This window comes from Escherichia sp. E.sYA108 (assembly GCF_011754335.1).
GTDB lineage: Bacteria > Pseudomonadota > Gammaproteobacteria > Enterobacterales > Enterobacteriaceae > Escherichia > Escherichia coli.
Map to the genome: position 1 here is coordinate 4,885,211 of NZ_JAAQVZ010000001.1, position 230,686 is coordinate 5,115,896.

A 230,686-nucleotide genomic window follows, 5' to 3' on the forward strand; every position below is an offset into this window, starting at 1 on the left:
CCATATTTATTTTCGCCTTGTGTGCCAACAAACGCACCAAGATCGATAAGCATCATCACCAGAATCAACGTCGGGACAAAACGCCCCACCGCCCATTGCCAGACACCCGGTAAAATCGCCCAGTTACCCGCCAGCAGCATCCACGCCACAATCATCAGAAATGCCCATGCGCCGGAACGCCCGCGATCATGCAAGCGCTTAACGGTTACTGCCGCTGTTGGCCAAAGCGAGCACACAAGGCAAAACGCCGCGGTCTGAATATCGAGTAAATTTTTACCCGCCAGTGAGAAAAGCACCAGCATGCCTGCGAACCACAGGCCTATCCAAATCCAGAAATCACGGCGTCCAATACGCCCTTTAAATGAGAATAACCATTGCTGTATGGTCATGTAAGTTCCTTGATGGTTGTCTTTTCCAGGATTCTACCCTTTTGACAAGGGCGACAGATATCGTTTTAATCGGAGCCAGTCATAACAAAAGGTACTGTCAATGAAGCCAGGGTGTACGCTGTTTTTTCTCTTATGTTCTGCATTAACCGTTACAACAACGGCGCATGCACAAACACCAGATACGGCAACGACCGCGCCTTATCTGCTGGCTGGAGCCCCTACTTTCGATCTCTCCATCAGCCAGTTTCGAGAAGACTTTAACAGCCAGAATCCCAGCCTGCCACTGAACGAATTTCGTGCCATCGACAGCAGTCCCGACAAAGCCAATCTCACTCGTGCAGCAAGTAAAATTAACGAGAACTTGTATGCTTCTACTGCGCTGGAGCGCGGTACCTTAAAAATCAAAAGCATTCAAATAACCTGGCTACCCATCCAGGGGCCAGAGCAAAAAGCCGCGAAAGCGAAAGCTCAGGCATACATGGCAGCGGTGATCCGCACACTCACCCCATTAATGACCAAAACTCAAAGTCAGAAAAAACTGCAGTCGCTACTAACGGCGGGGAAAAACAAACGTTATTACACCGAGACAGAAGGTGCACTGCGTTATGTTGTCGCGGACAACGGCGAAAAGGGGCTGACCTTCGCTGTTGAACCGATTAAGCTGGCGCTATCTGAATCGCTTGAAGGTTTGAATAAATGACAAAAAGCAAAGCCTTTGTGCCGATGAATCTCTATACTGTTTCACAGACCTGCTGCCCTGCGGGGCGGCCATCTTCCTTTATTCGCTTATAAGCGTGGAGAATTAAAATGCGACATCCTTTAGTGATGGGTAACTGGAAACTGAACGGCAGCCGCCACATGGTTCACGAGCTGGTATCTAACCTGCGTAAAGAGCTGGCAGGTGTTGCTGGCTGTGCGGTTGCAATCGCACCACCGGAAATGTACATCGATATGGCGAAGCGTGAAGCTGAAGGCAGCCACATCATGCTGGGTGCGCAAAACGTGGACCTGAACCTGTCCGGCGCATTCACCGGTGAAACCTCTGCTGCTATGCTGAAAGACATCGGCGCACAGTACATCATCATCGGCCACTCTGAACGTCGTACTTACCACAAAGAATCTGACGAACTGATCGCGAAAAAATTCGCGGTGCTGAAAGAGCAGGGACTGACTCCGGTTCTGTGCATCGGTGAAACCGAAGCGGAAAACGAAGCGGGCAAAACTGAAGAAGTTTGTGCACGTCAGATCGACGCGGTACTGAAAACTCAGGGTGCTGCGGCATTCGAAGGTGCGGTTATCGCTTACGAACCTGTATGGGCAATCGGTACTGGCAAATCTGCAACTCCGGCTCAGGCACAGGCTGTTCACAAATTCATCCGTGACCACATTGCTAAAGTTGACGCTAACATCGCTGAACAAGTGATCATTCAGTACGGCGGCTCTGTAAACGCGTCTAACGCTGCAGAACTGTTTGCTCAGCCAGACATCGACGGCGCGCTGGTTGGCGGTGCTTCTCTGAAAGCTGACGCTTTCGCCGTGATCGTTAAAGCTGCAGAAGCGGCTAAACAGGCTTAAGTCTGACAGGTGCCGGATTTCATATCCGGCACTTACTTTCCTAAACTCCTCGCCTTAACGCAAAATCTCACACTGATGATCCTGGATTTCTTCGGCTGAAGCACGGTTCAGCGTCAGTAGATTTCGTTGTGTCGCCAGCAATACAAATGAGTTATCACTCTGCCGTACCATCGCCAGCCCGTAGCTTCCCATATGTTCCCGCGCCTCAGGCACTTCTTCCGCCAGCATCATAAATGGGCTGCGTTGTACCAGTTCGCTTTCCGTTACCCGACGCGCCAGGTACTCATGCCCACGCAAACCACCTGGCAGTGGCAACCAGCGGCTACTGATGTTCGCCAGATTGTTATCCAGCTGTTCGCGCACATCAGGACGAATACAAGAAATATGAATATGAAAATGGTTTTGCGTACGCCCGGTGCGGGAGTTGATCGCCAGAGATACCGCGCGATCGGGAACAGGCTGGCCGTATTTTTGGCTCATAAAATCACGCGCCTGCCAGGCTAACCAGAAAAAATTAGGCGTTGACGGATCGGTCAACAATGGGCTTTCAGTACCGTTAATACGGTACGTTGGCATCAACAGATATTGCAGTGGGCCATGACGATCTTTTAAAACCACGTATCCGGCGTTGGGTTTGACTTCCGCACATGGCGACGGGTTTTGGTTTTCCTGCTGGTTGGGCAAACATTGCTCAAGAACAATCTTACGTAACGTGTCTGACTCTTCACCGGTTAATTTCCAGTAACCAATACCGGCAGCCACAACGGCGATAACTATCATCACCAAAAAAAGAAGACCCGCTTTTTTCATCTTTTTTTCCCTGTACCTCAAAGAGATGCAAGGGTAACGCAAAATCGTGACAAATAAAAAACCCAGTCGCGAGAAACCACCGGGCTTGATAATTATCCTGGGGAAATCAGCGTTTGCTGATCTGATCGAACGTACCGCCGTTAGCAAAATGCTCTTTTTGCGCTTTCGTCCAGCCGCCGAACTCTTCATCAATGGTGAATAACTTCAATTTTGGAAACGCATTTTCGTACTTTTTCGCTACCTCAGCGTCGCGCGGACGGTAGTAGTTTTTCGCTGCAATTTCCTGACCTTCTGGCGAGTAGAGATATTTCAGGTAGGCTTCCGCCACCTCTTTGGTGCCTTTTTTCTCGACCACTTTATTGACCACCGACACGGTTGGCTCTGCGAGGATAGACTCACTCGGCGTGACGATTTCGAATTTATCTTTCCCCAGTTCATTCGCTGCCAGCAGAGCTTCATTTTCCCAGGCAATCAGTACATCGCCAATTCCGCGCTCGACAAAAGTGTTAGTGGATCCGCGCGCGCCAGAATCCAGAACTTCGACGTTTTTATACAGTGCCCGAACAAAATCCTGTGCTTTTGCCTGATCGTTGTTGTTGTGATGCAGCGCGTAGCCCCAGGCTGCCAGGTAATTCCAGCGCGCGCCACCAGAGCTTTTCGGATTAGGCGTGATCACCGAAACACCCGGTTTAATCAGATCGTTCCAGTCATGGATCTGCTTCGGATTACCCTTACGTACCAGGAAAACAATGGTGGAAGTGTACGGTGCGGAATTATCCGGCAGACGTTTGATCCACTCTTTATCAATCCGCCCGCGTTCCGCAATTGCGTCCACGTCATAGGCCAGAGCCAGAGTGACAACATCAGCTTCAATACCGTTGATTACCGACGTCGCTTGTTTGCCTGAACCACCGTGTGACTGACGAATCACCACGTTATCGCCAGTTTGCTGTTTCCAGTGGGCGCTGAATGCCTTGTTGTACTGTTCGTACAATTCGCGCGTTGGATCATATGAAACGTTAAGAAGCTGAATATCCTTTGCCATAACGCTGGTTGCCGCCAGCAAAAATGTTAACCCTACGCCCCACTTTTTCATCGCCCGACTCTCTTATGTTGTGTTGTGATGAGCAAAGCGTGCCAGAAGGTTGACCAAACATTAAAGAATAAAAAAAGATTGGCTATAACTTGCGAGTATATGTTGGGGGATTAAAAAGGCGGAAGAAATCCGCCTCATATTGCTGACAAAGTGCGCTTTGTCCATGCCGGATGCGGCACAAACGCCTTATCCGGCCTACAAAAGTTTGCAAATTCAATAGATTACAGAATTCATGTAGGCCTGATAAGCGAAGCGCATCAGGCCTTTTTGCTTCTGTCATCGGTTTCAGGCTAAAGGAATCTGCCTTTTTCCGAAATCATTAATACAGTTTTTTCGCGCAGTCCAGCCAGTCGCCTTTGAACGGACGCTTCATGTTTTCGATAGCGTCGATGATGTCGTGGTGAACCAGCTGTTCGTTCTGGATACCTACGCAACGACCACCGTAACCTGCCAGCAGCAGCTCGATAGCGTAAGCGCCCATACGGGAAGCCAGAATACGGTCGTAAGGCACCGGAGAACCACCGCGCTGGATGTGGCCCAGCACAGTTGCGCGGGTTTCACGACCGGTTTCTTTCTCGATGAAATGCGCCAGTTCGTCAACATCACACATATGTTCGGTAATCGCCACGATCGCGTGTTTTTTACCTTTCGCGATACCCGCTTTGATTTCGTTTACCAGGTCTTCACGGCTGAATTCAACTTCCGGAACCACAACGAATTCACAGCCGCCGGCAATAGCCGCAGCCAACGTCAGATCGCCACAATAACGGCCCATCACTTCCACCACGGAAATACGCTGGTGAGAAGAAGAGGTGTCACGCAGACGGTCGATCGCTTCTACAACGGTGCTCAGCGCAGTGAAGAAACCGATAGTGTAGTCAGTGCCTTTGATGTCGTTGTCGATAGTGCCCGGCAGGCCGATGCACGGGAAGCCCATTTCGGTCAGACGCATTGCACCCATGTAGGAACCGTCACCGCCGATAACCACCAGCGCGTCGATCCCACGTTTTTTCAGGTTTTCGATAGCCACGGCGCGGATGTTCTCGTCGCGGAATTCCGGGAAACGCGCAGAACCGAGGAACGTACCACCACGGTTGATCATGTCAGAAACGCTGTAACGGTCTAGCTGTACCATACGGTCTTCATACAGACCCAGATAGCCGTCATAAATGCCCATTACTTCCAGACCTTCTGTCAGCGCAGAACGAACAACCCCGCGAATTGCGGCGTTCATGCCTGGCGCATCACCGCCGCTTGTCAACACACCGATTTTCTTAATCATGACTACCTCTGAACTTTGGAATGCAAAATGAAATCTGTTGCCGGAAGTCTTCTTGCACATCGAAGTGATCCAACGAATGTGCAAATAGTATAACAATCACTTCCTGCTGAATTGATTCAGGTCAGGCCAAATGGCGGTATTTTATACACAAAATGCGGGTCTGGCTCTCTTTTATACTGATTATGAAAGCATAGACCGTTTACCCTCCCTGGGTACGACGGAACAGGGGTCCTGATGGATAATCACATCCGATCCCGGAAAACGCCGTAAAATAGCCTGCTCTACCTGATCCGCCACCATATGTGCCTGAACCAAAGGCAGAGAGTCTTCCATTTCCAAATGAATCTGAATAAAGCGGGTCGGCCCTGACTGCCGCGTGCGAAGATCGTGAGCGCCGCTAACACCCGGCCAGGAAGTCACGATATCAATAATTTCTTGCCGTTCCTCATCAGGCAATGCGCGATCCAGTAATGACTGTACCGCCTCATATCCCATGCGTAACGCGCTATATAAAATATAGATGCCGATCCCCAATGCAAACAGAGCATCGGCGCGATGCCAGCCGTACCAGGACAACCCCAGCGCCAGCAGAATTGCGCCGTTCATCATAACATCAGACTGGTAATGTAGCATATCAGCCCGCACCGCCTGGCTTTGCGTCCGGCGCACCACCCAACGCTGAAACGAGACAAGGATAATCGTACAAATTAGCGCCACAATTGTCACGATAACCCCGACGCCTGGATCTGTCATCGGTGTTGGAGATACCAGATGTTGAATACCCGTCAAAAACAGGAATAGTGCCGAACCGGAGATAAACATACTTTGCGCCAGCGCCGCGAGGGACTCAGCTTTACCGTGACCAAACGAGTGATTATCGTCGGCAGGTTGCAGGGAATATCGCACCACCAGTAAATTCGTCAACGACGCGCCGATATCCACCAGCGAATCCACCAGCGCGGCGAGAATACTCACCGACCCGGTATACCACCATGCAAAAATTTTAATCAGCAATAGCAGCGAAGCCATCGCCGTCGCAGCAATCGCCGCCCGACTGACCAGCCGTCCATAAGATTGATTCATAAATACTCCCGCTATCAACTGACGGTAGTATAACGGAAGCAAATCATCTGCAATGCATTAAGCAGCAGGCAAATTGAGGATAAAAAAAACCCCCACATCATGTGGGGGAAGACAGGGATGGTGTCTATGGCAAGGAAAACAGGGTTTACTACTGGGAACGTGAGTTGCTACTACTCAATAGCTTCAACGATGAACTTTTTTGCCATTGCGTCACGTCGCGCAACTGCTCCATTCGTTGTTGATGTTTCTCGTTTAAAACCGCTTGCTGCTCCGGCGTTAACAGGCGATACATTTGGTTGCGGACTTTTGCCATCTCAACCTGACGAGCTATTTGCTCATTCGCCATTTTTTCTGCCTGTGCGCGCACAGCGTTTTCATCAAAATTTTCTGCGGTGACAAGGCGATGCATTGTCTCCAGTTCGCTAACATTAACAGGAGGCTGTTCGTGCCGGGCCTGTTGCATAAGATCTCGCATCTGCTGACGCTGATGTTCGGTTAAACTTATGCCGTCGAACATATGGCTCTGCGTACTGCGCTGCGTAAGTTCTTCACCCGGATGCCAGTTATCGCCTGAACCGACTTCAGCAGCGTGGCTTAATGAACTGACTGCCAGCGTTGAGGCCATGACGGCAGCGGTAACTATGCGCATCATTTGCTCCCAAAATCTTTCTGTCGCGATTCAACGATAGAGAGTTTACGATTCAGGCTGCAAACATGCGTCAGGGGGTGTAAAACAACGTAAAGTCATGGATTAGCGACGTCTGATGACGTAATTTCTGCCTCGGAGGTATTTAAACAATGAATAAAATCCTGTTAGTTGATGATGACCGAGAGCTGACTTCCCTATTAAAGGAGCTGCTCGAGATGGAAGGCTTCAACGTGATTGTTGCCCACGATGGGGAACAGGCGCTTGATCTTCTGGACGACAGCATTGATTTACTTTTGCTTGATGTAATGATGCCGAAGAAAAATGGTATCGACACATTAAAAGCACTTCGCCAGACACACCAGACGCCTGTCATTATGTTGACGGCGCGCGGCAGTGAACTTGATCGCGTTCTCGGGCTTGAGCTGGGCGCAGATGACTATCTCCCGAAACCGTTTAATGATCGTGAGCTGGTGGCACGTATTCGCGCGATCCTGCGCCGTTCGCACTGGAGCGAACAACAGCAAAACAACGACAACGGTTCACCGACACTGGAAGTTGATGCCTTAAGTCTCAATCCTGGTCGCCAGGAAGCCAGCTTCGACGGGCAAACGCTGGAGTTAACCGGTACTGAGTTTACCCTGCTCTATTTGCTGGCACAGCATCTGGGTCAGGTGGTTTCCCGTGAGCATTTAAGCCAGGAAGTGCTGGGCAAGCGCCTGACGCCTTTCGACCGCGCTATCGATATGCACATTTCCAACCTGCGTCGTAAACTGCCGGATCGTAAAGATGGTCACCCGTGGTTTAAAACCCTGCGTGGTCGCGGCTATCTGATGGTTTCTGCTTCATGATAGGCAGCTTAACCGCGCGCATCTTCGCCATCTTCTGGCTGACGCTGGCGCTGGTGTTGATGTTGGTTTTGATGTTACCCAAGCTCGATTCACGCCAGATGACCGAGCTTCTGGATAGCGAACAGCGTCAGGGTCTGATGATTGAGCAGCATGTCGAAGCGGAGCTGGCGAACGATCCGCCCAACGATTTAATGTGGTGGCGGCGTCTGTTCCGGGCGATTGATAAGTGGGCACCGCCAGGACAGCGTTTGTTATTGGTGACCACCGAAGGCCGCGTGATCGGCGCTGAACGCAGCGAAATGCAGATCATTCGTAACTTTATTGGTCAGGCCGATAACGCCGATCATCCGCAGAAGAAAAAGTATGGCCGCGTGGAACTGGTCGGTCCGTTCTCCGTGCGTGATGGCGAAGATAATTACCAACTTTATCTGATTCGTCCGGCCAGCAGTTCTCAATCCGATTTCATAAACTTACTGTTTGACCGCCCGCTATTACTGCTGATTGTCACCATGCTGGTCAGTACGCCGCTGCTGTTGTGGTTGGCCTGGAGTCTGGCAAAACCGGCGCGTAAGCTGAAAAACGCTGCCGATGAAGTTGCCCAGGGAAACTTACGCCAGCACCCGGAACTGGAAGCGGGGCCACAGGAATTCCTTGCCGCCGGTGCCAGTTTTAACCAGATGGTCACCGCGCTGGAGCGCATGATGACCTCTCAGCAGCGTCTACTTTCTGATATCTCTCACGAACTGCGCACCCCGCTGACGCGTCTGCAACTGGGTACGGCGTTACTGCGCCGTCGTAGCGGTGAAAGCAAGGAACTGGAGCGTATTGAAACTGAAGCGCAACGTCTGGACAGCATGATCAACGATCTGTTGGTGATGTCACGTAATCAGCAGAAAAATGCGCTGGTTAGCGAGACCATCAAAGCCAACCAGTTGTGGAGTGAAGTGCTGGATAACGCGGCGTTCGAAGCCGAGCAAATGGGCAAGTCGTTGACGGTTAACTTCCCACCTGGGCCGTGGCCGCTGTACGGCAACCCGAACGCCCTGGAAAGTGCGCTGGAAAACATTGTTCGTAATGCTCTGCGTTATTCCCATACGAAGATTGAAGTGGGCTTTGCGGTAGATAAAGACGGTATCACCATTACGGTGGACGACGATGGTCCTGGCGTTAGCCCGGAAGATCGCGAACAGATTTTCCGTCCGTTCTATCGGACCGACGAAGCACGCGATCGTGAATCTGGCGGTACAGGTTTGGGGCTGGCGATTGTTGAAACCGCCATTCAGCAGCATCGTGGCTGGGTGAAGGCAGAAGACAGCCCGCTGGGCGGTTTACGGCTGGTGATTTGGTTGCCGCTGTATAAGCGGAGTTAAACTCCGCATTTGTAGGCAGGATAAGGCGTTTACGCCGCATCCGGCATTTGAGCAGGATGCCTGATGCGACGCTGATAGCGTCTTATCAGGCCTACACTCCGGGGGTTATTTTCCCCACAATCGGCGGGAAAAATCTTCGATCTTGCCGCTCAGTCGGCGCTTTTGCATCGTTCGCGTCCAGCTTTTCGATAACCCTGCGGCGGAGAGTAAACGGTGATACTGATCGTCATCAAACGGCATATGCCATGCGATGGCGGCAGCCTCCTGCACGGTCACATCGCTGACACGGGAAACCAACTCCAGTGGCGCATCAGCAGATACCAACCCTGGTGCAATTACGCTATACAACCACCCCACTTTACCCGTGTTTTGCATCAACTGCGCTATATCGCTGATATCAAAATGGTAATTGAGTTTATAGCAAGGTGAGCGTGGCTGGCTGACCTGAATTAATGCCTCTCCCCAGCGGAAAATATCACCAATATAAACATTACTTTCCGTCAGACCGTCGGTTGAGAGATTTTCGCCAAACGCAGGCGCAACAAACAGCTCCGCCTGTTCCGGAAATTCCCGCGCCCAGTAGAGATAATGCTCACGAGGATAATGACACAGCGCTCTGTCTGGCCCGCCGTGGATCTTTTTCTCCGCCTGTTCGTCACCTTCCAGCCCCAGGTCCGTCAGCATCAACTCACCATCAACCTGGATTTTGGCAATTGCGCTGGGTTTGCCTTCGGGATAAGCCTGAATCTTGCCTGTGTATACATCAACCGGATATCGCATCTGTTCCCTCTCCACGAGAAATTTCCCCATTAGACCATATTTATTTTATGTCAGGCGTGCTGTTTTCGCGGTAAGTATCCAGGCAGAAACGCAATTGAAAACCGGACGAACGTTAGTTCATCCGGCTGTGGGGATTAAGGAAGTTGGTTTATTTCACCGTACCTAAAATTTCGATTTTCGCCGCTCTGGCTTTGACTTTACGTGACCAGATAGAGGTAAGAATTGGCACCAGAATCGAAGTCACAATGACCGCCGTCGCTACCAGCGAAGTTGCTGCCGGAGCCATAGGTTTAAACGCAGGCACCATTTCTGCAATCAGCACAGGTGTCGCTACCGCGGCCCCTGCGGAACTGGAAGCGGCAATTCCGGCAGTGCCATCGCCACCGCCAATCAATTTATCGGCGATAATCAACGGAATACCGGTCACGATAATTACTGCCACACCCAACAGGATCCCCAGCAAACCTGTCTGGGCAATTACAGTCAAATCAATGGTATTGCCCAGTGCGAAGGCAAAGAATGGAATCAGCGTCTGCACCGCTTTGCTAAAAAATTCTCGTAACTCAGGGTCAAGGTTCCCCAGGGCAAAGCCCACCAGGAACGGCAATACTGCGCCGACGAAAACATGCGGTTCAAACGAGGCAATCCCGGCAGTGCCCAGAATAATCATCGTCATGAGCGGCCCGGACTCCAACGACATCAACACAAATGCCCCAGCTTCTTCTTTTGTGCCGTACTGCTGCATGATGGAAGCGTAAAGTCCGCCGTTGGTCATATCCATCGCCGCCACCAGCGCCAACGTTGAAAGTCCGGCAAAAAATCCAACTTCAACACCATGTTCCGGAATAATGCGCGAGGCAATTGCCGCAACCACCCACGCGACGGCAATTTTAGTTACCACCAGCGTACCGGATTTACGCAGTACCGTTCCCGTCGCGCTTAATTTTATTGACGCCCCCATGCAAAAAAACCACACCGCCAGAATGGGCACCGTACCGGTAATCATCCCGTTGGTGAATGATCCAAAATATTTCCCCGCCCCCGGCGAGAAGGTGTGGCACAGTGCGCCAAGGAATAGCGGGACGAGCATCATCCCCCCCGGGATTTTCTCAATCGAGCGTTTTATCTGCATTTCCATCACCTGTCGGCATATTTTTAAGGGCTGATGCGTCATTCCTCAACGGAGCATCAGTGTTGATGGAAACGAAGATAGACATTCATTTGATCAATAAAAGTGATCAAAACCACACCAATTGAAACGCTGTTTTATTTTTATCGGATCATTGTTTTTATTTTGAAATTGATCACAAAAAAACCACCGCCGTTGGCGATGGTTCATTTTTTAAGCTGCAATGCGGCGTAAACGCCTCATTGCAGCAGGCGGCAAATGATTATTTTTTCGCCGCGAAACGTGCCGCTGCTTCGTCCCAGTTCACCACGTTCCAGAACTCTTTAATGTAGTCCGGACGGCGGTTCTGGAATTTCAGATAGTAAGCATGTTCCCACACATCCAGGCCCAGAATCGGGAAGCCGGAAGCGCCAGAAATGGCTTCGCCCATCAGTGGAGAGTCCTGGTTAGCAGTAGAAACCACCGCCAGTTTATCGCCTTTTTGCACCAGCCATGCCCAGCCGGAACCAAAGCGGGAAGCTGCCGCTTTTTCAAATTCTGCTTTGAAATTATCAACGGAACCGAAATCACGTTCGATAGCCGCTTTCAGGTCGCCCTGCAGGGTGGTGCCTTTTTTCAGACCTTTCCAGAACAGACTGTGGTTAGCGTGACCACCAGCGTTATTGCGCAGTACGGTTTTCTTGTCTGCTGGCAGCTGGTCCAGTTTGGTGATCAGCTCTTCAACCGGCAGGTTGGCAAATTCTGGCAGGTTTTCCAGCGCCGCGTTGGCGTTGTTGACGTAAGTCTGATGGTGTTTGGTGTGGTGGATTTCCATGGTCTGCTTATCGAAGTGCGGTTCCAGGGCATCGTAAGCATACGGCAGGGATGGCAGGGTATAACTCATATTCATCTCCAGTGTTGTCGGGCGGCCGATTGTTAATGCCGCGTAAGCAGTTGGTTCATTATAGTTAATTAAATGATATTGAAAATGATTATCAATGCCGCACTTTTCATAAGGGTATGGTTTTGCAGGAAAATGCCCAAGATGTGAAGCAAATCACCCACTTAATGCCGTGATTGCCAGTAAATCGGCAGCGGCGGCAACAGGCGAAAGGTTAATCGACAGCTCAATTTTTACACTCATCTCGTCGGAGATGTGACGCGACGAAAAAATGATGAGGATAAGAAGATGAGTAACGCGATTACGATGGGGATATTTTGGCATTTGATCGGCGCGGCCAGTGCAGCCTGTTTTTACGCTCCGTTCAAAAAAGTAAAAAAATGGTCATGGGAAACCATGTGGTCAGTCGGTGGGATTGTTTCGTGGATTATCCTGCCGTGGGCCATCAGCGCCCTGTTACTACCGAATTTCTGGGCGTATTACAGCTCGTTTAGTCTCTCTACGCTGCTGCCTGTTTTTCTGTTCGGCGCTATGTGGGGGATCGGTAATATCAACTACGGCCTGACCATGCGTTATCTCGGCATGTCGATGGGAATTGGCATCGCCATTGGCATTACGTTGATTGTCGGTACGCTGATGACGCCAATTATCAACGGCAATTTCGATGTGCTGATTAATACCGAAGGCGGACGCATGACGTTGCTCGGCGTTCTGGTGGCGCTGATTGGCGTAGGGATTGTAACTCGCGCCGGGCAGTTGAAAGAGCGCAAGATGGGCATTAAAGCCGAAGAGTTCAATCTGAAAAAAGGGCTGGTGCTGGCGGTGATGTGCGGCATTTTCTCTGCCGGGATGTCCTTTGCGATGAACGCCGCAAAACCGATGCATGAAGCCGCTGCCGCGCTGGGCGTCGATCCCCTGTATGTCGCTCTGCCAAGCTATGTTGTCATCATGGGCGGCGGCGCAATCATCAACCTCGGCTTCTGCTTCATTCGTCTGGCAAAAGTGAAAGATTTGTCGCTAAAAGCCGACTTCTCGCTGGCAAAACCGCTGATCATTCACAATGTGTTACTCTCAGCACTGGGCGGGTTGATGTGGTATCTGCAATTCTTTTTCTATGCCTGGGGCCACGCCCGCATTCCGGCGCAGTATGACTACATCAGCTGGATGCTGCATATGAGCTTCTATGTATTGTGCGGCGGTATCGTCGGGCTGGTGCTGAAAGAGTGGAACAATGCAGGACGCCGTCCGGTAACGGTGTTGAGCCTCGGTTGTGTGGTGATTATTGTCGCCGCTAACATCGTCGGCATCGGCATGGCGAATTAATCTTTCTGCGAATTGAGATGACGCCACTGGCTGGGCGTCATCCCGGTTTCCCGGGTAAACACCACCGAAAAATAGTTACTATCTTCAAAGCCACATTCGGTCGAAATATCACTGATTAACAGGCGGCTATGCTGGAGGAGATATTGCGCATGACACACTCTGACCTGTCGCAGATATTGATTGATGGTCATTCCAGTCTGCTGACGAAATTGCTGACGCAAAACGCGCTCACTGCACGATGCCTCATCACAAAATTTATCCAGCGCAAAGGGACTTTTCAGGCTAGCCGCCAGCCGGGTAATCAGCTTATCCAGCAACGTTTCGCTGGATGTTGGCGGCAACGAATCACTGGTGTAACGATGGCGATTCAGCAACATCACCAACTGCCCGAACAGCAACTCAGCCATTTCGTTAGCAAACGACACATGCTGACTACTTTCATGCTCAAGCTGACCGATAACCTGCCGCGCCTGCGCCATCCCCACGCTACCTAAGCGCCAGTGTGGTTGCCCTGCGCTGGCGCTAAATCCCGGAATCGCTCCCTGCCAGTCAAGATTCAGCTTCAGCCGCTCCGGGCAATAAATAATATTCTGCAAAACCAGATCGTTAACGGAAGCGTAGGAGTGTTTATCGTCAGCATGAATATAAAAGAGATCGCCACGGGTAATGCGATAAGGACGATCGTTGAGTACATGCAGACCATTACCGCGCCAGACAATCACCAGCTCACAAAAATCATGTGTATGTTCGGCAAAGACATCTTGCGGATAACGGTCAGCCACAGCGACTGCCTGCTGGTCGCTGGCAAAAAAATCATCTTTGAGAAGTTTTAACTGATGCGCCACCGTGGCTACCTCGGCCAGAGAACGAAGTTGATTATTCGCAATATGGCGTACAAATACGTTGAGAAGATTCGCGTTATTGCAGAAAACCATCCCGTCCCTGACGAATATCACGCGGTGACCAGTTAAACTCTCGGCGAAAAAGCGTCGAAAAGTGGTTACTGTCGCTGAATCCGCAGCGATAGGCGATGTCAGTAACGCTGGCCTCGCTGTGGCGTAGCAGATGTCGGGCTTTCATCAGTCGCAGGCGGTTCAGGTAACGCTGAGGCGTCAGCCCCGTTTGCTGCTTAAGCTGGCGATGCAGCGTACGCAATGAAAGAGAAAATTGATCCGCCACAGCGTCCCAATTCACCTCATCGGCAAAATGGTCCTCCAGCCAGGCCAGAAGCAAGTTGAGACGTGATGCGCTGTTTTCCAGGTTCTCCTGCAAACTGCTTTTACGCAGCAAGAGCAATAATTGCATAAATAAGATCTCGCGACTGGCGGTCGAGGGTAAATCATTTTCCCCTTCCTGCTGTTCCATCTGTGCAACCAGCTGTCGCACCTGCTGCAATACGCTGTAGTTAACACGCCAGTGAGACGGATACTGCCCATCCTGCTCTTGTGGCAGCAACTGATTCAGCCCGGCGAGAAACTGAAATCGATCCGGCGAGCGATACAGCACATTGGTCAGACACAGATTATCGGTATGTTCATACAGATGCCGATCATGATCGCGTACGAAACAGACCGTCCCACCGGTGATGGTATAGGGCTGCCCATTAAATACATGAATACCCGTGCCATGTTCGACAATCACAATTTCATGAAAATCATGATGATGTTCAGGAAAATCCGCCTGCGGAAGCCGGGGTTCTATCGCCACGGACGCGTTACCAGACGGAAAAAAATCCACACTATGTAATACGGTCATACTGGCCTCCTGATGTCGTCAACACGGCGAAATAGTAATCACGAGGTCAGGTTCTTACCTTAAATTTTCGACGGAAAACCACGTAAAAAACGTCGATTTTTCAAGATACAGCGTGAATTTTCAGAAAATGCGGTGAGCATCACATCACCACAATGAAGCAAATTGTGAACATCATCACGTTCATCTTTCCCTGGTTGCCAATGGCCCATTTTCCTGTCAGTAACGAGAAGGTCACGAATTCAGGCGCTTTTTAGACTGGTCGTAATGAAATTCAGCAGGATCACATTATGACCTTTCGCAATTGTGTCGCCGTCGATCTCGGCGCATCCAGTGGGCGCGTGATGCTGGCGCGTTACGAGCGTGAATGCCGCAGCCTGACGCTGCGCGAAATCCATCGTTTTAACAATGGCCTGCATAGCCAGAACGGTTATGTCACCTGGAATGTGGATAGCCTGGAAAGTGCCATTCGCCTTGGATTAAACAAGGTGTGCGAGGAAGGGATTCGTATCGATAGCATTGGGATTGATACCTGGGGCGTGGACTTTGTGCTGCTCGACCAACAGGGTCAGCGTGTGGGCCTGCCCGTTGCTTATCGCGATAGCCGCACCAATGGCCTAATGGCGCAGGCACAACAACAACTCGGCAAACGCGATATTTATCAACGTAGCGGCATCCAGTTTCTGCCCTTCAATACGATCTATCAGCTACGTGCACTGACAGAGCAGCAACCAGAACTTATTCCACACATTGCTCACGCTTTGCTGATACCGGATTACTTTAGTTATCGCCTGACCGGCAAGATGAACTGGGAATATACCAACGCCACGACCACGCAACTGGTCAATATCAATAGCGACGACTGGGACGAGTCGCTACTGGCGTGGAGCGGTGCCAACAAAGCCTGGTTTGGTCGCCCGACGCATCCGGGTAATGTCATAGGTCACTGGATTTGCCCACAGGGTAATGAGATTCCGGTGGTCGCCGTTGCCAGCCATGATACCGCCAGCGCGGTTATCGCCTCGCCGTTAAACGGTTCACGCGCCGCTTATCTCTCTTCTGGCACCTGGTCATTGATGGGCTTCGAAAGCCAGACGCCATTTACCAATGACACGGCGCTGGCAGCCAATATCACCAACGAAGGCGGGGCGGAAGGTCGCTATCGGGTGCTGAAAAATATTATGGGCTTATGGCTGCTTCAGCGAGTGCTTCAGGAGCGGCAAATCAACGATCTTCCGGCGCTTATCGCCGCAACACAGGCACTTCCGGCCTGCCGCTTCATCATCAATCCCAATGACGATCGCTTTATTAATCCTGACGAGATGTGCAGCGAAATTCAGGCTGCGTGTCGGGAAACGGCGCAACCGATCCCGGAAAGTGATGCTGAACTGGCGCGCTGTATTTTCGACAGTCTGGCGCTGCTGTATGCCGATGTGTTGCATGAGCTGGCGCAGCTGCGTGGTGAAGATTTCTCGCAACTGCATATTGTCGGCGGCGGCTGCCAGAACACGCTGCTCAACCAGCTGTGTGCCGATGCCTGCGGTATTCGGGTGATCGCCGGGCCTGTTGAAGCCTCGACGCTCGGCAATATCGGCATCCAGTTAATGACGCTGGATGAACTCAACAATGTGGATGATTTCCGTCAGGTCGTCAGCACTACCGCGAATCTGACCACCTTTACCCCTAATCCTGACAGTGAAATTGCCCACTATGTGGCGCAGATTCACTCTACACGACAGACAAAGGAGCTTTGCGCATGACCACTCAACTGGAACAGGCCTGGGAGCTGGCGAAACAGCGTTTCGCGGCAGTAGGGATTGATGTCGAGGAGGCACTGCGCCAACTTGATCGTTTACCCGTTTCAATGCACTGCTGGCAGGGCGATGATGTTTCCGGTTTTGAAAACCCGGAAGGTTCGCTGACCGGTGGGATTCAGGCTACTGGTAATTATCCGGGCAAAGCGCGTAATGCCAGCGAGCTACGTGCCGATCTGGAACAGGCTATGCGGCTTATTCCGGGGCCGAAACGGCTTAATTTACATGCCATCTATCTGGAATCAGACACGCCCGTCGCGCGCGACCAGATCAAACCAGAGCACTTCAAAAACTGGGTTGAATGGGCGAAAACCAATCAGCTCGGTCTGGATTTTAACCCCTCCTGTTTTTCGCATCCGCTAAGCGCCGATGGCTTTACGCTTTCCCATGCCGACGACAGTATTCGCCAGTTCTGGATTGATCACTGCAAGGCCAGCCGCCGTGTTTCAGCCTATTTTGGCGAGCAACTCGGCACACCGTCGGTGATGAACATCTGGATCCCGGATGGCATGAAAGATATCACCGTTGACCGTCTCGCCCCGCGCCAGCGTCTGCTGGCAGCTCTGGATGAGGTGATCAGCGAGAAGCTGGATCCGGCGCACCATATCGACGCCGTTGAGAGCAAATTGTTTGGCATTGGCGCGGAGAGTTACACGGTTGGCTCCAATGAGTTTTACATGGGGTATGCCACCAGCCGCCAGACGGCGCTGTGCCTGGACGCCGGGCATTTCCACCCGACTGAAGTGATTTCCGACAAGATTTCCGCCGCCATGCTGTATGTGCCGCAGTTGCTACTGCACGTCAGCCGTCCGGTTCGCTGGGACAGCGATCACGTAGTGCTGCTGGATGATGAAACCCAGGCGATTGCCAGTGAGATTGTTCGTCACGATCTGTTTGACCGGGTGCATATCGGCCTCGACTTCTTCGATGCCTCTATCAACCGCATTGCCGCGTGGGTCATTGGTACACGCAATATGAAAAAAGCCCTGCTACGTGCGTTACTGGAACCTACCGCTGAGCTGCGCAAGCTGGAAGCGGCGGGCGATTACACTGCGCGTCTGGCGCTACTGGAAGAGCAGAAATCGTTGCCGTGGCAGGCGGTATGGGAAATGTATTGTCAGCGTCACGATACGCCAGCGGGTAGCGAATGGCTGGAGAACGTGCGGGCTTATGAGAAAGAAATTTTGAGTCGCCGCGGGTAAACACTGCCGGATGCGGCACAAGTGCCTTATCCGGCCTACAGGTCGGCAATAGTTGTAGGCCTGATAAGACGCGACAGCGTCGCATCAGGCATTGATTGCCGGATGCGGCACAAGTGCCTTATCCGGCCTACGGGTCGGCAATAGTTGTAGGCCTGATAAGACGCGACAGCGTCGCATCAGGCATTGATTGCCGGATGCGGCACGAGTGCCTTATCCGGCCTACGGGTCAGCAACAGTTGTAGGCCTGATAAGACGCGACAGCGTCGCATCAGGCATTGATTGCCGGATGCGGCACGAGTGCCTTATCCGGCCTACGGGTCAGCAGCAGTTGTAGGCCTGATAAGACGCGACAGCGTCGCATCAGGCATTGATTGCCGGATGCGGCATGAGTGCCTTATCCGGCCTACAGATCGTACATCCGGCAACAGGCACGGACGTCCAATTAACAGGAACACAGAACATGCAAAACATAACCCAGTCCTGGTTTGTCCAGGGAATGATCAAAGCCACCACCGATGCCTGGCTGAAAGGCTGGGACGAGCGCAACGGCGGCAACCTGACGCTGCGCCTGGATGACGCCGATATCGCACCATATCACGACAATTTTCACCAACAACCGCGCTATATCCCGCTCAGCCAGCCCATGCCTTTACTGGCAAATACACCGTTTATTGTCACCGGCTCCGGCAAATTCTTCCGTAACGTCCAGCTTGATCCTGCGGCTAACTTAGGCATCGTAAAAGTCGACAGCGACGGCGCGGGCTACCACATTCTTTGGGGGTTAACCAACGAAGCCGTCCCCACTTCCGAACTTCCAGCTCACTTCCTTTCCCACTGCGAGCGCATTAAAGCCACCAACGGCAAAGATCGGGTGATCATGCACTGCCACGCCACTAACCTGATCGCTCTCACCTACGTGCTGGAAAACGACACCGCGGTCTTCACTCGCCAACTGTGGGAAGGCAGCACCGAGTGTCTGGTGGTATTCCCGGATGGCGTTGGCATTCTGCCGTGGATGGTACCCGGCACGGACGAAATCGGCCAGGCAACTGCACAAGAGATGCAAAAACATTCGCTGATGTTGTGGCCCTTCCACGGTGTGTTCGGTTCCGGACCGACACTGGATGAAACCTTCGGTTTAATCGACACCGCAGAAAAATCAGCACAAATATTAGTGAAGGTTTATTCGATGGGCGGCATGAAACAGACCATCAGCCGTGAAGAGTTGATAGCGCTCGGCCAGCGTTTCGGCGTTACACCACTCGCCAGTGCGCTGGCGCTGTAAGGAGCAAACATGATCCGCAAAGCCTTTGTCATGCAGGTAAACCCCGACGCCCACGAAGAGTATCAGCGTCGGCATAATCCCATCTGGCCGGAACTGGAAGCAGTGCTGAAATCTCACGGTGCGCATAACTACGCCATCTATCTCGACAAAGCGCATAATCTGCTATTTGCCACGGTAGAGATTGAATCTGAAGAACGGTGGAATGCGGTTGCCAGTACAGATGTTTGCCAACGTTGGTGGAAATATATGACCGACGTTATGCCCGCTAATGCGGATAACAGCCCAGTCAGTAGCGAACTGCAAGAAGTGTTTTACCTGCCTTAATGAGTTGCGGTGCCGGAAAATATCCAGCACCGCCCTTTCATCAGAAGAAGTATTTAAAGCGAACGCGTGCGCCGTAACGGTCATCACTATCGTCGCCGTGTATCTTATCGCCGTCGCTATCCAGAATGGAGTAATACGTGCCGAGGTAAATATTAAAGTTCTCCATATCCATCACATTAGCGAACTGATAAGACGCATGAATGGTGTGAATGTTGTATGTTCCTTCATCATCAATCCAGCAATCGTTATCACAAACCACGCCACTAAATTCATCAATCTTATTATGTGCATAGATATAACCCAGCTCGAAACGTTTCCACAGCGCGTTAATCCCTGCCGTGAAATCTTTTTCATTATTAGCATCTAAATAGGCGGTATTAAGATTAACCACGATGCCATTTTCCGGATCGGTTTTCAGGCCATTCCAGGTCATACTCATGCCATAACCGGTACGATCGGACTGATCGACAAAATTACCCTTGCTATCGGTATAACCATAAGCATTATTTACCACATTCGCTTCCATCGCTGCGGAAACGGTGAATTCTTCCGTCGGCGACCAGGCAATTACCGGACGCAGATAAGCAACATTTTTCTGCTGTTCCATATCGCGTCCATGATAATTACCGTCGTTATATAAAGATGTTCCGTCTTCCAGTAACGTGTTTAATTCAAAATACCAGTTATCGAGTTGTTTGCTGACGAGGAAATTACCGCCAGCGTTAGAACGTCCGCGGCCCTCTTTCATCATATAGATATAACCGCTGCCATCGTCATAAAGATCGTTCGCAGTATTACCGGAATGTTCAACAAAGGTATCCTGATTCAGCGGGAACATATCGTAGGCTTCAAAACGGCCTACTTTGACCTTCCAGTCGTTTTCTTTGCCAAAGAAGAAAACCGCATCATCGATATTTACTGAACCGTGCATATCCCCCAGCGGTTGTGCGGAGAACCCAGCGAAATAGCCATTATCCAGTTTTCGCATACCATCAAAACCTAACAGAATACGACCATTGAGATTCCACTGTTCATTAGTGGGATCGCTATTCACATCAGCGTTGGTCATTGCCAGCAGGCCATGATTACTTTCCGCATCCATATTAAATTCTACGTCACCGTAGATTTTTAAATCGCCATACCCTGAAAGCAGGAGATTAGGCGGGGTGGCGTTTTTCTTCTCTGACTCCGTCGTTGATTGACCGTTTACCGGCGTGTTGCCCTGTGCGGTTTTAATTTCGCGGATCTCGGCGGCTTGTTGTGTCTGAAGCTGTTTAACCTGCCCCTCTGCTTTTGCTGCCCGCATTTCTGCCGCTTCCAGGCGTTGTTCCAGCGTTAAATGCTGTGTTTTTGCCATACCGGTACTACATGCCAATAATAAACCGATGGCTAAAGATAATGTCGATTTTTTCATTATTTACGTTCCCTGAAATAAAGGAGACCCTACGCTTTCCAAAAGGAATACGTATATAGAGAAATATAAGGTGTGCACTTTCGAATTTTTAATCCAACTTCAGCAGGCCGATGGATAGTATCCCGCCGCATAATATGAGTAAATCCGCTGATTTCCTGGAACGTGAGGAATATAACAATAGTGCCGTTTTTAACTAAATATCGTAAAAAATATTAGATATGATTCACGCTGACTCATAAGCCACAAATATAAATAACGCTTAAACAAATTATCTGAGACATTTTAACATTCACAAAATCATTAAATAATGATACTTTATTCACAAAATTTATCCTTCACTCTGCTTTATATTGTTACGACTTCGTGACATATCCGTGCTCATCACAAACCCGCCCCGCGATTACAATTAACTGTAATATTTCATCGACCATTTCGTTGTAATCGCATAACGCTCGTGGAAATGAGTCTTCGGCCATCCAGCTTGAGTTTGCGTCCTGAAGTTGCTCTTTATCCCAGTCAGAGTGCAGGACTTTATCTCTGATGCGGCGAACGTATTTTTTAGCCTCGAGTTGATACTGGCCTGCCGAATTAATAAACGAGAAATTCATGCCGCTTTTATCCGCTTCTTTGGCTTGCGCCACCAGCGTTTCCAGTTCAGACACTTTCTTCATTGCCGCTTCTGCATCAAACTTATCTTGCGATATCAGGTTATTAATTTGTTTCGCTGAAATCATGACTGCCAGAGAGTAGTAGTGGAATGTTTTCCCTTTCGCAAACGCATCGTCTTTATAATTTTCCTGGGTGTAATATTTATCCATTTCGTTAATGGTATTACCCAACGCTACGGCAGCATCAATATAACTCACCGCCACGCCATCAATAGGTTGCAGCGCAGGCGTTAACGCCACTACACGCGTTTTGTTTATGAAAAAATAACAAAATTCACGAAATGAATAAGTCCTGCAATTTAATATATATCACAGGACTTATTTTAATTAATTGCTCAAACGCTGCGGATGGGTATAAACCGTTGCCCGACCCGGTTTACAAAAGCCCACCAGCGTCAGATTACAGCGCTCAGCCACTTCTACAGCAAGTGTGGTCGCGGCAGACACCGCAAACAAAATCTCTACGCCGCACATCGCCGACTTTTGCACCATTTCATAACTGGCACGGCTGGAAACCAGCACCGCACCTTGCTGCCAGCTTTCCCCTTCTTGTGACCGGCGGCCTAACAGTTTGTCCAGCGCCACATGGCGACCCACGTCTTCATGCCCGCCGACCAGTTCGCCAGATGGCAACATCCAGGCAGCGGCGTGAGTACAACCAGTCAGTTGCCCCACTGGCTGGAAATCATTGAGATGACGTAATGCATCATCCAGTTTGTTGAGATCAAACATCTGGGTGAACGGCAGCGGCTGCACCGGTTTACCGATATCGTTAAGCTGTTCTACACCGCATACGCCACAGCCCGTACGTCCCGCCAGCGCCCGGCGGCGCTCCTTCAACCCCATAAAGCGGCGGCTGGAAAGCTCAATTTGTACTTCCAGGCCATTACAGGAAGGAACGACATCCATGCCGAAGATATCGCGCGGGCTTTCGATAATTCCTTCGGAAAGCGAAAAACCGAGCGCAAAGTACTCAAGGTCTTTGGGCGACGCCATCATCACCACGTGCGAAATGCCGTTGTAGACCAGCGCAACGGGAACTTCTTCCGCCACCTCATCTAACCGTGGGTGTTGTAAATCATCACGCCGCCATAACTCAATTTGACGAACACCTGTGATATTTGTCACATTCTCGATTTCTTTTTGCTGTGTTTTTTTCACTTTCTATTAACCAGATAAGAACACACACACCAACATTATGGTATTCTGCTACAAACCCTTCCTGGATGGAGGGAAATTGAGCCAATTCTGGACCTTTGCGGCCCCTTCCGCAAAGAAAAATAACTCCCACTCCCTGCACACGCAGCAAGCGAATGTAAATGGGACGTGACAATGTCGAAACAAGGAGCAATCCATGCAGGTCAGCAGAAGGCAGTTCTTTAAGATCTGCGCTGGCGGTATGGCAGGCACCACGGCAGCGGCACTGGGTTTTGCACCCAGCGTAGCACTCGCGGAAACCCGGCAGTATAAACTGCTGCGCACCCGCGAAACCCGTAATACCTGCACCTATTGTTCCGTAGGCTGTGGGCTGTTGATGTACAGCCTCGGTGACGGAGCAAAAAACGCCAAAGCATCTATCTTCCATATCGAAGGTGACCCGGATCACCCGGTCAACCGCGGAGCACTTTGTCCGAAAGGCGCTGGCCTGGTGGATTTCATCCACTCCGAAAGCCGCCTGAAGTTTCCGGAATACCGTGCGCCAGGTTCTGATAAATGGCAACAAATCAGTTGGGAAGAGGCGTTTGATCGCATCGCCAAACTGATGAAAGAAGACCGCGATGCGAACTACATTGCGCAAAACGCCGAAGGCGCGACTGTTAACCGCTGGCTCTCCACCGGAATGCTGTGTGCTTCCGCGTCGAGCAACGAAACCGGCTATTTAACGCAAAAATTCTCCCGCGCGCTGGGTATGCTCGCGGTCGACAACCAGGCGCGTGTCTGACACGGACCAACGGTAGCAAGTCTTGCTCCAACATTTGGTCGCGGTGCGATGACCAACCACTGGGTCGACATCAAGAATGCCAACCTCGTCGTGGTGATGGGCGGTAACGCCGCTGAAGCTCACCCGGTCGGGTTCCGCTGGGCGATGGAAGCCAAAATTCACAACGGCGCGAAGCTGATTGTGATCGATCCTCGCTTTACACGTACAGCGGCGGTGGCTGACTACTATGCCCCTATCCGTTCCGGTACTGACATTGCTTTCCTGTCAGGCGTATTGCTGTACCTGCTGAACAATGAAAAATTCAACCGCGAATACACCGAAGCCTATACCAACGCCAGCCTGATCGTGCGTGAGGATTACGGCTTTGAAGATGGCCTGTTCACCGGCTACGACGCGGAAAAACGCAAGTACGATAAGTCCACCTGGACTTACGAACTGGACGAAAACGGCTTCGCCAAACGTGATACTACCCTGCAACATCCACGTTGCGTGTGGAACTTGCTGAAACAGCACGTTTCCCGTTATACGCCAGATGTGGTTGAAAACATCTGCGGTACGCCAAAAGACGCGTTCCTGAAAGTCTGCGAATACATCGCCGAAACCAGTGCTCACGATAAAACAGCGTCGTTCCTCTACGCCCTCGGCTGGACGCAACACTCCATTGGTGCGCAAAACATTCGTACGATGGCGATGATCCAGCTGCTGCTCGGCAACATGGGGATGGCAGGCGGCGGCGTTAACGCCCTGCGCGGTCACTCCAATATTCAGGGGCTGACGGACCTGGGGCTACTGTCGCAGAGTCTGCCAGGTTACATGACGCTGCCAAGCGAGAAGCAGACCGATCTGCAAACTTACCTTACCGCCAACACGCCGAAACCACTGCTGGAAGGCCAGGTTAACTACTGGGGCAACTACCCGAAATTCTTCGTCTCTATGATGAAGGCATTCTTTGGTGATAAAGCGACGGCGGAAAATAGCTGGGGCTTTGACTGGTTGCCGAAGTGGGATAAAGGCTACGACGTCCTGCAATACTTCGAGATGATGAAAGAAGGCAAGGTCAATGGCTATATCTGCCAGGGCTTTAACCCTGTTGCCTCATTCCCGAACAAAAACAAAGTGATCGGCTGTCTGTCGAAGCTGAAATTCCTCGTGACTATCGACCCGCTGAACACTGAAACCTCTAACTTCTGGCAGAACCACGGTGAGCTGAACGAAGTTGACTCGTCGAAGATCCAGACCGAAGTGTTCCGTCTACCATCGACCTGCTTCGCGGAAGAGAACGGTTCTATCGTTAACTCAGGTCGCTGGTTACAGTGGCACTGGAAAGGTGCGGACGCCCCGGGGATTGCGCTGACTGATGGCGAGATCCTCTCCGGTATCTTCCTGCGCTTGCGCAAGATGTATGCCGAACAGGGTGGCGCGAACCCGGACCAGGTGCTGAACATGACCTGGAACTACGCCATTCCGCATGAGCCATCTTCAGAAGAAGTGGCAATGGAGAGCAACGGCAAAGCGCTGGCCGATATTACCGACCCGGCAACCGGTGCGGTTATCGTCAAGAAAGGCCAACAACTTAGCTCGTTCGCCCAACTGCGCGATGACGGCACAACCTCCTGTGGCTGCTGGATTTTCGCCGGTAGCTGGACGCCGGAAGGCAACCAGATGGCGCGTCGTGATAACGCCGATCCGTCTGGCCTCGGTAACACGCTGGGCTGGGCATGGGCATGGCCGCTTAACCGCCGCATTCTGTATAACCGCGCCTCCGCAGATCCGCAGGGTAACCCGTGGGATCCGAAGCGTCAGTTGCTGAAATGGGACGGCACTAAGTGGACCGGCTGGGATATTCCGGATTACAGCGCAGCGCCTCCGGGCAGCGGCGTAGGGCCGTTTATCATGCAGCAGGAAGGCATGGGACGTCTGTTTGCCCTCGATAAGATGGCGGAAGGTCCGTTCCCGGAACACTACGAGCCGTTTGAAACGCCGCTGGGAACTAACCCGCTGCATCCAAACGTTATCTCGAATCCGGCGGCGCGTATCTTTAAAGACGATGCCGAAGCATTAGGTAAAGCCGATAAGTTCCCGTATGTCGGAACCACCTATCGTCTGACCGAGCACTTCCACTACTGGACCAAACACGCGCTGTTGAACGCGATTTTGCAACCAGAGCAGTTTGTGGAAATCGGGGAGTCGCTGGCGAATAAACTTGGCATTGCCCAGGGCGATACTGTGAAAGTCTCCTCCAACCGTGGCTATATCAAAGCCAAAGCGGTAGTGACCAAACGTATTCGCACGCTGAAAGCAAACGGCAAAGATATCGATACCATCGGTATTCCTATTCACTGGGGCTATGAAGGTGTTGCGAAAAAAGGCTTTATTGCCAATACGTTGACGCCATTCGTCGGTGATGCGAACACGCAGACGCCGGAGTTTAAGTCCTTCCTTGTGAATGTGGAAAAGGTGTAACGGAGACGACATATGGCTTATCAATCGCAAGATATCATTCGTCGTTCCGCGACTAACGGTCTGACCCCCGCGCCTCAGGCGCGGGACTTCCAGGAAGAAGTGGCGAAACTCATCGACGTTACCACCTGTATCGGCTGTAAAGCCTGTCAGGTGGCGTGTTCAGAGTGGAACGACATTCGCGATACCGTCGGCAATAACATTGGGGTGTACGACAACCCCAATGATTTAAGTGCCAAATCGTGGACGGTGATGCGATTCTCGGAAGTGGAGCAGAACGACAAACTGGAATGGCTGATCCGCAAAGACGGCTGTATGCACTGTTCCGATCCAGGCTGCCTGAAAGCGTGCCCGGCGGAAGGGGCAATTATTCAGTATGCCAACGGTATCGTCGACTTCCAGTCCGAGCAGTGCATCGGCTGCGGTTATTGCATTGCGGGCTGTCCGTTCGACATTCCGCGCCTCAACCCGGAAGACAACCGCGTCTACAAATGTACGCTGTGCGTTGACCGCGTGGTGGTTGGGCAAGAACCGGCCTGCGTGAAGACCTGCCCAACGGGCGCGATTCACTTCGGTACGAAAGAGTCGATGAAAACGCTGGCGAGCGAGCGCGTGGCGGAGCTGAAAACCCGTGGTTACGACAATGCGGGTTTGTACGACCCGGCAGGCGTCGGTGGTACACATGTTATGTACGTGCTGCACCATGCTGACAAGCCAAATCTGTATCATGGCTTGCCGGAGAACCCGGAAATCAGCGAAACCGTGAAATTCTGGAAAGGCATCTGGAAACCGCTCGCAGCTGTTGGCTTTGCGGCTACCTTCGCAGCCAGTATCTTCCACTACGTGGGTGTCGGTCCGAACCGTGCGGATGAGGAAGAGAATAATCTGCACGAAGAGAAAGACGAGGAGCGCAAATGAAACGACGTGACACCATCGTGCGCTACACCGCGCCGGAACGTATCAACCACTGGATCACCGCCTTCTGCTTCATCCTGGCGGCGGTGAGCGGGCTGGGCTTTTTGTTCCCGTCCTTCAACTGGTTGATGCAAATCATGGGCACACCGCAGCTGGCGCGCATTCTGCACCCGTTTGTCGGCGTGGTTATGTTTGCCTCGTTCATCATCATGTTTTTCCGTTACTGGCATCACAACCTAATCAATCGGGATGATATCTTTTGGGCGAAGAATATTCGTAAGATCGTCGTCAACGAGGAAGTAGGTGACACCGGGCGTTATAACTTCGGTCAGAAATGCGTTTTCTGGGCGGCGATTATTTTCCTGGTCCTGTTGCTGGTGAGCGGCGTGATTATCTGGCGTCCTTATTTTGCGCCTGCTTTCTCAATCCCGGTGATCCGATTCGCGTTAATGCTGCATTCATTTGCCGCAGTGGCGTTAATTGTGGTTATCATGGTGCATATCTACGCCGCCCTTTGGGTGAAAGGCACGATTACCGCCATGGTGGAAGGATGGGTGACCAGCGCATGGGCAAAGAAACATCACCCGCGCTGGTACCGTGAGGTCCGCAAGACAACGGAAAAGAAAGCTGAATGAGTATTCGCATAATCCCGCAAGATGAGCTGGGTTCGAGCGAGAAACGTACGGCGGATATGATTCCGCCGTTATTGTTCCCTCGGCTCAAGAATTTATACAACCGCCGCGCCGAGCGTCTGCGCGAGCTGGCAGAAAATAATCCGCTGGGTGATTACCTGCGCTTTGCTGCGCTTATCGCCCACGCCCAGGAAGTGGTGCTGTACGACCATCCGCTGGAGATGGATCTGACCACGCGCATTAAAGAAGCCAGCGCACAAGGCAAGCCCCCGCTGGATATTCACGTTCTGCCGCGTGATAAGCACTGGCAAAAGCTGCTGATGGCGCTGATTGCTGAGCTGAAACCTGAAATGAGCGGCCCGGCGCTGGCAGTGATTGAGAATCTGGAGAAGGCATCGACTCAGGAGCTGGAAGATATGGCCAGCGCACTGTTTGCCTCTGATTTCTCGTCCGTCAGCAGCGATAAAGCGCCGTTTATCTGGGCTGCGCTGTCGCTCTACTGGGCGCAGATGGCTAATCTGATCCCCGGCAAAGCCCGCGCTGAATACGGCGAACAACGTCAATATTGCCCGGTATGTGGCTCTATGCCGGTGTCCAGCATGGTGCAAATTGGCACCACTCAGGGTCTGCGTTACCTGCACTGCAACCTGTGTGAAACTGAATGGCACGTAGTGCGCGTAAAATGCAGCAACTGTGAACAAAGCGGCAAACTGCATTACTGGTCGCTGGATGACGAACAGGCCGCGATTAAAGCCGAAAGCTGCGATGACTGCGGCACTTACCTGAAGATTCTTTATCAGGAAAAAGAACCGAAAGTTGAAGCCGTGGCAGATGACCTCGCCTCTCTGGTACTGGACGCGCGAATGGAGCAAGAAGGCTATGCCCGTAGTTCCATTAACCCGTTCCTGTTTCCGGGTGAAGGGGAGTAATCTCTGACGTTTTCCGGGTGGCGCTGGTCGCCCGGATTACAGCTCATAGGGTGTGACGACACCTGCTATTCCCGCAAAATCTCTCGTATTTCGCGAGGCGTTTTCCAGATATGATGTAACAGTTGCAGTTATTATAAGTTCAAGTAAAACAGCCTTGTATTAATACCAGAATAAGGGCATCTGGTTTTTTATATTCATGAATAAAAAAACTTTTGTCATTCCTTATGCTGCTTACATAGTTCTTCAACACCAACTGCCTCGTCCCTTTGCCTGCCGCCTTTTGCCTTACGCACCGGAAATTGCTGCCGCTCCAGATATTGCTCTACCGCTTCGCGTAAAATTGCAGAGCGCGAAACCTTACGCCATCCCCGAAGCTTGTTCAGCCGTTTAATTGCCTCTTCTGATAAATGAAGAAAAACCGTATTCATCGCCATTACCACCACCTTACATATATTACTCATTAATGTATGTGCGAAAATTACGCCGGAAAGTTAATTAACGAAAGCGGATTTTTTCATATTGTTTTGTTTTTGCGAGACGGCATCCAAAGATAATGTAACAGTTTCAGTTATTTCAATTGTTACTCAAAAATGGTTTATTACTTTTAATTAAGCGGGGGCACATCTACAGAAAAGAAACAACAAATAATAAGGATGAATTATGGATGCTATAAATATTTTATATTCAAGAATATTTTTTGATTGGGTCTTCATTTGCTTCATCAGGATGGTGTACCCGAAAAAGTCAGCAGCTTTACCGCACCAGGGTTTAAGGTGAAATCTACCATTCATAACGACCGGTCAGTGCCGCACCAACCGGTCTTTAATTGTTAGTAGTAGTAAATTTGTGGATAACAGTCCGGGAACCAGACGATTCCTTCCGGATCATCCCCCTGCATTACCCGATGACATTGGCGTCGATCATCTGCGCGACGGCGAAGCGTAGTATAGAGCCGCTTCCATTCATGATCGCCCGGTGTACTGTAGTTTACCCAACAATCCATTGAAGGGTGACGCCATTTACCTGTAAGTGTTGGGATCCCTGAATGCTTATGCGGCTTCGCTTTACCATTACGATCCCTATCTTTACGCGTATTAAACGTGGACATTTTTAGTCTCCTGTTAAGAGTTCTAAAAATGTGCTTCCTTAAAATAGTTCATCATTTTCCCTTAATTCGCATAGCGTGCTTTTGCACGAATTTCCGATACGCGGGGACCATTATGATAGCGTCGATGCCCACACATCCAACAAGAACAAATACAGGGAGTACGAAAGCAAATACCTGATGCTTTTTTGCTTCCATCGCCTGCAGTGCGATAACGACAGCGGATTTTTTTTAATCGCACCATATGATGGCGACGTTCAGCACGATTACGGGTCATAGCAAAACTCCTGAGCAGGCGGCACTATGCCGCTTTCATAGGAGTTCTGAATGCTGGTGCTTTCTGTATGGCATAACCATGCCTCTAACGGTTAAGTGCTTGCAGCACATGTTGCGGATCATTGGCAATCGCTCGCAGCAAAGCCTTTGCAGGCCCGGTCGGTGAACGTCGCCCCTGCTCCCAGTTACGCAACGTGTCTACGCTTACGGAAATAAGATCGGCAAATTTAGATTGTGACAACCCTGAAGCGCGGCGTATTTCTTTGATTTTCATAGCATCAACTTCAAAAGTCCGTGAAGGCTGTCGCGTTCCTTCAATAATTTCATTCATCTGGGCCATGCTGTGAGTCAACCGCTCAAAAAGTGCCTTATCCATTTACCACCTCGTATTTAACAACCGGAGCATTGCTTTTTCCTGGGGAGACAGATCATCTTTAATACCCTTACGATAAATAAGCAGTAATCTGATCTCATAATGTTTAACCTGATGAAAGTAAATAACCCTGACACCAGCACGTTTCCCCTTTCCTCCTGAGACCCATCGAACCTTTCTTAACCCACCAGTTTCAGGTATTACCTCACCATAGTCAGGATTCAAGGCCAGGAAAAACTGAAAACGACTGAATTCATCGTCGTTCAGCAGTTTTTGAACATCTTCAGTAAAAATTTCCGTTTCGATGAAGAGCATAATTATACGCCATTGGCTTAGAGTAACAATCCTTTTTGTACGTCATTGACGTACCATTGAAACCACTAGCTTACTGATAGTGCTCCAGCAAAACCACGTCTCTGCCGGGTTTGTCTTTACATTTGCGAGGCGCTTTCCAGATTTTTCACGCCCGTGAATTTCCCTGTATCCATCCAGCAAAAACGGGTGTATAAAACTGTACATTCATACAGCAAAAATGAGTTCTACTATGGCACTGGAAAAAGGAATTGCAGAGTTAGTCGAAGAGTTTATCGCTGCGGGTCGCCCCTCATCGCGCCAACAAAGTATTACGCAGCGCAGAGAGGGCTATATCGCCAGCGCTGTCCTTGCGGGTGAGACAGAAACGCGGGTAGATATTCAGACTATCGAACTTGAAGGGATGACCTTACGAATAGTGTCACCGCTGAATGCCCCGACATTACTCCCGACGATAATTTATTACTACGGTGGCTGTTTTGTTAGCGGCGGGTTCGCAACTCACGACAACCAGCTGCGCCAGTTAGCCTATTACGGGCAATGTCGGATTATTGCCGTCCAGTATCGGCTGGCACCGGAACATACTTTCCCCGCCGCCCATGATGATGCACAACGAGGTGCAGAATTAGTCCGGCAACACGCCGAACGACTCGGCGTTGATAAACAACGAATAACTCTTGCCGGTGACAGTGCGGGCGGGCATCTGGCGCTGGTAACTGCTTTGCGATTGAAGCGTGCTGGCGAGTGGCAACCAGCACAACTCATCTTAATTTATCCTATGCTTGATGCGACTGGGCATTTCGAAAGCTACATACGCAATGGTCACGATTACATCATCACACGCGACACTTTACTGAGCGGCTTTGAGATGTACCTGCCAGGCATTGAACGCAGGCATCCTGAAGCCAGCCCTATTTGGCGCAATGATTTCAATGGCTTGCCACCTGTACATATCATTACCGCTGAATACGACCCACTTTGCGATGAAGGTGAAGCGTTGTATCACCGCATGACAGGGCAAGGAGTGCAATGCACCTGCCAACGCTACCTTGGCGTTATCCACGGATTTTTTCAGTTAGGTGGTATCAGTGAGGCTGCGCGATCGGCGCTACGGGATGTTGCCTGGAGAGCGGGAAGGTAACTCCGGACCAGGGCCCAGAAAAGGTTTTCAGATTGAAAACCTTTTCAGTCAAGTAAAACGCCCCTACTCTTCTTCGTTTCCGCCCTCTTCATACGGACCAAATGGCTTCGCGGGCAGAACGATATACGTGCCTTCAAACACTGCACCCGGCGTCTCGTCGCCAAAGATTTCTACTTGCATCTGCACCCGTGCTTTTCGTCCGCGCGCCAGACGGTCGAGATCGCCACTTAAGGCACCAAGGTCGGCTACCGCATGGGGTTTTCCGCTAATCGGTTTGCTATAGCGGATATGCGCATCCGCCAGAATAATCGTTCCGCCGAGGTGGCGTTCGCGCAGCATCAGCCAGATAAGCCCCCAACCAGTGAGCGTTGCCAGCGAGAATAAACTCCCGGCAAACAGCGTGTGATGCGGATTCTGATTGCCTGTTTCCGGCATGGTGGTGATAAATTTTTGCCCGGTATATTGCTGAATGCGCACGCCCATTTTTTCGCTTAGCGGGATATGTTCGTACCACGCCTGTTGCAGCTGCGCGCACCAGTCGCCGCGATGCAAAATATCATCCAGAGTGGCGACGGGTTTAATCATCAAAAAATGGCGAATCGGCGTGGTGGTTGGCGTGGTGATTTCACCCTGATTAACAAACCCCAGCTTGGCGAAAAACTCCACCGCGTCTTCACGGGCGCTACAGGTCACGCGCTTAACGCCTTCCTGACGTGCCACCGACTCCAGGGTCATCGCCATCAGCGTGCCTAACCCTTTGTCCTGCACGTCGGGATGAACGGCCATAAAGCGAATGGACGCTTCATTGTCGGCATTAATATACAGTCGGCCTACCGCTACCAGATTACCCTGCTCGTCGACGACCATCTGGTGATGCGCCATCGCATCCCACGCGTCGCGTTCCGAACCTTTTGGTTGATGCAGGGGCTTACGCAACATTTCCCAGCGAAACTGATAGTAACGCTCTAATTCTTCTTCTGTTTGTGGAACCCGAAGGTGATACATAGCGATACTCTCTCTTGTTTCCCGTGACAACCCTGGAAGCTGGCTCATACCTGCAACCAGAATGTCACGGGGCCATCATTGACCAGCGATACCTGCATATCCGCAGCGAAGCGTCCTGTTTGCGTGTTCATCTCTTGCTGACGGCAGCGTTCGACGAAATAGTCATATAACGCCTCTGCGCGATCCGGTGATGCGCCTTTGGAGAAACTTGGGCGCATCCCCCGTTCGGTATCTGCGGCAAGGGTAAACTGGGAAACCACCAGTACACTGCCGCCCGCCTGTTGCACGTTGAGATTCATCTTGCCTTCGGCATCGCTAAAGATGCGGTAGCCGAGCACACGCTCGCACAGACGGTTTGCTTTCTGTTCGTCGTCATCCTTTTCGACACCCAATAACACCAAAAGTCCCGCGCCAATTTCACCCGTCACTTCTCCCTCCACGGTGACGCTGGCACGGGTTACGCGTTGAATTAATGCAATCATGGTTCGTCGTCTTCTTCTTGTTCAGCAGCTTGTTTTAATTTGCGGTATTCCCCGAGAGTGACAGTAATTTCCGCGCCAAGCAAGACGATACACCATGTCCAGTAGACCCAAACAAAGAGAATGGGGATCACCGCCAGCACACCGTAAATGAGCTGATATGATGGGAACATGGTGATATAAAGCGCGAAACCTTTCTTTCCTGCTTCGAACAGGAGCGCGGCGACAAACGCGCCGACAATCGCGTCGCGGTTAGGTACACGGATGGTAGGAACGATGCTGTACAGCAGCCAGAAAGAGATCCACGACAACAGCAGCGGAAAAATACGCAACACATTATCGATGACAGTATTGAGATCGCTCGCCCAGCGCAGAGAGAGCAGATAGGAGCTGATCGCCAGACTGGCCCCTGCCAACAGCGGCCCCAGCGTTAAAATCATCCAGTACACGGCAAACGAGTAAATTTTGGGTCGCGCTCGTTTACTGCGCCAGATGGTATTCAACGCGCTATCGATGGAGTACATCAACAATAACGCCGTGACGATCAGCCCGCACGCCCCGACGGCGGTCATTTTGTTGGAATTGGCGACAAACTGTTCGATATATCGCTGGATAACATCGCCAGTAGCAGGCAGAAAGTTGGCAAAAATAAAGTGACGCAACTGAATGCTGACGTCGGAAAACATGGGAAAAGCGGCGAAAAGCGCAAAAACAACGGCAACCAGCGGCACTAATGAGAGCAACGACACATAGGCAAGGTTACCTGCCAGGGTTGTCATGTTGTCCTCATCAATGCGTTGCCAGAGTAGTTTTAGCCAGGCCCATAGTGGACGGGTACGATGCCTGGCTTTGTCCTGAATGGTTTTTAGCATAACACCTTCGCGAAATAGTCCGGGATGGTGGTTTTATCTTTCACCAGAATACTAGTAATGCCTAGCCGATTAGCTCCTTCTATATTATCGGCGTTATCGTCGAAAAAGACCGTATCGCTGGGTGAAAAACCTTCTGCCTGCAAAACATGCTGATAAATTCGTGCTTCAGGTTTGCGCATACCCAAGTCTTGCGACAGATAGATATGGTCAGCAGCATCACGGATTTCCGGGTATTCCTCCGGCCAGAAGGTAGTATGCAGGCGGTTAGTATTGGAAAGCACCACCACGCGATGCCCCTGCTCACGCAGTTTATGCATGATGGCGATCACTTCCGGTCGTAGCGCAACAAATACCGCCTGCCAACCGTGGGAGAACTGCTCATAGCTTAGCGGCAGGGCCATCTCATGACACAGTGCCTCTGCAAACGCTTCGTCGCTAATTTCCCCACGCTCATGCTGATGAAACGCCTCGCCCATGTGGAAACTCTTCTTAAGCGTAGCCAGTGGAACACGCGTTAAATCGCTCCAGGCTCCCAGCACACGGTTAAAGTCGATATCGACAATCACATTACCTAAATCAAAGATATAGAGCATTTTTGCCTCCTTTCGCGCCACAAGAAATTAACTGTAGCGGGAAAGGATGGGTTTGGCTATGTGGCAATAAGGGTAATCTTGTGATGCTGATTGCGAAAAAGCAGAGTAATTTCACTGGCTTTTTCGCAATAGATGAATGGTTAAGATTCAGGTGTAAATTGCCAACGAGTTTCGATGACCAGCGGCTTATCTGGTGTCACAAATTCCGGCGTTAGATTTATTGCGTTAGGTGCCTGAGTCAGCGGGTTAATACAGGTGGCATCGGGCTGTTTATCAAATACCACCAGACTGTTTGCAGAAGAGGTCATGGTCATCGCGAGTTTACCAGGCCACAGTAACTTAACCTTCACCCCGTCATAAAAACCAAAACAGTCATCCCAGGGACCAACTTGAGGAGAGATACGATTTCCAGTTGGCAGTTCATCACTACCCGCTTCTTCTTGCCAGTCCGCATCAAAAAGCACCTGCAACGATTCTGTATTTTGCGGAGTCAGCTTTTTCGCAAACCACGGATGCCAGCCTGCGGAGGCCGGGAATGTATCGGCATATGAATGGACTTCCAGTTGCAAAACCAGCGCATCGTTCTCCAGCAAAAAAGTCTGAATCACTTCCCCTTGCCAGGGCCACGGTGAAGCCAGGGGCATACGTAAAGTCAGGGAATCTGCTGTTTTGTCGATGATTTCCCACGTTGAGTAACAAGCCATACCATGCAACGCATGTGGTGGTTTATTGGCGGGTAAAGAATAACATTGCCCACCAGCATTCAGCGTCGCATTCCCCAGTCGCCCTGCCCACGGCACCATTGGGAAACAGCCATACTGAAAAGCTCTGCGCTGCGGCTGCCATTGGCGTAATACTTCAGAACCAAATGCCTTTAACGAGGTTATCCTGGCACCATCATGCGGATAAATCTGCAGGTGAATATTGCCTTTTTCCAGCATCACTAACTCTCCTACAGGCCCAGGCCATGGCGCGTCAAACGCCTGTTGTAGCGCCAGGTAATGCTCGTTTTTTCGTTCAGTTTTCATGAGATTGTTCCCTGATGTAGCGGTAAGAAGCGGTTTCTTGTTCATCGGTCGGCTCAATCAGCCAGACGCAAACAAAGGAAAGAACTGAGACAGCAAATAAAAACAGAGCGACATACCACGGTTTTCCTCCCCCTAGCGCCAGCAAACTTGAGGCGATAAGGGGGCTTAGTCCGCCAAGAATCGCGGAAAATTGATAAGCAAAAGAAAGGCCGGTATATCGTACTTTGGTACCGAACATGCGGGTGAAAAGTGTTGGCTGCACGGCAAACATCATCGTCGGACCTAAGTTGTAGCCGAGGATCATACTGCACCAGATGATGAGCGTACTTTTGCTATCCAGTAATAAGAAGAAAGGAAACGCGAACAGGACACAAAATCCTGCTCCCGACAAATACAGACTTTTTTGACCTATACGATCTGATAACCATCCAACCAATGGACAACTGAAAATACCGATCGCCGAGGCAATCAACATACCCGTCAGGGGAATATCTCGCGACAATGCTAATTGGCTGGAAATATAGACAATACCAAAGGCGTTAATAATATTAGAGGAGACACTTTCCGCCAGCCTCGCACCCAGTGCCAATAAAATATTTCGTGGATGTTTTTTGAATAATTCAATCAACGGAGGAACGGACTTTTCTTTATTATTCGTCGTTTTTTGCTTTTGAAAATCCAGCGTTTCTTCGGTATGCAGGCGGATAAACAGCCCAACGATCAACATCACCGCAGAAAGCCAAAACGGAATGCGCCATCCCCAGGAGAGAAACTGCTCCGAAGTAAGAAAATGGTTACAGAGAGCAAAAATACCGGTTGCCAGCATAATACCCACAGACGCAGCCGTTTGCGGGAGTGAACCTAAAAATCCGCGTCGGGATTCGGGCGCTGATTCTATGGTCATCAATGCCGCTCCGCCGTACTCGCCACCAAGACCAAAGCCCTGAATTAAACGTAGCACCATTAATATGAGCGGTGCCCAGATCCCAATTTCCTGATACGTCGGAATAAAACCAATCAAAAATGTGGAGCAACCGACAATAGCCAACGTCCAGATAAGCGTTATTTTTCGCCCTATTTTATCGCCAAAATGACCAAAGACGATGCCACCTAAAGGACGAGTCAGAAAACCGACACCAAAGGTCGCAAAGGAAGCTATAAGACCTATAAAAGGATCGCTGTCTGGATAAAACAGCGGTGCAAATACCAGTCCTGCTGCCGTGCCAAAAATAAAGAAGTCATACCATTCCATTAACGCGCCTGCGAAACTGCCCATAACGACACGTCTCATGGCTTTACCGGAAAGCCCTTCACGCGGTGCGGGTAACTTTTCAGACATAATTTTCCTCTCCTGGTAGGCGAGAAATCTGGGATACGAACCACTAAACGTGGGCAGTTTGAATTAATGCGCATCGGCTTAAACCGATGCGCATTAAATTATTTCTTCAATTCAGCCAGAACCTCTGCGTCCTCAGCATCAACATTTGCACCCAGTGGTTCCCAATTAATCAATACACAGGTCAGGAATCCCAGGAATGGCACGATTGCCAACCAGTAAAACGCTTCAGTTTTCAACGCACCCCACAGCATCGGCCAGAAAATGAGTCCTGCAATTGCCCCTGTGCGCATAATAGCGCGGGCAAATCCGACCCCAGTAGGGCGAATAGCGGGAGGATAAGAGAGTGTGGCAATGGTCATGCCCAGCCCACCAGGACCCGCTGAATGGAAGAAAATAATTGATCCCAATAACCCTAAAGACAGCCAGGGATTAGTCGTTGCCAGTGCGCCTAACGACAGCAATGCTAAGGTCACAACAGCAAATCCATACATCGACTGTCGGCGAGTACCCAGTCGTTGGAGAATAAACGAGCCGATCATCCCGCCTGTCACCCCACAAAGGGCATTCACGACGGCAGAACCGGTTAACGCGCCAGTAAGCCCGCCACTTATTATTCCCGCCAACGTAAGAGGAAGATAAACACCTACGGCGTTATATTGCCACGCCTGCATGGTTGCCACGACACAGCCAAGAATGGTGCGTTTGCGGTAACGATCATTAAATAAGATGCCATATCCACCACTGTATTTATTCTCTGCTTTTTCCGAGAATTTCGCTTCTGTTGTACCCGATGCCGCAACGCGAGCCTGAACACCATAACGTTTTCCCAGAATGTCGCACGCTTCCTGGTAACGCCCGACGCGTGCGGCCCACATTGCGGATTCACCAATAAAGAAGTAACGCAAAATCATGAAGATGACTGCAAAAATAGCTCCGATGAATATTCCGTAACGCCACAATTGTTCTTCAGCGATACCCGACAGAAGCAGCGGCAAAAGCACCAAATAAACAACGGTTGTCGAAACATACCAGGCCATTTGCCAGAGGTTGACCGACGTGCCGGTTTTCTTCGACGTTGAACCACGAAGCTCTGCCACGGCATTGGTTGCCAAAGGGAAGTCGATGCCTAAACCAAAGCCCATGATGACGCGGCACACCAGCACCCACCAGATACTGGGAGCAATAGCTACCGCTGCAGCACCGATGGTGCACAGCCCCATGCCAATAATAAATGCCCGCTTTTGCCCAAAGCGGTTTATTACTCGGTTCGCTAATAAACCGCCAATTAACGCGGCGATTAATACTGATGCATTGACGGTTGCAGCAAGACCCGGCGAAATGCCGAATTGAGCGGCAATGTATTTATTACCAAACCCCACCATCGCCGCCTGGTAGGCATCAATCAATATGCCGCCCAAAGCAATAAAAATAACGCCGATACTGGTGTTGATTGCAGAGTTCTTATTAACAATATCAATTACGTCCTGTGGCCGACTAATTGAATAAGTTGCAGGACTGGTGATTTGACTCATCGCAGTGTCCTTTTTAATTGTTGTAGGGTGGCGCTGGCGTGACGCAGCGCCAGACAGAGATTTAGAAAATCATTCCGGCGCAAATTGCAGCATGACCTTTATGGAATCATTTTGCTGCGCGCGTTCGAATGCCGCCGCTGCATCCTCAATGGCAAATAAATCGGTAACCAGTTCACTGGTATCAAACCGCCCATCCGCCAGCCATTCGATAACAGCATCGAAATCTTCAGGGATGTACATGCCAGAGTTGAGCAAGTCACGCTCGAAACGTTGCATCATCGGTAATGGTATTTCACGCGGCCCACTTGGTACGCCCATGCACACGACGGTGCCTCCGGCATATACACGGGTACATGCATCGTTAAGCGTGGCCTGCGCTGCAACGACATCAATCGCCCCCGTAAATCGCACATCTGCGGCCAGCTCACCTGGTGCCCAAACTTCTGCTGCGCCCAGCTTTAACGCCAGCGCGCGTTTGGCAGCGTCAGGTTCAATCACGGTAATCTTACCTGCCCCCATAATGCGCAGTGCCTGCACGATGGATAAGCCTATCGTTCCGGCACCAATCACCAGTACGCTTTCCAGAGAAGCTTTCGGCATTCGGTTAACGCAGTGACGAGCACAAGCCGCCGGTTCGGCAAAGGCCAACACTTTTAGCGGTAAAGAGGCTGGTGCGACATGGCAATTACGCGCAGGAACAATGTGTTGTGAGCGAGCAAAGCCCGGTGCGCGGAAACCAGCAACCTGCGGTGGTTCACAAAGATTAAAACGTCCTGCTTTGCAGGCTCGGCATTCCATGCAAGCCATGATGGGATCGACCACAACATGATCGCCCGGCTGTACATTTTTAACGTCGCTGCCCACTTCCGTAACGCGCGCTGCAATTTCATGACCGGGGACGACAGGCGGTTTGGCAAACGGATGACCGCCTTTCAGAACATGCAGATCCGAACCGCATATCCCGTAGAACACGGGCGCAATCCGTACTTCGTGCGGTTTAAGTTGCTGGTGTGGTACTTCAACATATTGAGTGGTGACTTTCCCAATATCTGAAAATAAAACCTGGGTAATTTTATCCATTGTTATTCTCCAGAATCGATATCCATAGGGGATTAGCGTTGCGCGATACCTTCATCGACAATTTCAGCCAGCCGTTGCAAGCGTGGAACGGAGACATCGCGCAGCATGGTTTGTGGATCTTGTGCACCAACAACCGACGCCCAAACCGCTCGTCCAGCCAGGAAGCCCGACGCACCACCTTTCATGGCAATACTTACTGCACGGCCAAAAATATCGGCATCAACGCCAGAAGAAAGAATTACCCACGGCATCTTCATCTGATCGTTAAGTTGCTGACAGGCGGCAAGTAAGGTTTTTTCATCGCCTTTGCCCCCTAATGGCATCTCGGCTTTGTAAAGATCAGCCTCTGTTCCACCAAGCTCTGCGGCGGCGGCAACAATGGCGCTTTCACGATCAAAGTCCCAACCGCGACGAGGTGGACGCACCACAGGTTCAATAATGCTAACCAGCCCGGCACTACGGCAGCGACGAACAAATTTATCAACCATTGCCAGACGTTCCTCTGCGGGTTCATCTTCACGCCAGAGTACAAGTAATTTCATTGCCTTAGCCCCCATTTCACGGGCTTTATGCGGGTCGACGGACATATCTATTTCAACGCTATCAACCGGGATGCCATTACCTGGGATAAAAAGATCGGCAGCGACAATCAGGCCGCAAGAATTAGCCACAGCGCCCTGCTCGACTATTTGTTCAAGACAAAATTGTTTATCCGCCAGAACGGCAGAAGCATAAGGAGAAAGGATTCGGGTCGCGGCAACTTTAAAATCGGTGAGTACACTGTCGGCGATGGGTTTTGGCTGCCCTGCTGCCGCAAACATCAGGCGCATGGCCTCACGCTGATCGACAGCTAACATGGCGAATCCACCACCTGGGCGGGAGATATCTTTCAGCGTAAATGGGGTGAAGTGGGATGACATAGAAACTCCTGTTAATAGATAAAATTAAAGACCAGCCTGCTGGCGAACCTGATTTAGCAGGGCGCTCCAGTCCTGCCGCCCTTTGCCGTCTTGACTTGCTGCGGCGTAATAACTTTCTGCTGCAATCCCCATATTGAGCGGCGCCCCCGTTTTCCGAGCGACGTCAACTGCAATACGCAGATCTTTCAATGCCAGGTCCACCATGAAGGCGGGAGAAAGATCGCCTTTCAGCACTTTGCCAGGCCAGGTGGTCGTAAAATGTCCTTTCCCTGCTGCCGTACCACTCATCACCTTAATTGCGACATCAAGATTTAATCCCAGTGACTCACATAACACAGCGGCTTCGGAGGACAGCGCATTAAGCGCAATGCTCATATAGTTGTTAATTAGCTTCACGCGGATCCCCATTCCTGGGCCACCAGCCTCGACCAGCTCATTACCCATGCACATGAGAATCGGGCGTGCACGCGCAATCTGCTCATCAGTGCCGCCCGCTAAAATCAGCAATGTGCCATCAATCGCATTCACTGACGTTCTGCCCACGGGGGCGTCCATCATATTGATGCCTTTTTCTTGTAATTCCCGTATTAATGCATCGGTCTGTAAGGGATGAATAGTCGACATATCAATCACTAACGCGTCAGATGAAACAGTTTCACAGACGCCTTTTTCCCCCAACAGCACCTGTCGAACAATGTCCCCATTGGGAAGCATAGTGATGATAAATTCAGCGCTTGCTGCCGCTTCCGCTGGGGTTTGTGCCGCAGTGGCCCCCTGCGTAACTAGCGCATCGACGGCCTGTGTATTGACATCAAATACCTGTAATGAATGCCCTTTTTGCAATAGATTGTTAGCCATTGGGCTACCCATCTGCCCCAGCCCGAGAAATGCAATGGTTGCCATGAATACTCTCCTGTCTGACATTGACAAAATAATGACAATTGAAAATTCGTTTTCGTCTGTTTTTGAGCATATTTGTAATTTATGTTCAAAAACACGACACGCATCACTAATTTGATCATTTGTGTCATTTAAATTGACCAAAGACGACAAAATTAAACAGGACAAGACAAATATGACCAGAATTGCATGCGTGGGTATCACAGTTCAGGACAGAATTTATTCTTTGCCCACTCTGCCGGAGGGTGGCGGGAAATATCAGGCAAATCATTATCTTGAGATTGGTGGCGGCCCGGCAGCAACAGCCGCTGTTGCAATCGCAAAGCTTGGCGTGGAGGTTGATTTCATCGGTCGCATCGGCGATGACAGTTGTGGAAATACCTTACTTGCAGAACTTGAGGGTTGGGGCGTCAATACCGCATTTTGCCGCCGATATCCTAACGCCCGTTCGTCGCAATCAGCGATCCTCGTTGATCAGCATGGCGAACGGATTATCGTTAATTATCCAAGTCCTGATCTCGGTACTGATGCCGAATGGTTAGAAGCGATCGATTTCTCTCGTTATGATCTGATTCTGGCCGATGTTCGCTGGCATAGCGGTACTGAAAAAGCATTCTCGCTAGCGCGCCTTGCGGGTGTGACAACGCTTTTAGACGCCGATATGACACCGCAGGATATTTCTCCACTTGTCGCGCTTGCCGATCACGCCGTGTTCTCAACACCAGGGCTGAAACGCATGACTGGCCTGCAGTCACCTGAAGAAGGTTTGTTCCAGGCAACGACACAAACAGCAGGTAAAGTGTATGTTACGCTGGGTTCTGAAGGATCGTTGTGGATTGAAGATGGTCATTTGTGTCAACAGGAGGCATTTTCTGTCAATGTGGTTGATACCACTGGAGCAGGCGATGTTTTTCACGGCGCACTCGCGGTAGCGTTGGCAGAAAAAATGCCAACAAAAGAGGCTATTCGTTTTGCCAGTGCGGTTGCCGCGATGAAATGTACCCAGCCTGGCGGTCGGGCCGGCATTCCTAATCGTGAGCAAACCGAATCATTTTTGTCACTTTATGCGTAAAATGGTAAACATCTACCGAGGAGGGGCAAGGGAGTATTCATGAGTATCATCGAAGTGACAGGTAATCCACGCCATGACCAACTCGTTCATCTAATCGCAGAACGCGGTTATATGAATATTGAAGAACTGGCACAACTGCTGGATGTTTCAACGCAAACCGTGCGCCGGGATATCCGAAAACTCAGTGAGCAGGGCTTGATCACCCGTCATCATGGAGGGGCCGGGCGCGTCTCCAGCGTCATGAATACCGCTTTTGAGCAACGGGAACTTTCGCTCACCGCCGAGAAACGGGCGATCGCTGAGGCAGTCGCCGATTACCTTCCCGAACGCTGTACCGTCTTTATCACCATCGGTACAACCGTAGAAGCCGTTGCCAGGGCATTACTCAACCGGCGTGATTTACGCATTATCACTAATAGCCTGCGTGTGGCACAGATTCTTTATAAGAATCAGGATATTGAAGTGATGGTGCCGGGAGGCACTTTACGCGCTCATAACGGTGGGATTATCGGCCCAGGAGCCGTGGATTTTATTGAAGGCTTCCGCGCAGATTATTTAATCACCAGTATAGGTGCCATTGAACATGACGGCACCCTACTGGAATTTGATGTCAATGAAGCGTTAGTCGCGAGAACGATGATTAAACATGCGCGGAATACATTGTTAGTGGCCGATCATACGAAGTTTACCGCGTCTGCTGCCGTTTCAATTGGCAATGCACGGAATGTCAGGGCTTTTTTTACTGATGCCCCGCCTCCCAATTCTTTCTGCCAGTTGTTAAGTGAAGAGAATGTTGAACTGGTGGTTGCCGAGCAAGAAGTATCCTGAAATTGAAACTTCGGTTGATACGGTTTTCGTTGGCCGGATTAAGCACATCCGGCCACTAATTAAGCTTCAGCCGCCAACATCTCTTTCTTACGTTGGCTAATACGCTTAACCAGCATTACGGAAACCACCGCACCACAGAATGCGAAGCAGGCCATAATGCCAAACACGATTTTGTAGCCAATAATCCCCGGATTTAAATCCAGAATGTAGCCATACAGACTGAAGCAGAACATCGCCGGGGCGTAACCAATAAAGCTACCCAACGCCATCGCCGCGCCTGTTTTATTTTCAGCAATTTTTGCTTCGCCGATAGGTGCAAAAAATACGGCTCGCTGTGTGAAGACTATAGCGCCAAAGCCCAGCGTACATGCCATCCCTAAATAGACCGGCATACTTTCGTGCGGCAGCATAATCAACAGTACGAGCGCAGCGGTACTGATGATAAAGGTGTAGCATAGATATTTACTCGGCGATTTCAGGATCTTATCTGAAATCATGCCACCAATCGGTCCTCCAATCATTTTCAGACAGTATTGGTTAATGATGCCGTAAGCCCCCACCAGAGCAACGGGCAATAGATAGATGTTTTTCAGGAATGGAATGAAGAATGTTAGGCCACAGTAAACCGCGTAAACGAAGAAGACGTTGAAAGCGATAAGCCAGATGGTTTTGTCTCTCAGCACCGAGGTCATACTGGTGTTTTGCGATGCTCCGTCTTCTTTTTTCACCTCAACGGACGGTGCCTCTTCTTTGTCATTCAGGACAAAGAAAATGATAATGCCTACGGCAATCACAATAAGGGAATAGAACCAGATGCCTGCTTTAAAACCCAATAAGCCACTGCCAAACCAGGTAAATACTGCCAACGCAGAAAATGCCACCACGGTATCGACAATGCCACGCCCTGTTTCGAAGAAGCCAAACAACCGACCTTGTTGTTCGCTATTGCCCAATCGACTTACCGACTTGAGCAAGACCGGCCAGTTCATCATGTCGCAAGTAACGCCAAATAGCGCCCAGACAAAGAGGATGCCCCAATACCCCGGCATTGTCGTCAAATAAACACCCAGTAATCCTGTCGCAATGAGTGAGAATGACATGGTGTATCTGCGCGGTAGTTTATCGGCAAAATAAATAGACAGAAAAAAGCCCACTGTGGTGACAAATGAGTTTACCGACATAGCATTACCAATTTGACCATTGGTCAAATGGAAATATTCCTGCATCGGGATATAAAACGCATCTTTCAGCGACGGTAATTTATAAATTGTACCGCCACACAGTGTTAATAGGCTAAATAACGCCCATTTCTTTTTCGTGAGCATAACATTCCCTAAGCGATTTTTAAAATCACTGTTTTAAAGGCAATAAGATACCGACCATTCATATGGAATGGTTTTATTAACTGCGTATGAGTTAAAACTTATTAGTTGTTCAGAAGATGGTTTGCCTCTTGTTTGATTTGTTGTAGTACGTTACGCACATGATTTATCTGATTAATTGCATCTTCTTTTTCTTTACGTAACCGCGCATCCAGTAAATGATTTTCTGGCAATGGTGTTTCACTCATCTGGCGATAAGGGATCCACGGATTATCATCTTCGTCTTCAAAGCGGAACGCCGGTGCATAATAATCAACCTCTTCTTCCAGGCCATATGCCGTCACCTGCGGCTCATCATCACCCAGGCAGATAAGGTGCGTTAATAACGCTTTGAAGGGCATATCCCCCTGACCTGAAATACAGGCTTTATGTCCCAGGCCACCCTGTTCTTTAACGATCAAAGCATCTTTGATATGGACCTGAGTAATATGCGGTGCCATCGTTTTTAAAGCGTCGATGGGATGCTCATTTGCATTGATCATGTTCGCAAAATCAAACAGTAAGGAAAGAGACTCCATCTCACTTTCTTTGACCAGCGACACCAGCTCATGACTTTTTAAATCTTCATGCTGCTCGATCGTAAAAGTCAGGCCGCTGTCCTGATACGTTTCTCGTACATAGGCAATGTCGTTAGCGATAATCGATAATACGTCGCGCAAATTACCTTCATAACGCGGATAAAAACGTACGGAGGATGCCCCAGTTTTCAACGCGATGGCGACGGCTTCGTCAATAGATTTTTTATCTGAGGCGCTGGTTTCAATATGAATATCAAGGTTCAGACGGCGGGCTTTATCCCCAAAGGCAGAGAGTTCTTTATCGTCCATATTACCAAGAGAAAAACGCTCTCCATCCAGAACATGGATTTTGACGCCACGTAGATTATTTTCACTTGCGATATCAAGTAAATCAGCAGGCAACACTCTTTCCAGTCGCATATTTAAATGAAAGGCATAAGCATGTAAATAAAGAGGAAGAGTGTCGACACGTTGTAGAATCTTTCTTGCGTTATTTATTGTCACCATAAAACACCTACAGATTAATGATGAGGTCTACGGCCTCAAATCGCCAATATTCAATATCTATCTGGACAATATTGCCCTGCTGGTCGGCGCGATGCTTTTCAATTAAGATCGCTGGCATACCCGCAGAACCGCCAAGATACTTGCTGATATCGCCCGGCATTCTGACGGGTTTGAAAATCAATTTTTTTACTACCGTCTCTTTTTGGTAGCACTTTTCCCAGACTGCAGAAAATGAGTGGTTTTCAAGTTGTTCAATAAAACCCGGGGCAACTTCAGGATTAATATATGTTTCGTGATAGAAAACTTTATGTCCTTCCAGCGCTCCCCAGCCGGTGATGCGATAGAGTTCAGTTGATGGTGTCACTGTAATCAGTGGCACGAGCGTCTCGGGAATATCTCTGGTACGGCTTTTCTCGGTAAACCCCCAGGAAGGCTCCCGCCCTTGCTCAATTGCAGCCCGCTGAAAGCTCGCCGACAGCTCTGGACTGTAATTAAATCGCGGCTGGGTCACGAACCACCCTTTACGATCCTTACGGAAGATTTTGGATTCTGCCTCGAGGTTCAACAACGCCTGGCGCAGCGTCATACGTTTAATGCCCAGCAGTTCTCCCAGCTCTCTTTCTGAAGGGAGTTTTCCACCCGGCGTGGTGATGCCATCTTTCAACCACCGATCCAGTTTCTCTTTTGCATTTTCTACGGTGGATTGATTCTCCGCCATTGTTTAATCCTTTTGGTTTAAACCAGATGAGGCATCTTACGCTTACGCCAAAAAAGAAAGCAATTAACGGCGTATGACTTTGCAGATAATTGTGACAAAGCTCTCTATTGACGTAATCACAGACTTATAAGGGAGATACTCGCATTGGTGTGCGCTCACGACAGGCAAAAAAAAACCTGCCATCGCTGGCAGGTTTTTTTATGACTAAAAAACGAAATTAATCGTCTTTCGGTGCGCGGTTGGCGCGACGACGATCGTTTTCCGTCAGGTGACGTTTACGAATACGGATAGAGGTCGGAGTCACTTCTACCAGTTCGTCATCATCGATGAACTCCAGAGCTTGTTCCAGAGTCATGCGGATAGGCGGAACCAGAACAACGGCTTCGTCAGTACCGGAAGCACGCATGTTGGTCAGTTTCTTACCGGTCAGGCAGTTTACAGTCAGGTCGTTAGAGCGGCTATGAATACCGATAATCTGACCTTCGTAAACTTCTGCACCGTGACCGAGGAACAGCTTACCACGGTCCTGCAGACCGAACAGCGCGAACGCGACCGCTTTACCCTGACCGTTAGAGATCAGTACACCGTTCTGACGCTGACCCACTTCGCCCGGACGTACGTCGTCGTAGTGGCTGAAGGTGGAGTACAGCAGACCAGTACCGGAAGTCATGGTCATGAACTCAGAACGGAAGCCAATCAGACCACGGCTTGGGATCACGTAGTCGAGACGTACGCGGCCTTTACCGTCTGGATTCATGTTTTTCAGGTCGCCTTTACGTTCGCCCAGCGCCTGCATCACAGAACCCTGATGCTGTTCTTCAACGTCCAGCGTCACGTTTTCATACGGCTCTTGTTTACGACCGTCGATTTCACGGAAGATTACTTTCGGACGGGATACCGCCAGTTCGAAACCTTCACGACGCATGTTTTCGATCAGAACAGACAGGTGCAGTTCGCCACGACCAGAAACGCGGAACGCATCGGCGTCTTCGGTTTCTTCTACGCGCAGCGCAACGTTGTGTACCAGTTCTTTGTTCAGACGATCCAGGATCTGACGAGACGTTACGAACTTACCTTCTTTACCGCAGAACGGCGAGGTGTTAACGCAGAAGAACATAGAAACGGTCGGCTCATCAACGGAGAGTGCCGGCAGCGCTTCAACGTTTTGCGTGTCGCAAACGGTGTCAGAAATGTTCAGTTCGCCAAGGCCCGTGATCGCCACGATATCGCCAGCTTCCGCCAGATCGGTTTCGATACGTTCCAGACCGAGGTGGCCCAGCACTTTACCGACTTTCGCGTTGCGGGTTTTGCCTTCGCTATCGATGATAGTAACCTGCTGGTTCGGCTTCACTTTACCGCGCTTGATGCGGCCAATGCCGATAACGCCAACATAGCTGTTGTAATCGAGCTGAGAAATCTGCATCTGGAACGGACCGTCAAGGTCAACGTCCGGCGCAGGAACGTGGTCAACAATCGCCTGGTACAGCGGGGTCATGTCTTCCGCCATATCTTCGTGGTCCAGACCCGCGATACCGTTCAGCGCAGAAGCGTAAACGATCGGGAAGTCCAGCTGCTCGTCGGTCGCGTCGAGGTTAACGAACAGATCGAATACCTGATCCACAACCCAATCAGGACGCGCGCCAGGGCGGTCAACTTTGTTGATAACAACAATCGGCTTCAGGCCGTAAGCAAACGCTTTTTTGGTTACGAAGCGCGTTTGCGGCATCGGGCCGTCAAATGCGTCAACCACCAGCAGCACTGAGTCTACCATGGACATTACACGTTCAACTTCACCACCGAAGTCGGCGTGCCCCGGGGTATCAACGATGTTGATACGGTAATCATTCCATTTGATAGCGGTGTTTTTCGCGAGGATGGTAATCCCACGCTCTTTCTCCAAATCGTTGGAGTCCATCACGCGCTCTTGGGTTTCGGCACGAGAGTCGAACGTACCGGATTGTTGGAGCAGCTTGTCTACCAGGGTGGTTTTACCATGGTCTACGTGCGCGATGATGGCGATATTACGCAATTTTTCGATCACAACTTTGCCTCAGGCATTAGAAATAGCGCGTTATTGTACACGGATTAATCGCACTACAAAACAGGATCACAAACATCCTCCGCAAACAAGTATTGCAGAGTCCCTTTGTGATCGCTTTCACGGAGCATAAAAAGGGTTATCCAAAGGTCATTGCACCAATATGGTGCTTAATGTTCCCATTGAAGCACTATATTGGTGCAACATTCACATCATGGTGCAGCCCTTTTGCACGATGTTAAGCATGATAACGCCTTTTAGGGGCAATTTAAAAGTTGGCACAGATTTCGCTTTATCTTTTTTACGGCGACACGGCCCATTTAATTGCAGATTTCGTTACCACGACGACAATGACCAATCCAGGAGAGTTAAAGTATGTCCGCTGAACACGTACTGACGATGCTGAACGAGCACGAAGTGAAGTTTGTTGATTTGCGCTTCACCGATACCAAAGGTAAAGAACAGCACGTCACTATCCCTGCTCATCAGGTGAATGCCGAATTCTTCGAAGAAGGCAAAATGTTTGACGGCTCCTCGATTGGCGGCTGGAAAGGCATTAACGAATCCGATATGGTGCTGATGCCAGACGCATCCACCGCAGTGATTGACCCGTTCTTCGCCGATTCTACCCTGATTATCCGTTGCGACATCCTTGAACCTGGCACCCTGCAAGGCTATGACCGTGACCCGCGCTCTATTGCGAAGCGCGCTGAAGATTACCTGCGTTCTACTGGCATTGCCGACACCGTACTGTTCGGGCCAGAACCTGAATTCTTCCTGTTCGATGACATCCGTTTCGGATCGTCTATCTCCGGTTCCCACGTTGCTATCGACGATATCGAAGGTGCATGGAACTCCTCCACCCAATATGAAGGTGGTAACAAAGGTCACCGTCCGGCAGTGAAAGGCGGTTACTTCCCGGTTCCGCCGGTAGACTCAGCTCAGGATATTCGTTCTGAAATGTGTCTGGTGATGGAACAGATGGGTCTGGTAGTTGAAGCTCATCACCACGAAGTCGCTACCGCAGGTCAGAACGAAGTGGCTACCCGCTTCAATACCATGACCAAAAAAGCTGACGAAATTCAGATCTACAAATATGTCGTGCACAACGTGGCGCACCGTTTCGGTAAGACCGCGACCTTTATGCCAAAACCGATGTTCGGTGATAACGGTTCCGGTATGCACTGCCACATGTCGCTGTCTAAAAACGGCGTCAACCTGTTTGCTGGCGACAAATACGCAGGTCTGTCTGAACAGGCACTGTACTACATTGGCGGCGTAATCAAACACGCTAAAGCGATTAACGCCCTGGCAAACCCGACCACCAACTCTTACAAGCGTCTGGTCCCGGGCTACGAAGCACCGGTAATGCTGGCTTACTCTGCGCGTAACCGTTCTGCGTCTATCCGTATTCCGGTGGTTTCTTCTCCGAAAGCACGTCGTATCGAAGTACGTTTCCCGGACCCGGCGGCTAACCCGTACCTGTGCTTTGCTGCCCTGCTGATGGCCGGTCTTGATGGCATCAAGAACAAGATCCATCCGGGCGAAGCCATGGACAAAAACCTGTATGACCTGCCGCCAGAAGAAGCGAAAGAGATCCCACAGGTTGCAGGCTCTCTGGAAGAAGCACTGAACGAACTGGATCTGGACCGCGAGTTCCTGAAAGCTGGTGGCGTGTTCACGGATGAAGCGATCGATGCGTACATCGCTCTGCGTCGCGAAGAAGATGACCGCGTGCGTATGACTCCGCATCCGGTAGAGTTTGAGCTGTACTACAGCGTCTAATAGTTGAAGTTGTACTACCCGGCGCAACAACGCCGGGATTTAGTTGCCGTGGAAACTTTCAGCCCATCTCTGCATGGGCTTTTTTCTCCGTCAATTCTCTGATGCTTCGCGCTTTTTATCCGTAAAAAGCTATAATGCACTAAAATGGTGCAACCTGTTCAGGAGACTGCTTTATGGCAACAGGCACGCAGCCCGATGCTGGGCAGATCCTCAACTCGCTGATTAACAGTATTTTGTTAATCGATGACAATCTGGCGATCCATTACGCCAACCCCGCCGCGCAACAACTGCTCGCCCAAAGCTCCCGCAAATTGTTTGGTACGCCGTTACCGGAACTGTTGAGCTACTTCTCATTAAATATCGAGCTGATGCAAGAAAGTCTGGAGGCGGGGCAAGGTTTTACCGATAACGAAGTGACGCTGGTCATCGACGGGCGCTCGCATATCCTTTCTGTGACGGCTCAGCGTATGCCGGACGGCATGATCCTGCTGGAGATGGCACCGATGGATAACCAGCGCCGCTTAAGTCAGGAACAGCTACAGCACGCCCAGCAGGTTGCTGCCCGTGATTTAGTGCGCGGCCTGGCACATGAGATTAAAAATCCGCTTGGCGGTTTACGTGGCGCGGCGCAGCTGCTCAGCAAAGCATTACCTGACCCGTCACTACTCGAATATACCAAAGTGATTATCGAACAGGCGGACCGGCTGCGAAATCTGGTCGACCGTCTGTTGGGGCCGCAGCTGCCCGGTACGCGCATTACCGAAAGTATTCACAAAGTGGCTGAACGCGTGGTGACGCTGGTGTCGATGGAACTGCCGAACAACGTGCGGTTGATTCGGGATTACGACCCCAGCCTGCCGGAACTGGCGCACGACCCGGATCAAATTGAACAGGTCTTGCTGAATATTGTGCGCAATGCGCTACAGGCGCTGGGGCCGGAGGGTGGTGAAATCATTCTACGTACCCGCACAGCGTTTCAACTGACCTTACACGGCGAGCGCTATCGGCTGGCGGCGCGGATTGATGTGGAAGATAACGGGCCGGGCATTCCGCCTCATTTGCAGGATACGCTGTTTTACCCGATGGTCAGCGGCCGCGAAGGTGGCACCGGGCTTGGCTTATCCATCGCCCGTAATTTGATTGATCAGCATTCAGGCAAAATTGAATTTACCAGTTGGCCAGGTCATACCGAGTTCTCGGTTTACCTGCCTATCAGGAAATAAAGGTGACGTTTATGCAACGAGGGATAGTCTGGGTAGTCGATGACGATAGTTCCATCCGTTGGGTGCTTGAACGTGCGCTCGCTGGAGCGGGTTTAACCTGTACGACATTTGAGAACGGCGCGGAAGTACTGGAGGCGCTGGCGAGCAAAACGCCGGATGTGCTGCTTTCAGATATCCGTATGCCGGGAATGGACGGGCTGGCGCTGCTCAAGCAGATTAAACAGCGCCATCCGATGCTTCCGGTCATCATTATGACCGCACATTCCGATCTGGATGCTGCCGTCAGCGCCTATCAACAAGGGGCATTTGATTATCTGCCCAAACCGTTTGATATCGACGAAGCCGTGGCGCTGGTTGAGCGCGCCATCAGTCATTACCAGGAACAGCAGCAGCCGCGTAATGTTCAGCTTAACGGCCCAACGACCGATATCATCGGTGAAGCGCCAGCCATGCAGGACGTGTTCCGGATTATCGGTCGGCTTTCGCGTTCTTCTATTAGCGTGCTGATTAACGGCGAATCCGGCACCGGTAAAGAACTGGTCGCTCATGCCCTGCATCGCCACAGTCCGCGAGCCAAAGCGCCGTTTATCGCGCTCAATATGGCGGCTATCCCGAAGGATTTGATCGAATCCGAACTGTTTGGTCACGAGAAAGGCGCATTTACCGGCGCGAATACCATTCGTCAGGGGCGTTTTGAACAGGCTGATGGCGGTACATTATTTCTCGATGAAATTGGCGATATGCCGCTGGATGTGCAAACGCGTTTGCTGCGCGTGCTGGCAGACGGTCAGTTTTATCGCGTTGGCGGCTATGCGCCGGTGAAAGTAGATGTGCGGATTATCGCTGCCACTCACCAGAATCTTGAACAGCGGGTGCTGGAAGGCAAGTTCCGTGAGGATCTGTTCCACCGCCTGAACGTCATCCGCGTTCATCTGCCGCCACTGCGCGAACGTCGGGAAGATATTCCCCGTCTGGCACGCCATTTTTTACAGGTTGCCGCGCGAGAGCTGGGCGTAGAAGCGAAGTTGCTGCATCCGGAAACCGAAGCCGCGCTGACGCGTCTGGCGTGGCCAGGCAACGTGCGCCAGCTGGAAAACACCTGTCGCTGGCTAACGGTGATGGCCGCCGGGCAGGAAGTGTTGATTCAGGATTTGCCTGGCGAACTGTTTGAATCAAACGTACCGGAAAGCACTTCACACATGCAGCCGGACAGTTGGGCAACGCTGTTAGCACAGTGGGCAGACAGAGCGCTGCGTTCCGGTCATCAAAACCTGCTTTCCGAAGCACAGCCAGAGCTGGAACGGACGTTACTGACCACCGCGCTGCGACATACGCAGGGGCATAAACAGGAAGCGGCGCGGCTACTTGGCTGGGGTCGCAACACCCTGACGCGTAAGTTAAAAGAGCTGGGGATGGAGTGATTCACGGCTTGTGTGTAAAGATTGATTATTGAGCGCAAATTGCTGGTATTTTGCGCTTTACTGTTCCGATAAGTTCAGTATGATCTTGCCCGGAAAACGGGGAGAGTCATTATGCTGGAATCAATAATTAATCTGGTATCGAGTGGCGCAGTTGACAGCCACACACCGCAAACTGCTGTTGCTGCCGTGCTGTGTGCCGCGATGATAGGGCTGTTTAGCTGAAGCTCGTTGTTTACGCCGGATGCGGAGAAAGTCGTAGGCCTGATAAGACGCAACCAGCGTCGCATCAGGCGTTGATTGCCGGATGCGGCGTAAACGCCTTATCCGGCCTACAAAAGCAATAATTTCAACAGATTTTGCAGGCCTGATAAGCGTAGCGCATCAGGCAATCTTGTTCTCAGCACATTGATGGCGCTTTCGTTTTCTACTTTGTAAACGAAGCGCCATTCACAATTTAAATCACCCGAGAGAACTGCTGCATCCGCGCTTTCTGGCGCAGATAGGTATCAAAGCACATGCAAATGTTGCGGATCAGCAAGCGACCTTTCGCCGTCACCTGTATTCCCTTCTCATCCACATCCACCAGCCCATCTTTTGCTAACGGGGCGAGCAACTTGAGATCTTCCGCAAAGTAATCAGCGAAGAGCAAATCCCACTGTTGCTCAATAGGGGAGTAATCCAGACGGAAGTTGCAGATGAGCGACTTAATCACATCGCGGCGAATACAGTCATCACGCGTTAGCGCAATACCACGCCACAGCGCATTGCCTTGTTCATCCACTTGCTGATAGTACTGCTTCAACTCTTTCTGGTTCTGCGCGTAGCAGTCGCCAATCATGCTGATGGCGGAAACGCCCATCCCCAGCAGATCGGTATCGCCCTGAGTGGTGTAGCCCTGGAAGTTACGATGCAGCACGCCTTCACGCTGGGCCACCGCCAGCTCGTCATCCGGACGGGCAAAGTGATCCATACCGATAAACTGATAGCCCGATTGTGTCAGGAAGGCGATGGTTTCCTGCAGGATATCGAGTTTTTGCTGCGGACTCGGCAGGTCAGCATCTTTGATTTTGCGCTGAGCAGCAAAAATGGTCGGCAAATGCGCGTAGTTAAAGACGCTCAGACGATCGGGGTTCAGCTCCGCCACGCGTTTCAGGGTAAAGGCGAAACTCTCCGGCGTCTGTTTCGGCAGGCCGTAAATCAGGTCGATGTTGGTGGAGGTAAAGCCAATCTCACGCGCATGGTTAAGCAGTGCAAAGATGAACTCTTCATCCTGCTCGCGGTTAACCAGACGTTGCACTTCTTTGTTGAAGTCCTGCACGCCCATGCTCAGCCGATTAAAGCCTTCGGCGCGTAAATGATCGAGTACATCCAGTTCGATTTCCCGCGGATCGACTTCGATCGAGATCTCCGCATCGGCATTGAACTGGAAGTTTTCGCGCAGCAGCTTCATCAGACGGCTGATTTGCGCTTTATTCAGATACGTCGGCGTTCCGCCGCCCCAGTGCAATTGGCTGACGTGACGCCCGGCGAACAGCGGTGCACGATGGACGATTTCTTGCTCCAGCGCGTCCAGATACTGATCGGCCTTGTGCTGCTGGCGAGTAACAATCTTATTGCAACCGCAGAAGTAACAAAGCTTATGGCAGAACGGAATATGTACGTAGAGAGATAATGGACGCTCAGGATAGCGCGCCACGGCTTGTAAAAACGCCTGTTCGCCGAAGTCTTCTGAAAACTCCAGCGCGGTCGGGTACGAGGTGTATCGTGGCCCGGAATAGTTATATTTCTGGATCAGGGCCAGATCCCAGTCGATTTGCTGTACAGACATGCTCACTCCTTCCGATGGCGTCTCTGGCGGCTACGGCGTACCGGCGGATGCCCGTTTCGGGTCATCAGCCGGTTGCGCAGCCACTTTTGTCGCCGCGACAACCGCTGTAGTTTAACGAATAACCACACCAGATAACATATAACCGGAAGGGTTATCAGCAGAACGGGAAGGCCCACGGCGGCAATCCGTTAGTTGCCCCGCAGCAGACGCATCATGTCTTCTTGCTTCTCGTCTTCTTCCTCTTCTTCGTCATCGTCATAAGAGAGGCCAAGTTTCTGCATCAACTCATCAATACGATCCAGTTTGGCATCCACCCAGGATTGCTCTTCGGCGCTCAGAGTTTCGCCTGCTTCCAGACGTTCCAGCAGCGCATCCAGACGCTCATCCGTTTCCAGTAACTCCAACTCCGCCTGCGGTGAAAGCATAGGTTTCTCACTCTTCGGTTTGTGCTGTTTGGTGACTTTTTCAGCCACGCCCAATGGAATAGGGGTTTTACTGCCAATACGTGGATCTTTTGGTGCGTTCTGGCCTTTGCTGCCTGACGTGGTGTTACCACCCGCTGCGCGGCTGCCCGGCGCATGACCACGACGTTTTTTCTGACGCTTACGGTCACGAGCTTCCTGATCCAGCTCCTCGCGTGTTTTTCTACGCGCTTTTGCATGACCTTTGCTGCGTGAGTTTGAAGATGATGGTTTCATAATGGTTCGTCTTTTAGCCGTTTTATTCAGTATAGATTTGCGGCGGAATCTAACAGAAAGCAAGCAAAGAAAAAAGGCGACAGATTACTCTGTCGCCTTTTTTCCTGACTCATAACCCTTAACGGGTCTTACAATCCTTGCAGGCCGCCAACACACCCTGTTTTTCCATTAGCCGGAACAATCCGTGTTGATTCCATTTCCATTTAATTACGTCTCCGGACGTTTATCTTCCTGACAATCCTCTGTCTTCGCCTCCTGGCGCTCCTGACCCTCATCCTGAGTCATTGTTCCTGTTAGCGTCCTCGCTCTATGGGTGCTACTTTACGCCTTTGCTTTAAATAAACAATCAACCGCCATCAGTATTTGCACATTTTCAGAGTTTTATATAAAAGCAATTCACTGATTTATATAGCTTATTTGACATGCGTCGCAGAATTTTCTCTGCTATTTCGCATAAAGACTATCGGCAATGTCTCACAAAGCATATGGCTTTTACTTACAACGCTCACGCCGAAAAATCCGCCTTTTATTATGGTTCAGGTATAATCGCCGCAAAGCTTTGACTGATGGAGACGACCGCTTTGACTAATTTGAATTATCAACAGACGCATTTTGTGATGAGTGCGCCTGATATTCGCCACCTACCTTCCGATACCGGAATTGAAGTGGCTTTTGCAGGCCGTTCCAACGCAGGTAAATCCAGCGCGCTGAACACGCTGACTAACCAGAAAAGCCTGGCTCGTACCTCAAAAACCCCAGGGCGCACCCAGCTTATCAACCTGTTTGAAGTGGCTGACGGCAAGCGTCTGGTTGACTTGCCTGGATACGGTTATGCGGAAGTCCCGGAAGAGATGAAGCGCAAATGGCAGCGCGCGCTCGGCGAGTACCTCGAAAAACGTCAGAGCCTGCAAGGTCTGGTGGTGCTAATGGATATTCGCCATCCGCTGAAAGATTTGGATCAGCAGATGATTGAGTGGGCGGTAGACAGCAATATCGCCGTGCTGGTACTGCTGACCAAAGCGGACAAACTGGCAAGCGGCGCACGTAAAGCGCAATTGAATATGGTGCGTGAAGCGGTGCTGGCGTTTAACGGTGATGTGCAGGTTGAAACGTTTTCTTCGCTGAAGAAACAAGGCGTGGACAAGCTGCGGCAGAAACTGGATACCTGGTTTAGCGAGATGCAGCCTGTAGAAGAAACGCAGGACGGCGAATAATTTTCTTACCTTAATGCTTGTGCCGGATGTGGCGTATCCGGCCCGTAAATTCAATAGATTACAATTCTACCGTTGGCCTGATAAACATGGCGTATCAGGCATTACGGATCTTTTCTTTCGCCCAATAAAAAACGCCCCAGTCATTACTGACTGGGGCGGCTAAAATATTCAGCCAAATCCGATTACGTGAAGTAAAAGGTCTGAAAGATAGAACATCTTACCTCTGTACCCTACGCGACTAACTTTACTCTTTTTTGTTCAGTTCAGAAAGCATTTTTTGTAATTTTTTTTCAGTTGTTGCATAGGAATTTCTAATAGCCATCACAAAACGTGACAGCTTATGTTGCTTACTTACGAAAAAAGGGCATGTTCAGGCGAATCTTAGTGCGCCTGATCCCAGTTTTCGCCACTCCCCACTTCCACCAGCAACGGCACATCCAGACGGGTACAGTTTTCCATCAGTTGATGAATCTGCTTCGCGACGGCATCGACATCATCTTTATGGACTTCAAATACCAGTTCATCGTGTACCTGCATGATCATACGAACGCGCGGTTGCTCAGCCTGTAGCCACGCATCAACGGCAATCATCGCCCGTTTGATAATGTCGGCGGCGGTTCCCTGCATTGGCGCGTTAATGGCTGCACGTTCAGCCGCTGCACGACGAGCACCATTGCTGGATTTGATATCCGGCAGATACAGACGGCGTCCGTCCAGCGTTTCAACGTAGCCCTGCTCTTTCGCCTGAGCACGGGTGCGTTCCATATACTCCAGCACGCCAGGGTAGCGTTCGAAGTAAAGGTCCATGTACTTCTGCGCTTCTTTACGCGGAATGTTCAATTGCCGCGCCAGACCGAAAGCACTCATGCCATAAATCAGACCAAAGTTGATCGCTTTTGCACTACGACGTTGCTCGCTGGTGACGGTTTCCAGTGGCAAACCAAACACTTCTGCCGCCGTTGCACGGTGGATATCTTTTCCTTCCGCGAATGCGGTCAGCAAGCCTTTGTCACGCGAGAGATGCGCCATAATGCGCAGTTCAATCTGCGAGTAGTCCGCTGAGACAATCACATAATCCTCTGGCGCAATAAACGCCTGGCGGATACGGCGACCTTCTTCGTTACGCACCGGAATGTTTTGCAGGTTAGGATCGGTTGACGATAAACGTCCCGTTGCGGTTACTGCCTGGTGATAAGAGGTATGTACACGCCCGGTTTTCGGGTTGATCATCAACGGCAGCTTGTCGGTGTAGGTCGATTTCAGCTTCGCCAGACCACGATACTCCAGAATCACTTTTGGCAACGGATAGTCCAGCGCCAGTTCTTCCAGTACCTCTTCCGACGTTGACGGCGCGCCACCCGGCGTTTTCTTCAGCGGTTTAATGCCCTGTTTTTCAAACAGAATGGTTTGTAACTGCTTGGTGGAAGAAAGGTTAAATTCTTCACCTGCAATTTCATGCGCTTTCTTTTCCAGCTCAGCCAGACGCAAGGTGAGCTCTTCAGAGTGATTGTGCAGCACTTTCGGATCGATCTTCACACCGTTACGTTCAATGCGTGAAAGCACCGGCACCAGCGGCATTTCGATATTCTCGAAGACGTTCAACGGCCCTTTGTGTTTTTGCAGATCCGGCCACATTTTCAGATGCAACTGCAAGGTGACATCTGCATCTTCGGCGGCGTAACGTCCGGCTTCTTCGAGGGCAATCTGGTTAAAGGTCAGTTGATTTTTGCCTTTACCCGCAATCTCTTCAAAAGTGATGGTTTTGTGCTTCAACCAACGTTCCGCGAGGCTGTCCATATCGTGACGTCCGGCAACGCTATTGAGAATGTAGGACTCCAGCATGGTATCAAACGCAATCCCACGTAGTTCAATGCCGTAGTTCGCCAGAATACCGCGATCGTATTTCAGGTTTTGCCCGACCTTCAGCGCCTTTTCATCTTCCAGCAGCGGTTTTAGCAGCTCGAGTGCACGCTCGCGAGAGATTTGATCGGGCGCATCAAGATAATCATGAGCAACCGGAATATATGCCGCTACGCCTGGCTCGATAGCAAAAGAAAGCCCGACCAGGTTAGCAGAGATGTTATCAAGGCTGTCGGTTTCGGTATCAAATGCAAATACCGGCGCTTTTTCCAGCTTCGCAATCCACGCTTTCAGTGTTTCTTCATCAAGGATGGTGACGTAGTTGTCATAAGAAATCACCGTTGCCGTCACTTCTGGCGCTTCGTCTGCAACACTGGTTTCCTGCGGCCTGGCTGCGGGTTTCGCTCCTTTAGCCTGTAGCCATTTTCCCGCTTCGACATCAGCAGTCCAGCGTTTGAACTCATACTTTTTGAACAGCCCTAACAACTCTTCCGCCGCCGGTGGCTGCACTTCCAGTTGTTCACAGGTCAGCTCCAGTTCAACGTCGGTTTTAATCGTCGCCAGCTGGTATGAGAGATAAGCAACTTCTTTGTTTTGCTCGAGCTTCGCTGCCATTGTTTTCGCGCCACGGAAGCTCAACCCAGCAATTTTTTCTGGCTCGGCATACAGCGTATCCAGCCCGCCAAGACCTTGCAGCAATGCCTGCGCGGTTTTTTCACCGACGCCCGGTACGCCAGGAATGTTATCAGAGGAGTCACCCATCAGCGCCAAGAAATCGATGATCAGTTCTGGCGGCACGCCGTACTTATTCACCACCTCTTCCGGTCCGAGGATGGTATTCGTCATGGTGTTGATAAGCGTGATATTTGGTGTCACCAGCTGCGCCATATCTTTATCGCCAGTGCTGATCAGCACCGGACGCCCGGCTTTTTCGGCTTCGCGCGCCAGAGTACCAATAACGTCGTCCGCTTCTACGCCAGAAACCGCCAGCAGCGGCAGTCCCATCGCTTTAACCATCGCGTGCAGAGGTTCGATTTGTGCTCGCAGATCGTCCGGCATTGGCGGGCGATGTGATTTGTAATGTTCAAACAGTTCATCACGAAAGGTTTTTCCCTTGGCGTCAAAGACCACCGCTGCATGCGTCGGTTTATATTGCATGATCAGACTGCGCAGCATGTTGAGGACACCATACATCGCACCGGTCGGCTCGCCTGCGCTGTTAGTCAGCGGGGGAAACGCGTGATATGCGCGATAAAGATAAGATGAACCATCTACAAGGATAAGTGGATTTTGGGGGATCTGAACCATAATGTCCGTGCCTGTTTATCAGATTATGGGTAAAGGATGCCACAGACAGGATGAAAACATGAGTTTTTCACCGCTTTTCGTGAAAATCTTTTGTAGATCTTCTGGATCGCTCGCAAATCGTCATGTGGATAACTTTGTGCATAAATTATTTACATCGCTTTTAATTTATTATCATGCTTTTTACAGCATGGTGTTTATCTTTGTTTTTCATGCAGTTAAAAATAAAGCCATCCCTAATAATTGAGATAATGGGATTTTTTCTAATGTGGATAGATATGAATTATTTTTCTCCTTAAGGATCATCCGTTATTTGGGTCGTTTTCTGCTAAAATCTGCGCCTTGCGCTTCTTTAGCGCACTGTCTATGGCTAACCTTTTGAATAAATTCATTATGACGAGAATACTCGCTGCGATAACCCTTTTGCTGAGTATCGTATTGACCATTTTGGTCACTATTTTTTGTTCCGTCCCGATCATCATTGCCGGGATTGTAAAACTATTGCTACCTGTGCCAGTCATTTGGCGAAAGGTTTCGCGTTTTTGTGATTTTATGATGTATTGCTGGTGTGAAGGTCTGGCGGTATTACTGCATCTGAACCCACACCTGCAATGGGAAGTTCACGGGCTGGAAGGGTTAAGTAAGAAGAACTGGTATCTACTTATTTGTAACCACCGTAGTTGGGCAGATATTGTCGTACTGTGCGTGCTGTTTCGTAAGCACATTCCGATGAATAAATATTTCCTCAAGCAGCAGCTGGCCTGGGTGCCTTTTCTTGGCCTGGCGTGCTGGGCGCTGGATATGCCGTTTATGAAGCGTTATTCCCGCGCTTATTTATTACGTCATCCGGAGCGACGTGGTAAAGATGTTGAAACCACTCGGCGTTCTTGTGAAAAGTTTCGCCTGCATCCCACCACTATTGTCAATTTCGTTGAAGGCTCCCGTTTCACGCAAGAAAAACATCAGCAAACCCACTCCACTTTTCAAAACTTGTTGCCACCAAAGGCGGCAGGCATTGCAATGGCGCTAAATGTACTGGGTAAACAATTCGATAAACTGCTTAATGTTACGCTGTGTTATCCGGACAATAACCGTCAGCCGTTCTTCGATATGTTAAGCGGTAAACTGACGCGAATTGTCGTACATGTGGATTTACAGCCTATTGCCGATGAGTTACATGGCGACTACATCAATGACAAAAGCTTTAAGCGCCATTTTCAGCAATGGCTGAACTCATTGTGGCAGGAAAAAGACCGGCTTCTGACATCGTTGATGTCATCACAGCGGCAGGAAAAGTAAGTTTTACTCGCCTCTGAATGAGCAGAGGCGAGTGAGTATTTTAATGAGCAAAACGTCCGGCACGAGACATAAATTCTTCTTCGCTCATCTCCTGTCCGTTAAAAACAACTTTACCCGGTGTATAACGCAGTTGCAGCGAGGCGGTATTGTTGTCAATCGTGATTAACTGCAACATCTGACCTAATGTCATCATCCCGCTGATTTGTTTATCAGCCCGCTTTTGCGCTTTTTCCGCATCCATCCCTTCAGATAAATTAAGCTGTTTTGCGGTTTCTGTGGCGACATTAAGCGGTAACTTCACATCAAAATTGAGCGATTTAATATCTTTGTTTGTGGATGATGAAGATTTGGCTGGGTCGGCAATACTGATATCCAGATTGGCATTTAGTTCGCCGAGTGCGTTCTTCCATCTTACCGGTTGTTTAATGGTCGGCTCACTTTTTTGTAATAACGGTAAATACTCTTTGAACAATGCAGCATTCACTTCTTGCAGAGCAACTTCATCGTTTGCTAACTCAGGGTGTGCAGCAAGCTGCTTCTGCATCGCAATGTTATACTGGATGATAAATTGGCGCACCGCTGAGGGATCAATAGACTCAGCAATCAATGACCACTCACCACTACCGAGTTGCTGATTCCCTTTTGTTAACTTATCAAGTTCGTAGGTCAGATTGACATTGATATAATCTTTGTCTTTAACGCGATCCAGCCTGGTTTTTGCAACGAAAGCATCGATTTGGGCAACGACTTCCCCCTGGTTGATAATATTAACCTGATTAAATTTCGACTCGCTTTCACCAACCGGAAATTTCTTTTCTTCTAATCGTGTCAGAGAATCAATGGTAAAACTTTTCGCCGTTACTTTGTTCATTGGTGAAAATTGCAGAACAATATCTTCGACTTTGCCTTCAATATCCAGGTTAGACAATGAACTATCATCACCATTAAAAGTAAACTGGCCTTCACCAAAAGAAAACTTTCCATACTCTGCAGGGGCAACATCTAATGTCGTGGAGAATGAGCCACCAAACGCGAATCGCAATGTCGCTTCCACGGGCGATTTATTTTTCGCGGCGATAAATAGCGGTTGTGTCAGCTCATTATTCACTAAGTTCACTTTTGCCGCTGCCAGTGCTGGGATGACATTACCATGCATTAACATTGTGATGGGCAACGGACCGTGCTCAACATCCACATCAAATACAATTTTCTGGCCTGGCTTGATATTGAGATCGGGTGCACCGTTATCAAATGTCATTTGCATTTGAAAACGGGAATTAAAAAAGCCTTTGTCAAAATTTTTATAACTTAACGTCATATCGTAGGCATGTTCACCTTTCTTTTTAGCATCGTTAAAACCTTTAATAAACTTTTCGACACCAGGCTGAATTTGCGTACCTGTGTACCATGTGCCACCACCCCAGATTACGGCTAACGCAACAATGGCACCTGTAGCTGACTTACGTATCATATAAATATTCCCTGATAAAACAGCAAAACTTTGAATATCCACTTATGCTGAAATAATGTCCAGCAGCAGGACGCATTATCAGAATGTATTTATATTTATTAAATAATAAAAAAAGCCCGTGAATATTCACGGGCTTTATGTAATTTACATTGAATTATTTTTTCTCGGACAGATATTTCACAGTATCAGCATACTGCTGAACAAAAACATCCATATTGCTGGTATCCATACCCTGCGGATTCAGCTGATATTTACCGTTAACAAACATCGCCGGAACACCACGCAATTGCACGTCAGCTGCAGCTTTTTCCTGCTGAGCGACCAGAGATTTCACCACGAAGCTGTTCCACGCCGCGTCGTACTCTTCACCTTTAATACCTGCGTTGATAAATACATCGCGGATATCAGATGCTGAACGAATGGTCTGGGTTTTTTGTACGCCTTCAAACAGCGGAACTGTGACTTTGTCTTCCACGCCCAGCGCCATCGCCACAGCCCATGCCTGAGTCAGCTCTTTGCCCAGGTCACCCCCCATGAAGTTGACGTGGTATTTAGTCATCTTCACGCCTTCCGGCAGTTTTTTCTTCACGTTATCAGAAATATGCAGAACTTCTTCAAACTGATAGCAGTGCGGGCAGAAGAAAGAGAAAAACTCCAGCACTTGCGGCGCGCCAGCAACTGGTTTTTCCAGGGTAGTGTACTGTTTACCATCTTCATACTGCGCCGCCGATGCGCTAAACGCTAAAACTAAACCAGCCAGCGCCAGCCAAATCTTTTTCATGATCTACTCTCTCCGATTAATACATAGGTGTTAATTGCAAAGGGGGTTCTTGTAGAACTTTTGCCTGTTCTATAAAAGTCGCCGTCTGTCGTAGCCAGTAATCTTCCCCGGTTAACCACGGGAAATTTTTCGGGAACGCGGGATCAGCCCAACGCCGCATTAGCCAGGCAAGATAATAAACCAAACGCATGGCGCGTAAAGGTTCAATCAGTCCGATTTCAGCGGTGTCGAACTCGCTAAATTCTTCATAAGCCTCAATAATAGTTTCCAGTTGCATCCGCTGCTCGGCTTTATCACCATTGAGCAACATCCACAAATCCTGAACGGCTGGACCATTACGTGCATCATCCAGATCAACAAACATTGGACCATCGCGCCAGAGAATATTCCCGGCGTGGCAGTCTCCATGTAGCCGCAGAACGGTGAAATCTTCCCGCCAGTGTGCTGTAACGGCGGCAATCAGCTCATCTGTCGCTTTCAGGAATGCCGCTTTCAACCCGGAAGGTATCAGTGTAGCGTCCTCAAACAGCTTGCGTGGCTCAATGAGATATTCATTCAAACCGATGGTCGGGCGATGGATAAAAAGCTGTTTGCGCCCCGTCTGGTGCATACGCCCTAAATAACGCCCAACCGCTTCCATCTGATCGATATTATCAGCTTCGAACTGGCGACCACCGACGCTTGGAAAAACAGCGAAATAAAATCCCTGATGGTTCAATAAAGTCTGACCATTAAAGGCCACAGGTGCTGCGACCGGAACTTCATCGTTAACCAGCTGCAACGCAAATTGATGTTCTTCGAGGATTTGATCGGCTGTCCAACGTTCAGGGCGATAAAATTTGACGACAAAACGTCGACGATCTTCGTCCTGAAATTGATAGACACGGTTTTCATAGCTGTTAAGCGGGGTAAGACCGGAATCCACCCGAATCCCATGCTCAAACAGAGCGTCCATGATGGTATCCGGGTGTAGTGTCTGGAAAGTAAAAGCGCTGTTGTTCATCCCATCATCCGGAAAACATTACGAATGATGAAGGATATCATTTCACGATGATTTTGGTTGCGCCGCTTACAAGCTTTTACTCTTTAATTACGCCACGTGCGCGTAATAGCGCCGTTTTGAAATCTTCTTCATAATCTTTCTGCAAACCCGGGATCACCGCATCTTTCGCGGAATCACGCATTTTCAGGTGATAGATCAGAATGTCATCCGTCAAATCCGCCAGTTCGCCGTCAAAACCTGACTCTTTCGCCAGTTTCTGCAAAAATTGCAGCAGGTTAAGGTCTGGCTCTTTTTGCCAGGCTGGCTGGAGGAGTTCAATAACTTCATTCAGACGTTTACATTTCATAGTAATGCTCCTTACTCTTGAGACAGACACGTTAGCAGGGTCAATCCCACAATAAAAGAGGCGATATCGGTGAATCTGATGACGATGATAACAGGCGTTGTGCTGGCGGGCGGTAAAGCCAGACGAATGGGCGGCGTAGATAAAGGATTGCTTGAATTAAACGGCAAACCATTATGGCAGTATGTCGCTGACGCGCTTATGACGCAGCTTTCTCACGTCGTGGTTAATGCTAATCGTCATCAGGAAATCTATCAGGTAAGCGGTCTGAAAGTGATTGAAGATTCACTGGCGGATTACCCTGGTCCTCTGGCAGGAATGCTTTCAGTAATGCAGCAGGAAGCGGGTGAGTGGTTTTTGTTTTGCCCGTGCGATACGCCTTACATTCCCCATGATTTAGCCGCCCGGCTTACTCATCAGCGCAAAGATGCGCCTGTCGTGTGGGTCCACGACGGTGAACGCGATCACCCGACTATTGCTCTGGTAAACCGCGCAATTGAGCCTTTATTACTGGAATATCTGCAAGCAGGAGAACGCCGGGTTATGGCATTTATGCGTCTGGCTGGCGGTCATGCGGTTGATTTCAGCGATCGTAAAGAGGCATTTATAAACGTGAATACGCCAGAGGAGCTTGCCCGATGGCAGGAAAAACGATGATACCGTTACTCGCCTTTGCTGCATGGAGTGGCACCGGAAAAACAACGCTGCTGAAAAAATTGATCCCGGCATTATGCGCCAGAGGGATCCGTCCGGGGCTGATTAAGCATACGCACCATGATATGGATGTTGATAAACCGGGCAAAGATAGTTATGAGCTGCGCAAGGCTGGCGCGGCGCAAACCATCGTTGCCAGCCAACAGCGATGGGCCTTGATGACGGAAACACCAGACGAAGAAGAGCTGGATCTACATTTTCTCGCAAGTCGAATGGATACCTCAAAGCTGGATTTGATTCTGGTCGAAGGGTTTAAGCATGAAGAGATCGCAAAGATTGTGCTGTTTCGCGATGGAGCCGGACATCGACCGGAAGAATTAGTGATAGACAGGCATGTTATTGCTGTAGCCAGTGATGTGCCGCTTAATCTTGATGTCGCGTTACTGGATATTAATGATGTTGAGGGGCTGGCTGATTTTGTGGTGGAGTGGATGCAAAAGCAGGACGGATAAGCAAGAGTAGGCTGGAGCAAACGCGCCAGCGTCGCATCCGGCATTTATTCCGCACCAACGCAAAAAAGCCCAGTCTTCCGACTGGGCCTTTCGCTTAATTTGATGCCTGGCAGTTCCCTACTCTCGCATGGGGAGACCCCACACTACCATCGGCGCTACGGCGTTTCACTTCTGAGTTCGGCATGGGGTCAGGTGGGACCACCGCGCTAAGGCCGCCAGGCAAATTCTGTTTCATTAACCCGCTTGTCGCCGGTTAATCTAATCTGTATCAGGCTGAAAATCTTCTCTCATCCGCCAAAACATCTTCGGCGTTGTAAGGTTAAGCCTCACGGTTCATTAGTACCGGTTAGCTCAACGCATCGCTGCGCTTACACACCCGGCCTATCAACGTCGTCGTCTTCAACGTTCCTTCAGGACCCTCAAGGAGTCAGGGAGAACTCATCTCGGGGCAAGTTTCGTGCTTAGATGCTTTCAGCACTTATCTCTTCCGCATTTAGCTACCGGGCAGTGCCATTGGCATGACAACCCGAACACCAGTGATGCGTCCACTCCGGTCCTCTCGTACTAGGAGCAGCCCCCCTCAGTTCTCCAGCGCCCACGGCAGATAGGGACCGAACTGTCTCACGACGTTCTAAACCCAGCTCGCGTACCACTTTAAATGGCGAACAGCCATACCCTTGGGACCTACTTCAGCCCCAGGATGTGATGAGCCGACATCGAGGTGCCAAACACCGCCGTCGATATGAACTCTTGGGCGGTATCAGCCTGTTATCCCCGGAGTACCTTTTATCCGTTGAGCGATGGCCCTTCCATTCAGAACCACCGGATCACTATGACCTGCTTTCGCACCTGCTCGCGCCGTCACGCTCGCAGTCAAGCTGGCTTATGCCATTGCACTAACCTCCTGATGTCCGACCAGGATTAGCCAACCTTCGTGCTCCTCCGTTACTCTTTAGGAGGAGACCGCCCCAGTCAAACTACCCACCAGACACTGTCCGCAACCCGGATTACGGGCCAACGTTAGAACATCAAACATTAAAGGGTGGTATTTCAAGGTCGGCTCCATGCAGACTGGCGTCCACACTTCAAAGCCTCCCACCTATCCTACACATCAAGGCTCAATGTTCAGTGTCAAGCTATAGTAAAGGTTCACGGGGTCTTTCCGTCTTGCCGCGGGTACACTGCATCTTCACAGCGAGTTCAATTTCACTGAGTCTCGGGTGGAGACAGCCTGGCCATCATTACGCCATTCGTGCAGGTCGGAACTTACCCGACAAGGAATTTCGCTACCTTAGGACCGTTATAGTTACGGCCGCCGTTTACCGGGGCTTCGATCAAGAGCTTCGCGTTACCGCTAACCCCATCAATTAACCTTCCGGCACCGGGCAGGCGTCACACCGTATACGTCCACTTTCGTGTTTGCACAGTGCTGTGTTTTTAATAAACAGTTGCAGCCAGCTGGTATCTTCGACTGATTTCAGCTCCACGAGCAAGTCGCTTCACCTACATATCAGCGTGCCTTCTCCCGAAGTTACGGCACCATTTTGCCTAGTTCCTTCACCCGAGTTCTCTCAAGCGCCTTGGTATTCTCTACCTGACCACCTGTGTCGGTTTTGGGTACGATTTGATGTTACCTGATGCTTAGAGGCTTTTCCTGGAAGCAGGGCATTTGTCGCTTCAGCACCGTAGTGCCTCGTCATCACGCCTCAGCCTTGGTTTTCCGGATTTGCCTGGAAAACCAGCCTACACGCTTAAACCGGGACAACCGTCGCCCGGCCAACATAGCCTTCTCCGTCCCCCCTTCGCAGTAACACCAAGTACAGGAATATTAACCTGTTTCCCATCGACTACGCCTTTCGGCCTCGCCTTAGGGGTCGACTCACCCTGCCCCGATTAACGTTGGACAGGAACCCTTGGTCTTCCGGCGAGCGGGCTTTTCACCCGCTTTATCGTTACTTATGTCAGCATTCGCACTTCTGATACCTCCAGCAACCCTCACAGGCCACCTTCACAGGCTTACAGAACGCTCCCCTACCCAACAACACATAGTGTCGCTGCCGCAGCTTCGGTGCATGGTTTAGCCCCGTTACATCTTCCGCGCAGGCCGACTCGACCAGTGAGCTATTACGCTTTCTTTAAATGATGGCTGCTTCTAAGCCAACATCCTGGCTGTCTGGGCCTTCCCACATCGTTTCCCACTTAACCATGACTTTGGGACCTTAGCTGGCGGTCTGGGTTGTTTCCCTCTTCACGACGGACGTTAGCACCCGCCGTGTGTCTCCCGTGATAACATTCTCCGGTATTCGCAGTTTGCATCGGGTTGGTAAGTCGGGATGACCCCCTTGCCGAAACAGTGCTCTACCCCCGGAGATGAATTCACGAGGCGCTACCTAAATAGCTTTCGGGGAGAACCAGCTATCTCCCGGTTTGATTGGCCTTTCACCCCCAGCCACAAGTCATCCGCTAATTTTTCAACATTAGTCGGTTCGGTCCTCCAGTTAGTGTTACCCAACCTTCAACCTGCCCATGGCTAGATCACCGGGTTTCGGGTCTATACCCTGCAACTTAACGCCCAGTTAAGACTCGGTTTCCCTTCGGCTCCCCTATTCGGTTAACCTTGCTACAGAATATAAGTCGCTGACCCATTATACAAAAGGTACGCAGTCACCCCATTAAGAGGCTCCCACTGCTTGTACGTACACGGTTTCAGGTTCTTTTTCACTCCCCTCGCCGGGGTTCTTTTCGCCTTTCCCTCACGGTACTGGTTCACTATCGGTCAGTCAGGAGTATTTAGCCTTGGAGGATGGTCCCCCCATATTCAGACAGGATACCACGTGTCCCGCCCTACTCATCGAGCTCACAATATGTGCATTTTTGTGTACGGGGCTGTCACCCTGTATCGCACGCCTTTCCAGACGCTTCCACTAACACACACACTGATTCAGGCTCTGGGCTCCTCCCCGTTCGCTCGCCGCTACTGGGGGAATCTCGGTTGATTTCTTTTCCTCGGGGTACTTAGATGTTTCAGTTCCCCCGGTTCGCCTCATTAACCTATGGATTCAGTTAATGATAGTGTGTCGAAACACACTGGGTTTCCCCATTCGGAAATCGCCGGTTATAACGGTTCATATCACCTCACCGACGCTTATCGCAGATTAGCACGTCCTTCATCGCCTCTGACTGCCAGGGCATCCACCGTGTACGCTTAGTCGCTTAACCTCACAACCCGAAGATGTTTCTTGCGATTCATCATCGTGTTGCGAAAATTTGAGAGACTCACGAACAACTCTCGTTGTTCAGTGTTTCAATTTTCAGCTTGATCCAGATTTTTAAAGAGCAAATATCTCAAACATCACCCGAAGATGAGTTTTGAGATATTAAGGCAGGTGACTTTCACTCACAAACCAGCAAGTGGCGTCCCCTAGGGGATTCGAACCCCTGTTACCGCCGTGAAAGGGCGGTGTCCTGGGCCTCTAGACGAAGGGGACGTGTCAGTCTGCTTCGCAAGACGCCTTGCTTTTCACTTTCTATCAGACAATCTGTGTGAGCACTGCAAAGTACGCTTCTTTAAGGTAAGGAGGTGATCCAACCGCAGGTTCCCCTACGGTTACCTTGTTACGACTTCACCCCAGTCATGAATCACAAAGTGGTAAGCGCCCTCCCGAAGGTTAAGCTACCTACTTCTTTTGCAACCCACTCCCATGGTGTGACGGGCGGTGTGTACAAGGCCCGGGAACGTATTCACCGTGGCATTCTGATCCACGATTACTAGCGATTCCGACTTCATGGAGTCGAGTTGCAGACTCCAATCCGGACTACGACGCACTTTATGAGGTCCGCTTGCTCTCGCGAGGTCGCTTCTCTTTGTATGCGCCATTGTAGCACGTGTGTAGCCCTGGTCGTAAGGGCCATGATGACTTGACGTCATCCCCACCTTCCTCCAGTTTATCACTGGCAGTCTCCTTTGAGTTCCCGGCCGGACCGCTGGCAACAAAGGATAAGGGTTGCGCTCGTTGCGGGACTTAACCCAACATTTCACAACACGAGCTGACGACAGCCATGCAGCACCTGTCTCACGGTTCCCGAAGGCACATTCTCATCTCTGAAAACTTCCGTGGATGTCAAGACCAGGTAAGGTTCTTCGCGTTGCATCGAATTAAACCACATGCTCCACCGCTTGTGCGGGCCCCCGTCAATTCATTTGAGTTTTAACCTTGCGGCCGTACTCCCCAGGCGGTCGACTTAACGCGTTAGCTCCGGAAGCCACGCCTCAAGGGCACAACCTCCAAGTCGACATCGTTTACGGCGTGGACTACCAGGGTATCTAATCCTGTTTGCTCCCCACGCTTTCGCACCTGAGCGTCAGTCTTCGTCCAGGGGGCCGCCTTCGCCACCGGTATTCCTCCAGATCTCTACGCATTTCACCGCTACACCTGGAATTCTACCCCCCTCTACGAGACTCAAGCTTGCCAGTATCAGATGCAGTTCCCAGGTTGAGCCCGGGGATTTCACATCTGACTTAACAAACCGCCTGCGTGCGCTTTACGCCCAGTAATTCCGATTAACGCTTGCACCCTCCGTATTACCGCGGCTGCTGGCACGGAGTTAGCCGGTGCTTCTTCTGCGGGTAACGTCAATGAGCAAAGGTATTAACTTTACTCCCTTCCTCCCCGCTGAAAGTACTTTACAACCCGAAGGCCTTCTTCATACACGCGGCATGGCTGCATCAGGCTTGCGCCCATTGTGCAATATTCCCCACTGCTGCCTCCCGTAGGAGTCTGGACCGTGTCTCAGTTCCAGTGTGGCTGGTCATCCTCTCAGACCAGCTAGGGATCGTCGCCTAGGTGAGCCTTTACCCCACCTACTAGCTAATCCCATCTGGGCACATCCGATGGCAAGAGGCCCGAAGGTCCCCCTCTTTGGTCTTGCGACGTTATGCGGTATTAGCTACCGTTTCCAGTAGTTATCCCCCTCCATCAGGCAGTTTCCCAGACATTACTCACCCGTCCGCCACTCGTCAGCAAAGCAGCAAGCTGCTTCCTGTTACCGTTCGACTTGCATGTGTTAGGCCTGCCGCCAGCGTTCAATCTGAGCCATGATCAAACTCTTCAATTTAAAAGTTTGATGCTCAAAGAATTAAACTTCGTAATGAATTACGTGTTCACTCTTGAGACTTGGTATTCATTTTTCGTCTTGCGACGTTAAGAATCCGTATCTTCGAGTGCCCACACAGATTGTCTGATAAATTGTTAAAGAGCAGTGCCGCTTCGCTTTTTCTCAGCGGCGCGGGGTGTGCATAATACGCTTTCCCGCTACAGAGTCAAGCATTTATTTTTGCTTTCTCTGCCGGAATTCTCAGGAGAATCCCGCTGACCCGGCGGCGTGTTTGCCGTTGTTCCGTGTCAGTGGTGGCGCATTATAGGGAGTTATTCCGGCCTGACAAGAGGAAATTTAAAATAATTTTCTGACCGCGCATTTTTTATTCTTTATGCTTATTTCAGCGTCGGTTTGTCGGTTAAATGGGCGATTTCTCGGGCGAAATTCGCCACCTGCTCCCAATCGGTATAGACAACTTCTTTGCGCGTATCCGTTTCACCGCCTGACATCTTCATAATCAGCTTGATCATAAAACGGTCGTACCAGCGATAACGTGGGTAACGCAGCGCCCCGGCAATGACGGCACAGCGATCGGGACGCCATTGCGAGTTCATCAGAAACTTCCGCGCGTAGCTGTTGGTCTGTGGAGTACGCTTCTCCGGTTTACGCGCCACCAGATTTACGGAGTAAAAGGCACTCGGCATCGAATTCAACCGCGTCGCATGCTTTTTGACAAATTCCTGGAACGCAGAATGGTAGTGACCATAGCGAATAGAAGCGCCAATAACCACACGGTCATAGTTTTCCCATTGTGGTTCTTCAATGCGGTGCACATTGGCGACATCCGCCTGGATCCCCAGTTCTTTCAGTTCCGAAGCCAGGTAGGAGGCAATCTCGCGCGTTTGTCCGTCCCTTGTTGAGAAAAGAATTAATGTTTTCACGTATTACTCCATCATTCACGCCAGAAAGTCGGGGTAAAGAGCACCAGCAATGTAAAGACCTCGAGACGACCAAACAGCATGTTGGCAATCAGGATCCATTTAGCCACCGGGTTCATACTGGTAAAGTTATCAGCAACCACGCCAAGCCCTGGCCCCAGGTTATTCAATGTTGCAACAACCGAGGCAAAGGCAGAAAAGTCATCCACGCCCGTGGCGATAATCGCCAGCATACTGACAATAAACACCAATGCATAGGCGGAGAAAAATCCCCAAACGGCTTCGAGGATACGTTCCGGCAGTGCGCGATTCCCCAGCTTAATGCTATAGACGGCGTTCGGATGCACCAGTCGTTTCAGCTCACGGTTCCCCTGCTTAAACAGCAGCAGGATGCGGATCACTTTCAGGCCACCGCCCGTTGACCCGGCGCAACCGCCGATAAAAGCTGAACATAAAAGCAGTACCGGCAAAAAGAGCGGCCAGCGGGCAATGCTGTCAGTTGTAAACCCGGCGGTTGTCGCCATCGACACCACCTGGAAAAACGCTTGGTTAATTGTCATCAGCGCCGAACTGTAGACATTATGAAACCACAGTACGAGTGTACAAATAACCACCAGTGAAAACTGTACGCCGATAAACATGCGAAATTCCGGATCGCGCCAATAAACCTTCAGACTACGCCCACTTAACAGTGAAAAGTGCAGACCGTAGTTACAGCCAGAGATCAGCAGGAAGATAGCAATGATAGTGTTAATAGTCGGGCTGTCGAAATAACCGATACTGGCATCATGTGTCGAGAAGCCGCCAATAGCGATGGTCGCAAAGCTATGGCCGATGGCATCAAAGGCATCCATTCCAGCAAACCACAACGCCAGCGCACAGGCGACGGTCAGCAAGACATAAATCAACCACAGGGTTTTCGCCGTTTCCGCAATTCGCGGGCGCATTTTGTTATCTTTCAGCGGGCCGGGCATTTCTGCGCGATAGAGCTGCATCCCACCCACGCCGAGGATAGGCAGTATCGCAACCGCCAGCACGATGATCCCCATACCGCCAAACCATTGCAGCATCTGGCGATAAAAGAGGATGGCATGAGGGAGCGAATCCAGCCCCACCAGCGTAGTGGCCCCCGTGGTGGTCAGGCCAGAGAAAGATTCAAAAAACGCATCGGTAATCGTGAGGTTCGGGCTTTCCGAGAAGATAAAAGGGAGCGCACCGACGCTACCCAGCACGGTCCAGAACAGCACCACTATCAGAAACCCCTCACGGGATTTCAGTTCGCCCTTCTCTTTGCGGTTCGGCCACCAAAGCATAGAGCCAATGGCGAGGGCGACAAAAAAGGTCTGGGTAAAAGCGCGTCCCGCTCCATCCCGGTAGATGAGTGCTACCAGCCCAGGGATAATCATGGTCCCTGAAAATAAGATGACCAGTAGTCCAACGATTCGGGTAATGGCGCGAAAATGCATCTCTGCCGCTTCCTTAGTTCTGCAAAACGAAGTGGGGATTATTCTTCAATCGCTAACAATTGCAATGAACCACGGCTAAAATCCGCCAGCTTTGCGGAAAATTCAGCCACTTTCGCCGCCGGAAGCGCCACCCGCAGCAGAACGAATGCCTGATAATCACTGTTGATAATTTTGCCGTCACACTGCCCCAGCAACGCTTCAATGCCGGTTAACTGACTATATTCACATTGCAAAGTATATTCGGTTAATGGTGTCTTGCGTTGGGTCGTTAGCTGGCGCAGCGCCTGATTCACGCCGCCGCCATACGCTTTCACTAACCCACCGGTGCCAAGCAATATGCCGCCGTAGTAGCGCACCACCACAGCGGTAATTTCCCCGACGCCGCTGCCCATTAGTTGGGCGAGCATCGGTTTACCTGCCGTTCCCGCCGGCTCCCCGTCGTCAGAGAAACCCAGTTGTTGAGAATCATCCGGCGCACCCGCCACCCACGCCACGCAATGGTGGCGGGCATCGGGGTGTTCTGCCCGCACCGATTCAACAAACGCTTTTGCCGCCTCAACGCCATCGGTATGCGCCAACAGCGTAATGAAGCGGCTCTTTTTGATCTCTTCAACGACCGTGACCGGTGCCGCAGGAATTAACCAGCTTTCCATCACGCCAGTTTCAGATCCCGGGTCATGTTTTCCACGTTGTTTTCGTGAATCACCACGTTGTCTTCGATACGAATGCCGCCGAACGGTTTCAGTGCTTCAATTTTCTGCCAGTTGAAGTGTTTGCTGAACTGCCCTTCACGCCACGGTGCCAGAAGCGATTCGATGAAGTAGATACCCGGTTCGATGGTTAACACCATGCCCGGCTGGAGAATACGGGTGCAGCGCAGGTACGGATATTTTGCCGGTGCCGCGAGGTGCGTACCGCTATCATCCTGCATAAAACCGGCTACGTCATGCACCTGCAGGCCCAGCGGATGGCCGATACCGTGCGGCATAAACGGTCCGGTGAGATCGTTTTCGACCATCGCTTCTTCACTCATATCGGTGATGATTTGATGTTTACGCAGCAGTTTGGCGATGCGCTGATGGAACTGGATATGGTAATCCACATAGCTGACGCCTGCTTTCATGGTGGCGATCAGCGCCAGTTGCTCATCATTTACGTCTTTCACCAGCTGTGCGTAGTCGTTGTCGCTTTTTGCCGACCAGGTACGGGTTAGATCAGCCGCATAGCCGTTATATTCGGCCCCGGCATCCAGCAGGAAGCTGCGCATCTCTTCCGGTGCCTGGTGGTCCAGTTTGGTGTAATGCAACACCGCAGCGTGTTCGTTAAGCGCCACAATGTTGCTATAAGGTACGTCGGTATCACGATGACCGGTCGCGGTCAGATAGGCAATGTTGATATCGAACTCGCTCATGCCAGAACGGAACGCTTCTTCTGCCGCGCGATGACCGTTGACCGCCATTTTCTGCGCTTCACGCATACAGGCCAGTTCGTACTCGGTTTTGAAGGAGCGATAGTAATGCAGGTAGTCGATCACCCCTTTCGGGTTGATATTGCTGGCCTCAATACCCAGTTGCAGCGCACGTTCTGGCACCGGACCGATATAACCGATATTGCCGCGCGCAGCAGGCAACAGACTACCAATGCCATCGGCTTTTGGCAGCGCGATCACTTCTACATCTTCAGTCCAGAAGGAGTTCGGCAGCGGTTCGACGTTGTGCCAGTAATCAACCGGCAGATAAAACCACAGTTTCGGCTTATTCACGCCATCCACCAGCAGCCAGCAGTTTGGCACCTGAGTTACCGGCACCCACGCTTTGAATTGCGGGTTCACTTTAAACGGATAGGGATGATCGTCGAGAAAAACGTTGAACAGTTCGCCGGAGTGAATAAGTAACGCATCCAGCTTGAAGCGCGCCAGCGCATCGCGAGTCCGTTCCTGTAAGGTAGCTATATGATTTTTATAGAGCGAGGCCAGTGATTCCATTTTTTACCCTTCTGTTTTTTTGACCTTAAGTCTCCGCATCTTAGCACATCGTTCATCCAGAGCGTGATTTCTGCCGAGCGTGATCAGATCGGCATTTCCTTAATATTTTATTTGCATATTTTTAACACAAAATACACACTTCGATGCATCTGGTACGACCAGATCACCTTGCGGATTCAGGAGACTGACATGCTTTACAAAGGCGACACCCTGTACCTTGACTGGCTGGAAGATGGCATTGCCGAACTGGTATTTGATGCCCCAGGTTCAGTTAATAAACTCGACACTGCCACCGTCGCCAGCCTCGGCGAGGCCATCGGCGTGCTGGAACAGCAATCAGATCTAAAAGGGCTGCTGCTGCGTTCGAACAAAGCAGCCTTTATCGTCGGTGCTGATATCACCGAATTTTTGTCCCTGTTCCTCGTTCCTGAAGAACAGTTAAGTCAGTGGCTGCACTTTGCCAATAGCGTGTTTAATCGCCTGGAAGATCTCCCGGTGCCGACCATTGCTGCCGTCAACGGCTATGCGCTGGGCGGTGGCTGCGAATGCGTGCTGGCGACCGATTATCGTCTGGCGACGCCGGATCTGCGCATCGGTCTGCCGGAAACCAAACTGGGCATCATGCCGGGCTTTGGCGGTTCTGTACGTATGCCACGTATGCTCGGTGCTGACAGTGCGCTGGAAATCATTGCCGCCGGTAAAGATGTCGGCGCGGATCAGGCGCTGAAAATCGGTCTGGTGGATGGTGTAGTCAAAGCAGAAAAACTGGTTGAAGGGGCGATGGCGATTTTACGCCAGGCCATTAACGGCGACCTCGACTGGAAAGCAAAACGTCAGCCGAAGCTGGAACCGCTAAAACTGAGCAAGATTGAAGCCGCCATGAGCTTCACCATCGCTAAAGGGATGGTCGCGCAAACGGCGGGGAAACATTATCCGGCCCCCATCACCGCAGTAAAAACCATTGAAGCTGCGGCCCGTTTTGGTCGTGAAGAAGCCTTAAACCTGGAAAACAAAAGTTTTGTCCCGCTGGCGCATACCAACGAAGCCCGCGCACTGGTCGGCATTTTCCTTAACGATCAATATGTAAAAGGTAAAGCGAAGAAACTCACCAAAGATGTTGAAACCCCGAAACAGGCCGCTGTGCTGGGCGCAGGCATTATGGGCGGCGGCATCGCCTACCAGTCTGCGTGGAAAGGCGTGCCGGTTGTCATGAAAGATATCAACGACAAGTCGTTAACCCTCGGCATGACCGAAGCCGCGAAACTGCTGAACAAGCAGCTTGAGCGCGGCAAGATCGATGGTCTGAAACTGGCTGGCGTGATCTCCACAATTCACCCAACGCTCGACTACGCCGGGTTTGACCGCGTGGATGTTGTGGTAGAAGCGGTTGTTGAAAACCCGAAAGTGAAAAAAGCAGTGCTGGCAGAAACCGAGCAGAAAGTACGCCCGGATACCGTACTGGCGTCTAACACTTCAACCATTCCTATCAGCGAACTGGCCAACGCGCTGGAACGTCCGGAAAACTTCTGCGGGATGCACTTCTTTAACCCGGTCCACCGAATGCCGTTAGTAGAAATTATTCGCGGCGAGAAAAGCTCCGACGAAACCATCGCGAAAGTCGTCGCCTGGGCGAGCAAGATGGGCAAAACGCCGATTGTGGTTAACGACTGCCCCGGCTTCTTCGTCAACCGTGTACTGTTCCCCTATTTCGCCGGTTTCAGCCAGTTGCTGCGCGACGGCGCGGATTTCCGCAAGATCGACAAAGTGATGGAAAAACAGTTTGGCTGGCCGATGGGTCCGGCATATCTGCTGGATGTTGTGGGCATTGACACCGCGCATCACGCCCAGGCTGTCATGGCAGCAGGCTTCCCGCAGCGGATGCAGAAAGATTATCGCGATGCCATCGACGCGCTGTTTAATGCCAACCGCTTTGGTCAGAAGAACGGCCTCGGTTTCTGGCGTTATAAAGAAGACAGCAAAGGTAAGCCGAAGAAAGAAGAAGATGTCGTCGTTGACGACCTGCTGGCAAAAGTGAGCCAGCCGAAGCGCGATTTCAGCGAGGAAGAGATTATCGCCCGCATGATGATCCCGATGGTCAACGAAGTGGTCCGCTGTCTGGAAGAGGGCATTATCGCCACTCCGGCAGAAGCGGATATGGCGCTGGTCTACGGCCTGGGCTTCCCTCCGTTCCACGGCGGCGCGTTCCGCTGGTTGGACACCCTCGGCAGCGCAAAATACCTCGATATGGCACAGCAATATCAGCACCTCGGCCCGCTGTATGAAGTACCGGAAGGTCTGCGTAATAAAGCACGTCATAACGAACCGTACTATCCCCCGGTTGAGCCAGCCCGTCCGGTTGGCGACCTGAAAACGGCTTAAGGAGTCACAATGGAACAGGTTGTCATTGTCGATGCAATTCGCACCCCGATGGGCCGTTCGAAGGGCGGTGCTTTTCGTAACGTGCGTGCGGAAGATCTCTCCGCTCATTTAATGCGTAGCCTGCTGGCGCGTAACCCGGCGCTGGAAGCAGCGGCCCTCGACGATATTTACTGGGGTTGTGTGCAGCAAACGCTGGAGCAGGGTTTTAATATCGCCCGTAACGCGGCGCTGTTGGCAGAAGTGCCGCACTCTGTCCCGGCGGTGACCGTCAATCGCTTGTGTGGTTCATCCATGCAGGCACTGCATGACGCGGCACGAATGATCATGACCGGCGATGCGCAGGCATGTCTGGTTGGCGGCGTGGAGCATATGGGCCATGTGCCGATGAGTCACGGCGTCGATTTTCACCCCGGCCTGAGCCGCAATGTCGCCAAAGCGGCGGGCATGATGGGCTTAACGGCAGAAATGCTGGCGCGTATGCACGGTATCAGCCGTGAAATGCAGGATGCCTTTGCCGCACGGTCACACGCCCGCGCCTGGGCCGCCACGCAGTCAGGCGCATTTAAAAATGAAATCATCCCGACCGGTGGTCACGATGCCGACGGCGTATTGAAGCAGTTTAATTACGACGAAGTGATTCGCCCGGAAACCACCGTGGAAGCCCTCGCCACACTGCGTCCGGCGTTTGATCCCGTCAGCGGTACGGTAACGGCGGGTACATCTTCTGCGCTTTCCGATGGCGCAGCTGCCATGCTGGTGATGAGTGAAAGCCGCGCCCGTGACTTAGGTCTTAAGCCGCGCGCCTGCGTGCGTTCGATGGCGGTTGTGGGTTGTGACCCATCGATTATGGGTTATGGTCCGGTTCCGGCCTCGAAGCTGGCGCTGAAAAAAGCGGGGCTTTCTGCCAGCGATATCGGCGTATTCGAGATGAACGAAGCCTTTGCCGCGCAGATCCTGCCGTGTATTAAAGATCTCGGGTTAATGGAGCAGATTGACGAGAAGATCAACCTCAACGGTGGCGCGATCGCGCTGGGTCATCCGCTGGGTTGTTCCGGTGCGCGTATCAGCACCACGCTGCTGAATCTGATGGAGCGCAAAGACGTTCAGTTTGGTCTGGCGACGATGTGTATCGGTCTGGGTCAGGGTATTGCGACGGTGTTTGAGCGGGTTTAACCACTTGCCGGATGCGGCGTGAACGCCTTATCCGGTCTACCGATCCGGCACCAATGTAGGCCTGATAAGACGCGCCAGCGTCGCATCAGGCATCGTGCACCAATTGCCGGATGCGACATAGATCTAAATGCCACTGAATAAAGTTTTAGTTGCCGTTCTTCCCGCCTGTCAGGGGCGGGTTTTTTTATATCTCAGATAAATGCAAACGCATCGCCAAACAGGCGATCTTCCCGCGCATTACGCTCGCTGCAAAACAGGTCACGGGCAATTTTCGCCATCTCAAAACGTCCGGCAATATAGATATCATGCTCTGCCAGCGTACCATGATCCTGCAATACCGCCGTTAACACGGTGCCAGTACGCCCACGCCAGCCCGCTTCCGGTTGTTCAACCACCGGCACCACTTGTAGACCAGGATGCTTCAACGAAAGCGCCTCAAGCTCGCAGAGATCATACAGATGCTGCTCTTCACGCCCGCCCCAGTAAATGGTGATATCACGGTTTGGGTTACGCGCCAACGCTGTCAGCAAAATCGAGCGGGCATAAGAGAACCCGGTGCCGCCCGCAATCAAAATCATCGGACGCTCTTCATCATCGCGCAGCCACGCTTCTCCGTGGGGAATATCGACCACGATTTGATGATCTTTGAGGATGCGGTCCATGACTGCTTTCGCGTAAAGGTTGATTTCAGAAGCGCCAATATGCAGCTCGATAAACCCTTTTTCATCTGGCGTCGAAGCCATTGAGAACGGACGTTTGTCGCGCTCATCCATCACTACCATCAAATACTGACCAGCACGAAAAGAAAAGGCCGCGTCTGGCACGATGCGGACACGATATACGGTATCCGTGATAGCTTCTACCGAGGTCACTTTACAGCTTAAGGTTGTCATGCGCTTTCTCTGTCGGATCGATAAATAGGGCAAAACAAACGCGCATCAGGCGCTTTTACCGTTGTTAAAAATAGCCAGTTCATCCCAAATGGCGTCAATATGCGCGACAACATCTGGATCTTTTTTGATGGGACGTCCCCATTCACGCTGGGTTTCACCCGGCCATTTATTCGTGGCATCCAGCCCCATTTTTGAACCCAGCCCGGAGACAGGCGAGGCAAAATCCAGATAATCAATAGGCGTATTTTCTACCAGAACAGTATCCCGCGCCGGGTCCATACGGGTGGTAATCGCCCAAATCACATCGTTCCAGTCGCGGGCGTTGACGTCATCATCGCAAACGATCACAAATTTAGTGTACATAAACTGGCGTAAGAACGACCAGACGCCCATCATGACGCGCTTCGCGTGTCCGGCGTACTGTTTTTTGATCGTCACTACCGCCAGACGATAAGAACAGCCTTCCGGCGGCAGATAAAAATCGACAATTTCCGGGAACTGTTTTTGCAGAATCGGCACGAACACTTCGTTCAGTGCTACACCCAGTACCGCAGGTTCATCTGGCGGACGCCCGGTATAGGTGGAATGATAAATCGCATCTTCACGCTGGGTAATATGCGTCACGGTAAATACCGGAAAACTATCGACTTCGTTATAGTAACCGGTGTGGTCGCCATACGGCCCTTCCGGCGCAGTTTCGCCTTGTTCGATATACCCTTCCAGCACAATCTCCGCACTGGCGGGCACTTCAAGGTCATTGGAGATACACTTCACCACTTCGGTCTTGGTACCGCGCAGCAATCCGGCAAACGCATACTCTGAAAGCGTATCCGGAACGGGGGTGACTGCACCGAGAATCGTGGCAGGATCGGCACCCAGCGCCACAGAAACCGGGAAACGTTCGCCCGGATGCGCCGCACACCACTCCTGATAATCCAACGCGCCGCCGCGATGCGACAGCCAGCGCATAATCAGTTTGTTTTTACCAATTAGCTGCTGGCGATAAATGCCCAGATTCTGCCGCTCTTTATGCGGGCCGCGCGTTACGGTGAGCCCCCAGGTAATCAGCGGCGCGGCATCTTCCGGCCAGCAGGTCATAATGGGAATGCGATTGAGATCGACGTCATCGCCAGAGACGATTTTTTGTTGGCAGGGTGCACCACGCAGTCGCTTTGTCGGCATGTTCAATACTTGCTTAAACTGCGGCAGTTTATCAAACAGGTCGCGGAAACCTTTTGGCGGCTCCGGCTCTTTCAGAAACGCCAATAATTTACCAACTTCACGCAGCGCCGAAACATCTTCCTGCCCCATGCCCATCGCCACGCGCTTTGGCGTACCGAACAGGTTGCACAGCACCGGCATTGAGTAGCCTTTAGGGTTTTCGAACAACAGCGCAGGCCCACCGGCACGCAAAGTGCGGTCAGCAATTTCAGTGATTTCCAGGTGCGGATCCACCGGGAGCGTGATACGTTTTAGCTCACCCTGCTGTTCAAGCAGCGTCAAGAAGTCGCGTAAATCGTTATATTTCATGGCGTCCATTGTAGCCTCTTAATCTGCGCCCATTATACGGCGTTCATCTTTGCGATGCTGTAAATTTGTTAAATTAGCGTGAACTCTGACGGTATAACGCAAACCGGGGAATATAATTAACTTAGCGTAAAGCTTTTGCTATCCTTGCGCCCCGATTAAACGGATAAGAGTCATTATGCAATCCTGGTATTTACTGTACTGCAAGCGCGGGCAACTTCAACGTGCCCAGGAACACCTCGAAAGACAGGCTGTGAATTGCCTGGCACCGATGATCACCCTGGAAAAAATCGTGCGTGGCAAACGTACTGCAGTCAGTGAGCCATTGTTCCCCAACTACTTGTTTGTGGAGTTCGATCCGGAAGTGATTCATACCACGACTATCAACGCGACCCGTGGTGTCAGCCACTTCGTGCGCTTTGGCGCGTCGCCAGCGATAGTCCCATCGGCGGTGATTCATCAGTTATCAGTGTATAAACCGAAAGATATTGTCGATCCATCGACGCCGTATCCTGGTGATAAAGTGATTATTACTGAAGGCGCATTCGAAGGTTTTCAGGCCATTTTCACCGAGCCCGATGGCGAGGCTCGCTCCATGCTATTGCTTAATCTTATTAATAAAGAGATTAAGCACAGTGTGAAGAACACCGAGTTCCGCAAACTCTAAAACGCAATCCCAAACAGTGTTTTGACATTGGCATCCGTGGTGGCAGCCAGCCATGCGGCATCTTCTCCACGCCAGTGCGCAATACGTTGCAAAATATGGGGCAGATGGGCTGGCTCGTTGCGCCGGGATGATGGCTTTGGCGTGAGATCGCGAGGGAGCAGATACGGCGCATCAGTTTCGATCAGCAATTTCTCCGCCGGAATCAACGGCAACAATTTCCGCAGCTCCAGCCCGCGTCGTTCATCGCAAACCCAACCGGTAATGCCGATATAAATTCCACGCGCCACGCACGCCTGCATCTCTTCGCGTGTGCCGGTAAAGCAATGAAGAACCGCACCAGGCAGTTTATCCAGCCACGGCTCCAGCAATGTCATAAACCGCTCGTGGGCATCGCGACAGTGCATAAATACCGGCATGTTTAATTCTGCGGCAATGCGTAGCTGGGCAACAAAAGCGAGTTCCTGCTCTTCCGGCGTCGAAAAGTTGCGGTTAAAGTCGAGACCACATTCACCAATCGCCACCACTTCTGGCTGCGCGGCCAGCTCAATAATCGCTTCTTCAGTCACAGCTTGCCACTGGCTGCTGTCGTGAGGATGTACGCCCGCCGTTGACCAACAGGACGAATACTGACGCGCCAGCTTTTGCGCCTGCTGGCTTTCACGCAGATTGGTACCGGTGATGAGTAGCCCATTAACTCCCGCGTCAAAAGCGCGCGCTACAACATCATCACGGTCTTTCGCAAATTGCGAGCTGGTCAAATTAACGCCGATATCAAACATCCTGTACTCCATATGACAACCGCCCTGACGGGCGGTTGAATTTATTCTTCAGTTTTTTCGCTTTCTGCTTCAGCGTCGTTTTCCTCTTCCCGGTTTCGCCCTTTACCAACGTAAAAGCGTGAGAAGAAGACACCGATTTCAAACAGGCAGTACATAGGGATCGCCAACAGCGTTTGCGAGAAGACATCCGGCGGCGTCAGCAACATCCCGACAACGAATGCACCAACCAGCACATACGGGCGTTTTTTGCGTAAGTCTTCTGGCGAGGTAATCCCCATCCAGCACAGCAGCACAATTGCCACCGGCACTTCAAAGGAGACACCAAACGCCATAAACAGCGCCATAACGAAGCTTAAATAGCTCGCGATGTCGGTGGATACCTGTACCCCTTCCGGCGCGGTATTGGCAAGGAAGCCAAATGCCAGCGGAAAGACCACAAAGTAGGCGAACGCCATGCCGATATAAAACAGCAGAGAGCTGGAAACCAGCAGCGGCACCACCAGGCGACGTTCATGCTTATACAGCGCTGGGGCGATAAACGCCCACACCTGATAGAGAATCACCGGCGCTGACAGAATCAGCGACACCATAAAGGTCAGCTTGATCGGCGTAAAGAACGGCGAGGCCACGTCGGTGGCGATCATCGTTGAACCTTGCGGCAACTGCTTGATCAATGGCGCGGATACCAGGTGATAGATGTCATTGGCGAAATAGACCAGACACAGGAATATCACGATCACCGAGATAATGCAGTTCAGCAGACGCTTACGCAGCTCAATCAGATGCGTGATAAGCGGTTGAGTATCTTCTACAGACATGTTTACGGTTTATCACTCGACGAAGGGGAAGGTGCAGCGGTTTTCGGTTCAGCGTCCGCAGCAGGTTTTACCACCGGCTCTGGCGTAGTTTCTGGCTTCTGTTCCGGCGAACTGGCCTGCGTTTGTGCAGCAGCAGGCGTTACGCCTTCATGCGCAGTTTCATTGTCTTTCACCACCGGGTTATGGATGGTGTGCGCTTCATCGCTCGCCTTTTCAGGATCGTTTGCAACGTAGGAACGCTTCATCGACTCCGCAGCCTGGCGTAATTCATCCATCGACGCTTTCAGTTCGGGCGTCAGGTTAGTGAGGCTCGCCTTTTCAACCTTTTTCAGACTGTCCTGAAACTCCTGGAGTTTTAACTCCTGGGTCAGTTCGTTCTGCACCGTTGTCGCCAGTGAACGCAACGCGCGAATCCAGCCCGCTACCGTTTTTACCGCCACAGGCAGTCGTTGCGGCCCCAGAACGACGAGGCCGATGATGAACACCAATAGCAGTTCGCTAAAACCGATATCAAACACAGATTACACCTGCTCTTTATCGTGGCGCTTCGCGTCTTCTGTTTTAGCCTGTTCCTGATTCGTATCCGCCTGCTTATCGGCGATAGTTTTCGCAGTAAAATCAGCATCCTGGCTGGTTTTATCCTGCTTTGGTTCATCATCGCTCATTGCTTTTTTAAAGCCTTTGATCGACGCACCAAGATCGGAACCGATGGAGCCGAGCTTTTTGGTGCCAAAAAGCAGTACAACGATGACGGCAATAATCAATAACTGCCAAATACTGATACCACCCATACATGTTCCTCTGTGGTAGATGATGATTAAACAAAGCCGCATTATACGTTACACGGCCCGCCTTGAGCGATGAAAAAATCAGCGTGTTTTGCGCCAACCGACAAACCAGGCGATCAGACCACCTGCCATTAACCAGCCGGGCATCAACCCCCATTCAGGTCGGCTGACCAACAAGAATGTGCCACTTAATACTAACGTAGCGCCAATTCCGAGAAAATAACGCGATTGTCCCTGACGTACATGATTTGACTGAAGCTCGCGGGCAATCTTATCAACACTATGCTGTAAATACTTGCCCTGGCGCAAACTGTCGTAAACCAGTTCGGGCAGTTCTGGCATTTTTTCGACCCAGAACGGCGCTTTTTCTTTAAATGCTCTCACCAGCGCAGGAATACCGACCTGATCTTTAATCCACGACTCCAGGAAAGGCTTCGCCGTTTTCCATAAATCGAGTTGCGGATAAAGCTGGCGTCCTACCCCTTCGACGTAGAGCAGGGTTTTCTGGAGTAACACCAGTTGCGGCTGCACTTCCATATTGAAGCGACGCGCCGTATTAAACAGATTTAACAGTACATGTCCAAACGAAATTTCGGCCAGCGGTTTCTCAAAGATAGGTTCACAGACCGTACGAATGGCAAATTCGAACTCTTCAACGTTGGTATCTGGTGGCACCCAACCAGAATCGACGTGTAGCTCTGCCACTTTGCGATAGTCGCGATTAAAGAAGGCGATAAAGTTTTCCGCCAGATAGCGTTTATCTTCTTTGTTTAGCGAGCCAACAATCCCGCAATCAATGCCGATATATTTCGGGTTTTCCGGGTGTTCATAGCTTACGAAGATGTTGCCAGGGTGCATATCAGCATGGAAAAAGCTGTCGCGAAAGACCTGAGTGAAGAACACCTGCACGCCGCGTTCCGCCAGCAATTTCATGTTGGTGCCGTTTTTCTCCAGCGTCGCAACATCAGACACCGGAATGCCGTAAATACGCTCCATCACCATCATCCCTTCACTACAATAGTCAGGGTAAACTTCCGGGATGTAGAGCATCGGGCTGTCTTCAAAATTGCGTCGAAGCTGAATGGCGTTGGCAGATTCCCGCAGCAAATTCAGTTCATCAATCAAGGTCTTTTCGTACTCGCGCACCACTTCGGTTGGGCGCAGACGGCGACCATCCGGCAGCAAACGCGGCACCCAGCGAGCCAGACGGTAGATAAGTTTCAGATCCGCTTTAATGACCGGCAAAATATCCGGGCGGATAACTTTAATCACCACCTCTTTACCATTCGATTTCAATCGCGCGGTATGAACCTGGGCGATAGAAGCAGAAGCCAGCGGCTTGATTTCAAAATCGTCAAACCACGCTTCTACCGGCAAGCCGCCCATTGCAGCTTCAATCTGCTGCTTCGCCAGCTTGCCATCAAACGGAGCGACTTTGTCCTGCAATAACGCCAGCTGATCGGCAATATGCGGCGGAAAAAGATCGCGGCGGGTTGATAACATCTGCCCGAACTTGATCCATACCGGTCCCAGTTCTTGCAGGGCCAGTCGTAGTCGCTCACCTAAAGGTTTGTCTTTATGCCGATTTGGCATCCAGAATAATGAGTATCGCCATAGCCGTAGCGGCAGGGTGATACGCATTTTGGGGATCAGTTCATCAAGTCCGTAGCTTAAAAAAGTGCGAATGATGAAATATAGGCGCCGTACTTCACCTGGCGTCATTTAGCCTCCAGTTTTTCCAGCCGTTTGGTCAGGGCATCAACAGCACGCTCGACGGCAGCCGTCTCTTCCGCAAACCAGGCCACTTCAAGCGGACCGGGTGCCATACGCCACTCTTCAGTAATGGCTTCCGCCACATAACATTGCTGGCGCTTAATGCCGTGATGCAGGAACTTTGCGCCTCCGCGCAGGGCTTTGCTGATACCTTCAGCGGCGATATCACCGGTATAAGGGGCCAGCAGTTCCGCAGGGTCGAACTCTGCCAGATCTGCCAGCGCAACGAAGTTTTGCACCACCTGAATATCACCCTGCACTTCCAGCTCACCACTGCGAATCAGTGCGGCAAGCTGCTGGCGATCGCGAAGTTTCGGCAACACGCTGGCGTAAGCGATAACGGTGCAGTCAGCATCGCCTGCCCATTCGCCCAGTACATCGACCTGGCGTTCGCTGAACACCAGAATCAATGACGTCGAAAAGCCTTTTACCTCCACGCGCAGCACTTTGCCCAACAGACGCGAGCGGGCCGTTTTCAGCGCGGGTGAGCGATACAGGAAGGTGTTGAGCAGACTTTCAATTCCTGCCGTCACTAAAGGTTTAAAAGGCATTTCCGGTCTCCTGTCAGAACTTATAACCACGATGCAGCGCCACAACCCCTGCCGTCAGATTGTAGTAGTCGACACTTTCGAATCCGGCATCCTGCATCATGGTTTTCAGGGTATCCTGATCGGGATGCATACGGATGGATTCTGCCAGATAACGGTAGCTGTCGGCGTCGTTCGCGACCAGTGAGCCAATACGCGGCAGCACATGGAAGGAGTATGCATCATAGGCTTTGCTCAGCGGCTCGATAATTGGCTTCGAGAACTCAAGTACCAGCAGGCGGCCGCCGGGTTTCAGCACGCGATACATTGAACGCAGTGCTTTATCTTTGTCGGTGACGTTACGCAGACCAAACGAAATGGTGATGCAATCAAAGGTGTTATCCGGGAACGGCAGCGCCTCAGCGTTCGCCTGAACATACTCAACGTTGCCAATCACACCGATATTACGCAGCTTCTCGCGGCCCATTTTGAGCATGGATTCATTGATATCAGCAAGGACCACTTTGCCAGTTTCTCCGACCAGGCGAGAGAATTTCGCTGTCAGGTCGCCGGTGCCACCAGCCAGATCCAGCACGGTCTGCCCACGGCGTACGCCGCTGCAATCAATCGTGAATCGCTTCCACAAACGATGAATACCGAATGACATCAAATCATTCATGACATCGTATTTTGATGCCACGGAATGGAAAACGTGGGCGACCATATCCGCTTTTTGTTCCTTCGCGACGGTCTGAAAACCAAAGTGCGTCGTTTCTTGTGACTTATCCACCATCTCAATGCCTGCTCATCAAAAAATTGTTCCAGAAGTGTAACAGATTGGGCGTCGATGCCCTAGATTTCTACCCGGCTTAACTACCCCCAATGGGCTAGCGCGACTGCTGATTATATTCATCATCGCGTTGATAAGCTTCATCATTCGGCTGCTCCGGAACCGACCGAAGTCGATACTCTTCATCCTGGCTCACCGCCTGTTCAGCCAAATCCGGATTAATCTCGCGTTTAATTTCTACCCCTAAACCGCGAAACGCTTCTGCCTGCGCCAGCACATTTCCGCGACCTGAAGAGAGTTTTTTCATTGCCTGGCGATAGTTATCCTGCGCTTTGTCGAGACTTTGACCAATCGCGGACATGTCATCGACAAACAAACGCATCTTGTCGTACAGCTTGCTGGCACGATCGGCGATTTGCTGGGCGTTGCGGCTTTGATGCTCATAACGCCACAGGTTGGCGATAGTGCGCAGCGCCACCAGCAGCGTAGTCGGGCTAACCAGCATGATATTGTTTTTCAACGCTTCGGTGATCAGCTCCGGCTGACGGTCAAGCGCCAGTAAAAAAGCGGGTTCAACGGGAATAAACATCAGCACGTAATCCAGAGTTCGCAGCCCCGGCAGCTGTTGATAATCTTTGCGTCCCAGCAAACGGATATGGTTACGTACCGACGCGATATGTTCCTGTAGCGCGCTTTCGCGGGTGTAGTCATCTTCGGCGTTGAAATAGCGTTCATAGGCGACCAGCGTCATTTTGGCGTCGATCACCACATCTTTTCCCTGCGGCAACCGCACGATGACATCCGGCTGCATCCGCGAGCGGGCGTCATTTTCGATGCTGACCTGGGTTTCATATTCATACCCTTCACGCAGACCGGAAGCCTCCAGCACCCGCGTCAATACTACCTCGCCCCAGTTGCCCTGGGTTTTATTGTCGCCTTTCAGCGCACGCGTCAGGTTGATCGCTTCCTGGGCCATCTGGGCGTTGAGTTGCTGGAGGTTGCGGATTTCGTGAGTCAGGGTATGACGTTCTTGGGCTTCTTTACCAAAGCTGTCCTGGACCTGACGGCGGAAACCATCCAGTTGTTCACGCAACGGCGACAAAAGACTGTTCAGACTCTGGCGATTTTGCTCATCAACCCGACGATTACTGTGTTCAAAAATACGGTTGGCAAGGTTTTCAAATTGCTCACTGAGGCGCTGTTCGCTGTTGATCATCTGGCGAATTTTATCGTCAGCGTGTTGCTGTGCGGCTTCCATCCGCGTGGTCACTTCACGCAGATCGGCCTCCAGCGAGGTGTTAATACTTTGCAGGCTGCGCACTTCGTTATTGAGCAATTCACACTCTGCGCGCCAGTGCTCGCTTTGGGTAATTTGTTGTTTTGCCGCGCTTAACTCCGCGACCATCTCTTCACGTTCAGCTAATTGCTCGGCTTTTTGCTGCGCATGTTGATAACTGGCAAACAGCCAGCCAATTGCCACACCCACCAATGCAATAACTGCGTAAACCATGATTGAGAAATCCACAACGCCTCCTGACGCAACAACTTACCCGCACAAAATAGAATTGTGCTGTACAAACGTCCAGTTTGAAAGAAGTTTCCTGCGAGGCGCTACGCAAAACGATCGTTAATTTTCATTATTTTATCCCACAATATGAGATGGAGTTTATATTGTGGGATATATCACCTTTTCCCCACGTCATTATGTGGAACACTTCAGCAATATCATCAGGAGAAACGTATGGCAGAAACCTCTTCAACCACCGCAGGCGCACAAACGTTATTACGTGGACTGGCGGTTCTTAATGCTGTTTATAACGGCTGCCATGACCTAAAAAGTATCGGCGAGTTCACCGGCACGACCCGGAGCACAACCCATCGTTTAGTCACCGTTCTGGTGGAACAACGCTATCTGCGCCATGTCCCAACGCAGGGCTACCAACTGGGTGCCAAACTGATCGAATTTGGTGCCAGAGCACTGGAAAGCACCTCGCTGTACGAAATTGCCCAGCCCGTTTTGCAACGCCTTGCCCGTTACACCCTGGACACCGTGCATCTGGGGATCGTTGAAGGCGACGAAGTGCTGTATCTGGAGAAGATCAACAGTCAGCGCGGGCTGGAAATGCGCTCACGCCCAGGCCATCGCATGCCACTGGCAATCACCGGCATCGGCAAGGCATTGATCCTCAACCGAACAGAAGAAGAGTGGCGCACGCTGTTTAAGACCTGTGGTGATGAAACAAAACTGGGCACATTTATTCAGAACATGCGTCGTTATGCCGCCAGTGGTTTTGCTTTTGATCTGGAAGAGAACGAGCCGACTATCCGTTGCGTTGCAGCGCCGGTTTACAACGCCCGGGATGAAATTGTGGCGGCTATTTCTGTCGCCAGTACCACCACGTATATGTCGCTGGCGCGTCTGGAAGAACTGGCACCTTACGTCAAATCCTGTGCAGAAGAGATATCCGCTGAACTGGGCTGGGGTAAGCACGTCCGCAAAGATAAATAAACCATGATTAAAGGAAACGACTAATGCCGGGAGCACCCTCATTTATTGCCCTGGACTGGGGAACGTCATCGCTTCGGGCATGGCGTTTTGGCGAATCACCAAATCCACAAGAAAAACGTGAATTCCCCTGGGGGATCATGAAATTACCCTCCCAGGCAGCAACACGTGAGGACGCTTTCCACGATACGTTTTTACGTGTCTGCGGCGACTGGCTGGCACAAACCCCATGCCCGGTACTGGCTTGCGGCATGCTCGGCAGTGCGCAAGGGTGGCAATCAGCAGCTTATTTACCTTGCCCGGTCACTCTCGAGGGTCTGGCGAAGCAGTTGACGCCTGTTATCCACCAGCAGCAGACAATGCTGCATATCATTCCTGGCGTGATTAAAGAAGGTGAAATGCCCGAAGTGATGCGTGGCGAAGAAACACAAATCTTCGGTGCTATCTCGATGGAACCGGCCCTGCAAAACGCGATCCATCAGGGTATGCCAGTGCTGATAGGCTTACCCGGCACACATGCGAAATGGGCAGTAGTTGAAAACAACACCATTACCGATTTCCGAACCTTTATGACGGGCGAGTTATTTGATGTTTTATCCCGCCATTCGATTCTCGGTGCCACCATGCATCCTGGAGATGAACCGCACTGGGATGCCTTCACCCACGGGCTGACAGCAGCACAAGAGCATCATCAGACCGGATTATTATCGACGCTGTTTTCGACCCGTTCGCGCCTGCTGACCAGTAATCTTACGTCGTCCTCGCAGGGGGATTACCTTTCCGGATTACTGATAGGCCATGAATTATGTGGTCTGGCATCCAGTTTGCTACGTGATTTACCCGCCACAACACCGATCGCCTTAATCGGTAGCGCAAATCTGAACAGCCGCTATTCACAAGCATTCAGCCACGTTTTTCCCGGCAGACAGATACACGCCATTCCTAATGCCACTGAACAGGGATTATGGCGAATCGCCCACGCTGCCGGGTTACTGTCCACCAACGCCAGGGAATGTACCCATGCCATTTAATACGCTTTTGCAAAAAACCGGGTTAGTCGCCATTTTACGCGGCGTGAAACCGGATGAGATTGTCGCCATCGGTGAAAAACTGTACGCCGCCGGATTCCGCCTGATTGAGATTCCTATGAACTCGCCGGAGGCGTTGCAAAGTATCAGTATACTGCGCGACGCCCTGCCTAAGGACTGCCTGGTCGGAGCCGGAACTGTGCTTTCGGTAGAGCAGGTGGTTGCGGTTAAAGAGGCTGGGGGCCAGATTATCGTGATGCCGCATTGCGATACTGCGGTGATCCGTCGCGCCCGTGCGCTGGGTATGTATTGTGCGCCTGGCGTCGCCACGCCCACCGAAGCCTTTGCTGCCATTGAACATGGTGCTAATGCCATCAAGCTGTTCCCGGCTGAACAAATTACGCCAGAAGTTACCAAAGCCTGGCGTGCGGTTATTCCACAATCCGTTCCGATGTTACCGGTTGGCGGTATCACACCGGAAACCATGGCGCGTTATCTGAGCCACGGCGCAAACGGCTTTGGCCTCGGTTCTGCGCTATATCGCCCCGGCATGACGCCAGAGCAAGTCTATGAAAATGCAGTACTGTTTATGAACGCATGGAACAATTTAAATAGCAACTAACTGATAAATAAGGATATAAAAGCAATGATAAAACATCTTACCTTACCGAAAAAAATGGCTGCAATGGTACTTCTTGCAGGCGCTGCCCTCAGCATTGCGCCTGTACAGGCAGCCTCCTACCCAACCAAACAGATCGAGTTAGTCGTTCCCTACGCTGCCGGAGGCGGTACGGATCTGGTTGCCCGTGCCTTTGCTGATGCCGCCAAAAACCATTTACCCGTCAGCATCGGGGTTATCAATAAACCTGGCGGAGGCGGTGCTATCGGCCTGAGTGAAATCGCCGCTGCCCGCCCTAACGGTTACAAAATTGGTTTAGGCACGGTTGAACTGACCACCCTTCCCAGCCTCGGAATGGTGCGTTTTAAAACCAGCGACTTTAAACCCATTGCCCGTCTGAATGCGGATCCGGCTGCTATCACAGTCCGTGCCGATGCGCCGTGGAATAGCTATGAAGAATTTATGGCTTACTCCAAAGCGAATCCCGGAAAAGTACGCATTGGTAACTCAGGCACCGGAGCTATCTGGCATCTGGCGGCAGCTGCACTGGAAGACAAAACGGGCACAAAGTTTTCTCATGTCCCGTATGACGGCGCAGCCCCTGCCATTACAGGCCTGTTAGGCGGGCATATTGAAGCGGTTTCCGTAAGCCCAGGAGAAGTTATCAACCATGTGAATGGCGGCAAGCTGAAGACACTGGTAGTGATGGCGGATGAGCGAATGAAAACCATGCCTGACGTCCCGACGTTAAAAGAGAAAGGCGTTGATCTCTCCATCGGCACCTGGCGCGGCCTGATTGTGTCGCAAAAAACGCCGCAGGATGTGGTGGATGTTCTGGCAAAGGCAGCAAAAGAGACGGCTGAAGAGCCTGCATTCCAGGATGCACTGCAAAAGTTGAATCTCAACTATGCATGGCTTGACGCTGCCAGCTTCCAGACCCAAATCAGCGAACAGGAAAAGTACTTTGACGAGTTGCTGACTCGCCTGGGCCTGAAAAAATAAACCTGAGGTACGGTTGATGAACACAAAACAGTCTGTTGCTCAACTCGCCGTACCGCACCGCAAGCGCCTTTCATCAACGATGGTGGTGGCGCTGTTACTTTGTGTGGTTGCTGGCGCGGTGATGATTAATGCCGCTGATTTTCCAGCAACTGCCATTGAAACGGATCCCGGTGCAAGTGCCTTCCCTACCTTCTATGCCTGTGCCCTGATTGTGCTCGCTGTCTTGCTGGTGATACGCGATCTTTTGCAGGCAAAACCAGCCTCTTGCGCCAACGCACAGGAAAAACCGGCATTCAGGAAAACAGCAACAGGAATTGCGGCAACCGCGTTTTATATTGTGGCGATGAGCTACTGCGGTTATCTCATTACTACTCCTGTTTTCCTCATCGTCATTATGACGTTGATGGGCTACAGGCGATGGGTACTCACACCGGGTATTGCGCTGCTGTTAACGGCAATCCTCTGGTTGCTGTTTGTCGAAGCGTTACAGGTGCCATTGCCTGTCGGCACATTTTTCGAATAACAGGGGCCAGCAATGTTTGAAAGTGAACTTTTAACTCAGGGTTTTTCGACATTACTCAATAATCCTCAGGCGCTGCTGTTTGCCACTTTTGGGGTGATGCTGGGTATTGTGATTGGCGCTTTGCCTGGTCTGACAGCGACCATGGGTGTGGCGATTTTGCTGCCTTTCACCTACGGCATGGAGCCTGTTTCTGGATTGTTGATGATTTGCGGCGTCTTTTTTGGTGGCGTCTACGGTGGTTCTATCACCGCAATTTTGCTCAAAATTCCCGGAACGCCTGCCGCCGCAGCCACCGCTATTGATGGTTATGAGCTGACGAAACAGGGAAAAGCAGGGCTGGCATTGAGTGCCGCCACGTTCTCTTCCTTTAGTGGCGGAACGCTCAGCATTATCGTGCTGATGTTTCTCTCTCCGGTACTTGCCAGTTGGGCGCTGAAATTTAGTGCCTCGGAGTCCTTCGCCCTGGCAACCTTCGGACTGAGCATTATTGCCAGTATTTCCGGTGAGTCGCTGATTAAGGGGCTGATTGCCGGGGTTGGCGGATTGCTGATCGCAACGATAGGCCTTGATCCAATGGGCGGTTTTCCACGGTTTACAGGTGGATTTGTGGAGCTGATGAATGTGCCATTTATCCCGGTGATGATTGGTTTATTTGCTGCTTCAGAAGCATTCCGCTCTATGGAGCAAAACCAGCAAATTCGTCGGGGCGCGAAGGTGGCTATCGGCAGTCTGTTACTGCCCTGGCAAACACTACGCCGCATCGCATTAACCATTTTGCGCTCATCAGGATTAGGGGTTTTTATCGGCATGATCCCCGGTGCGGGGGCGGATATTGCAGCTTTTGTTGCCTATAACGAAACTCGTCGTTTCAGTAAGACACCAGAAAACTTTGGTAAGGGTGAAATTAAAGCTGTGGCCTCCTGTGAGGCAGGCGCGAATGGCTGCACCGGTGGCGCATTGTTACCTATGCTGACGCTGGGGATCCCTGGCGATGCGGTAACCGCCATCATGCTGGGCGCGTTAACGTTACAGGGAATGCAACCAGGCCCGCTGATGTTTACCGACCACGGTGATATGGTTTATACGCTGTTTGTCGGCATGATCTTCTGTTACTTCATGCTACTAGTTCTTGGACTGCTCTCTTTGAAAGTCATCGGTAATGTGGTGAAAATTCCCGGCAATATTCTCACACCGATGATCCTCGCACTTTGTGTGGTCGGGACTTATGCACTGAACAACAGCCTGTTTGATGTCGGCATTATGTTGATTGCGGGCGTAGTGGGCTATTTCATGCAGAAAGGGGGATATCCGGCGTCGCCAGTGGTCCTGGCATTGATTATGGGGCCAATGGCGGAAAGTAATTTTCGCCGTGCGCTGTCGCTTTCAGGGGGTTCACTCGACTTTCTGTATACCCGACCGATCACTCTGGCATTGCTGACTCTGGCAGCCTTTACGCTACTGACGCCAATAATCCGCAAAATAATGCGTTTACGGCGTCAATAACTGATATCGCTCCCCGAAGTTGGGGAGCGTTTTTTTATTTCAGCAGACGACGCGCCGCTTCCACCACGATTTTCACCGCATGGCTTTCGGTTTGTTTCATCGTCTCAGCATTCGGGATCTCTTGCTGGGTGCGGTTAACGATAACCCCCGCTACCATACCGGCACGCAGGCCCTGACTTGCACACATGGTCAGCAGGGTTGCAGATTCCATTTCATAGTTCATTACGCCCATCGCCTGCCACTCTTCCATAGAACCTTTAAAGTGACGAACTACGCGACCAGAGTAAGTATCGTAACGTTCCTGACCTGGGTAGAAGGTATCAGAAGAAGCTGTCACGCCAACGTGAGCCGTCGCGCCAATGGATTTCGCAGCTTCAACCAGCGCAGTCGTACATTCGAAATCAGCGACAGCCGGGAATTCCAGCGGTGCGAAGTGCAGGCTCGCGCCATCCAGACGAACAGACGCCGTGGTAACCAGGACATCACCCACATTAATATGCGGCTGAATAGCGCCCGTTGTACCGATACGCAGGAAGGTGCGAATGCCCAGCTGTGCCAGCTCTTCAACAGCAATAGAGGTAGACGGGCCGCCGATACCGGTAGAGCAGACGATAACAGGTTTACCATCCAGCTCTGCACGCCAGGTGGTGAATTCGCGGTGAGATGCCAGCTTAACCGGCTTATCCATCAGCGCGGCGATCTTTTCCACACGATCCGGGTCGCCAGGGACGATGGCAAGCGTAGCCCCTTGTAAATCGTTTTTAGTGAGGCCGAGATGAAAAACATCAGACTTGGACATATACAACTCCTCTGTGAATCGGTTTAGTCAGAAGAAGCAAAAAGACACTTTACCGAAGGGTTTAACATTTTTTCGTGATACTCATCACCATGACGAAAATGCGTTGCATAAATTTACCCACCAAAAGTGATGCAAATCACATAAATCACTCTTCATTCTGCAGGACTGCATAAAAGATGAGCCGATTCAGGCAATGTGATTTGTTGCATGCTGACTATAGTTAACATTGCGCAACATTTTTATAAGGGTACGGAGAATACCATGGCAACAACACAACAATCTGGATTTGCACCTGCTGCATCGCCTCTCGCTTCGACCATCGTTCAGACTCCGGACGACGCGATTGTGGCGGGCTTCACCTCTATCCCTTCACAAGGGGATAACATGCCTGCTTACCATGCCAGACCAAAGCAAAGCGATGGCCCACTGCCAGTGGTCATTGTAGTGCAGGAAATTTTTGGCGTGCATGAACATATCCGCGACATTTGTCGCCGTCTGGCGCTGGAGGGGTATCTGGCTATCGCACCTGAACTTTACTTCCGCGAAGGCGATCCGAATGATTTTGCCGATATCCCCACGTTGCTTAGCGGTCTGGTAGCAAAAGTGCCTGACTCGCAGGTGCTGGCCGATCTCGATCATGTCGCCAGTTGGGCTTCCCGCAACGGCGGCGATGTTCATCGTTTAATGATCACCGGATTCTGCTGGGGTGGACGTATCACCTGGCTGTATGCCGCGCATAATCCACAGCTAAAAGCCGCAGTGGCGTGGTACGGCAAACTGACGGGCGATAAGTCGCTGAATTCACCGAAACAACCTGTTGATATCGCAACCGATCTTAACGCGCCGGTTCTCGGCTTATATGGCGGCCAGGATAACAGCATTCCGCAAGAGAGCGTGGAAACGATGCGCCAGGCGCTGCGGGCAGCAAACGCGAAAGCAGAGATTATCGTGTACCCGGATGCAGGGCATGCGTTCAACGCCGATTATCGCCCGAGCTATCATGCCGAATCTGCGAAAGACGGCTGGCAGCGAATGTTGGAATGGTTTACACAGTATGGTGTTAAAAAGTAACGCCATAGTCGCTAAATCTGATGATTAAGCTCACACAATTTCAACGATTTTTTTAATCTCAAAACCATACAGCATCAAAAAATTTGTTGCTGTATGCCACTCTTTGACTCCCTTCACATTCGTCATCACACCACCTGCTGAATGCAAAAATTTCGTTGCTGTGCGGCAAACTTTTTTCCTGTTTTGTGCCGCTTTTCTCCTGAATACTCGTTCTCAGAACAACTGGATCGTTTAAACATCAGACAGGAGATTTACCATGACGCAATCCATTTTTCAGGCTCAACCCTTTGAATTACCTTTTGATCCGCGCACAACTGCACTGGTCATGATCGACATGCAGCGTGACTTTGTCGAAGCAGGGGGCTTCGGTGAGGCACTGGGCAATGATGTTTCACTGGTACGCACGGCTATCGCACCATGTACAGAGGTGCTGGCAGCCGCACGTCAAAAAGGAATTATGGTTATTCATACTCGTGAAGGCCATCGTGCAGACTTAAGCGACTGCCCGCCAGCCAAACTGACGCGCGGCGGAAAAACCTTTATTGGTGAACCAGGACCGATGGGACGCATTCTGGTCAGAGGTGAAGCAGGTCATGACATCATTCCTGAACTGTACCCGGTGGCAGGCGAACCGGTGATTGATAAGCCTGGCAAAGGCGCGTTTTATCAAACCGACTTACATCTGATTTTGCAAAACCACAGTATCAAGACGCTGATAGTTTGTGGTGTTACAACCGAAGTTTGCGTAACCACCACCGTGCGCGAAGCAAATGATCGTGGCTATGAATGCATTATCCCGGAAGATTGTGTCGGCTCCTATTTCCCGGAATTCCAGAAATACGCCCTTGAGATGATCAAAGCACAAGGTGCCATTTTCGGTTGGGTTACTGATTCCAAAGCCATTATTGCAGGTCTGGAAGGCTAACGCCGATGGTACAGGTTACGCTTTGCGCATCGTCGTTGGGATATCTTTTCCCGCAGAATGAAACGCAAGATTTACGTCTGCATAGCGCTTTTAAACATGCGGTAAATCTGTATTCAGACGCGGGAACATTCATCACTCTGTTGTGTGCGCAAACGTATCTGAATCTCCCTGATGCTGCCAGAGTCTGGCTACCTGAATGTTGGGACTGGCGAAGAGAGATTGCCCATTCAGATCCCATTCAGTTAACCCAAGGCTTACTGCGGACACCTCGATTTTGTGTGGCGCTCGAAAACGCAACGCTCTGGCAGTCGCCATTTGTGGGGAGAATGCTGACACTTGAGGCATTCCCTTTGGTTTTCCAGCACTACCCAACGATGGCATCGCAACGGCTTTTATTTTGTCTGGAACATAACGTTCAAAGCACATTGCACCTGCCGGATAGCCTCACGCACCAGGGATTAGCGATTATGGAACATCCAGATGCGCTGGAACGCCAGGTGCCACAACTGATCGGCTTTGGTAAAGGCTTAACACCCGATGGAGATGACTATTTGTTGGGCTATCTGGCAGCGCTCTGGTTATGGCAACTCCCTGCACCACTTGCCGATCATCAATACCGGTTGCAGCAGGCAATTGATCAACATGCGCACAACACCACGGATATCAGTCGTCATTATCTGGAGCGTGCGCTTCAGGGACATTTTTCAGAACCGATTTGCCAGTTACTCGCACAACTGGTTGGGAGCGCATCGGCAATGACAATCGCATCCTGTGCAGAACAGGTCATGCAATTTGGCGCAACGTCAGGAGTAGATTGCCTTGCAGGAATGCTGCATGGCTTTCGAACCCTGAACACCATGAATTGATTTCAACCTTTTCTCCCGTAGCCCGTTTATGGGGCTACACGGGGATGCTTTGCCCGAATTTTGCTATCGGGCGGAATGAAACAGGCGTAACAGCATGAAAGTTAAATATAAAGTTTTCAGTAATCTTTATCAGGACTCAGTTTCTCTGATGCAGATTTCCGCGCAAATCAGCAAGTTGCCCGGTATTCAACAGGCCTCGGTCGTCATGGGAACGCCCAATAATCTCGAACAATTGCGCGATGCGGGTCTGGGTAACGAAATCAACGCCAGTCCCAATGATTTAGTGATTGCAGTCATGGGTGAAGAAGATATTTGCAATGAAGCACTGGTACTGGCCCAGCAACGTCTGACCAGCAAACCCGATGATGAAACGGATAGTGGCATTAAAACACCGGAAAAGGTCAGCCTGGAAATGGCACTGGAAGCCGAACCCGAAGCCAACCTGGCACTCATTTCTGTACCGGGAGACTACGCCGCCGCCGAAGCAATGAAAGCGTTAAACCTCGGAATGAACGTGATGATGTTCAGCGATAACGTCAGTATCGGGCAGGAAAAATCCATCAAAACGCTTGCCCGAGAACGTCAGCGCATCGTAATGGGACCTGACTGTGGAACCGCCATTGTTAACGGCATTCCGTTAGGCTTCGCTAATGTGGTGAAACGCGGAGCAATTGGTGTTATTGGCGCGTCAGGCACCGGGCTACAGGAAGTGACTTGCCGAATCGACCAGCTCGGAGCGGGTATTTCTCAGGCGTTGGGAACAGGCGGACATGATCTCAGTGAAGAGATTGGTGGAATATCGATGCTCTTCGCTTTAGATGCGCTGGCGCAAGACGATGAAACTCGCGTGATTGTGCTTATATCAAAACCGCCTTCACCGATCGTTGCCCGGACTATTCTGGAGCGTGCCGAGGCTTGTGGAAAACCCGTAGTGGTGAATTTCCTCGGTGCGAATCCGCATGATCTGGCACGTCCCAATATCACCGCGGCCACCACACTTGCCAGCGCCGCCAACATCGCCGTGGCGTTACTGAATGATCAACCACTTCCGGCTGTCGAGACCGAGATTTCCTGCGACGATCTCACAATGTTACAAAACGCCTGCCAGCGTCTGCCAGCCCATCGCCAGGCGATACGCGGTGTTTTCGCCGGAGGAACCTTCTGCTACGAAGCGCAACTTATCTGCCAACAAAAGGGATTCAGCGCAGCTTCCAATACGCCAGTTGCGGGTAATCGTGCTCTGGCAAATATCTGGCAAAGCGAAGATCACACGTTGATCGATATGGGCGACGATGATTTCACCCGTGGCAAACCGCATCCAATGATCGACCCGACTCTGCGCAATCAACGTCTGCTCAACGAACTCAACGACTCACACACTGCCGTCGTGTTATTCGACCTGGTACTTGGTTATGGCGCTTCCACGACGCCTGCCAGCGAATTACTGGACCAACTTTCACACATCGACATGAATAACGCACCGTTGCTGATTGCGCACGTTTGCGGAACGGAAGCTGATCCGCAAATACGCAGTCAGCAGATAAGCGCACTACAAAATGCGGGCGTCATCATCGCCAGCAGCAATGCACAGGCGGCGCTATGGGCCAGCACCGTTGCACAGACTCAGTTGCAGAAAAAGGGGCTAAACGTATGAATACCTTATTTAATCAGCCTTTGAAGGTCGTGAACGCGGGACTACACAGTTTTGCTGACAATATTCAACATGCCGGGGGAAGCGCAATTGCACTCAACTGGCAGCCACCAGCACAAGGCGATATTGACGCTGGATTGGATCTGGCATCGTTGCTATGTCATCCCCTGGTAGAAAATGCCAACCAAATCGCCATGGCACGTTATCTCGAAGCACAGCCCGTGCTGGTGGATGTCATGCTCGCTAAAGAGGCCATTCCAGCAATGGCTGAACAAAAACGTATTTTGCACTCTGGCCCGCCGATTGCCTGGGAAGAGATGTGTGGTCCGGTAAAAGGGGCGATTATTGGTGCCATGCTGTACGAAGGTTGGGCCACCAGCCAGCAAGACGCTGAAAACCAAATAAACGCAGGCGAAATCGACCTTGCCCCTTGTCATCATTATCACGCGGTTGGCCCAATGGCAGGCATCATCAGCCCGTCGATGCCGTTATGGGTGGTAGAAAACAAAACCAACGGCCACCGTACTTTTAGCAATTTCAATGAAGGTCTGGGTAAGGTTCTCCGTTTTGGCGCCAATAACGATGAAGTTCTCAATCGTCTGGCCTGGATGCGCGATGAACTGGCTCCAGCAATGAAAGCAGCAATCGCACAACACGGCGAGCTGGAACTCAAGCCATTAATGGCGCAGGCGCTGCATATGGGGGATGAAGTTCATAACCGCAATGCTGCCGCTACCGGTTTGCTGATTAAGCGCCTGCTCCCGGCATTGCTAGCCTGCTCTCTTCCACAGGAACATATCCAGCGCGTCGTGGCATTTATCACCGGTAACGATCACTTCTTCCTCAATCTGTCGATGGCTGCCTGTAAAGCAATGATGGATGCCGCCGCCAATGTACCGTTCAGTTCAATGGTTACGGTGATGGCGCGTAACGGGGTGAATTTTGGTATTCGGCTTTCCGGTACTGGCGATCGCTGGTTCCAGGCTCCTGCCAATGCCGTTGAAGGTCTGTTCTTCCCCGGATTTGGCGTTGACGATGCTGCTGCTGACCTGGGTGATAGCGCAATTACTGAAACCGCAGGTGTGGGTGGCTTCGCGATGGCGTCGTCTCCGGCGATCGTCAAATTTGTGGGAGGCACCCCTGTCGATGCCACCAATAACAGCCGTCGGATGCAAGCCATCACCCTCGGCGGTAACCCCGCATTTACACTTCCAGCCCTCAATTTTGCCCCCACCGCAGCAGGGATTGATGCGCGTAAAGTGACCGATCGCGGCATTTTACCGGTCATCAATACGGGTATCGCCCACAAACAAGCGGGGGTCGGGCAAATTGGTGCCGGGATCACCACTGCGCCGATGGCCTGTTTTGTCGCCGCTGTACGTGCACTGGCGGAGATCGTCGCAAAGGAGAACCATCATGGTTAAGCCACTGGCTGTCGTCGCGGTTGGCGGCAATGCGCTCATTCAGGACGAGCAACGCAATAGTATTCCCGATCAATATGTTGCAGTGATGGAAAGCGTGCAGCATATCGTTGATATGGTTGAAGCCGGATGGGACCTGGTACTAACCCACGGTAATGGCCCGCAGGTGGGCTTTATTCTGCGCCGCTCTGAACTCGCCAGTAACGAAGTTTCTCCGGTTCCACTTGATTACGCCGTGGGTGATACACAAGGTGCAATTGGCTACATGTTCCAGAAAGCGCTGCATAACGAATTGGCTCGCCGTGGCATAAACAAACCGGTAATTGCCCTGGTGACACAAACGCGAGTCAGCCCACATGACGATGCTTTCGCCAGCCCCAGTAAACCAATTGGCGCGTTTCTCGATGAAGCAACGGCCCAACAACGCCAACAACAACTCGGCTGGACGCTGATGGAGGACGCCGGGCGTGGTTGGCGGCGTACAGTTCCCTCTCCTGCACCACTGGAAATTATTGAGCACGACACCATCGCTCACCTGGTGCGCCAGGGATATCTGGTTATTGCCTGCGGCGGCGGCGGTATTCCGGTGGTGCGAGACGGGCAACAACTGAAAGGTGTGGAAGCCGTGATCGATAAAGATCTGGCCTCCGCGCTGCTCGCCAGTCAGTTAGGCGCAGATCTGCTGGTGATCCCCACCGGTGTAGAAAAAGTAGCGATTAACTTTGGTACACCACAACAACAGTGGCTCGACGCTATCAGCGTTGCCGAAGCGCAAACGCTGTTGCGGGAAGGTCAGTTTGGTGTCGGCAGTATGCAACCCAAAGTGGAAGCCATTGTTGATTTCATCAATGCCAGCCAGCAACAAGGCAAACAGGCCAGCGGCCTGATTACTTCACCGCAAACCATAAAAGCAGCCCTGGCGCATCAGAGCGGTACATGGATAACCCTTTAATTCTCTGGAGAACACAATGACTACAACGCTTTTAGCCGTTAACGGAACGCTGATGCGCGGCCTGGAACTCAACCCAAATATGCAAAAAGCGGGCGGTATTTTTGTCCGTGAAGACCGAACTGACGCCCATTACCGGTTGTGGAGTATTAATGATCGCCATCCGGGAATGATTCGCGTGAATGAAGGAGGAACACACGTCGACGTAGAAATTTGGCAATTACCGCTGGCCAGTTTTGCCGCTCTGTTAATGAGCGAACCCGCTGGGCTGGCAATTGGCAAAATCAAACTTGCCGATGGTAGCGAAGTGCTGGGCGTACTGGCAGAAAACTGGCTGACCGAAGGCCAACGGGAAATTACAGAACTGGGTAGCTGGCGCAAATACACCGGGCATTTTCATACTGTGTAACGCGCATTTATAAAGGGAACATACTATGCGTAAAAAAGAAGAGAATCTGAATACGGCATCAGGATTGCGTATTGCCATGATTTTGCTGGGTATTGCCGTCACACCTGTACTGTTGTCATCCTCAAGCCTCGGCAATCAACTTTCCAGCAGCAGTTTAATTAGCGTCGTATTGTTAGGCGGCGTCATTCTGACCTTACTTTCAGCCATCACCATTAGCGTGGGAGAAAAAGCCCGCCTGCCAACGTATGGCATTGTGAAATATTCGTTTGGCGAAAAAGGGGCCATCGCCATTAACATTTTGATGGCGATAAGTCTGTTCGGCTGGATTGCCGTTACCGCCAATATGTTTGGTCATTCGGTACATGACTTACTGGCTCAACATGGACTGGAAGTTCCACTGGCACTGTTAGTGGCGGCTGGCTGTGTCATTTTTGTCGCCTCTACGGCATTTGGCTTTACCGTTCTGGGAAAAATTGCCCAAGTTGCCGTGCCGGTTATCGCGCTGGTGCTGTGTTACATCCTCTATGTGGCAACCCATACCGAAGTGGCAGTACCAGCGGCGATTGTGGAGATGAATACAGGTGTCGCCGTTTCCACCGTTGTTGGCACCATTATTGTGCTGGTTGCCACACTGCCTGATTTCGGTAGTTTTGTGCATAACCGCAAACATGCGCTGATTGCCGCAGGCGTGACGTTTCTGGTTGCCTACCCTCTGCTCTACTGGGCGGGTGCAACGCCGAGCGCCATTAGTGGTCAGGGATCTTTACTGGGTGCGATGGCGGTATTCGGTGCGGTTCTGCCTGCGGCGCTGTTGTTGATTTTCGCCTGCGTCACCGGTAACGCGGGCAATATGTTCCAGGGCACGCTGGTGGTTTCCACACTGCTTACCCGCTTTCCCAAATGGCAGATTACCGTGGCGCTGGGTATCCTTTCCGCCATCGTAGGCAGTATGGATATTATGGCGTGGTTTATTCCGTTTCTGCTGTTCCTGGGTATCGCCACGCCACCCGTTGCCGGAATTTATATCGCTGACTTTTTCCTTTATCGCCGTAATGGCTATCAAGAGTCAGTGTTAGCCCAGGAGTCACAGATTAAAGTGCTGACATTCGCAGCATGGATCATAGGCGCAGCGGTTGGCTTTATGACCGTAAAAGGCTTATTCACCCTGACGACGATCCCTTCGGTAGACTCGATTCTGGTGGCATGTATCGCGTATGCGATTCTCAGTCGGGCAAGTCAACACCGCTAATTCCTGGGTATACTCAGGCAATGATTACGGCTGAATCTGGAGAGATTCAGCCACTTTACCACTGACCAGGGAGCCTTATGTTCATCTCAGACGAAACGCTTCGTGTTATTCATCTGGTCGCCAGACACCAGAGCATTACCACCGCAGCCGAGCAGTTAAATAAAGTCCCTTCCGCCATCAGTTACACTATCAAGAAAGCGGAAGAGAGCCTGGGCGTTGAACTGTTCATTCGTAAGGGACGCTATATTGAATTATCGCCAGCGGGAAGTTACTTCATCGAACATAGCAAAACTATTCTTGGCGACCTGGAAGCATTAAAGCGCAACACAGTGCTGATTCACGATGGTATTGAGCGTGAACTGACAATTGCGGTAAACAATATTATTCCTGGTGATTTGCTGGTGGCATTTATTCGAGATTTTGAACGGCAATTCACATCAACAACACTGACGGTAGATCTTGAGGTATACAACGGCTGCTGGGATGCGCTGTACAGTAAGCGTGCTGATCTGGTCTACGGTGCTCCTCATGCAGTACCAAGCAGTGAAGGCATCATTAGCGAACCGGTCGGACAAATGGAATGGGATTTTGTCGTCAGCCCACTCCACCCACTGGCAGCGAAGCGGCATCCATTAGAAAACAGTGAATTGCGTCACTATCCAGCGGTTTGTATCCGCGATACCTCCGTTAACTTCCCCCCGATGCAAGCCTGGTTGTTGGAAGGACAAAAACCCATTTTTGTTCCTGACTTCGCTACGGCAATCGCCTTAATAGAACAAAACGTCGGTATTGGTTATATTCCACATCATCTGGCATTGCCGTTATTGAACAGCGGTAAATTGCTTAAAAAGCCAATGCGCGAACATAAACACGCCACCAAGTTATTTCTTGCCGCTCGTTCCGATGGTATGGGCAAAGCCTGTCAGTGGTGCATAGAATATTTAAGAAACCCACAATTAATGACACAATTTGTATTTAATTGACAATACAATGATAAAAATATAAGTCTTGCTTTAATTAGAGCACCCGTTTAAATTATTTTTGTGCAGTTGACGTAATTCATGAAAATTAACCGGTCTGTTAATCATTACGTTCACTGCACACCTTCATTTTTTTCACACCTATCCACGCCTGAAAACTATGTTATAATCAGCACTTTCTGTCAGAATGAAATTTACTAATTATGAATAACATAACCGTAAAAAGTCTGATTCAAAGCAATTACCCTACACTGCATCAGGCGGAAAAAAAGGTCGCTGACTATATTCTTAGCCACGCACATGAAGTCGTGAACTATAGTGTCACTGAACTATCAGAAAAAAGCCATGCCAGTGAAGCGACTATCGTACGCACCTGTAAGAAATTAGGTTATCAGGGTTATTACCATTTAAAAATTGCATTAGCAAAAGAAGTCATTAATCCTGACAATAGCTATCCTGAAAATACCGACTTCAGCGATATAACATCTTTGGCAACCTTCTTATTAAAAAAACAGGCCGAAGATTTAATACAATCAACGCAATTTTTTAATGCCGAAGTGCTTGAGTCCATTCTCAAACTACTTGCTAATTGCGATACTATTTTCTTTTTTGCTGCTGGAAATTCAAACCCTCTGGCCGTTTATGGTGCTTATAAATTCAGCCAACTCGGATTAAAAACCGTTGTTCACGTCAGCCCGGAAATGCAAATTAATGCGGCATATTCTATGGGGAAACGCGACCTGGCGATTGGTATTTCTAACTCTGGCAGCACCAACTTAATGGTCGATATCTTTAAAGTGGTGAAAGAGCGCGGTGCCAAATCCGTTTGTATCACTAACTATATTAAATCTCCGTTATCAAAACTCTCCACCCATCAACTCAATACCGCGGTCAGCGATAAAATCTTCTTTGAAGCCTTCGACTCCACTCGCGTTCCGGCAATGGGCGTTATTGATATGCTGGTGCTGTTGTTTATGTATAAAAACAAGGCGCATTACGAGAAATACCGCACCCGTGAAGAGTTTCTTGGCTCCCGTTTCAAGGGGTAAAAGGTCATCCTTTCACCCCTTGTGCAGGTTTAGCTGTTCAGTAGCTCACGCGCCTGCGCCAGGACATTTTCCGGCGTAAAACCAAAGTGTTTGAACAACACATTCGCCGGAGCAGACTCACCAAAGCTCGTCATGCCGATCACTTTACCGTTCAGGCCCACGTAGCGTTCCCAGAATCCGGCGATGCTGGCTTCTACCGCCAGACGTTTGCGTACAGCTTTTGGCAATACCGACTCTTTGTACGCCGCATCCTGATTATCGAAACGCTCGGTACACGGCAGGGAAACCACGCGAACTTTACGCCCTTCTTCCGTTAACGCTTTTGCGGCGCTGACCACTAACTCAATCTCTGAACCCGCAGAAATGAGGATCATCTCAGGCTGACCGTCACAATCACTCAGTACATAACCACCACGCGCAATCTCTGCCAACTGTGCAGCGGTGCGCGGCTGTTGCGCCAGAGGTTGGCGCGTTAATACCAACGACGTTGGGCCATCTTTGCGCTCAATCGCCTGTTGCCAGGCCACCGCCACTTCCACCTGATCGCAACCGCGCCAGGTTTCCATATTCGGCGTCAGACGCAGCGACGCCAGTTGCTCAACGGGCTGATGTGTCGGGCCGTCTTCGCCCAGGCCGATGGTATCGTGGGTATAAACAAACACCGAGCGGATCTTCATCAGCGCCGCCATACGCAGTGCATTACGCGCATATTCCATAAACATCAGGAAAGTACCGCCGTAAGGGATAAACCCACCATGCAGCGCAAGACCGTTCATGATGGCCGACATACCAAATTCACGCACGCCATAGGAGATGTAATTCCCCGCCGGATTTTCTCCGGTGAAATCAACCGATTTCTGATGGCGAGTCAGGTTAGAGGGCGACAAGTCCGCCGAGCCGCCCATCAGTTCCGGCAGCATATCTGCGAAGTGATTGAGGCATTTCTGGCTAACCTGACGGGTTGCCAGCGCCGCCGGATGGGATTGCAGATCGTGCACATATTTCTGCATATTCTCGACCCAGCCAGCAGGCAAATCACCCTTCATGCGACGAGTAAACTCCGCCGCCAGTTCCGGCCACTGCTTCGCGTAGTCGGCAAACAGTGCATCCCATTCCTGTTGAACCTGCGCGCCTTTCTCGGTCGCATCCCATGCGGCATAAATTTCACCAGGAATTTCGAAAGGGGCATACGGCCATTGCAGACGTTCACGCACCAGCGCCACTTCATCTGCACCCAGCGCCGAGCCGTGGCAATCGTGGCTGTTGGCTTTATTTGGCGAACCAAAACCGATAATCGTTTTGCAGCACAGCAGACTGGGCTTATCCGTGACGCTTTTCGCTTCACGCACCGCAGCATCTACCTCTTCTGGATCGTGACCATCAACGCCTTCAATGACATGCCAGCCGTAGGCACGAAAACGGGCAGCCGTATCTTCAGCAAACCAGCCTTCTACGTGACCATCGATCGAAATACCGTTATCGTCCCAGATAGCAATCAGATTGCCGAGCTTCAGCGTTCCTGCAAGACCACAGGCCTCGTGGGAGATCCCTTCCATCAGGCAGCCATCACCCAAAAATAGCCATGTGTGATGATCAACAATATTAAAGCCCGGTTTGTTAAATTCTGCCGCCAGCGCCTTCTCCGCAATCGCCATCCCCACCGCATTAGCTACGCCCTGCCCCAACGGGCCGGTGGTGGTTTCAACACCCGGCGTATAACCATATTCTGGATGACCTGGCGTGCGGGAGTGGAGCTGACGAAAGTCGCGAATATCATCCATCGACAGGTCGTAGCCTGTAAGATGCAGCAAAGCGTAAATCAACATGGAACCGTGCCCGTTCGACTGAACATAGCGGTCGCGGTTAAACCACTGCGGATTTTTTGGGTTATGACGCAGGTGACGACGCCAGACCACTTCGGCAATATCCGCCATCCCCATCGGCGCGCCCGGATGACCGGAGTTCGCTTTCTGGATCGCATCAACACTTAACATCCGGATGGCGTTAGCCAGTAATTGTGAATTCATACTTCAGCTCTCTCTGTCTGGCGGGCTGAAACCAGCCCGCTAATCTCGAATTAGTTAGCACAGGCCACTGTCATTTCTGTCGGGCGCGGTCTGCTCATTACGGTTTTGATTTCGTCGCGCAGGATTTGCGATTTGCCGCCAAATATCACCTGTACACCGCCATCACCCAGTTTCACTAAACCCGCAGCCCCCAACTCCTTCAGCCGTTTTTCATTCACTTTCTTATCGTCTACCAGCGCCAGCCGCAGGCGTGTTGCGCAGGCATCCACATCTTCGATATTGTCGAAACCACCTACTGCTTCGATGATTTGGTATGGACGTTCTTCGCGCGTTAATGTGGTTGCAACGGCAATCTCTTCATCCTCACGCCCCGGTGTTTTCAGATTCAACTTGCGGATCAGTACCCGAAATACGGTGTAGTAAATCGCTGCATAGCCCGCGCCTGCCAGGAACACCAGATACCACGGCGTGCGGTTTGGCATAACGCCATTCAGTACGAAATCAATAAGACCGCCAGCAAAAGGATGACCAATGTGCACATTCAGGATGTTCATCAGCACAAATGAAGTGGCATATAAGAAGATGTGAATGATGTAGAGAACCGGAGCTGCAAACAAAAATGCATATTCCAGCGGCTCCGTAATCCCGGTAACAAATGTGGTCAGCGCACCGGAGAGTAAAAGGCCTTTAATCAGCGCCTTACGTTCCGGTTTTGCTTCCTGATACATCGCCAACGCGGCGGCAGGTAACGCAAACATCATGATCGGGAAACGACCTGTCATAAACAACCCCGCCGTCAACGGAACACCGTCGCGCAATTGGGCAAAGAACACCGGAATATCGCCCGTCACCAGTTGCCCGGATTTGGTCATGTAGTCGCCAAAGTTGTAATAAAACGGCACGTTCCAGATATGATGCAGGCCAAAAGGAATCAGCGAACGTTCGCCAACGGCGTAAATAAAGGCCGCGAAGTTCGCGTTATGCCCACTGGTCACCAGCGTTGAAAGCGACGCCAGACCTTTTTGTACCGGTATCCACAGCCACGGCAATAAATAGCCGACAATAATTGCCGCCACCGCCGTAATAATCGGTACAAAGCGTTTTCCACCGAAGAAACCAAGAAACTGAGGCAATTCAATATTGTGGAAGCGGGTATAGAGCAGATAAACAAAGATGGCGACAATCAAACCGCCAAACACTCCCGTTTGTAACGTCGGTACCCCGAGGATCATCGCATAGTCACCGTTACTGGCTGCAACGGACTCCGCGGTAATGCCAAGTTGCGTTCCCATCGTGGCATTCATGATCATGTAACTGATAATCGCTGAAAGTGATGAAGAACCATCACCTGTCAGGCCAATCACAATACCGACACAAAACAGCAAAGGAAGGTTGGCGAAAATCAGGCCGCCGCAATTCGCCAGCAGCTCAATGTTAAATGAAATCCCGATGGCTAAAATCAAACCCGCCGCCGGAAGAATGGCGATTGGTAACATCAGAGCAGAAGAAAATTTCTGCAACTTCTTGAAGTTAAACAAGGATGTTATTTTTTTGCTCATTTTTATTCTCCTGTAGGGTATCGAGCAAATAACGGCGACGACTATTCCAGATTGGCGTGGCGCTTAAACAGTTCACTTTCCGGCGCACCGCTTTCAGCAGCCATCTTCATCACTAATGCATCGGCAATCACCAGCAAAGCTTGCTCATACAACGACGCCATCGGCTGTGCCGAGCGGAAAACAGAATCTTTTTGATTTTTGGAAGGGGCATTGATTTGCACGATGACGTCGACAAACTCGGTGATAGTGGCGTGTCGATTCGTGGTTAACACCGCCACAGCGCCGCCAAACTGACGTGCTTTTTTCGCCAGTGCCACCAGTTGTGCTGTCTCACCGGAAGCGGAAGAAACGATAAACAGATCGCCAGGCCCAAAGTTCGGCGTAATGGTTTCCGTCAGGAAGTAAACCTCTTTGCCCATATGCATCAGGCGCATGGTGAAGGCTTTCATGGAAAAGCCGGCACGCCCCAGGCCATAGCAGAAAACGCGCTGGCTTTGCTGAATAGCGTCGATCAATTTGGTGCAGTCATCCTCACGGATAGAGTCCTTAACGAAGGTTAATTCATTGATGATCTCAGTGATGTACAGCTTTGCGTCCATTTCACACCTCATGAAATAATTTTTCTAAAACACAAAATCTCATGAAATTTTATTTCATTCCAATGCATCAGTATGAAATGTGAAGCTAGTCACAAGAAAGAGAGTAGATTGTATATAACTATTTGAATTTAAGAATTATTTCTCTTTTTAAGAAAGATAAGCTTGAGGGGAAGGTGAAATCAGCCATAAAATTTTGCGGCTGTAACTGCCCTGTAAAAATCACAAACTGAACTCGTCTCTGGCTATACACCGAACAACTGATAACTCTTCATTGTTATAGATTATATTCATAACAAATATTAATCACTGCAAAATATTCATGTTTATTATTAATGATTACAGATTTTCCTCATGAAAACTGGTCTAAAGTGAAACATTTTATTTCCCATATTTAAATCCATTAACTTGAGGAGTAAATAATTATAAACAAATAGCAATATTGTTTATTTTTAAAACATCAAGCAATAAAGAGAGTTCATCAAAGATGAGTGATGAAATTTACCTGACCATAACCGGAGAACAACAAGGATGTATTTCCTCTCGTTGCGGAACGAGCGCATCAATAGGTAATCGCTGGCAGATTGGCCATGAAGATGAAATCTTCGCGTTCTCGCTATCTAATAGTATTACGAATACAGGCAAAGGGTCACAATTACATGGCCTTAGTTTCTGTAAGTTGATTGACAAAAGCTCCCCGTTACTTATTAACGCTATTAACAATAACGAGCAGTTGTTCATGGAGTTTGACTTCTATCGGATCAATAGATTTGGTCGATAGGAGAAATATTACAACATTCAACTCCGCGGCGCGCTCTTATCAGCAATCAATCACCTGTTTACTGAGAACAATCTGGATACAGAAACCATCACTGTCAGTTATGAATATATACTCTCCAGGCATCTGATTGCTAATACTGAATTTAGTCATTTGGCATTTCCCGATAACTACAACCGTCTGTTTATACCACGGCAAAAAACTAAAGATAATAATGGCCTCAAAACACTCAATAGTAAAGCGGTTGGCAGACTGCTTGCTGCTGGCGGCATATACAATGGGAATATCGAAGGATTCAGGGAAACAGCAAACAAGTTGGGAGGAGATGCACCTGCTGGTTACGATCAAGTTATGGATAACAAAGGGTTACTCATCGCTGGTGCTTCAATAGTTGCTGGAGTTGTTCTGGGAAGAATGAGATTCCCTGATTTGGAATCATTTGAGCATTTCGGAGCCAGAGGAGCAGTATCAGGAAGACCATTTAATCCCGACCTTGCCGGTGGTCCAATAGAAAACCTGACGATAGATGGCGTAACAATCAATAGGGAAGGTATCGCTATTGTTGAAAAGCATATCTCCAGATTTGATCATGATCCAGCTAATGATGTAATGATTTCAAGGCTAAAAAAAATAGCAAATAAAGAATTGCTTCCTGAAAAATACGATCTGAACTACTATACTCATGAATGCCGCGAGTATCAGCGTTATTGTAATTTAGGATGGGAAACAGGTGAACCGAATGGTTTAGATGGATATGAATTATGGAATAATGCACATACTGCAACTCTAGAAGACTTTAAAATTAAAGATACTGACTTATTTCATCCGGATGCAAAAAAATGACGATTACGATAGTTGAATTTAACGTGCTGAAAGTTATGGCTGAGAAAGATATTGACTGGAGCTGGATGGTGCTGGATCGTACTTTAGCTATACGAAATATTCCAGGATTTGGCAACGTAGCGAATATCGTAACAAAGCTGGTTAATCATGGGTTGGTTGATATCGTAAATGGTGAGGGCAACTCTAAACCACGCTACAGAGTTTCTCAATATGGATTGAATCTTATCAAAGAACAACAAGACAACCTCTTCTGATCCAGCCATTACAGGAGCATGATTTACATTGTGATCTTTCAATAAGATACTCATCAATTTTGGTACAGAATATCGTGATCACTAAAAATGAACTTAACGTGCTGAACGTTATGACTGAGAAAGATATAAACTGGAACTGGATGAATCTCGATCGCACACTATCCATAAGGCAAATACCAGGATTCGGTAATGTTGTTAATATTGTTAACAAATTAGCTAACGAAGGTTTGGTTATTATTGAGGATAGCGGGCATAAGTCTATGCCTCACTACCACGTTAGTGAAAAGGGATACAATCTCGTGCAACGTGAGAATAAATAACGTAGCGTTGATTACTGAACGGAATCACTCAAAACTGTGTTTTGCGAAAAAAACGATTCGGTTATTTCTACTCCTGAAGATCTGCTTCAATCTGGCACTCATGCAAAATGGCTTCCAGTACTGGAAGCCATTATCGTACTGCAATTTACAATGACTCGTTAATACTCATCATCCCCGACGCAAATTCTGCGCCGCCTGCACCATGTTCGCCAGTGCCGCGCGGGTTTCTGGCCAGCCGCGCGTTTTCAGGCCACAGTCCGGGTTGACCCACAGACGCTCTGCCGGAATGCGTTTTGCCGCTTTCTTCAGCAAGGCTTCAATCCATTCCACGCTCGGTACGTTTGGCGAGTGAATGTCATAGACGCCAGGACCGATTTCATTTGGATAATCAAACTCTTCAAACGACTCCAGCAACTCCATGTCGGAACGCGAGGTTTCGATGGTGATGACGTCTGCGTCCAGCGCCGCAATCGAATCCATGATGTCGTTGAACTCGCAGTAACACATGTGAGTGTGGATTTGTGTGTCATCTTTCGCCACGGCGGCGTTGATACGGAAAGCCTCCACGCCCCACTGGAGATAGGCATCCCAGTCGCTGCGACGCAGTGGTAAACCTTCGCGCAATGCCGGTTCGTCAATCTGAATGATGCCAATTCCAGCGGCTTCCAGGTCCGCGACTTCATCACGCAGCGCCAGCGCAATTTGTTTGGCGATGGTTTCACGGCTGACATCTTCACGCGGGAACGACCAGCAGAGAATAGTCACCGGGCCGGTCAACATCCCTTTCACCGGTTTATCAGTCAGGGATTGCGCATATTTTGCCCACTCCACGGTAATCGGTGCCGGGCGGCTAACGTCACCAATAACAATCGGTGGCTTCACGCAGCGGGAACCGTAGCTCTGTACCCAACCGTTTTGCGTAAAGACAAAGCCATCCAGATGCTCGCCAAAGTATTCCACCATGTCATTACGCTCGGCCTCGCCATGTACCAGCACATCCAGTCCCAAACGTTCCTGCTCAACAATGGCCTGCTTGATATGTTCCGCAATGCCCGTGCGGTAGTTATTGGCGTCGAGATTACCCTTTTTAAAATCCAGACGCAGGGTACGAATCTCCGTGGTTTGCGGGAAGGAACCAATCGTGGTGGTCGGCCACGCGGGCAGTTTAAAACGCGCACGCTGAGCTTCAGCACGCACTTCATAGACATTCGCACGCTGACTGTCCTGGGCGGTGATCGCCGCCAGACGCTTTTCTACTGCCGGATTATGTACACGAGTAGAGTGACGACGCGCCTGAATCGGAGCGCTCCACTCTGCCAGAGCTGCCGTATCACCACTGTTCAACGCATCGCGCAGCAATGCCAGTTCATGACATTTTTGCAGGGCGAAGGCAAACCAGCTTTTCACTTCTGCATCAAGACGCGTTTCCACGCTCAAGTCGATGGGGCTGTGCAGCAACGAGCAGGAAGATGCCACCCACAAATCGCGTTTGCCGACAATGTCCTTAATTTGCGCATATTTCTCGGTAAGATCGGCGCGCCAGACGTTACGACCATTGATAAGACCCGCAGACAGCAGCCAGTCAGAAGGCAGACGCTTGTGCAGTTCAGCAACGTCATCTTTACCATGTACGAGATCGACATGCAGACCCTGAACAGGCAGCGCAGTAATCGTGTCGAGGTTTGGCGTTACGCCTTCAAAATAGGTGGTCAGCAGCAGTTTCACCTGTCCCTGGAGCGCGTCGTAAGCGGGTTTGTATGCGTCCAGCCACGCCTGCGGCAGTTCCAGTACCAACGCGGGTTCATCAATCTGTACCCACTCGATGCCGCGTTTCGCCAGTTCTGCCAGCACTTGCTGATAAACCGGCAGAATGTCGTTCAGCAGGCTCAGGCGATCAAACTGTTCACCTTTCACTTTACCCAGCCACAGGTAGGTAATCGGCCCCAGCAGCACAGGTTTCACCTTGTGGCCCAGCGCCAGCGCCTCGTCCACTTCCTCCAGCAGCTGCGTCCAGGTCAGTTTGAACTGTTGGCCTTTAACGAACTCCGGCACCATGTAGTGATAGTTGGTGTTAAACCATTTGGTCATTTCCGCTGCCGCCGCAGGTTCGCCAGTCGGTGCACGTCCACGACCAATACGGAACAGGGTGTCGATATCTACCGAACCATCTTTGTTCTGATGACGTGGCGGAACATTACCCAGCAGCAGACTGGTGGTCAGTACATGATCGTACCAGGCAAAATCGCCCACCGGCAGCAGGTCGATACCCGCTTGCTTTTGTTGATCCCAGTGACGAGCACGCAATTCACGCCCTACCGCCAGCAGTTCTTCACGCGTGGAGTTCCCCGCCCAATAACTCTCTTGCGCTTTTTTCAGCTCGCGACGCAGGCCAACGCGAGGGAAACCGAGGGTGTGATTAAGAATTGTCATTATATGCCCCTTATGGAATTTTTAGTATTTAGCCGTCCAGATGTTTACACATCCATAATTGGCGGTTACTGTATATTCCTCAAGCGCAAATTATTCATGCCGAAGTGAAGGACTTTCATGATCGAAGTAAAACACCTGAAAACGCTACAAGCGTTGCGGAACTGCGGCTCACTCGCAGCCGCTGCGGCGACGTTGCATCAAACGCAATCCGCCCTGTCTCACCAGTTTAGCGATCTGGAACAACGCCTTGGCTTCCGGCTATTTGTGCGTAAAAGCCAGCCGCTTCGCTTTACACCGCAGGGAGAAATCCTGTTGCAACTGGCAAATCAGGTGCTGCCGCAAATTAGCCAGGCACTGCAAGCCTGCAATGAACCGCAGCAGACGCGCCTGCGCATTGCCATAGAGTGCCATAGCTGTATTCAGTGGCTGACGCCCGCATTAGAAAGTTTCCATAAGAACTGGCCGCAGGTGGAGATGGATTTTAAATCGGGCGTAACGTTTGATCCGCAGCCTGCGTTGCAACAGGGCGAGCTGGATCTGGTGATGACGTCCGATATTCTGCCGCGCAGTGGCCTGCATTATTCGCCGATGTTCGACTATGAAGTGCGTCTGGTGTTAGCACCTGACCATCCACTGGCGGCAAAAACGCGTATTACACCGGAAGATCTCGCCAGCGAAACGCTGTTGATTTATCCGGTGCAGCGTAGCCGACTGGATGTCTGGAGGCATTTTCTTCAGCCAGCAGGCGTCAGCCCGTCACTGAAAAGCGTCGATAACACCTTATTGTTGATTCAGATGGTTGCCGCACGGATGGGTATTGCCGCACTACCGCATTGGGTGGTGGAGAGTTTTGAACGCCAGGGTCTGGTGGTCACCAAAACCCTGGGCGAAGGCTTGTGGAGCCGACTGTACGCCGCCGTGCGCGATGGCGAGCAGCGTCAGCCGATTACAGAAGCGTTTATTCGTTCAGCGCGCAATCACGCCTGCGATCATCTGCCGTTTGTGAAGAGCGCGGAGCGACCCACTTACGATGCACCCACAGTGAGGCCAGGATCACCAGCGCGCCTGTAATAAACGTTGGCCAGTGCGGCTGTTGGTGCCAGATAGCCAGGTTTACCAGCAGCCCTGCCGGAACGTGCATATTATTCATAATGCCCAGCGTTCCGGCGTCCACCTGCGTCGCGCCGTAGTTCCACATAAAGTAGCCAATCCCGGAAGCCACCACGCCAAGAAACACCAGAATGCCCCATTGCAACGTGGTTTGCGGCATTTTCTGCGCATTTCCCAGCAAGAACCATGCAATCACTGCCACCAGGAACGCGCCAAGATAGAACCACGCAAAGGCGTTATGCTGCGGCATCGGGCGAGTTTCCATCAGACGTTTGTAACCCACCATGCCGATGGCAAAAGTGATATTGGAGAGTTGCACCAGCAATAAGCCAGTCCAGAAATGGTCGGTGACCTGATCATAGCGAATAATCCCGGCACCAATCACCGCCAACAAGGCGCTAAAAGCATAGCCCCAGCGCAGACGGCGCTTACTCATGATGTCATAAATCAGCGTGATGTAGAGCGGCGTCAGTACGGTGAACAGCAACAGTTCGGAGACCGTCAGGTAGAGATAGGCGCGGAAACTCAGCATATACATCACACCGAGCTGCATCGCGCCCACCAGCATATACAGGCCAACCGTTTTCAGGCTATTGCCACGGGTGCGCAGAAACGGCAGAAAAACGAGTGCCGCCAGACCAACGCGCACCAGCACCGCAAAATAGCTATCGACGTGCCCCGCAAGGTACTCGCCATAAAAGCTAAAGGAGAAGGCCCACAGAATCGTGGTGATGATAAGTAGCGCCACAATGGAAAACTCTTTGATTAACGAGTATCCATTGTAGCGAAGTATCAGGTTGACAACTGACCAAATAAAGAACAATTACGATAAATAGAGCTTACGCAGATAATGCGGCACTGCGTCTTCGGCGTTAGTACCAATCACTTCCAGCTCTGGATGCAGATCTTTCAGCCGTTGATGCGCGCTGCCCATAATGCAGCCTTTCCCCGCCATCGACAGCATTTCGGCATCGTTCATTCCATCGCCAAAGGCAATACAATCTTGCAGGCTGTAGCCCAGTTTCTTCGCCACCGCTTCCAGCGCATGGCCTTTTGAAACGCCGCCCGCCATCACTTCCAGGCAGGTTAAGGTAGAGAAACTGACATTGACGCGATCGCCCCAGCGAGCGTTAATCGCCTGCTCCAGTGGCAGAAGTTTTTCATGGGAATCGCAGGTGAAGAACACTTTGCTGACGCCTTCCGGCTCCAGCAATCCCGGCTCATACAGCGCATAATTGAACACCGCTTCTTTGAAAAAGCGCATCTCTTCCGGGCGATGGCGATTCATAAACCATTCATCATCGCGATAAACGTTAGTAATGATCTCCGGGTTGTCGTTGACCACGCCAAACAGGTCACTGGCAATGTCGCGATCCAGGTTATGAGCAAAAATCAGGTTGCCATCCAGATCGTGAACGCGCGCGCCATTGGAGGTAATCATGTAAGACTTAATCTCCAGATTATCGCGAATTTGCCCCACATCAACGTGGTGACGACCGGTCGCAAACACAAAGTTGATGCCGCGCGCGGTGAGCAGCTTCAGAGTTTCTTTGGCGTAAGGGGATAACGTATGGTCGGGAGAAAGTAACGTGCCATCTAAATCAGACGCAACAACCTGGTACATAAGAAATTTAAACCTCTGTAGAGCGGTTTCCGCTGGGTGAGTTATGCCTGTTGAAAAAATCAACGATAGCGTGGAGCGCGACTGAGCGCATTGCGTCCTTTTCAAAAAGGATCTCATGGTACGCACCTTTAATTACCAACGGCCGTCCTCCTTCGACAGGATGGCCCGCAGCGGTGCGTAGTTCACAAAAACGGTCGTGCATGCGGTTATCCACCACGCGTTCCTCTTCAGCTTGTAAGAGAAGCGTTGGCGTGGCGTCATCACCCGCACCGGCTAACACCTGTTCGCCAGCCAGAATACTTTCGCGTACCCAATGGTAGGTCGGCCCACCGACGCGAATCGTTGGGTCATCAGCATAGAAACGTAAGTTACGTCGATATCGCTGTCTGCTGTGGGTCAGTACGTTGATAGCAAACGGCAACGCGCGCCAGCGCCCGGTGCCTATCGCATAGCCATCACGGAAACGTGGATGCGCTTCGGCCCAGTTAAGGATCTGCCGTGCCATAAATGACGGCATACGAATCACAATCCCAAACATTGGCGCAGTTAGCGCAATGGCGTCACATACACCTGGATGGCGTTGCAGAAATAATGTGGAGATCGCACCGCCCATCGAATGTGCCAGTATATAGCGTTTACGCCACGGACCGGGCTGAACCTCCTGTTGCCAGAATGCCGCCAGATCATCAACATAATCATTAAAGCGATTAACATGCCCGAGATGTGGATCGGCTAACAGGCGACCGGAACGTCCCTGCCCGCGATGGTCGATGATTAAAACATCAAACCCCAAATGGAACAGGTCGTAGGCCAGTTCCGCATATTTTACGTAGCTCTCAATACGCCCCGGACAGATGACTACCACCCGGTCATGGTGCTGTGCGCGAAAACGGACAAAGCGAACCGGAATGTCATCCACACCAGTAAACTCTGCTTCATCACGCTGACGCCAGAAATCAGTCAGCGGTCCCATGGTAAAAGCAGCAAACGCGTTTTCTCTTGTTTCCCAGTCTTTTTGCTGCTGAAACATCGGGTAATCTGCCTCTTAAACCACGTAAAATCGTTTTTTTAAGCGTGCCTGACACAACGCTGCGACAGTAGCGTATTGTGGCACAAAAATAGACACACCGGGAGTTCATCATGACCTTAGAATGGTGGTTTGCCTACCTGCTGACATCGATCATTTTAAGCCTGTCGCCAGGCTCTGGCGCAATCAACACCATGACCACCTCGCTCAACCACGGTTATCGCGGCGCGGTGGCGTCTATTGCTGGGCTTCAGACCGGACTGGCGATTCATATTGTGCTGGTTGGCGTGGGGTTGGGGACGCTATTTTCCCGCTCAGTGATTGCGTTTGAAGTGTTGAAGTGGGCAGGCGCAGCTTACTTGATTTGGCTGGGAATACAGCAATGGCGCGCCGCTGGCGCAATTGATCTTAAATCGCTGGCCTCCACTCAATCGCGTCGACATTTGTTCCAGCGCGCAGTTTTTGTGAATCTCACCAATCCCAAAAGTATTGTGTTTCTGGCGGCGCTATTTCCGCAATTCATCATGCCGCAGCAGCCACAACTGATGCAGTATATCGTGCTCGGCGTCACCACTATTGTGGTCGATATTATTGTGATGATCGGTTACGCCACCCTTGCTCAACGGATTGCTCTATGGATTAAAGGACCAAAGCAGATGAAGGCGCTGAATAAGATTTTCGGCTCGTTATTTATGCTGGTGGGAGCGCTGTTAGCATCGGCGAGGCATGCGTGAAAATAATGTCGGATGCGGCGTAAACGCCTTATCCGACTTACTCTGATGACGCGTCTGGCATTAACGCGAAATAATCAAATGAATGCCAAATCCGGCAAATAACGCCCCGGCAAAACCATCAATCCACTTCGCCAGACGTTGATAACCACGGCGCATTTGCGGCAGAGCAAACAGGCTGGCAACGACGGTAAACCACGCCAGTGTTTCGACAATAATCAACGCGAAAATGCCCCAGCGTTCGGTGGTGCCGACATTATCACCGACAAACAGCGAGAACACCGAACCAAAGTAGATAATCGCTTTAGGGTTCGCGAGATTGGTCAGTAAGCCCTTAAGAAAACTGCGCCCGCTTTTCGCCAGTTCGACTTGTGGCGCAGGGGCAGAAACAACCTCTTTTTTCAGTGCACCACGTAGCATCTGGTAACCCATCCAGCAGAGATACAGGCCACCGCCCACCATAATCAGCGTATGCAGCCAGGCCATTTTTTCGATAATCAAATGTAGGCCAAGCAACGCAATCCCAGCCCAAACCATTACGCCGCAGGTAATGCCCAGCACGCCCATCATCGCTTCTTTACGGGAACGACTAACAGCGGTCTGAGAGACAAAAAAGAAATCGGGACCGGGGCTCATAAGCGCCACAATGTGCACCATGGCGACGGTGAGGAATAACATCAACATACATTAGACTCGCGGGGGAAACGTTTACGGAGTCTTCATCCTGGCACTTTTTTATGCTGCTGACTACTCTTCGTCGTCACCATCGACATGCGCACGAATCAGCGCCATAAACGGTTTGCCAAAGCGTTCCAGCTTGCGCATACCAACGCCGTTAACGCTGAGCATTTCGCTGGCGGTGATCGGCATCTGCTCCGCCATCTCAATCAAGGTTGCGTCGTTAAACACCACGTACGGCGGGACATTGCTTTCATCGGCAATCGATTTACGCAGTTTGCGTAATTTGGCGAACAGTTTGCGATCATAGTTGCCGCCGAACGATTTCTGCATCGCTTTCGGTTTGAGCGCCACGATACGCGGCACGGCAAGTTGCAAAGAGGATTCGCCGCGCAGCACCGGACGCGCAGCCTCTGTCAGTTGTAGGGCAGAATGCTGGGCAATATTTTGCGTCACCAGGCCGAGGTGAATCAGCTGGCGGATCACGCTCACCCAATGTTCATGGCTTTTATCACGGCCCATGCCATAGACTTTCAGTTTGTCATGACCATAGTCGCGGATACGCTGGTTATTAGCACCGCGAATCACTTCCACCACATAACCCATCCCAAACCGCTGATTCACACGACCAATGGTGGAAAGGGCAATCTGAGCATCGGTTGAACCGTCGTACTGTTTCGGCGGATCGAGGCAGATATCGCAGTTCCCGCACGGCTCCTGACGCCCTTCGCCAAAATAGTTCAGCAATACCAAACGACGACAAGTTTGCGCTTCGGCAAACGCGCCCATCGCATTGAGTTTATGACGTTCGATATCCTGCAACTGCCCCTGCGGCTTCTCTTCCAGACAACGGCGCAGCCACGCCATATCAGCCGGATCGTAAAACAGCATCGCTTCCGCGGGCAGGCCATCACGCCCGGCGCGTCCAGTTTCCTGATAATAGGATTCGATATTGCGCGGAATATCAAAATGCACCACGAAGCGAACGTTAGGCTTGTTGATGCCCATGCCGAACGCCACCGTCGCCACCACAATTTGCAGGTCATCGCGCTGGAATTTTTCCTGCACATCAGCGCGAACATTATTTTCCAGCCCGGCATGATAGGCCGCCGCGCTAATTCCCTTGCTTTGCAGGCGTGCAGCGGTGTCTTCTACTTTTGCGCGGCTGTTGCAGTAGATAATTCCCGACTTACCGCGTTGTTCCTGTACGTAGCGCATCAACTGATCGAGCGGTTTGAATTTCTCCATCAGCATGTAGCGAATATTCGGACGGTCAAAACTGCTGATTTGAATTAGCGGATCGTTCAGCCCCAGCAGGCGCACAATATCCTGGCGCGTGGTGTCATCGGCTGTGGCAGTCAGCGCCATAAACGGGAGCGTCGGAAAACGCTGACGCAGCTGACCGAGGGCAGCGTATTCCGGGCGGAAATCGTGACCCCATTGGGAGATACAGTGCGCTTCATCAACGGCTAATAACACCGGATTCCAGTGCGCCAGATGCTCAAGAAAGTTATCCAGCATCAGGCGTTCCGGCGCGATATAAAGCAGGCGGATTTGCCCGGTGCGGCAGCCTGTCATTACTTCAAGCTGCTGCTCGCGGGTTTGCGTCGAGTTAAGGCACGCCGCCGCCACGCCGTTGGCTTGCAGTTGATCTACCTGATCTTTCATCAACGAAATCAGCGGTGAGACAACCACGGTAAGGCCGTTTAGCAATAAGGCAGGGATTTGATAGCAAAGGGATTTTCCGCCACCAGTGGGCATGACGACCAGGCAATCGCGACCGGAAAGTACGGTGTCGATAATCTCTTCCTGGCCGGGGCGAAACTGTTGGTAGCCAAAGGTTTCTTGTAAAACCTGTTTAGCTCCGGACTCCAGATTCAACACTTCCGCCTGCGCCACATTCACCCCGATTGCCTGAAATAAAAACAGGCGCTATTTTCAGCGCCTGCGCGAGAAACTGCAATGCTTTTAGTCTCTGAGAGGGTAATCCTGGATGCTGGATTCCAGATTTGCCAACCATTCATCAAAACAGGTCGTTTAGCATAACTCCCACACCAACGCGGGTCTGGTTGAAGTTATAGTCGATGAGCGATTCGCCGTAACCGCTGTAAACCTGAGTATAAAGGCGCACATGTTTGGTGATCGGGTAGCTTAAGCCTAACTCCGCGCCGCCGTAACCGGTGTTCCAGTTGTACTGCCCTTTCGCGCTCAGTACCGCATCACCGAGGTGATAGCCGATTTTAAGCTGGTAGTAACCCATATATTTGGTGATGTCCGGGTTATCGTCCGTATTCCCCACCACATACCACGGCTTCACCTCTACCAGCCAGTTACCGTTTTCTGCCATCAGGCGGGTATAAAGGCGGTTCCAGCTGCGGGAAGTCGGGTCTGAACGCCCGTTTGAGTCGTGGTTGTAGCCCATTTCCACATCGCGCAGCGTCCAGCCAGCAAAGTTGTAATCCGTGGCAAAACCGAGGAACAATTGCGGTTCGTAGTTAGTTTCACGAAACGGTGATGACTCATCGCTATTAGAAAGCTGCCACCAGGATTTCTGTGTGTAGGAGGCGCCCAGTACAGAGTTTGGCCCCAAAATCCCACGCCACAGCGGAAACGCCAGGCTCAACTGGAACTTTACTTCATCCTTACGCGCGTTTTCCGCCCAGTCGTAACTGGCAATCGCTTCTTTATTCAGATCGCTGGTTTGGGTGTAGATGATGTAGTTGGTGTCATAAGGATAAAGGGTGAACGGATTGTCATGCTCCTGCAGCATATTGGCGATAATACTGCCACGCACCGCTGGCGCGTCATGCACCTCTTTCACCGTTGCCTCTTGTGCATATACTGCCATAGGCAACATAAACACCGGCAACAACCAGCCCTGCAGAGTCCGCATCGCTCGTGTTCTCCGTAACGAATTATTGATAAGGTGAATATTTTCTGCGGGCTATTTTACATACTTAACTCCATAGCCGTTAGTTATCCCTTCCTAAAGTGGAAACCAACAATAAAGAAGCATAAAATCAACATTTCATTAACTAATGAAGTGTAAGGATGTTATGTCTGCCGTACTGACCGCTGAACAAGCCCTCAAATTAGTGGGTGAGATGTTTGTTTATCACATGCCATTTAACCGCGCATTGGGGATGGAACTGGAGCGTTACGAAAAAGAGTTCGCACAGCTGGCCTTTAAAAATCAGCCGATGATGGTGGGCAACTGGGCGCAAAGCATTTTACACGGCGGGGTCATTGCGTCGGCGCTGGATGTCGCCGCAGGTCTGGTGTGCGTGGGAAGTACCTTAACCCGCCACGAAACCATCAGTGAAGATGAACTACGCCAGCGGCTATCGCGGATGGGGACCATTGATCTTCGCGTCGATTATCTGCGCCCAGGCAGAGGCGAGCGTTTTACTGCTACCAGTAGCCTGTTACGTGCAGGCAATAAAGTCGCCGTCGCCCGCGTTGAATTACACAATGAAGAACAGCTTTATATTGCCAGTGCCACCGCCACCTATATGGTAGGTTGAAGACATAAAAGCAGGTAAACTGCTGTTACCAATTAAAAATGAGTATTCCCGATGGATGCAAAACAAACGCGGCAGGGCGTATTACTCGCTCTTGCCGCTTATTTTATTTGGGGTATTGCGCCAGCGTACTTCAAACTGATTTACTACGTGCCCGCCGATGAGATCCTGACGCATCGCGTGATCTGGTCGTTTTTCTTTATGGTGGTGCTGATGAGCATTTGCCGCCAGTGGTCCTATTTAAAAACGCTGATTCAGACGCCACAGAAAATTTTTATGCTGGCAGTCTCTGCCGTGCTGATTGGCGGCAACTGGCTACTGTTTATCTGGGCGGTGAACAATCACCATATGCTGGAAGCGAGCCTTGGTTACTTTATTAACCCGCTGGTGAACATTGTGCTGGGGATGATTTTCCTCGGCGAGCGATTCCGCCGGATGCAATGGCTGGCGGTGATTCTGGCGATATGTGGAGTGCTGGTTCAGTTGTGGACTTTTGGTTCACTGCCGATCATCGCGCTGGGGCTGGCGTTTAGTTTTGCTTTCTACGGCCTGGTGCGCAAGAAGATTGCTGTTGAAGCGCAAACCGGCATGTTAATCGAAACTATGTGGTTGCTGCCCGTGGCGGCGATTTACCTGTTTGCTATTGCCGACAGCTCAACCAGTCATATGGGGCAAAACCCGATGTCGCTGAATTTACTGCTGATCGCCGCCGGTATTGTCACCACCGTGCCACTGTTGTGTTTTACTGCAGCGGCGACACGCCTGCGTCTCTCAACGTTAGGCTTTTTCCAGTACATTGGTCCGACGCTGATGTTCCTGCTGGCTGTGACGTTTTATGGTGAAAAACCGGGTGCCGATAAGATGGTAACTTTCGCCTTTATTTGGGTGGCGCTGGCAATTTTTGTGATGGATGCGATTTATACGCAGCATAGAACGTCCAAATAAAAAATAAATATATTCTGAAAAAATATGCCGACTCTTGCATGAGAGTGGGCATATTGCCATGCTGACAGGAGACTCACATAAGGAAAGGCAGAATTTCCAGACGTCGTTGTATATTTTCATTTGCTTTAATAAATTTCATTTTTGGTAAATTCAGCATTATGTTATTAGCGATGAGCAAGACCAATCATTAACCAAGTTCTCTTCAGAATGTAATGAAAAATGTGAAGTGCATTTCTTTTTTAAAATTTTTTTACCCTATTATTTCTTATCAAATTAACATTGCCCTTAATTATAAGAAAGGAGAATATAAATGAACAACATATTAGGCTCATCAATTAATATGCCCTGTACACTTTTCGAAACTATTACTTTATTCGATGATTTTTCTGCTGATGATATGCAGTATGGGGATATGGAAGAACAAGATTTTCTCTCACTCGGCTTAAGCGACATCTCTGCAAAAGTTGATCCTTACCGCCTCATTAAATACCATTTTCCTGGGCCGAATTCTACTTATGGTGCTTTTAGTGTTCCAACTTCTGGAACAAAAATATCACAAAGTGAATGTATTGATATTTTATTTGCAGAAATGAAAGATCTGGCAAAAATGTTTTCCTTTTTTGGACAATACAAAACACTCATCCAGGATCTGATTGATCATTTTAGATATGGAAATGGCAACAGTTTCCATAGCCAGGAATTGAACTTATCTTTTCATGAACGAATAAACAAATATGATTATAATAGCCCAATACGTGTAATCAAAGAATGTATCGAAAATGATATTTCTTCAACACCTACGATAGGATACCGGCCTCTTCTCCTACAAAAGATTAAGACCGAATTACTTTCATCAAGACTAAATAAATTCAATGATTTTAAAGATAATTTTAATGGCCTGGGAATCAGCATTCATGATATCTCAGCTCAAAAAATATCTCTTTTAAATTTTCAAAAATATCCTATGGGCTGGAGCGCTACCATTCATTTCATAGCACAAGACCACTTTGGTTTGGATGTGACTGATATAAAAAACAAGATTTACAACAAGTATAGATTTTTTCGCATATGGTTCTTTTTACAACGGCATAAAGACTTTGCTTTCAAACCTTTTTTCACCAATTTTAACACTATCGAAAGAATCGAAAATTATCTATGAAAAGAAAACTCCAGAAAATTATATTATATTTATTTCTTCTATGCTGCATCTATAATTTATGGACATTGCGTCCTGTACAGATTTTGTATACATACTCTGATGCTGGCAATTCAGTCTTTCTGGTCGTTGATCATCTGCCATGGACTGATAGCGATAAAATAAATTGGTATCTGAAGCATCAGGATGAAATTAAAAGTCAAAATCCCCTACCAGAAGGTAGTTGGCATACCTGGTATGTTATTGATATCGGTAATGGCTTCACTGACTATAAAAAATATATCGAAGGGCCGTATGAAGATCTCTACTGTTTCCCGACGATTAAGAGCAATGATAATTGCATCGTAAAAAACTATTTAATGGTTATTAATGAATATCCTTACCGTAATACTCATTTTTTTATTGCTGATAACAATGAGTATCAACTAACCCAGGAAAATAAGATAGAGCGAGTGTTCAACCCGCATGACTTTGAAAAAGACAATTTTCAGCAATAAGCCGGATAAAGAACAATCTTTACCCGGCATTTATATTACAACCAGTTCTTCCGCTTAAAGTACAGATACGGTGCCAGGCCCGCGAGGATCATAAAGATAATCGCGCCTGGGTAGCCGAAGCTCCACTTCAGTTCCGGCATAAACTCAAAGTTCATCCCGTAGCTGGAAGCGACCAGCGTCGGTGGCAGGAACACCACGGATACCACCGAGAAGATTTTGATGATGCGGTTCTGCTCGATATTGATAAAGCCCATCGCCGCCTGCATCAGGAAGTTCACCTTCTGGAACAGGGATTCGTTATGCGGCAGCAGGGATTCGATATCTCGCAGGATTTCACGCGCCTGCTCCAGTTGCCCACCCGGTAAGCGTGCTTTACGTACCAGGAAGTTGAGCGCGCGCTGGGTATCCATCAGACACAGGCGAACTTTCCAGCCGATATCTTCCAGTTCCGCCAGCGTGGAGAGCGCCTCGTCGTACTCATCGCCCTGATGCCCTTCCATAATTACCCGGCTCAACTGCTCCAGGTCGCTGTAGATATTTTCAATTTCATCTGCCAACTGTTCGATTTTGGTTTCGAACAGATCCAGCAGCAGCTCGTAGGCGTTACCGTCCACCATTGACTGGCTACGGGCACGCATACGATACAGACGAAAAGCGGGCAGTTCACGCTCACGCAGAGTAAACAGACGACCATCACGGATGGTAAATGCCACAGTGGAGTTACCGGCGTGATCTTCCGCATCTTCAAAGAAGAAGAAGGAGTGAATATGCAGGCCGTCATCGTCTTCAAAGAAACGTGCCGATGCTTCGATGTCTTCCAGTTCCGGGCGGGTTGCCAGGCTCTGGCCAAGTTCAGATTGTACGCGCAGTCGCTCGTCGTCGTCCGGTTCGACAAGATCAATCCATACTGCATTTACAAGGGGTTGTGACTCTTCGACTTCCAGCCGGGTCAGTCGGTTATTTTCCAGTTGAAATGCGCTCAGCATGACCGGGACTCCCAATGCTTAAAATATCGGACAGTTCGGTGGGCACACAGAAACAAATTGGGTTTCAGACCATTAAACAGCCTGACTCAGCGCGACGGGAAAAATTGAGGTCGCTGACAACCGCTAAGGCTATCAGCAAAAAGGGATAGCCTTAGGAGTTGATCCTGGATGACAGGATAATGAGCCAGTATCTACTGGGTGTGTCCAAGGCGAATGTCCTCTTAGAGTGATCGTGCGCGCATGTTACGCCAGCAAAATTTTGCCGTCAACACGCAACAGAACACCACAGAACAATAGTTGAACTTCGCGCTTTTTGGTACTCGTCAAGGTCGCTAACAGGATAAAAAAATCCCACATTCAGGGCCTATAATGGCGCATCGGCTATTCATTGGTAAAGGAATGATCACCTTGAATCTCAAACGGATTTTTCTCACCCTCACCTTACTTCCCTTGTTTGCTGTTGCCGCTGATGATTGCGCACCCTCAGATCCGACGCTGACCGTACAGGCGTATACCGTTAATCCTCAAACAGAGCGGGTGAAAATGTACTGGCAAAAAGCCAATGGCGAAGCGTGGGGAACGTTACATGCTCTGCTGGCGGATATTAATAGTCAGGGTCAGGTGCAGATGGCGATGAACGGCGGCATCTATGATGAAAGCTATGCGCCGCTCGGTTTGTACATCGAAAACGGTCAGCAGAAGGTGGCGTTAAATCTCGCTTCAGGTGAAGGGAATTTCTTTATTCGTCCTGGCGGAGTGTTTTATGTCGCGGGAGATAAAGTCGGCATCGTTCGTCTGGATGCCTTTAAAACCAGTAAAGAGATTCAGTTTGCGGTGCAGTCAGGGCCATTGTTGATGGAAAACGGTGTAATTAATCCGCGTATTCATCCCAACGTCGCCTCACGTAAAATTCGTAACGGTGTTGGGATTAATAAACATGGGAACGCCGTGTTTTTGTTGAGCCAGCAGGCGACAAATTTTTATGATTTTGCCTGTTATGCCAAAGCGAAACTGAACGTTGAGCAGCTGCTTTATCTTGATGGCACAATTTCACATATGTATATGAAAGGCGAGGCAATCCCGTGGCAACGCTATCCTTTTGTCACCATGATTTCCGTCGAGCAGAAAGGTTAAACATTGTACACTCGAGGAGGCCAGACAAACTGGGGCTGGCTACACAGCTGGAAAATCATCAGATAAATGAAGGGAAACAAAAATGAAAAAAACGCTCGCAACATTATTTTTATTAACCTGTCTGGGGTCATCATCCGCTTATGCGGATAACGCTTTGATTTTACAAACGGATTTTAGCCTGAAAGATGGCGCCGTCTCGACGATGAAAGGGGTCGCTTTCGGCGTTGACCATAATCTTAAAATATTTGATTTAACACACGAAATTCCACCATATAACATCTGGGAAGGCGCTTACCGCCTGTATCAGACTGCCAGTTACTGGCCGCAAGGTTCGGTGTTTGTTAGCGTGGTCGATCCTGGTGTTGGTACAGACCGTAAATCGGTAGTGCTGAAAACCAAAAACGGTCAGTACTTCGTTTCACCAGATAACGGTACGCTCACGTTGGTGGCGGAATCGCTGGGTATTGAGAGCGTCCGGCAAATCGATGAAAAAACCAACCGTCTGAAAGGTTCCGAAAAGTCATATACCTTCCACGGTCGTGATGTGTATGCCTACACCGGTGCACGTCTGGCTTCCGGGGCGATCACGTTCGAGCAGGTGGGGCCAGAGCTTCCTGCAAAAGTTGTCGAACTTTCTTATCAGAAAGCCAAAGCAACAAAAGGTGAAGTGAAGGGCAATATCCCGATTCTCGATATTCAGTACGGCAACGTCTGGAGCAATATCAGCGACGAGTTGCTGAATCAGGCAGGAATCAAACTCAACGACACGTTGTGTGTGACCATTTCCGAAGGTTCCCAGCAAAAATACGCAGGGAAAATGCCGTATGTCGCAAGCTTCGGCGATGTGCCGGAAGGCCAGCCGATGGTGTATCTGAACAGCTTATTGAATGTTTCCGTGGCGCTGAATATGGATAATTTCGCGCAGAAACATCAGGTTGCGTCTGGTGCTGACTGGAATATTGATGTGAAGAAGTGCACTAAGTAAGTTACTGATGCCGGATGCGGTGTGGCGCACCGCATCTGGCAACGGAATCGTAAATTATACCGTCTCCAGTCGGGCGTAAGCCGCCACCAGCCATTTAATACCCTGGCCCTGGAATGCCACCTGCAAACGGCTATGCTCGCCGCTGCCTTCCATATTGACGATGGTGCCTTCACCAAACTTAGCGTGGCGTACGCGCTGGCCGAGCTTATAGCCGCTGTCGTTCTCGACCATCGGCGTACCCATACGCTGATGGCTGACCGGGCGGCTTACCGTGGCGCGCAGGCGCACCTCTTCCACACACTCTTCCGGCAACTCACCGATAAAGCGCGACGGGCGATGGTAAACCTCTTTGCCATACAGACGGCGGGTTTCCGCGTAGGTCAGCGTCAGTTTCTGCATCGCGCGGGTTACGCCAACGTAGGCCAGACGGCGTTCTTCTTCCAGACGCCCGCCTTCATCCAGCGACATCTGGCTTGGGAACATGCCCTCTTCCATACCAACGATAAACACCTGCGGGAATTCCAGACCTTTCGCCGAGTGTAGCGTCATCAACTGCACCGCATCCTGCCAGGTATCCGCCTGCCCCTCGCCCGCTTCCAGCGCCGCATGGGAGAGGAATGCCTGCAGCGGCATTAAATCTTCGTCTTCTTCGTTGTAGCTGAACTGGCGCGTTGCCGTCACCAGTTCCTCTAAGTTTTCGATACGCGTCTGACCTTTTTCGCCCTTCTCCTGCTCGTACATGGTGCGCAGGCCGGAGTCTTTAATTACCCGGTCAGTCTGTACATGCAGCGGCATATCGGCAGTTTCCTGCGCTAAGGCGTCGATCAGCTCCATAAACCGCTGTAAGGCGCTGGCAGCACGTCCGGCGAGGGCTTTTTCCTGCAACAGTTCACGACATGCCTGCCAGAGTGTTAACTGGCGATCGCGCGATGTCTGACGTACCACGTCCAACGTCCGGTCACCAATACCCCGCGTTGGCGTATTCACCACACGCTCAAAGGCCGCGTCGTCGTTGCGGTTGGCAATCAGGCGCAGATACGAGAGCGCATCTTTGATTTCCTGGCGTTCGAAGAAGCGCATCCCGCCGTAAATACGATACGGCATACTCGCCTGCAATAACGCCTCTTCCAGCACACGCGACTGGGCGTTGCTGCGGTAGAGAATGGCGCACTCGGCAAGCGCCCCGCCGTTGTCCTGCCAGGTTTTGATGCGGTTAACCACAAAACGCGCTTCGTCGAGTTCGTTAAAAGCGCAATAAAGGGAAATAGGCTCACCGTCCGCGCCATCGGTCCACAATTTTTTACCCAGACGCCCGTTGTTGTTTTCAATCAGGGCGTTCGCGGCGCTCAGAATATTGCTGGTAGAGCGGTAGTTCTGCTCCAGACGGATAGTTTCAGCACCGGGGAAATCATTGAGGAAACGCTGAATATTCTCGACCTGCGCCCCGCGCCAGCCGTAGATTGACTGGTCGTCATCGCCAACGATCATCACTTTGCCAGTATCGCCTGCCAGCAGTCGGATCCACGCGTACTGAATGTTGTTAGTGTCCTGGAATTCATCCACCAGGATATTGGTGAAACGTTCGCGGTAATGTTGAAGGATATGCGGTTTGTTGAGCCATAATTCGTGGGCACGAAGCAGCAATTCAGCAAAATCAACCAGACCCGCGCGGTCACAGGCTTCCTGATACGCCTGATACACCTTCTGCCAGGTTTGCTCCACTGGGTTGCCGTAGCTCTGAATATGATGCGGACGCAGCCCCTCATCTTTCTGGCTGTTGATGTACCACATTGCCTGACGCGGCGGCCACTGCTTCTCGTCGAGATTCATCGCCTTGATCAAACGCTTAAGCAGACGTAGCTGGTCTTCACTGTCGAGGATCTGGAAATCCTGCGGCAGGTTGGCGTCCATATGGTGCGCACGCAGCAGGCGGTGCGCCAGCCCGTGGAAGGTGCCGACCCACATACCGCCCTGGCTAGTGCCCATCAGTTGCCCGATACGATGACGCATCTCCGCCGCCGCTTTGTTGGTAAACGTCACCGCCATAATCGAATACGGCGAGCAGTTTTCCACGCTCATCAACCAGGCGATACGATGCACCAGTACGCGCGTCTTACCACTGCCCGCGCCCGCCAGCACCAGAAGGTTGCTGCGTGGCGCGGCCACCGCTTCGCGCTGTTTGTCATTAAGGCTGTCGAGCAGGTAAGAAACGTCCATTGGCACCGCCGCGTAAAAATAGGTTGGGCGGAGAAGCGCAACGCCCTCCGCCAAAAAGCTGGGTATATATACAGATTTGCTGATTATATCAGCGAGGTCAGAGATGCCAACCGGGAAATTTCCAGATGCGGCAGTAAACGGCTGTCCCAGGTTTGCATCAGATCGCCATTTTCCGGTCTGATCCAACAGGCCTGCATTCCGCTGCGAATTGCCCCACCCACGTCAGTGGTGAGATCGTCCCCGACATGTAAGATCTCACCGATCGGCACGTTAAGTTTTTCCGCCGCCAGTAAGTACATGTCGCTGAACGGTTTTGAGCGCCCGTGCGGGCCAGCGCGCAGCACAAACTCAAAATAATGCCCCAAACCAAACAGTTCCGGCTGGGCGTTACCGTTGGTGATCGCCACCAGCGGCCATTTCTTCGCCAGCTGTTTTAAGGTGTCGTGGGTTTGCTGCGGGACGTCGATCCGGCTGCGCCATTTGGCAAAGTTGATCATTGCCGCGTGTGCGCCTGCACTGGCTTCTTCGGCACTCAGCCCGGCGTCGAGCATCGCTTGTTCAATCGAACGAAAACGCCAGCGCGTCACGTCGTGATAAATCTCGGGTTCCGCTTCCCGTACCGCCTGGCGCAGGCGTTGCAGATCTTCATTCTGGAAGCTGCGCAGCGCCGGATGATAATTTTGCACAAAGGTAAGCGCCTCCTGCTCGGTGCGCAAAATCACCGGACGGTTATCGTAAAGGGTGTCATCCAGGTCAAAGGTGAGCGCCGAGATGCGCCCCAAAGGCCGGTAAAAACGCATTATTTCCCCCGTTTGGCGCGTGGATGCGCCGCATCGTACACCGAGGCAAGGTGTTGAAAATCAAGATGAGTATAGATTTGCGTGGTGGAGAGGTTGGCATGACCCAGCAGCTCCTGCACACCACGAAGATCGCCGCTCGACTCCAGCATATGGGTAGCGAACGAGTGACGTAATTTATGCGGGTGAACGTGATTATTCAGCCCTTGTTTTATGCCCCATTCGGCAAAGCGTTTCTGCACATTACGCGCGGAGATACGCTTGCCCAGTTTCGACAGAAAAAGCGCGTCGTCTTCGCTACCAAACAGGTCGCGCAAATCAAGCCAGTGCTCAATCCACGCCACAGCGTTGCGACCAATCGGCAGGCGGCGCTCTTTGCTGCCTTTTCCCATCACCCACACTTCACCAGACTCCAGGTCGAGGTGTTTGATATCCAGCCCCACCAGCTCGGAAAGACGCAGACCCGCGCCGTACATCACTTCCAGCATTGCACGGTCGCGTACAGCGAGGGGATCGTTGATATCAATATCCAGCAGCCGATTCATATCATCGACGTCGATGTTTTTCGGCAGATGACGCGGCGCTTTCGGTGCCGAAACACCTTTCGCCGGGTTGGCTTTGAGTTCGTTCTGGCTGACCAGCCAGTCAAAAAAGCTACGTAGCGCAGAAAGCCGTAACGCCAGACTTGCAGCTCCCAGCCCTTTACGGCGACTGCGTACAGCAAAATTACGCACCATCGTCACATCACATTGCTGCCAGCTTTGCAGGCCATTTTCGCTGGCAAAATTGATGATCGCCTCAAGCTGTCGCTGGTAGTTAAGCAGGGTTATCGGGCTAAGCTGGCGCTCCACGCTCAGATAACGTAGGTAGCGTTCTACATCGGTGTGTAAATCGGTCATACGCGTTCAATCCAACGCGCCAGAAGCTCCGGCAACATCAGTGCAATTTCATGAAGTAACTGCGTTCCCTGCCCTTGTTGATAGTGACTGGCATCGCGACTGGTAAACAGCACAACACCCAAATCAGCATCGCTTCCCAGCATCGACATCGCCACCGATCCCACCGCTTTCGCTTCCGGTAGCACCACCAGCAGCTCCGGTCCGTTAAGCGGTCCCAGATAGTGCTGTTCCTGCCCCAGACGCTGAATACGCAGCGGTTCGAAAGACTGACGGCTTAATGCCAGATGAGTGTAGTTCGACGGCGCACCTAAGCGCCAGCGATCCGGAAACAGGCGCAGACTCGCACCTGCCAGGCCGAGATCGCGCGCCCAGCGGTGAAAGCGCATCAGCATATCATCGAGACTGCTGGCGGCGGTGAGACTGCGCTGCAGGTAGAGCAGACGATAAAACAGGCCTTCGTTGGCGATTGCCTGTTCCATCAACAGCGCCATGTTCTCTTCCAGAACATGAATATGATTACGTGCGCGGGCCATGTGCCACTCGACCAACGAAACGGTGCCGCGTACCGGATGCGGCACACGTATCGCTTCTACTGCGCGCGCATTGCGGATAAAAAACTCAGGATTTTTAATCAGATAATCGACAACCGCCCGGTCATCAAGCTCCGTGAGTGTTTCCTGCAGTTCTTCCCCTGGTTGCTTCATAGATGAATAAATCCGTCGTAGACATGTACCGCCGGGCCAGTCATATATAACGGGTGACCCGGACCTTTCCAGGCGATATCAAGACGACCGCCGGGGAGTTCCACGCGTACTTCTTCGGCCAGCAAACCTTGCTGAATCCCTACCGCCACCGCCGCACATGCGCCGCTGCCGCAGGCCTGGGTTTCTCCTGCCCCACGCTCATAAACGCGTAAACGAATATGCTCGCGCTTAACCACTTGCATAAAACCGATATTGGCGCGCTCCGGAAAACGCTCGTGGCTTTCCAGAACAGGACCAAGCGTTTCTACCGCCGCGGTATCGACATCATCGACCTGAATCACGCAGTGCGGATTTCCCATCGACACCACGCCACATAAGATTGTCTGCTCGGCGGCGCGCATGATATAGGTCTTTTCCACTTTGTTAGCGCGAAACGGCACAGCGGAAGGTTCGAAGTTGGGTTCGCCCATATTTACGCGGACCAGATCATCATCGGTGACGGTCAGAACCATCCGCCCGTTGGCGGTGCTGACGCGGATATCGCGCTTATTGGTCAGCCCTTTCAGGCGCACAAAACGGGCAAAGCAGCGCGCGCCGTTGCCGCACTGCGCCACTTCACTGCCATCAGCATTGAAAATGCGATAGTGAAAATCCAGTTCAGGATCATACGGCGGCTCAACCACCAGCAATTGGTCAAACCCTACCCCCAGGTGCCGATCCGCCAGGCGACGAATCAGATCCGGTGAAAAAAAGACATTCTGCGTTACCGCGTCGACGACCATAAAATCGTTGCCAAGGCCATGCATTTTCGAGAACTGCATCATTTACTCCAATCACGCGGGTACAGAAACTGACTTTTAGTAATTCACCTGGGATGGACCATCGCCAGTGGCGCGGTCGTTTTTATCCGGCACCGTGGATTGCGTTTGCGTCTCTACCGGTTTGGTCGGCGGCGGTGCGTTTTTATCTGCAGGCGGGAAATAGAGCGGACCTTTCAGACCGCAGCCCGTCAGGCTGAAGAGAGTAAGTAATACAGTGAGTGCCTTAAACACGTTTTTCATTATGGATTGCCTGTAAAGTTCATCGCTTTCTGCTTTCTATCATCGCAGGAGAAGGCGTAAAAGCAAGCGTTTAGCGACTCTTTATGAAGTCTGAAAAGTGAGGAATTGCTGCGAGTATAACGCTTACACGTGGCGATTTATGTTTTGCTGGTAGTTTCGTGATCGGCACCTCGCGCCAGGATGGCTTTATGCACTATCGCAATGTGGTTTGTTTATTGTCTTGTTCGTTGTTTTTATCGTCGGCATGGGGATGTCGGCTTGATGAGCCGGAACATAATATTTACCAGAAACAGGGAAAAGGCGTGGTGTATTTGCGCCCTTATGAAAAGACCAATCTTTCGCTACCGCAGATTAACTACAAGCGTCTGCGTCTGTTACCGAATTTGCTAATTGACCCAACCAAACTGGAGGATTGGGAAACGGTGCCCCCGGCTACCAATCTCATGACAGACGTTGTCTACAGCGGCGCAAACGCAACTCTTCCCCATTACTCTTACTATAGCGATGGTCGCGCTATTCTCTACGCTGGCGAGATTGTGCAAAACCCTCCAGGCACACCGCCAGTCGATATCTCGTCATTTCAGGCATGGGGTGATTTTGCCGCAGATAAGTACAGCCTCTATTACGAAGGCAAACGCACCGATAGCAACCAGCAACTAAACCGCCGAACGTTGCGTCAGGTAGAATTTAACCCGCAATGGAAACCAGACTGGCTAGGTTTGATTCTCCGTGACAAGCACTATCTTTACGCAAATGGTCAGCGCCTTGATGATCCCGACACCTTTACGGTACTGGCTCAAAAGTCATGGGATCAGCGCGGTAAATTCTCTACAGCATTTAATCCCTGCCTTCCTGCCCCATTTGGCCCCTGGGATACGCTAGCCCGCACACAGACGAAAATCATGATCAACGGAGAACAACTGGATGCCGACCCGGACACCTTTTCCGTCGTGCGCTGGATGCCCGGCTCACTCTTCACCTGGCGTGATAAAAACGGGCTGCAGCGTAAAGTCCTCGACAAGGAAAATCTGGCGTGGGATGAAGATTTAACAAAGCACTGTCTGGATTTTTCTCTGCAGGAAAAGAAAGTGTTCTGGCGTAAAGGGCCTGCTTGTAAACAGGAAGAATTATCCGGACTCGATCCTGAACAGTTCCACCCCATCAGTGATGCTGTCGCCCAGTATCAGGATTCGCTTTATACCATCATCGAAACAGAGTCTGGTGACCGCAAGTTGGAGATCGTAAAACTCGATGACCCCAATCTTATTATCAACAAACGTTTCAACGCCGGGAAACGCCACGGCTATTTACTTACGCATGCCGAAGGGTGGGTAAACCATTCCAGTTTACACGTGTTTGAATCTGACGGACCGCTGATCTTACTGGATAACCGCTCTCCGGATGAACGCGAAGCCCATCTTAATGACCATCCCTTTTTGCGCAGATGGTATGCCCGCGATAACCGCTACGTTTACAGCTTTGATGGCGCGCAGCTCTGGCGATACCGCACCGCTGATCCGAAACAAGTTCGCTTAATCTGGAAGGAACAACATTCGGGATATGGCTATGGCGTAAATTACAAAACGGGATATCTGGACGGAAAAATTACCGATGACGGCGAATTTATTCCTGCCCCACGCAATGAGGCAACAAAATGAATGGTCAAATAATCACAGTTGCACTCATCCTGTTGGGGAACTCATTTCTGACACCTCCTGTACAGGCCATAGGGTTCGACTATTACAATGATCACGGTGTCATGTCTTACGGTAAAGGTTATTGGGGGGATAAGAAAATCATTGCCCAATTTCCGGAGATGAACAGGGCCGATTTGCGCCTTGTGAAAAATATCTCTGGGAAGACGGGTTATATACCTTCCGATGAAATAAGCATAAAAAATGAGTCATACCACTGGATGACAGACGGCCGCGTTATTCTCTGGCGTGGCAAAATCGTTAGCAATCCACCGGGAACACCCACTGTCGATATTGCCAGCTTTCAAGCTATGGGCCGCTTCGCGGTCGATAAATATAGCCTCTATTTTGACGGACAGCGCACCGAAAGTAATAGCGGCGCGTCACGTGTTGATCTGGCGACACTAAAAGCTATCGAAGGTAACTCTACCACGCTGGTGGATAGTAAAAATCTCTACTTGTCCGGTCGACGTCAGGGGAGCAGCAGTAATGTTACTGTATTAGAAAAAAGATGGTGGGGTATTAATCCACGTCTTATGAGTGTAAACAGAAATTTGTATTCCAATGATCTGCTTATCCGCAGTGGGCAGAATATTTATTTAAATGGCGCTCACCTTACGGCGAATGCAGACTCATTTGAGATAATTCGCTGGATACCTCATTCACTGCTGGTTTTTCGCGACAATAAGGGTCTGCATCGTTATCCCTTTGGTCAATTATCTGGCAAAGCGATACCCGTAGATGATGACGTCTCTTTTGAAGTAGGGGAAAGTCGCGTTCGCTGGCGTAAACAGCTCACGCCCGACCGTCAGTGGAGCCAGTGGATAGACCTACAAGGTATTGAACCTGAACAATTTCATCTGATTACTGACAATATTGCGCAGTATAAAGATCGGCTGTATGTAACAAAATTATCGACTTTTGGTGAAGACCAGCTTGAAATAATCCCGCTGGATTCGCCAGACCTGGTCATTGATCACTCATTTAATCGCGGCAAACAGCATGCTTACTTTATCCACCAATTACGGTCACGCAAGAGCGTGCAAATTATTCCAACTAACAACGGCCCGCTAACTAAAAACGATCGCTTTGCTTATGACGATCGCAATGTTTATACATGGACCGATACAGAGGTAAGGATTACGCCCTCCCCCTGCCCGGCGAAAACACGCGTCAGAGAAGAGAATGTGCATGAACTTCACAACAGAGACATTATTATTCCGGTGACGGATGAATCATGCCGGAACGCAGCAGCAGACGGGCAAACTTTGAAGCCCTGACCCCATGCCGCTATACTGCCGCCATCACTTAAAAACAGGATACAACAATGAACGACAGTGAATTTCATCGCCTGGCTGATCAACTGTGGCTGACCATTGAAGAACATCTGGACGACTGGGGTGGCGACAGCGATATCGACTGTGAAATCAACGGCGGTGTACTAACCATTACCTTTGAGAACGGCAGCAAAATCATTATCAACCGCCAGGAACCGCTGCACCAGGTATGGCTGGCAACCAAACAGGGCGGCTACCATTTTGATCTGAAAGGCGATGAGTGGATTTGCGATCGCAGCGGCGAAACCTTCTGGGATTTATTGGAACAGGCCGCGACGCAGCAGGCGGGAGAAACCGTCAGTTTTCGTTAAGAGCTAATGCCGGATAAGCCTCGCTTTCCGGCATTAGCATCAAGAAAAATACTGCTGCAACAGCGGCGCGTCATGCTCCTGATTGGCAGGTGGCATGTTACCGATAGATTTGGTGCGAAACGGAATCACCTGTTCACGACCATCAACCTTCACAATCTGATAGAACTGCGGCAGGTTGAAGTTGATGAAGCTTGAGCCGTAGGTGAAACGGTCGTGCGAAGACGAGTAGAAGCGACTGACGTCACGCACCAACTCCTCTTTGCTGCCTTCGCAGTGGTGATACACCTCAACCCGGTTGCTTTCGTCGAGAATGTAGATATTAAAGCCATTCTCGTCTTGCGTTTCTTCGAAGAAAAACTGGATGATCCCTTCGCTGGCAAAGCCGTCCACCACCGCCGGTAATTTGACGTGATTGGTTTCAACCTGCACTGACAGGCCGTGCAGTTTGTTATGCGAAATAGCGCCATAAAACTCGATGGCGTTTTCCAGTTTCTGTACCGAGACATTCAGCCGTTCGAAGAACAAGCCCCAGGTTTGACCGGAGACGCGCAGCGCCTTGAAGCGCCCGGTTTCCTGGCGGGTGCTGGAAAGACGCAGTTCAATACACTCAGAAACCAGTTGCTGCACGCGAGTACGGATTAAGCCGCGCAGATGCTGGCTGTAGCAGAAGACTTCCACGCTATCTGGCGGTGCGGCGTCCTGATGCATTTTGCCGAGAATGGTTTTCAGGGCTTCAATCATCGACTGCTCACCGTTGAAGTGCAGCGTACGCACTTCGTTCCACGAGTTGCGATACAGCAGGTCAACGCTACCCACCAGGCAATTTTGATTCTCGCCAAAGCTGAAGACATCCAGCTTACGGAAATCAAAATGCACCACCTGATTGCGGAAGGCTGCCGTCGGGTCATATTCCAGGTTAACGATAATCGCCAGATGGCGGATCTCACACGGGCTGTAGAGCGCCTTCGGTGTCGGTGCAGGTAAGCGCAGCGGGAAATGGTGCGACACGTCTGCGACCATCTCCTGCAACTTCGGCAAGTCGACAACGCCGTTGCCTTTAATGTACAAACGGGTGCGCGAGGTCAGCAGGCCGTTAAACCATGCCCACGCCACCAGTTTATTCAGGTAACGGTTATATTCCAGCGGCTGATGGCTGATGATTGACTCAATATTTGGCGCGCGGTTATACAGATACCAACCTGAACGGTTGGCGCGGCCCGGCGGTACATAAATAAAGGTCAGATTCGGTTCCGAGAGATCGGGCGAAATCTGCGGGTTTACCAGCGTCACTTTACCCGGTAATGCTTCAAACGCGGCGTACAGTTTACGCGTCAGCACGCCGATATCCTGCGGGCTGGCGGAGACGCTAAGGTTATTGCGACGCGCAAAGCGGATCAGATTACGGTAGCTCTGCATCATTGCGTCGAGCAGCTCGTTGTGCGCCTCACGCACCTGATCTATCTTCCAGTTAGCGCGGTTATCGAGCATTGCCAGACGAGCATCGTCCCATTCCCACTCTTTCACCAACTGGCTTAACACTTCACGACGCCAGCCTACGCAGGCGCGTTCACGGCTAAGTTTTTCACACACTTTTAAATAGAAGCAGCGGCGAACTAAATCCAGACGGGTGAAATCTTCAATAGCCGTCAGATATTCAGTGACGCGCTCCAGCATCATGCAGTATGGATCGAGGCCAAACGATACAATCTCGCCGTCGTGCAAACGCTGTTTGATATCTTTCGCCAGCAGACGTGGGTTCGGGTATTCCCAGGAGTAGGCTTCCAGCAGCAGTGTTTTCAGCACCGCTTTGTATGGGGAATCGATACTCTTGTAGAGCTGCCAAAGGCTGGCACCAAAGTACTCTTCAGCAGAAAGCGAGCTTAAGCCACCAAGATCCAGCCATTCATTTGGCGTCAGCACGCCCTGCGCGTAAAGCGTCATCACATAGTCGTCGTAATGCTCTTCTTCGTCGCACGGCACCATATTCCACAGAATACGCTTACCGGCGAGACGCACGGCGGTACGATAAAATTCGTCAAGCAGCAGTATATGCTGGGTGGAGCCACAATCTTCGCCCCCCAGGCTGCCGCTTTCATTATGACGGAAGCGGTTTTCATCAATCAGGAAGAAGCTGACTTCCACACCCAGCGAGGCGGCCCAGCTTTCCAGCAGACTACATTTACGTTGTAGCAACTGGCGCTCTTCGCTATCGAGCCAGGATTGATGACAGACCCAGATATCCAGGTCAGAGGAACAACTTTGCCCTACGGACGAGGTGCTGCCCATGGTGTATACACCAGTAATTGGAAGCTCACCTTTCGGTGGGTCCTGTACTGACATTCCACGATACAGTTCAAGCTCGTTCAGGTAGTGGCGTTGAGTTTCATCAGGCGTGTAAAGGCAAATGCCTTTGGGAACGTTACCATCAAGGTAACCCGGCATTAGCGGATGGTGATAGTGCAACAATGTCGGCAGTAGACTGTAGACCTGTTGGAATGCAGGCCCCATAGCAGCAAGCGCGCGATCCACACGCAATTGATTTATGGCATCCAGTCTCTGTTTCAGAGTCTCAATATAGAGGTACAAGACGTATCGCCTGATTTGCTACCCGTCATGACTGTGATTCCGCCAACATCAACGGTAACACGCGGCATTCGGGATATTTCGTATGTCAAAGGTAACCGTTACCACTTTTCGCGCCTGGTTTTTTTAGTTTCACGACGAAAAAATGGTCTAAAACGTGATCAATTTAACACCTTGCTGATTGACCGTAAAGAAAGATGCGCTACATACAAGTGTAGCACCGTTTATTCTCTGTAAATTCCTTATTACGAAGGCTCAAAGCGCCTGTCAGGATCCACTGCCAGACCTCATTTTACGGTTTGCGCAGGCGTCTACGTTTCACCACAACACTGACATCGCTCTGGCAAGGATGTTAGGATGGACCACGGATGATAATGACGGTAACAAGCATGTTAGACAATGTTTTAAGAATTGCCACACGCCAAAGCCCACTTGCACTCTGGCAGGCACACTATGTCAAAGACAAGTTGATGGCGAGCCATCCGGGCCTGGTCGTTGAACTGGTACCGATGGTGACGCGCGGCGATGTGATTCTTGATACGCCGCTGGCGAAAGTAGGCGGGAAAGGCTTATTTGTGAAAGAGCTGGAAGTCGCGCTCCTGGAAAATCGCGCCGATATTGCCGTTCATTCAATGAAAGATGTGCCCGTTGAATTCCCGCAAGGTCTGGGGCTGGTCACCATTTGCGAGCGCGAAGATCCCCGCGATGCCTTTGTATCCAACACCTATGACAGTCTGGATGCGTTACCGGCAGGCAGTATCGTCGGGACGTCCAGTTTACGTCGCCAGTGCCAACTGGCTGAACGCCGCCCGGATCTGATTATCCGCTCCCTGCGCGGCAACGTCGGCACTCGTCTGAGCAAACTGGATAACGGCGAATATGATGCCATCATTCTTGCCGTAGCCGGACTAAAACGTTTAGGTCTGGAGTCCCGCATTCGCGCCGCGTTGCCACCCGAGATTTCTCTTCCGGCGGTAGGGCAAGGTGCGGTGGGCATTGAATGCCGCCTTGATGATGCACGCACTCGCGAGCTGCTCGCCGCGCTGAATCACCACGAAACTGCACTGCGCGTTACCGCCGAACGCGCCATGAATACCCGTCTCGAAGGCGGATGTCAGGTGCCAATTGGTAGCTACGCCGAGCTTATTGATGGCGAAATCTGGCTGCGTGCGTTGGTTGGCGCGCCGGACGGTTCGCAGATTATTCGCGGTGAACGCCGCGGTGCGCCGCAAGATGCCGAACAAATGGGGATTTCGCTGGCAGAAGAGCTACTGAATAACGGCGCGCGCGAGATCCTCGCTGAAGTCTATAACGGAGACGCCCCGGCATGAGTATCCTGGTCACCCGCCCGTTTCCCGCAGGAGAAGAGTTAGTGAGCCGTCTGCGCACACTGGGGCAGGTGGCATGGCATTTTCCGCTGATTGAGTTTTCTCCGGGTCGACAATTACCGCAACTTGCTGATCAACTGGCAGCGCTGGGAGAGAGCGATCTGTTGTTTGCCCTCTCGCAACACGCGGTTGCTTTTGCCCAATCACAGCTGCATCAGCAAGATCGTAAATGGCCCCGACTACCTGATTATTTCGCCATTGGACGCACCACCGCGCTGGCACTACATACCGTAAGCGGACAGAAGATTCTCTACCCGCAGGATCGGGAAATCAGCGAAGTCTTGCTACAATTACCTGAATTACAAAATATTGCGGGCAAACGTGCGCTGATATTACGTGGCAATGGCGGTCGTGAGCTAATTGGGGATTCCCTGACGGCGCGCGGTGCTGAGGTCACTTTTTGTGAATGTTATCAACGATGCGCAATCCATTACGATGGTGCAGAAGAAGCGATGCGCTGGCAATCCCGCGAGGTGACGACGGTCGTTGTTACCAGCGGTGAAATGTTGCAGCAACTCTGGTCGCTGATCCCACAATGGTATCGTGAGCACTGGTTACTACGCTGTCGACTATTGGTCGTCAGTGAGCGTTTGGCGAAACTCGCCCGGGAACTGGGCTGGCAAGACATTAAGGTCGCCGATAACGCTGACAACGATGCGCTTTTACGGGCATTACAATAACTCTCATAACAGGAAGCCATAATGACGGAACAAGAAAAAACCTCCGCCGTGGTTGAAGAGACCAGGGAGGCCGTGGACACCACGTCACAACCTGTCGCAACAGAAAAAAAGAGTAAGAACAATACCGCATTGATTCTCAGCGCGGTGGCTATCGCTATTGCTCTGGCGGCGGGCGTCGGTTTGTATGGCTGGGGTAAACAACAGGCCGTCAATCAGACTGCCACCAGCGATGCCCTGGCTAACCAACTTACGGCACTGCAAAAAGCCCAGGAGAGCCAAAAAGCCGAGCTGGAAGGCATTATCAAGCAACAAGCTGTACAGCTTGAGCAGGCGAATCGTCAGCAAGAAACGCTGGCAAAACAGCTGGATGAAGTCCAACAAAAGGTCGCCACCATTTCCGGCAGCGATGCTAAAACCTGGCTGCTGGCCCAGGCCGATTTTCTGGTGAAACTCGCCGGACGGAAGCTGTGGAGCGATCAGGACGTCACGACCGCTGCAGCGTTGCTGAAAAGTGCAGACGCCAGCCTGGCGGATATGAATGACCCGAGTCTGATTACCGTTCGCCGGGCAATTACCGATGATATCGCCAGCCTTTCTGCGGTATCGCAGGTGGATTATGACGGTATCATCCTTAAGCTTAATCAGCTTTCAAATCAGGTAGATAATCTGCGTCTGGCCGATAATGACAGCGATGGTTCGCCGATGGATTCCGACGGTGAAGAGCTTTCCAGTTCCATCAGCGAATGGCGTATCAATCTGCAAAAAAGCTGGCAGAACTTTATGGACAACTTCATTACGATTCGCCGTCGTGATGACACCGCCGTACCGCTGTTAGCGCCAAATCAGGATATCTATCTGCGCGAAAATATTCGCTCTCGCCTGCTGGTCGCAGCACAAGCTGTACCGCGTCACCAGGAAGAGACTTATCGCCAGGCGCTGGAGAACGTCTCCACCTGGGTACGTGCTTACTACGATACTGATGATGCCACCACCAAAGCGTTCCTCGACGAGGTGGACCAGTTAAGCCAGCAAAATATCTCGATGGATCTTCCGGAAACCCTGCAAAGCCAGGCGATGCTGGAAAAATTGATGCAGACCCGCGTGCGTAACCTGCTGGCACAACCGGCAGCAGGGACAACGGAAGCTAAACCTGCACCTGCACCTGCACCTGCACCTGCACCTGCACCTGCACCGCAAGCTGATGCTCCGGCAGCCGCGCCGCAAGGAGAATAACCATGCTAAAAGTGTTATTGCTCTTTGTGTTGCTGATTGCGGGGATCGTGGTTGGCCCGATGATTGCCGGCCATCAGGGTTACGTGCTGATCCAGACCGACAACTACAATATTGAAACCAGCGTCACGGGCCTCGCGATTATTTTGATTCTGGCGATGGTAGTGCTGTTTGCCATTGAGTGGCTACTGCGGCGAATCTTCCGCACAGGCGCGCACACCCGTGGGTGGTTTGTCGGACGTAAGCGTCGCCGTGCACGTAAGCAGACCGAACAGGCGCTGCTGAAACTGGCGGAAGGCGATTATCAGCAAGTTGAAAAGCTGATGGCGAAAAATGCCGATCACGCTGAACAACCGGTGGTGAACTATCTACTGGCAGCCGAAGCCGCGCAACAACGTGGTGATGAAGCACGCGCCAACCAACATCTGGAACGCGCAGCGGAGCTGGCCGGCAATGACACCATTCCGGTAGAAATCACCCGTGTACGTCTGCAACTGGCCCGTAATGAAAACCATGCAGCACGTCACGGCGTGGATAAGCTGCTGGAAGTTACGCCACGCCATCCGGAAGTATTACGTCTGGCGGAACAGGCGTATATCCGCACTGGTGCATGGTGTTCGCTGCTGGATATCATCCCATCAATGGCGAAAGCCCATGTTGGTGATGAAGAACATCGTGCAATGCTGGAACAACAGGCATGGATTGGCCTGATGGATCAGGCGCGTGCCGATAACGGTAGTGAAGGTTTGCGTAACTGGTGGAAAAACCAAAGCCGGAAAACGCGTCATCAGGTGGCCTTGCAGGTGGCAATGGCGGAACATCTTATTGAGTGTGACGATCATGATACTGCCCAGCAAATTATCATCGATGGCCTGAAACGCCAGTATGACGATCGCCTGCTGCTGCCGATCCCGCGTCTGAAAACCAATAACCCGGAACAGCTGGAAAAAGTGCTGCGCCAACAGATCAAAAACGTGGGCGATCGCCCGCTGTTGTGGAGCACACTGGGTCAGTCGCTGATGAAACACGGAGAATGGCAGGAAGCATCGCTCGCCTTCCGCGCAGCGCTGAAACAACGTCCGGACGCCTACGATTACGCATGGCTTGCCGACGCGCTGGACAGACTGCACAAGCCGGAAGAAGCCGCAGCGATGCGTCGCGACGGTTTGATGTTAACGTTGCAGAACAACCCGCCACAGTAGCTCTTTCTCACCCGGAGGCAAGCACCTCCGGGGCCTTTCTGATATATAAAAAAACGCCTGCTCTTATTACGGAGCAGGCGTTAAAACAGGTCTGTATGACAACAAGTGGGTGCTTCACTCAACGTTGTGTCCATGGTGTCTGATGAGGCATAAGCGACATCTGTCAGTGGACGATAAGCACCGTAAACGGCTCTGCGTCATTCCGGAGTTTATGAGGCACTAAGGCGAACATAAGAGATGGAATGAGCATCTACTCGTTTATTATGCCACAGAGAACCGGGAAATAACATCCCTTAACACTTGTTATGAGATAATTCTGTAATCCTCTTTGCTTCCTGAGTAATAACTTCCTGAGTGAATATTTCTCCTGCGCACAATTCTACACATATATATAATGAATAATAAAAGTCATTCAATTAATAACATATATATTAATTGCCGTTAAAACTAAAAACAGCATCAATAATCAACGCGATATAACATCACCGCCTTACATATCACCTGCGCCAGAGGTAGGATTGAAAATGCTCTCCTGATTTTTCAATTCATTTTCTGGATAAATAAATAATTTATTTTTATCACTATTATTTATGCAATCATCCTGTCAGGGAGAGGGATCTCAATTATCAATGCTTAATTACGTCATCATTTTGACGACATGAAACCGGAGCATTTTGCATGGAATTTTCGTTTTCACCCAAACTTCTTGTTGTTGCTGTCGCCGCAGCTCTTCCTCTCATAGCCAGCGCAGCAGATACCCCGTCAACCGCCACCGCACGCAAAGGCTTTGCCGGATACGATCACCCAAACCAGTATCTGGTTAAACCGGCGACCACTATTGCCGACAACATGATGCCGGTGATGCAGCATCCTGCACAAGACAAAGAAACCCAGCAGAAACTGGCGGAACTTGAGAAAAAAACCGGTAAGAAACCGAACGTGGTTGTTTTCTTGCTGGATGATGTGGGCTGGATGGACGTTGGCTTTAACGGCGGCGGCGTGGCGGTGGGTAACCCTACACCAGATATCGACGCCGTTGCCAGCCAGGGGCTGATTTTAACTTCGGCGTATTCTCAACCGAGTTCTTCCCCAACCCGCGCCACGATTCTCACCGGACAATACTCCATCCACCACGGCATTCTGATGCCGCCAATGTACGGGCAACCGGGCGGTCTGCAAGGGTTAACCACGCTGCCGCAGTTGCTGCACGATCAGGGCTACGTCACCCAGGCTATCGGGAAATGGCATATGGGGGAAAACAAAGAGTCGCAGCCGCAGAACGTTGGCTTTGATGATTTCCGCGGCTTTAACTCGGTGTCCGATATGTATACCGAATGGCGTGATGTTCATGTCAACCCGGAAGTCGCCCTGAGCCCGGCTCGTTCTGAATACATCCAAAAACTGCCGTTCAGCAAAGATGACGTTCATGCCGTGCGCGGCGGTGAACAGGAAGCCATTGCCGACATTACGCCGAAATATATGGAAGACCTGGATCAACGCTGGATGGAATATGGCGTTAAGTTCCTCGACAAGATGGCGAAGAGTGATAAGCCTTTCTTCCTCTATTACGGCACTCGCGGCTGTCACTTCGATAACTACCCGAACGCCAAATATGCGGGTAGCTCTCCGGCGCGCACCTCTTACGGCGACTGCATGGTGGAGATGAACGATATCTTCGCCAATCTGTATAAAGCACTGGAGAAAAACGGTCAGCTTGATAACACGCTGATTGTGTTCACCTCTGATAACGGTCCGGAAGCCGAAGTTCCGCCGCACGGTCGCACGCCGTTCCGCGGTGCGAAAGGTTCTACATGGGAAGGCGGCGTTCGTGTGCCAACCTTCGTTTACTGGAAAGGCATGATCCAACCGCGTAAATCTGACGGCATTGTCGATCTGGCGGATCTCTTCCCTACGGCGCTGGATCTGGCGGGGCATCCTGGGGCGAAAGTAGCGAATTTAGTACCGAAAACCACCTTTATCGATGGTGTGGACCAGACATCTTTCTTCCTGGGAACAAATGGTCAGTCTAACCGTAAGGCCGAGCACTACTTCCTCAACGGTAAACTTTCTGCTGTGCGTATGGATGAGTTCAAGTATCACGTCCTGATTCAGCAACCTTACGCTTATACCCAGAGCGGATATCAGGGTGGATTCACCGGCACAGTAATGCAAACGGCGGGATCGTCGGTGTTTAACCTGTACACCGATCCGCAGGAAAGCGACTCTATCGGCGTGCGCCATATCCCAATGGGTGTACCGCTACAGACCGAAATGCATGCGTATATGGAGATCCTGAAAAAATATCCACCACGCGCGCAGATTAAATCTGATTAAGCCGGCGCTATCGCTGAGATCTGCCTTTGCCGGATGCGATGCTGACGCATCTTATCCAGCCTACAGAACGCTGCAATTTATTGAATTTGCAATGATTGTAGGCCGGATAAGGCGTTCACGCCGCATCCGGCAATCAACCGCAGGCGGCCGCCGATTTCTACTTATTCACCACCATCAAATGCGCCTGCATAATGTCGCTGGCCGGACGACCGTGCGCCAGCAAATCAGCCATTGCTTTAAGATATGGCGGTAGATGGCGGAAATAACGCTGATACCCGGCACACAAATAATTCAGCCCGGGTTTGCCGCTGGCATCGAGCATAAAGCGGTGTTTCGGGCAGCCTCCCCAGCACGCTTTTAACACGTTGCAACTGCGACACTGTGCCGGTAACTGCTTGAATTTATCTTCACCAAATGCCTGCTGTTGCGGGGAATCAATCATTTCTGCAATCGTCTGCTGAAGCATATTCCCTAGTCGATACTGCGGATAAACATAGTGATCGCAGGCGTAAACATCGCCGTTGTGTTCAACAATCACCGAGCGCCCACAGGTTGGCTGATGATGGCAAACCGCGCCCGGTGCGCCGACAAAATTGGCGAACGCCCATTCGATATTCATTACGAAAATCTTGCCGACGTCGCGCTTAATCCAGTGGTCGAAAATCGCCACCAGAAACTCACCGAACTCTTGCGGGCACACCGACCATTCCGTCAGTTCGCCCTGAATATCGCCGGGAGCATGTAGCTTAAGTCCAGCATGAGCAGCCGTTTCATCAGCCAGGCGCTCGACCACCGGAATAAACTGGATGAACTCAACACCTGCATCACACAGAAAATCATAGACTTGCAAAGGTTGTAACGCACTGGTGCGATTGACGCAGACCAGCACGTTATAGTCGACATGATGTTTTTGCAGGAGCGTCAGAGCACGCATCACCAGCTTATGCGTTGGTCTGCCACCTTTGGTCACGCGATATTGATTGTGGATCTCAGCCGGACCATCCAGCGATAACCCTACAAGAAAATGATTTTCTGCCAGAAATGCACACCATTCGTCATCGAGCAGCACGCCGTTAGTCTGGAAGCTATTACTTATCTTCCTGCCAGCACCATATTTCGCCTGTAGCGCCACGGCACGGCGGTAAAAATCCAGCCCGAGTAACGTTGGTTCGCCGCCCTGCCAGGTAAAAGCCACTTCGTTTTGGGTTTCGCTGGCAGCGATATAGTGACGGACATACGCTTCCAGCGTGTCATCGTCCATATGCGTGACTGGCTTTTCGCGGTAAAGGGATTGTTTTTCGAGATAAAAACAGTAGTCACAGTTCAGATTACAATCAGAACCGCTCGGTTTCGCCATCACATGAAAAGCACGCGTTGGAACCTGTTGCTGCATGGTCGCTCCTTGCCTGAAGTCATCCTTCAATAAGTTAAGGGCGAAATCATACCGTGGCGCAATGCGTTATTACGGGCGTTTATTGCGAAGGGAAAGTGACGAAATGCACAGAAAACAAAAAACCCCGCCGAAGCGGGGTTCAAAATTGGTCGGCGAGAGAGGATTCGAACCTCCGACCCACTGGTCCCAAACCAGTTGCGCTACCAAGCTGCGCTACTCGCCGAAATACTGCTTTTTGAATTTTTAGTTCAATTCTTTAAAGTCGTGGTGCGAGGGGGGGGACTTGAACCCCCACGTCCGTAAGGACACTAACACCTGAAGCTAGCGCGTCTACCAATTCCGCCACCTTCGCATTGTCACAACTTCTAATAATGGGGTGGCTAATGGGATTCGAACCCACGACAACTGGAATCACAATCCAGGGCTCTACCAACTGAGCTATAGCCACCACTACAAATCTTGTTACGCGGTATTACTACCACCGCAGCTCAAGCGCCGGGACTAAATGGCGCGCCCGACAGGATTCGAACCTGAGACCTCTGCCTCCGGAGGGCAGCGCTCTATCCAGCTGAGCTACGGGCGCTTAGCGCCGTTGCGGGGGTGGATAATACGGACTTCCCACCCCTCTGTCTAGTCCCTTTTTAAATAAATTGCGCGTTTGGTTACGGTTTGTGCGTTTTGCTGCTTATTCCTCCAGTTTATGCGCTTTACCGTGGCGATTAAGCCCAAAAACTTTATAAATCGCCGTCACCACCAGCATAAAGATGATGCCGACAAACAGCGACATACGCGTATCTTCATTAAAGTACATGCCGATCAAAACGCAAATCAGGAATGCCATTGTTACGTAGTTGGCCCAAGGGAACAGGATTGAGCGGAACGGATGGCTGGCAATTGCTGCTTTATGCGCACGACGAAAACGCAGCTGGCTTATCAATATCACAAACCATGGCACCATCCCCGGAAGCACGCTGGCACTGTAGACGTAAACAAACACACGCTGCGGATTGGGAATGATGTAGTTCAGGCATGAGCCAATTAGCAGAATAGCAATAGATACTGCCACACCCGCAACCGGTACGCCGTGACGGGAAACTTTCGCCATTGCCGCCGGTAACTGACGGTTTTTCGCCAGTGCATAGAGCATACGTCCGCAACTGTACATGCCGCTGTTACAGCCAGAGAGCGCAGCCGTCAGCACCACAAAGTTGATAATGCCCGCCGCTGCGGTAATGCCGATTTTGGCGAAAGTCAGTACGAACGGGCTACCGTTGCTGCCTATTTCATTCCACGGGAAGATAGTAACGATAACGAAAATCGCGCCAACGTAGAAAATCAGGATTCGCCACAGCACCTTGCCTACGGCACTGCGCAGCGTCACCTGCGGATTCTTCGCTTCACCGGCAGTAATGCCAATCAGCTCCACGCCCTGGTAGGACGCCACCACAATACACAATGCGGTCAGGAACCCTTTCCAGCCACCAGCAAAGAAACCGCCATGCTCTGTGAGATTGCTAAAACCAATCGACTGCCCGCCATTGCCAAAGCCAAAGAAAATCACGCCCAGGCCAATGACAATCATCACGATAATCGTGGTGACTTTGATCATCGCGAACCAGAACTCGATTTCGCCGTACAACCTCACCGCAGCCAGATTCGCCAACGCCACCAGCGCCACCGCGATCAATGCGGGTATCCACTGCGCCATCTCCGGGAACCAGAACTGGACATAAACGCCAATGGCGGTGATTTCTGAGATCCCCACCGCCATCCACATAAACCAGTAAGACCAGGCGGTGAGATAACCAAAGAATGGGCTCATATAACGATGCGCGTAAACGGCGAACGAACCGGTAACCGGTTCGAGGAACAACATTTCGCCCATTGAACGCATGATGAAAAAGACGAACAGCCCGGCGATGATATAGGCCAACAATACGGATGGCCCGGCCCATTTCAGGGTACTGGCGGCCCCCATAAACAGGCCGACGCCAATGGTGCCCCCCAGGGCGATGAGTTCGATATGTCGAGCTTCCAGCCCACGCTGTAGCTCTGGTTTGTTATCTGCCATAAATCCTCGTGTTGTGTTTGCATGCTTTCCGGTGTTACCGGTTATCGTTATGGGTACATCGAGTGTTGCGAATGTTTTCGTAATTCAGGAGAAATGGCAAATAAAGCATTAAAAATTTGAATGCTTTGTGTAATAAAAAAGCAGACAGGCGACGAAGTGACCACTTCGTCGCTTTACAAAGAGAGGAAAATCAGAGGTTGCCGGTGTAATGCCAGCGTAAATAACGCAGCAAACGAAGCTGACGCTTAATGCGGCTCGGCTGCGAAAGCAGGCGGTAGAGCCACTCCAGCCCCAGCGTTTGCCAGATTTTCGGTGCGCGTTTTACGTGACCGGTGAAAACATCGTAGGTCCCGCCAACGCCCATATACAGCGCATCTGGATGCACCAGACGGCAGTCGCGCATGAAGATCTCCTGCTTTGGCGATCCCATCGCAACGGTGACGATTTGCGCTCCGCTGGCATGAATGCGTTCAAACAGCGCCTGACGCTGCTCGGGTTTAAAATAACCATCCTGACTGCCAACGATATTCACATTCCACTGGTTGCGCAGTTTAGCTTCAGTTTGCGCCAGCACTTCAGGTTTACCGCCCACAAGAAATACCGGTGTCCCTTCTTTGCCTGCGCGCGCCATCAGCTCTTCCCAGAGATCGGCCCCAGCAACGCGGGAAACCTGCGCCTGCGGGTACTTTTTACGTACTGAACGTACAACGCTGATGCCATCCGCATATTTAAATTCGGCAGCGTTAATTAACTCCCTGACCTCGGCGTTATCTTCAATGGTCAGCATTTTTTCGGCATTAATGGCAACCAGCGTTCCCTGCTTAAGCTGCCCGTCAGCGAACAGATAATCGAGGGCATGCTGCATATCACGCCAACCAATCAACTGTAAGCCACGCAGCGTATAGGTCGGTGCCGTGGTGTTGTTATTCATTGTTATCCTTCAACCTGCGTCCGGAGCGATGATTTTGTTCGTTTATGAATGAGTCCGGCGCTTTCAAAAAGCCAGTACAACAGTTTTGCGATCATCAGACATGCGCCGAAGACCACGATAAAAAAGACCACGCGTGAGACAAACGAATCCAGCCCTTCACGCGCCAGCACGATCATATTGAAGATCGCCCCGAAGCAGAAACTGTGCAATATCGCAGCCTTATAGCGATTAGTCTCGCGGTTGCCCAGCTCATACAGCCAGTCGAACCATTTGATGATCAGTCCAACAACAATCGCCCCGAGCGGGATGAACAACGCGCCGCCCATAACAACCAGTGAGCCTATAAGCGTAGGCGAGATCGCCAGTCCGGAGTGGTTATTCAGTACTTCCCAGGTAAAGTAGTTGGCGGAGTTCAGCACCATACTCGGGCGACCCGGCCACAGCCAGGAAGGGATAAAGACATAGAAATCGCGGACAATTGGAGCCAGGCCCTGGAAGTCGATGTTGTCGTAGTTCTGCAACAGCAACGCCAGATTCTCCCACGGCGAGAAGGTGTCGCGAGTGAGATAGAGAAACGTATAGAACGCTTCATCGCCGCTCACATTCATTCCATAGCGTTTTAGCGCCAGCCAGAACATGCCCACAATCCCCAGCACGCCCGCCGCCGCCAGCATCCACAAAGAAATCCAGCCGCGAATAATGCCAATAAACAGGAAGATAGCGAATGCGATGATGATATTGGCGCGAGTGCCGCCGACAATCATGTAAGTCAACAAGCCAAAGGCAACCGTGCTGACGAGGAAAAACAGCCACGCTTTGCTATCCTGGCGCAGAAAATAAACCACCAGCATCGCCGGGATGAAAAAGTAAAAGAAGCGTTTTAATGCCACGCCGGAGACTTCGCTGGAAAAGATCTGACTGTAAGAATTAAGCCGGAACAGCAAAAAGCCGTTGTGCATGAAGAAGATGCCGACGCTCACCAGAGCGATGCCCATCAGGATCACCCACGTGAGATTGGTCTCCACGCGGTTCATGGTAAACAGCGGACGGCGCGGTGCATCAGCAACGCGTTTGCGTAGACGGGTTTTGTAGGTGACATAGTAAACCGCGTAGAAGCAGCCTGCAGAAAGCAACGCCTGCAACAAGATTTCTGGCGGCGCGACACCAACATCAAAGCGAAATACCAGCACGCTGGTCAGCGGAAAGCCGAAGAAAAAGGTGAGCAAAAACAGCAATGAAAAGAAGACATTGAAGTTAAAGCGCACACGGCGAAACTCAAACCAGGTCAGCGTGGCAATAAACAGCGTGCAGAGCAGCCAGACAACAAACAGGCCACTGAATTGCAGCAGACTCATGCGACCTCCCCGGCGGCAATCGCCAACGCCCGCTGCCAGCCTTGTAGATAGTTAGGGCTAAAGAAGGCAATGGTGTTTTTATCCACCGACGCCAACTGGCGCTGCGCTTCACGCACAATATCCTCGTTGAGATCATCGGTAGTAAACAGTACTGGCAAATGCTGTTCCGTCATATCCTGCCAGAACGGATTTTCCCGGTTAAGCACACAAGGAATGCCCGCCTGAATCAGTAAGCAAAGCGTACCAATGCCCTGCTGGCGGGCAAAAATAAAGTAACCGAGATCGCACTGGCGAAGTAGCGTCAGATAGGCGTCAAATTCCAGTTTTTCGCTCAGAACTTGTAGGTTTTCTTCGCTGAATAACTCCAGTCCCGCCTGACGAACTTCCTCGATGTACGCTTCGTTATTAGGCGGATATCCCATCGGCACCACCACTTTTACCGTATCGCCAAATTGCTGATGAACGGCGCGCAAGGCAGCAATATGCTCATTGCTGCGGTCACCGGAGTTCCCCACCAGAATGGTCATTTTTCCTTCACGTTGCCGATCGTTCGCCATCGTATTAAGAGAAGGGTCCATCCGCGTCGGGAAGTACAGCAGTTCTCCCCGCACCTTTGGATGCGTTTTGGCAAAAAAGCTCAAATCACCGCGGGTGGCAAATACACAGCCGACTCTCTTTTGCGCCAGGCGACGTAGCGGGTAAAAAAGCTTATATCTCAAGCCACTGGAAAGCTCATACAGGTCTGCTCCCCAGATATGCCAGAAAAACTGGCTGGGCTTAATGCCACCACTCAGCAGAGCCAGCCACAGTTTGGGATTGAACTGACCGTGGAAAAAAAATCGCTGCTGACGGTTAGCTTTTGCTTTCGCGATGACCGCTTCCGCCAGCGATTTTTTCCCAGGGAAAAATTGCACAGAAAGCGCCAGACAGCTATCACTTAAGCCGTCGTCCTTGCCAGCAACCATAAACTCGCGCGCGTGCTCGCTCGTCGCGGCCAGCGCGTCGTTGAAAAACCGCAGAACGGTTCGGTTATGGTGAGGGATATCCGATCCCAGTACGTGAATCAGTACAGTCATGCCCGCCTACGCCAGAGTAAAAACACGCCACAACAAAGAGAAAAATAGACGATATAGGTTGCCATATAGGCCTGTGCTGCGCCCAGTGCGCCATGCGCAGGGATTAGCCAGTTGGCAAATACCATCAATAAAGTGAACTGGCTGATTTCCGCCAGAATATAAAACCGCAGTGACGCTTTGGCGATCACCAGATAACCAAAGACATAAGCGCCCACTTTTAACACATCACCCACCAACTGCCAGGCAAAGAGATCGCGCATAGCGGTAAATTTATTCGACAACAGCAGCCAGATAGCAAAATCACGCAGCAACCAGACGGTAAAACTCGCCGCCGCCACTGCCGGTAAGACAAATTTCAGCGATTTAACCACTTCCCGGGTGATATCGCGCTTTTCCGTTAACCGCGACAACGTGGGCAGCAAATATACGCTGAACGATGCCGTAATAAATTGCAGGTAGGCATCGGAAATACTGCTCACCCCTTGCCAGATCCCCACTTCATCCCAGCTATACTGCGCCGCCAGCAGTTTACGCATCATGATGTAAGCAACAGGCAAGGTCACCGACGTAATCAACGCCATGAGCGTAAATTTGCTCAACTGCCCTGCCAGACCGTTATCCCAGCTGGGTTTCAGATAGCTTAACGGGATGACACCACGTTTGATCAACATGATAACAGCAGGAATTACCACCAGCGCGGGAATCAGCGCCAGACCCAGCAACGCCCCTTCATAACCGCCCAAACGATAACTGACGTAGTACGCGAGAACGCCAATCAAGCTACCGACAATCAGAGATAACGCATTACCTGCGGCATCGCGAAAGCCTTTCATCAACGCCAGTAACAGGTTGCCCCAGGCAATCCCCATTTGCACCAGCGCCACTAAACGCACCAGCCCCTGATAGTCGGTATTACCAAACAACCCCTGGCTGATTGGCGCAGCTGCCAGCACAAAAACCAGCGCCATTAGCGTAGAGAAGCCAAGTACCATCGCTGATGAAGTGCCGACTACGCGGCGCAGCTGTTGGGGATTATCATGATACTGGGCAACGTATTTGGTTACGCCGTTAAAGATGCCTGCCCCGGCAAGCACGCCGAGCACGGTAATCAACTGGCGGAAATTTGCCGCCAGCCCAAGCCCCGCCGGACCAAATGACACTGCCAGCAACTTACCGACCAGTAACCCGGCACCAATCTTGACCAGTGTACTGGCCGCCGTCCACAAGGACGCTTTTGCCAACGACATATCAGGAGAAGTAGTTCAACAAGGTCGCAATTACCGTACGCTGATTGACGGGCGACAGGTTGTAGAACAACGGCAGGCGCAGCAGGCGCTCGCTCTCTTTGGTGGTGTAGCGATCTTCGCCGTGGAACTCACCAAAGCGTTCCCCCGCAGGGCAACCGTGCAGCGGAATGTAATGGAACACCGCCATGATTTCCGCTTCTTTCAGAAAGTTAATCAATGCGCTCCGGTCAGCAATATCCCGCAGTTTAATGTAGAACATATGCGCGTTCTGCACGCAGCCATCGGGAATCGACGGCAGCTCGATACGCCCATTTTTTGCCAGAGGCGCCAGCGCATCGTAGTAGTTTTGCCACAGCGCCAGACGTTGCTGGTTGATACGATCCGCAGCTTCCAGTTGCGCCCACAGGTACGCAGCTTGCAGATCGGACATCAAATAGCTGGAGCCAATATCGCGCCAGGTATATTTATCGACCTGACCACGGAAGAACTGGCTGCGGTTTGTGCCTTTTTCACGGATGATCTCGGCTCGTTCGATCAACGCTTTATCGTTAATCAGCGTCGCGCCGCCTTCACCACCCGCCGTGTAGTTTTTGGTTTCATGGAAGCTAAAGCAGCCAATATGACCAATGGTTCCCAGCGCACGCCCTTTGTAAGTGGACATCACGCCCTGAGCGGCATCTTCCACCACAAACAGATTATGCTTCTTCGCCAACGCCATAATGGTGTCCATTTCGCAGGCCACACCCGCGTAATGGACCGGCACGATAACGCGCGTTTTGTCGGTGATCGCCGCTTCAATCAGCGTTTCGTCGATGTTCATGGTGTCCGGGCGAACATCCACAAAGACGATTTTCGCGCCACGCAGCACAAAGGCATTGGCGGTGGAGACAAAGGTGTAGCTCGGCATGATCACTTCATCGCCAGGCTGGATATCGAGCAGCAGCGCCGCCATCTCCAGCGAAGCGGTACAGGATGGCGTCAGTAACACTTTGGCGCTGCCAAAACGTTGCTCCAGCCACTGCTGGCAGCGACGGGTAAAACCACCATCGCCGCACAGTTTGCCGCTACCCATTGCCGACTGCATATAGTCGAGTTCGGTTCCCACCACCGGCGGTGCGTTAAATGGAATCATGTGATCACCTGTATAACCAGTACGCGGTGCTTTCTACATTCGCACCACTTTGTATGTATCGTTTAAGCGCGGCGGTGTTGCCCATCTGGGTCGCCACCCGCAAAGTTGTTTTACCGCGAGCATACGCCCAGTTTAGCGCTGTTTGCATCAGCTCAGCACCTGCACCGCGTCCAGCCAGCAGGCCAATTCGCGCATCTGTCGCATTGAGTTCCCGTAAAGAGACATAGCCGCGAATATCGCCGGACGCCGCACGTAAAATCAGACATTGATGATCAAAGGTGCCGCGCACGGCATTTTCAATCCACTGCGCATAAAAGCGACCGCTGGCGTCAGGCGCATACCATGGCGCACGAAAACGGCTTTGCGCAAATGCGGCGCTGGCTAACTGACGTAATGCGGGAATATCGGTCTCTTGTGCCACTACAGCACCGCTATCACTGACATTGTTCACGGGTAGCGCCAAATCAACTTCACCTTCTACCAGGGAGAATCCCAGCTGTTGCAGGGCATCCAGTTCACCCGTATTTGATGCCGCAATTTTGGCCTGCACCCGTGACCACGGCGCTAACGCGTCTGGCGTCAGGAGCGGTGCTTCAGACGTAATGCGCACAATGGCACTGTTAACACCAAAGAAGGCGTTTTCCCAGGTTAGTGGCTCAATACTGGCGCGGACGGGCACGAAGTAACTCCAGCAGATATTGGCCGTAGCCAGTTTTCGCCAGCGAGCTGGCGGCGCGCTTCACGCCTTCGTCATCAAGCCAGCCGTTACGCCAGGCGATCTCTTCCAGGCAGGCAATCTTAAAGCCCTGGCGTTTTTCCACCGTCTGTACAAAGGTGCTGGCTTCAATCAGGCTGTCGTGAGTGCCAGTGTCCAGCCAGGCAAATCCGCGCCCGAGCAGTTCAACGGTCAGGTTGCCCGCCTCGAGGTACATCTGGTTGATGGAGGTAATCTCCAGTTCACCACGCTCCGACGGCTTCACCTGCTTTGCGTACTCCACAACTTTACTGTCGTAGAAATAAAGCCCGGTCACCGCCCAGTTTGATTTTGACTGTTTTGGCTTTTCTTCCAGAGAGATAGCGCGGAAATTGTCGTCAAACTCCACGACGCCAAAGCGTTCTGGATCCATTACCTGATAGCCAAATACCGTCGCCCCTTGCGTGCGCGCCGCAACATGACGCAGCTTCGGACTGAAGCCCTGACCGAAGAAGATGTTATCGCCCAGCACCAGACAAGATGGCTCACCATTAAGGAAGGTTTCACCGATGATAAATGCCTGCGCAAGACCGTCCGGGCTGGGCTGTTCGGCATATTCCAGCTGGATACCGAACTCACTACCATCGCCCAGCAGGCGCTGGAAATAACCTTTGTCTTCCGGCGTAGTGATGATGAGAATTTCGCGGATACCGGCCAGCATCAGCACCGACAGCGGATAGTAAATCATTGGCTTATCGTAAATCGGCAACAGTTGCTTCGATACGCCGCGCGTAATCGGATGCAATCGGGTGCCGGAACCGCCCGCCAGGATAATACCTTTCATGTTTGCCTCCGCTGAGAATTAGCCGTTCAGACCTAAACGCTCGCCCTGATAGCTGCCGTCCTGCACCTGCTTCCACCAGCTTTCATTAGCCAGATACCACTGAACCGTTTTACGCATTCCACTTTCAAAGGTTTCCTGCGGCAGCCAGCCAAGTTCACGGGCAATTTTCGAAGCATCAATGGCATAGCGTAGGTCATGCCCTGGACGGTCAGCGACAAAGGTGATCAGATCGCGATAGTGCGCCACGCCGTGCGGCTTGTTCGGAGCCAGTTCTTCCAGCAGCTCGCAGATGGTTTCCACAACCTCGAGATTCTTACGCTCGTTGTGACCGCCAATATTATAGGTTTCACCGACTTTCCCGGTGGTCGCCACGCAATACAGCGCGCGGGCATGATCTTCAACATACAGCCAGTCACGGATTTGCTGCCCGTTGCCATATACCGGCAGCGGTTTACCCGCCAGCGCGTTGAGGATCATCAGCGGGATCAGTTTTTCCGGAAAGTGGTAAGGACCGTAGTTATTCGAGCAGTTGGTGATAAGCGTCGGCAAACCATAGGTCCGCAGCCAGGCGCGCACCAGATGGTCGCTGCTGGCTTTTGACGCGGAATAAGGGCTGCTCGGCGCATACGGCGTGGTTTCGGTGAAGAAATCATCCGTCGAGTGCAGGTCACCATATACTTCGTCGGTGGAGATATGATGAAAACGGAACGCTGATTTTTTATCTTCCGTCAGCGCAGTCCAGTAAGCCCGCGCCGCTTCAAGCAGTGTATAAGTCCCGACAATGTTGGTTTCAATAAACGCTGCCGGGCCGTCAATAGAACGGTCAACATGGCTTTCGGCTGCCAGATGCATGACACAGTCTGGCTGATACTCAGTGAATACGCGCGCCAGTTCTGCCCGATCGCAGATATCAACTTTCTCAAAGGCAAAGCGCTCGCTTTGCGCGACCGGTGCCAGCGACATCAGGTTTCCGGCGTAGGTCAGCTTATCGACCACCACCACCGCGTCGCTCGTTTCGTTGATGATATAACGCACCAGCGCCGAGCCAATAAACCCGGCACCACCTGTTATCAGAATCTTTCTCATCAGCGCCAGACTCCTTTGGCATCGACGACATACTGCTGATGGACGTTGTCGCCATTGATAACTTTGAACTGACTATGATCGACCAGCATCACCAGCACATCTGCCGTTGCCAGCGCCTCGTCAAGCTGCGCCAGAGTACAAAGCCCGGTCAGTTTCTTCGGCAACTCGTGGATGTTAGGCTCAACAACCAGCGTTTCGCCGCTGTGCCACTGGGCGATCAGTTCAGCGATTTCCATCGCAGGGCTTTCACGCAGGTCATCAATATTCGGTTTAAACGCCAGACCAAAGCAGGCGATTTTCAGTTCACTGGCGCGTTTATCGGTAGCAGCCAGACAATCAGCCACCGCCGCTTTCACCTGATCGATAACCCAGAACGGTTTGTGATCGTTCACTTCGCGCGCGGTACGGATAAGCCGCGCCTGCTGGGGGTTCTGTGCCACGATAAACCACGGATCAACAGCGATGCAGTGACCGCCCACGCCAGGGCCTGGCTGAAGAATATTGACGCGAGGGTGACGATTCGCCAGGCGAATCAGTTCCCAGACGTTAATCCCCTGATCGGCACAAATCAGCGACAATTCATTAGCAAAAGCGATATTCACATCGCGAAAGCTGTTTTCGGTGAGCTTACACATTTCCGCCGTCCGCGAGTTAGTTACGACACACTCACCTTCGAGGAAAATTTTGTACAGTTCGCTGGCGCGGGCCGAACAAACCGGCGTCATACCACCAATCACGCGATCGTTTTTAATCAGCTCGACCATAACCTGGCCCGGTAATACGCGTTCCGGGCAGTAAGCAATGTTGACGTCCGCCAACTCGCCCACCTGCTGTGGGAAAGTGAGATCTGGACGCATCTCTGCTAACCATTCTGCCATCTTCTCGGTTGACCCCACCGGCGAGGTGGATTCAAGGATCACCAACGCGCCTTTTTTCAGCACTGGCGCAATGGAGCGAGCAGCCGATTCAACGTAGGTCATATCTGGCTCATGATCGCCTTTAAACGGCGTGGGTACAGCAATCAGCCAGGCATCCGCTTCAACCGGCGTCGTGCTCGCTCGTAAAAAACCGCCTTCTACGGCAGTTTTTACTACGCTCGCCAAATCAGGCTCGACGATATGGATTTCGCCACGATTGATGGTATCAACCGCGTGTTGGTTGATATCGACACCAATCACCTGTTTTTGCCTTGAGGCAAACGCAGCTGCTGTAGGCAGCCCGATGTAACCCAGTCCGATAACAGAAATGGTCGCAAAACTCATAGTGATATCCGATTATTTTTTAACGCTTCCAGAATGCGAGAGCATGCCTGACCATCACCATACGGGTTATGGGCGCGGCTCATAGCTTGATATTCGTTTTCGTCTTTTAAAAGACGCGTCACTTCCTCGACAATTCGCTGCTTATCCGTGCCTACCAGACGCACCGTACCCGCCGTCACCGCTTCCGGACGCTCAGTGGTATCGCGCATTACCAGCACCGGTTTCCCCAGCGAAGGCGCTTCTTCCTGAATGCCGCCTGAGTCGGTCAAAATCAGCCAGGCGTGGTTCATCAGCCAGACAAACGGTAAATACTCCTGGGGATCGATCAGAATGACATTTTTCACGTGCCCCAGAATGCGATTGACCGGCTCTCTGACGTTCGGGTTGAGATGCACCGGATAGACAATCTGGATGTCCTGGTGCGTGGTGGCGATGTCTGCCAGTGCATGGCAGATTTCTTCAAAACCACGACCAAAGCTCTCACGCCTGTGACCGGTCACCAGAATCATTTTTTTATCAGGGTCGATAAACGGATAATTTGCCGCCAGTTCTGAACGCAGCGTATCGCTGCTCATCACCTGGTCACGCACCCATAACAGTGCATCAATAACGGTATTACCGGTAATGAAGATTCGGCTGTCAGCAACGTTTTCACGCAGCAAGTTTTGCCGGGAAGTTTCGGTTGGAGAGAAGTGATACATCGCCAGATGCCCGGTCAATGTACGGTTAGCCTCTTCCGGCCACGGCGAATAGAGATCGCCCGTGCGCAGACCAGCCTCAACGTGACCAACAGGAATACGCTGATAAAACGCCGCCAGGCTGGTTGCCAGCGTTGTAGTAGTATCACCGTGAACCAGCACGACGTCTGGTTTGAACTCGGCAAGAATTGGTTTTAGCCCTTCCAGAATCCGACAGGTTATCTCTGTAAGGCCCTGTCCTGGCTGCATTATGTTGAGATCGTAGTCAGGTACAATGGAAAAGAGTTTCAGCACCTGATCGAGCATCTCCCGATGCTGCGCAGTGACGCAAACTTTAGCCTCAAAAAAAGGATCTTTTGCCAACGCATGCACCAACGGTGCCATCTTGATGGCTTCCGGGCGCGTACCAAATACAGTCAGTACTTTCACATCGATTCTCTTCGAATAAGCGGCGAGCGCCTTTGCGCTCACCGCAGCAGTGTTGCTATTTCGAGCAACGGCGGGTTAATGCGACACCAGCCCCGATCAGCCCCCCGACAATGCCCCACATAATCATCAGGAAGGCACGACGTGGGCTATCGCGTTTTACCGGTTCTTCCGGCGTACGCAAATAGCGATAGGTCTGAAAACGCGGATCCAGGGTTGGACCAACATTCAGGGTGTTTAACATGGCCCGATTTTGATCATAGTCGAGATCAAAGGCCGGACCGACGGCCTGTAAATTTTCCAGTCGAGCCTGGAGCATTGGACGCCCAAGCAGGAACATTTCTGAATCAGGTAATTCCTCGGCAGGCACATCTGTCGCACTGCGCGAAATATTATGCTGCTCAGCAATTTTCAGCGCCTGTTCAATACTGTTCATCCGGCGATCGTAGATAGCTTTCGCCACCTCTTCCTGACGCTTCACCTGAGCTTTCATCTGGATGGTGCGTGCCGCCCATGCGCCTTTCAGCTCATCATTCAGATGGCTGGCTGCACGCTGGCTGGCAAAAGCAACATACTGACGTAACAGGTTATTAGCGTCAGGCGCAGTTTCGGCAATCAGCTTCACGCTGTCATTGACCGCGCGGGTGAAGTCACCGGGAATAAACACGATGTTGTTGATCATTTCATCCAGCAACGCCGCATCGGCTTTGCTATTGCCCACCATCCGCTGTTTGTAATAGTCGGTTTGCAGCCAGAACTCTCTGCGGGTATCCCACGAGGCCAGTTGCATAACAAACTCTTTATAGGCTTCGTCCATGACCGATGGTTGGTCGGCAGAAGCCATGTTTGAACGGACATCCAGGTTACGCAAAAATTGCTGCTGTGAGTAATATCCCCCCAGCATATTCACCGTTGGACGATCGGTAATCGCTGTCGAGCTCCACTCCTGGCGAGCAAAAAAAGTATACGCCAGCGCGATTAACGCAAACGCCAGCCCCATGCCAATAATCCACAGCTTCCCAGCCCACAAGGTACGAAACAACCCACGAATATCCAGTTCATTTTCAGCGTCTTCGGCCGGTTTCCCAGGCATTGGTTGTGTCATCACATCCTCATTTATTTGGTTAAATTGGGGCTGCCACCACGATTTCTACGCAGTCTGCGTTTTACGCGCTTAATAAAGCGAGCAACTTTCCAGGCACGCTTGATGCAATATCCATAGAGGAAGAATGCTAGCAAAAAGAGCACCAGCATGACCCACTCCGGGACAAAATGAGAATATTCTGCCAGCACGCCAATGGAAGCGAGCAGTGCTGCGGCAAGGGTAATCAGCACAAACGCCTGGCGGGAAGTAAACCCGGCACGCATGATCAAATGGTGAATATGCTGACGGTCTGGAGAGAATGGGCTCATGCCTTTACGCAGGCGACGGTACATAATCGCCACCATATCCATTAGCGGAATGGCGATTATCCACAAAGCGGTAACCGGGCTGATGGGATGAGTTTTGCCCTGGGTCGTTTCGAGCAGGATCCAGATAACGGTAAAACCAATCAGCGTACTGCCCGCATCCCCCATAAAGACTTTGTAGCGGCGACCCAGGATACCAAGGTTAAGCATGATGTATGGCAGGATGGCGGCGATCATCGCAAAGCACCAGATTGCGAGACTGGTTTGCCCGTCGAACCACAAAATCATACCGATTGCTGCAAACGAGACGCAGGACAACCCGCCCAGCAAGCCATCAATGCCATCAACCATGTTGAACGCATTAATGGCCGCCCAGACGGCAAATAGCGTCAGGAAGTAACCAAACGGTCCGAGCACCATCTCCCAGGAGCCAAAGATATAACCCAGGCTACTGAGATAAAGTTTGCCGAACACCATCATAACAATGCCAACAGCGGCCTGTATGGTGGCACGGATTTTTACGCTGATATCAAAACGGTCATCCAGCGCGCCAATGAAAACAAGCACACCAGCACAAGCGAGATAGAGAGATGCATGCGGAATATAGTAATCGACAATTCCGAACGTGAAGCAAATCCCTGCGTAAACCGAAATCCCCCCAACGAGAGGTATCAATCCCTGGTGACGTTTGCGGAAGTTTGGTTTATCCACTAAACCGACTTTTTTTGCCACCTTACGGGCAAAAAACAGAAACAGTGTCGTGAATAAAAAAATACTGATGAGATCAGTACTCACTGTCAGTAAATTCACAATGCATGCTCTCAGAGAAAATTATTAGCAGAAGTATAACCACGAAGACCTTTATTCAGAAAGGAAAGTCCGTTCCGAACCTACCAGCACTATGCGAAAATTAACTACTTGATATGCAAATTGCATAACACACCAGCAAATTCCAGGAATTTTCCTAACATCGCCAGCGCAGCATTAAGATTACAGATATAAAAGCAAAACGCCACGTAAACACGTGGCGTTTTTGGCATAAGACAAATTTATGAGCGTTTCATCATTTCGAAGAAATCGTCATTGGTCTTGGTCATTGCCAGTTTATTAATGAGGAATTCCATTGCATCGATTTCGCCCATCGGGTGAATGATTTTGCGCAGGATCCACATTTTCTGCAGTTCTTCCTGAGTCGTGAGCAGCTCTTCTTTACGGGTACCGGAACGGTTGTAGTCGATAGCCGGGAAGACGCGTTTTTCAGCGATCTTACGAGAGAGGTGCAGTTCCATGTTGCCTGTACCTTTAAACTCTTCGTAGATAACTTCGTCCATTTTAGAACCGGTATCGATAAGCGCCGTCGCGATAATGGTCAGGCTGCCGCCCTCTTCCACGTTACGCGCCGCACCGAAGAAGCGTTTCGGACGATGCAGGGCGTTGGCGTCCACACCACCGGTCAACACTTTACCTGACGCCGGAACAACGGTGTTGTAAGCGCGCGCCAGACGAGTGATGGAGTCGAGCAGAATGATAACGTCTTTCTTGTGCTCAACCAGGCGTTTCGCCTTCTCGATCACCATTTCCGCAACCTGAACGTGGCGAGATGCGGGTTCGTCAAAGGTAGAAGCAACAACTTCACCTTTTACCAGACGCTGCATCTCGGTTACTTCTTCCGGACGTTCGTCGATCAGCAGAACCATCAGCACACAATCCGGGTGGTTGTAAGCAATGCTCTGAGCAATGTTCTGCAGCAGCATGGTTTTACCGGCTTTCGGCGGTGCCACAATCAGACCACGCTGACCACGACCGATAGGTGATGCCAGATCCAGTACGCGAGCGGTTAAATCTTCCGTAGAACCGTTACCACGTTCCATACGCAGACGAGAGTTTGCGTGCAGCGGGGTTAAGTTCTCAAAGAGGATTTTGTTGCGGGCGTTTTCAGGTTTGTCGAAGTTAACTTCGTTAACTTTCAGCAGCGCAAAATAGCGTTCACCTTCTTTCGGCGGGCGAATCTTACCAGAGATGGTATCACCAGTGCGGAGGTTGAAACGGCGGATTTGGCTAGGGGAAACGTAGATGTCATCAGGACCGGCGAGGTAGGAGCTGTCTGCGGAACGGAGGAAACCAAATCCATCCTGCAATATCTCCAGTACGCCATCACCAAAGATATCTTCGCCACTCTTTGCGTGCTGCTTCAGGATGGCAAAAATAATGTCCTGCTTACGCATACGAGCCAGGTTTTCCAGCCCCATATTTTCGCCGAGAGTGATCAGCTCAGAAACCGGCGTATTCTTTAATTCGGTAAGATTCATAGTGGTGTGAGTTCTTAAACTTGGGGTAAATCTCGAACTTAATGTTGTGAATGGTATGGCAGGATCATCCATGCCTGTTTACGGTCATCGACTCATGTCTTTTCGCTGCCTGGTCACAGGAGAGTACGCAGAACTGAAACGACAAGACGGATTGAGTGACGAGCCAGAAATCTGTTCACTTCGCATTTAAGATAAAACGGGAAGCGTTGGAAATTACAAGATTCAAACTTAATAAGGTATGTTTAATACGAAGTCAACACTAAGTTAGCATGACTCACGCCGGGCGTCCAGTTTTTAGCGACGGGGCACCCGAACATGAAATTCCCTTACGCCAGGTTAGCGTCGAGGAACTCTTTCAACTGACCTTTAGACAGTGCGCCCACTTTGGTTGCCGCCACTTCACCGTTTTTGAACAGCAGCAGAGTCGGGATACCACGGATGCCATATTTCGGCGCAGTGCCAGGGTTTTGATCGATGTTCAGTTTTGCAACGGTCAGTTTGCCCTGATATTCGTCAGCGATTTCATCCAGAATCGGGGCGATCATTTTGCACGGACCGCACCACTCTGCCCAGAAATCGACGAGGATCGCCCCGTCCGCTTTGAGTACATCCGTGTCAAAACTGTCGTCAGTCAGGTGAATAATTTTATCGCTCATATATAACTCCACAGGAATAAGCCTGGCGTGTTGGTTTCGTTGTTGGTGTAACATTAACCAACTAAAGGTTGACTTTATTTCACCGGATACGCTTTCGTAAAGCAATAGTAAGCTGATATTCTACCACACTATGAGCAAAACACATTTAACAGAACAGAAGTTTTCCGACTTCGCCCTGCATCCGAAGGTTGTAGAAGCCCTTGAAAAAAAAGGGTTTCATAACTGTACGCCCATTCAGGCACTGGCCCTTCCGCTGACGCTGGCGGGTCGTGACGTAGCCGGGCAGGCGCAAACCGGTACCGGGAAAACGATGGCGTTTCTTACGTCAACGTTTCATTATCTTCTCTCTCATCCCGCGATTGCCGATCGCAAGGTGAATCAACCGCGTGCCTTAATTATGGCACCGACGCGTGAACTTGCCGTGCAGATCCATGCCGACGCGGAACCGCTGGCGGAAGCTACTGGCCTGAAGCTGGGTCTGGCTTACGGTGGTGATGGCTACGACAAACAGCTGAAAGTGCTGGAAAGCGGCGTTGACATTCTGATTGGCACCACGGGTCGTTTAATTGACTACGCCAAGCAGAACCACATTAACCTCGGTGCCATTCAGGTGGTGGTACTGGACGAAGCCGATCGCATGTACGATCTGGGCTTTATTAAAGATATCCGCTGGCTGTTCCGCCGTATGCCGCCTGCAAACCAGCGCCTCAACATGCTGTTCTCCGCCACGCTTTCGTACCGGGTACGTGAACTGGCGTTCGAGCAGATGAACAATGCCGAATATATTGAAGTGGAACCGGAACAGAAAACGGGCCATCGTATTAAAGAAGAGCTTTTCTACCCTTCTAACGAAGAAAAAATGCGTTTGCTGCAAACGCTGATCGAAGAAGAGTGGCCAGACAGAGCGATTATTTTCGCCAACACCAAACACCGTTGTGAAGAGATCTGGGGCCACCTGGCGGCAGATGGTCATCGTGTCGGTTTATTGACAGGCGATGTCGCGCAGAAAAAACGTCTGCGTATTCTTGATGAATTTACCCGTGGGGATCTGGATATTCTGGTTGCCACCGACGTTGCCGCGCGTGGTTTGCATATTCCTGCTGTGACACACGTCTTTAACTACGATTTACCCGATGACTGTGAAGATTACGTTCACCGTATTGGTCGAACAGGTCGCGCAGGCGCAAGCGGTCACTCTATTAGCCTGGCGTGTGAAGAGTATGCATTGAATTTGCCTGCTATTGAGACCTATATTGGTCACTCAATTCCGGTAAGTAAATACAATCCGGACGCATTGATGACCGATCTGCCAAAACCGCTGCGCCTCACGCGCCCGCGCACAGGCAATGGTCCGCGTCGTACTGGCGCTCCGCGTAATCGTCGTCGTTCAGGTTAAAGAAAAAATGTCATACTCCAAATCATTCAAGCTGTATCAAGATGGCAAGAGAATGAATCCCGATGCGCTTACTGTCGTAAGTGATTCAGGTGAAGGAATGCAGCCAACGCAGAGACAGATTGAAGGATGAAGAGTATGGGTTCCACCTCGTCGCTGTATGCAGCCATTGATCTCGGTTCGAATAGTTTTCATATGCTGGTTGTGCGCGAGGTGGCTGGAAGCATCCAGACGCTGACGCGAATAAAACGCAAAGTGCGTCTGGCTGCCGGCCTGAATAGCGAAAATGCCCTGTCTAATGAAGCAATGGAGCGCGGTTGGCAATGTCTGCGCCTGTTTGCTGAACGTCTGCAAGATATCCCTCCCTCGCAAATTCGCGTTGTCGCTACGGCGACATTACGCCTTGCCGTCAATGCGGGTGATTTTATTGCCAAAGCGCAGGAAATCCTCGGTTGTCCGGTACAGGTGATCAGCGGTGAAGAGGAAGCGCGTCTGATTTATCAGGGCGTTGCTCACACCACTGGCGGTGCCGATCAGCGCCTGGTGGTGGATATCGGCGGAGCCAGTACTGAACTGGTAACCGGCACGGGTGCACAAACCACCTCTTTGTTCAGCCTGTCGATGGGCTGCGTTACCTGGCTGGAACGCTATTTTGCCGATCGTAATCTGGGGCAGGAAAATTTTGATGCTGCAGAAAAAGCGGCACGCGAAGTGTTACGTCCGGTTGCCGATGAATTACGGTATCACGGCTGGAAAGTGTGCGTTGGCGCTTCCGGCACCGTGCAGGCGTTACAGGAAATCATGATGGCACAGGGGATGGATGAACGCATTACCCTGGAAAAGTTGCAGCAACTGAAACAACGCGCCATTCATTGCGGTCGGCTGGAAGAGCTAGAGATTGACGGGCTGACGCTGGAACGTGCGTTAGTGTTCCCGAGTGGTCTGGCGATCCTGATAGCCATTTTTACCGAACTGAATATTCAGTGTATGACCCTGGCGGGCGGTGCGCTGCGTGAAGGCCTGGTCTACGGTATGTTGCATCTTACCGTCGAGCAGGATATTCGCAGCCGTACGCTGCGTAATATTCAGCGCCGCTTTATGATCGATATTGATCAGGCACAGCGCGTAGCCAAAGTTGCGGCTAACTTCTACGATCAGGTGGAAAATGAATGGCATCTTGAAGCAATAAGCCGCGATTTGCTCATCAGCGCCTGTCAGCTTCATGAAATCGGCCTGAGCGTTGACTTCAAACAAGCGCCGCAACACGCTGCTTATCTGGTACGTAATCTGGATCTTCCCGGTTTTACCCCCGCACAGAAAAAACTGCTGGCGACGCTACTGCTCAACCAGACTAATCCGGTCGATCTCTCATCGCTGCATCAGCAAAATGCCGTACCACCGCGCGTCGCAGAACAACTCTGCCGTTTACTCCGCCTGGCTATCATTTTTGCCAGCCGTCGCCGTGACGATCTCGTGCCAGAGATGACATTACAGGCTAACCATGAACTGTTGACCTTGACGCTTCCGCAAGGTTGGCTAACCCAACATCCGCTGGGTAAAGAGATTATTGATCAGGAAAGCCAGTGGCAGAGCTATGTCCACTGGCCGCTGGAAGTGCATTAATGAGTAAGTGCCGGATGCGATGCTGACACATCTTTTCCGGCCTTGATTATTTCCCTCGTTTTGCCGCCATCATCGCTTTCAGATTCGCCAGATGGCTTTGCCCTTTCTGCATCCGTTCTTCGGCGCTGACCACTTTGCGCTCCTGTTCCCAAATCAAATCATCCTGCGGCAGCTCCAGCAGGAAGCGGCTCGGCTCCGGGCGCACCAGTTCGCCGTACTGACGGCGTTCTTTACACAGCGTAAAGGTCAATTCCTTCTGGGCGCGGGTAATGCCGACATAGGCCAGCCGCCGCTCCTCATCAATATTGTCTTCATCGATGCTGCTCTGGTGGGGCAAAAACCCTTCTTCCATACCAACCATGTAGACATAGGGAAACTCCAGCCCTTTCGACGCGTGCAGAGTCATCAGTTGCACCTGATCCAGCTCTTCCTCGCTCTCGCCGCGCTCCATCATGTCGCGCAAAGTAAAGCGCGTCACCACCTGGGTGAGCGTCATCGGCTCATCCAGTTCGCTGCCTTCCAGCATCTCCGTCATCCAGCTAAACAGTTGGTTGACGTTCTTCATGCGCATTTCGGCAGCTTTCGGGCTGGGCGATGTTTCGTACAGCCAGGATTCATAATCCATGCCGTGGATCAGATCACGCACCGCGGCAATCGGCTCTCGCTCCGCCAGGCGCTGGATTTCTGCCAACCAGTGAGTGAAGCGGGTCAATGCTTCATAACCACGTCCGCTAAGCGTCTGACTCAGGCCCATATCAAAGCTGGCGGTAAACATGCTTTTATTGCGCGTCATCGCCCACTCACCCAGCTTTTTCAGCGTAGCCGGGCCAATCTCTCGCTTCGGCGTGTTAACGATACGCAGAAATGCGCTGTCATCGTCCGGGTTAGTCAGCACGCGCAGATAAGCCAGCAAATCCTTGATTTCAGGACGAGAGAAAAACGACGTACCACCAGAAATTTTGTACGGGATGCGGTTTTGCATCAGGAATTTTTCAAACACCCGCGACTGATGGTTGCCGCGATAAAGAATGGCGTAATCTTTGTACTGCGTTTTATTGACGAAGTGATGGGCGATCAGCTCGCCGGTGACGCGCTCGGCTTCATGTTCTTCGTTATTCGCGCTTAAAACTTTTAGCTCCGCGCCATAGCCCAGTTCGGAGAACAGACGCTTTTCAAAGACGTGCGGGTTATTGGCGATCAGGATGTTCGCCGCTTTCAGAATACGTCCGGAAGAGCGGTAGTTCTGCTCAAGCTTAATCACCTTCAGTGCCGGGAAATCCTGACTCAACAGCACCAGGTTTTGCGGACGTGCACCGCGCCAGGAGTAGATCGACTGATCGTCATCGCCAACTACGGTAAAGCGCGCGCGGCTGCCCACCAGCAGTTTCACCAGTTCATACTGGCTGGTGTTGGTGTCCTGATACTCATCCACCAGCAGGTAGCGAATTTTGTTCTGCCAGCGCTCGCGGACTTCTTCATTGCGTTGCAGCAGCAACGTCGGCAATAAAATCAGATCATCGAAGTCGAGAACGTTACAGGCTTTCAGGTGTGCATCATACAGCCCATAACAATGGGCAAAAATACGGTCCCGCTCGCCCTTTGCCTCTGCCGCCGCCTGCGCCGGTGTTTTGAGATCGTTCTTCCAGTTGGAGATGGTCGAAATTAGCTGTTGCAGGAGAACTTTGTCATCTTCAATCAGCCCCTCGGTCAACTCTTTAAGCAAAGCAAGCTGATCGGTATCGTCAAACAGCGAAAAGTTAGCCTTCATCCCCAGCGCCGCATACTCGCGTTTGATGATATCCAGCCCCAGCGTGTGGAAGGTGGAAATCATCAGCCCACGCGCCTCTTTGCGCCCCAGCGTCTGCCCGACACGCTCTTTCATCTCGCGTGCCGCCTTATTGGTAAAGGTCACCGCCGCGATATGTCGCGCCTGATAACCGCAACCGCGGATCAGATGGGCGATTTTATTGGTGATAACACGAGTTTTACCGGAACCCGCGCCCGCCAGCACCAGGCAGGGGCCGGTAACGAATTCGACAGCTTGTTGTTGGCCGGGGTTTAGACGCATAGGAAAATCGCTCAATGAAAGTCGGGAGGGGAAAATAACAGCGTGGTAGTATAGCCAGCCTCATCCTTACCACTCAAGGCACGATCATGGCAAAAACAGCAGCAGCACTGCATATCCTTGTAAAAGAAGAGAAACTGGCTCTGGATCTTCTCGAGCAGATCAAGAATGGTGCCGATTTCGGCAAGCTGGCGAAGAAACACTCCATTTGCCCGTCAGGCAAACGCGGCGGTGATTTGGGTGAATTCCGCCAGGGTCAAATGGTTCCGGCGTTCGATAAAGTGGTTTTCTCTTGTCCGGTACTGGAGCCAACCGGCCCGCTGCATACCCAGTTCGGTTACCACATCATTAAAGTGCTGTACCGTAACTAACAGAAAGGCCTTCTCCGGGAGAAGGCCTTGAACTCTGAATCGCTATTAACCCGCAACAGCAATACGTTTCATATCCGTCATATAGCCGCGCAGTTTCTTACCTACCTGCTCAATCGCATGGCTGCGAATCGCTTCATTTACATCACGCAGCTGCGCGTTATCTACCGCACCTTCCGGAATAGCTTTACCCAGGTCGCCCGGTTGCAGCTCTGCCATAAACGGTTTCAGCAGTGGCACACAAGCGTAAGAGAACAGATAGTTACCGTACTCGGCAGTATCGGAGATAACCACGTTCATTTCGTACAGACGCTTACGGGCGATGGTGTTGGCAATCAGCGGCAGTTCGTGCAGTGATTCATAGTAAGCAGATTCTTCGATGATGCCGGAATCAACCATGGTTTCAAACGCCAACTCAACGCCTGCTTTTACCATCGCGATCATCAGTACGCCTTTATCGAAGTACTCCTGTTCACCGATTTTGCCTTCATACTGCGGCGCGGTTTCGAATGCGGTTTTGCCAGTCTCTTCACGCCAGGTCAGCAGTTTCTTATCGTCGTTGGCCCAGTCAGCCATCATGCCGGAGGAGAATTCGCCGGAGATGATGTCGTCCATATGTTTCTGGAACAGCGGCGCCATGATCTCTTTCAGTTGCTCAGAAAGCGCGTAAGCACGCAGTTTCGCCGGGTTAGAAAGACGGTCCATCATCAGGGTGATGCCGCCCTGTTTCAGCGCTTCGGTGATGGTTTCCCAACCGAACTGAATCAGTTTTTCTGCGTATGCCGGATCGGTGCCTTCTTCCACCAGCTTGTCGAAGCACAGCAGAGAACCAGCTTGCAACATACCGCACAGGATGGTTTGCTCGCCCATCAGGTCAGATTTCACTTCCGCAACGAAAGAGGATTCCAGAACGCCCGCACGGTGACCGCCGGTTGCAGCCGCCCATGCTTTAGCGATCGCCATGCCTTCGCCTTTCGGATCGTTTTCCGGGTGAACGGCAATCAGCGTCGGTACGCCGAATCCACGTTTGTACTCTTCACGTACTTCGGTGCCAGGGCATTTCGGCGCAACCATTACGACGGTGATGTCTTTACGGATCTGCTCACCCACTTCTACGATATTGAAACCATGAGAGTAGCCCAGCGCCGCGCCGTCTTTCATCAGTGGCTGTACGGTGCGCACTACATCAGAGTGCTGCTTGTCCGGCGTCAGGTTAACCACCAGATCCGCCTGCGGGATCAGTTCTTCGTAAGTACCCACTTTAAAACCATTTTCGGTTGCTTTACGCCAGGATGCGCGCTTCTCAGCAATCGCTTCTTTACGCAGAGCGTAGGAGATATCGAGACCAGAATCACGCATGTTCAGGCCCTGGTTCAGACCCTGTGCGCCACAGCCGACGATGACTACTTTTTTACCCTGAAGGTAGCTCGCGCCATCGGCGAATTCATCGCGCCCCATAAAGCGACATTTGCCCAGCTGTGCCAACTGCTGGCGCAGATTCAGTGTATTGAAGTAGTTAGCCATGGTGATTCCTCGTGATGTTGTGCTTCTTATTGTTCGGTTCGCGTTTGCGAGATTGAATTCACTATATGACAGGAAATTTATTGCGGAAATTGATATATTCACAACGTCACATTGCAATTTCTGCAACGTCAACATTAAGGGCTGCGCCATTGGATTTACGCGATCTGAAAACCTTCCTGCATCTGGCGGAAAGCCGCCATTTTGGCCGCAGCGCGCGGGCAATGCACGTTAGCCCGTCTACGCTTTCGCGACAAATACAGCGCCTGGAAGAAGATCTCGGTCAGCCGCTGTTTGTGCGTGATAACCGCACGGTAACGCTGACGGAAGCGGGCGAAGAACTGCGCGTTTTCGCCCAGCAAACGCTGTTGCAGTATCAACAGCTGCGCCACACCATCGATCAGCAAGGACCGTCGCTCTCTGGCGAATTACATATCTTCTGCTCGGTGACCGCTGCCTACAGCCATCTGCCGCCGATTCTCGATCGCTTCCGCGCGGAACACCCGTCGGTGGAGATTAAACTCACGACTGGTGATGCGGCAGATGCGATGGAAAAGGTCGTCACTGGCGAAGCGGATCTGGCGATTGCCGGGAAACCGGAGACTCTGCCCGGCGCAGTGGCATTTTCGATGCTGGAGAATCTGGCAGTAGTGCTGATTGCCCCTGCGCTACCCTGCCCGGTGCGTAACCAAGTTTCGGCAGATAAGCCGGACTGGTCTACAGTGCCGTTTATCATGGCCGATCAGGGACCGGTGCGCCGGCGCATTGAACTGTGGTTTCGACGCAACAAAATCAGCAACCCGATGATTTACGCTACGGTCGGCGGGCATGAAGCGATGGTGTCGATGGTAGCGCTCGGCTGTGGCGTAGCCTTGTTGCCGGAAGTGGTGCTGGAAAACAGCCCGGAACCGGTGCGTAACCGCGTGATGATTTTAGAGCGCAGTGATGAAAAAACGCCGTTTGAACTGGGCGTGTGTGTGCAGAAAAAGCGGCTACATGAGCCGCTGATTGAGGCATTCTGGAAGATTTTGCCGAACCATTAACCCGCCAAAAAGAACCTGAACGCCGGGTTATTGGTTTCGTCGTGGCAATCGTAACCCAACTCATTCAACCGGGTTTCGAAATCCGGTTCATGGTCGCCAAGTTCGAACGCCGCCAGTACGCGCCCGTAGTCGGTGCCATGGCTGCGATAGTGGAACAAAGAAATGTTCCAGTGCGTACCCAGCGTGTTGAGGAAGCGCAACAGCGCGCCCGGCGATTCCGGGAATTCGAAGCTGTAGAGGCGTTCCTGCAACGGATGCGACGGACGCCCGCCGACCATATAGCGCACATGCAGCTTCGCCATTTCGTCGTCGGAGAGATCCACTACGCTGTAGCCGCCATCGTTGAGCATCTGCAAAATTTCTTTGCGCTCTTCGAGGCCGCGGCTCAGGCGCACGCCAACAAAAATGCAGGCGTTTTTGGCATCGGCAAAACGGTAGTTGAACTCGGTGACCGAGCGCCCGCCAAGCAGTTGGCAGAATTTGAGGAAGCTGCCCTTCACTTCCGGGATGGTCACCGCCAACAACGCTTCACGCTGTTCGCCCAGTTCGCAACGTTCCGAGACGTAGCGCAGGCCGTGGAAGTTCACGTTGGCACCGGAAAGAATATGCGCCAGGCGTTCGCCGCGAATATTATGCTGGGCGATATATTTTTTCATCCCTGCCAGCGCCAGCGCGCCAGAGGGTTCCGCCACCGCACGTACATCTTCGAATAAATCCTTCATCGCCGCACAGATCGCATCACTATCGACGGTGATGATGTCGTCGAGATACTCCTGGCACAAACGGAAGGTTTCGTCGCCAATGCGTTTTACCGCAACGCCTTCAGCAAACAGCCCCACGCGCGGCAGATCCACAGGATGACCCGCATCCAGCGCCGCTTTCAGGCAGGCGGAGTCTTCCGCTTCAACGGCGATCACTTTGATTTGCGGCATCAGTTGTTTGATCAGCACCGCCACACCCGCCGCCAGACCGCCGCCGCCGACCGGCACAAACACGCGGTCAAGATGGGCATCCTGCTGGAGCAGTTCCAGCGCCAGCGTGCCTTGCCCAGCGATCACCATCGGGTGGTCGAACGGTGGCACCCAGGTGAAGCCCTGCTGCTGTGACAGTTCGATCGCTTTCGCTTTTGCTTCGTCAAAGTTCGCGCCATGAAGCAACACTTCGCCGCCAAAGCCGCGTACCGCATCAACTTTGATATCGGCGGTGGCGGTTGGCATGACGATCAGCGCCTTCACGCCTAACCGTGCGGAAGAAAACGCGACGCCCTGCGCGTGATTACCCGCCGAGGCAGTGATCACGCCATGCGCTTTTTGTTCTTCCGTCAGGCCCGCCATCATGGCGTATGCACCGCGCAGCTTAAAGCTGTGTACCGGCTGGCGATCTTCGCGCTTCACCAGAATCACGTTATCAAGACGCGACGAGAGCTTTTCCATTTTTTGTAGCGGCGTGACCTGCGCCGCCTCGTAAACCGGTGCACGTAGTACCGCTCTTAAATATTCGGCGCCTTCCGGAGCACCAGACAGGGGTTGTGAGTCTGCCATCATTAACCCCCCAGTTTCGATTTATCGCGCACCGCGCCTTTGTCGGCGCTGGTTGCCAGGCTGGCGTAGGCACGCAGGGCAAAGGAAACCTGACGTTCACGTTTTTTCGGCGTCCAGGCTTTGTCGCCACGGGCTTCCTGCGCTTCACGACGCGCCGCCAGTTCGGCATCGCTTACCTGTAACTGAATGCCTCGGTTCGGAATATCGATAGCGATCAGGTCACCATCTTCAATCAGGCCAATGCTGCCGCCGCTTGCCGCTTCCGGCGAGACGTGGCCGATGGAAAGACCAGAGGTGCCGCCGGAGAAGCGTCCATCGGTGATCAGCGCACAGGCTTTGCCGAGCCCCATTGATTTCAGGAAGCTGGTTGGGTAGAGCATTTCCTGCATGCCAGGGCCGCCTTTCGGGCCTTCATAGCGGATCACCACCACATCGCCCGCGACAACTTTGCCACCGAGGATCGCTTCTACCGCGTCGTCCTGGCTTTCGTACACTTTCGCCGGGCCGGTGAATTTTAGGATGCTGTCATCGACGCCTGCGGTTTTCACGATGCAGCCGTTTTCTGCGAAATTACCGTAGAGCACCGCCAGACCGCCGTCTTTGCTGTAGGCGTGTTCCAGCGAGCGGATACAGCCATTGGAGCGATCGTCGTCCAGCGTATCCCAGCGGCAATCCTGCGAGAATGCCTGTGTAGTACGAATGCCCGCAGGGCCAGCGCGGAACATATTTTTTACCGCATCATCCTGGGTCACGACGATGTCGTATTGTTCCAGTGTTTGCGGCAACGTCAGGCCAAGTACGTTTTTCACATCACGGTTCAGTAACCCCGCGCGATCCAGCTCGCCGAGAATACCGATAACACCACCAGCACGGTGAACATCTTCCATATGGTATTTTTGGGTGCTCGGCGCAACTTTACACAGCTGCGGTACTTTGCGGGAGAGCTTATCGATATCACTCATGGTGAAGTCGATTTCCGCTTCCTGCGCCGCCGCCAGTAGGTGAAGAACGGTGTTGGTAGAGCCGCCCATCGCGATATCCAGCGTCATGGCGTTTTCAAACGCCGCCTTACTGGCGATGTTACGCGGCAGTGCGCTTTCATCATCCTGTTCGTAGTAACGTTTGGTCAATTCAACAATGCGTTTACCAGCATTGAGGAACAGTTGCTTGCGATCAGCGTGGGTTGCCAGCAGCGAGCCGTTGCCCGGCTGCGACAGGCCCAGCGCTTCGGTCAGGCAGTTCATTGAGTTAGCAGTAAACATCCCGGAGCAGGAACCGCAGGTTGGGCAGGCGGATCGTTCAACCTGAGCGCTCTGGGAGTCAGAAACTTTCGGGTCTGCGCCCTGGATCATCGCATCAACCAGATCGAGCTTAATGATCTGATCGGACAGTTTGGTTTTCCCGGCCTCCATCGGGCCGCCGGAAACAAAGATCACCGGAATATTCAGGCGCAGGGAAGCCATCAGCATCCCCGGGGTGATTTTGTCGCAGTTAGAGATGCAGACCATGGCGTCGGCGCAGTGGGCGTTGACCATATATTCAACGGAATCAGCGATCAGTTCGCGAGATGGCAGTGAATAAAGCATGCCCCCGTGGCCCATAGCGATCCCATCATCCACCGCAATGGTGTTGAACTCTTTGGCAACGCCGCCAGCCGCTTCAATTTGTTCGGCAACCAGTTTACCGAGATCGCGTAGATGGACGTGACCCGGTACAAATTGGGTGAACGAGTTCACAACCGCGATAATCGGCTTACCGAAATCGGCGTCGGTCATTCCGGTGGCGCGCCACAGCGCACGAGCACCCGCCATATTACGACCATGAGTGGTGGTGGCGGAACGGTACTTAGGCATACTTTATTTACTCCCAGTGTCTGTCTCGTAAATGGGACGGTGCGTGCCGTCCCATTTTTTGTATTTATTGATTAACTTGATCTAACCAGCCCCATTTATCTTCGGTTTCGCCAGTGAAGAGGCCGAAGAAGGCTTGCTGAATGCGTTTGGTAACCGGGCCACAACGGCCTTCGCCAACCTGAATACCGTCTACGCTGCGCACTGGCGTGATTTCTGCCGCCGTACCGGACATAAACACTTCATCCGCCAGGTACAGGGATTCGCGCGACAGCACCTGCTCACGCACTTCAATTCCCAGCTCTTTTGCCAGTTTGATGATGGCATCACGGGTAATACCCGGCAGCGCGGATGAGGTGAACGGTGGGGTGAACAGCACGCCGTCTTTCACTTCAAACAGGTTTTCGCCTGCGCCTTCAGAGATGTAACCATTCACATCCAACGCGATACCTTCCTGATAACCGTGGCGGCGCGCTTCGCTACCCACCAGCAGGGAAGAGAGGTAGTTACCACCGGCTTTTGCCGCCGTCGGGATGGTGTTTGGTGCTGCGCGGTTCCAGGAGGAAACCATCGCATCGATCCCCTGCTCCAGCGCTTCTGCGCCCAGATACGCTCCCCACGGGAAAGCGGCGATAATCACGTCGGTTGAGTATCCCGCTGGCGGGTTTACGCCCATGCCAACATCACCAACGAAGATCAGCGGACGGATATAGGCGCTGGTGAGATTGTTTTTGCGGATCACGTCACGACAAGCTTCCATCAGCTCATCAATGCTCTGCGAAACCGGGAAGCGATAGATTTTGGCGGAGTCATGCAGACGCTGCATATGCTCACGATGGCGGAATACAACCGGTCCTTTGTGCGAGTCGTAGCAACGGATGCCTTCAAAAACCGAGGTGCCATAGTGCAGCGCGTGCGACATCACATGCACCTTCGCGTCTTCCCAGCGAACCATCTCCCCATTGAACCAAATGTAATCAGCTTTCTTCGTGGTCATTTTTATATTCCTTTTGCGCTCAGGCGCGGATTTGTTGTGATGTGGTTGTGCTCTGGCAGATAGCAACGTGTGCGACGTCCACCAGTTTATTTAACTGACTAAACAGTAAGTCGACCGACCGTGGGCTGGCAACGGTCAATTCGATATTTATATTTTGTGCATCGCTGGCGGCGGCCATATTCATTGAGCAGACGTGGAAACCACGATGACGCACCACGCGTAAAACACGTTCTAAGGTTTCCGGATTGAAGCGAGCCGATACATTGACCTGATGTTGCATCATGATAATTTCTCCAACATTTCAGAATTACTGGCACCAGGCGGCACCAGCGGCCAGACGTTCTCAAGTTCGTCGATTGAGACATGAAGCAGGTATGGCCCATCACTGTTCAGCATGGTGTCGAGTGCCGCTTCAACCTGGTCTTTATGGGTGATGTGTTGGCCAGGGATGCCGAAGGCGCTGGCTAACATGAGGAAATCGGGGTTATCGGTAAGGGTGGTTTCGCTGTATCGTTCCTGGAAAAACAGTTGCTGCCATTGTCGAACCATCCCTAACCGTTGGTTATCGAGTAAGACGATTTTCAACGGTAACTGCTTGCGTTTTACGGTGCCCAGCTCTTGCACATTCATCATGAAAGAGCCGTCACCGGAGATACAGACGACAGTATCGTTCGGTCGCGCGACTTGTGCGCCAACCGCCGCCGGTAAACCGAAACCCATGGTGCCTAAGCCGCTGGAGGTGATGAAGTTTTCCGGGCGAGTGTGGACGATGTGCTGGGCAGCCCACATCTGGTGCTGCCCCACATCTGTGGTCACGATGCAATCCGCAGGTTTACGATCCGACAGTTGTTTTAACAACAACGGCGCGTAGATAGCGTCACCAGGATGGTCGTAACGCCAGGCATGTTCATCACGCAGTTGCGCGCAGTGTTGCTGCCAGTCATCGATATTTAACGGCTGCTGTAATGCTGGTAACAGAGCATTTAAATCACCCTGTAATGCCACATGTGCCTGACGCAGCTTGTTCATTTCTGCCGGATCGATATCCATATGGATAACGCTGGCGTGTGGTGCGAAGGTGTTCAGTTTGCCAGTCACCCGGTCATCAAAACGTGCGCCCACGGCGATCAGTAGATCGCACTCCTGCACTGCGAAGTTCGCCGCTTTGGTGCCGTGCATCCCCAGCATGCCCAGATAGTACGGATAATCTGCTTCTACTGCGCCCAGCCCTTTCAACGTACAGGTGGCAGGCATTTTTGTGGCAGCGAGAAATTCACGCAAAGCCGAAACTGCCTGCGCCATGCCCACGCCACCGCCAACGTACAGCATCGGTTTTTGCGCTTTTGCCAGCATCTGACGCGCTTGCTCGACTTCGGCATGTGAGAAAGTCACTTCGTTTTCAACAGTGGTGAACCACGGTTCCAGATCGCCGCTGGCTAACTGGATATCTTTTGGAATATCGACCAAAACCGGACCAGGACGACCAGAGCTGGCGACGTCAAACGCTTCGGCCATGATACGCGGTAACTCTTCCAGTGATTGCACCAGGAAACTGTGCTTGGTGCAGGCTAACGACAACCCCAGAATATCCACCTCCTGAAATGCGTCAGTGCCGATAAACGGTGCGGATACCTGACCGGTGATAGCAACAACGGGGATGGAATCTAACAGCGCGTCCGCAAGCCCGGTTATCAGGTTGGTTGCACCTGGACCAGACGTGGCGATGCAAACGCCAGTTTTGCCGGTAGCACGGGCATAACCGATAGCCGCCATTGCTGCACCTTGCTCGTGTCGGCACAGCAAGTGTTCCACGCCACCGTCATACAATGCATCGTAAACCGGCATAATTGCGCCACCCGGATAACCGAAAACGGTGTTCACACCCTGTGCCCGCAACGCATGTACCACCCACTGTGCGCCATTCATAGTTAGTTCCCCGTCCTGAATCTTGAGAAACAGAATTTTGTGCTGTTATTCATTGTCTGCTCCTCAGTTATGTTTTTAAGGTCAAAAAAAACCCCCGGACCTTTCGGTGCGGGGGTCTTAGTTCGTTAAGGCTTGATCTCTAAGCCTTTCCTCGTCCAAGTGCAGCCCCGCACGGTGGGATAATAATCACCACCACGCTAATCACGACCAGGCTAATCACTCGTAGAAGGGCTGTCATTTTGTCTTTTCTTGCATCTTGTTCGAAGGAATGCCTAAAGAGTTACCATAGATTTTGCGAATAGCACAAGATATTTTTTGGCCGATTTTTATGATGTCTTTAATAATTTCAAGAGAAATTGTTGTTTTTTAAAAAGAAAATAGTGAGTGAAAAAAATTCAATTTCAGTATGAATGTTGTTCCCTTCCTCGTAGTTCATCCTTTGCACGCTGCATTTTTGCGAGCATCATTCCACCGCCAGAACAACTCAACTTCACTTGCACAAATAAACAGGAATCAGCCACTAAAATTCACGAATTAGCGGGCTACAGCAGCGATATCTTATGCACATAATGGTGACTCAAGGAGGGCTTATGTCACTGTCAATTGTTCATACCCGCGCAGCCCTGGGAGTAAATGCGCCCCCAATCACTGTTGAGGTACATATCAGTAAAGGTCTACCAGGCTTAACGATGGTGGGCTTACCAGAAACAACGGTAAAAGAAGCTCGCGATCGCGTGCGCAGCGCCATTATCAATAGCGGATATGAATATCCGGCGAAAAAAATCACCATCAACCTTGCTCCAGCCGATCTGCCAAAAGAAGGGGGACGATATGATTTGCCTATCGCTATTGCGTTACTGGCGGCCTCAGAACAGCTTACAGCCAATAAGTTAGATGAATATGAATTAGTCGGAGAACTGGCGCTTACAGGCGCTCTGCGTGGCGTTCCCGGCGCAATCTCCAGTGCAACTGAAGCTATTAAGTCGGGCAGAAAAATTATCGTCGCGAAAGATAACGAAGATGAAGTGGGGCTAATTAACGGTGAAGGATGCCTGATAGCCGATCATCTGCAGGCTGTCTGCGCGTTTCTGGAAGGTAAGCACGCTCTCGAACACCCGAAACCAACTAATGCAGTATCCCGGGCGCTACAACATGATCTCAGTGATGTTGTCGGTCAGGAGCAAGGAAAGCGAGGACTGGAAATTACCGCCGCTGGCGGGCACAACCTTTTACTGATTGGACCGCCGGGAACAGGTAAAACAATGCTCGCCAGCCGTATTAATGGCCTTTTGCCAGATTTAAGCAATGAAGAGGCACTGGAGAGCGCTGCGATATTAAGTCTGGTAAATGCTGAATCAGTACAAAAACAATGGCGGCAGCGCCCGTTCCGCTCACCTCATCACAGTGCGTCGTTAACTGCGATGGTGGGCGGTGGTGCAATTCCAGGGCCAGGTGAAATTTCGCTGGCGCATAACGGCGTGCTTTTTCTTGATGAGCTACCTGAATTTGAACGGCGTACACTGGATGCCTTGCGAGAGCCGATTGAATCCGGGCAGATCCATCTTTCACGCACACGAGCAAAAATAACCTATCCAGCCCGTTTCCAGCTTGTCGCGGCAATGAATCCCAGCCCTACCGGACATTATCAGGGAAACCATAACCGCTGCACACCAGAACAGACATTACGTTATCTCAACCGGCTCTCGGGGCCCTTTCTCGACCGCTTCGATCTCTCACTGGAGATCCCATTACCGCCCCCCGGCATTTTGAGTAAAACGGTAGTGCCGGGAGAAAACAGCACCACCGTTAAACAACGTGTAATGGCCGCCAGAGAGCGCCAATTTAAGCGGCAGAATAAACTGAACGCCTGGCTGGATAATCCGGAAATACGCCAATTCTGCAAGCTTGAAAGCGAAGATGCGCAGTGGCTGGAAGAAACGCTGATCCATCTGGGGTTATCGATTCGTGCCTGGCAGCGGTTATTGAAAGTTGCACGAACCATTGCTGATATTGATCAGTCTGACATTATCACACGTCAGCATTTGCAGGAGGCAGTTAGCTATCGTGCGATTGACCGTTTGCTCATCCATCTGCAAAAACTACTGACATAAAAAAAGGGCATTTCGCCCTTTTTATTAATCGTCAGAATCGGTGTAGTCTTCAGCACCTTCAACCTGCGGTTTACCGCCGGAAAGGGTGTGAAAACGTTTTGGACGCTTGATACGCGTCATATACTTGGACCACACGCGTTCTGCTTCTGTCACTGGTTCACGTTCGCCACGGCATACTGCTACGAAGAGTTTCTCTTCCTCGGTAACCGGCTCGCGTTTGCCAAGATCCAACTCATTGAAGGCATAACCATGACGCTCAAGCAGTTGTGCCTCTTTGATGGTGAAGTCACCATGACGAGAGAATCCACGTGGATAATGTTTATTGTCGAAATATCGATTAGTCGTCGTAAAGCTTTCCGCCATCCTGCACGCTCCTAATTCTTTGACCGAGCTAGTTATGGCGCGGAGTATTAGTTACGCTTGACAGAGTGTAAAACAAAACATTTAAATCATAACGACAAATAATTTTGCGGAGAGCACTGTGGATACGGAATTGTTAAAAACTTTCCTGGAAGTTAGCCGAACGCGTCACTTTGGTCGAGCGGCTGAATCGCTCTATCTGACCCAATCAGCCGTGAGCTTTCGAATCAGACAACTGGAAAATCAACTGGGTGTGAATCTTTTCACCCGCCACAGAAACAATATCCGTTTAACCGCTGCCGGAGAAAAGCTTCTGCCTTATGCAGAAACGCTCATGAGCACCTGGCAGGCCGCCCGCAAGGAGGTGGCGCATACCTCACGACATAATGAGTTTTCTATCGGTGCCAGCGCCTCGCTGTGGGAGTGTATGCTTAATCAGTGGCTGGGACGCTTGTATCAAAATCAGGATGTCCATACAGGCTTACAGTTCGAAGCGCGAATTGCCCAACGGCAGTCTCTGGTAAAACAGTTGCATGAACGCCAACTTGATCTTCTTATTACAACTGAAGCCCCCAAAATGGACGAATTTTGTAGTCAGTTGCTGGGGTATTTCACTTTAGCGCTTTATACCAGTGCCCCTTCTAAACTAAAGGGAGATCTTAACTATCTGCGACTAGAGTGGGGGCCAGATTTTCAACAGCATGAGGCAGGTTTGATCGGTGCTGACGAAGTTCCCATTCTGACAACCAGTTCTGCTGAACTGGCACAGCAACAGATTGCGATGCTTAATGGTTGCACCTGGCTACCCGTCAGTTGGGCACGTAAAAAAGGCGGCCTGCATACCGTTGTCGATAGCACAACACTTTCACGGCCGCTTTATGCCATATGGCTACAAAATAGCGATAAAAATGCGTTGATTCGCGATCTATTGAAAATTAACGTGCTGGATGAAGTGTATTAATCTGAATGGCTGGCAAGGATGCCGGTAGAAGGAGTTACTTCGGAGAGGGTTATTTCAGATAAAAAAAATCCTTAGCTTTCGCTAAGGATGATTTCTGGCAGGGGCGGAGAGACTCGAACTCCCAACACCCGGTTTTGGAGACCGGTGCTCTACCAATTGAACTACGCCCCTAATTAGGGTGGCGGAACGGACGGGACTCGAACCCGCGACCCCCTGCGTGACAGGCAGGTATTCTAACCGACTGAACTACCGCTCCACCGAATTCTTTTACAACCACCGGTTTATAACCGGCTTACTGCTAAATTTGATGCCTGGCAGTTCCCTACTCTCGCATGGGGAGACCCCACACTACCATCGGCGCTACGGCGTTTCACTTCTGAGTTCGGCATGGGGTCAGGTGGGACCACCGCGCTAAGGCCGCCAGGCAAATTCTGTTTCATTAACCCGCTTGTCGCCGGTTAATCTAATCTGTATCAGGCTGAAAATCTTCTCTCATCCGCCAAAACATCTTCGGCGTTGTAAGGTTAAGCCTCACGGTTCATTAGTACCGGTTAGCTCAACGCATCGCTGCGCTTACACACCCGGCCTATCAACGTCGTCGTCTTCAACGTTCCTTCAGGACCCTCAAGGAGTCAGGGAGAACTCATCTCGGGGCAAGTTTCGTGCTTAGATGCTTTCAGCACTTATCTCTTCCGCATTTAGCTACCGGGCAGTGCCATTGGCATGACAACCCGAACACCAGTGATGCGTCCACTCCGGTCCTCTCGTACTAGGAGCAGCCCCCCTCAGTTCTCCAGCGCCCACGGCAGATAGGGACCGAACTGTCTCACGACGTTCTAAACCCAGCTCGCGTACCACTTTAAATGGCGAACAGCCATACCCTTGGGACCTACTTCAGCCCCAGGATGTGATGAGCCGACATCGAGGTGCCAAACACCGCCGTCGATATGAACTCTTGGGCGGTATCAGCCTGTTATCCCCGGAGTACCTTTTATCCGTTGAGCGATGGCCCTTCCATTCAGAACCACCGGATCACTATGACCTGCTTTCGCACCTGCTCGCGCCGTCACGCTCGCAGTCAAGCTGGCTTATGCCATTGCACTAACCTCCTGATGTCCGACCAGGATTAGCCAACCTTCGTGCTCCTCCGTTACTCTTTAGGAGGAGACCGCCCCAGTCAAACTACCCACCAGACACTGTCCGCAACCCGGATTACGGGCCAACGTTAGAACATCAAACATTAAAGGGTGGTATTTCAAGGTCGGCTCCATGCAGACTGGCGTCCACACTTCAAAGCCTCCCACCTATCCTACACATCAAGGCTCAATGTTCAGTGTCAAGCTATAGTAAAGGTTCACGGGGTCTTTCCGTCTTGCCGCGGGTACACTGCATCTTCACAGCGAGTTCAATTTCACTGAGTCTCGGGTGGAGACAGCCTGGCCATCATTACGCCATTCGTGCAGGTCGGAACTTACCCGACAAGGAATTTCGCTACCTTAGGACCGTTATAGTTACGGCCGCCGTTTACCGGGGCTTCGATCAAGAGCTTCGCGTTACCGCTAACCCCATCAATTAACCTTCCGGCACCGGGCAGGCGTCACACCGTATACGTCCACTTTCGTGTTTGCACAGTGCTGTGTTTTTAATAAACAGTTGCAGCCAGCTGGTATCTTCGACTGATTTCAGCTCCACGAGCAAGTCGCTTCACCTACATATCAGCGTGCCTTCTCCCGAAGTTACGGCACCATTTTGCCTAGTTCCTTCACCCGAGTTCTCTCAAGCGCCTTGGTATTCTCTACCTGACCACCTGTGTCGGTTTTGGGTACGATTTGATGTTACCTGATGCTTAGAGGCTTTTCCTGGAAGCAGGGCATTTGTCGCTTCAGCACCGTAGTGCCTCGTCATCACGCCTCAGCCTTGGTTTTCCGGATTTGCCTGGAAAACCAGCCTACACGCTTAAACCGGGACAACCGTCGCCCGGCCAACATAGCCTTCTCCGTCCCCCCTTCGCAGTAACACCAAGTACAGGAATATTAACCTGTTTCCCATCGACTACGCCTTTCGGCCTCGCCTTAGGGGTCGACTCACCCTGCCCCGATTAACGTTGGACAGGAACCCTTGGTCTTCCGGCGAGCGGGCTTTTCACCCGCTTTATCGTTACTTATGTCAGCATTCGCACTTCTGATACCTCCAGCAACCCTCACAGGCCACCTTCACAGGCTTACAGAACGCTCCCCTACCCAACAACACATAGTGTCGCTGCCGCAGCTTCGGTGCATGGTTTAGCCCCGTTACATCTTCCGCGCAGGCCGACTCGACCAGTGAGCTATTACGCTTTCTTTAAATGATGGCTGCTTCTAAGCCAACATCCTGGCTGTCTGGGCCTTCCCACATCGTTTCCCACTTAACCATGACTTTGGGACCTTAGCTGGCGGTCTGGGTTGTTTCCCTCTTCACGACGGACGTTAGCACCCGCCGTGTGTCTCCCGTGATAACATTCTCCGGTATTCGCAGTTTGCATCGGGTTGGTAAGTCGGGATGACCCCCTTGCCGAAACAGTGCTCTACCCCCGGAGATGAATTCACGAGGCGCTACCTAAATAGCTTTCGGGGAGAACCAGCTATCTCCCGGTTTGATTGGCCTTTCACCCCCAGCCACAAGTCATCCGCTAATTTTTCAACATTAGTCGGTTCGGTCCTCCAGTTAGTGTTACCCAACCTTCAACCTGCCCATGGCTAGATCACCGGGTTTCGGGTCTATACCCTGCAACTTAACGCCCAGTTAAGACTCGGTTTCCCTTCGGCTCCCCTATTCGGTTAACCTTGCTACAGAATATAAGTCGCTGACCCATTATACAAAAGGTACGCAGTCACCCCATTAAGAGGCTCCCACTGCTTGTACGTACACGGTTTCAGGTTCTTTTTCACTCCCCTCGCCGGGGTTCTTTTCGCCTTTCCCTCACGGTACTGGTTCACTATCGGTCAGTCAGGAGTATTTAGCCTTGGAGGATGGTCCCCCCATATTCAGACAGGATACCACGTGTCCCGCCCTACTCATCGAGCTCACAATATGTGCATTTTTGTGTACGGGGCTGTCACCCTGTATCGCACGCCTTTCCAGACGCTTCCACTAACACACACACTGATTCAGGCTCTGGGCTCCTCCCCGTTCGCTCGCCGCTACTGGGGGAATCTCGGTTGATTTCTTTTCCTCGGGGTACTTAGATGTTTCAGTTCCCCCGGTTCGCCTCATTAACCTATGGATTCAGTTAATGATAGTGTGTCGAAACACACTGGGTTTCCCCATTCGGAAATCGCCGGTTATAACGGTTCATATCACCTCACCGACGCTTATCGCAGATTAGCACGTCCTTCATCGCCTCTGACTGCCAGGGCATCCACCGTGTACGCTTAGTCGCTTAACCTCACAACCCGAAGATGTTTCTTGCGATTCATCATCGTGTTGCGAAAATTTGAGAGACTCACGAACAACTCTCGTTGTTCAGTGTTTCAATTTTCAGCTTGATCCAGATTTTTAAAGAGCAAATATCTCAAACATCACCCGAAGATGAGTTTTGAGATATTAAGGCAGGTGACTTTCACTCACAAACCAGCAAGTGGCGTCCCCTAGGGGATTCGAACCCCTGTTACCGCCGTGAAAGGGCGGTGTCCTGGGCCTCTAGACGAAGGGGACGTGTCAGTCTGCTTCGCAAGACGCCTTGCTTTTCACTTTCTATCAGACAATCTGTGTGAGCACTGCAAAGTACGCTTCTTTAAGGTAAGGAGGTGATCCAACCGCAGGTTCCCCTACGGTTACCTTGTTACGACTTCACCCCAGTCATGAATCACAAAGTGGTAAGCGCCCTCCCGAAGGTTAAGCTACCTACTTCTTTTGCAACCCACTCCCATGGTGTGACGGGCGGTGTGTACAAGGCCCGGGAACGTATTCACCGTGGCATTCTGATCCACGATTACTAGCGATTCCGACTTCATGGAGTCGAGTTGCAGACTCCAATCCGGACTACGACGCACTTTATGAGGTCCGCTTGCTCTCGCGAGGTCGCTTCTCTTTGTATGCGCCATTGTAGCACGTGTGTAGCCCTGGTCGTAAGGGCCATGATGACTTGACGTCATCCCCACCTTCCTCCAGTTTATCACTGGCAGTCTCCTTTGAGTTCCCGGCCGGACCGCTGGCAACAAAGGATAAGGGTTGCGCTCGTTGCGGGACTTAACCCAACATTTCACAACACGAGCTGACGACAGCCATGCAGCACCTGTCTCACGGTTCCCGAAGGCACATTCTCATCTCTGAAAACTTCCGTGGATGTCAAGACCAGGTAAGGTTCTTCGCGTTGCATCGAATTAAACCACATGCTCCACCGCTTGTGCGGGCCCCCGTCAATTCATTTGAGTTTTAACCTTGCGGCCGTACTCCCCAGGCGGTCGACTTAACGCGTTAGCTCCGGAAGCCACGCCTCAAGGGCACAACCTCCAAGTCGACATCGTTTACGGCGTGGACTACCAGGGTATCTAATCCTGTTTGCTCCCCACGCTTTCGCACCTGAGCGTCAGTCTTCGTCCAGGGGGCCGCCTTCGCCACCGGTATTCCTCCAGATCTCTACGCATTTCACCGCTACACCTGGAATTCTACCCCCCTCTACGAGACTCAAGCTTGCCAGTATCAGATGCAGTTCCCAGGTTGAGCCCGGGGATTTCACATCTGACTTAACAAACCGCCTGCGTGCGCTTTACGCCCAGTAATTCCGATTAACGCTTGCACCCTCCGTATTACCGCGGCTGCTGGCACGGAGTTAGCCGGTGCTTCTTCTGCGGGTAACGTCAATGAGCAAAGGTATTAACTTTACTCCCTTCCTCCCCGCTGAAAGTACTTTACAACCCGAAGGCCTTCTTCATACACGCGGCATGGCTGCATCAGGCTTGCGCCCATTGTGCAATATTCCCCACTGCTGCCTCCCGTAGGAGTCTGGACCGTGTCTCAGTTCCAGTGTGGCTGGTCATCCTCTCAGACCAGCTAGGGATCGTCGCCTAGGTGAGCCTTTACCCCACCTACTAGCTAATCCCATCTGGGCACATCCGATGGCAAGAGGCCCGAAGGTCCCCCTCTTTGGTCTTGCGACGTTATGCGGTATTAGCTACCGTTTCCAGTAGTTATCCCCCTCCATCAGGCAGTTTCCCAGACATTACTCACCCGTCCGCCACTCGTCAGCAAAGCAGCAAGCTGCTTCCTGTTACCGTTCGACTTGCATGTGTTAGGCCTGCCGCCAGCGTTCAATCTGAGCCATGATCAAACTCTTCAATTTAAAAGTTTGATGCTCAAAGAATTAAACTTCGTAATGAATTACGTGTTCACTCTTGAGACTTGGTATTCATTTTTCGTCTTGCGACGTCAAGAATCCGTATCTTCGAGTGCCCACACAGATTGTCTGATAAATTGTTAAAGAGCAGTGCCGCTTCGCTTTTTCTCAACGGCGCGGGGTGTGCATAATACGCTTTCCCGCTACAGAGTCAAGCATTTATTTTGCTTTCCCTGCCGAAGTTCTCAGGAGAACCCCGCTGACCCGGCGGCGTGTTTGCCGTTGTTCCGTGTCAGTGGTGGCGCATTATAGGGAGTTATTCCGGCCTGACAAGAGGAAATTTAAAATAATTTTCTGATCGCGCATTTTTTCAGCAAAAGCCCCGTTAATGTGCCATAAAACAAGCAATTTGCCGTTTTTGCAACCGTAATCACACTTCCTGGTGGCATACTAAGAAGGAATAAAAAGAAAAAGGAAGATTAGTAATGCCTTTAAGCGCACAACAGTTAGCTGCACAGAAAAACCTTTCGTATGTTCTGGCTGAGAAGCTGGCGCAGCGGATCTTAAAAGGTGAATATGAACCCGGCACCATTTTGCCTGGTGAGATTGAGCTGGGCGAGCAATTTGGAGTGAGTCGTACAGCGGTACGCGAAGCGGTCAAAACGTTAACGGCAAAAGGGATGGTTTTACCGCGACCGCGAATTGGTACCCGAGTCATGCCACAATCGAACTGGAATTTTCTTGATCAGGAATTGCTTACCTGGTGGATGACAGAAGAGAACTTTCATCAGGTCATCGATCACTTTCTGGTTATGCGTATCTGTCTGGAGCCGCAAGCTTGCCTACTGGCAGCAAAGGTTGGCACCGCGGAACAGAAGGCGCATCTCAATACGTTAATGGCCGAAATGGCGGCATTAAAAGAGAACTTTCGCCGTGAACGCTGGATCGAAGTCGATATGGCCTGGCATGAGCATATCTATGAAATGAGCGCCAATCCGTTTTTGACCTCATTCGCCTCGCTATTCCATTCGGTTTATCACACTTACTTCACGTCAATTACCAGCGACACAGTGATAAAGCTGGATCTGCACCAGGCGATTGTCGATGCGATTATCCAAAGCGATGGCGACGCGGCATTTAAAGCTTGTCAGGCGCTGCTACGCTCACCAGATAAGTGATAACTCGATAACAGGACATTGAATGAGCGATAAAAAGAAGCGCAGTATGGCGGGTTTGCCGTGGATCGCGGCGATGGCCTTCTTCATGCAGGCACTTGATGCCACTATTCTGAATACCGCCTTACCCGCAATCGCTCATAGCCTTAATCGTTCTCCTCTCGCGATGCAATCAGCCATCATCAGTTATACGCTGACGGTGGCGATGCTTATTCCGGTAAGCGGATGGCTAGCCGATCGCTTCGGTACGCGTCGCATATTTACCCTTGCCGTGAGTCTGTTCACGTTGGGTTCTCTGGCCTGCGCACTTTCTAACTCGCTACCACAGCTGGTTGTCTTCCGGGTTATTCAGGGGATAGGCGGCGCAATGATGATGCCTGTTGCTCGGCTGGCCTTACTGCGCGCTTATCCTCGTAATGAGCTTCTTCCTGTATTGAATTTTGTCGCCATGCCGGGTCTGGTGGGGCCAATTTTAGGCCCCGTTCTTGGCGGCGTGCTGGTCACCTGGGCAACCTGGCACTGGATATTTTTAATCAATATCCCCATAGGTATTGCGGGCCTTCTTTACGCGCACAAACATATGCCCAATTTCACCACCGCACGACGCAGATTCGATACCACTGGCTTTTTGCTGTTTGGCCTCAGCCTTGTTCTCTTCTCAAGCGGAATAGAGCTATTCGGGGAAAAGATTGTCGCCAGCTGGATTGCCTTGACGGTAATTGTCACCAGCATCGGGTTACTGCTTCTCTATATTCTCCATGCGCGACGCACGCCAAACCCATTAATTTCATTAGATTTATTTAAAACCCGCACTTTCTCGATCGGTATCGTAGGCAATATTGCAACCCGTCTGGGGACCGGCTGTGTACCGTTCCTTATGCCATTGATGTTACAGGTAGGATTTGGGTATCAGGCGTTTATTGCTGGCTGTATGATGGCACCGACAGCGTTAGGTTCCATTATTGCAAAATCGATGGTTACCCAAGTCTTACGTCGTCTGGGCTATCGCCATACGTTAGTGGGGATCACGGTGATTATAGGGCTAATGATCGCTCAGTTCTCTTTGCAATCACCAGCAATGGCGATATGGATGCTGATCTTGCCGTTGTTTATATTAGGGATGGCTATGTCGACACAATTTACCGCGATGAATACCATCACACTTGCCGATCTGACCGATGACAACGCCAGCAGCGGTAACAGTGTTCTGGCGGTCACGCAGCAACTGTCGATCAGTTTAGGCGTTGCTGTAAGTGCGGCAGTCCTTCGCGTTTACGAAGGGATGGAAGGCACAACGACAGTCGAACAATTCCACTATACGTTTATCACGATGGGCATTATTACTGTTGCTTCAGCAGCAATGTTCATGCTACTGAAAACAACCGATGGTAATAATTTGATCAAAAGACAGCGTAAATCTAAGCCGAACCACGTTCCATCAGAATCGGAGTAAGTTGTAATCGTTGTTGCTGTAGGGTCGGCTGGGTTATCCGATGGATGAGTACATCAATCGCCAGCTCCCCCAGTTCATCTTTCGGTTGGTGTATAGTTGTTAATGGTGGCGTCATAAAGCTTGCCAGTTCGATATCGTCATAGCCAATCACCGCGATATCCTGCGGAACCTGTAACTCTGCCTGATATAACGCCTGGTAAACGCCAACAGCCATAGCGTCATTTCCGGTAAAGACGGCCTGAGGACGCAGCGGATGTGATAACAGTTGGCGCATAGCGTCAAACCCGCCGTTAAATTCAAAATCACCAGTGACTTCATAGCCATCAGGAATGTTGAGACCCGCACGTTTCATCGCAGCCCGATAACCTTCCAACCGCAGGCGCGCCGGAGTTTTATCCAGCGGACCGGTAATACAGGCAATACGGGTATGACCTTTATCGATCAGATATTGCGTTGCTAAGTCTCCGCCCAGCAACGAGTTATCCTGAATAAGATCGCTGTCGCCATCGAACGGAGCCCAGTCCATCATCACGGTAGGCACTGTCGGATAACGTTGCATGATTTCACGCGAAGGCTGATGCGTTTCGGTGCACAGTAACAGCAAGCCATCAACGCGTTTTTGCATCAGCGTTTCCAGATTACGATTCATCCGCTGTTCATCGCCTTCGGTATTGCAAAGGACAAGACTATAACCGCGTTCGAAGCAGCTGCGTTCAACGCCACGCACCAGTTCTGAATAGAAAGGATTGGTACTGGCAGTGATCAACATGCCAATGGTATGTGTTTGATTGAGTTTGAGGCTACGCGCCAGAGCTGATGGCGCGTAATTGAGTTCTTTAATCGCCGCTTCAACTTTGGCTGTAATCGCTTCACTGACGAAGCGATCTTTATTGATAACGTGAGAAACTGTTGAGGTAGAAACGCCCGCCAGGCGGGCAACATCTTTCATTGTAGCCAAGCGTCACCTCTGCCTGTCTAAAAATGCGTCGATCTCTTCACGCCACGGTACGGAAGGTTGTGCGCCTTTACGTGTTACGGCAATCGCAGCGGCTGCATGGGCAAAACGAATCGCCTCTGGCAATGGTTTTTCTTCCAGCAACGCCGTGATTAACGCGCCGTTAAAGGTATCTCCGGCAGCAATAGTATCGACAGCCTGCACCCGGAATCCAGGAACGCGCTGACCTTCACCATTCACGCTAGCCCATACACCACGACTTCCTAAAGTAATCAGTACAGTACGGATACCTTTTTCATGCAGTACCTGCGCCGCCTTCGCTGCATCTTCATCATTTTCAACACGAATACCGGTGAGCTTTTCTGCTTCCGTTTCGTTTGGCGTAATAATGTCCACCAGCGCCAGCAGTTCGTCAGGAAGTTCGCGAGCCGGAGCCGGGTTAAGCGCAACGATAGTCTTATTTTGATGGGCGATTTTCGCCGCTGCCATCACACTTTCGAGTGGTGATTCCAGCTGCATTAATAATGCTGACGCGTTGGCAATACGCTCACGTTGCGCTTCCACCAGCGCCGGGGAAAGGGCAGCATTAGCGCCGGCATGAATACCGATGACATTCTCACCTTCGCCATTAACAAAAATCAGCGCCACACCTGTTGATTCGCCTTTGATCACGCTGACCGGAGAAATATCGATGTTATCAGTGGCGAGCTGCTGGCGAACGCTCTCACCAATGCTGTCATCGCCAGTGCAGGCAATAAACGCGATATTCGCACCGCTACGCCCAGCAGCCACCGCCTGATTCGCGCCTTTGCCGCCAAATGCAACCTGATAGTGGTTACCGGTTACGGTTTCGCCTGGAGTAGGAAAAGATTGAAGATTAAGAATGTGGTCAGCATTAATGCTGCCAAGAACAACGAGGCTGCCTGCGTTTTGCATATTCGGGATGTCCATAAAATGCGCCACCGTGTTAGGGTGGCGCGTGCCCTGCTTTTCTTTATATTACACGTTCATCTGTCGATGACGTATTTATGTCACCATCAGGTCATACAACCTGATTAAAACTACTGCTTAACAACCAGTTTCAGATCAACCGGATACTTAGCCTGAACTTTCTCGCCTTTCAGCACTTTATCTGCGGTTTCGACGCCTTTCGCGCCAATCTGATCGGGTAGCTGAGCGATAGTCGCTGCTAGTTTGCCATCATTCACCGCTTTTTCGCCATCCGGTGTACCGTCAAATCCGACGACCATCACATCCGATTTACCGGCAGTTTGCAGTGCGCGCAGCGCGCCAAGCGCCATTTCATCATTCTGCGCGAATACAGCCTGAACATCCGGATGAGCGGTCAACAGGTTCTGCATTACGTTCAAACCTTTGGTGCGATCAAAATCTGCAGGCTGGCTGGCAAGAACATTAAACTTGTGAGCAGCAACGGCCTGCTGGAAACCTTCGCCACGTTCACGGGCTGCGGATGTACCGGCAATGCCTTGCAGCTCGATAACTTTGGCACCTTCACCCACTTTCTTCGCGATGTAATCACCGGCGATTTTGCCGCCCAGTACGTTATCAGATGCAATGTGGCTCACCACTTCACCTTTCGTTGCCTGGCGGTCAAGAGTGATAACCGGGATGTTCGCCTGGTTAGCCATCTTCACAGCATTACCTACTGCGTCGGAGTCGGTCGGGTTAATCAGCAGAATTTTGGTGCCGCGAACGGTTAAGTCCTGCACGTTCGCCAGCTCTTTCGCCGGGTTGTTCTGGGAGTCCAGCACCACCAGGTTATAGCCAAGTTTATCCGCCTCTTTCTGCGCGCCATCTTTCAGCGATACAAAGAATGGGTTGTTAAGCGTGGAGACCACCAGCGCGATGGTGTCTTTTGCCATCGCATTCGCACTGACGGTGGCGCTTAGCGCAACAGCGGAAACCAGGGTAGCCAGTTTTTTCATGTTCATATTCAAGATGTCCTGTAGTCGTTATTACTGCTTTTTGTTGTCTACCAGCACCGCCAGCAAAATCACCACCGCTTTGACGATCATCTGGTAATAGGAGGAAACACCTAACAAATTCAATCCATTATTAAGGAAGCCAAGAATTAATGCGCCGATCAACGTCCCAACAATGCGACCTTTTCCGCCCGCCAGACTCGTACCGCCCAGAACCACCGCAGCAATAGCATCCAGCTCATAGCCAGTCCCCGCCGTGGGTTGTGCGGAGGAGAGACGCGCCACTTCAATGATCCCGGCCAGCGATGCCAGCAGACCACAAAGAGAATAGACGATGATTTTGATTTTATTGACGTTGATACCAGAAAGACGCGTTGCCGCTTCATTGCCGCCCAGCGCGTAGATGTAACGCCCCAGACGCGTGTGATGCAGCATGTACCAGGCCGCGAGGAAAACAATCCCCATGATCCAGACTGGCGTCGGTACGCCCAGCGGACGACCAATACCAAACCAGCCAAACAGATCGGCGTTCTCAGTAAAGCCGGTATTCACTGGGCTACCATTGGTATAAACCATGGTCACGCCGCGCAGTAAAAGCATCATAACCAGCGTAGCGATAAACGCCTGGACGCGACCTTTCGCTACAATCACCCCAGTTACCGCACCAATTGCGGCACCTAACGCGAGAGCGGCAGCGACAGCCACCAGCGCATTGACTTCAATGCCGACGATAGATGCAGCAACTGCGCCGGTCAGCGCCAACAGAGAACCTACCGACAAGTCGATACCCGACGTCAGGATCACCAGCGTCATCCCGACCGCCATAATGGCGTTCACCGAGGTTTGCTGAAGAATATTGAATAAGTTATTGATGGTGAAAAAGTTCGGGCTTAACGTCGAGACAATCGCGATCAGCACCAGCAGAGCGATAAGCGATTTCTGCTCCATCAGCCACGCTTTCGTGAAATAACGGCGACCAGAGACAGTCTGGGTTGTCATTTTTTTACTCCTGATTCACGCGATTAAGCTTGCCCACAGCGGCAGCCATTAACACTTCCTGGGTGGCCTGCTCACGAGTAAATTCCCCGCTGAGATGCCCTTCATGCATGACGATGATGCGATCGCTCATGCCTAATACTTCTGGCATCTCCGATGACACCAGAATGATGCTCAAGCCATCGGCTTTGAACTGGTTAATCAGTTGATAGATCTCTTTTTTCGCGCCGACATCTACGCCACGGGTAGGCTCATCGAGGATCAACACTTTAGGGCGTGTCATCAGACCACGGGCAATCGCTACTTTTTGCTGATTGCCACCGGAAAGCAGACCAATTGCCTGTTCCATCGATGGCGTTTTCACATTAAACAGACGAATGAAATCACTCACAGCCTGCTGTTCATCGGCATGCTTCAAACTGCCGCCAGCGCGGCTGAAGTAGCGCAGCGCGGTCAGCGACATGTTCTCTTTTACTGACATGCCCAGCACTAAACCGTCACGTTTACGGTCTTCGGAGATATAAACAATGCCGTTTGCCAGGCCATCCTGCGGCGAACGGGTAACGACTTCATGCCCATCCAGGGTGACGTAACCGCTTGTGCGCGGCAGTGCACCGTAGAGCACTTTCATCAGTTCGGTACGCCCAGCGCCCATCAAACCAGAGACGCCAAGAATTTCGCCTTTGCGTAAAGTAAAAGAGACATCGTTAACGCCAGGTCCGCAGAGATTATCGACTTTCAGGCGGATATCTCCCGGCGCTTTGTCCAGGTGCGGATATTGATCTTCCAGCTTGCGGCCCACCATCATCTCAATCAGAGAATCTTCGGTCAGTGATGCCACTTCGCGCTCAGCAATAAATTGTCCGTCACGAAAAACGGTAACGTCATCGCAAATCTCGAAGATTTCTTTCATGCGGTGGGAGATATAGACAATACCGCGGCCTTGCAATTTCAGCTCGCGGATGACGCGGAACAAGGATTCGGTTTCGGTATCGGTCAGCGCATCGGTCGGTTCATCCATAATGATGACTTTCGACTCAAAGCTCAGCACTTTGGCGATTTCAACCATTTGCTGGTCACCGATGGAAAGATCGCCCACCAGCTTGTCGCTTTTAAAGCGCAGGTTAAGTTTAGCCAGCAATTTATCCGCTTCGGCATACATGGTTTTCCAGTCAATTTTGCCAAAGCGATTAACAAACTCACGACCGAGGAAAATGTTTTCGGCAATGGTTAACTGCGGGATCAGGTTCAGTTCCTGGTGGATAATCCCAATCCCGGCTTCCTGGGAAGATTTCGGCCCGGTAAATGTCGTTTCTTTCCCCAACCATAAAAGCGTACCGGCATCGCGAGTATAGATACCAGTAAGCACTTTCATCATGGTGGATTTACCCGCGCCGTTTTCGCCCACCAGCGCCATCACGCGGCCCGGATAGACATTTAACGCTGCGCCCGAGAGGGCTTTTACGCCCGGGAAGGCTTTATCGATGCCTTTAAGCTGAAGTAATGCTTCCATGACGGCCTCAGAACGTCACGCCAGCACAGAGAATGATATTCGCATACGGAGAACATTCTCCGCTGCGAATTACCGCCTGACTTTCTGCGGTTTGTTGTTTGAATTGTTCATGCGTGGTGTAACGAATTTCAATGGTGTTTCCCTGGTGTTTTTGCAGCTGCTCAAGGTGAGTGAGCAACGTTTCGTGGAGTTGCGGATTATGTTGTTTGATCTCTTCCGCGATAATGACAGCCTCGACCTGCATTTCATTTGTGACTACACCCAGCACCTGCATAAAAGAAGGTACACCCTGGGTTAATGCCATATCGATACGCGTTGTACTTTTGGGGATGGGTAAACCAGCATCACACACCACCAGCGTATCGGTATGTCCCAGTCGGGAGATCACCGATGAAATATCAGAATTAAGAACGGTGCCTTTTTTCATTTTTTTCTCCATCAGCGAAACGTTTCGCTGACCCGCAGTTTAATCCTGACTGAGTTGGGAAAACCATCGTGACGTTACGGAAATGTGATCAACCTCGAAACGTTTTACATGGTGATTAACCATGAAAACAAAAACGCCCCCTTATGGAGAAAGGAGGCGTCTGGCGTTAGATTTCGACCTGAGTACCCAGTTCGATAACTCTGTTTGGCGGGATTTCAAATTGATCCGGTGCCCGCAGCGCATTACGTTGCAGCAGCAAGTACAGCTTGCCGCGCAGACGCAAATACCACGGGCGTTTGCCGAGGATCAACGACTCATGCGACATAAAGAAGGAGGTTTCCATCATCCGGCAACTTAATCCTTCCAGACCGCAGCGGTGGAAAACTTCTTCCACGTTTGGCGTTTCTCGCCAACCATAACTTGCCACCACGCGCCAGAAAGTGGGCGACAGTTGTTCAATCTGTACCCGACGGACGTTATGGACATATGGCGCGTCTTCGGTGCGCAGAGTTAACAGAATCACCCGCTCATGCAATACCTTGTTATGTTTCAGGTTATGCATCAGCGCAAAGGGAATGACGTTGATTGCACGCGACATATACACCGCGGTCCCGGGCACGCGAACGGGCGGTGATTTCTCCAGCGAAGCAATCATCGCTTCCAGAGAGTTACCATGTTCATGCATCCGCCGCAGCAAGCGGAAACGCTCGCTCTTCCAGGTGGTCATCACGATAAACATCACCGTACCGAGGCTCAATGGCAACCAGCCGCCGGAGAGCAGTTTATCGAGGTTAGCGGTGAACAAGGGAATATCGACACAAAGGAAAGCAATCAGGATCAGCGCAACAAAATACTTATTCCAGTGCCAGTTCTGACGTGCCACGGTAGTCGAGAGAATAGACGTCAGCACCATGGTTCCGGTCACCGCAATCCCGTACGCCGCCGCCAGGTTGCTGGAGTGCTCAAAGCTGACAATCACAATCACGACCGCGACATAGAGCATCCAGTTCACAAAGGGAATATAGATTTGCCCTGACTCCATTTCGGAAGTGTGAATAATGCGCATCGGCGACAAATATCCCAGACGTACCGCCTGACGCGTCAATGAGAAGACGCCAGAGATAACCGCCTGCGAGGCAATTACCGTCGCCAGTGCGGCGATGATCAGCAGCGGGATCAGCGCCCAGTCCGGTGCCAACAGGAAGAACGGGTTCTTAATCGCTTCCGGATTCTTTAACAACAGCGCTCCCTGGCCGAAGTAATTAAGGGTTAAGGAAGGCAATACGACGGTGAACCACGCCAGACGAATAGGGAACTTACCAAAGTGCCCCATATCAGCATACAGCGCCTCGACCCCCGTAATCGACAGCACCACTGCCCCTAATGCAATAAAAGAAACCGTTTTGTATTCAAGGAAGAAATGCACCGCCCACATCGGATTCAGTGCATGCAGCACTTCCGGGTTAGCAATAATGCTACGTAACCCCAGCCCTGCCAGAATCAAAAACCAGGTCAGCATGATCGGCGCAAACAGCTTACCGACCATAGCCGTGCCATGTTTTTGAATCATGAATAATAATGTGAGAACGATAATTGAGAGGGGAACTATCCAGGTATCCAGCTGCGGGGCGACGATTTCCAGACCTTCAATGGCGGACATCACCGAAATAGCGGGTGTTATGACGACTTCACCATAGAAAAAGCTGCCGCCGATTAGCCCCATAATCACCAGCATTGATGTGGTTCGCGCCGACGTATTACGCCCGGCAAGCGACATCAACGTCAGGATCCCCCCTTCACCGGCGTTATCTGCCCGCATCACGAAGGTGAGATATTTAATGGAAACCACAAAGATTAGCAGCCAGAAGATCAGCGATAAAAAGCCAAACACGGCATCGCGTTCAACGCCAAAACCAAACTGGCCGGACAAACATTCACGAAGTGTATATAACGGGCTGGTACCAATATCGCCGTAGACAACTCCAATCGCCGCGAGGGTAATCGCGGGCAATGATTGCTTATTATCAGTGCTCATAGACTAGTCTTTCGTTGAAATATGAAATGTGTGCTTAGTCCCTTGGCCCACAAAAAAGCGCACAGTATGCACGATTAACGGCAAAATCGTACTCCTAAATGCGGCCACATTAACCTGGCTCAAAGAAAAATACCCCTCCTTTGAGACTATTTTAGCCACCAGCAAGAAACGTCTATACTCGCAATTTACGCAGAACTTTTGACGAAAGGACGCCACTTCATTATGGCTCACCCTCATTTATTAGCGGAAAGAATTTCCCGCCTGAGCAGTTCGTTGGAAAAGGGGCTTTATGAACGTAGCCACGCCATCCGCTTGTGTTTATTAGCGGCATTAAGTGGTGAAAGTGTGTTCCTCCTTGGCCCGCCAGGTATTGCCAAAAGTTTGATCGCCCGGCGCTTAAAATTCGCCTTTCAGAATGCCCGCGCGTTTGAATATCTGATGACCCGCTTCTCCACGCCGGAAGAAGTTTTTGGTCCCCTTTCTATTCAGGCGCTAAAAGATGAAGGGCGCTATGAACGTTTAACCAGCGGTTACCTGCCGGAAGCTGAAATCGTCTTTCTGGATGAGATCTGGAAAGCGGGTCCGGCAATTCTTAATACCCTGCTCACCGCCATTAACGAGCGCCAGTTCCGCAACGGCGCACTCGTAGAAAAAATCCCGATGCGTCTGCTGGTGGCGGCCTCCAACGAGCTGCCGGAAGCAGACAGCAGTCTGGAAGCGTTATATGATCGCATGCTGATTCGTCTGTGGTTAGATAAAGTGCAGGATAAAGCGAATTTCCGCTCCATGCTGACCAGTCAACAGGATGAAAATGACAATCCGGTTCCTGCCTCCTTGCAGATCACAGATGAAGAATATGAACGCTGGCAGAAAGAGATTGGTGAAATTACGCTGCCCGATCATGTATTTGAGCTGATTTTTATGCTGCGCCAGCAACTGGATAAATTACCGGATGCGCCTTATGTCTCGGATCGTCGCTGGAAAAAAGCGATCCGCTTATTGCAGGCCAGCGCCTTTTTTAGCGGTCGCAGTGCTGTCGCCCCGGTTGATCTCATTTTGCTGAAAGATTGCCTGTGGTATGACGCGCAAAGCCTGAATTTGATACAACAACAAATTGATGTATTGATGACCGGTCACGCCTGGCAACAGCAAGGGATGTTGACCCGCCTGGGCGCGATTGTGCAACGTCACCTGCAACTTCAGCAGCAACAAAGCGATAAAACAGCCTTAACGGTAATTCGTCTGGGCGGCATTTTTAGCCGTCGTCAGCAGTATCAACTCCCTGTTAACGTTACTGCTTCCACTCTGACTCTGCTGCTGCAAAAACCGTTAAAATTGCATGATATGGAAGTGGTTCATATCTCCTTTGAGCGTAGCGCGCTGGAACAGTGGCTGAGTAAAGGTGGTGAGATTCGCGGCAAACTGAACGGTATCGGCTTTGCCCAGAAACTGAATCTGGAAGTCGATAGCGCCCAACATCTTGTTGTACGCGATGTAAGTTTACAAGGCAGTACGCTAGCACTTCCCGGTTCATTGGCTGAAGGTCTGCCAGGTGAAATAAAACAACAACTGGAAGAGCTTGAAAGCGACTGGCGCAAGCAACACGCTTTATTCAGCGAACAGCAAAAATGTCTGTTTATCCCTGGCGACTGGTTAGGTCGCATTGAAGCCAGCCTACAGGATGTCGGCGCACAGATTCGCCAGGCACAACAATGCTAACGCTGGATACGCTTAATGTGATGCTGGCCGTCAGCGAAGAGGGATTGATCGAAGAGATGATCATCGCGCTGCTGGCCTCACCGCAGCTGGCAGTCTTCTTTGAAAAATTCCCACGACTGAAGGCGGCAATCACTGATGATGTTCCCCGCTGGCGTGAGGCGCTGCGCAGTCGGCTTAAAGATGCCCGAGTCCCGCCGGAACTCACCGAAGAGGTGATGTGCTATCAGCAAAGTCAGCTCCTCTCCACGCCGCAATTTATTGTGCAGCTACCACAGATCCTGGACTTACTGCATCGTCTGAATTCCCCATGGGCAGAACAAGCCCGACAGTTGGTTGATGCTAACAGCACGATCACTTCAGCGTTACACACGCTTTTTCTCCAGCGCTGGCGTTTAAGCCTGATCGTGCAAGCAACGACGTTAAATCAGCAGCTATTAGAAGAAGAACGCGAACAACTGTTGAGTGAAGTTCAGGAACGCATGACGCTGAGCGGGCAACTTGAACCGATTCTCGCAGATAACAATACCGCAGCTGGTCGTCTGTGGGATATGAGCGCCGGTCAGCTTAAACGTGGCGACTATCAGTTGATTGTGAAATACGGTGAATTTCTTAACGAACAGCCGGAACTGAAACGTCTGGCAGAACAGCTGGGGCGTTCCCGGGAAGCCAAATCAATACCGCGCAACGATGCGCAGATGGAAACCTTCCGCACCATGGTGCGCGAACCGGCGACAGTTCCTGAGCAGGTTGATGGTCTGCAGCAAAGCGATGATATTTTACGTCTCTTGCCGCCAGAACTGGCGACACTAGGGATAACTGAACTGGAGTATGAGTTTTACCGTCGGCTGGTGGAAAAACAGTTGCTCACCTATCGCCTGCATGGTGAGTCGTGGCGTGAAAAAATGATCGAACGCCCGGTGGTGCATAAAGATTACGACGAACAGCCGCGCGGACCGTTTATTGTCTGCGTGGATACTTCCGGCTCAATGGGCGGCTTTAATGAACAGTGTGCGAAAGCGTTCTGCCTGGCCTTGATGCGCATAGCCCTCGCTGAAAACCGGCGCTGCTATATTATGCTATTTTCCACCGAGATCGTCCGTTATGAGCTTTCAGGCCCACAAGGCATCGAACAAGCAATCCGTTTTTTAAGCCAGCAGTTTCGTGGCGGCACCGATCTTGCCAGTTGTTTTCGCGCCATTATGGAACGCTTGCAAAGCCGGGAATGGTTTGATGCCGATGCGGTGGTGATTTCTGATTTTATCGCCCAGCGATTGCCTGACGACGTGACGAGCAAAGTGAAAGAGTTGCAGCGGGTACATCAGCATCGCTTTCATGCCGTGGCGATGTCGGCACATGGCAAACCCGGCATCATGCGCATTTTCGATCATATCTGGCGCTTTGATACCGGGATGCGAAGCCGCCTGCTCAGACGCTGGCGGCGATAAATTATTACAGCAGAGAAGGGACGCTCTCGCGAACAGCTGCCGGCCATACACCACACTGAACCTGGCCGATATGTGGCAGTTGCAGCAGCAGCATGGTCAAACGAGACTGCCCGATACCGCCGCCGATGGTCTGCGGCATTTCACCGCGCAGCAGCGCCTGATGCCACTCCAGCTGCAGGCGATCTTCGTCACCGGTCAGCGCCAGCTGATGCTTCAGCGTGTCGGCATCCACGCGGATCCCCATGGAAGAAAGCTCAAACGCATCTTCCAGTACCGGGTTCCATACCAGAATATCGCCGTTCAGACCCGCATGGCCCAGCTCTGACGGGGTGCTCCAGTCATCATAATCCGGTGCGCGCACGTCGTGACGATGACCATCACTCAACTTGCCGCCAATCCCGACGAGGAATACCGCGCCAAGATCTTTCGCAATCGCCCGCTCACGCCCTTTGGCATCGAGATCCGGATAACGAGACAGTAACTCCTGGCTGTGTACGAAGTGGATTTGATCCGGCAGAAACGGTGCCAGGCCAAACTCTTCGCTAACCGCAGCTTCGGTTGCTTTAATTCCCGCCCAGATCGCCTCTACCGTGCTTTTCAGAGTCGAGAATTGACGCTCGCCGTCGCCCATTACGCGTTCCCAGTCCCACTGGTCTACATAGACCGAGTGCAACGGGGAAAGACGGTCTTCATCGGGGCGAAGGGCTTTCATGTGCGTGTACAGCCCTTCGCCCGCGCTGAAGTCGTGTTGCCCTAAGGTCTGACGTTTCCACTTCGCCAGTGAATGAACCACTTCGAACTGGGCATCAGGCAGAGCTTTCACTTTTACCTGCACCGCTTTTTCACAGCCCGACAAGTTATCCTGCGTGCCATCCCCCACACGGCTAAGAATCGGCGCCTGGACTTCGATCAGCCCCAGACGTTCTTCCAGTTGACGAGAAAAGTGAGATTTCACGAAGCTAATTTGACGTTGTTTGGCAATGTAAGCGGTTTTCATTTTTTATACTCCTGCGTCCTGTTGCTTATGATTAAGCAACAAAAACCGACACACATGCAATAATCATTCAATAAAAAGCCTCACGTACTTTTGATTCATTAAAAAAGAAGGCTAAAATAGAATGAATCATCAATCCGCATAAGAAAATCCTATGGAAAATTATCTGATCGACAATCTGGACCGAGGCATCCTGGAAGCATTAATGGGCAATGCGCGCACCGCTTACGCCGAACTGGCGAAACAATTTGGCGTCAGTCCGGGGACGATTCACGTTCGAGTAGAGAAAATGAAGCAGGCGGGGATCATTACCGGGGCGCGTATTGATGTCAGCCCGAAGCAGCTTGGTTATGACGTAGGCTGCTTTATCGGCATTATATTAAAGAGCGCCAAAGACTATCCTTCCGCGCTGGCAAAGCTGGAAAGCCTCGATGAAGTCACTGAAGCCTATTACACAACCGGCCACTACAGTATCTTTATAAAAGTGATGTGCCGTTCGATCGATGCTCTCCAGCATGTACTTATCAACAAGATCCAAACAATTGATGAAATTCAGTCCACCGAGACACTGATCGTCCTGCAGAATCCGATCATGCGTACCATTAAGCCCTGATCGGCTTTTTTAATCCCATACTTTTCCACAGGTAGATCCCAACGCGTTCACAGCGTACAATACGCTACTCTTAATAAAGGTGGCGGTTTATGGCAGATATCACTCTTATCAGCGGCAGCACCCTCGGCGGTGCCGAATATGTAGCAGAACACCTGGCTGAAAAGCTGGAAGAGACGGGTTTAACCACCGAAACGCTGCACGGTCCGCTGTTGGAAGATTTATCTGCCTCGGGGATCTGGCTGGTTATCAGCTCAACCCACGGTGCCGGAGATATTCCGGACAACCTTTCTCCTTTCTATGAAGCATTGCAGGAACAGAAGCCCGATCTTTCTGCGGTCCGCTTTGGCGCAATCGGTATTGGTAGTCGTGAATATGACACCTTTTGTGGGGCTATCGATAAAATCGAGGCAGAACTCAAAAATTCCGGAGCAAAACAGACAGGCGAAACACTGAAGATCAACATTCTTGATCACGACATTCCGGAGGATCCGGCAGAAGAATGGCTGGGATCGTGGATTAATTTACTCAAATAAGTATACAGATCGTGCGATCTACTGTGGATAACTCTGTCAGGAAGCTTGGATCAAACGGTAGTTATCCAAAGAACAACGATTGTTCAGTTTTTGAGTTGTGTATAACCCCTCATTCTGATCCCAGCTTATACGGTCCAGGATCACCGATCATTCACAGTTAATGATCCTTTCCAGGTTGTTGATCTTAAAAGCCGGATCCTTGTTATCCACAGGGCAGTGCGATCCTAATAAGAGATCACAATAGAACAGATCTCTAAATAAATAGATCTTCTTTTTAATACCTAGGATCCCAGGTCTTTCTCAAGCCGACAAAGTTGAGTAGAATCCACGGCCCGGGCTTCAATCCATTTTCATACCGCGTTATGCGAGGCAATCACCATGTTTTATCCGGATCCTTTTGACGTCATCATCATTGGCGGGGGTCATGCAGGCACCGAGGCCGCGATGGCCGCGGCGCGTATGGGTCAACAGACTCTGCTTTTGACACACAATATCGACACTCTGGGGCAGATGAGCTGCAACCCGGCGATCGGCGGTATTGGGAAGGGACATCTGGTAAAAGAAGTGGATGCACTCGGCGGTCTGATGGCGAAAGCGATCGATCAGGCGGGTATCCAGTTTAGGATACTAAACGCAAGCAAGGGACCGGCGGTTCGCGCTACCCGAGCTCAGGCAGATCGTGTGCTCTACCGTCAGGCGGTACGTACGGCGCTGGAGAACCAACCGAACCTGATGATCTTCCAGCAGGCAGTTGAAGATCTTATTGTCGAAAACGATCGCGTGGTCGGTGCCGTTACCCAAATGGGACTGAAGTTCCGTGCCAAAGCTGTCGTGCTCACCGTTGGGACGTTCCTCGACGGTAAAATTCATATCGGTCTGGATAATTACAGCGGTGGCCGTGCTGGTGATCCGCCGTCCATTCCGCTTTCTCGCCGTTTGCGTGAACTGCCGCTGCGCGTTGGTCGTCTGAAAACCGGGACACCACCGCGTATTGATGCTCGAACCATCGACTTTAGCGTACTGGCGCAACAGCATGGCGATAACCCAATGCCAGTATTCTCGTTTATGGGCAATGCGTCCCAGCATCCCCAGCAGGTGCCGTGTTATATCACTCATACCAACGAGAAAACCCATGATGTGATCCGCAGTAACCTCGATCGTAGCCCAATGTACGCAGGGGTGATCGAAGGTGTCGGCCCACGCTACTGCCCGTCGATCGAAGACAAAGTCATGCGCTTCGCCGACAGAAATCAGCATCAGATCTTCCTTGAACCGGAAGGGCTGACCTCTAACGAAATTTATCCGAACGGTATCTCCACCAGCCTGCCGTTCGATGTGCAGATGCAAATCGTCCGCTCCATGCAGGGGATGGAAAACGCGAAGATCGTGCGTCCGGGTTATGCCATTGAGTATGACTTCTTCGATCCACGCGACCTGAAACCGACGCTGGAGAGCAAGTTTATCCAGGGGCTGTTCTTTGCTGGTCAGATTAACGGCACTACCGGTTACGAAGAAGCCGCTGCGCAAGGTTTGCTGGCTGGTCTTAACGCTGCCCGTCTGTCTGCTGACAAAGAAGGTTGGGCTCCGGCGCGTTCTCAGGCATATCTCGGCGTACTGGTTGATGACCTGTGCACTTTAGGAACCAAAGAACCGTATCGTATGTTTACCTCGCGCGCAGAATATCGTCTGATGCTGCGCGAAGATAATGCTGATCTGCGTTTGACTGAAATCGGTCGCGAACTGGGCCTGGTGGATGACGAACGTTGGGCGCGCTTTAACGAGAAACTTGAGAATATCGAGCGTGAGCGTCAGCGTCTGAAATCGACCTGGGTAACCCCGTCGGCGGAAGCTGCAGCCGAAGTGAATGCTCACCTGACTGCGCCGCTTTCCCGTGAAGCCAGTGGTGAAGATCTGCTACGTCGTCCTGAAATGACTTATGAAAAATTAACCACGCTGACACCGTTTGCCCCTGCGTTGACAGATGAACAGGCTGCGGAACAGGTTGAGATTCAGGTTAAATACGAAGGTTATATCGCGCGCCAGCAAGATGAGATCGAAAAGCAGCTGCGTAACGAGAATACCCTGCTACCAGCGACGCTGGATTACCGCCAGGTATCCGGTCTTTCTAACGAAGTGATCGCCAAACTTAACGATCACAAACCGGCCTCTATTGGCCAGGCTTCGCGTATTTCTGGCGTCACGCCTGCGGCTATCTCCATTCTGCTGGTGTGGCTGAAAAAACAGGGTATGCTGCGTCGTAGCGCATAACGCATTAAAAATGCCTGGTATGCACCCGCTTACCAGGCAACGCATCAAGAACAGGTAATCACCGTGCTCAACAAACTCTCCTTACTGCTGAAAGACGCAGGTATTTCGCTTACCGATCACCAGAAAAACCAGCTTATTGCCTACGTGAATATGCTGCATAAATGGAATAAAGCGTACAACCTGACTTCGGTCCGCGATCCTAATGAGATGCTGGTACGCCATATTCTCGATAGCATTGTGGTGGCACCGTATCTGCAAGGTGAACGGTTTATCGATGTCGGCACCGGACCGGGACTGCCTGGCATTCCACTCTCTATCGTGCGTCCTGAAGCTCATTTCACGTTGTTGGATAGCCTTGGTAAACGCGTGCGTTTCCTTCGTCAGGTGCAACATGAGCTTAAACTGGAGAATATTGAGCCAGTACAGAGTAGGGTAGAAGAGTTTCCGTCAGAGCCGCCATTTGATGGCGTAATTAGCCGCGCTTTTGCCTCTCTGAACGATATGGTGAGCTGGTGCCACCATCTTCCTGGTGAGCAAGGCCGTTTCTACGCGCTGAAAGGGCAAATGCCGGAAGATGAAATCGCTTTGTTGCCCGAAGAATATCAGGTCGAATCAGTGGTTAAACTTCAGGTTCCAGCCCTGGATGGCGAACGTCATCTGGTGGTGATTAAAGCAAATAAAATTTAATTTTTATCAAAAAAATCATAAAAAATTGACCGGTTAGACTGTTAACAACAACCAGGTTTTCTACTGATATAACTGGTTACATTTAACGCCACGTTCACTCTTTTGTATCAACAAGATAACGTGGCTTTTTTTGGTAAGCAGAAAATAAGTCATAAGTGAAAATATCAGTCTGCTAAAAATCGGCGCTAAGAATCATCATTGACTGTTAAAATATTATTAAAAATGTCAATGGGTGGTTTTTGTTATGTAAATGTCATTTATTAAAACAGTATCTGTTTTTAGACTGAAATATCATAAACTTGCAAAGGCATCATTTGCCAAGTAAATAAATATGCTGTGCGCGAACATGCGCAATATGTGATCTGAAGCACGCTTTATCACCAGTGTTTACGCGTTATTTACAGTTTTTCATGATCGAACAGGGTTTGCAGAAAAGTCGCAATTGTATGCACTGGAAAAATATTTAAACATTTATTCACCTTTTGGCTACTTATTGTTTGAAATCACGGGGGCGCACCGTATAATTTGACCGCTTTTTGATGCTTGACTCTAAGCCTTAAAGAAAGTTTTATACGACACGCGGCATACCTCGAAGGGAGCAGGAGTGAAAAACGTGATGTCTGTGTCGCTCGTGAGTCGAAACGTTGCTCGGAAGCTTCTGCTCGTTCAGTTACTGGTGGTGATAGCAAGTGGATTGCTGTTCAGCCTCAAAGACCCCTTCTGGGGCGTCTCTGCAATAAGCGGGGGCCTGGCAGTCTTTCTGCCTAACGTTTTGTTTATGATATTTGCCTGGCGTCACCAGGCGCATACACCAGCGAAAGGCCGGGTGGCCTGGACATTCGCATTTGGCGAAGCTTTCAAAGTTCTGGCGATGTTGGTGTTACTGGTGGTGGCGTTGGCGGTTTTAAAGGCGGTATTCTTGCCGCTGATCGTTACGTGGGTTTTGGTGCTGGTGGTTCAGATACTGGCACCGGCTGTAATTAACAACAAAGGGTAAAAGGCATCATGGCTTCAGAAAATATGACGCCGCAGGATTACATAGGACACCACCTGAATAACCTTCAGCTGGACCTGCGTACATTCTCGCTGGTGGATCCACATAACCCCCCAGCCACCTTCTGGACAATCAATATTGACTCCATGTTCTTCTCGGTGGTGCTGGGTCTGTTGTTCCTGGTTTTATTCCGTAGTGTAGCCAAAAAGGCAACCAGCGGCGTGCCAGGTAAGTTTCAGACCGCGATTGAGCTGGTGATCGGCTTTGTTAATGGTAGCGTGAAAGACATGTACCATGGCAAAAGCAAGCTGATTGCTCCGCTGGCCCTGACGATCTTCGTCTGGGTATTCCTGATGAACCTGATGGATTTACTGCCTATCGACCTGCTGCCGTACATTGCTGAACATGTACTGGGTCTGCCTGCACTGCGTGTGGTTCCGTCTGCTGACGTGAACGTAACGCTGTCTATGGCACTGGGCGTATTTATCCTGATTCTGTTCTACAGCATCAAAATGAAAGGCATCGGCGGCTTCACGAAAGAGTTGACGCTGCAGCCGTTCAATCACTGGGCGTTCATTCCTGTCAACTTAATCCTTGAAGGGGTAAGCCTGCTGTCCAAACCAGTTTCACTCGGTTTGCGACTGTTCGGTAACATGTATGCCGGTGAGCTGATTTTCATTCTGATTGCTGGTCTGTTGCCGTGGTGGTCACAGTGGATCCTGAATGTGCCGTGGGCCATTTTCCACATCCTGATCATTACGCTGCAAGCCTTCATCTTCATGGTTCTGACGATCGTCTATCTGTCGATGGCGTCTGAAGAACATTAATTTACCAACACTACTACGTTTTAACTGAAACAAACTGGAGACTGTCATGGAAAACCTGAATATGGATCTGCTGTACATGGCTGCCGCTGTGATGATGGGTCTGGCGGCAATCGGTGCTGCGATCGGTATCGGCATCCTCGGGGGTAAATTCCTGGAAGGCGCAGCGCGTCAACCTGATCTGATTCCTCTGCTGCGTACTCAGTTCTTTATCGTTATGGGTCTGGTGGATGCTATCCCGATGATCGCTGTAGGTCTGGGTCTGTACGTGATGTTCGCTGTCGCGTAGTAAGCGTTGCTTTTATTTAAAGAGCAATATCAGAACGTTAACTAAATAGAGGCATTGTGCTGTGAATCTTAACGCAACAATCCTCGGCCAGGCCATCGCGTTTGTCCTGTTCGTTCTGTTCTGCATGAAGTACGTATGGCCGCCATTAATGGCAGCCATCGAAAAACGTCAAAAAGAAATTGCTGACGGCCTTGCTTCCGCAGAACGAGCACATAAGGACCTTGACCTTGCAAAGGCCAGCGCGACCGACCAGCTGAAAAAAGCGAAAGCGGAAGCCCAGGTAATCATCGAGCAGGCTAACAAACGCCGCTCGCAGATTCTGGATGAAGCGAAAGCTGAGGCAGAACAGGAACGTACTAAAATCGTGGCCCAGGCGCAGGCGGAAATTGAAGCCGAGCGTAAACGTGCCCGTGAAGAGCTGCGTAAGCAAGTTGCTATCCTGGCTGTTGCTGGCGCCGAGAAGATCATCGAACGTTCCGTGGATGAAGCTGCTAACAGCGACATCGTGGATAAACTTGTCGCTGAACTGTAAGGAGGGAGGGGCTGATGTCTGAATTTATTACGGTAGCTCGCCCCTACGCCAAAGCAGCTTTTGACTTTGCCGTCGAACACCAAAGTGTAGAACGCTGGCAGGACATGCTGGCGTTTGCCGCCGAGGTAACCAAAAACGAACAAATGGCAGAGCTTCTCTCTGGCGCGCTTGCGCCAGAAACGCTCGCCGAGTCGTTTATCGCAGTTTGTGGTGAGCAACTGGACGAAAACGGTCAGAACCTGATTCGGGTAATGGCTGAAAATGGTCGTCTTAAGGCGCTCCCGGATGTTCTGGAGCAGTTTATTCACCTGCGTGCCGTGAGTGAGGCTACCGCTGAGGTAGACGTCATTTCCGCTGCCGCACTGAGTGAACAACAGCTCGCGAAAATTTCTGCTGCGATGGAAAAACGTCTGTCACGCAAAGTTAAGCTGAATTGCAAAATCGATAAGTCTGTAATGGCAGGCGTTATCATCCGAGCGGGTGATATGGTCATTGATGGCAGCGTACGCGGTCGTCTTGAGCGCCTTGCAGACGTCTTGCAGTCTTAAGGGGACTGGAGCATGCAACTGAATTCCACCGAAATCAGCGAACTGATCAAGCAGCGCATTGCTCAGTTCAATGTTGTGAGTGAAGCTCACAACGAAGGTACTATTGTTTCTGTAAGTGACGGTGTTATCCGCATTCACGGCCTGGCCGATTGTATGCAGGGTGAAATGATCTCCCTGCCGGGTAACCGTTACGCTATCGCACTGAACCTCGAGCGCGACTCTGTAGGTGCGGTTGTTATGGGTCCGTACGCTGACCTTGCCGAAGGCATGAAAGTTAAGTGTACTGGCCGTATCCTGGAAGTTCCGGTTGGCCGTGGCCTGCTGGGCCGTGTGGTTAACACTCTGGGTGCACCAATCGACGGTAAAGGTCCGCTGGATCACGACGGCTTCTCTGCTGTAGAAGCAATCGCTCCGGGCGTTATCGAACGTCAGTCCGTAGATCAGCCGGTACAGACCGGTTATAAAGCCGTTGACTCCATGATCCCAATCGGTCGTGGTCAGCGTGAATTGATCATCGGTGACCGTCAGACCGGTAAAACCGCACTGGCTATCGATGCCATCATCAACCAGCGCGATTCCGGTATCAAATGTATCTATGTCGCTATCGGTCAGAAAGCGTCCACCATTTCTAACGTGGTACGTAAACTGGAAGAGCACGGCGCACTGGCTAACACCATCGTTGTGGTAGCAACCGCGTCTGAATCCGCAGCACTGCAATACCTGGCACCGTACGCTGGTTGCGCAATGGGTGAATACTTCCGTGACCGCGGTGAAGATGCGCTGATCATTTACGATGACCTGTCTAAACAGGCTGTTGCTTACCGTCAGATCTCCCTGCTGCTCCGTCGTCCGCCAGGACGTGAAGCATTCCCGGGCGACGTATTCTACCTCCACTCTCGTCTGCTGGAGCGTGCTGCGCGTGTTAACGCCGAATACGTTGAAGCTTTCACCAAAGGTGAAGTGAAAGGGAAAACCGGTTCTCTGACTGCGCTGCCGATTATCGAAACTCAGGCGGGTGACGTTTCTGCGTTCGTTCCGACCAACGTAATCTCCATTACCGATGGTCAGATCTTCCTGGAAACCAACCTGTTCAACGCCGGTATTCGTCCTGCGGTTAACCCGGGTATTTCCGTATCCCGTGTTGGTGGTGCAGCACAGACCAAGATCATGAAAAAACTGTCCGGTGGTATCCGTACCGCTCTGGCACAGTATCGTGAACTGGCAGCGTTCTCTCAGTTTGCATCCGACCTTGACGATGCAACACGTAAGCAGCTTGACCACGGTCAGAAAGTGACCGAACTGCTGAAACAGAAACAGTATGCGCCGATGTCCGTAGCGCAACAGTCTCTGGTTCTGTTCGCAGCAGAACGTGGTTACCTGGCGGATGTTGAACTGTCGAAAATCGGTAGCTTCGAAGCCGCTCTGCTGGCTTACGTCGACCGTGATCACGCTCCGTTGATGCAAGAGATCAACCAGACCGGTGGCTACAACGACGAAATCGAAGGCAAGCTGAAAGGCATCCTCGATTCCTTCAAAGCAACCCAATCCTGGTAACGTCTGGCGGCTTGCCTTAGGGCAGGCCGCAAGGCATTGAGGAGAAGCTCATGGCCGGCGCAAAAGAGATACGTAGTAAGATCGCAAGCGTCCAGAACACGCAAAAGATCACTAAAGCGATGGAGATGGTCGCCGCTTCCAAAATGCGTAAATCGCAGGATCGCATGGCGGCCAGCCGTCCTTATGCAGAAACCATGCGCAAAGTGATTGGTCACCTTGCACACGGTAATCTGGAATATAAGCACCCTTACCTGGAAGACCGCGACGTTAAACGCGTGGGCTACCTGGTGGTGTCGACCGACCGTGGTTTGTGCGGTGGTTTGAACATTAACCTGTTCAAAAAACTGCTGGCGGAAATGAAGACCTGGACCGACAAAGGCGTTCAATGCGACCTCGCAATGATCGGCTCGAAAGGCGTGTCGTTCTTCAACTCCGTGGGCGGCAATGTTGTTGCCCAGGTCACCGGCATGGGGGATAACCCTTCCCTGTCCGAACTGATCGGTCCGGTAAAAGTGATGTTGCAGGCCTACGACGAAGGCCGTCTGGACAAGCTTTACATTGTCAGCAACAAATTTATTAACACCATGTCTCAGGTTCCGACCATCAGCCAGCTGCTGCCGTTACCGGCATCAGATGATGATGATCTGAAACACAAATCCTGGGATTACCTGTACGAACCCGATCCGAAGGCGTTGCTGGATACCCTGCTGCGTCGTTATGTCGAATCTCAGGTTTATCAGGGCGTGGTTGAAAACCTGGCCAGCGAGCAGGCCGCCCGTATGGTGGCGATGAAAGCCGCGACCGACAATGGCGGCAGCCTGATTAAAGAGCTGCAGTTGGTATACAACAAAGCTCGTCAGGCCAGCATTACTCAGGAACTCACCGAGATCGTCTCGGGGGCCGCCGCGGTTTAAACAGGTTATTTCGTAGAGGATTTAAGATGGCTACTGGAAAGATTGTCCAGGTAATCGGCGCCGTAGTTGACGTCGAATTCCCTCAGGATGCCGTACCGCGCGTGTACGATGCTCTTGAGGTGCAAAATGGTAATGAGCGTCTGGTGCTGGAAGTTCAGCAGCAGCTCGGCGGCGGTATCGTGCGTACCATCGCAATGGGTTCCTCCGACGGTCTGCGTCGCGGTCTGGATGTAAAAGACCTCGAACACCCGATCGAAGTCCCGGTAGGTAAAGCGACTCTGGGCCGTATCATGAACGTACTGGGTGAACCGGTCGACATGAAAGGCGAGATCGGTGAAGAAGAGCGTTGGGCGATTCACCGCGCAGCACCTTCCTACGAAGAGCTGTCAAACTCTCAGGAACTGCTGGAAACCGGTATCAAAGTTATCGACCTGATGTGTCCGTTCGCTAAGGGCGGTAAAGTTGGTCTGTTCGGTGGTGCGGGTGTAGGTAAAACCGTAAACATGATGGAGCTTATTCGTAACATCGCGATCGAGCACTCCGGTTACTCTGTGTTTGCGGGCGTAGGTGAACGTACTCGTGAGGGTAACGACTTCTACCACGAAATGACCGACTCCAACGTTATCGACAAAGTATCCTTGGTGTATGGCCAGATGAACGAGCCGCCGGGAAACCGTCTGCGCGTTGCTCTGACCGGTCTGACCATGGCTGAGAAATTCCGTGACGAAGGTCGTGACGTATTGCTGTTCGTCGATAACATCTATCGTTACACCCTGGCCGGTACCGAAGTATCCGCACTGCTGGGCCGTATGCCTTCAGCGGTAGGTTATCAGCCGACCCTGGCGGAAGAGATGGGCGTTCTGCAGGAACGTATCACCTCCACCAAAACCGGTTCTATCACCTCCGTACAGGCAGTATACGTACCTGCGGATGACTTGACTGACCCGTCTCCGGCAACCACCTTTGCGCACCTTGACGCAACCGTGGTACTGAGCCGTCAGATCGCGTCTCTGGGTATCTACCCGGCCGTTGACCCGCTGGACTCCACCAGCCGTCAGCTGGACCCGCTGGTGGTTGGTCAGGAACACTACGACACTGCGCGTGGCGTTCAGTCCATCCTGCAACGTTATCAGGAACTGAAAGACATTATCGCCATCCTGGGTATGGATGAACTGTCTGAAGAAGACAAACTGGTGGTAGCGCGTGCTCGTAAGATCCAGCGCTTCCTGTCCCAGCCGTTCTTCGTGGCAGAAGTATTCACCGGTTCTCCGGGTAAATACGTCTCCCTGAAAGACACCATCCGTGGCTTTAAAGGCATCATGGAAGGCGAATACGATCACCTGCCGGAGCAGGCGTTCTACATGGTCGGTTCCATCGAAGAAGCTGTGGAAAAAGCCAAAAAACTTTAACGCCTTAATCGGAGGGTGATATGGCAATGACTTACCACCTGGACGTCGTCAGCGCAGAGCAACAAATGTTCTCTGGTCTGGTCGAGAAAATCCAGGTAACGGGTAGCGAAGGTGAACTGGGGATCTACCCTGGCCACGCACCGCTGCTCACCGCCATTAAGCCTGGTATGATTCGCATCGTGAAACAGCACGGTCACGAAGAGTTTATCTATCTGTCTGGCGGCATTCTTGAAGTGCAGCCTGGCAACGTGACCGTTCTGGCCGACACCGCAATTCGCGGCCAGGATCTCGACGAAGCGCGAGCCATGGAAGCGAAACGTAAGGCTGAAGAGCACATTAGCAGCTCTCACGGCGACGTAGATTACGCTCAGGCGTCTGCGGAACTGGCCAAAGCGATCGCGCAGCTGCGCGTTATCGAGTTGACCAAAAAAGCGATGTAACACCGGCTTGAAAAGCACAAAAGCCAGTCTGGCAACAGGCTGGCTTTTTTTTACGCGTATTGACCCGTCCTGAAAAGCGTTCACATAGATCCTGATGATATAAAACACCCCTGTTTTCCCGTTTATTCATTGATCGAAATAAGAGCAAAAACATCCACCTGACGCTTAAATGAAGGTACTGCCTTAATTTTCTGCAGACAAAAGGCGTGACGATGGTCGAAAATGGCGCTTTCGTCAGCGGGGATAATCCGTTATTGAACAATTTATCCTCTGTCCATTTCACGATGAAAAAAATGTAGTTTTTTCAAGGTGAAGCGGTTTAAATTCGTTCTCAAATTACAGTCAGGACGCGTATGTTGAATAATGCTATGAGCGTAGTGATCCTTGCCGCAGGCAAAGGCACGCGCATGTATTCCGATCTTCCGAAAGTGCTGCATACCCTTGCCGGGAAAGCGATGGTTCAGCATGTCATTGATGCTGCGAATGAATTAGGCGCAGCGCACGTTCACCTTGTGTATGGTCACGGCGGCGATCTGCTTAAGCAGGCGCTGAAAGACGACAACCTGAACTGGGTGCTTCAGGCAGAACAGCTGGGTACGGGTCATGCGATGCAGCAGGCCGCACCTTTCTTTGCCGATGATGAAGACATTTTAATGCTCTACGGCGACGTGCCGCTGATCTCTGTCGAAACACTCCAGCGTCTGCGTGATGCTAAACCGCAGGGTGGCATTGGTCTGCTGACGGTAAAACTGGATGATCCGACCGGTTATGGACGTATCACCCGTGAAAACGGCAAAGTTACCGGCATTGTTGAGCACAAAGATGCCACCGACGAGCAGCGTCAGATTCAGGAGATCAACACCGGCATTCTGATTGCCAACGGCGCAGATATGAAACGCTGGCTGGCGAAGCTGACCAACAATAATGCTCAGGGCGAATACTACATCACCGACATTATTGCGCTGGCGTATCAGGAAGGACGTGAAATCGTCGCCGTTCATCCGCAACGTTTAAGCGAAGTAGAAGGCGTGAATAACCGCCTGCAACTCTCCCGACTGGAGCGCGTTTACCAGTCCGAACAGGCTGAAAAACTGCTGTTAGCAGGCGTTATGCTGCGCGATCCGGCGCGTTTTGATCTGCGCGGTACGCTTACTCACGGGCGCGATGTTGAAATTGATACTAACGTTATCATCGAGGGCAACGTGACTCTCGGTCATCGCGTGAAAATCGGCGCCGGTTGCGTGATTAAAAACAGCGTGATTGGCGATGATTGCGAAATTAGCCCGTATACCGTCGTGGAAGATGCGAATCTGGCAGCGGCCTGTACTATTGGCCCGTTTGCCCGTCTGCGTCCTGGTGCTGAGTTGCTGGAAGGTGCACACGTCGGTAACTTCGTTGAGATGAAAAAAGCGCGTCTGGGTAAAGGCTCGAAAGCTGGTCATCTGACTTACCTGGGCGATGCGGAAATTGGCGATAACGTTAACATCGGCGCGGGAACCATTACCTGCAACTACGATGGTGCGAATAAATTTAAGACTATTATCGGCGACGATGTGTTTGTCGGTTCCGACACTCAACTGGTGGCCCCGGTAACAGTAGGCAAAGGCGCGACCATTGCTGCGGGTACAACCGTGACGCGTAATGTCGGCGAAAATGCCCTGGCTATCAGCCGTGTGCCGCAGACTCAAAAAGAAGGCTGGCGTCGTCCGATAAAGAAAAAGTAATTCTGGCCGGGTAATCCGGTCATATGGGATGAGGAGATAACATAATCTCCCGCCCACAAGCAGTAACTATAAAAATAACCCCACTCTCTACAAGGCTCGGGGCGCCCGAAAAACGGGCATACAGGTTGACCGACAACGATATAAATCGGAATCAAAAACTATGTGTGGAATTGTTGGCGCGATCGCGCAACGTGATGTAGCAGAAATCCTTCTTGAAGGTTTACGTCGTCTGGAATACCGCGGATATGATTCTGCCGGTCTGGCCGTTGTTGATGCAGAAGGTCATATGACCCGCCTGCGTCGCCTCGGTAAAGTACAGATGCTGGCTCAGGCAGCGGAAGAACATCCTCTGCATGGCGGCACCGGTATTGCTCACACTCGCTGGGCGACCCATGGTGAACCTTCAGAAGCTAACGCGCATCCGCATGTTTCTGAACACATTGTGGTGGTGCATAACGGCATCATCGAAAACCATGAACCGCTGCGTGAAGCGTTAAAAGCACGTGGCTATACCTTCGTTTCTGAAACCGACACCGAAGTGATTGCACATTTGGTGAACTGGGAGCTGAAACAAGGCGGTACTCTGCGTGAGGCAGTTCTGCGTGCTATCCCGCAACTGCGTGGTGCGTACGGTACAGTGATCATGGACTCCCGTCATCCGGATACCCTGCTGGCGGCACGTTCTGGTAGTCCGCTGGTGATTGGCCTGGGTATGGGCGAAAACTTTATCGCTTCTGACCAGCTGGCGCTGTTGCCAGTGACTCGTCGTTTTATCTTCCTTGAAGAGGGCGATATTGCGGAAATCACTCGCCGTTCGGTAAACATCTTCGATAAAACTGGCGCGGAAGTAAAACGTCAGGATATCGAATCCAATCTGCAATATGACGCGGGCGATAAAGGTATTTACCGCCACTACATGCAGAAAGAGATCTACGAACAGCCGAACGCGATCAAAAACACCCTTACCGGGCGCATCAGCCACGGTCAGGTTGATTTAAGCGAGCTGGGACCGAACGCCGATGAACTGCTGTCGAAGGTTGAGCATATTCAGATCCTCGCCTGTGGTACTTCTTATAACTCCGGTATGGTTTCCCGCTACTGGTTTGAATCGCTGGCAGGTATTCCGTGCGACGTCGAAATCGCCTCTGAATTCCGCTATCGCAAATCTGCCGTGCGTCGTAACAGCCTGATGATCACCTTGTCACAGTCTGGCGAAACCGCGGATACCCTGGCGGGCCTGCGTCTGTCGAAAGAGCTGGGTTACCTTGGTTCGCTGGCAATCTGTAACGTTCCGGGTTCTTCTCTGGTGCGCGAATCCGATCTGGCGCTGATGACCAACGCCGGTACGGAAATTGGCGTGGCCTCCACCAAAGCATTCACCACCCAGTTAACTGTGCTGTTGATGCTGGTGGCGAAACTGTCTCGCCTGAAAGGTCTGGATGCCTCCATTGAACATGACATCGTGCATGGTCTGCAGGCGCTGCCGAGCCGTATTGAGCAGATGCTGTCTCAGGACAAACGCATTGAAGCGCTGGCAGAAGATTTCTCTGACAAACATCACGCGCTGTTCCTGGGCCGTGGCGATCAGTACCCAATCGCGCTGGAAGGTGCATTGAAGCTGAAAGAGATCTCTTACATTCACGCTGAAGCCTACGCTGCTGGCGAACTGAAACACGGTCCGCTGGCGCTGATAGATGCCGATATGCCGGTTATCGTCGTTGCACCGAACAACGAATTGCTGGAAAAACTGAAATCCAACATTGAAGAAGTTCGCGCGCGTGGCGGTCAGTTGTATGTCTTCGCCGATCAGGATGCTGGTTTTGTGGGGAGCGATAACATGCACATCATCGAGATGCCGCATGTGGAAGAGGTGATTGCACCAATCTTCTACACCGTTCCGCTGCAACTACTGGCTTACCACGTTGCGCTGATCAAAGGCACCGACGTTGACCAGCCGCGTAACCTGGCAAAATCGGTAACGGTTGAGTAATAAATGGATGCCCTGCGTAAGCGGGGCATTTTTCTTCCTGTTATGTTTTTAATCAAACATCCTGCCAACTCCATGTGACAAACCGTCATCTTCGGCTACTTTTTCTCTGTCACAGAATGAAAATTTTTCTGTCATCTCTTCGTTATTAATATTTGTAATTAACTGAATATCAACGCTTATTTAAATCAGACTGAAGACATTCTCTCTCTGTCATAAAACTGTCATAAACCTTACATATAACTGTCACCTGTTTGTCCTATTTTGCTTCTCGTAGCCAACAAACAATGCTTTATGAATCCTCCCAGGAGACATTATGAAAGTTATGCGTACCACCGTCGCAACTGTTGTCGCCGCGACCTTATCGATGAGCGCTTTCTCTGTGTTTGCAGAAGCAAGCCTGACAGGTGCAGGTGCAACCTTCCCTGCGCCGGTGTATGCCAAATGGGCTGACACTTACCAGAAAGAAACCGGTAATAAAGTTAACTACCAGGGTATCGGTTCTTCTGGTGGTGTAAAACAGATCATCGCCAATACCGTTGATTTTGGTGCTTCTGACGCGCCGCTGTCTGACGAAAAACTGGCTCAGGAAGGCCTGTTCCAGTTCCCGACCGTGATTGGCGGCGTGGTGCTGGCGGTTAATATTCCAGGTCTGAAGTCTGGCGAACTGGTGCTGGATGGTAAAACCCTCGGCGACATCTACCTGGGCAAAATCAAGAAGTGGGATGATGAAGCCATCGCCAAACTGAATCCGGGTCTGAAACTGCCTTCACAGAACATTGCTGTAGTACGCCGCGCAGATGGCTCCGGGACTTCCTTCGTCTTCACCAGCTACCTGGCGAAAGTGAACGAAGAGTGGAAAAACAACGTTGGTACTGGCTCTACCGTAAAATGGCCGATCGGTCTGGGCGGTAAAGGTAACGACGGTATCGCCGCGTTCGTTCAGCGTCTGCCGGGTGCAGTTGGTTACGTTGAATATGCTTACGCGAAGCAGAACAACCTGGCGTACACCAAACTGATCTCCGCTGATGGCAAACCGGTGAGTCCGACCGAAGAAAACTTCGCTAATGCAGCAAAAGGCGCAGACTGGAGCAAAACATTCGCTCAGGATCTGACCAACCAGAAAGGCGAAGATGCATGGCCTATTACCTCTACCACGTTCATTCTGATCCATAAAGATCAGAAGAAACCAGAACAAGGCACTGAAGTGCTGAAGTTCTTCGACTGGGCATACAAAACCGGGGCTAAACAGGCGAACGACCTGGATTATGCCAGCCTGCCGGATAGCGTAGTTGAACAGGTTCGCGCTGCGTGGAAGACCAATATTAAAGACAGTAGCGGCAAGCCGCTGTACTAATAAAACTCCAGGCCGGGTACGGTGTTTTACGCCGCATCCGGCATTACAAAATGACTTTGTAAACGCGTTTAACTGAAGAGTAACTTATGGCTGCAACCAAGCCTGCTTTTAACCCACCGGGTAAAAAGGGCGACATAATTTTCAGCGTGCTGGTAAAACTGGCGGCGCTGATTGTGCTATTGATGTTGGGTGGCATTATTGTCTCTCTGATCATCTCCTCCTGGCCGAGCATTCAGAAATTTGGTCTGGCTTTCCTGTGGACCAAAGAGTGGGATGCGCCGAACGATATCTACGGGGCGCTGGTGCCGATCTACGGTACGCTGGTGACCTCGTTTATCGCGCTGCTGATCGCCGTCCCGGTGAGTTTTGGTATCGCCCTGTTCCTGACCGAGCTTGCGCCTGGCTGGCTGAAACGCCCGCTGGGTATCGCCATTGAGCTGCTGGCTGCCATTCCAAGTATCGTTTACGGCATGTGGGGCTTGTTTATCTTCGCCCCGCTGTTCGCCGTTTACTTCCAGGAGCCGGTCGGCAATATCATGTCGAATATCCCGATTGTCGGCGCGCTGTTCTCCGGCCCGGCCTTTGGTATCGGTATCCTCGCGGCAGGCGTGATCCTCGCCATCATGATTATTCCGTACATTGCAGCGGTAATGCGCGATGTATTCGAACAAACCCCGGTGATGATGAAAGAGTCGGCCTACGGTATTGGCTGCACCACCTGGGAAGTTATCTGGCGTATCGTTCTTCCGTTCACCAAAAATGGGGTTATCGGCGGCATTATGTTGGGGCTGGGGCGCGCGCTCGGTGAAACCATGGCGGTGACCTTTATCATCGGTAACACCTACCAACTCGACAGCGCCTCGCTGTATATGCCGGGCAACAGTATCACCTCTGCGCTGGCCAACGAATTTGCGGAAGCAGAGTCGGGTCTGCACGTTGCTGCACTGATGGAACTGGGCCTGATCCTGTTTGTGATTACCTTCATCGTCCTCGCCGCATCGAAGTTTATGATTATGCGCCTGGCTAAGAATGAGGGGGCACGCTAATGGCTATGGTTGAAATGCAAACCACTGCGGCGCTGGCTGAATCCCGCCGTAAAATGCAGGCGCGTCGCCGCCTTAAGAACCGTATTGCGCTGACGCTCTCGATGGCGACGATGGCCTTCGGTCTGTTCTGGCTGATCTGGATTTTAATGTCCACCATCACTCGCGGTATCGATGGTATGTCGCTGGCGCTGTTCACCGAAATGACGCCGCCGCCAAATACGGAAGGCGGTGGTCTGGCGAACGCCCTGGCGGGTAGCGGCCTGTTAATTTTGTGGGCCACGGTATTCGGTACGCCGCTGGGCATTATGGCGGGGATTTATCTGGCTGAATATGGTCGTAAATCCTGGCTGGCAGAAGTGATTCGCTTCATTAACGACATTTTGCTCTCCGCACCGTCGATTGTGGTTGGTCTTTTTGTTTACACCATCGTGGTGGCGCAGATGGAGCACTTCTCCGGCTGGGCGGGCGTGATTGCGCTGGCGCTGTTGCAGGTGCCGATTGTTATCCGCACCACCGAGAACATGCTGAAACTGGTGCCGGACAGCCTGCGTGAAGCGGCTTATGCGCTGGGTACGCCGAAGTGGAAGATGATCGCCGCGATCACGCTGAAAGCGTCGGTGTCCGGGATCATGACCGGTATCCTGCTGGCGATTGCCCGTATTGCTGGTGAAACCGCACCGCTGCTGTTTACTGCGCTCTCCAACCAGTTCTGGAGCACGGACATGATGCAGCCGATCGCTAACCTGCCGGTGACGATCTTTAAGTTTGCGATGAGCCCGTTTGCGGAATGGCAGCAACTGGCCTGGGCCGGGGTGTTGATCATTACCCTGTGCGTACTGCTGCTGAACATTCTGGCGCGCGTTGTTTTTGCGAAGAATAAACACGGTTAACACTTTGCTGGATGCGGCGTAAACGCCTTATCCGGCCTACGGTAAGCCTGATTCGCGAAGTGCATCAGGCACGATGAGGAAAAGATTGCAATGAGTATGGTTGAAACTGCCCCGAGTAAAATTCAGGTTCGTAATTTGAACTTCTACTACGGCAAATTCCATGCCCTGAAAAACATCAACCTGGATATCGCCAAAAACCAGGTTACGGCGTTTATCGGGCCGTCCGGCTGCGGTAAATCGACGCTGCTGCGTACCTTCAACAAAATGTTTGAACTGTACCCGGAACAGCGTGCGGAAGGTGAAATTCTGCTTGATGGCGACAACATCCTGACCAACTCTCAGGATATCGCCCTGCTGCGTGCGAAAGTGGGCATGGTGTTCCAGAAACCGACGCCGTTCCCAATGTCCATCTACGACAACATCGCTTTTGGCGTGCGTCTGTTTGAGAAGCTCTCCCGTGCTGACATGGACGAGCGCGTGCAGTGGGCATTGACCAAAGCCGCATTGTGGAACGAAACCAAAGATAAATTGCACCAGAGCGGTTACTCTCTCTCTGGTGGTCAGCAACAGCGTCTGTGCATTGCGCGTGGTATCGCCATTCGCCCGGAAGTGCTGCTGCTCGACGAACCGTGTTCGGCACTCGACCCTATCTCTACCGGGCGTATTGAAGAGCTGATCACCGAACTGAAGCAGGATTACACCGTGGTGATCGTCACCCACAACATGCAGCAGGCTGCGCGTTGTTCCGACCACACGGCGTTTATGTACCTGGGCGAATTGATTGAGTTCAGCAACACGGACGATCTGTTCACCAAGCCAGCGAAGAAACAAACAGAAGACTACATCACCGGTCGTTACGGTTGATTCAGGAGTGCGTTATGGACAGTCTCAATCTTAATAAACATATTTCCGGCCAGTTCAACGCCGAACTGGAAAGCATCCGCACGCAGGTGATGACCATGGGCGGCATGGTGGAGCAGCAGCTTTCTGATGCAATCACCGCGATGCATAACCAGGACAGCGATCTGGCGAAGCGCGTCATCGAAGGCGACAAGAACGTCAACATGATGGAAGTGGCGATCGATGAAGCCTGCGTGCGCATTATCGCCAAACGTCAGCCGACGGCGAGCGACCTGCGTCTGGTTATGGTGATCAGTAAAACCATTGCCGAGCTGGAGCGTATTGGCGACGTGGCGGACAAAATCTGCCGTACTGCACTGGAGAAATTCTCCCAGCAGCATCAGCCATTGCTGGTAAGTCTGGAGTCGCTGGGCCGTCATACCATCCAAATGCTGCACGACGTGCTGGACGCGTTCGCGCGGATGGACATTGACGAAGCGGTACGTATTTATCGTGAAGATAAAAAAGTCGATCAGGAGTACGAAGGTATTGTTCGTCAACTGATGACCTACATGATGGAAGATTCGCGTACCATTCCGAGCGTACTTACCGCGTTATTCTGTGCGCGTTCTATCGAACGTATTGGCGACCGCTGCCAGAATATTTGTGAGTTTATCTTCTACTACGTGAAGGGGCAGGATTTCCGTCACGTCGGTGGTGACGAGCTCGATAAACTGCTGGCAGAAAAAGATAGCGATAAATAATTCACCAAGTAAATCCCAATAATTTAATTATTGGGATTTGTTATATATAACTTTATAAAATCCTAAAATTACACAAAATTAATAACTGCGAGCATGGTCATACTTTTATAAATAGAGCATTGCTATTTTTTCTGCACGCAACTAAATTAATTTTCGAACCTGGATGTTCGTTATAAAAACCATTAATTAATGACTGGATTGTTACTGCATTCGCAGGCAAAACCTGACATAACCAGAGAATACTGGTGAAGTCGGGTTTTTTTGTTTATAAAAAAGGTCCTTGCTATGAACATGCAAATCACCAAAATTCTCAACAATAATGTTGTGGTGGTTATTGATGATCAACAGCGGGAAAAAGTCGTCATGGGGCGCGGAATTGGCTTTCAAAAACGCCCAGGCGAAAGAATTAACTCAAGTGGAATAGAAAAAGAGTATGCCTTGAGCAGTCATGAACTGAACGGGCGATTAAGCGAACTCTTAAGTCATATGCCTCTTGAGGTGATGGCAACCTGTGATCGTATTATCTCTCTGGCGCAGGAGCGTCTGGGAAAGTTGCAGGACAGTATTTATATCTCGCTAACTGACCATTGCCAGTTTGCGATTAAACGCTTTCAGCAAAACGTGCTACTGCCCAACCCGCTGCTGTGGGATATCCAGCGACTTTACCCGAAAGAGTTCCAGCTAGGGGAAGAAGCGTTAACCATTATTGATAAACGGTTGGGCGTGCAGTTACCGAAAGATGAAGTGGGCTTTATTGCCATGCATCTGGTCAGTGCCCAAATGAGCGGAAATATGGAGGATGTTGCAGGTGTCACGCAATTAATGCGAGAAATGCTGCAATTAATAAAATTTCAGTTCAGCCTTAATTACCAGGAAGAAAGCTTGAGTTATCAGCGACTGGTTACGCATCTGAAATTTTTATCCTGGCGTATTATTGAACATGCATCGATTAACGATAGTGATGAATCATTACAACAAGCAGTAAAGCAAAATTACCCGCAAGCATGGCAATGTGCGGAGCGGATCGCCATTTTTATTGGTTTGCAGTATCAACGTAAAATCTCACCTGCAGAGATTATGTTTTTAGCCATAAATATAGAGCGCGTGCGCAAAGAACACTGAAATATTATTACTGAATAAAGGATTGTTACCGCACTAAGCGGGCAAAACCTGAAAAAAATTGCTTGATTCACGTCAGGCCGTTTTTTTCAGGTTTTTTTTTGGAGTTTTGCCGCAAAGCGGTAGAGGGCAAGTTATGACGGAGTTAGCCAGAACAATAGTCGCAGGAGTCGGGGGCGCAGATAACATTGTGAGTCTGATGCATTGTGCAACGCGATTACGTTTTAAGTTAAAGGATGAAAGCAAAGCGCAAGCTGAGGTACTGAAAAAGACCCCCGGTATTATTATGGTGGTGGAAAGCGGTGGCCAGTTTCAGGTTGTCATAGGTAACCATGTGGCCGATGTCTTCCTGGCGGTTAACAGCGTGGCAGGCCTTGGCGAAAAAGCGCAACAGGCACCGGAAAATGATGATAAAGGTAATCTGTTAAACCGCTTTGTTTATGTTATTTCAGGTATTTTTACGCCTCTGATCGGTTTGATGGCGGCAACCGGGATCCTGAAAGGTATGTTGGCTCTGGCACTCACTTTTCAGTGGACGACCGAACAAAGTGGTACTTATTTAATTTTATTTAGCGCCAGTGATGCCTTGTTTTGGTTCTTCCCGATAATCCTGGGCTACACCGCAGGGAAACGCTTCAGCGGCAATCCATTTACTGCCATGGTGATTGGCGGAGCGTTAGTGCATCCATTAATTCTGACTGCCTTCGAGAACGGGCAAAAAGTGGATGCGCTGGGCCTGGATTTCCTGGGTATTCCGGTCACATTGTTGAATTACTCGTCATCGGTTATTCCCATTATTTTTTCTGCCTGGTTGTGCAGCATTCTGGAACGCCGACTTAATGCATGGTTACCTTCGGCAATCAAAAATTTCTTCACACCCTTGCTATGTCTGATGGTCATCACGCCCATCACATTTCTGCTGGTGGGGCCGCTATCAACCTGGATAAGTGAACTGATTGCTGCCGGTTATCTCTGGCTTTATCAGGCGGTTCCTGCATTTGCAGGCGCGGTAATGGGCGGCTTCTGGCAAATCTTTGTGATGTTCGGTCTGCATTGGGGTTTGATACCTTTAATTATCAATAACTTCACCGTGCTGGGCTACGACACCATGATCCCGCTGTTAATGCCCGCCATTATGGCGCAAGTCGGGGCGGCGCTCGGCGTCTTCCTCTGCGAACGCGATGCACAGAAAAAAGTGGTGGCGGGATCAGCGGCGTTGACAGGTTTGTTTGGTATCACCGAACCAGCGGTATATGGCGTCAATCTGCCGCGTAAGTACCCCTTCGTTATCGCCTGCATAAGTGGGGCATTGGGGGCCACCATCATTGGCTACGCGCAAACGAAAGTTTACTCCTTTGGTTTGCCAGGTATTTTCACCTTCATGCAAACCATCCCGTCAACGGGGATTGATTTCACCGTATGGGCCAGCGTTATTGGTGGTGTCATTGCCATCGGTTGCGCATTTGTCGGTACGGTAATGCTTCATTTCATCACCGCTAAACGTCAGTCAGCGCAAGTTGCCCAGCAAGAGAAAACACCAGAGGTTATTACACCTGAGCAGGGCGGTATCTGTTCACCGATGACGGGAGAGATTGTGCCGCTCATTCACGTCGCTGATACCACGTTTGCCAGCGGCCTGTTGGGTAAAGGTATTGCCATTATGCCCTCGGTTGGTGAAGTGCGTTCTCCGGTGGCAGGTCGAATTGCTTCGTTGTTCGCCACATTACACGCCATTGGCATTGAGTCAGATGATGGTGTGGAGATCCTGATTCATGTCGGTATCGATACCGTAAAACTGGACGGCAAATTCTTTTCCGCTCACGTCAACGTGGGTGACAAGGTCAATACAGGCGATCGGCTGATTTCTTTTGATATCCCTGCTATTCGCGAGGCCGGATTTGATCTGACGACGCCGGTATTAATCAGTAATAGCGATGATTTTACGGACGTATTACCCCACGGCACGGCGCAGATAAACGCTGGTGAGCCGCTGTTATCCATCATTCGCTAACGATAAAAGGAGTTAATTATGAAAGCATTTCCAGAAACATTTCTTTGGGGTGGTGCAACAGCTGCCAATCAGGTGGAAGGCGCCTGGCAGGAAGATGGCAAAGGGATCACGACCTCAGATTTACAGCCTCATGGCGTAATGGGAAAAATGGAACCGCGCATCCTGGGGAAAGAGAATATCAAAGATGTCGCCATCGATTTTTATCACCGTTACCCGGAAGATATCGCGTTATTTGCCGAGATGGGCTTCACCTGTCTGCGTATTTCCATTGCCTGGGCGCGAATTTTTCCTCAGGGCGATGAAGCCGAACCGAATGAAGCGGGGTTAGCGTTTTACGAGCGGCTGTTTGATGAAATGGCGCAGGCGGGGATCAAGCCGCTGGTAACGTTATCCCATTACGAAATGCCATATGGGCTGGTGAAAAACTACGGCGGTTGGGCTAATCGGGCGGTCATCGATCACTTCGAGCATTACGCACGCACGGTCTTTACCCGCTACCAACATAAAGTTGCGTTATGGCTGACATTTAATGAAATCAACATGTCATTACACGCGCCATTCACGGGCGTGGGGCTGGCAGAAGAGAGTGGCGAGGCGGAAGTTTATCAGGCGATCCATCATCAACTGGTTGCCAGTGCGCGGGCAGTTAAAGCCTGTCATAGCCTGATCCCCGAAGCGAAAATTGGCAATATGCTTCTCGGTGGGCTGGTTTACCCCCTCACCTGCCAGCCACAGGATATGTTGCAGGCCATGGAAGAGAACCGGCGCTGGATGTTCTTTGGTGATGTTCAGGCGCGTGGTCAGTATCCCGGCTATATGCAGCGTTTCTTCCGCGACCACAATATCACCATTGAGATGACTGAAAGTGACGCAGAAGATTTAAAACATACCGTAGATTTCATCTCTTTTAGTTATTACATGACCGGTTGTGTTTCCCACGACGAAAGCATTAATAAAAATGCGCAGGGCAACATACTGAATATGATCCCCAATCCGCATCTGAAAAGTTCAGAGTGGGGGTGGCAAATTGATCCGGTTGGATTACGGGTTCTGTTAAATAAACTTTGGGATCGTTATCAAAAACCGTTATTTATTGTCGAGAACGGATTAGGCGCAAAAGACAGCGTTGAAGCGGATGGTTCGATACAGGACGATTATCGAATTGCCTATTTAAACGATCACCTGGTACAGGTAAATGAAGCGATTGCCGATGGTGTGGATATTATGGGGTACACCAGTTGGGGGCCAATTGATTTAGTCAGTGCATCTCATTCACAAATGTCTAAGCGCTACGGCTTTATTTATGTGGATCGTGATGATAATGGTGAAGGAAGCCTCACAAGAACGCGCAAGAAAAGCTTCGGATGGTATGCAGAAGTGATCAAAACTCGGGGGCTATCATTAAAAAAATAACCAATAAAGCACCTTAAATATCGTCGCATTCAGAACAGTCTGGATGCGATGCGTTAATTCTTTCTTTGCACCATAAAGGGATATTATGTTTAGACGAAATATTATTACCTCTGCCATCTTATTAATGGCACCGTTAGCCTTTTCCGCACAATCATTGGCTGAATCATTAACAGTGGAACAACGCCTTGAGCTATTAGAAAAGGCGTTAAGAGAAACGCAAAGCGAACTGAAAAAATATAAAGATGAAGAGAAGAAAAAGTATACGCCAGCGACGGTGAATCGTAGCGTAAGTACGAATGATCAAGGGTATGCCGCCAATCCATTCCCGACCAGTCGTGCCGCAAAGCCTGATGCTGTACTGGTTAAAAATGAAGAGAAAAATGCCAGTGAGACAGGCTCGATTTATTCTTCCATGACTCTGAAAGATTTCAGTAAATTTGTGAAAGATGAAATCGGCTTTAGTTACAACGGCTACTACCGTTCTGGTTGGGGAACAGCCTCTCATGGTTCACCTAAATCATGGGCAATTGGTTCTCTGGGCCGCTTTGGTAACGAATACTCCGGCTGGTTTGATTTGCAGTTAAAACAACGTGTCTACAACGAAAACGGCAAACGGGTTGATGCCATCGTGATGATGGATGGTAACGTGGGTCAGCAGTACTCTACTGGCTGGTTTGGCGATAACGCCGGTGGTGAGAACTTTATGCAGTTCTCTGATATGTACGTTACCACCAAAGGTTTCCTGCCCTTTGCGCCAGAGGCTGATTTCTGGGTGGGTAAACACGGTGCGCCGAAAATTGAAATCCAGATGCTTGACTGGAAAACGCAGCGTACCGATGCTGCCGCAGGTGTAGGTCTGGAAAACTGGAAAGTCGGTCCGGGTAAAATTGATATCGCGCTGGTTCGTGAAGATGTCGATGATTACGATCGCAGCCTGCAAAACAAACAGCAGATTAATACCAATACCATTGATTTACGCTATAAAGATATCCCGTTATGGGATAAAGCCACCTTAATGGTGAGCGGTCGTTATGTCTCAGCAAATGAAAGCGCATCGGAAAAAGATAATCAGGATAATAACGGGTATTATGACTGGAAAGAAACCTGGATGTTTGGTACATCTTTAACGCAGAAATTTGATAAGGGTGGCTTCAACGAATTCTCCTTCCTGGTTGCGAATAACTCTATCGCCAGTAACTTTGGTCGTTATGCTGGTGCAAGTCCATTTACTACCTTTAATGGTCGTTATTATGGTGATCATACAGGCGGAACTGCAGTTCGTCTGACTTCGCAGGGCGAAGCTTATATCGGCGATCATTTTATTGTGGCTAACGCGATTGTTTACTCCTTCGGTAACGATATTTATAGCTACGAAACAGGCGCACATTCTGATTTCGAATCTATTCGTGCGGTTGTTCGCCCGGCCTATATTTGGGACCAATATAACCAGACAGGTGTTGAACTGGGCTATTTCACCCAGCAAAACAAAGATGCGAATAGCAATAAATATAATGAATCTGGTTATAAAACCACGCTCTTCCATACCTTTAAAGTCAATACCAGTATGTTGACCTCGCGCCCGGAAATTCGTTTCTACGCTACGTATATCAAAGCTCTGGAAAATGAACTGGATGGCTTCACCTTTGAAGACAATAAAGACGACCAGTTTGCTGTCGGTGCCCAGGCTGAAATCTGGTGGTAATGGAACTTAATAAAAGGAATATTACGATGAATATAAAAATTGCTGCTTTAACGCTGGCTATTGCCAGCGGTATTTCTGCTCAATGGGCCATAGCAGCGGATATGCCAGCCAGCCCGGCACCCACTATTCCGGTGAAACAGTATGTGACTCAGGTCAA

The 230,686-nt window shown here is 51.1% G+C and carries 203 protein-coding genes, 8 tRNA genes, 6 rRNA genes and 3 pseudogenes (2 of these 220 cut by a window edge); 97 read left to right on the forward strand and 123 right to left on the reverse strand.

Features of this window, described 5'->3' with window-relative positions; genetic code table 11:
* Positions 1–389, reverse strand: the 5' portion of a protein-coding gene (locus HBM92_RS23330; RefSeq protein WP_000155265.1) for a DUF805 domain-containing protein. 52 nt of this gene lie to the left of the window's left edge; only the first 389 of its 441 coding nucleotides appear in the window; its start codon is at positions 387–389; its stop codon lies beyond the left edge, outside the window.
* 100 nt (positions 390–489) lie between these two features.
* On the opposite strand from HBM92_RS23330, the gene HBM92_RS23335 reads away from it, so the two are divergent.
* Together HBM92_RS23335 and tpiA are read left to right on the forward strand one after the other, a co-directional pair.
* Complete coding sequence (locus HBM92_RS23335; protein WP_000802217.1) at positions 490–1,089, forward strand: YiiQ family protein; 600 nt, start codon at positions 490–492, stop codon at positions 1,087–1,089.
* A gap of 107 nt (positions 1,090–1,196) precedes the next feature.
* Positions 1,197–1,964: a triose-phosphate isomerase gene (tpiA, locus tag HBM92_RS23340; protein ID WP_001216325.1), complete on the forward strand. Its 768-nt coding sequence runs from the start codon at positions 1,197–1,199 to the stop codon at positions 1,962–1,964.
* Between the two features lie 54 nt (positions 1,965–2,018).
* On the opposite strand, the gene cdh is transcribed toward tpiA, so the two are convergent.
* The 5 genes from cdh to cpxP all read right to left on the reverse strand — a co-directional run bounded on the left by cdh (position 2,019) and on the right by cpxP (position 6,884).
* Positions 2,019–2,774 carry a CDP-diacylglycerol diphosphatase gene (gene cdh, locus HBM92_RS23345; RefSeq protein WP_001298413.1) on the reverse strand — a complete coding sequence of 252 codons (756 nt, stop codon included), beginning with the start codon at positions 2,772–2,774 and terminating at the stop codon, positions 2,019–2,021.
* Between the two features lie 106 nt (positions 2,775–2,880).
* Positions 2,881–3,870, reverse strand: coding sequence for a sulfate/thiosulfate ABC transporter substrate-binding protein Sbp (sbp, locus tag HBM92_RS23350; protein ID WP_000758729.1), 990 nt, complete (start codon positions 3,868–3,870; stop codon positions 2,881–2,883).
* Positions 3,871–4,189: 319 nt separating this feature from the next.
* The gene (gene pfkA, locus HBM92_RS23355) at positions 4,190–5,152 is read right to left on the reverse strand and encodes a 6-phosphofructokinase (protein WP_001318165.1); all 963 of its coding nucleotides are present in this window, start codon (positions 5,150–5,152) and stop codon (positions 4,190–4,192) included.
* 180 nt (positions 5,153–5,332) lie between these two features.
* Entirely contained in the window at positions 5,333–6,235 is a 903-nt protein-coding gene (gene fieF / locus HBM92_RS23360; protein WP_001076748.1) for a CDF family cation-efflux transporter FieF, read from the reverse strand.
* A 148-nt stretch (positions 6,236–6,383) separates the two neighbouring features.
* Positions 6,384–6,884, reverse strand: coding sequence for a cell-envelope stress modulator CpxP (gene cpxP / locus HBM92_RS23365; protein ID WP_001223800.1), 501 nt, complete (start codon positions 6,882–6,884; stop codon positions 6,384–6,386).
* A gap of 149 nt (positions 6,885–7,033) precedes the next feature.
* On the opposite strand from cpxP, the gene cpxR reads away from it, so the two are divergent.
* Together cpxR and cpxA are read left to right on the forward strand one after the other, a co-directional pair.
* Positions 7,034–7,732, forward strand: coding sequence for an envelope stress response regulator transcription factor CpxR (gene cpxR / locus HBM92_RS23370; protein WP_001033719.1), 699 nt, complete (start codon positions 7,034–7,036; stop codon positions 7,730–7,732).
* The gene (gene cpxA / locus HBM92_RS23375) at positions 7,729–9,102 is read left to right on the forward strand and encodes an envelope stress sensor histidine kinase CpxA (protein ID WP_000580417.1); all 1,374 of its coding nucleotides are present in this window, start codon (positions 7,729–7,731) and stop codon (positions 9,100–9,102) included. The genes cpxR and cpxA overlap by 4 nt, the downstream gene beginning before the upstream one ends.
* Before the next feature lie 105 nt (positions 9,103–9,207).
* Here cpxA and yiiM read toward each other — a convergent pair whose 3' ends face one another.
* From yiiM to sodA, 3 genes are all read right to left on the reverse strand, one after another.
* Positions 9,208–9,882, reverse strand: coding sequence for a 6-hydroxyaminopurine reductase (gene yiiM, locus HBM92_RS23380; protein ID WP_001270237.1), 675 nt, complete (start codon positions 9,880–9,882; stop codon positions 9,208–9,210).
* 148 nt (positions 9,883–10,030) lie between these two features.
* Entirely contained in the window at positions 10,031–11,014 is a 984-nt protein-coding gene (gene kdgT, locus HBM92_RS23385) for a 2-keto-3-deoxygluconate transporter (protein ID WP_001166063.1), read from the reverse strand.
* 259 nt (positions 11,015–11,273) lie between these two features.
* Positions 11,274–11,894: a superoxide dismutase [Mn] gene (gene sodA / locus HBM92_RS23390; protein ID WP_001298417.1), complete on the reverse strand. Its 621-nt coding sequence runs from the start codon at positions 11,892–11,894 to the stop codon at positions 11,274–11,276.
* Positions 11,895–12,179: 285 nt separating this feature from the next.
* Here sodA and rhaT point away from each other — a divergent pair, with 285 nt between their 5' ends.
* Entirely contained in the window at positions 12,180–13,214 is a 1,035-nt protein-coding gene (gene rhaT / locus HBM92_RS23395; protein ID WP_000063507.1) for an L-rhamnose/proton symporter RhaT, read from the forward strand.
* Here the strand turns inward: rhaT and rhaR are convergent.
* Positions 13,211–14,059, reverse strand: coding sequence for an HTH-type transcriptional activator RhaR (gene rhaR / locus HBM92_RS23400; RefSeq protein ID WP_001298410.1), 849 nt, complete (start codon positions 14,057–14,059; stop codon positions 13,211–13,213). The two genes, rhaT and rhaR, sit on opposite strands and share 4 nt — an antisense overlap.
* A gap of 73 nt (positions 14,060–14,132) precedes the next feature.
* Positions 14,133–14,969 (reverse strand): HTH-type transcriptional activator RhaS, encoded by an 837-nt coding sequence (gene rhaS, locus HBM92_RS23405; RefSeq protein WP_000217158.1) that lies wholly within the window; start codon positions 14,967–14,969, stop codon positions 14,133–14,135.
* Positions 14,970–15,256: 287 nt separating this feature from the next.
* On the opposite strand from rhaS, the gene rhaB reads away from it, so the two are divergent.
* The 4 genes from rhaB (at position 15,257) to rhaM (ending at position 19,591) form a co-directional block, all read left to right on the forward strand.
* On the forward strand, positions 15,257–16,726 hold the full coding sequence (gene rhaB, locus HBM92_RS23410) for a rhamnulokinase (protein WP_000144110.1): 1,470 nt from the start codon (positions 15,257–15,259) through the stop codon (positions 16,724–16,726).
* Positions 16,723–17,982: an L-rhamnose isomerase gene (gene rhaA / locus HBM92_RS23415; protein WP_001305053.1), complete on the forward strand. Its 1,260-nt coding sequence runs from the start codon at positions 16,723–16,725 to the stop codon at positions 17,980–17,982. The genes rhaB and rhaA overlap by 4 nt, the downstream gene beginning before the upstream one ends.
* A 460-nt stretch (positions 17,983–18,442) precedes the next feature.
* Entirely contained in the window at positions 18,443–19,267 is an 825-nt protein-coding gene (gene rhaD, locus HBM92_RS23420) for a rhamnulose-1-phosphate aldolase (protein WP_001179742.1), read from the forward strand.
* A 9-nt stretch (positions 19,268–19,276) separates the two neighbouring features.
* Complete coding sequence (rhaM, locus tag HBM92_RS23425) at positions 19,277–19,591, forward strand: L-rhamnose mutarotase (protein WP_000619492.1); 315 nt, start codon at positions 19,277–19,279, stop codon at positions 19,589–19,591.
* 40 nt (positions 19,592–19,631) lie between these two features.
* On the opposite strand, the gene HBM92_RS23430 is transcribed toward rhaM, so the two are convergent.
* From HBM92_RS23430 to fdhD, 3 genes and pseudogenes are all read right to left on the reverse strand, one after another.
* Positions 19,632–21,005 carry a carbohydrate porin gene (locus HBM92_RS23430; protein WP_000749922.1) on the reverse strand — a complete coding sequence of 458 codons (1,374 nt, stop codon included), beginning with the start codon at positions 21,003–21,005 and terminating at the stop codon, positions 19,632–19,634.
* Between the two features lie 353 nt (positions 21,006–21,358).
* Positions 21,359–21,913, reverse strand: a pseudogene (locus HBM92_RS23435) (DUF3829 domain-containing protein); the annotation flags it as partial.
* 87 nt (positions 21,914–22,000) lie between these two features.
* Positions 22,001–22,834 (reverse strand): formate dehydrogenase accessory sulfurtransferase FdhD, encoded by an 834-nt coding sequence (fdhD, locus tag HBM92_RS23440; RefSeq protein ID WP_000753585.1) that lies wholly within the window; start codon positions 22,832–22,834, stop codon positions 22,001–22,003.
* A gap of 193 nt (positions 22,835–23,027) precedes the next feature.
* On the opposite strand from fdhD, the gene fdnG reads away from it, so the two are divergent.
* The 4 genes from fdnG to fdhE are packed head-to-tail and all read left to right on the forward strand — an operon-like array spanning position 23,028 to position 28,551.
* A complete protein-coding gene (fdnG, locus tag HBM92_RS23445) occupies positions 23,028–26,078 on the forward strand; it encodes a formate dehydrogenase-N subunit alpha (RefSeq protein WP_011076705.1) in 3,051 nt (1,016 codons plus the stop codon).
* A 12-nt stretch (positions 26,079–26,090) separates the two neighbouring features.
* Positions 26,091–26,993, forward strand: coding sequence for a formate dehydrogenase O subunit beta (gene fdoH, locus HBM92_RS23450; RefSeq protein ID WP_000331377.1), 903 nt, complete (start codon positions 26,091–26,093; stop codon positions 26,991–26,993).
* A complete protein-coding gene (gene fdoI / locus HBM92_RS23455) occupies positions 26,990–27,625 on the forward strand; it encodes a formate dehydrogenase cytochrome b556 subunit (RefSeq protein ID WP_000829013.1) in 636 nt (211 codons plus the stop codon). Before fdoH ends, fdoI begins: the two co-directional genes overlap by 4 nt.
* Positions 27,622–28,551 (forward strand): formate dehydrogenase accessory protein FdhE, encoded by a 930-nt coding sequence (gene fdhE / locus HBM92_RS23460; RefSeq protein WP_000027720.1) that lies wholly within the window; start codon positions 27,622–27,624, stop codon positions 28,549–28,551. The genes fdoI and fdhE overlap by 4 nt, the downstream gene beginning before the upstream one ends.
* A gap of 215 nt (positions 28,552–28,766) precedes the next feature.
* Here fdhE and HBM92_RS23465 read toward each other — a convergent pair whose 3' ends face one another.
* From HBM92_RS23465 to HBM92_RS23480, 4 genes are all read right to left on the reverse strand, one after another.
* On the reverse strand, positions 28,767–28,985 hold the full coding sequence (locus HBM92_RS23465; RefSeq protein ID WP_001314326.1) for a CopG family transcriptional regulator: 219 nt from the start codon (positions 28,983–28,985) through the stop codon (positions 28,767–28,769).
* 395 nt (positions 28,986–29,380) lie between these two features.
* Complete coding sequence (locus HBM92_RS23470; protein WP_001296612.1) at positions 29,381–29,659, reverse strand: hypothetical protein; 279 nt, start codon at positions 29,657–29,659, stop codon at positions 29,381–29,383.
* Between the two features lie 358 nt (positions 29,660–30,017).
* Positions 30,018–30,308, reverse strand: coding sequence for a NadS family protein (gene nadS / locus HBM92_RS23475; RefSeq protein WP_000356397.1), 291 nt, complete (start codon positions 30,306–30,308; stop codon positions 30,018–30,020).
* Entirely contained in the window at positions 30,309–30,620 is a 312-nt protein-coding gene (locus HBM92_RS23480; RefSeq protein WP_000897302.1) for a hypothetical protein, read from the reverse strand. It lies immediately after the preceding gene.
* A 229-nt stretch (positions 30,621–30,849) separates the two neighbouring features.
* Here HBM92_RS23480 and HBM92_RS23485 point away from each other — a divergent pair, with 229 nt between their 5' ends.
* Complete coding sequence (locus HBM92_RS23485; RefSeq protein ID WP_001305059.1) at positions 30,850–31,758, forward strand: alpha/beta hydrolase; 909 nt, start codon at positions 30,850–30,852, stop codon at positions 31,756–31,758.
* 63 nt (positions 31,759–31,821) lie between these two features.
* On the opposite strand, the gene fabY is transcribed toward HBM92_RS23485, so the two are convergent.
* The 10 genes from fabY to yihU form a co-directional block, all read right to left on the reverse strand.
* Complete coding sequence (gene fabY / locus HBM92_RS23490; protein ID WP_001297068.1) at positions 31,822–32,763, reverse strand: fatty acid biosynthesis protein FabY; 942 nt, start codon at positions 32,761–32,763, stop codon at positions 31,822–31,824.
* A 44-nt stretch (positions 32,764–32,807) separates the two neighbouring features.
* Positions 32,808–33,245: a D-aminoacyl-tRNA deacylase gene (gene dtd / locus HBM92_RS23495; protein ID WP_000560983.1), complete on the reverse strand. Its 438-nt coding sequence runs from the start codon at positions 33,243–33,245 to the stop codon at positions 32,808–32,810.
* On the reverse strand, positions 33,242–34,114 hold the full coding sequence (locus tag HBM92_RS23500) for a virulence factor BrkB family protein (protein ID WP_000920762.1): 873 nt from the start codon (positions 34,112–34,114) through the stop codon (positions 33,242–33,244). Before HBM92_RS23500 ends, dtd begins: the two co-directional genes overlap by 4 nt.
* On the reverse strand, positions 34,108–34,707 hold the full coding sequence (gene yihX, locus HBM92_RS23505) for a glucose-1-phosphatase (RefSeq protein WP_001443191.1): 600 nt from the start codon (positions 34,705–34,707) through the stop codon (positions 34,108–34,110). Before yihX ends, HBM92_RS23500 begins: the two co-directional genes overlap by 7 nt.
* 140 nt (positions 34,708–34,847) lie before the next feature.
* Positions 34,848–35,735 (reverse strand): aldose 1-epimerase, encoded by an 888-nt coding sequence (locus HBM92_RS23510; RefSeq protein WP_001327311.1) that lies wholly within the window; start codon positions 35,733–35,735, stop codon positions 34,848–34,850.
* Entirely contained in the window at positions 35,725–37,074 is a 1,350-nt protein-coding gene (locus HBM92_RS23515; RefSeq protein ID WP_001291196.1) for an MFS transporter, read from the reverse strand. The genes HBM92_RS23510 and HBM92_RS23515 overlap by 11 nt, the downstream gene beginning before the upstream one ends.
* Positions 37,075–37,172: 98 nt before the next feature.
* The gene (locus HBM92_RS23520) at positions 37,173–38,606 is read right to left on the reverse strand and encodes an MFS transporter (RefSeq protein WP_000078433.1); all 1,434 of its coding nucleotides are present in this window, start codon (positions 38,604–38,606) and stop codon (positions 37,173–37,175) included.
* Positions 38,607–38,675: 69 nt separating this feature from the next.
* On the reverse strand, positions 38,676–39,686 hold the full coding sequence (locus tag HBM92_RS23525; protein WP_000357981.1) for a zinc-dependent alcohol dehydrogenase: 1,011 nt from the start codon (positions 39,684–39,686) through the stop codon (positions 38,676–38,678).
* A 32-nt stretch (positions 39,687–39,718) separates the two neighbouring features.
* Positions 39,719–40,606 (reverse strand): aldolase, encoded by an 888-nt coding sequence (locus HBM92_RS23530; protein ID WP_000094544.1) that lies wholly within the window; start codon positions 40,604–40,606, stop codon positions 39,719–39,721.
* Positions 40,607–40,630: 24 nt separating this feature from the next.
* Positions 40,631–41,509: a sulfolactaldehyde 3-reductase gene (yihU, locus tag HBM92_RS23535; protein WP_000190782.1), complete on the reverse strand. Its 879-nt coding sequence runs from the start codon at positions 41,507–41,509 to the stop codon at positions 40,631–40,633.
* A 172-nt stretch (positions 41,510–41,681) separates the two neighbouring features.
* On the opposite strand from yihU, the gene HBM92_RS23540 reads away from it, so the two are divergent.
* Positions 41,682–42,578 (forward strand): sugar kinase, encoded by an 897-nt coding sequence (locus HBM92_RS23540; protein WP_000196712.1) that lies wholly within the window; start codon positions 41,682–41,684, stop codon positions 42,576–42,578.
* Between the two features lie 39 nt (positions 42,579–42,617).
* Positions 42,618–43,406 carry a DeoR/GlpR family DNA-binding transcription regulator gene (locus HBM92_RS23545; RefSeq protein WP_000022287.1) on the forward strand — a complete coding sequence of 263 codons (789 nt, stop codon included), beginning with the start codon at positions 42,618–42,620 and terminating at the stop codon, positions 43,404–43,406.
* Positions 43,407–43,465: 59 nt separating this feature from the next.
* On the opposite strand, the gene HBM92_RS23550 is transcribed toward HBM92_RS23545, so the two are convergent.
* From HBM92_RS23550 to typA, 4 genes are all read right to left on the reverse strand, one after another.
* Complete coding sequence (locus HBM92_RS23550; protein ID WP_000956320.1) at positions 43,466–44,731, reverse strand: MFS transporter; 1,266 nt, start codon at positions 44,729–44,731, stop codon at positions 43,466–43,468.
* A gap of 101 nt (positions 44,732–44,832) precedes the next feature.
* Entirely contained in the window at positions 44,833–45,813 is a 981-nt protein-coding gene (locus HBM92_RS23555; protein ID WP_000256414.1) for a sugar phosphate isomerase/epimerase family protein, read from the reverse strand.
* A 7-nt stretch (positions 45,814–45,820) separates the two neighbouring features.
* Complete coding sequence (locus tag HBM92_RS23560) at positions 45,821–46,531, reverse strand: GntR family transcriptional regulator (protein ID WP_000829801.1); 711 nt, start codon at positions 46,529–46,531, stop codon at positions 45,821–45,823.
* 217 nt (positions 46,532–46,748) lie between these two features.
* A complete protein-coding gene (gene typA, locus HBM92_RS23565; protein ID WP_000570668.1) occupies positions 46,749–48,572 on the reverse strand; it encodes a ribosome-dependent GTPase TypA in 1,824 nt (607 codons plus the stop codon).
* Positions 48,573–48,944: 372 nt separating this feature from the next.
* Between typA and glnA the strand changes: the two genes are divergently transcribed.
* The 4 genes from glnA to HBM92_RS23585 all read left to right on the forward strand — a co-directional run bounded on the left by glnA (position 48,945) and on the right by HBM92_RS23585 (position 53,220).
* The gene (gene glnA / locus HBM92_RS23570) at positions 48,945–50,354 is read left to right on the forward strand and encodes a glutamate--ammonia ligase (RefSeq protein ID WP_001271717.1); all 1,410 of its coding nucleotides are present in this window, start codon (positions 48,945–48,947) and stop codon (positions 50,352–50,354) included.
* A 173-nt stretch (positions 50,355–50,527) separates the two neighbouring features.
* Complete coding sequence (gene glnL, locus HBM92_RS23575) at positions 50,528–51,577, forward strand: nitrogen regulation protein NR(II) (protein WP_000190574.1); 1,050 nt, start codon at positions 50,528–50,530, stop codon at positions 51,575–51,577.
* An 11-nt stretch (positions 51,578–51,588) separates the two neighbouring features.
* Positions 51,589–52,998, forward strand: a complete 1,410-nt coding sequence (gene glnG, locus HBM92_RS23580; protein ID WP_001305064.1) for a nitrogen regulation protein NR(I) — start codon at positions 51,589–51,591, stop codon at positions 52,996–52,998.
* A 111-nt stretch (positions 52,999–53,109) separates the two neighbouring features.
* A complete protein-coding gene (locus tag HBM92_RS23585) occupies positions 53,110–53,220 on the forward strand; it encodes a YshB family small membrane protein (protein WP_000893994.1) in 111 nt (36 codons plus the stop codon).
* A gap of 232 nt (positions 53,221–53,452) precedes the next feature.
* On the opposite strand, the gene hemN is transcribed toward HBM92_RS23585, so the two are convergent.
* From hemN to HBM92_RS25540, 3 genes and pseudogenes are all read right to left on the reverse strand, one after another.
* Positions 53,453–54,826 carry an oxygen-independent coproporphyrinogen III oxidase gene (hemN, locus tag HBM92_RS23590; protein ID WP_000116098.1) on the reverse strand — a complete coding sequence of 458 codons (1,374 nt, stop codon included), beginning with the start codon at positions 54,824–54,826 and terminating at the stop codon, positions 53,453–53,455.
* Positions 54,827–55,014: 188 nt separating this feature from the next.
* Positions 55,015–55,524: a Der GTPase-activating protein YihI gene (gene yihI / locus HBM92_RS23595; RefSeq protein ID WP_001305065.1), complete on the reverse strand. Its 510-nt coding sequence runs from the start codon at positions 55,522–55,524 to the stop codon at positions 55,015–55,017.
* A gap of 118 nt (positions 55,525–55,642) precedes the next feature.
* Positions 55,643–55,809, reverse strand: a pseudogene (locus HBM92_RS25540) (hypothetical protein).
* Positions 55,810–56,105: 296 nt separating this feature from the next.
* On the opposite strand from HBM92_RS25540, the gene yihA reads away from it, so the two are divergent.
* A complete protein-coding gene (gene yihA / locus HBM92_RS23600) occupies positions 56,106–56,738 on the forward strand; it encodes a ribosome biogenesis GTP-binding protein YihA/YsxC (RefSeq protein ID WP_000183349.1) in 633 nt (210 codons plus the stop codon).
* 381 nt (positions 56,739–57,119) lie between these two features.
* Here the strand turns inward: yihA and polA are convergent, their stop codons facing one another.
* Entirely contained in the window at positions 57,120–59,906 is a 2,787-nt protein-coding gene (polA, locus tag HBM92_RS23605) for a DNA polymerase I (protein WP_000249989.1), read from the reverse strand.
* A gap of 363 nt (positions 59,907–60,269) precedes the next feature.
* Between polA and HBM92_RS23615 the strand changes: the two genes are divergently transcribed.
* Positions 60,270–61,202, forward strand: coding sequence for an acyltransferase (locus tag HBM92_RS23615; RefSeq protein ID WP_001443189.1), 933 nt, complete (start codon positions 60,270–60,272; stop codon positions 61,200–61,202).
* Positions 61,203–61,242: 40 nt separating this feature from the next.
* Here HBM92_RS23615 and HBM92_RS23620 read toward each other — a convergent pair whose 3' ends face one another.
* From HBM92_RS23620 to HBM92_RS23635, 4 genes are all read right to left on the reverse strand, one after another.
* Positions 61,243–62,673 carry a YdgA family protein gene (locus HBM92_RS23620; protein ID WP_001327313.1) on the reverse strand — a complete coding sequence of 477 codons (1,431 nt, stop codon included), beginning with the start codon at positions 62,671–62,673 and terminating at the stop codon, positions 61,243–61,245.
* A 154-nt stretch (positions 62,674–62,827) separates the two neighbouring features.
* A complete protein-coding gene (gene dsbA / locus HBM92_RS23625; RefSeq protein WP_000725344.1) occupies positions 62,828–63,454 on the reverse strand; it encodes a thiol:disulfide interchange protein DsbA in 627 nt (208 codons plus the stop codon).
* Between the two features lie 16 nt (positions 63,455–63,470).
* The gene (srkA, locus tag HBM92_RS23630; protein ID WP_001065497.1) at positions 63,471–64,457 is read right to left on the reverse strand and encodes a stress response kinase SrkA; all 987 of its coding nucleotides are present in this window, start codon (positions 64,455–64,457) and stop codon (positions 63,471–63,473) included.
* Positions 64,458–64,533: 76 nt separating this feature from the next.
* Positions 64,534–64,803, reverse strand: coding sequence for a YihD family protein (locus HBM92_RS23635; protein WP_001295263.1), 270 nt, complete (start codon positions 64,801–64,803; stop codon positions 64,534–64,536).
* Between the two features lie 69 nt (positions 64,804–64,872).
* Between HBM92_RS23635 and mobA the strand changes: the two genes are divergently transcribed.
* Together mobA and mobB are read left to right on the forward strand one after the other, a co-directional pair.
* Positions 64,873–65,457, forward strand: a complete 585-nt coding sequence (mobA, locus tag HBM92_RS23640) for a molybdenum cofactor guanylyltransferase MobA (RefSeq protein WP_001052151.1) — start codon at positions 64,873–64,875, stop codon at positions 65,455–65,457.
* Entirely contained in the window at positions 65,439–65,966 is a 528-nt protein-coding gene (mobB, locus tag HBM92_RS23645; protein ID WP_000907613.1) for a molybdopterin-guanine dinucleotide biosynthesis protein MobB, read from the forward strand. The genes mobA and mobB overlap by 19 nt, the downstream gene beginning before the upstream one ends.
* A gap of 104 nt (positions 65,967–66,070) precedes the next feature.
* Here the strand turns inward: mobB and rrf (HBM92_RS23650) are convergent.
* The 8 genes from rrf (HBM92_RS23650) to pepQ form a co-directional block, all read right to left on the reverse strand.
* Positions 66,071–66,186, reverse strand: a 5S ribosomal RNA gene (rrf, locus tag HBM92_RS23650).
* Positions 66,187–66,281: 95 nt separating this feature from the next.
* Positions 66,282–69,185, reverse strand: a 23S ribosomal RNA gene (locus HBM92_RS23655).
* A gap of 193 nt (positions 69,186–69,378) precedes the next feature.
* Positions 69,379–69,454 (reverse strand) — tRNA-Glu (locus tag HBM92_RS23660).
* Positions 69,455–69,539: 85 nt separating this feature from the next.
* Positions 69,540–71,081 (reverse strand): 16S ribosomal RNA (locus HBM92_RS23665).
* Together the 16S, 23S and 5S rRNA genes with 1 tRNA gene alongside form the textbook arrangement of a ribosomal RNA operon.
* Positions 71,082–71,458: 377 nt before the next feature.
* Positions 71,459–72,004, reverse strand: coding sequence for a menaquinone-dependent protoporphyrinogen IX dehydrogenase (hemG, locus tag HBM92_RS23670; protein WP_000853959.1), 546 nt, complete (start codon positions 72,002–72,004; stop codon positions 71,459–71,461).
* Between the two features lie 11 nt (positions 72,005–72,015).
* Positions 72,016–73,467, reverse strand: coding sequence for a Trk system potassium transporter TrkH (trkH, locus tag HBM92_RS23675; protein ID WP_000545665.1), 1,452 nt, complete (start codon positions 73,465–73,467; stop codon positions 72,016–72,018).
* 38 nt (positions 73,468–73,505) lie between these two features.
* Entirely contained in the window at positions 73,506–74,120 is a 615-nt protein-coding gene (locus HBM92_RS23680) for an IMPACT family protein (protein ID WP_001295262.1), read from the reverse strand.
* A complete protein-coding gene (pepQ, locus tag HBM92_RS23685; RefSeq protein WP_000444545.1) occupies positions 74,120–75,451 on the reverse strand; it encodes a Xaa-Pro dipeptidase in 1,332 nt (443 codons plus the stop codon). Before pepQ ends, HBM92_RS23680 begins: the two co-directional genes overlap by 1 nt.
* 189 nt (positions 75,452–75,640) lie before the next feature.
* Between pepQ and fadB the strand changes: the two genes are divergently transcribed.
* Together fadB and fadA are read left to right on the forward strand one after the other, a co-directional pair.
* The gene (gene fadB / locus HBM92_RS23690) at positions 75,641–77,830 is read left to right on the forward strand and encodes a fatty acid oxidation complex subunit alpha FadB (protein ID WP_000965959.1); all 2,190 of its coding nucleotides are present in this window, start codon (positions 75,641–75,643) and stop codon (positions 77,828–77,830) included.
* Between the two features lie 9 nt (positions 77,831–77,839).
* Entirely contained in the window at positions 77,840–79,003 is a 1,164-nt protein-coding gene (gene fadA, locus HBM92_RS23695) for an acetyl-CoA C-acyltransferase FadA (RefSeq protein WP_000438745.1), read from the forward strand.
* 191 nt (positions 79,004–79,194) lie between these two features.
* Here fadA and fre read toward each other — a convergent pair whose 3' ends face one another.
* Both fre and ubiD read right to left on the reverse strand, forming a co-directional pair.
* On the reverse strand, positions 79,195–79,896 hold the full coding sequence (gene fre, locus HBM92_RS23700; RefSeq protein WP_000209826.1) for an NAD(P)H-flavin reductase: 702 nt from the start codon (positions 79,894–79,896) through the stop codon (positions 79,195–79,197).
* Between the two features lie 45 nt (positions 79,897–79,941).
* Positions 79,942–81,435 (reverse strand): 4-hydroxy-3-polyprenylbenzoate decarboxylase, encoded by a 1,494-nt coding sequence (ubiD, locus tag HBM92_RS23705; RefSeq protein ID WP_000339804.1) that lies wholly within the window; start codon positions 81,433–81,435, stop codon positions 79,942–79,944.
* Between the two features lie 166 nt (positions 81,436–81,601).
* Between ubiD and rfaH the strand changes: the two genes are divergently transcribed.
* A complete protein-coding gene (gene rfaH, locus HBM92_RS23710) occupies positions 81,602–82,090 on the forward strand; it encodes a transcription/translation regulatory transformer protein RfaH (protein ID WP_001192400.1) in 489 nt (162 codons plus the stop codon).
* Here rfaH and tatD read toward each other — a convergent pair.
* The 8 genes from tatD to rmuC form a co-directional block, all read right to left on the reverse strand.
* On the reverse strand, positions 82,087–82,869 hold the full coding sequence (tatD, locus tag HBM92_RS23715; RefSeq protein ID WP_001350349.1) for a 3'-5' ssDNA/RNA exonuclease TatD: 783 nt from the start codon (positions 82,867–82,869) through the stop codon (positions 82,087–82,089). The genes rfaH and tatD overlap by 4 nt on opposite strands.
* A 41-nt stretch (positions 82,870–82,910) precedes the next feature.
* Positions 82,911–83,687, reverse strand: coding sequence for a Sec-independent protein translocase subunit TatC (tatC, locus tag HBM92_RS23720; RefSeq protein ID WP_000109949.1), 777 nt, complete (start codon positions 83,685–83,687; stop codon positions 82,911–82,913).
* A gap of 2 nt (positions 83,688–83,689) precedes the next feature.
* Positions 83,690–84,205 (reverse strand): Sec-independent protein translocase protein TatB, encoded by a 516-nt coding sequence (gene tatB, locus HBM92_RS23725; RefSeq protein ID WP_000459600.1) that lies wholly within the window; start codon positions 84,203–84,205, stop codon positions 83,690–83,692.
* Positions 84,206–84,208: 3 nt separating this feature from the next.
* Positions 84,209–84,478: a Sec-independent protein translocase subunit TatA gene (gene tatA, locus HBM92_RS23730; protein ID WP_001295260.1), complete on the reverse strand. Its 270-nt coding sequence runs from the start codon at positions 84,476–84,478 to the stop codon at positions 84,209–84,211.
* 78 nt (positions 84,479–84,556) lie between these two features.
* The gene (ubiB, locus tag HBM92_RS23735; protein ID WP_000187545.1) at positions 84,557–86,197 is read right to left on the reverse strand and encodes a ubiquinone biosynthesis regulatory protein kinase UbiB; all 1,641 of its coding nucleotides are present in this window, start codon (positions 86,195–86,197) and stop codon (positions 84,557–84,559) included.
* Positions 86,194–86,799 carry a ubiquinone biosynthesis protein UbiJ gene (ubiJ, locus tag HBM92_RS23740; RefSeq protein WP_001305365.1) on the reverse strand — a complete coding sequence of 202 codons (606 nt, stop codon included), beginning with the start codon at positions 86,797–86,799 and terminating at the stop codon, positions 86,194–86,196. The genes ubiB and ubiJ overlap by 4 nt, the downstream gene beginning before the upstream one ends.
* A gap of 13 nt (positions 86,800–86,812) precedes the next feature.
* Positions 86,813–87,568 carry a bifunctional demethylmenaquinone methyltransferase/2-methoxy-6-polyprenyl-1,4-benzoquinol methylase UbiE gene (ubiE, locus tag HBM92_RS23745; RefSeq protein ID WP_000227959.1) on the reverse strand — a complete coding sequence of 252 codons (756 nt, stop codon included), beginning with the start codon at positions 87,566–87,568 and terminating at the stop codon, positions 86,813–86,815.
* A 94-nt stretch (positions 87,569–87,662) separates the two neighbouring features.
* The gene (gene rmuC / locus HBM92_RS23750) at positions 87,663–89,090 is read right to left on the reverse strand and encodes a DNA recombination protein RmuC (RefSeq protein WP_000347717.1); all 1,428 of its coding nucleotides are present in this window, start codon (positions 89,088–89,090) and stop codon (positions 87,663–87,665) included.
* Positions 89,091–89,306: 216 nt separating this feature from the next.
* Here rmuC and HBM92_RS23755 point away from each other — a divergent pair, with 216 nt between their 5' ends.
* The 6 genes from HBM92_RS23755 to HBM92_RS23780 are packed head-to-tail and all read left to right on the forward strand — an operon-like array spanning position 89,307 to position 94,746.
* Positions 89,307–90,074: an IclR family transcriptional regulator gene (locus HBM92_RS23755; RefSeq protein WP_001305366.1), complete on the forward strand. Its 768-nt coding sequence runs from the start codon at positions 89,307–89,309 to the stop codon at positions 90,072–90,074.
* Positions 90,075–90,097: 23 nt separating this feature from the next.
* The gene (locus HBM92_RS23760; protein WP_001117534.1) at positions 90,098–91,102 is read left to right on the forward strand and encodes a 2-dehydro-3-deoxygalactonokinase; all 1,005 of its coding nucleotides are present in this window, start codon (positions 90,098–90,100) and stop codon (positions 91,100–91,102) included.
* Positions 91,092–91,721 carry a 2-dehydro-3-deoxy-6-phosphogalactonate aldolase gene (locus HBM92_RS23765; protein ID WP_001116468.1) on the forward strand — a complete coding sequence of 210 codons (630 nt, stop codon included), beginning with the start codon at positions 91,092–91,094 and terminating at the stop codon, positions 91,719–91,721. Before HBM92_RS23760 ends, HBM92_RS23765 begins: the two co-directional genes overlap by 11 nt.
* Before the next feature lie 24 nt (positions 91,722–91,745).
* Positions 91,746–92,720, forward strand: a complete 975-nt coding sequence (locus HBM92_RS23770) for a Bug family tripartite tricarboxylate transporter substrate binding protein (protein ID WP_000589804.1) — start codon at positions 91,746–91,748, stop codon at positions 92,718–92,720.
* Positions 92,721–92,736: 16 nt separating this feature from the next.
* Complete coding sequence (locus HBM92_RS23775) at positions 92,737–93,243, forward strand: tripartite tricarboxylate transporter TctB family protein (RefSeq protein WP_001093393.1); 507 nt, start codon at positions 92,737–92,739, stop codon at positions 93,241–93,243.
* A 12-nt stretch (positions 93,244–93,255) separates the two neighbouring features.
* Positions 93,256–94,746 (forward strand): tripartite tricarboxylate transporter permease, encoded by a 1,491-nt coding sequence (locus tag HBM92_RS23780; protein ID WP_000463030.1) that lies wholly within the window; start codon positions 93,256–93,258, stop codon positions 94,744–94,746.
* Between the two features lie 34 nt (positions 94,747–94,780).
* Here HBM92_RS23780 and udp read toward each other — a convergent pair whose 3' ends face one another.
* Positions 94,781–95,545, reverse strand: coding sequence for a uridine phosphorylase (gene udp, locus HBM92_RS23785; RefSeq protein WP_000045172.1), 765 nt, complete (start codon positions 95,543–95,545; stop codon positions 94,781–94,783).
* A 261-nt stretch (positions 95,546–95,806) separates the two neighbouring features.
* On the opposite strand from udp, the gene HBM92_RS23790 reads away from it, so the two are divergent.
* The 10 genes from HBM92_RS23790 (at position 95,807) to HBM92_RS23835 (ending at position 106,115) form a co-directional block, all read left to right on the forward strand.
* Positions 95,807–96,616 carry a dienelactone hydrolase family protein gene (locus HBM92_RS23790; RefSeq protein WP_001298606.1) on the forward strand — a complete coding sequence of 270 codons (810 nt, stop codon included), beginning with the start codon at positions 95,807–95,809 and terminating at the stop codon, positions 96,614–96,616.
* A 256-nt stretch (positions 96,617–96,872) separates the two neighbouring features.
* Positions 96,873–97,541: a cysteine hydrolase family protein gene (locus HBM92_RS23795; RefSeq protein WP_000194415.1), complete on the forward strand. Its 669-nt coding sequence runs from the start codon at positions 96,873–96,875 to the stop codon at positions 97,539–97,541.
* 5 nt (positions 97,542–97,546) lie between these two features.
* A complete protein-coding gene (locus HBM92_RS23800; RefSeq protein WP_001305370.1) occupies positions 97,547–98,407 on the forward strand; it encodes a DUF2877 domain-containing protein in 861 nt (286 codons plus the stop codon).
* A gap of 94 nt (positions 98,408–98,501) precedes the next feature.
* Positions 98,502–100,061, forward strand: coding sequence for an acyl-CoA synthetase FdrA (gene fdrA / locus HBM92_RS23805; RefSeq protein WP_000865648.1), 1,560 nt, complete (start codon positions 98,502–98,504; stop codon positions 100,059–100,061).
* On the forward strand, positions 100,058–101,482 hold the full coding sequence (locus HBM92_RS23810; protein WP_001093932.1) for a DUF1116 domain-containing protein: 1,425 nt from the start codon (positions 100,058–100,060) through the stop codon (positions 101,480–101,482). The genes fdrA and HBM92_RS23810 overlap by 4 nt, the downstream gene beginning before the upstream one ends.
* On the forward strand, positions 101,475–102,431 hold the full coding sequence (arcC, locus tag HBM92_RS23815) for a carbamate kinase (RefSeq protein WP_000240546.1): 957 nt from the start codon (positions 101,475–101,477) through the stop codon (positions 102,429–102,431). The genes HBM92_RS23810 and arcC overlap by 8 nt, the downstream gene beginning before the upstream one ends.
* Before the next feature lie 16 nt (positions 102,432–102,447).
* A complete protein-coding gene (locus HBM92_RS23820) occupies positions 102,448–102,837 on the forward strand; it encodes a glutamyl-tRNA amidotransferase (protein WP_000214035.1) in 390 nt (129 codons plus the stop codon).
* 25 nt (positions 102,838–102,862) lie between these two features.
* Positions 102,863–104,086: a cytosine permease gene (locus HBM92_RS23825; protein WP_001227362.1), complete on the forward strand. Its 1,224-nt coding sequence runs from the start codon at positions 102,863–102,865 to the stop codon at positions 104,084–104,086.
* Positions 104,087–104,163: 77 nt separating this feature from the next.
* On the forward strand, positions 104,164–105,069 hold the full coding sequence (locus tag HBM92_RS23830; protein ID WP_000470718.1) for a LysR substrate-binding domain-containing protein: 906 nt from the start codon (positions 104,164–104,166) through the stop codon (positions 105,067–105,069).
* Between the two features lie 200 nt (positions 105,070–105,269).
* The gene (locus tag HBM92_RS23835) at positions 105,270–106,115 is read left to right on the forward strand and encodes a MurR/RpiR family transcriptional regulator (protein ID WP_001060030.1); all 846 of its coding nucleotides are present in this window, start codon (positions 105,270–105,272) and stop codon (positions 106,113–106,115) included.
* Positions 106,116–106,144: 29 nt separating this feature from the next.
* On the opposite strand, the gene tkt is transcribed toward HBM92_RS23835, so the two are convergent.
* Genes tkt through hxlB form a run of 3 tightly spaced genes read right to left on the reverse strand, consistent with a single transcriptional unit; the run spans position 106,145 to position 110,300 of the window.
* The gene (gene tkt, locus HBM92_RS23840) at positions 106,145–108,142 is read right to left on the reverse strand and encodes a transketolase (RefSeq protein WP_001088087.1); all 1,998 of its coding nucleotides are present in this window, start codon (positions 108,140–108,142) and stop codon (positions 106,145–106,147) included.
* A 50-nt stretch (positions 108,143–108,192) separates the two neighbouring features.
* The gene (ptsG, locus tag HBM92_RS23845; RefSeq protein WP_000037973.1) at positions 108,193–109,701 is read right to left on the reverse strand and encodes a glucose-specific PTS transporter subunit IIBC; all 1,509 of its coding nucleotides are present in this window, start codon (positions 109,699–109,701) and stop codon (positions 108,193–108,195) included.
* A gap of 41 nt (positions 109,702–109,742) precedes the next feature.
* Positions 109,743–110,300, reverse strand: a complete 558-nt coding sequence (hxlB, locus tag HBM92_RS23850; RefSeq protein ID WP_000339041.1) for a 6-phospho-3-hexuloisomerase — start codon at positions 110,298–110,300, stop codon at positions 109,743–109,745.
* A gap of 484 nt (positions 110,301–110,784) precedes the next feature.
* Here hxlB and tssD point away from each other — a divergent pair.
* The 3 genes and pseudogenes from tssD to HBM92_RS25550 all read left to right on the forward strand — a co-directional run bounded on the left by tssD (position 110,785) and on the right by HBM92_RS25550 (position 112,492).
* Positions 110,785–111,918: pseudogene (tssD, locus tag HBM92_RS25545) on the forward strand (type VI secretion system tube protein TssD).
* On the forward strand, positions 111,915–112,172 hold the full coding sequence (locus HBM92_RS23865) for a hypothetical protein (RefSeq protein ID WP_000156431.1): 258 nt from the start codon (positions 111,915–111,917) through the stop codon (positions 112,170–112,172). Before tssD ends, HBM92_RS23865 begins: the two are co-directional and overlap by 4 nt.
* A gap of 74 nt (positions 112,173–112,246) precedes the next feature.
* Positions 112,247–112,492: a hypothetical protein gene (locus HBM92_RS25550; protein ID WP_001298603.1), complete on the forward strand. Its 246-nt coding sequence runs from the start codon at positions 112,247–112,249 to the stop codon at positions 112,490–112,492.
* Positions 112,493–112,660: 168 nt separating this feature from the next.
* Here the strand turns inward: HBM92_RS25550 and metE are convergent, their stop codons facing one another.
* Positions 112,661–114,922, reverse strand: coding sequence for a 5-methyltetrahydropteroyltriglutamate--homocysteine S-methyltransferase (gene metE, locus HBM92_RS23870; protein WP_000153937.1), 2,262 nt, complete (start codon positions 114,920–114,922; stop codon positions 112,661–112,663).
* Positions 114,923–115,039: 117 nt separating this feature from the next.
* On the opposite strand from metE, the gene metR reads away from it, so the two are divergent.
* Complete coding sequence (gene metR, locus HBM92_RS23875; protein WP_000573634.1) at positions 115,040–115,993, forward strand: HTH-type transcriptional regulator MetR; 954 nt, start codon at positions 115,040–115,042, stop codon at positions 115,991–115,993.
* Here metR and bioP read toward each other — a convergent pair.
* The 3 genes from bioP to pldB form a co-directional block, all read right to left on the reverse strand.
* A complete protein-coding gene (gene bioP, locus HBM92_RS23880) occupies positions 115,881–116,780 on the reverse strand; it encodes a biotin transporter (protein WP_001196237.1) in 900 nt (299 codons plus the stop codon). The genes metR and bioP overlap by 113 nt on opposite strands.
* Before the next feature lie 75 nt (positions 116,781–116,855).
* Positions 116,856–117,656, reverse strand: a complete 801-nt coding sequence (gene yigL, locus HBM92_RS23885) for a sugar/pyridoxal phosphate phosphatase YigL (protein ID WP_000285366.1) — start codon at positions 117,654–117,656, stop codon at positions 116,856–116,858.
* 7 nt (positions 117,657–117,663) lie between these two features.
* Positions 117,664–118,686: a lysophospholipase L2 gene (gene pldB / locus HBM92_RS23890; RefSeq protein ID WP_000487654.1), complete on the reverse strand. Its 1,023-nt coding sequence runs from the start codon at positions 118,684–118,686 to the stop codon at positions 117,664–117,666.
* Positions 118,687–118,796: 110 nt separating this feature from the next.
* On the opposite strand from pldB, the gene rhtB reads away from it, so the two are divergent.
* Complete coding sequence (gene rhtB / locus HBM92_RS23895; protein WP_000171710.1) at positions 118,797–119,417, forward strand: homoserine/homoserine lactone efflux protein; 621 nt, start codon at positions 118,797–118,799, stop codon at positions 119,415–119,417.
* A 60-nt stretch (positions 119,418–119,477) separates the two neighbouring features.
* Here the strand turns inward: rhtB and rhtC are convergent, their stop codons facing one another.
* The 3 genes from rhtC to pldA all read right to left on the reverse strand — a co-directional run bounded on the left by rhtC (position 119,478) and on the right by pldA (position 122,985).
* Positions 119,478–120,098, reverse strand: coding sequence for a threonine export protein RhtC (gene rhtC / locus HBM92_RS23900; RefSeq protein ID WP_000928839.1), 621 nt, complete (start codon positions 120,096–120,098; stop codon positions 119,478–119,480).
* A 63-nt stretch (positions 120,099–120,161) separates the two neighbouring features.
* A complete protein-coding gene (recQ, locus tag HBM92_RS23905; RefSeq protein ID WP_000035581.1) occupies positions 120,162–121,991 on the reverse strand; it encodes an ATP-dependent DNA helicase RecQ in 1,830 nt (609 codons plus the stop codon).
* 124 nt (positions 121,992–122,115) lie between these two features.
* Positions 122,116–122,985 (reverse strand): phospholipase A, encoded by an 870-nt coding sequence (pldA, locus tag HBM92_RS23910; RefSeq protein WP_001259692.1) that lies wholly within the window; start codon positions 122,983–122,985, stop codon positions 122,116–122,118.
* 163 nt (positions 122,986–123,148) lie between these two features.
* Between pldA and yigI the strand changes: the two genes are divergently transcribed.
* The 4 genes from yigI to HBM92_RS23930 all read left to right on the forward strand — a co-directional run bounded on the left by yigI (position 123,149) and on the right by HBM92_RS23930 (position 126,211).
* Positions 123,149–123,616, forward strand: coding sequence for an acyl-CoA thioesterase YigI (gene yigI / locus HBM92_RS23915; protein WP_001277142.1), 468 nt, complete (start codon positions 123,149–123,151; stop codon positions 123,614–123,616).
* A gap of 51 nt (positions 123,617–123,667) precedes the next feature.
* Complete coding sequence (gene rarD / locus HBM92_RS23920; RefSeq protein WP_000339101.1) at positions 123,668–124,558, forward strand: EamA family transporter RarD; 891 nt, start codon at positions 123,668–123,670, stop codon at positions 124,556–124,558.
* A gap of 310 nt (positions 124,559–124,868) precedes the next feature.
* Positions 124,869–125,717, forward strand: coding sequence for a YPO3983 family protein (locus HBM92_RS23925; protein ID WP_001059676.1), 849 nt, complete (start codon positions 124,869–124,871; stop codon positions 125,715–125,717).
* Positions 125,714–126,211 carry a DUF943 family protein gene (locus HBM92_RS23930; RefSeq protein WP_000823790.1) on the forward strand — a complete coding sequence of 166 codons (498 nt, stop codon included), beginning with the start codon at positions 125,714–125,716 and terminating at the stop codon, positions 126,209–126,211. Before HBM92_RS23925 ends, HBM92_RS23930 begins: the two co-directional genes overlap by 4 nt.
* Before the next feature lie 35 nt (positions 126,212–126,246).
* Here the strand turns inward: HBM92_RS23930 and corA are convergent, their stop codons facing one another.
* Both corA and ysgD read right to left on the reverse strand, forming a co-directional pair.
* Positions 126,247–127,197, reverse strand: coding sequence for a magnesium/cobalt transporter CorA (gene corA, locus HBM92_RS23935; protein ID WP_000947159.1), 951 nt, complete (start codon positions 127,195–127,197; stop codon positions 126,247–126,249).
* A gap of 151 nt (positions 127,198–127,348) precedes the next feature.
* Positions 127,349–127,405, reverse strand: a complete 57-nt coding sequence (gene ysgD / locus HBM92_RS25555; protein ID WP_212723238.1) for a YsgD/CorL family protein — start codon at positions 127,403–127,405, stop codon at positions 127,349–127,351.
* A 161-nt stretch (positions 127,406–127,566) separates the two neighbouring features.
* Here ysgD and HBM92_RS23940 point away from each other — a divergent pair, with 161 nt between their 5' ends.
* Positions 127,567–128,331 carry a phosphodiester glycosidase family protein gene (locus HBM92_RS23940; RefSeq protein WP_000951146.1) on the forward strand — a complete coding sequence of 255 codons (765 nt, stop codon included), beginning with the start codon at positions 127,567–127,569 and terminating at the stop codon, positions 128,329–128,331.
* A gap of 82 nt (positions 128,332–128,413) precedes the next feature.
* Positions 128,414–129,316, forward strand: a complete 903-nt coding sequence (locus tag HBM92_RS23945; protein WP_000751634.1) for an S-adenosyl-l-methionine hydroxide adenosyltransferase family protein — start codon at positions 128,414–128,416, stop codon at positions 129,314–129,316.
* 54 nt (positions 129,317–129,370) lie between these two features.
* Here HBM92_RS23945 and uvrD read toward each other — a convergent pair whose 3' ends face one another.
* The 6 genes from uvrD to lptM form a co-directional block, all read right to left on the reverse strand.
* The gene (gene uvrD, locus HBM92_RS23950; RefSeq protein WP_000383407.1) at positions 129,371–131,533 is read right to left on the reverse strand and encodes a DNA helicase II; all 2,163 of its coding nucleotides are present in this window, start codon (positions 131,531–131,533) and stop codon (positions 129,371–129,373) included.
* Between the two features lie 83 nt (positions 131,534–131,616).
* The gene (gene yigB / locus HBM92_RS23955) at positions 131,617–132,333 is read right to left on the reverse strand and encodes a 5-amino-6-(5-phospho-D-ribitylamino)uracil phosphatase YigB (RefSeq protein WP_001213570.1); all 717 of its coding nucleotides are present in this window, start codon (positions 132,331–132,333) and stop codon (positions 131,617–131,619) included.
* Positions 132,333–133,229 (reverse strand): tyrosine recombinase XerC, encoded by an 897-nt coding sequence (gene xerC / locus HBM92_RS23960; protein WP_000130691.1) that lies wholly within the window; start codon positions 133,227–133,229, stop codon positions 132,333–132,335. The genes yigB and xerC overlap by 1 nt, the downstream gene beginning before the upstream one ends.
* Entirely contained in the window at positions 133,226–133,933 is a 708-nt protein-coding gene (locus HBM92_RS23965; protein ID WP_000812802.1) for a DUF484 domain-containing protein, read from the reverse strand. The genes xerC and HBM92_RS23965 overlap by 4 nt, the downstream gene beginning before the upstream one ends.
* A complete protein-coding gene (gene dapF / locus HBM92_RS23970) occupies positions 133,930–134,754 on the reverse strand; it encodes a diaminopimelate epimerase (RefSeq protein ID WP_001160646.1) in 825 nt (274 codons plus the stop codon). The genes HBM92_RS23965 and dapF overlap by 4 nt, the downstream gene beginning before the upstream one ends.
* Before the next feature lie 36 nt (positions 134,755–134,790).
* Entirely contained in the window at positions 134,791–134,994 is a 204-nt protein-coding gene (lptM, locus tag HBM92_RS23975) for an LPS translocon maturation chaperone LptM (protein WP_000799889.1), read from the reverse strand.
* A gap of 188 nt (positions 134,995–135,182) precedes the next feature.
* Between lptM and HBM92_RS23980 the strand changes: the two genes are divergently transcribed.
* The 3 genes from HBM92_RS23980 to cyaY are packed head-to-tail and all read left to right on the forward strand — an operon-like array spanning position 135,183 to position 138,336.
* Positions 135,183–136,652, forward strand: coding sequence for a hypothetical protein (locus HBM92_RS23980; protein WP_001443188.1), 1,470 nt, complete (start codon positions 135,183–135,185; stop codon positions 136,650–136,652).
* Positions 136,649–137,968 (forward strand): hypothetical protein, encoded by a 1,320-nt coding sequence (locus HBM92_RS23985; RefSeq protein ID WP_001014282.1) that lies wholly within the window; start codon positions 136,649–136,651, stop codon positions 137,966–137,968. The genes HBM92_RS23980 and HBM92_RS23985 overlap by 4 nt, the downstream gene beginning before the upstream one ends.
* Positions 137,969–138,015: 47 nt before the next feature.
* The gene (gene cyaY, locus HBM92_RS23990) at positions 138,016–138,336 is read left to right on the forward strand and encodes an iron donor protein CyaY (protein WP_000999937.1); all 321 of its coding nucleotides are present in this window, start codon (positions 138,016–138,018) and stop codon (positions 138,334–138,336) included.
* A gap of 39 nt (positions 138,337–138,375) precedes the next feature.
* Here the strand turns inward: cyaY and cyaA are convergent, their stop codons facing one another.
* A complete protein-coding gene (gene cyaA / locus HBM92_RS23995; RefSeq protein WP_000281692.1) occupies positions 138,376–140,922 on the reverse strand; it encodes a class I adenylate cyclase in 2,547 nt (848 codons plus the stop codon).
* Between the two features lie 386 nt (positions 140,923–141,308).
* Here cyaA and hemC point away from each other — a divergent pair, with 386 nt between their 5' ends.
* From hemC to aslA, 5 genes are all read left to right on the forward strand, one after another.
* Entirely contained in the window at positions 141,309–142,250 is a 942-nt protein-coding gene (gene hemC, locus HBM92_RS24000; RefSeq protein WP_001350351.1) for a hydroxymethylbilane synthase, read from the forward strand.
* On the forward strand, positions 142,247–142,987 hold the full coding sequence (hemD, locus tag HBM92_RS24005; protein ID WP_000026030.1) for a uroporphyrinogen-III synthase: 741 nt from the start codon (positions 142,247–142,249) through the stop codon (positions 142,985–142,987). Before hemC ends, hemD begins: the two co-directional genes overlap by 4 nt.
* 21 nt (positions 142,988–143,008) lie before the next feature.
* On the forward strand, positions 143,009–144,220 hold the full coding sequence (gene hemX, locus HBM92_RS24010) for a uroporphyrinogen-III C-methyltransferase (RefSeq protein ID WP_000139092.1): 1,212 nt from the start codon (positions 143,009–143,011) through the stop codon (positions 144,218–144,220).
* A 2-nt stretch (positions 144,221–144,222) separates the two neighbouring features.
* Positions 144,223–145,419 carry a protoheme IX biogenesis protein HemY gene (hemY, locus tag HBM92_RS24015; RefSeq protein WP_000921782.1) on the forward strand — a complete coding sequence of 399 codons (1,197 nt, stop codon included), beginning with the start codon at positions 144,223–144,225 and terminating at the stop codon, positions 145,417–145,419.
* Positions 145,420–146,097: 678 nt separating this feature from the next.
* A complete protein-coding gene (gene aslA, locus HBM92_RS24020) occupies positions 146,098–147,753 on the forward strand; it encodes an arylsulfatase AslA (RefSeq protein WP_000395836.1) in 1,656 nt (551 codons plus the stop codon).
* 157 nt (positions 147,754–147,910) lie between these two features.
* Here the strand turns inward: aslA and HBM92_RS24025 are convergent, their stop codons facing one another.
* From HBM92_RS24025 to trxA, 21 genes are all read right to left on the reverse strand, one after another.
* Positions 147,911–149,146: an anaerobic sulfatase maturase gene (locus tag HBM92_RS24025; RefSeq protein ID WP_001187387.1), complete on the reverse strand. Its 1,236-nt coding sequence runs from the start codon at positions 149,144–149,146 to the stop codon at positions 147,911–147,913.
* A 146-nt stretch (positions 149,147–149,292) separates the two neighbouring features.
* A tRNA-Pro gene (locus HBM92_RS24030) sits at positions 149,293–149,369 on the reverse strand.
* Positions 149,370–149,411: 42 nt separating this feature from the next.
* A tRNA-Leu gene (locus tag HBM92_RS24035) sits at positions 149,412–149,498 on the reverse strand.
* 20 nt (positions 149,499–149,518) lie between these two features.
* A tRNA-His gene (locus HBM92_RS24040) sits at positions 149,519–149,594 on the reverse strand.
* A gap of 58 nt (positions 149,595–149,652) precedes the next feature.
* Positions 149,653–149,729, reverse strand: a tRNA-Arg gene (locus HBM92_RS24045).
* A gap of 102 nt (positions 149,730–149,831) precedes the next feature.
* Positions 149,832–151,217, reverse strand: a complete 1,386-nt coding sequence (thrP, locus tag HBM92_RS24050; RefSeq protein ID WP_000774735.1) for a bifunctional threonine/serine APC transporter ThrP — start codon at positions 151,215–151,217, stop codon at positions 149,832–149,834.
* Positions 151,218–151,407: 190 nt separating this feature from the next.
* Complete coding sequence (gene wecG / locus HBM92_RS24055; protein WP_001064038.1) at positions 151,408–152,148, reverse strand: lipopolysaccharide N-acetylmannosaminouronosyltransferase; 741 nt, start codon at positions 152,146–152,148, stop codon at positions 151,408–151,410.
* Positions 152,149–152,150: 2 nt separating this feature from the next.
* Positions 152,151–153,503 carry an ECA oligosaccharide polymerase gene (wzyE, locus tag HBM92_RS24060; protein ID WP_000055119.1) on the reverse strand — a complete coding sequence of 451 codons (1,353 nt, stop codon included), beginning with the start codon at positions 153,501–153,503 and terminating at the stop codon, positions 152,151–152,153.
* Positions 153,500–154,579, reverse strand: coding sequence for a TDP-N-acetylfucosamine:lipid II N-acetylfucosaminyltransferase (gene rffT / locus HBM92_RS24065; RefSeq protein WP_000217213.1), 1,080 nt, complete (start codon positions 154,577–154,579; stop codon positions 153,500–153,502). Before rffT ends, wzyE begins: the two co-directional genes overlap by 4 nt.
* Positions 154,576–155,826 (reverse strand): lipid III flippase WzxE, encoded by a 1,251-nt coding sequence (wzxE, locus tag HBM92_RS24070; RefSeq protein ID WP_000050274.1) that lies wholly within the window; start codon positions 155,824–155,826, stop codon positions 154,576–154,578. Before wzxE ends, rffT begins: the two co-directional genes overlap by 4 nt.
* 1 nt (position 155,827) lies before the next feature.
* Positions 155,828–156,958 (reverse strand): dTDP-4-amino-4,6-dideoxygalactose transaminase, encoded by a 1,131-nt coding sequence (rffA, locus tag HBM92_RS24075; protein ID WP_000612049.1) that lies wholly within the window; start codon positions 156,956–156,958, stop codon positions 155,828–155,830.
* Between the two features lie 4 nt (positions 156,959–156,962).
* Positions 156,963–157,637 carry a dTDP-4-amino-4,6-dideoxy-D-galactose acyltransferase gene (gene rffC / locus HBM92_RS24080; protein WP_001145189.1) on the reverse strand — a complete coding sequence of 225 codons (675 nt, stop codon included), beginning with the start codon at positions 157,635–157,637 and terminating at the stop codon, positions 156,963–156,965.
* The gene (gene rfbA, locus HBM92_RS24085) at positions 157,615–158,496 is read right to left on the reverse strand and encodes a glucose-1-phosphate thymidylyltransferase RfbA (protein WP_000676064.1); all 882 of its coding nucleotides are present in this window, start codon (positions 158,494–158,496) and stop codon (positions 157,615–157,617) included. The genes rffC and rfbA overlap by 23 nt, the downstream gene beginning before the upstream one ends.
* 18 nt (positions 158,497–158,514) lie before the next feature.
* Positions 158,515–159,582: a dTDP-glucose 4,6-dehydratase gene (gene rffG, locus HBM92_RS24090; RefSeq protein ID WP_001226625.1), complete on the reverse strand. Its 1,068-nt coding sequence runs from the start codon at positions 159,580–159,582 to the stop codon at positions 158,515–158,517.
* Positions 159,582–160,844 carry a UDP-N-acetyl-D-mannosamine dehydrogenase gene (wecC, locus tag HBM92_RS24095; RefSeq protein ID WP_000006609.1) on the reverse strand — a complete coding sequence of 421 codons (1,263 nt, stop codon included), beginning with the start codon at positions 160,842–160,844 and terminating at the stop codon, positions 159,582–159,584. Before wecC ends, rffG begins: the two co-directional genes overlap by 1 nt.
* The gene (gene wecB, locus HBM92_RS24100) at positions 160,841–161,971 is read right to left on the reverse strand and encodes a non-hydrolyzing UDP-N-acetylglucosamine 2-epimerase (protein WP_000866670.1); all 1,131 of its coding nucleotides are present in this window, start codon (positions 161,969–161,971) and stop codon (positions 160,841–160,843) included. Before wecB ends, wecC begins: the two co-directional genes overlap by 4 nt.
* A gap of 55 nt (positions 161,972–162,026) precedes the next feature.
* The gene (gene wzzE / locus HBM92_RS24105) at positions 162,027–163,073 is read right to left on the reverse strand and encodes an ECA polysaccharide chain length modulation protein (protein WP_001314258.1); all 1,047 of its coding nucleotides are present in this window, start codon (positions 163,071–163,073) and stop codon (positions 162,027–162,029) included.
* Between the two features lie 11 nt (positions 163,074–163,084).
* Positions 163,085–164,188 carry a UDP-N-acetylglucosamine--undecaprenyl-phosphate N-acetylglucosaminephosphotransferase gene (wecA, locus tag HBM92_RS24110; RefSeq protein ID WP_001050960.1) on the reverse strand — a complete coding sequence of 368 codons (1,104 nt, stop codon included), beginning with the start codon at positions 164,186–164,188 and terminating at the stop codon, positions 163,085–163,087.
* Between the two features lie 239 nt (positions 164,189–164,427).
* Positions 164,428–165,687: a transcription termination factor Rho gene (gene rho, locus HBM92_RS24115; RefSeq protein WP_001054527.1), complete on the reverse strand. Its 1,260-nt coding sequence runs from the start codon at positions 165,685–165,687 to the stop codon at positions 164,428–164,430.
* A gap of 84 nt (positions 165,688–165,771) precedes the next feature.
* On the reverse strand, positions 165,772–165,873 hold the full coding sequence (rhoL, locus tag HBM92_RS24120) for a rho operon leader peptide RhoL (RefSeq protein WP_001295255.1): 102 nt from the start codon (positions 165,871–165,873) through the stop codon (positions 165,772–165,774).
* Positions 165,874–166,013: 140 nt separating this feature from the next.
* Positions 166,014–166,343, reverse strand: a complete 330-nt coding sequence (gene trxA, locus HBM92_RS24125) for a thioredoxin TrxA (RefSeq protein WP_001280776.1) — start codon at positions 166,341–166,343, stop codon at positions 166,014–166,016.
* 130 nt (positions 166,344–166,473) lie between these two features.
* Here trxA and rhlB point away from each other — a divergent pair, with 130 nt between their 5' ends.
* Together rhlB and gppA are read left to right on the forward strand one after the other, a co-directional pair.
* Entirely contained in the window at positions 166,474–167,739 is a 1,266-nt protein-coding gene (gene rhlB, locus HBM92_RS24130; protein ID WP_000047499.1) for an ATP-dependent RNA helicase RhlB, read from the forward strand.
* A gap of 135 nt (positions 167,740–167,874) precedes the next feature.
* The gene (gene gppA, locus HBM92_RS24135; protein WP_000535977.1) at positions 167,875–169,359 is read left to right on the forward strand and encodes a guanosine-5'-triphosphate,3'-diphosphate diphosphatase; all 1,485 of its coding nucleotides are present in this window, start codon (positions 167,875–167,877) and stop codon (positions 169,357–169,359) included.
* A 46-nt stretch (positions 169,360–169,405) separates the two neighbouring features.
* Here gppA and rep read toward each other — a convergent pair whose 3' ends face one another.
* Entirely contained in the window at positions 169,406–171,427 is a 2,022-nt protein-coding gene (gene rep / locus HBM92_RS24140; RefSeq protein WP_001238867.1) for a DNA helicase Rep, read from the reverse strand.
* A gap of 86 nt (positions 171,428–171,513) precedes the next feature.
* Between rep and ppiC the strand changes: the two genes are divergently transcribed.
* Positions 171,514–171,795 (forward strand): peptidylprolyl isomerase PpiC, encoded by a 282-nt coding sequence (gene ppiC / locus HBM92_RS24145; protein ID WP_001140251.1) that lies wholly within the window; start codon positions 171,514–171,516, stop codon positions 171,793–171,795.
* A gap of 45 nt (positions 171,796–171,840) precedes the next feature.
* On the opposite strand, the gene ilvC is transcribed toward ppiC, so the two are convergent.
* Positions 171,841–173,316: a ketol-acid reductoisomerase gene (gene ilvC / locus HBM92_RS24150; protein ID WP_000024951.1), complete on the reverse strand. Its 1,476-nt coding sequence runs from the start codon at positions 173,314–173,316 to the stop codon at positions 171,841–171,843.
* Positions 173,317–173,465: 149 nt separating this feature from the next.
* On the opposite strand from ilvC, the gene ilvY reads away from it, so the two are divergent.
* A complete protein-coding gene (ilvY, locus tag HBM92_RS24155) occupies positions 173,466–174,356 on the forward strand; it encodes an HTH-type transcriptional activator IlvY (RefSeq protein ID WP_000365771.1) in 891 nt (296 codons plus the stop codon).
* Here ilvY and ilvA read toward each other — a convergent pair.
* From ilvA to ilvL, 7 genes are all read right to left on the reverse strand, one after another.
* Positions 174,353–175,897, reverse strand: a complete 1,545-nt coding sequence (gene ilvA / locus HBM92_RS24160) for a threonine ammonia-lyase, biosynthetic (protein ID WP_001468166.1) — start codon at positions 175,895–175,897, stop codon at positions 174,353–174,355. The two genes, ilvY and ilvA, sit on opposite strands and share 4 nt — an antisense overlap.
* Before the next feature lie 2 nt (positions 175,898–175,899).
* Complete coding sequence (ilvD, locus tag HBM92_RS24165) at positions 175,900–177,750, reverse strand: dihydroxy-acid dehydratase (RefSeq protein WP_001127368.1); 1,851 nt, start codon at positions 177,748–177,750, stop codon at positions 175,900–175,902.
* Between the two features lie 64 nt (positions 177,751–177,814).
* Entirely contained in the window at positions 177,815–178,744 is a 930-nt protein-coding gene (ilvE, locus tag HBM92_RS24170; protein ID WP_000208520.1) for a branched-chain-amino-acid transaminase, read from the reverse strand.
* Positions 178,745–178,763: 19 nt separating this feature from the next.
* A complete protein-coding gene (gene ilvM / locus HBM92_RS24175) occupies positions 178,764–179,027 on the reverse strand; it encodes an acetolactate synthase 2 small subunit (RefSeq protein ID WP_000983255.1) in 264 nt (87 codons plus the stop codon).
* Positions 179,024–180,670, reverse strand: coding sequence for an acetolactate synthase 2 catalytic subunit (gene ilvG / locus HBM92_RS24180; RefSeq protein WP_001012593.1), 1,647 nt, complete (start codon positions 180,668–180,670; stop codon positions 179,024–179,026). Before ilvG ends, ilvM begins: the two co-directional genes overlap by 4 nt.
* Before the next feature lie 2 nt (positions 180,671–180,672).
* Positions 180,673–180,723: a peptide IlvX gene (gene ilvX, locus HBM92_RS24185; RefSeq protein ID WP_001387183.1), complete on the reverse strand. Its 51-nt coding sequence runs from the start codon at positions 180,721–180,723 to the stop codon at positions 180,673–180,675.
* A gap of 86 nt (positions 180,724–180,809) precedes the next feature.
* A complete protein-coding gene (gene ilvL, locus HBM92_RS24190; protein WP_001311244.1) occupies positions 180,810–180,908 on the reverse strand; it encodes an ilv operon leader peptide in 99 nt (32 codons plus the stop codon).
* Positions 180,909–181,260: 352 nt separating this feature from the next.
* On the opposite strand from ilvL, the gene HBM92_RS24195 reads away from it, so the two are divergent.
* A complete protein-coding gene (locus HBM92_RS24195) occupies positions 181,261–182,781 on the forward strand; it encodes a YifB family Mg chelatase-like AAA ATPase (RefSeq protein ID WP_000058957.1) in 1,521 nt (506 codons plus the stop codon).
* A gap of 24 nt (positions 182,782–182,805) precedes the next feature.
* On the opposite strand, the gene maoP is transcribed toward HBM92_RS24195, so the two are convergent.
* The gene (gene maoP / locus HBM92_RS24200; RefSeq protein WP_000841001.1) at positions 182,806–183,144 is read right to left on the reverse strand and encodes a macrodomain Ori organization protein MaoP; all 339 of its coding nucleotides are present in this window, start codon (positions 183,142–183,144) and stop codon (positions 182,806–182,808) included.
* A 118-nt stretch (positions 183,145–183,262) separates the two neighbouring features.
* Between maoP and hdfR the strand changes: the two genes are divergently transcribed.
* Positions 183,263–184,102, forward strand: coding sequence for an HTH-type transcriptional regulator HdfR (gene hdfR / locus HBM92_RS24205; RefSeq protein ID WP_000379257.1), 840 nt, complete (start codon positions 183,263–183,265; stop codon positions 184,100–184,102).
* A gap of 95 nt (positions 184,103–184,197) precedes the next feature.
* Here the strand turns inward: hdfR and HBM92_RS24210 are convergent.
* From HBM92_RS24210 to HBM92_RS24235, 6 genes are all read right to left on the reverse strand, one after another.
* Positions 184,198–184,273 (reverse strand) — tRNA-Trp (locus tag HBM92_RS24210).
* A gap of 8 nt (positions 184,274–184,281) precedes the next feature.
* Positions 184,282–184,358 (reverse strand) — tRNA-Asp (locus HBM92_RS24215).
* A 53-nt stretch (positions 184,359–184,411) separates the two neighbouring features.
* Positions 184,412–184,527: ribosomal RNA gene (gene rrf / locus HBM92_RS24220) — 5S ribosomal RNA — on the reverse strand.
* A gap of 95 nt (positions 184,528–184,622) precedes the next feature.
* Positions 184,623–187,526 (reverse strand): 23S ribosomal RNA (locus tag HBM92_RS24225).
* A 193-nt stretch (positions 187,527–187,719) separates the two neighbouring features.
* A tRNA-Glu gene (locus tag HBM92_RS24230) sits at positions 187,720–187,795 on the reverse strand.
* An 85-nt stretch (positions 187,796–187,880) separates the two neighbouring features.
* Positions 187,881–189,422 (reverse strand): 16S ribosomal RNA (locus tag HBM92_RS24235).
* Between the two features lie 479 nt (positions 189,423–189,901).
* Between HBM92_RS24235 and HBM92_RS24240 the strand changes: the two genes are divergently transcribed.
* On the forward strand, positions 189,902–190,594 hold the full coding sequence (locus HBM92_RS24240) for a FadR/GntR family transcriptional regulator (RefSeq protein WP_001131161.1): 693 nt from the start codon (positions 189,902–189,904) through the stop codon (positions 190,592–190,594).
* Positions 190,595–190,616: 22 nt separating this feature from the next.
* The gene (gene mdtD, locus HBM92_RS24245) at positions 190,617–192,044 is read left to right on the forward strand and encodes a multidrug transporter subunit MdtD (RefSeq protein WP_001280828.1); all 1,428 of its coding nucleotides are present in this window, start codon (positions 190,617–190,619) and stop codon (positions 192,042–192,044) included.
* On the opposite strand, the gene rbsR is transcribed toward mdtD, so the two are convergent.
* The 7 genes from rbsR to kup form a co-directional block, all read right to left on the reverse strand.
* The gene (gene rbsR, locus HBM92_RS24250) at positions 192,010–193,002 is read right to left on the reverse strand and encodes a ribose operon transcriptional repressor RbsR (protein ID WP_000224470.1); all 993 of its coding nucleotides are present in this window, start codon (positions 193,000–193,002) and stop codon (positions 192,010–192,012) included. The genes mdtD and rbsR overlap by 35 nt on opposite strands.
* A 3-nt stretch (positions 193,003–193,005) precedes the next feature.
* Entirely contained in the window at positions 193,006–193,935 is a 930-nt protein-coding gene (gene rbsK / locus HBM92_RS24255) for a ribokinase (protein WP_001361088.1), read from the reverse strand.
* Positions 193,936–194,060: 125 nt separating this feature from the next.
* Positions 194,061–194,951: a ribose ABC transporter substrate-binding protein RbsB gene (rbsB, locus tag HBM92_RS24260; protein WP_001297966.1), complete on the reverse strand. Its 891-nt coding sequence runs from the start codon at positions 194,949–194,951 to the stop codon at positions 194,061–194,063.
* Positions 194,952–194,975: 24 nt separating this feature from the next.
* Positions 194,976–195,941, reverse strand: a complete 966-nt coding sequence (gene rbsC / locus HBM92_RS24265) for a ribose ABC transporter permease (protein ID WP_000211858.1) — start codon at positions 195,939–195,941, stop codon at positions 194,976–194,978.
* Between the two features lie 4 nt (positions 195,942–195,945).
* Positions 195,946–197,451, reverse strand: a complete 1,506-nt coding sequence (gene rbsA, locus HBM92_RS24270) for a ribose ABC transporter ATP-binding protein RbsA (RefSeq protein ID WP_000387762.1) — start codon at positions 197,449–197,451, stop codon at positions 195,946–195,948.
* Between the two features lie 7 nt (positions 197,452–197,458).
* Positions 197,459–197,878 (reverse strand): D-ribose pyranase, encoded by a 420-nt coding sequence (gene rbsD / locus HBM92_RS24275; RefSeq protein WP_001346607.1) that lies wholly within the window; start codon positions 197,876–197,878, stop codon positions 197,459–197,461.
* Positions 197,879–198,044: 166 nt separating this feature from the next.
* Positions 198,045–199,913, reverse strand: a complete 1,869-nt coding sequence (gene kup / locus HBM92_RS24280) for a low affinity potassium transporter Kup (protein WP_000102319.1) — start codon at positions 199,911–199,913, stop codon at positions 198,045–198,047.
* A 222-nt stretch (positions 199,914–200,135) separates the two neighbouring features.
* On the opposite strand from kup, the gene ravA reads away from it, so the two are divergent.
* Together ravA and viaA are read left to right on the forward strand one after the other, a co-directional pair.
* Positions 200,136–201,632, forward strand: a complete 1,497-nt coding sequence (gene ravA / locus HBM92_RS24285) for an ATPase RavA (RefSeq protein WP_001305014.1) — start codon at positions 200,136–200,138, stop codon at positions 201,630–201,632.
* Positions 201,626–203,077 carry an ATPase RavA stimulator ViaA gene (gene viaA / locus HBM92_RS24290; RefSeq protein ID WP_000956636.1) on the forward strand — a complete coding sequence of 484 codons (1,452 nt, stop codon included), beginning with the start codon at positions 201,626–201,628 and terminating at the stop codon, positions 203,075–203,077. Before ravA ends, viaA begins: the two co-directional genes overlap by 7 nt.
* Before the next feature lie 4 nt (positions 203,078–203,081).
* On the opposite strand, the gene asnA is transcribed toward viaA, so the two are convergent.
* The gene (gene asnA, locus HBM92_RS24295) at positions 203,082–204,074 is read right to left on the reverse strand and encodes an aspartate--ammonia ligase (protein WP_000845107.1); all 993 of its coding nucleotides are present in this window, start codon (positions 204,072–204,074) and stop codon (positions 203,082–203,084) included.
* Between the two features lie 151 nt (positions 204,075–204,225).
* On the opposite strand from asnA, the gene asnC reads away from it, so the two are divergent.
* The 25 genes from asnC to HBM92_RS24420 all read left to right on the forward strand — a co-directional run.
* Positions 204,226–204,684 (forward strand): transcriptional regulator AsnC, encoded by a 459-nt coding sequence (gene asnC / locus HBM92_RS24300; RefSeq protein ID WP_000432970.1) that lies wholly within the window; start codon positions 204,226–204,228, stop codon positions 204,682–204,684.
* A gap of 89 nt (positions 204,685–204,773) precedes the next feature.
* Positions 204,774–205,217 (forward strand): FMN-binding protein MioC, encoded by a 444-nt coding sequence (gene mioC / locus HBM92_RS24305; protein WP_000763758.1) that lies wholly within the window; start codon positions 204,774–204,776, stop codon positions 205,215–205,217.
* A 378-nt stretch (positions 205,218–205,595) separates the two neighbouring features.
* Positions 205,596–207,485: a tRNA uridine-5-carboxymethylaminomethyl(34) synthesis enzyme MnmG gene (gene mnmG, locus HBM92_RS24310; protein ID WP_000499788.1), complete on the forward strand. Its 1,890-nt coding sequence runs from the start codon at positions 205,596–205,598 to the stop codon at positions 207,483–207,485.
* 63 nt (positions 207,486–207,548) lie between these two features.
* Positions 207,549–208,172, forward strand: a complete 624-nt coding sequence (gene rsmG, locus HBM92_RS24315) for a 16S rRNA (guanine(527)-N(7))-methyltransferase RsmG (RefSeq protein WP_000932839.1) — start codon at positions 207,549–207,551, stop codon at positions 208,170–208,172.
* A gap of 616 nt (positions 208,173–208,788) precedes the next feature.
* Positions 208,789–209,169, forward strand: coding sequence for a F0F1 ATP synthase subunit I (gene atpI, locus HBM92_RS24320; RefSeq protein WP_000116695.1), 381 nt, complete (start codon positions 208,789–208,791; stop codon positions 209,167–209,169).
* A gap of 8 nt (positions 209,170–209,177) precedes the next feature.
* Positions 209,178–209,993: a F0F1 ATP synthase subunit A gene (gene atpB, locus HBM92_RS24325; protein WP_000135618.1), complete on the forward strand. Its 816-nt coding sequence runs from the start codon at positions 209,178–209,180 to the stop codon at positions 209,991–209,993.
* A 46-nt stretch (positions 209,994–210,039) separates the two neighbouring features.
* Positions 210,040–210,279 (forward strand): F0F1 ATP synthase subunit C, encoded by a 240-nt coding sequence (gene atpE, locus HBM92_RS24330; RefSeq protein ID WP_000429386.1) that lies wholly within the window; start codon positions 210,040–210,042, stop codon positions 210,277–210,279.
* Between the two features lie 61 nt (positions 210,280–210,340).
* A complete protein-coding gene (atpF, locus tag HBM92_RS24335) occupies positions 210,341–210,811 on the forward strand; it encodes a F0F1 ATP synthase subunit B (protein WP_001052219.1) in 471 nt (156 codons plus the stop codon).
* A gap of 14 nt (positions 210,812–210,825) precedes the next feature.
* On the forward strand, positions 210,826–211,359 hold the full coding sequence (gene atpH, locus HBM92_RS24340; RefSeq protein ID WP_001288583.1) for a F0F1 ATP synthase subunit delta: 534 nt from the start codon (positions 210,826–210,828) through the stop codon (positions 211,357–211,359).
* 12 nt (positions 211,360–211,371) lie between these two features.
* The gene (atpA, locus tag HBM92_RS24345; protein ID WP_001176745.1) at positions 211,372–212,913 is read left to right on the forward strand and encodes a F0F1 ATP synthase subunit alpha; all 1,542 of its coding nucleotides are present in this window, start codon (positions 211,372–211,374) and stop codon (positions 212,911–212,913) included.
* A 50-nt stretch (positions 212,914–212,963) separates the two neighbouring features.
* Positions 212,964–213,827: a F0F1 ATP synthase subunit gamma gene (atpG, locus tag HBM92_RS24350; protein WP_000896498.1), complete on the forward strand. Its 864-nt coding sequence runs from the start codon at positions 212,964–212,966 to the stop codon at positions 213,825–213,827.
* A gap of 26 nt (positions 213,828–213,853) precedes the next feature.
* Complete coding sequence (atpD, locus tag HBM92_RS24355) at positions 213,854–215,236, forward strand: F0F1 ATP synthase subunit beta (protein ID WP_000190506.1); 1,383 nt, start codon at positions 213,854–213,856, stop codon at positions 215,234–215,236.
* Positions 215,237–215,256: 20 nt separating this feature from the next.
* Complete coding sequence (locus HBM92_RS24360; RefSeq protein WP_001251965.1) at positions 215,257–215,676, forward strand: F0F1 ATP synthase subunit epsilon; 420 nt, start codon at positions 215,257–215,259, stop codon at positions 215,674–215,676.
* 353 nt (positions 215,677–216,029) lie between these two features.
* Positions 216,030–217,400 (forward strand): bifunctional UDP-N-acetylglucosamine diphosphorylase/glucosamine-1-phosphate N-acetyltransferase GlmU, encoded by a 1,371-nt coding sequence (glmU, locus tag HBM92_RS24365; RefSeq protein WP_000933729.1) that lies wholly within the window; start codon positions 216,030–216,032, stop codon positions 217,398–217,400.
* 160 nt (positions 217,401–217,560) lie between these two features.
* On the forward strand, positions 217,561–219,390 hold the full coding sequence (gene glmS / locus HBM92_RS24370; RefSeq protein ID WP_000334050.1) for a glutamine--fructose-6-phosphate transaminase (isomerizing): 1,830 nt from the start codon (positions 217,561–217,563) through the stop codon (positions 219,388–219,390).
* A 313-nt stretch (positions 219,391–219,703) separates the two neighbouring features.
* On the forward strand, positions 219,704–220,744 hold the full coding sequence (pstS, locus tag HBM92_RS24375) for a phosphate ABC transporter substrate-binding protein PstS (protein WP_000867157.1): 1,041 nt from the start codon (positions 219,704–219,706) through the stop codon (positions 220,742–220,744).
* An 86-nt stretch (positions 220,745–220,830) separates the two neighbouring features.
* Positions 220,831–221,790 carry a phosphate ABC transporter permease PstC gene (gene pstC / locus HBM92_RS24380; RefSeq protein WP_000741620.1) on the forward strand — a complete coding sequence of 320 codons (960 nt, stop codon included), beginning with the start codon at positions 220,831–220,833 and terminating at the stop codon, positions 221,788–221,790.
* A complete protein-coding gene (gene pstA, locus HBM92_RS24385) occupies positions 221,790–222,680 on the forward strand; it encodes a phosphate ABC transporter permease PstA (RefSeq protein WP_001251985.1) in 891 nt (296 codons plus the stop codon). The genes pstC and pstA overlap by 1 nt, the downstream gene beginning before the upstream one ends.
* 90 nt (positions 222,681–222,770) lie before the next feature.
* Entirely contained in the window at positions 222,771–223,544 is a 774-nt protein-coding gene (gene pstB / locus HBM92_RS24390) for a phosphate ABC transporter ATP-binding protein PstB (protein WP_000063125.1), read from the forward strand.
* A 14-nt stretch (positions 223,545–223,558) separates the two neighbouring features.
* The gene (phoU, locus tag HBM92_RS24395; protein ID WP_000377784.1) at positions 223,559–224,284 is read left to right on the forward strand and encodes a phosphate signaling complex protein PhoU; all 726 of its coding nucleotides are present in this window, start codon (positions 223,559–223,561) and stop codon (positions 224,282–224,284) included.
* 285 nt (positions 224,285–224,569) lie between these two features.
* Entirely contained in the window at positions 224,570–225,406 is an 837-nt protein-coding gene (gene bglG, locus HBM92_RS24400; RefSeq protein ID WP_001305013.1) for a transcriptional antiterminator BglG, read from the forward strand.
* Between the two features lie 133 nt (positions 225,407–225,539).
* A complete protein-coding gene (gene bglF / locus HBM92_RS24405; RefSeq protein WP_000137326.1) occupies positions 225,540–227,414 on the forward strand; it encodes a PTS beta-glucoside transporter subunit IIABC in 1,875 nt (624 codons plus the stop codon).
* A gap of 18 nt (positions 227,415–227,432) precedes the next feature.
* Positions 227,433–228,827, forward strand: a complete 1,395-nt coding sequence (bglB, locus tag HBM92_RS24410) for a 6-phospho-beta-glucosidase BglB (protein WP_000643258.1) — start codon at positions 227,433–227,435, stop codon at positions 228,825–228,827.
* A gap of 85 nt (positions 228,828–228,912) precedes the next feature.
* Positions 228,913–230,529: a carbohydrate-specific porin BglH gene (gene bglH / locus HBM92_RS24415; protein ID WP_000489816.1), complete on the forward strand. Its 1,617-nt coding sequence runs from the start codon at positions 228,913–228,915 to the stop codon at positions 230,527–230,529.
* 26 nt (positions 230,530–230,555) lie between these two features.
* Positions 230,556–230,686: the 5' portion of an alpha/beta hydrolase gene (locus tag HBM92_RS24420; protein ID WP_001346611.1), read on the forward strand. It continues 1,039 nt past the right edge of the window; 131 of the gene's 1,170 nt are visible here — the first part of the coding sequence; its start codon is at positions 230,556–230,558; its stop codon lies off the right edge, out of view.

Excerpts from the sequence above, each read along its gene's own strand:
- HBM92_RS23335 (WP_000802217.1), top strand. The coding sequence starts at position 490 with ATGAAGCCAGGGTGTACGCTGTTTTTTCTCTTATGTTCTGCATTAACC.
- tpiA (WP_001216325.1), top strand. The coding sequence starts at position 1,197 with ATGCGACATCCTTTAGTGATGGGTAACTGGAAACTGAACGGCAGCCGC.
- cdh (WP_001298413.1), bottom strand. The coding sequence starts at position 2,774 with ATGAAAAAAGCGGGTCTTCTTTTTTTGGTGATGATAGTTATCGCCGTT.
- sbp (WP_000758729.1), bottom strand. The coding sequence starts at position 3,870 with ATGAAAAAGTGGGGCGTAGGGTTAACATTTTTGCTGGCGGCAACCAGC.
- pfkA (WP_001318165.1), bottom strand. The coding sequence starts at position 5,152 with ATGATTAAGAAAATCGGTGTGTTGACAAGCGGCGGTGATGCGCCAGGC.
- fieF (WP_001076748.1), bottom strand. The coding sequence starts at position 6,235 with ATGAATCAATCTTATGGACGGCTGGTCAGTCGGGCGGCGATTGCTGCG.
- cpxP (WP_001223800.1), bottom strand. The coding sequence starts at position 6,884 with ATGCGCATAGTTACCGCTGCCGTCATGGCCTCAACGCTGGCAGTCAGT.
- cpxR (WP_001033719.1), top strand. The coding sequence starts at position 7,034 with ATGAATAAAATCCTGTTAGTTGATGATGACCGAGAGCTGACTTCCCTA.
- cpxA (WP_000580417.1), top strand. The coding sequence starts at position 7,729 with ATGATAGGCAGCTTAACCGCGCGCATCTTCGCCATCTTCTGGCTGACG.
- yiiM (WP_001270237.1), bottom strand. The coding sequence starts at position 9,882 with ATGCGATATCCGGTTGATGTATACACAGGCAAGATTCAGGCTTATCCC.
- kdgT (WP_001166063.1), bottom strand. The coding sequence starts at position 11,014 with ATGCAGATAAAACGCTCGATTGAGAAAATCCCGGGGGGGATGATGCTC.
- sodA (WP_001298417.1), bottom strand. The coding sequence starts at position 11,894 with ATGAGTTATACCCTGCCATCCCTGCCGTATGCTTACGATGCCCTGGAA.
- rhaT (WP_000063507.1), top strand. The coding sequence starts at position 12,180 with ATGAGTAACGCGATTACGATGGGGATATTTTGGCATTTGATCGGCGCG.
- rhaS (WP_000217158.1), bottom strand. The coding sequence starts at position 14,969 with ATGACCGTATTACATAGTGTGGATTTTTTTCCGTCTGGTAACGCGTCC.
- rhaB (WP_000144110.1), top strand. The coding sequence starts at position 15,257 with ATGACCTTTCGCAATTGTGTCGCCGTCGATCTCGGCGCATCCAGTGGG.
- rhaA (WP_001305053.1), top strand. The coding sequence starts at position 16,723 with ATGACCACTCAACTGGAACAGGCCTGGGAGCTGGCGAAACAGCGTTTC.
- rhaD (WP_001179742.1), top strand. The coding sequence starts at position 18,443 with ATGCAAAACATAACCCAGTCCTGGTTTGTCCAGGGAATGATCAAAGCC.
- rhaM (WP_000619492.1), top strand. The coding sequence starts at position 19,277 with ATGATCCGCAAAGCCTTTGTCATGCAGGTAAACCCCGACGCCCACGAA.
- HBM92_RS23430 (WP_000749922.1), bottom strand. The coding sequence starts at position 21,005 with ATGAAAAAATCGACATTATCTTTAGCCATCGGTTTATTATTGGCATGT.
- fdoH (WP_000331377.1), top strand. The coding sequence starts at position 26,091 with ATGGCTTATCAATCGCAAGATATCATTCGTCGTTCCGCGACTAACGGT.
- fdoI (WP_000829013.1), top strand. The coding sequence starts at position 26,990 with ATGAAACGACGTGACACCATCGTGCGCTACACCGCGCCGGAACGTATC.
- fdhE (WP_000027720.1), top strand. The coding sequence starts at position 27,622 with ATGAGTATTCGCATAATCCCGCAAGATGAGCTGGGTTCGAGCGAGAAA.
- HBM92_RS23465 (WP_001314326.1), bottom strand. The coding sequence starts at position 28,985 with ATGGCGATGAATACGGTTTTTCTTCATTTATCAGAAGAGGCAATTAAA.
- HBM92_RS23470 (WP_001296612.1), bottom strand. The coding sequence starts at position 29,659 with ATGTCCACGTTTAATACGCGTAAAGATAGGGATCGTAATGGTAAAGCG.
- nadS (WP_000356397.1), bottom strand. The coding sequence starts at position 30,308 with ATGGATAAGGCACTTTTTGAGCGGTTGACTCACAGCATGGCCCAGATG.
- HBM92_RS23480 (WP_000897302.1), bottom strand. The coding sequence starts at position 30,620 with ATGCTCTTCATCGAAACGGAAATTTTTACTGAAGATGTTCAAAAACTG.
- HBM92_RS23485 (WP_001305059.1), top strand. The coding sequence starts at position 30,850 with ATGGCACTGGAAAAAGGAATTGCAGAGTTAGTCGAAGAGTTTATCGCT.
- fabY (WP_001297068.1), bottom strand. The coding sequence starts at position 32,763 with ATGTATCACCTTCGGGTTCCACAAACAGAAGAAGAATTAGAGCGTTAC.
- dtd (WP_000560983.1), bottom strand. The coding sequence starts at position 33,245 with ATGATTGCATTAATTCAACGCGTAACCCGTGCCAGCGTCACCGTGGAG.
- HBM92_RS23500 (WP_000920762.1), bottom strand. The coding sequence starts at position 34,114 with ATGCTAAAAACCATTCAGGACAAAGCCAGGCATCGTACCCGTCCACTA.
- yihX (WP_001443191.1), bottom strand. The coding sequence starts at position 34,707 with ATGCTCTATATCTTTGATTTAGGTAATGTGATTGTCGATATCGACTTT.
- HBM92_RS23510 (WP_001327311.1), bottom strand. The coding sequence starts at position 35,735 with ATGAAAACTGAACGAAAAAACGAGCATTACCTGGCGCTACAACAGGCG.
- HBM92_RS23515 (WP_001291196.1), bottom strand. The coding sequence starts at position 37,074 with ATGTCTGAAAAGTTACCCGCACCGCGTGAAGGGCTTTCCGGTAAAGCC.
- HBM92_RS23520 (WP_000078433.1), bottom strand. The coding sequence starts at position 38,606 with ATGAGTCAAATCACCAGTCCTGCAACTTATTCAATTAGTCGGCCACAG.
- HBM92_RS23525 (WP_000357981.1), bottom strand. The coding sequence starts at position 39,686 with ATGGATAAAATTACCCAGGTTTTATTTTCAGATATTGGGAAAGTCACC.
- HBM92_RS23530 (WP_000094544.1), bottom strand. The coding sequence starts at position 40,606 with ATGTCATCCCACTTCACCCCATTTACGCTGAAAGATATCTCCCGCCCA.
- yihU (WP_000190782.1), bottom strand. The coding sequence starts at position 41,509 with ATGGCAACCATTGCATTTCTCGGGCTGGGGCAGATGGGTAGCCCAATG.
- HBM92_RS23540 (WP_000196712.1), top strand. The coding sequence starts at position 41,682 with ATGACCAGAATTGCATGCGTGGGTATCACAGTTCAGGACAGAATTTAT.
- HBM92_RS23545 (WP_000022287.1), top strand. The coding sequence starts at position 42,618 with ATGAGTATCATCGAAGTGACAGGTAATCCACGCCATGACCAACTCGTT.
- HBM92_RS23550 (WP_000956320.1), bottom strand. The coding sequence starts at position 44,731 with ATGCTCACGAAAAAGAAATGGGCGTTATTTAGCCTATTAACACTGTGT.
- HBM92_RS23555 (WP_000256414.1), bottom strand. The coding sequence starts at position 45,813 with ATGGTGACAATAAATAACGCAAGAAAGATTCTACAACGTGTCGACACT.
- HBM92_RS23560 (WP_000829801.1), bottom strand. The coding sequence starts at position 46,531 with ATGGCGGAGAATCAATCCACCGTAGAAAATGCAAAAGAGAAACTGGAT.
- glnA (WP_001271717.1), top strand. The coding sequence starts at position 48,945 with ATGTCCGCTGAACACGTACTGACGATGCTGAACGAGCACGAAGTGAAG.
- glnL (WP_000190574.1), top strand. The coding sequence starts at position 50,528 with ATGGCAACAGGCACGCAGCCCGATGCTGGGCAGATCCTCAACTCGCTG.
- glnG (WP_001305064.1), top strand. The coding sequence starts at position 51,589 with ATGCAACGAGGGATAGTCTGGGTAGTCGATGACGATAGTTCCATCCGT.
- HBM92_RS23585 (WP_000893994.1), top strand. The coding sequence starts at position 53,110 with ATGCTGGAATCAATAATTAATCTGGTATCGAGTGGCGCAGTTGACAGC.
- hemN (WP_000116098.1), bottom strand. The coding sequence starts at position 54,826 with ATGTCTGTACAGCAAATCGACTGGGATCTGGCCCTGATCCAGAAATAT.
- yihI (WP_001305065.1), bottom strand. The coding sequence starts at position 55,524 with ATGAAACCATCATCTTCAAACTCACGCAGCAAAGGTCATGCAAAAGCG.
- polA (WP_000249989.1), bottom strand. The coding sequence starts at position 59,906 with ATGGTTCAGATCCCCCAAAATCCACTTATCCTTGTAGATGGTTCATCT.
- HBM92_RS23615 (WP_001443189.1), top strand. The coding sequence starts at position 60,270 with ATGGCTAACCTTTTGAATAAATTCATTATGACGAGAATACTCGCTGCG.
- HBM92_RS23620 (WP_001327313.1), bottom strand. The coding sequence starts at position 62,673 with ATGATACGTAAGTCAGCTACAGGTGCCATTGTTGCGTTAGCCGTAATC.
- dsbA (WP_000725344.1), bottom strand. The coding sequence starts at position 63,454 with ATGAAAAAGATTTGGCTGGCGCTGGCTGGTTTAGTTTTAGCGTTTAGC.
- srkA (WP_001065497.1), bottom strand. The coding sequence starts at position 64,457 with ATGAACAACAGCGCTTTTACTTTCCAGACACTACACCCGGATACCATC.
- HBM92_RS23635 (WP_001295263.1), bottom strand. The coding sequence starts at position 64,803 with ATGAAATGTAAACGTCTGAATGAAGTTATTGAACTCCTCCAGCCAGCC.
- mobB (WP_000907613.1), top strand. The coding sequence starts at position 65,439 with ATGGCAGGAAAAACGATGATACCGTTACTCGCCTTTGCTGCATGGAGT.
- trkH (WP_000545665.1), bottom strand. The coding sequence starts at position 73,467 with ATGCATTTTCGCGCCATTACCCGAATCGTTGGACTACTGGTCATCTTA.
- HBM92_RS23680 (WP_001295262.1), bottom strand. The coding sequence starts at position 74,120 with ATGGAAAGCTGGTTAATTCCTGCGGCACCGGTCACGGTCGTTGAAGAG.
- pepQ (WP_000444545.1), bottom strand. The coding sequence starts at position 75,451 with ATGGAATCACTGGCCTCGCTCTATAAAAATCATATAGCTACCTTACAG.
- fadB (WP_000965959.1), top strand. The coding sequence starts at position 75,641 with ATGCTTTACAAAGGCGACACCCTGTACCTTGACTGGCTGGAAGATGGC.
- fadA (WP_000438745.1), top strand. The coding sequence starts at position 77,840 with ATGGAACAGGTTGTCATTGTCGATGCAATTCGCACCCCGATGGGCCGT.
- fre (WP_000209826.1), bottom strand. The coding sequence starts at position 79,896 with ATGACAACCTTAAGCTGTAAAGTGACCTCGGTAGAAGCTATCACGGAT.
- ubiD (WP_000339804.1), bottom strand. The coding sequence starts at position 81,435 with ATGGACGCCATGAAATATAACGATTTACGCGACTTCTTGACGCTGCTT.
- rfaH (WP_001192400.1), top strand. The coding sequence starts at position 81,602 with ATGCAATCCTGGTATTTACTGTACTGCAAGCGCGGGCAACTTCAACGT.
- tatD (WP_001350349.1), bottom strand. The coding sequence starts at position 82,869 with ATGTTTGATATCGGCGTTAATTTGACCAGCTCGCAATTTGCGAAAGAC.
- tatC (WP_000109949.1), bottom strand. The coding sequence starts at position 83,687 with ATGTCTGTAGAAGATACTCAACCGCTTATCACGCATCTGATTGAGCTG.
- tatA (WP_001295260.1), bottom strand. The coding sequence starts at position 84,478 with ATGGGTGGTATCAGTATTTGGCAGTTATTGATTATTGCCGTCATCGTT.
- ubiB (WP_000187545.1), bottom strand. The coding sequence starts at position 86,197 with ATGACGCCAGGTGAAGTACGGCGCCTATATTTCATCATTCGCACTTTT.
- ubiJ (WP_001305365.1), bottom strand. The coding sequence starts at position 86,799 with ATGCCTTTTAAACCTTTAGTGACGGCAGGAATTGAAAGTCTGCTCAAC.
- ubiE (WP_000227959.1), bottom strand. The coding sequence starts at position 87,568 with ATGGTGGATAAGTCACAAGAAACGACGCACTTTGGTTTTCAGACCGTC.
- HBM92_RS23755 (WP_001305366.1), top strand. The coding sequence starts at position 89,307 with ATGGCAGAAACCTCTTCAACCACCGCAGGCGCACAAACGTTATTACGT.
- HBM92_RS23760 (WP_001117534.1), top strand. The coding sequence starts at position 90,098 with ATGCCGGGAGCACCCTCATTTATTGCCCTGGACTGGGGAACGTCATCG.
- HBM92_RS23765 (WP_001116468.1), top strand. The coding sequence starts at position 91,092 with ATGCCATTTAATACGCTTTTGCAAAAAACCGGGTTAGTCGCCATTTTA.
- HBM92_RS23770 (WP_000589804.1), top strand. The coding sequence starts at position 91,746 with ATGATAAAACATCTTACCTTACCGAAAAAAATGGCTGCAATGGTACTT.
- HBM92_RS23775 (WP_001093393.1), top strand. The coding sequence starts at position 92,737 with ATGAACACAAAACAGTCTGTTGCTCAACTCGCCGTACCGCACCGCAAG.
- HBM92_RS23780 (WP_000463030.1), top strand. The coding sequence starts at position 93,256 with ATGTTTGAAAGTGAACTTTTAACTCAGGGTTTTTCGACATTACTCAAT.
- udp (WP_000045172.1), bottom strand. The coding sequence starts at position 95,545 with ATGTCCAAGTCTGATGTTTTTCATCTCGGCCTCACTAAAAACGATTTA.
- HBM92_RS23790 (WP_001298606.1), top strand. The coding sequence starts at position 95,807 with ATGGCAACAACACAACAATCTGGATTTGCACCTGCTGCATCGCCTCTC.
- HBM92_RS23795 (WP_000194415.1), top strand. The coding sequence starts at position 96,873 with ATGACGCAATCCATTTTTCAGGCTCAACCCTTTGAATTACCTTTTGAT.
- HBM92_RS23800 (WP_001305370.1), top strand. The coding sequence starts at position 97,547 with ATGGTACAGGTTACGCTTTGCGCATCGTCGTTGGGATATCTTTTCCCG.
- fdrA (WP_000865648.1), top strand. The coding sequence starts at position 98,502 with ATGAAAGTTAAATATAAAGTTTTCAGTAATCTTTATCAGGACTCAGTT.
- HBM92_RS23810 (WP_001093932.1), top strand. The coding sequence starts at position 100,058 with ATGAATACCTTATTTAATCAGCCTTTGAAGGTCGTGAACGCGGGACTA.
- arcC (WP_000240546.1), top strand. The coding sequence starts at position 101,475 with ATGGTTAAGCCACTGGCTGTCGTCGCGGTTGGCGGCAATGCGCTCATT.
- HBM92_RS23820 (WP_000214035.1), top strand. The coding sequence starts at position 102,448 with ATGACTACAACGCTTTTAGCCGTTAACGGAACGCTGATGCGCGGCCTG.
- HBM92_RS23825 (WP_001227362.1), top strand. The coding sequence starts at position 102,863 with ATGCGTAAAAAAGAAGAGAATCTGAATACGGCATCAGGATTGCGTATT.
- HBM92_RS23830 (WP_000470718.1), top strand. The coding sequence starts at position 104,164 with ATGTTCATCTCAGACGAAACGCTTCGTGTTATTCATCTGGTCGCCAGA.
- HBM92_RS23835 (WP_001060030.1), top strand. The coding sequence starts at position 105,270 with ATGAATAACATAACCGTAAAAAGTCTGATTCAAAGCAATTACCCTACA.
- tkt (WP_001088087.1), bottom strand. The coding sequence starts at position 108,142 with ATGAATTCACAATTACTGGCTAACGCCATCCGGATGTTAAGTGTTGAT.
- ptsG (WP_000037973.1), bottom strand. The coding sequence starts at position 109,701 with ATGAGCAAAAAAATAACATCCTTGTTTAACTTCAAGAAGTTGCAGAAA.
- hxlB (WP_000339041.1), bottom strand. The coding sequence starts at position 110,300 with ATGGACGCAAAGCTGTACATCACTGAGATCATCAATGAATTAACCTTC.
- HBM92_RS23865 (WP_000156431.1), top strand. The coding sequence starts at position 111,915 with ATGACGATTACGATAGTTGAATTTAACGTGCTGAAAGTTATGGCTGAG.
- metE (WP_000153937.1), bottom strand. The coding sequence starts at position 114,922 with ATGACAATTCTTAATCACACCCTCGGTTTCCCTCGCGTTGGCCTGCGT.
- metR (WP_000573634.1), top strand. The coding sequence starts at position 115,040 with ATGATCGAAGTAAAACACCTGAAAACGCTACAAGCGTTGCGGAACTGC.
- yigL (WP_000285366.1), bottom strand. The coding sequence starts at position 117,656 with ATGTACCAGGTTGTTGCGTCTGATTTAGATGGCACGTTACTTTCTCCC.
- pldB (WP_000487654.1), bottom strand. The coding sequence starts at position 118,686 with ATGTTTCAGCAGCAAAAAGACTGGGAAACAAGAGAAAACGCGTTTGCT.
- rhtB (WP_000171710.1), top strand. The coding sequence starts at position 118,797 with ATGACCTTAGAATGGTGGTTTGCCTACCTGCTGACATCGATCATTTTA.
- rhtC (WP_000928839.1), bottom strand. The coding sequence starts at position 120,098 with ATGTTGATGTTATTCCTCACCGTCGCCATGGTGCACATTGTGGCGCTT.
- pldA (WP_001259692.1), bottom strand. The coding sequence starts at position 122,985 with ATGCGGACTCTGCAGGGCTGGTTGTTGCCGGTGTTTATGTTGCCTATG.
- yigI (WP_001277142.1), top strand. The coding sequence starts at position 123,149 with ATGTCTGCCGTACTGACCGCTGAACAAGCCCTCAAATTAGTGGGTGAG.
- rarD (WP_000339101.1), top strand. The coding sequence starts at position 123,668 with ATGGATGCAAAACAAACGCGGCAGGGCGTATTACTCGCTCTTGCCGCT.
- HBM92_RS23925 (WP_001059676.1), top strand. The coding sequence starts at position 124,869 with ATGAACAACATATTAGGCTCATCAATTAATATGCCCTGTACACTTTTC.
- HBM92_RS23930 (WP_000823790.1), top strand. The coding sequence starts at position 125,714 with ATGAAAAGAAAACTCCAGAAAATTATATTATATTTATTTCTTCTATGC.
- corA (WP_000947159.1), bottom strand. The coding sequence starts at position 127,197 with ATGCTGAGCGCATTTCAACTGGAAAATAACCGACTGACCCGGCTGGAA.
- HBM92_RS23940 (WP_000951146.1), top strand. The coding sequence starts at position 127,567 with ATGGCGCATCGGCTATTCATTGGTAAAGGAATGATCACCTTGAATCTC.
- HBM92_RS23945 (WP_000751634.1), top strand. The coding sequence starts at position 128,414 with ATGAAAAAAACGCTCGCAACATTATTTTTATTAACCTGTCTGGGGTCA.
- uvrD (WP_000383407.1), bottom strand. The coding sequence starts at position 131,533 with ATGGACGTTTCTTACCTGCTCGACAGCCTTAATGACAAACAGCGCGAA.
- yigB (WP_001213570.1), bottom strand. The coding sequence starts at position 132,333 with ATGCGTTTTTACCGGCCTTTGGGGCGCATCTCGGCGCTCACCTTTGAC.
- xerC (WP_000130691.1), bottom strand. The coding sequence starts at position 133,229 with ATGACCGATTTACACACCGATGTAGAACGCTACCTACGTTATCTGAGC.
- HBM92_RS23965 (WP_000812802.1), bottom strand. The coding sequence starts at position 133,933 with ATGAAGCAACCAGGGGAAGAACTGCAGGAAACACTCACGGAGCTTGAT.
- dapF (WP_001160646.1), bottom strand. The coding sequence starts at position 134,754 with ATGCAGTTCTCGAAAATGCATGGCCTTGGCAACGATTTTATGGTCGTC.
- lptM (WP_000799889.1), bottom strand. The coding sequence starts at position 134,994 with ATGAAAAACGTGTTTAAGGCACTCACTGTATTACTTACTCTCTTCAGC.
- HBM92_RS23980 (WP_001443188.1), top strand. The coding sequence starts at position 135,183 with ATGCACTATCGCAATGTGGTTTGTTTATTGTCTTGTTCGTTGTTTTTA.
- HBM92_RS23985 (WP_001014282.1), top strand. The coding sequence starts at position 136,649 with ATGAATGGTCAAATAATCACAGTTGCACTCATCCTGTTGGGGAACTCA.
- cyaY (WP_000999937.1), top strand. The coding sequence starts at position 138,016 with ATGAACGACAGTGAATTTCATCGCCTGGCTGATCAACTGTGGCTGACC.
- hemC (WP_001350351.1), top strand. The coding sequence starts at position 141,309 with ATGTTAGACAATGTTTTAAGAATTGCCACACGCCAAAGCCCACTTGCA.
- hemD (WP_000026030.1), top strand. The coding sequence starts at position 142,247 with ATGAGTATCCTGGTCACCCGCCCGTTTCCCGCAGGAGAAGAGTTAGTG.
- hemX (WP_000139092.1), top strand. The coding sequence starts at position 143,009 with ATGACGGAACAAGAAAAAACCTCCGCCGTGGTTGAAGAGACCAGGGAG.
- hemY (WP_000921782.1), top strand. The coding sequence starts at position 144,223 with ATGCTAAAAGTGTTATTGCTCTTTGTGTTGCTGATTGCGGGGATCGTG.
- aslA (WP_000395836.1), top strand. The coding sequence starts at position 146,098 with ATGGAATTTTCGTTTTCACCCAAACTTCTTGTTGTTGCTGTCGCCGCA.
- HBM92_RS24025 (WP_001187387.1), bottom strand. The coding sequence starts at position 149,146 with ATGCAGCAACAGGTTCCAACGCGTGCTTTTCATGTGATGGCGAAACCG.
- thrP (WP_000774735.1), bottom strand. The coding sequence starts at position 151,217 with ATGGCAGATAACAAACCAGAGCTACAGCGTGGGCTGGAAGCTCGACAT.
- wecG (WP_001064038.1), bottom strand. The coding sequence starts at position 152,148 with ATGAATAACAACACCACGGCACCGACCTATACGCTGCGTGGCTTACAG.
- wzyE (WP_000055119.1), bottom strand. The coding sequence starts at position 153,503 with ATGAGTCTGCTGCAATTCAGTGGCCTGTTTGTTGTCTGGCTGCTCTGC.
- rffT (WP_000217213.1), bottom strand. The coding sequence starts at position 154,579 with ATGACTGTACTGATTCACGTACTGGGATCGGATATCCCTCACCATAAC.
- wzxE (WP_000050274.1), bottom strand. The coding sequence starts at position 155,826 with ATGTCGTTGGCAAAAGCGTCCTTGTGGACGGCGGCCAGTACACTGGTC.
- rffA (WP_000612049.1), bottom strand. The coding sequence starts at position 156,958 with ATGATTCCATTTAACGCACCGCCGGTGGTGGGAACCGAACTCGACTAT.
- rfbA (WP_000676064.1), bottom strand. The coding sequence starts at position 158,496 with ATGAAAGGTATTATCCTGGCGGGCGGTTCCGGCACCCGATTGCATCCG.
- rffG (WP_001226625.1), bottom strand. The coding sequence starts at position 159,582 with ATGAGAAAGATTCTGATAACAGGTGGTGCCGGGTTTATTGGCTCGGCG.
- wecC (WP_000006609.1), bottom strand. The coding sequence starts at position 160,844 with ATGAGTTTTGCGACCATTTCTGTTATCGGACTGGGTTACATCGGGCTG.
- wzzE (WP_001314258.1), bottom strand. The coding sequence starts at position 163,073 with ATGACACAACCAATGCCTGGGAAACCGGCCGAAGACGCTGAAAATGAA.
- rho (WP_001054527.1), bottom strand. The coding sequence starts at position 165,687 with ATGAATCTTACCGAATTAAAGAATACGCCGGTTTCTGAGCTGATCACT.
- rhoL (WP_001295255.1), bottom strand. The coding sequence starts at position 165,873 with ATGCGAAGTGAACAGATTTCTGGCTCGTCACTCAATCCGTCTTGTCGT.
- trxA (WP_001280776.1), bottom strand. The coding sequence starts at position 166,343 with ATGAGCGATAAAATTATTCACCTGACTGACGACAGTTTTGACACGGAT.
- rhlB (WP_000047499.1), top strand. The coding sequence starts at position 166,474 with ATGAGCAAAACACATTTAACAGAACAGAAGTTTTCCGACTTCGCCCTG.
- gppA (WP_000535977.1), top strand. The coding sequence starts at position 167,875 with ATGGGTTCCACCTCGTCGCTGTATGCAGCCATTGATCTCGGTTCGAAT.
- rep (WP_001238867.1), bottom strand. The coding sequence starts at position 171,427 with ATGCGTCTAAACCCCGGCCAACAACAAGCTGTCGAATTCGTTACCGGC.
- ppiC (WP_001140251.1), top strand. The coding sequence starts at position 171,514 with ATGGCAAAAACAGCAGCAGCACTGCATATCCTTGTAAAAGAAGAGAAA.
- ilvC (WP_000024951.1), bottom strand. The coding sequence starts at position 173,316 with ATGGCTAACTACTTCAATACACTGAATCTGCGCCAGCAGTTGGCACAG.
- ilvA (WP_001468166.1), bottom strand. The coding sequence starts at position 175,897 with ATGGCAGACTCACAACCCCTGTCTGGTGCTCCGGAAGGCGCCGAATAT.
- ilvD (WP_001127368.1), bottom strand. The coding sequence starts at position 177,750 with ATGCCTAAGTACCGTTCCGCCACCACCACTCATGGTCGTAATATGGCG.
- ilvE (WP_000208520.1), bottom strand. The coding sequence starts at position 178,744 with ATGACCACGAAGAAAGCTGATTACATTTGGTTCAATGGGGAGATGGTT.
- ilvM (WP_000983255.1), bottom strand. The coding sequence starts at position 179,027 with ATGATGCAACATCAGGTCAATGTATCGGCTCGCTTCAATCCGGAAACC.
- ilvG (WP_001012593.1), bottom strand. The coding sequence starts at position 180,670 with ATGAATGGCGCACAGTGGGTGGTACATGCGTTGCGGGCACAGGGTGTG.
- ilvL (WP_001311244.1), bottom strand. The coding sequence starts at position 180,908 with ATGACAGCCCTTCTACGAGTGATTAGCCTGGTCGTGATTAGCGTGGTG.
- HBM92_RS24195 (WP_000058957.1), top strand. The coding sequence starts at position 181,261 with ATGTCACTGTCAATTGTTCATACCCGCGCAGCCCTGGGAGTAAATGCG.
- maoP (WP_000841001.1), bottom strand. The coding sequence starts at position 183,144 with ATGGCGGAAAGCTTTACGACGACTAATCGATATTTCGACAATAAACAT.
- HBM92_RS24240 (WP_001131161.1), top strand. The coding sequence starts at position 189,902 with ATGCCTTTAAGCGCACAACAGTTAGCTGCACAGAAAAACCTTTCGTAT.
- mdtD (WP_001280828.1), top strand. The coding sequence starts at position 190,617 with ATGAGCGATAAAAAGAAGCGCAGTATGGCGGGTTTGCCGTGGATCGCG.
- rbsK (WP_001361088.1), bottom strand. The coding sequence starts at position 193,935 with ATGCAAAACGCAGGCAGCCTCGTTGTTCTTGGCAGCATTAATGCTGAC.
- rbsB (WP_001297966.1), bottom strand. The coding sequence starts at position 194,951 with ATGAACATGAAAAAACTGGCTACCCTGGTTTCCGCTGTTGCGCTAAGC.
- rbsC (WP_000211858.1), bottom strand. The coding sequence starts at position 195,941 with ATGACAACCCAGACTGTCTCTGGTCGCCGTTATTTCACGAAAGCGTGG.
- rbsA (WP_000387762.1), bottom strand. The coding sequence starts at position 197,451 with ATGGAAGCATTACTTCAGCTTAAAGGCATCGATAAAGCCTTCCCGGGC.
- rbsD (WP_001346607.1), bottom strand. The coding sequence starts at position 197,878 with ATGAAAAAAGGCACCGTTCTTAATTCTGATATTTCATCGGTGATCTCC.
- kup (WP_000102319.1), bottom strand. The coding sequence starts at position 199,913 with ATGAGCACTGATAATAAGCAATCATTGCCCGCGATTACCCTCGCGGCG.
- ravA (WP_001305014.1), top strand. The coding sequence starts at position 200,136 with ATGGCTCACCCTCATTTATTAGCGGAAAGAATTTCCCGCCTGAGCAGT.
- viaA (WP_000956636.1), top strand. The coding sequence starts at position 201,626 with ATGCTAACGCTGGATACGCTTAATGTGATGCTGGCCGTCAGCGAAGAG.
- asnA (WP_000845107.1), bottom strand. The coding sequence starts at position 204,074 with ATGAAAACCGCTTACATTGCCAAACAACGTCAAATTAGCTTCGTGAAA.
- asnC (WP_000432970.1), top strand. The coding sequence starts at position 204,226 with ATGGAAAATTATCTGATCGACAATCTGGACCGAGGCATCCTGGAAGCA.
- mioC (WP_000763758.1), top strand. The coding sequence starts at position 204,774 with ATGGCAGATATCACTCTTATCAGCGGCAGCACCCTCGGCGGTGCCGAA.
- mnmG (WP_000499788.1), top strand. The coding sequence starts at position 205,596 with ATGTTTTATCCGGATCCTTTTGACGTCATCATCATTGGCGGGGGTCAT.
- atpI (WP_000116695.1), top strand. The coding sequence starts at position 208,789 with ATGTCTGTGTCGCTCGTGAGTCGAAACGTTGCTCGGAAGCTTCTGCTC.
- atpB (WP_000135618.1), top strand. The coding sequence starts at position 209,178 with ATGGCTTCAGAAAATATGACGCCGCAGGATTACATAGGACACCACCTG.
- atpE (WP_000429386.1), top strand. The coding sequence starts at position 210,040 with ATGGAAAACCTGAATATGGATCTGCTGTACATGGCTGCCGCTGTGATG.
- atpH (WP_001288583.1), top strand. The coding sequence starts at position 210,826 with ATGTCTGAATTTATTACGGTAGCTCGCCCCTACGCCAAAGCAGCTTTT.
- atpA (WP_001176745.1), top strand. The coding sequence starts at position 211,372 with ATGCAACTGAATTCCACCGAAATCAGCGAACTGATCAAGCAGCGCATT.
- atpG (WP_000896498.1), top strand. The coding sequence starts at position 212,964 with ATGGCCGGCGCAAAAGAGATACGTAGTAAGATCGCAAGCGTCCAGAAC.
- atpD (WP_000190506.1), top strand. The coding sequence starts at position 213,854 with ATGGCTACTGGAAAGATTGTCCAGGTAATCGGCGCCGTAGTTGACGTC.
- HBM92_RS24360 (WP_001251965.1), top strand. The coding sequence starts at position 215,257 with ATGGCAATGACTTACCACCTGGACGTCGTCAGCGCAGAGCAACAAATG.
- glmU (WP_000933729.1), top strand. The coding sequence starts at position 216,030 with ATGTTGAATAATGCTATGAGCGTAGTGATCCTTGCCGCAGGCAAAGGC.
- glmS (WP_000334050.1), top strand. The coding sequence starts at position 217,561 with ATGTGTGGAATTGTTGGCGCGATCGCGCAACGTGATGTAGCAGAAATC.
- pstS (WP_000867157.1), top strand. The coding sequence starts at position 219,704 with ATGAAAGTTATGCGTACCACCGTCGCAACTGTTGTCGCCGCGACCTTA.
- pstC (WP_000741620.1), top strand. The coding sequence starts at position 220,831 with ATGGCTGCAACCAAGCCTGCTTTTAACCCACCGGGTAAAAAGGGCGAC.
- pstA (WP_001251985.1), top strand. The coding sequence starts at position 221,790 with ATGGCTATGGTTGAAATGCAAACCACTGCGGCGCTGGCTGAATCCCGC.
- pstB (WP_000063125.1), top strand. The coding sequence starts at position 222,771 with ATGAGTATGGTTGAAACTGCCCCGAGTAAAATTCAGGTTCGTAATTTG.
- phoU (WP_000377784.1), top strand. The coding sequence starts at position 223,559 with ATGGACAGTCTCAATCTTAATAAACATATTTCCGGCCAGTTCAACGCC.
- bglG (WP_001305013.1), top strand. The coding sequence starts at position 224,570 with ATGAACATGCAAATCACCAAAATTCTCAACAATAATGTTGTGGTGGTT.
- bglF (WP_000137326.1), top strand. The coding sequence starts at position 225,540 with ATGACGGAGTTAGCCAGAACAATAGTCGCAGGAGTCGGGGGCGCAGAT.
- bglB (WP_000643258.1), top strand. The coding sequence starts at position 227,433 with ATGAAAGCATTTCCAGAAACATTTCTTTGGGGTGGTGCAACAGCTGCC.
- bglH (WP_000489816.1), top strand. The coding sequence starts at position 228,913 with ATGTTTAGACGAAATATTATTACCTCTGCCATCTTATTAATGGCACCG.